At 73.4% G+C, this 195113-nt stretch carries 170 protein-coding genes and 1 pseudogene (1 of these 171 only partly in view); 107 read left to right on the plus strand and 64 right to left on the minus strand.

Features of this window, described 5'->3' with window-relative positions; genetic code table 11:
• A protein-coding gene (locus tag IO30_RS0106920; RefSeq protein ID WP_031140329.1) for a LacI family DNA-binding transcriptional regulator crosses the window boundary here: on the plus strand, window positions 1-247 show its final stretch. The gene continues 734 nt to the left of window position 1, outside the view; 247 of the gene's 981 nt are visible here — the last part of the coding sequence; its start codon lies off the left edge, out of view; it ends in the stop codon at window positions 245-247.
• A 63-nt stretch (window positions 248-310) separates the two neighbouring features.
• On the opposite strand, the gene IO30_RS0106925 is transcribed toward IO30_RS0106920, so the two are convergent.
• Window positions 311-1564, minus strand: a complete 1254-nt coding sequence (locus IO30_RS0106925) for an ROK family transcriptional regulator (protein WP_031140331.1) — start codon at window positions 1562-1564, stop codon at window positions 311-313.
• Between the two features lie 145 nt (window positions 1565-1709).
• Between IO30_RS0106925 and IO30_RS0106930 the strand changes: the two genes are divergently transcribed.
• From IO30_RS0106930 to dgoD, 5 genes are read left to right on the plus strand one after another with little or no spacing between them, the layout of a single operon-like run.
• A complete protein-coding gene (locus IO30_RS0106930) occupies window positions 1710-2693 on the plus strand; it encodes an SMP-30/gluconolactonase/LRE family protein (RefSeq protein WP_031152851.1) in 984 nt (327 codons plus the stop codon).
• Window positions 2690-3316, plus strand: coding sequence for a bifunctional 4-hydroxy-2-oxoglutarate aldolase/2-dehydro-3-deoxy-phosphogluconate aldolase (locus tag IO30_RS0106935; RefSeq protein WP_031140337.1), 627 nt, complete (start codon window positions 2690-2692; stop codon window positions 3314-3316). The genes IO30_RS0106930 and IO30_RS0106935 overlap by 4 nt, the downstream gene beginning before the upstream one ends.
• Window positions 3313-4254: a sugar kinase gene (locus tag IO30_RS0106940; protein ID WP_031140339.1), complete on the plus strand. Its 942-nt coding sequence runs from the start codon at window positions 3313-3315 to the stop codon at window positions 4252-4254. Before IO30_RS0106935 ends, IO30_RS0106940 begins: the two co-directional genes overlap by 4 nt.
• Window positions 4255-4308: 54 nt before the next feature.
• Complete coding sequence (locus tag IO30_RS0106945) at window positions 4309-5061, plus strand: SDR family NAD(P)-dependent oxidoreductase (protein ID WP_031140341.1); 753 nt, start codon at window positions 4309-4311, stop codon at window positions 5059-5061.
• A complete protein-coding gene (dgoD, locus tag IO30_RS0106950) occupies window positions 5058-6203 on the plus strand; it encodes a galactonate dehydratase (protein ID WP_031140343.1) in 1146 nt (381 codons plus the stop codon). Before IO30_RS0106945 ends, dgoD begins: the two co-directional genes overlap by 4 nt.
• Before the next feature lie 52 nt (window positions 6204-6255).
• On the opposite strand, the gene IO30_RS41730 is transcribed toward dgoD, so the two are convergent.
• The gene (locus IO30_RS41730; protein ID WP_031140345.1) at window positions 6256-7071 is read right to left on the minus strand and encodes a peptidoglycan-binding domain-containing protein; all 816 of its coding nucleotides are present in this window, start codon (window positions 7069-7071) and stop codon (window positions 6256-6258) included.
• Window positions 7072-7689: 618 nt separating this feature from the next.
• On the opposite strand from IO30_RS41730, the gene IO30_RS0106960 reads away from it, so the two are divergent.
• From IO30_RS0106960 to IO30_RS0106985, 6 genes are all read left to right on the plus strand, one after another.
• Window positions 7690-7989: a winged helix-turn-helix transcriptional regulator gene (locus IO30_RS0106960; protein ID WP_308443084.1), complete on the plus strand. Its 300-nt coding sequence runs from the start codon at window positions 7690-7692 to the stop codon at window positions 7987-7989.
• 376 nt (window positions 7990-8365) lie between these two features.
• The gene (locus tag IO30_RS0106965; RefSeq protein ID WP_031140349.1) at window positions 8366-9937 is read left to right on the plus strand and encodes an RICIN domain-containing protein; all 1572 of its coding nucleotides are present in this window, start codon (window positions 8366-8368) and stop codon (window positions 9935-9937) included.
• Window positions 9938-10465: 528 nt separating this feature from the next.
• Window positions 10466-11515: a substrate-binding domain-containing protein gene (locus IO30_RS0106970; RefSeq protein WP_107065014.1), complete on the plus strand. Its 1050-nt coding sequence runs from the start codon at window positions 10466-10468 to the stop codon at window positions 11513-11515.
• A 121-nt stretch (window positions 11516-11636) separates the two neighbouring features.
• Window positions 11637-13244: a sugar ABC transporter ATP-binding protein gene (locus tag IO30_RS0106975; protein WP_031152845.1), complete on the plus strand. Its 1608-nt coding sequence runs from the start codon at window positions 11637-11639 to the stop codon at window positions 13242-13244.
• Window positions 13241-14272 (plus strand): ABC transporter permease, encoded by a 1032-nt coding sequence (locus tag IO30_RS0106980; protein ID WP_031140354.1) that lies wholly within the window; start codon window positions 13241-13243, stop codon window positions 14270-14272. The genes IO30_RS0106975 and IO30_RS0106980 overlap by 4 nt, the downstream gene beginning before the upstream one ends.
• A gap of 309 nt (window positions 14273-14581) precedes the next feature.
• Window positions 14582-15388, plus strand: coding sequence for a DeoR/GlpR family DNA-binding transcription regulator (locus IO30_RS0106985; RefSeq protein ID WP_373316510.1), 807 nt, complete (start codon window positions 14582-14584; stop codon window positions 15386-15388).
• Between the two features lie 8 nt (window positions 15389-15396).
• Here IO30_RS0106985 and IO30_RS47580 read toward each other — a convergent pair whose 3' ends face one another.
• Both IO30_RS47580 and IO30_RS47585 read right to left on the minus strand, forming a co-directional pair.
• Window positions 15397-15669, minus strand: coding sequence for a response regulator transcription factor (locus tag IO30_RS47580; protein WP_051858996.1), 273 nt, complete (start codon window positions 15667-15669; stop codon window positions 15397-15399).
• Entirely contained in the window at window positions 15636-15821 is a 186-nt protein-coding gene (locus IO30_RS47585) for a response regulator transcription factor (protein ID WP_051901977.1), read from the minus strand. The genes IO30_RS47580 and IO30_RS47585 overlap by 34 nt, the downstream gene beginning before the upstream one ends.
• Before the next feature lie 436 nt (window positions 15822-16257).
• On the opposite strand from IO30_RS47585, the gene galT reads away from it, so the two are divergent.
• The 5 genes from galT to IO30_RS0107015 all read left to right on the plus strand — a co-directional run bounded on the left by galT (window position 16258) and on the right by IO30_RS0107015 (window position 22212).
• Window positions 16258-17307, plus strand: a complete 1050-nt coding sequence (gene galT / locus IO30_RS0106995) for a galactose-1-phosphate uridylyltransferase (protein ID WP_031140358.1) — start codon at window positions 16258-16260, stop codon at window positions 17305-17307.
• Entirely contained in the window at window positions 17304-18266 is a 963-nt protein-coding gene (gene galE, locus IO30_RS0107000) for a UDP-glucose 4-epimerase GalE (protein ID WP_031140360.1), read from the plus strand. The genes galT and galE overlap by 4 nt, the downstream gene beginning before the upstream one ends.
• Window positions 18263-19396, plus strand: a complete 1134-nt coding sequence (gene galK / locus IO30_RS0107005; protein ID WP_031140362.1) for a galactokinase — start codon at window positions 18263-18265, stop codon at window positions 19394-19396. Before galE ends, galK begins: the two co-directional genes overlap by 4 nt.
• 112 nt (window positions 19397-19508) lie before the next feature.
• Window positions 19509-20318, plus strand: a complete 810-nt coding sequence (locus IO30_RS0107010; RefSeq protein WP_031140364.1) for a DeoR/GlpR family DNA-binding transcription regulator — start codon at window positions 19509-19511, stop codon at window positions 20316-20318.
• Between the two features lie 142 nt (window positions 20319-20460).
• Entirely contained in the window at window positions 20461-22212 is a 1752-nt protein-coding gene (locus tag IO30_RS0107015) for a glycoside hydrolase family 35 protein (RefSeq protein ID WP_031140366.1), read from the plus strand.
• Window positions 22213-22283: 71 nt separating this feature from the next.
• Here the strand turns inward: IO30_RS0107015 and IO30_RS0107020 are convergent, their stop codons facing one another.
• Window positions 22284-23741, minus strand: coding sequence for an RICIN domain-containing protein (locus tag IO30_RS0107020; protein WP_031140368.1), 1458 nt, complete (start codon window positions 23739-23741; stop codon window positions 22284-22286).
• Window positions 23742-24143: 402 nt separating this feature from the next.
• On the opposite strand from IO30_RS0107020, the gene IO30_RS0107025 reads away from it, so the two are divergent.
• From IO30_RS0107025 to IO30_RS0107035, 3 genes are all read left to right on the plus strand, one after another.
• Window positions 24144-25070, plus strand: coding sequence for a carbohydrate ABC transporter permease (locus IO30_RS0107025; RefSeq protein ID WP_031140370.1), 927 nt, complete (start codon window positions 24144-24146; stop codon window positions 25068-25070).
• A gap of 8 nt (window positions 25071-25078) precedes the next feature.
• Window positions 25079-26089: a carbohydrate ABC transporter permease gene (locus IO30_RS0107030; RefSeq protein WP_078904587.1), complete on the plus strand. Its 1011-nt coding sequence runs from the start codon at window positions 25079-25081 to the stop codon at window positions 26087-26089.
• 82 nt (window positions 26090-26171) lie between these two features.
• On the plus strand, window positions 26172-27503 hold the full coding sequence (locus IO30_RS0107035) for an ABC transporter substrate-binding protein (RefSeq protein ID WP_031140374.1): 1332 nt from the start codon (window positions 26172-26174) through the stop codon (window positions 27501-27503).
• 852 nt (window positions 27504-28355) lie between these two features.
• Here IO30_RS0107035 and IO30_RS0107040 read toward each other — a convergent pair.
• Together IO30_RS0107040 and IO30_RS0107045 are read right to left on the minus strand one after the other, a co-directional pair.
• Window positions 28356-28658 carry a VOC family protein gene (locus IO30_RS0107040; protein WP_031140376.1) on the minus strand — a complete coding sequence of 101 codons (303 nt, stop codon included), beginning with the start codon at window positions 28656-28658 and terminating at the stop codon, window positions 28356-28358.
• 75 nt (window positions 28659-28733) lie between these two features.
• Window positions 28734-30647 (minus strand): ABC transporter ATP-binding protein, encoded by a 1914-nt coding sequence (locus IO30_RS0107045; protein WP_031140378.1) that lies wholly within the window; start codon window positions 30645-30647, stop codon window positions 28734-28736.
• 188 nt (window positions 30648-30835) lie between these two features.
• Here IO30_RS0107045 and IO30_RS40180 point away from each other — a divergent pair, with 188 nt between their 5' ends.
• The gene (locus IO30_RS40180; RefSeq protein WP_037893267.1) at window positions 30836-32908 is read left to right on the plus strand and encodes an AMP-binding protein; all 2073 of its coding nucleotides are present in this window, start codon (window positions 30836-30838) and stop codon (window positions 32906-32908) included.
• Here the strand turns inward: IO30_RS40180 and IO30_RS46310 are convergent.
• Entirely contained in the window at window positions 32863-34695 is a 1833-nt protein-coding gene (locus IO30_RS46310) for a GNAT family N-acetyltransferase (RefSeq protein ID WP_051901979.1), read from the minus strand. The genes IO30_RS40180 and IO30_RS46310 overlap by 46 nt on opposite strands.
• A 95-nt stretch (window positions 34696-34790) precedes the next feature.
• On the opposite strand from IO30_RS46310, the gene IO30_RS0107060 reads away from it, so the two are divergent.
• Window positions 34791-35213 (plus strand): DUF350 domain-containing protein, encoded by a 423-nt coding sequence (locus IO30_RS0107060; RefSeq protein ID WP_031140382.1) that lies wholly within the window; start codon window positions 34791-34793, stop codon window positions 35211-35213.
• A gap of 90 nt (window positions 35214-35303) precedes the next feature.
• On the opposite strand, the gene IO30_RS0107065 is transcribed toward IO30_RS0107060, so the two are convergent.
• Together IO30_RS0107065 and IO30_RS0107070 are read right to left on the minus strand one after the other, a co-directional pair.
• A complete protein-coding gene (locus IO30_RS0107065) occupies window positions 35304-36533 on the minus strand; it encodes an acyltransferase family protein (protein ID WP_031140384.1) in 1230 nt (409 codons plus the stop codon).
• Entirely contained in the window at window positions 36530-37573 is a 1044-nt protein-coding gene (locus tag IO30_RS0107070; protein WP_031140386.1) for an alpha/beta hydrolase, read from the minus strand. Before IO30_RS0107070 ends, IO30_RS0107065 begins: the two co-directional genes overlap by 4 nt.
• 169 nt (window positions 37574-37742) lie before the next feature.
• On the opposite strand from IO30_RS0107070, the gene IO30_RS0107075 reads away from it, so the two are divergent.
• Entirely contained in the window at window positions 37743-38156 is a 414-nt protein-coding gene (locus tag IO30_RS0107075; RefSeq protein WP_234321571.1) for a hypothetical protein, read from the plus strand.
• Here IO30_RS0107075 and IO30_RS0107080 read toward each other — a convergent pair.
• A complete protein-coding gene (locus IO30_RS0107080) occupies window positions 38117-38797 on the minus strand; it encodes a response regulator (RefSeq protein WP_031140390.1) in 681 nt (226 codons plus the stop codon). The genes IO30_RS0107075 and IO30_RS0107080 overlap by 40 nt on opposite strands.
• Window positions 38794-40194, minus strand: a complete 1401-nt coding sequence (locus IO30_RS0107085; RefSeq protein WP_078904602.1) for a sensor histidine kinase — start codon at window positions 40192-40194, stop codon at window positions 38794-38796. Before IO30_RS0107085 ends, IO30_RS0107080 begins: the two co-directional genes overlap by 4 nt.
• Window positions 40195-40276: 82 nt before the next feature.
• Between IO30_RS0107085 and IO30_RS0107090 the strand changes: the two genes are divergently transcribed.
• Complete coding sequence (locus IO30_RS0107090; protein WP_031140392.1) at window positions 40277-41224, plus strand: AEC family transporter; 948 nt, start codon at window positions 40277-40279, stop codon at window positions 41222-41224.
• A 3-nt stretch (window positions 41225-41227) separates the two neighbouring features.
• On the opposite strand, the gene IO30_RS41750 is transcribed toward IO30_RS0107090, so the two are convergent.
• Window positions 41228-41707 carry a hypothetical protein gene (locus tag IO30_RS41750; protein WP_051901982.1) on the minus strand — a complete coding sequence of 160 codons (480 nt, stop codon included), beginning with the start codon at window positions 41705-41707 and terminating at the stop codon, window positions 41228-41230.
• Between the two features lie 118 nt (window positions 41708-41825).
• On the opposite strand from IO30_RS41750, the gene IO30_RS44420 reads away from it, so the two are divergent.
• On the plus strand, window positions 41826-42212 hold the full coding sequence (locus IO30_RS44420) for a hypothetical protein (RefSeq protein ID WP_051858993.1): 387 nt from the start codon (window positions 41826-41828) through the stop codon (window positions 42210-42212).
• Here the strand turns inward: IO30_RS44420 and IO30_RS40185 are convergent.
• Together IO30_RS40185 and IO30_RS0107110 are read right to left on the minus strand one after the other, a co-directional pair.
• The gene (locus IO30_RS40185; RefSeq protein WP_078904588.1) at window positions 42166-43488 is read right to left on the minus strand and encodes a S1 family serine peptidase; all 1323 of its coding nucleotides are present in this window, start codon (window positions 43486-43488) and stop codon (window positions 42166-42168) included. The two genes, IO30_RS44420 and IO30_RS40185, sit on opposite strands and share 47 nt — an antisense overlap.
• A 40-nt stretch (window positions 43489-43528) precedes the next feature.
• Window positions 43529-45085 (minus strand): FAD-binding oxidoreductase, encoded by a 1557-nt coding sequence (locus IO30_RS0107110; protein WP_031140399.1) that lies wholly within the window; start codon window positions 45083-45085, stop codon window positions 43529-43531.
• A gap of 147 nt (window positions 45086-45232) precedes the next feature.
• Here IO30_RS0107110 and IO30_RS0107115 point away from each other — a divergent pair, with 147 nt between their 5' ends.
• The gene (locus IO30_RS0107115; RefSeq protein ID WP_031140401.1) at window positions 45233-46420 is read left to right on the plus strand and encodes a cytochrome P450 family protein; all 1188 of its coding nucleotides are present in this window, start codon (window positions 45233-45235) and stop codon (window positions 46418-46420) included.
• A gap of 29 nt (window positions 46421-46449) precedes the next feature.
• Here the strand turns inward: IO30_RS0107115 and IO30_RS0107120 are convergent, their stop codons facing one another.
• Both IO30_RS0107120 and IO30_RS0107125 read right to left on the minus strand, forming a co-directional pair.
• Window positions 46450-47100 carry a class I SAM-dependent DNA methyltransferase gene (locus tag IO30_RS0107120; RefSeq protein ID WP_031140403.1) on the minus strand — a complete coding sequence of 217 codons (651 nt, stop codon included), beginning with the start codon at window positions 47098-47100 and terminating at the stop codon, window positions 46450-46452.
• Between the two features lie 33 nt (window positions 47101-47133).
• Window positions 47134-48708, minus strand: coding sequence for an IucA/IucC family protein (locus IO30_RS0107125; protein WP_051902016.1), 1575 nt, complete (start codon window positions 48706-48708; stop codon window positions 47134-47136).
• 137 nt (window positions 48709-48845) lie between these two features.
• Here IO30_RS0107125 and IO30_RS0107130 point away from each other — a divergent pair, with 137 nt between their 5' ends.
• The 3 genes from IO30_RS0107130 (at window position 48846) to IO30_RS0107140 (ending at window position 51849) form a co-directional block, all read left to right on the plus strand.
• The gene (locus IO30_RS0107130) at window positions 48846-50387 is read left to right on the plus strand and encodes an IucA/IucC family protein (protein ID WP_031140407.1); all 1542 of its coding nucleotides are present in this window, start codon (window positions 48846-48848) and stop codon (window positions 50385-50387) included.
• A 140-nt stretch (window positions 50388-50527) separates the two neighbouring features.
• Window positions 50528-51271 (plus strand): GntR family transcriptional regulator, encoded by a 744-nt coding sequence (locus IO30_RS0107135; protein ID WP_051858992.1) that lies wholly within the window; start codon window positions 50528-50530, stop codon window positions 51269-51271.
• A gap of 143 nt (window positions 51272-51414) precedes the next feature.
• Window positions 51415-51849, plus strand: a complete 435-nt coding sequence (locus IO30_RS0107140) for a hypothetical protein (protein WP_031152821.1) — start codon at window positions 51415-51417, stop codon at window positions 51847-51849.
• Here IO30_RS0107140 and IO30_RS48035 read toward each other — a convergent pair.
• Window positions 51831-52367 (minus strand): MarR family transcriptional regulator, encoded by a 537-nt coding sequence (locus tag IO30_RS48035; RefSeq protein ID WP_425338104.1) that lies wholly within the window; start codon window positions 52365-52367, stop codon window positions 51831-51833. The genes IO30_RS0107140 and IO30_RS48035 overlap by 19 nt on opposite strands.
• A gap of 118 nt (window positions 52368-52485) precedes the next feature.
• On the opposite strand from IO30_RS48035, the gene IO30_RS0107150 reads away from it, so the two are divergent.
• From IO30_RS0107150 to IO30_RS0107160, 3 genes are all read left to right on the plus strand, one after another.
• Window positions 52486-53451, plus strand: a complete 966-nt coding sequence (locus IO30_RS0107150) for an RNA polymerase sigma factor SigF (protein WP_051858991.1) — start codon at window positions 52486-52488, stop codon at window positions 53449-53451.
• Between the two features lie 338 nt (window positions 53452-53789).
• Complete coding sequence (locus IO30_RS0107155; protein WP_037893402.1) at window positions 53790-54851, plus strand: quaternary amine ABC transporter ATP-binding protein; 1062 nt, start codon at window positions 53790-53792, stop codon at window positions 54849-54851.
• Entirely contained in the window at window positions 54851-56644 is a 1794-nt protein-coding gene (locus tag IO30_RS0107160) for an ABC transporter permease/substrate binding protein (protein WP_031140420.1), read from the plus strand. Before IO30_RS0107155 ends, IO30_RS0107160 begins: the two co-directional genes overlap by 1 nt.
• Window positions 56645-56756: 112 nt before the next feature.
• On the opposite strand, the gene IO30_RS0107165 is transcribed toward IO30_RS0107160, so the two are convergent.
• Entirely contained in the window at window positions 56757-58979 is a 2223-nt protein-coding gene (locus tag IO30_RS0107165; RefSeq protein ID WP_051902018.1) for an MMPL family transporter, read from the minus strand.
• A 327-nt stretch (window positions 58980-59306) separates the two neighbouring features.
• Between IO30_RS0107165 and IO30_RS0107170 the strand changes: the two genes are divergently transcribed.
• From IO30_RS0107170 to IO30_RS0107275, 22 genes are all read left to right on the plus strand, one after another.
• Window positions 59307-60482 (plus strand): sensor histidine kinase, encoded by a 1176-nt coding sequence (locus IO30_RS0107170; protein ID WP_051858990.1) that lies wholly within the window; start codon window positions 59307-59309, stop codon window positions 60480-60482.
• On the plus strand, window positions 60479-61147 hold the full coding sequence (locus IO30_RS0107175; protein WP_031152813.1) for a response regulator: 669 nt from the start codon (window positions 60479-60481) through the stop codon (window positions 61145-61147). Before IO30_RS0107170 ends, IO30_RS0107175 begins: the two co-directional genes overlap by 4 nt.
• Before the next feature lie 143 nt (window positions 61148-61290).
• Window positions 61291-61539: a hypothetical protein gene (locus tag IO30_RS0107180; RefSeq protein WP_031140425.1), complete on the plus strand. Its 249-nt coding sequence runs from the start codon at window positions 61291-61293 to the stop codon at window positions 61537-61539.
• Window positions 61540-61702: 163 nt separating this feature from the next.
• Complete coding sequence (locus tag IO30_RS0107185) at window positions 61703-65329, plus strand: WD40 repeat domain-containing serine/threonine protein kinase (RefSeq protein WP_031140427.1); 3627 nt, start codon at window positions 61703-61705, stop codon at window positions 65327-65329.
• A gap of 151 nt (window positions 65330-65480) precedes the next feature.
• Window positions 65481-68687: a TIM-barrel domain-containing protein gene (locus tag IO30_RS40190; protein ID WP_078904592.1), complete on the plus strand. Its 3207-nt coding sequence runs from the start codon at window positions 65481-65483 to the stop codon at window positions 68685-68687.
• A gap of 195 nt (window positions 68688-68882) precedes the next feature.
• Entirely contained in the window at window positions 68883-69842 is a 960-nt protein-coding gene (locus tag IO30_RS0107195) for a LysR family transcriptional regulator (protein WP_051858989.1), read from the plus strand.
• A 193-nt stretch (window positions 69843-70035) separates the two neighbouring features.
• Complete coding sequence (locus IO30_RS0107200; RefSeq protein WP_051901984.1) at window positions 70036-71814, plus strand: hydrogenase maturation protein; 1779 nt, start codon at window positions 70036-70038, stop codon at window positions 71812-71814.
• A gap of 75 nt (window positions 71815-71889) precedes the next feature.
• Complete coding sequence (locus IO30_RS0107205) at window positions 71890-72945, plus strand: NADH-quinone oxidoreductase subunit B family protein (RefSeq protein WP_031140433.1); 1056 nt, start codon at window positions 71890-71892, stop codon at window positions 72943-72945.
• Window positions 72946-73039: 94 nt separating this feature from the next.
• Window positions 73040-74824: a nickel-dependent hydrogenase large subunit gene (locus IO30_RS0107210; protein WP_031140435.1), complete on the plus strand. Its 1785-nt coding sequence runs from the start codon at window positions 73040-73042 to the stop codon at window positions 74822-74824.
• Window positions 74821-75345, plus strand: coding sequence for a hypothetical protein (locus IO30_RS0107215; protein ID WP_031140436.1), 525 nt, complete (start codon window positions 74821-74823; stop codon window positions 75343-75345). The genes IO30_RS0107210 and IO30_RS0107215 overlap by 4 nt, the downstream gene beginning before the upstream one ends.
• Window positions 75342-76016, plus strand: coding sequence for a DUF5947 family protein (locus tag IO30_RS0107220; protein WP_051858987.1), 675 nt, complete (start codon window positions 75342-75344; stop codon window positions 76014-76016). Before IO30_RS0107215 ends, IO30_RS0107220 begins: the two co-directional genes overlap by 4 nt.
• Window positions 76013-76837 (plus strand): DUF6084 family protein, encoded by an 825-nt coding sequence (locus IO30_RS0107225; RefSeq protein WP_234321570.1) that lies wholly within the window; start codon window positions 76013-76015, stop codon window positions 76835-76837. The genes IO30_RS0107220 and IO30_RS0107225 overlap by 4 nt, the downstream gene beginning before the upstream one ends.
• The gene (locus IO30_RS0107230) at window positions 76834-78273 is read left to right on the plus strand and encodes a hypothetical protein (protein WP_031140441.1); all 1440 of its coding nucleotides are present in this window, start codon (window positions 76834-76836) and stop codon (window positions 78271-78273) included. The genes IO30_RS0107225 and IO30_RS0107230 overlap by 4 nt, the downstream gene beginning before the upstream one ends.
• Window positions 78270-78806 carry a hydrogenase maturation protease gene (locus IO30_RS0107235; RefSeq protein ID WP_031152808.1) on the plus strand — a complete coding sequence of 179 codons (537 nt, stop codon included), beginning with the start codon at window positions 78270-78272 and terminating at the stop codon, window positions 78804-78806. Before IO30_RS0107230 ends, IO30_RS0107235 begins: the two co-directional genes overlap by 4 nt.
• Complete coding sequence (locus IO30_RS48040; RefSeq protein WP_373316447.1) at window positions 78803-78907, plus strand: DUF6893 family small protein; 105 nt, start codon at window positions 78803-78805, stop codon at window positions 78905-78907. Before IO30_RS0107235 ends, IO30_RS48040 begins: the two co-directional genes overlap by 4 nt.
• Window positions 78908-79031: 124 nt before the next feature.
• Window positions 79032-79427 (plus strand): hydrogenase maturation nickel metallochaperone HypA, encoded by a 396-nt coding sequence (gene hypA, locus IO30_RS0107245; protein WP_031140445.1) that lies wholly within the window; start codon window positions 79032-79034, stop codon window positions 79425-79427.
• Between the two features lie 3 nt (window positions 79428-79430).
• Window positions 79431-80273, plus strand: a complete 843-nt coding sequence (gene hypB / locus IO30_RS0107250; RefSeq protein ID WP_031140447.1) for a hydrogenase nickel incorporation protein HypB — start codon at window positions 79431-79433, stop codon at window positions 80271-80273.
• On the plus strand, window positions 80273-82681 hold the full coding sequence (gene hypF / locus IO30_RS0107255; protein WP_037893271.1) for a carbamoyltransferase HypF: 2409 nt from the start codon (window positions 80273-80275) through the stop codon (window positions 82679-82681). Before hypB ends, hypF begins: the two co-directional genes overlap by 1 nt.
• Window positions 82650-83042 (plus strand): HypC/HybG/HupF family hydrogenase formation chaperone, encoded by a 393-nt coding sequence (locus IO30_RS40195; protein WP_031140451.1) that lies wholly within the window; start codon window positions 82650-82652, stop codon window positions 83040-83042. The genes hypF and IO30_RS40195 overlap by 32 nt, the downstream gene beginning before the upstream one ends.
• Complete coding sequence (gene hypD, locus IO30_RS0107265; protein ID WP_031140453.1) at window positions 83039-84232, plus strand: hydrogenase formation protein HypD; 1194 nt, start codon at window positions 83039-83041, stop codon at window positions 84230-84232. The genes IO30_RS40195 and hypD overlap by 4 nt, the downstream gene beginning before the upstream one ends.
• A complete protein-coding gene (hypE, locus tag IO30_RS0107270; RefSeq protein WP_031140454.1) occupies window positions 84225-85286 on the plus strand; it encodes a hydrogenase expression/formation protein HypE in 1062 nt (353 codons plus the stop codon). Before hypD ends, hypE begins: the two co-directional genes overlap by 8 nt.
• A gap of 107 nt (window positions 85287-85393) precedes the next feature.
• Window positions 85394-85744, plus strand: a complete 351-nt coding sequence (locus IO30_RS0107275) for a hypothetical protein (protein WP_031140456.1) — start codon at window positions 85394-85396, stop codon at window positions 85742-85744.
• Between the two features lie 14 nt (window positions 85745-85758).
• Here IO30_RS0107275 and IO30_RS0107280 read toward each other — a convergent pair whose 3' ends face one another.
• Window positions 85759-86493: a hypothetical protein gene (locus tag IO30_RS0107280; protein WP_031140458.1), complete on the minus strand. Its 735-nt coding sequence runs from the start codon at window positions 86491-86493 to the stop codon at window positions 85759-85761.
• Between the two features lie 203 nt (window positions 86494-86696).
• Between IO30_RS0107280 and IO30_RS0107285 the strand changes: the two genes are divergently transcribed.
• Window positions 86697-86948, plus strand: coding sequence for a DUF6158 family protein (locus IO30_RS0107285; protein WP_031140460.1), 252 nt, complete (start codon window positions 86697-86699; stop codon window positions 86946-86948).
• Here the strand turns inward: IO30_RS0107285 and IO30_RS0107290 are convergent.
• Together IO30_RS0107290 and IO30_RS45870 are read right to left on the minus strand one after the other, a co-directional pair.
• The gene (locus tag IO30_RS0107290) at window positions 86945-87451 is read right to left on the minus strand and encodes a DUF6328 family protein (RefSeq protein ID WP_031140462.1); all 507 of its coding nucleotides are present in this window, start codon (window positions 87449-87451) and stop codon (window positions 86945-86947) included. The genes IO30_RS0107285 and IO30_RS0107290 overlap by 4 nt on opposite strands.
• A gap of 57 nt (window positions 87452-87508) precedes the next feature.
• Window positions 87509-87667: a DUF6126 family protein gene (locus IO30_RS45870; RefSeq protein WP_167347248.1), complete on the minus strand. Its 159-nt coding sequence runs from the start codon at window positions 87665-87667 to the stop codon at window positions 87509-87511.
• A 149-nt stretch (window positions 87668-87816) separates the two neighbouring features.
• On the opposite strand from IO30_RS45870, the gene IO30_RS0107300 reads away from it, so the two are divergent.
• Together IO30_RS0107300 and IO30_RS0107305 are read left to right on the plus strand one after the other, a co-directional pair.
• Window positions 87817-88392 carry a TetR/AcrR family transcriptional regulator gene (locus IO30_RS0107300; protein ID WP_031140464.1) on the plus strand — a complete coding sequence of 192 codons (576 nt, stop codon included), beginning with the start codon at window positions 87817-87819 and terminating at the stop codon, window positions 88390-88392.
• A 10-nt stretch (window positions 88393-88402) separates the two neighbouring features.
• Entirely contained in the window at window positions 88403-89926 is a 1524-nt protein-coding gene (locus IO30_RS0107305) for an MFS transporter (protein WP_037893273.1), read from the plus strand.
• Here the strand turns inward: IO30_RS0107305 and IO30_RS0107310 are convergent.
• The gene (locus IO30_RS0107310) at window positions 89889-91265 is read right to left on the minus strand and encodes a helix-turn-helix transcriptional regulator (protein ID WP_051901988.1); all 1377 of its coding nucleotides are present in this window, start codon (window positions 91263-91265) and stop codon (window positions 89889-89891) included. The genes IO30_RS0107305 and IO30_RS0107310 overlap by 38 nt on opposite strands.
• A 139-nt stretch (window positions 91266-91404) precedes the next feature.
• Between IO30_RS0107310 and IO30_RS0107315 the strand changes: the two genes are divergently transcribed.
• Together IO30_RS0107315 and IO30_RS0107320 are read left to right on the plus strand one after the other, a co-directional pair.
• Window positions 91405-92784, plus strand: coding sequence for a M64 family metallopeptidase (locus tag IO30_RS0107315; protein ID WP_051901990.1), 1380 nt, complete (start codon window positions 91405-91407; stop codon window positions 92782-92784).
• Between the two features lie 52 nt (window positions 92785-92836).
• On the plus strand, window positions 92837-93496 hold the full coding sequence (locus tag IO30_RS0107320; protein WP_031140472.1) for an MSMEG_1061 family FMN-dependent PPOX-type flavoprotein: 660 nt from the start codon (window positions 92837-92839) through the stop codon (window positions 93494-93496).
• Between the two features lie 80 nt (window positions 93497-93576).
• On the opposite strand, the gene IO30_RS0107325 is transcribed toward IO30_RS0107320, so the two are convergent.
• Window positions 93577-93765: a DUF6381 family protein gene (locus tag IO30_RS0107325; RefSeq protein ID WP_031140474.1), complete on the minus strand. Its 189-nt coding sequence runs from the start codon at window positions 93763-93765 to the stop codon at window positions 93577-93579.
• Between the two features lie 339 nt (window positions 93766-94104).
• Between IO30_RS0107325 and IO30_RS0107330 the strand changes: the two genes are divergently transcribed.
• A complete protein-coding gene (locus IO30_RS0107330) occupies window positions 94105-94956 on the plus strand; it encodes a class II glutamine amidotransferase (protein ID WP_031140476.1) in 852 nt (283 codons plus the stop codon).
• On the opposite strand, the gene IO30_RS0107335 is transcribed toward IO30_RS0107330, so the two are convergent.
• Window positions 94926-95768 (minus strand): VOC family protein, encoded by an 843-nt coding sequence (locus IO30_RS0107335; protein WP_157853143.1) that lies wholly within the window; start codon window positions 95766-95768, stop codon window positions 94926-94928. The two genes, IO30_RS0107330 and IO30_RS0107335, sit on opposite strands and share 31 nt — an antisense overlap.
• A gap of 219 nt (window positions 95769-95987) precedes the next feature.
• Here IO30_RS0107335 and IO30_RS0107340 point away from each other — a divergent pair, with 219 nt between their 5' ends.
• Together IO30_RS0107340 and IO30_RS0107345 are read left to right on the plus strand one after the other, a co-directional pair.
• Window positions 95988-96980: an isopenicillin N synthase family dioxygenase gene (locus tag IO30_RS0107340; protein WP_031140480.1), complete on the plus strand. Its 993-nt coding sequence runs from the start codon at window positions 95988-95990 to the stop codon at window positions 96978-96980.
• Between the two features lie 81 nt (window positions 96981-97061).
• On the plus strand, window positions 97062-98276 hold the full coding sequence (locus IO30_RS0107345) for an alpha/beta hydrolase family protein (protein WP_051901992.1): 1215 nt from the start codon (window positions 97062-97064) through the stop codon (window positions 98274-98276).
• A gap of 13 nt (window positions 98277-98289) precedes the next feature.
• Here IO30_RS0107345 and IO30_RS0107350 read toward each other — a convergent pair whose 3' ends face one another.
• Window positions 98290-99567: a sulfite oxidase gene (locus IO30_RS0107350; RefSeq protein WP_031140484.1), complete on the minus strand. Its 1278-nt coding sequence runs from the start codon at window positions 99565-99567 to the stop codon at window positions 98290-98292.
• Window positions 99568-99720: 153 nt separating this feature from the next.
• Between IO30_RS0107350 and IO30_RS0107355 the strand changes: the two genes are divergently transcribed.
• The 3 genes from IO30_RS0107355 to IO30_RS0107365 all read left to right on the plus strand — a co-directional run bounded on the left by IO30_RS0107355 (window position 99721) and on the right by IO30_RS0107365 (window position 102166).
• Entirely contained in the window at window positions 99721-100254 is a 534-nt protein-coding gene (locus IO30_RS0107355) for a GNAT family N-acetyltransferase (protein ID WP_031140486.1), read from the plus strand.
• 182 nt (window positions 100255-100436) lie between these two features.
• The gene (locus IO30_RS0107360; protein ID WP_031140488.1) at window positions 100437-101054 is read left to right on the plus strand and encodes an ankyrin repeat domain-containing protein; all 618 of its coding nucleotides are present in this window, start codon (window positions 100437-100439) and stop codon (window positions 101052-101054) included.
• Window positions 101051-102166 carry a YncE family protein gene (locus tag IO30_RS0107365; protein ID WP_031140490.1) on the plus strand — a complete coding sequence of 372 codons (1116 nt, stop codon included), beginning with the start codon at window positions 101051-101053 and terminating at the stop codon, window positions 102164-102166. Before IO30_RS0107360 ends, IO30_RS0107365 begins: the two co-directional genes overlap by 4 nt.
• Window positions 102167-102170: 4 nt before the next feature.
• Here the strand turns inward: IO30_RS0107365 and IO30_RS40200 are convergent, their stop codons facing one another.
• Window positions 102171-102488 (minus strand): hypothetical protein, encoded by a 318-nt coding sequence (locus tag IO30_RS40200; protein WP_037893279.1) that lies wholly within the window; start codon window positions 102486-102488, stop codon window positions 102171-102173.
• Window positions 102485-103228: an HNH endonuclease family protein gene (locus IO30_RS0107375; protein ID WP_078903781.1), complete on the minus strand. Its 744-nt coding sequence runs from the start codon at window positions 103226-103228 to the stop codon at window positions 102485-102487. The genes IO30_RS40200 and IO30_RS0107375 overlap by 4 nt, the downstream gene beginning before the upstream one ends.
• Before the next feature lie 203 nt (window positions 103229-103431).
• Here IO30_RS0107375 and IO30_RS0107380 point away from each other — a divergent pair, with 203 nt between their 5' ends.
• The 5 genes from IO30_RS0107380 (at window position 103432) to IO30_RS0107400 (ending at window position 116492) form a co-directional block, all read left to right on the plus strand.
• Window positions 103432-104298 (plus strand): DUF4132 domain-containing protein, encoded by an 867-nt coding sequence (locus IO30_RS0107380; RefSeq protein WP_031140495.1) that lies wholly within the window; start codon window positions 103432-103434, stop codon window positions 104296-104298.
• Entirely contained in the window at window positions 104295-109277 is a 4983-nt protein-coding gene (locus IO30_RS0107385; RefSeq protein ID WP_373316446.1) for a DNA-binding protein, read from the plus strand. The genes IO30_RS0107380 and IO30_RS0107385 overlap by 4 nt, the downstream gene beginning before the upstream one ends.
• A 110-nt stretch (window positions 109278-109387) precedes the next feature.
• Complete coding sequence (locus IO30_RS0107390; protein WP_031140499.1) at window positions 109388-110545, plus strand: ATP-binding protein; 1158 nt, start codon at window positions 109388-109390, stop codon at window positions 110543-110545.
• A 53-nt stretch (window positions 110546-110598) separates the two neighbouring features.
• Window positions 110599-114642: a DUF5682 family protein gene (locus IO30_RS0107395; protein ID WP_031140501.1), complete on the plus strand. Its 4044-nt coding sequence runs from the start codon at window positions 110599-110601 to the stop codon at window positions 114640-114642.
• Window positions 114639-116492 carry an SWIM zinc finger family protein gene (locus IO30_RS0107400; protein ID WP_031140502.1) on the plus strand — a complete coding sequence of 618 codons (1854 nt, stop codon included), beginning with the start codon at window positions 114639-114641 and terminating at the stop codon, window positions 116490-116492. The genes IO30_RS0107395 and IO30_RS0107400 overlap by 4 nt, the downstream gene beginning before the upstream one ends.
• 4 nt (window positions 116493-116496) lie before the next feature.
• On the opposite strand, the gene IO30_RS0107405 is transcribed toward IO30_RS0107400, so the two are convergent.
• Window positions 116497-116910 (minus strand): hypothetical protein, encoded by a 414-nt coding sequence (locus IO30_RS0107405; protein ID WP_031140504.1) that lies wholly within the window; start codon window positions 116908-116910, stop codon window positions 116497-116499.
• The gene (locus IO30_RS0107410; RefSeq protein WP_031140505.1) at window positions 116907-117440 is read right to left on the minus strand and encodes an HAD domain-containing protein; all 534 of its coding nucleotides are present in this window, start codon (window positions 117438-117440) and stop codon (window positions 116907-116909) included. Before IO30_RS0107410 ends, IO30_RS0107405 begins: the two co-directional genes overlap by 4 nt.
• A gap of 99 nt (window positions 117441-117539) precedes the next feature.
• Here IO30_RS0107410 and IO30_RS0107415 point away from each other — a divergent pair, with 99 nt between their 5' ends.
• Entirely contained in the window at window positions 117540-118367 is an 828-nt protein-coding gene (locus tag IO30_RS0107415) for a hypothetical protein (protein WP_031140506.1), read from the plus strand.
• Between the two features lie 24 nt (window positions 118368-118391).
• On the opposite strand, the gene IO30_RS0107420 is transcribed toward IO30_RS0107415, so the two are convergent.
• Complete coding sequence (locus IO30_RS0107420) at window positions 118392-118982, minus strand: YdeI/OmpD-associated family protein (protein WP_031140507.1); 591 nt, start codon at window positions 118980-118982, stop codon at window positions 118392-118394.
• Window positions 118983-119123: 141 nt separating this feature from the next.
• On the opposite strand from IO30_RS0107420, the gene IO30_RS0107425 reads away from it, so the two are divergent.
• Window positions 119124-119471 (plus strand): hypothetical protein, encoded by a 348-nt coding sequence (locus tag IO30_RS0107425; protein ID WP_031140508.1) that lies wholly within the window; start codon window positions 119124-119126, stop codon window positions 119469-119471.
• A gap of 40 nt (window positions 119472-119511) precedes the next feature.
• Here IO30_RS0107425 and IO30_RS0107430 read toward each other — a convergent pair whose 3' ends face one another.
• The gene (locus IO30_RS0107430) at window positions 119512-121155 is read right to left on the minus strand and encodes a carboxylesterase/lipase family protein (protein WP_234321569.1); all 1644 of its coding nucleotides are present in this window, start codon (window positions 121153-121155) and stop codon (window positions 119512-119514) included.
• 236 nt (window positions 121156-121391) lie between these two features.
• Here IO30_RS0107430 and IO30_RS0107435 point away from each other — a divergent pair, with 236 nt between their 5' ends.
• Window positions 121392-122387 (plus strand): hypothetical protein, encoded by a 996-nt coding sequence (locus IO30_RS0107435; protein WP_051858983.1) that lies wholly within the window; start codon window positions 121392-121394, stop codon window positions 122385-122387.
• A 107-nt stretch (window positions 122388-122494) separates the two neighbouring features.
• Here the strand turns inward: IO30_RS0107435 and IO30_RS0107440 are convergent, their stop codons facing one another.
• The 3 genes from IO30_RS0107440 to IO30_RS0107450 are packed head-to-tail and all read right to left on the minus strand — an operon-like array spanning window position 122495 to window position 125190.
• Entirely contained in the window at window positions 122495-123520 is a 1026-nt protein-coding gene (locus tag IO30_RS0107440) for an NAD(P)/FAD-dependent oxidoreductase (RefSeq protein WP_031140511.1), read from the minus strand.
• Window positions 123517-124110, minus strand: coding sequence for an isoprenylcysteine carboxyl methyltransferase family protein (locus tag IO30_RS0107445; RefSeq protein WP_051858982.1), 594 nt, complete (start codon window positions 124108-124110; stop codon window positions 123517-123519). Before IO30_RS0107445 ends, IO30_RS0107440 begins: the two co-directional genes overlap by 4 nt.
• A gap of 18 nt (window positions 124111-124128) precedes the next feature.
• Window positions 124129-125190 carry a type III polyketide synthase gene (locus IO30_RS0107450; RefSeq protein ID WP_031140513.1) on the minus strand — a complete coding sequence of 354 codons (1062 nt, stop codon included), beginning with the start codon at window positions 125188-125190 and terminating at the stop codon, window positions 124129-124131.
• A gap of 76 nt (window positions 125191-125266) precedes the next feature.
• Between IO30_RS0107450 and IO30_RS0107455 the strand changes: the two genes are divergently transcribed.
• On the plus strand, window positions 125267-126130 hold the full coding sequence (locus tag IO30_RS0107455) for a UbiA family prenyltransferase (protein ID WP_237403354.1): 864 nt from the start codon (window positions 125267-125269) through the stop codon (window positions 126128-126130).
• Between the two features lie 10 nt (window positions 126131-126140).
• Here the strand turns inward: IO30_RS0107455 and IO30_RS0107460 are convergent, their stop codons facing one another.
• Window positions 126141-126425 carry a hypothetical protein gene (locus IO30_RS0107460; RefSeq protein ID WP_031140515.1) on the minus strand — a complete coding sequence of 95 codons (285 nt, stop codon included), beginning with the start codon at window positions 126423-126425 and terminating at the stop codon, window positions 126141-126143.
• Between the two features lie 47 nt (window positions 126426-126472).
• On the minus strand, window positions 126473-127516 hold the full coding sequence (locus tag IO30_RS0107465) for a PHP domain-containing protein (protein WP_031140516.1): 1044 nt from the start codon (window positions 127514-127516) through the stop codon (window positions 126473-126475).
• Between the two features lie 237 nt (window positions 127517-127753).
• On the opposite strand from IO30_RS0107465, the gene IO30_RS40205 reads away from it, so the two are divergent.
• The gene (locus IO30_RS40205) at window positions 127754-128143 is read left to right on the plus strand and encodes a hypothetical protein (protein ID WP_425338105.1); all 390 of its coding nucleotides are present in this window, start codon (window positions 127754-127756) and stop codon (window positions 128141-128143) included.
• 31 nt (window positions 128144-128174) lie between these two features.
• On the opposite strand, the gene IO30_RS0107475 is transcribed toward IO30_RS40205, so the two are convergent.
• Window positions 128175-128651: a MarR family winged helix-turn-helix transcriptional regulator gene (locus tag IO30_RS0107475; RefSeq protein ID WP_031140518.1), complete on the minus strand. Its 477-nt coding sequence runs from the start codon at window positions 128649-128651 to the stop codon at window positions 128175-128177.
• A 158-nt stretch (window positions 128652-128809) separates the two neighbouring features.
• Here IO30_RS0107475 and IO30_RS0107480 point away from each other — a divergent pair, with 158 nt between their 5' ends.
• On the plus strand, window positions 128810-129220 hold the full coding sequence (locus IO30_RS0107480) for an organic hydroperoxide resistance protein (RefSeq protein ID WP_031140521.1): 411 nt from the start codon (window positions 128810-128812) through the stop codon (window positions 129218-129220).
• A gap of 83 nt (window positions 129221-129303) precedes the next feature.
• Window positions 129304-130971: an FAD-dependent monooxygenase gene (locus IO30_RS0107485; protein ID WP_031140523.1), complete on the plus strand. Its 1668-nt coding sequence runs from the start codon at window positions 129304-129306 to the stop codon at window positions 130969-130971.
• On the opposite strand, the gene IO30_RS0107490 is transcribed toward IO30_RS0107485, so the two are convergent.
• A complete protein-coding gene (locus tag IO30_RS0107490) occupies window positions 130959-131336 on the minus strand; it encodes a DUF6204 family protein (RefSeq protein ID WP_031140526.1) in 378 nt (125 codons plus the stop codon). The genes IO30_RS0107485 and IO30_RS0107490 overlap by 13 nt on opposite strands.
• A 137-nt stretch (window positions 131337-131473) precedes the next feature.
• On the opposite strand from IO30_RS0107490, the gene IO30_RS0107495 reads away from it, so the two are divergent.
• The 4 genes from IO30_RS0107495 to IO30_RS0107510 all read left to right on the plus strand — a co-directional run bounded on the left by IO30_RS0107495 (window position 131474) and on the right by IO30_RS0107510 (window position 134738).
• Entirely contained in the window at window positions 131474-132751 is a 1278-nt protein-coding gene (locus tag IO30_RS0107495; protein ID WP_031140528.1) for a VWA domain-containing protein, read from the plus strand.
• Window positions 132751-133575, plus strand: a complete 825-nt coding sequence (locus IO30_RS0107500; protein WP_031140530.1) for a hypothetical protein — start codon at window positions 132751-132753, stop codon at window positions 133573-133575. Before IO30_RS0107495 ends, IO30_RS0107500 begins: the two co-directional genes overlap by 1 nt.
• A 105-nt stretch (window positions 133576-133680) precedes the next feature.
• Complete coding sequence (locus tag IO30_RS0107505; RefSeq protein ID WP_031140531.1) at window positions 133681-134277, plus strand: hypothetical protein; 597 nt, start codon at window positions 133681-133683, stop codon at window positions 134275-134277.
• A gap of 83 nt (window positions 134278-134360) precedes the next feature.
• The gene (locus IO30_RS0107510) at window positions 134361-134738 is read left to right on the plus strand and encodes a hypothetical protein (RefSeq protein ID WP_031140533.1); all 378 of its coding nucleotides are present in this window, start codon (window positions 134361-134363) and stop codon (window positions 134736-134738) included.
• A gap of 69 nt (window positions 134739-134807) precedes the next feature.
• Here the strand turns inward: IO30_RS0107510 and IO30_RS46805 are convergent, their stop codons facing one another.
• Window positions 134808-137096 (minus strand): D-alanyl-D-alanine carboxypeptidase, encoded by a 2289-nt coding sequence (locus tag IO30_RS46805; protein WP_237403352.1) that lies wholly within the window; start codon window positions 137094-137096, stop codon window positions 134808-134810.
• Between the two features lie 206 nt (window positions 137097-137302).
• Window positions 137303-140185: a discoidin domain-containing protein gene (locus IO30_RS0107520; protein ID WP_237403350.1), complete on the minus strand. Its 2883-nt coding sequence runs from the start codon at window positions 140183-140185 to the stop codon at window positions 137303-137305.
• Between the two features lie 255 nt (window positions 140186-140440).
• Here IO30_RS0107520 and IO30_RS0107525 point away from each other — a divergent pair, with 255 nt between their 5' ends.
• Window positions 140441-140758, plus strand: a complete 318-nt coding sequence (locus tag IO30_RS0107525; protein ID WP_031140538.1) for a cupin domain-containing protein — start codon at window positions 140441-140443, stop codon at window positions 140756-140758.
• Between the two features lie 18 nt (window positions 140759-140776).
• Here the strand turns inward: IO30_RS0107525 and IO30_RS0107530 are convergent, their stop codons facing one another.
• From IO30_RS0107530 to IO30_RS0107540, 3 genes are all read right to left on the minus strand, one after another.
• Entirely contained in the window at window positions 140777-141175 is a 399-nt protein-coding gene (locus IO30_RS0107530) for a nuclear transport factor 2 family protein (protein WP_031140540.1), read from the minus strand.
• A gap of 24 nt (window positions 141176-141199) precedes the next feature.
• Window positions 141200-141964 (minus strand): hypothetical protein, encoded by a 765-nt coding sequence (locus IO30_RS44430; protein WP_031140542.1) that lies wholly within the window; start codon window positions 141962-141964, stop codon window positions 141200-141202.
• Between the two features lie 176 nt (window positions 141965-142140).
• A complete protein-coding gene (locus IO30_RS0107540) occupies window positions 142141-142572 on the minus strand; it encodes a GNAT family N-acetyltransferase (protein WP_031140543.1) in 432 nt (143 codons plus the stop codon).
• Between the two features lie 185 nt (window positions 142573-142757).
• On the opposite strand from IO30_RS0107540, the gene IO30_RS0107545 reads away from it, so the two are divergent.
• Window positions 142758-142958, plus strand: a complete 201-nt coding sequence (locus IO30_RS0107545) for a hypothetical protein (protein WP_031140545.1) — start codon at window positions 142758-142760, stop codon at window positions 142956-142958.
• Window positions 142959-143011: 53 nt separating this feature from the next.
• Here IO30_RS0107545 and IO30_RS0107550 read toward each other — a convergent pair whose 3' ends face one another.
• Both IO30_RS0107550 and IO30_RS0107555 read right to left on the minus strand, forming a co-directional pair.
• Window positions 143012-144235: a sensor histidine kinase gene (locus IO30_RS0107550; protein WP_031140546.1), complete on the minus strand. Its 1224-nt coding sequence runs from the start codon at window positions 144233-144235 to the stop codon at window positions 143012-143014.
• Window positions 144232-144894 carry a response regulator transcription factor gene (locus IO30_RS0107555; RefSeq protein WP_031140548.1) on the minus strand — a complete coding sequence of 221 codons (663 nt, stop codon included), beginning with the start codon at window positions 144892-144894 and terminating at the stop codon, window positions 144232-144234. The genes IO30_RS0107550 and IO30_RS0107555 overlap by 4 nt, the downstream gene beginning before the upstream one ends.
• Window positions 144895-145136: 242 nt before the next feature.
• Between IO30_RS0107555 and IO30_RS0107560 the strand changes: the two genes are divergently transcribed.
• The 7 genes from IO30_RS0107560 to IO30_RS0107590 all read left to right on the plus strand — a co-directional run bounded on the left by IO30_RS0107560 (window position 145137) and on the right by IO30_RS0107590 (window position 151123).
• Window positions 145137-146600, plus strand: a complete 1464-nt coding sequence (locus IO30_RS0107560) for an ABC transporter permease (protein WP_031140549.1) — start codon at window positions 145137-145139, stop codon at window positions 146598-146600.
• A 2-nt stretch (window positions 146601-146602) separates the two neighbouring features.
• Window positions 146603-147274, plus strand: a complete 672-nt coding sequence (locus IO30_RS0107565; RefSeq protein WP_031140551.1) for an ABC transporter ATP-binding protein — start codon at window positions 146603-146605, stop codon at window positions 147272-147274.
• A 122-nt stretch (window positions 147275-147396) separates the two neighbouring features.
• A complete protein-coding gene (locus tag IO30_RS0107570; RefSeq protein ID WP_031140552.1) occupies window positions 147397-147813 on the plus strand; it encodes a YciI family protein in 417 nt (138 codons plus the stop codon).
• Window positions 147810-149102, plus strand: a complete 1293-nt coding sequence (locus tag IO30_RS0107575) for an RNA polymerase sigma factor (RefSeq protein WP_051858980.1) — start codon at window positions 147810-147812, stop codon at window positions 149100-149102. Before IO30_RS0107570 ends, IO30_RS0107575 begins: the two co-directional genes overlap by 4 nt.
• Window positions 149103-149148: 46 nt before the next feature.
• On the plus strand, window positions 149149-149328 hold the full coding sequence (locus IO30_RS0107580) for a hypothetical protein (RefSeq protein ID WP_031140555.1): 180 nt from the start codon (window positions 149149-149151) through the stop codon (window positions 149326-149328).
• Window positions 149329-149446: 118 nt separating this feature from the next.
• Window positions 149447-150598 (plus strand): serine hydrolase domain-containing protein, encoded by a 1152-nt coding sequence (locus IO30_RS0107585; RefSeq protein ID WP_031140557.1) that lies wholly within the window; start codon window positions 149447-149449, stop codon window positions 150596-150598.
• A 114-nt stretch (window positions 150599-150712) separates the two neighbouring features.
• Complete coding sequence (locus IO30_RS0107590; RefSeq protein WP_031140559.1) at window positions 150713-151123, plus strand: rodlin; 411 nt, start codon at window positions 150713-150715, stop codon at window positions 151121-151123.
• Window positions 151124-151357: 234 nt separating this feature from the next.
• Here IO30_RS0107590 and cynS read toward each other — a convergent pair whose 3' ends face one another.
• Window positions 151358-151828 carry a cyanase gene (cynS, locus tag IO30_RS0107595; RefSeq protein ID WP_031140561.1) on the minus strand — a complete coding sequence of 157 codons (471 nt, stop codon included), beginning with the start codon at window positions 151826-151828 and terminating at the stop codon, window positions 151358-151360.
• 74 nt (window positions 151829-151902) lie between these two features.
• Window positions 151903-152505 carry a carbonic anhydrase gene (locus IO30_RS0107600; RefSeq protein ID WP_031140563.1) on the minus strand — a complete coding sequence of 201 codons (603 nt, stop codon included), beginning with the start codon at window positions 152503-152505 and terminating at the stop codon, window positions 151903-151905.
• Window positions 152506-152628: 123 nt separating this feature from the next.
• Between IO30_RS0107600 and cynR the strand changes: the two genes are divergently transcribed.
• The 3 genes from cynR to IO30_RS0107615 all read left to right on the plus strand — a co-directional run bounded on the left by cynR (window position 152629) and on the right by IO30_RS0107615 (window position 154633).
• A complete protein-coding gene (cynR, locus tag IO30_RS0107605; protein WP_051901996.1) occupies window positions 152629-153594 on the plus strand; it encodes a transcriptional regulator CynR in 966 nt (321 codons plus the stop codon).
• A 74-nt stretch (window positions 153595-153668) separates the two neighbouring features.
• Window positions 153669-153968, plus strand: a complete 300-nt coding sequence (locus IO30_RS0107610; protein ID WP_031140568.1) for a hypothetical protein — start codon at window positions 153669-153671, stop codon at window positions 153966-153968.
• An 86-nt stretch (window positions 153969-154054) separates the two neighbouring features.
• Complete coding sequence (locus IO30_RS0107615; protein ID WP_031140570.1) at window positions 154055-154633, plus strand: hydrolase; 579 nt, start codon at window positions 154055-154057, stop codon at window positions 154631-154633.
• A gap of 84 nt (window positions 154634-154717) precedes the next feature.
• Here IO30_RS0107615 and IO30_RS0107620 read toward each other — a convergent pair whose 3' ends face one another.
• On the minus strand, window positions 154718-158203 hold the full coding sequence (locus IO30_RS0107620) for a M28 family peptidase (RefSeq protein WP_031140572.1): 3486 nt from the start codon (window positions 158201-158203) through the stop codon (window positions 154718-154720).
• A 175-nt stretch (window positions 158204-158378) separates the two neighbouring features.
• Between IO30_RS0107620 and IO30_RS0107625 the strand changes: the two genes are divergently transcribed.
• Entirely contained in the window at window positions 158379-159338 is a 960-nt protein-coding gene (locus IO30_RS0107625) for a LysR family transcriptional regulator (RefSeq protein ID WP_031140574.1), read from the plus strand.
• 55 nt (window positions 159339-159393) lie between these two features.
• Here IO30_RS0107625 and IO30_RS0107630 read toward each other — a convergent pair whose 3' ends face one another.
• On the minus strand, window positions 159394-159897 hold the full coding sequence (locus IO30_RS0107630) for a hypothetical protein (protein WP_031140576.1): 504 nt from the start codon (window positions 159895-159897) through the stop codon (window positions 159394-159396).
• A gap of 257 nt (window positions 159898-160154) precedes the next feature.
• Between IO30_RS0107630 and IO30_RS45300 the strand changes: the two genes are divergently transcribed.
• The 4 genes from IO30_RS45300 to IO30_RS0107650 all read left to right on the plus strand — a co-directional run bounded on the left by IO30_RS45300 (window position 160155) and on the right by IO30_RS0107650 (window position 167750).
• Complete coding sequence (locus tag IO30_RS45300) at window positions 160155-160808, plus strand: hypothetical protein (protein WP_157853145.1); 654 nt, start codon at window positions 160155-160157, stop codon at window positions 160806-160808.
• Between the two features lie 149 nt (window positions 160809-160957).
• A complete protein-coding gene (locus tag IO30_RS0107640; RefSeq protein WP_051901998.1) occupies window positions 160958-162112 on the plus strand; it encodes a hypothetical protein in 1155 nt (384 codons plus the stop codon).
• Window positions 162113-162466: 354 nt separating this feature from the next.
• Entirely contained in the window at window positions 162467-166219 is a 3753-nt protein-coding gene (locus IO30_RS0107645) for a bifunctional glycosyltransferase/CDP-glycerol:glycerophosphate glycerophosphotransferase (RefSeq protein ID WP_107066857.1), read from the plus strand.
• Complete coding sequence (locus tag IO30_RS0107650; RefSeq protein ID WP_031140583.1) at window positions 166212-167750, plus strand: hypothetical protein; 1539 nt, start codon at window positions 166212-166214, stop codon at window positions 167748-167750. The genes IO30_RS0107645 and IO30_RS0107650 overlap by 8 nt, the downstream gene beginning before the upstream one ends.
• Here the strand turns inward: IO30_RS0107650 and IO30_RS0107655 are convergent.
• Both IO30_RS0107655 and IO30_RS0107660 read right to left on the minus strand, forming a co-directional pair.
• A complete protein-coding gene (locus IO30_RS0107655) occupies window positions 167744-168679 on the minus strand; it encodes an endonuclease/exonuclease/phosphatase family protein (protein ID WP_051858976.1) in 936 nt (311 codons plus the stop codon). The genes IO30_RS0107650 and IO30_RS0107655 overlap by 7 nt on opposite strands.
• 90 nt (window positions 168680-168769) lie before the next feature.
• Window positions 168770-169600, minus strand: a complete 831-nt coding sequence (locus tag IO30_RS0107660) for a helix-turn-helix transcriptional regulator (protein ID WP_031140587.1) — start codon at window positions 169598-169600, stop codon at window positions 168770-168772.
• 147 nt (window positions 169601-169747) lie between these two features.
• On the opposite strand from IO30_RS0107660, the gene IO30_RS0107665 reads away from it, so the two are divergent.
• Together IO30_RS0107665 and IO30_RS0107670 are read left to right on the plus strand one after the other, a co-directional pair.
• A complete protein-coding gene (locus IO30_RS0107665) occupies window positions 169748-170482 on the plus strand; it encodes an SDR family oxidoreductase (RefSeq protein WP_031140589.1) in 735 nt (244 codons plus the stop codon).
• A 27-nt stretch (window positions 170483-170509) separates the two neighbouring features.
• On the plus strand, window positions 170510-171472 hold the full coding sequence (locus tag IO30_RS0107670) for an aldo/keto reductase (protein WP_234321559.1): 963 nt from the start codon (window positions 170510-170512) through the stop codon (window positions 171470-171472).
• Here the strand turns inward: IO30_RS0107670 and IO30_RS0107675 are convergent.
• Entirely contained in the window at window positions 171444-171677 is a 234-nt protein-coding gene (locus IO30_RS0107675) for an antitoxin MazE (protein ID WP_031140592.1), read from the minus strand. The genes IO30_RS0107670 and IO30_RS0107675 overlap by 29 nt on opposite strands.
• Window positions 171678-171718: 41 nt before the next feature.
• Complete coding sequence (locus IO30_RS0107680; protein ID WP_031140594.1) at window positions 171719-173809, minus strand: SpoIIE family protein phosphatase; 2091 nt, start codon at window positions 173807-173809, stop codon at window positions 171719-171721.
• A 335-nt stretch (window positions 173810-174144) separates the two neighbouring features.
• Here IO30_RS0107680 and IO30_RS40215 point away from each other — a divergent pair, with 335 nt between their 5' ends.
• The 4 genes from IO30_RS40215 to IO30_RS0107700 all read left to right on the plus strand — a co-directional run bounded on the left by IO30_RS40215 (window position 174145) and on the right by IO30_RS0107700 (window position 177149).
• On the plus strand, window positions 174145-174792 hold the full coding sequence (locus tag IO30_RS40215) for a tyrosine-protein phosphatase (protein WP_078904595.1): 648 nt from the start codon (window positions 174145-174147) through the stop codon (window positions 174790-174792).
• A 129-nt stretch (window positions 174793-174921) separates the two neighbouring features.
• Window positions 174922-176061 carry a hypothetical protein gene (locus IO30_RS0107690; protein ID WP_051902000.1) on the plus strand — a complete coding sequence of 380 codons (1140 nt, stop codon included), beginning with the start codon at window positions 174922-174924 and terminating at the stop codon, window positions 176059-176061.
• A gap of 54 nt (window positions 176062-176115) precedes the next feature.
• Window positions 176116-176367, plus strand: a complete 252-nt coding sequence (locus IO30_RS0107695; protein WP_031140598.1) for a hypothetical protein — start codon at window positions 176116-176118, stop codon at window positions 176365-176367.
• 68 nt (window positions 176368-176435) lie between these two features.
• Window positions 176436-177149 (plus strand): ribonuclease H family protein, encoded by a 714-nt coding sequence (locus tag IO30_RS0107700; RefSeq protein ID WP_031140600.1) that lies wholly within the window; start codon window positions 176436-176438, stop codon window positions 177147-177149.
• A gap of 89 nt (window positions 177150-177238) precedes the next feature.
• On the opposite strand, the gene IO30_RS0107705 is transcribed toward IO30_RS0107700, so the two are convergent.
• The 9 genes and pseudogenes from IO30_RS0107705 to mdlC all read right to left on the minus strand — a co-directional run bounded on the left by IO30_RS0107705 (window position 177239) and on the right by mdlC (window position 188576).
• On the minus strand, window positions 177239-177694 hold the full coding sequence (locus tag IO30_RS0107705) for a DUF7144 family membrane protein (RefSeq protein ID WP_031152741.1): 456 nt from the start codon (window positions 177692-177694) through the stop codon (window positions 177239-177241).
• A gap of 99 nt (window positions 177695-177793) precedes the next feature.
• Window positions 177794-179098, minus strand: a complete 1305-nt coding sequence (locus IO30_RS0107710; protein ID WP_308443083.1) for an MFS transporter — start codon at window positions 179096-179098, stop codon at window positions 177794-177796.
• A 285-nt stretch (window positions 179099-179383) separates the two neighbouring features.
• Window positions 179384-180335: pseudogene (locus IO30_RS0107715) on the minus strand (endonuclease/exonuclease/phosphatase family protein); the annotation flags it as partial.
• A gap of 171 nt (window positions 180336-180506) precedes the next feature.
• Window positions 180507-180746: a hypothetical protein gene (locus tag IO30_RS0107720; protein ID WP_031140608.1), complete on the minus strand. Its 240-nt coding sequence runs from the start codon at window positions 180744-180746 to the stop codon at window positions 180507-180509.
• Window positions 180743-182692, minus strand: a complete 1950-nt coding sequence (locus IO30_RS0107725) for a peroxidase family protein (protein WP_078904597.1) — start codon at window positions 182690-182692, stop codon at window positions 180743-180745. Before IO30_RS0107725 ends, IO30_RS0107720 begins: the two co-directional genes overlap by 4 nt.
• A 16-nt stretch (window positions 182693-182708) precedes the next feature.
• A complete protein-coding gene (locus IO30_RS0107730; protein ID WP_051858974.1) occupies window positions 182709-184076 on the minus strand; it encodes an alpha/beta hydrolase in 1368 nt (455 codons plus the stop codon).
• Between the two features lie 18 nt (window positions 184077-184094).
• Entirely contained in the window at window positions 184095-185510 is a 1416-nt protein-coding gene (locus IO30_RS0107735; protein WP_031140613.1) for a cytochrome P450, read from the minus strand.
• Window positions 185507-186925, minus strand: coding sequence for an FAD-binding oxidoreductase (locus tag IO30_RS0107740; RefSeq protein WP_031140615.1), 1419 nt, complete (start codon window positions 186923-186925; stop codon window positions 185507-185509). The genes IO30_RS0107735 and IO30_RS0107740 overlap by 4 nt, the downstream gene beginning before the upstream one ends.
• A 46-nt stretch (window positions 186926-186971) precedes the next feature.
• The gene (gene mdlC, locus IO30_RS0107745) at window positions 186972-188576 is read right to left on the minus strand and encodes a benzoylformate decarboxylase (RefSeq protein ID WP_031140617.1); all 1605 of its coding nucleotides are present in this window, start codon (window positions 188574-188576) and stop codon (window positions 186972-186974) included.
• Window positions 188577-189066: 490 nt separating this feature from the next.
• On the opposite strand from mdlC, the gene IO30_RS0107750 reads away from it, so the two are divergent.
• Together IO30_RS0107750 and IO30_RS0107755 are read left to right on the plus strand one after the other, a co-directional pair.
• Window positions 189067-193035, plus strand: a complete 3969-nt coding sequence (locus IO30_RS0107750; protein WP_051902002.1) for a WD40 repeat domain-containing protein — start codon at window positions 189067-189069, stop codon at window positions 193033-193035.
• Window positions 193036-193201: 166 nt separating this feature from the next.
• A complete protein-coding gene (locus IO30_RS0107755) occupies window positions 193202-193555 on the plus strand; it encodes an SH3 domain-containing protein (RefSeq protein WP_031140621.1) in 354 nt (117 codons plus the stop codon).
• A gap of 104 nt (window positions 193556-193659) precedes the next feature.
• On the opposite strand, the gene IO30_RS0107760 is transcribed toward IO30_RS0107755, so the two are convergent.
• Complete coding sequence (locus tag IO30_RS0107760; protein WP_031140623.1) at window positions 193660-194403, minus strand: carbonic anhydrase; 744 nt, start codon at window positions 194401-194403, stop codon at window positions 193660-193662.
• A gap of 187 nt (window positions 194404-194590) precedes the next feature.
• Between IO30_RS0107760 and IO30_RS0107765 the strand changes: the two genes are divergently transcribed.
• Window positions 194591-194965 carry a PRC-barrel domain-containing protein gene (locus IO30_RS0107765; protein ID WP_373316445.1) on the plus strand — a complete coding sequence of 125 codons (375 nt, stop codon included), beginning with the start codon at window positions 194591-194593 and terminating at the stop codon, window positions 194963-194965.
• Window positions 194966-195113: the final 148 nt, after the last annotated feature.

The raw sequence follows: 195113 nt of genomic DNA on the forward strand, positions 1-195113 counted from the left end.
GATGCGCGCACTTCAGGAGGCGGGGCGGCGGGTGCCGCAGGACGTCAGCGTGATCGGGTTCGACGACGTCCCGGAGGCCGCGTTCTACCCCGCCCCCCTGACCACGGTCCGGCAGGACTTTGATGCGGTGGGCCGGCACTGTGTCGCCCTGCTCCTGGAGCAGATCGGTGGGGCGGACACCGCGAAGCAGGCTTCGGTGGCACCCCTCCTGGTGGTGCGCGAGAGCACGGCGCCCCCCGCGGGCTGACACCGGGCCGGCGGCGGCCCGGTGTCAGCCGGCCCGCCGCGTCCGTTCGGCGGCCCTCGCGCCTCAGGACGTCTGCGCCCTGGCCTCCCGCGCGGCGCGGCGTACCGCTGCGACGGGGGCGAAGGTCTCTCGGTCGTCGAGGAAGCCCTCGAGGGCGAAGGTGGCGGCGCCGAGGCTGACGGGATTGCCCGGTACGTCGCTCAGCTGCAGGGTGAGCGCCTGCAGGGTCGCGGGCAGCGCGTGGCCTTCGATGACGTCGCGGGTCTGCCGCAGCAGGGGTTCACCGAGCCGGTCCGCCACCCAGCCGCTGAGTGCCAGGGTCTGCGGATTGAAGAGGTTGAGGAGGTCGGCCGCAGCCATGCCGAGGTAGCGGGCGGTCCGCGCCACGGTCTCGACGGCCACGGCGTCGCCCTCCGCCGAGGCCCGGGCGACCGACGCGACGACGGTGGCCTCGTCGGCGTCCAGGAGCGGGCTGTCCTCGTCCAGTTCCCGGACGGTCGAGGCGATGCCGCGCGTACTGACGTAGGCCTCCACGCATCCCTGCCTGCCGCAGCGGCACTCCCGGCCGCTGCGGATCAGACAGGTGTGCCCCCACTCCCCGGCGCTGTTCGTGGCGCCCCGGTACAGGGCTCCGTCGATCGCGATGCCGGCGCCGACGCCGGCGCGGAGCGTGACCACGACGAGGTCGTCCACCTCGCGTCCCGCGCCGAACCACATCTCCGCCACGGTGCCGGCCTTGAGGGGGTTGTCCAGGTACAGGGGCATGCTGAGGCGCTCGGCGAGGAGTGACCTCAGCGGCACGTCGCGCCAGGACCAGTACGGGGAGAAGACCGAGACGCCGCCCTCGCGTTCGACGAGCCCGGGAACGCTCACGCCGGCCCCGAGGATGCGCGGGAGCCCCGCGCCCTCGCCCGCCGCCAGACCTTCGACCCCGGCCACGATGGTGGCGACCACCTCGTCCGGTCGTACATCGGCCTGCGGCAGGGGCAGTTCCACGCTCCGCAGCACCGTCAGCGCCAGGTCGAACAGCTCCACGCGTACGGACGTCTCCGCGACGTCGATCCCGATCAGGGCCCCGCGCCCGGCGTTGACCGCGAGACGCGCCCGCGGCCGCCCGCCCTTCGAGTCCTCGTGGCCGACTTCCGACAGCACTCCGGCCTCCAGCAGTTCGGCCACGAGGTTGGCCACGGTCGCGAAGGACAGCCCGGTCGCCGCGGCGATCTCCTGCCGGCTCACCGGGCCGGTGGCGGCAAAGACGCAGCGCAGCGCATCGAAGCGGTTGCGGCGGCGGATGTCCTGCGCGGTGCGCTTCGCCATGGCGTGCTGGTCCTCTCGCTCTGCGCCGGGCAGAGACCGCTGGTCGGAAACGATCGACCCAGCTTATTCCGAGCCTTGGAAGATGTGTATTTACATGGGTTAGAAGAAGTCCTAGAGTTTCGCTCGGGAAGGAAGGAGCGACCTCATGCGACTAACTGCAGCGCCGTGCGCACCCGAACCGGGGCGGTTGTCCGAGGGACCCGTATGGCATGCCGGGCGCAGTGAACTGCTGTGGGTGGACATCACGGCGGGGCTCGTCCACAGGGCTCCGCTGGTGGCCCGCGACGACGACAGCGGCCTGCCCGATCTGGGGCCCGCGACCACGCTGAGCCTGGACGTGCCCGTCGGAGCGGTCGCGCTCTGCGCGTCCGGGGGACTGCTCGCGGCCGCGGGCACGGCTTTCCTGCGCGTCGACGAATCCGGGACGTGCGAGCGGTTCGCCGCTCCCGCGATACCCGACGACGGCACGCCGCGACGGATGAACGACGCCAAGTGCGACCCCCGCGGACGGATCCTCGCCGGAACCATGGCCTACGACGGGACGCCGGGAGCGGGTGCCCTGTACCGCCTCGATCCCGGCGGCGCCGTGACGGTCCTGCTCGACTCCGTCACGATCTCCAACGGACTGGGCTGGAGCCCCGACGGCAGGCTGCTGTACTACGCGGACAGTCCGACGGGGCGCGTCGACGTGTTCGACCATGATCCGGACACTGGGGCCCTGTCCGCACGACGCCCCTTCGCCGACATGGCCGACACCGCCGACACGGGCGCCGCCGGCGTCCCGGACGGCCTGGCCGTCGACACCCGGGGCCGTGTCTGGGTCGCGGTGTGGGGCGCCGGTCAGGTGAGGGCGTACACCCCGGAGGGGACCCTCCACGCGGTCGTGGACGTCCCCGCCTCCCAGGTGTCCAGCTGCGCCTTCGCCGGCCCGGACCTGGACGTCCTGGTGATCACCACCGCAGCCGAGGGACTGACCCCCGAGCAGCTCGCGGCGCAGCCCCTGGCGGGCGGGCTCTTCGTCTGCCGCCCCGGCGCCACAGGCCTGCCGGTCCCGCACTTCGCCGACGGCCCGGCGCAGGCGCCCCCGTCCTCCACCACCCCTCACGACCCGCGAGGTTCTGCAACATGACGGATCTGACCACCGCACTCGCCGACGCCCCGGCGATAGCCATCCTGCGCTCGGCATCGCCGCTCCACTTCCCCGCCGTCGCCGATGCCCTGCACCGAGCGGGCATCCGGGCCGTCGAGTTCACGCTCACCACCCCGGGCGTGCTGTCCGCACTGCGCGAGTACGCCCAGGCCAAACCGGAGGGACTGGCCCTCGGCGCGGGCACGGTCATGACGCCGTTCGACGCGACGCGCGCCGTGGAGGCGGGCGCCACCTACCTCATCACCCCGGCCACCTGCCCGGACGTCATCAGGGAGGCGCGCCACCTGGGCGTTCCCGTGCTGCCCGGCGCCCTGACGCCGAGCGAGATCGCAGTCGCCTGGCGGGAGGGCGCGACCATGGTCAAACTCTTCCCCGCCTCCATCGGCGGACCGGACTACGTACGTGCCGTCCGGGCGCCGCTCCCGCACGTCCCGCTCGTCCCCACCGGCGGGATCGGTCTCGACGAGGCCCCCGCCTACCTGGCGGCCGGAGCAACGGCCCTCGGCATGGGAAGTCCGCTGGTCGGCGACGCGTGTGAGGGCGGCGACCTGGACGCACTGCGCGAACGGGCCGCCGTGCTCCTGGACGGCATGCGCTCATGAGCGCCCTCGTCACGCTCGGAGAGGCGATGGGTGTCCTGGCCGCGACCCGGCCCGGCCCGCTCGTCGGCGGTGCCGAGCTCCGCCTGGCGTTCGCGGGCGCGGAGGCCACGGTCGCCGTAGGCGTCAGCAGGCTCGGGCACGGGGCGTCCTGGACCGGCCGGGTCGGGGCCGACAGCGTCGGCCGGATGATCCTCGACGGGCTGCGCGGCGAGGCCGTGGACGTTACCCGCGCACGCGTCGACGACACCGTACCGACCGGACTCATGCTCCGAGAACGCCGCACCGCGGACCACACCCGGGTGACCTACTACCGTCGTGGACTGGCCGGGGCCCGCCTCGCTCCCGAGGACGTCGACCCGGAACTCGTCGCCCGGGCACGGGTACTGCACGTCACCGGCATCACCCCCGCCCTGGGCGACGCCCCGCGTGCCGCGGTCCGGCGGGCGGTCGAACTCGCCCGGGCAGCAGGCGTGACCGTCTCCCTGGACCTCAACTACCGCGAACGGCTGTGGTCCCGGCAGGAGGCCTCGGCCGAACTGGCCGACCTCGTCACCTGCGCCGACATCGTCTTCGCCGGGCCCGAGGAGGCCGCACTGGTCGTACCCGAGGCCGAGCCGGCCGCGATGGCACGCGCCCTGCTCGCTCTCGGGCCGCGCGAGGCAGTACTGAAGCTCGGCTCCCGCGGAGCCCTCGCGGTGACGGACGGCGAGGAAGCCGTGCAGGGCATCCTGCCGGTCACCCTGGTGGATCCGATCGGCGCCGGGGACGCCTTCGTCGCCGGATACCTGGCCGGACTCCTCGACGACGCCCCCCTCCCCGACCGTCTCCGACTCGCCGCCACGTGCGGAGCCTTCGCGGTGGCCGCGCCCGGCGACTGGGAGGGCCTGCCCCGGCGCGCCGAGCTGGACCTCCTCCACGGCCAGGACGTCACCCGCTGAGGGGACGTCCCGCCCACCGGCACTTCAGCCCACGACAGCACGAGAAGGACCCCCATGAACCGATTCACAGGGCGAACCGCCGTCGTCACCGGCGCCTCGTCCGGCATCGGCGCAGCCAGCGCAGCACGTCTGGCCGCCGAAGGAGCGGCAGTCGTCCTCGCCGACATCGCCGAAGAAGCAGGCACCGCACTCGCGCGGAAGATCCGCGACGACGGCGGACGCGCCGCGTTCGTGCGGTGCGACGTCTCCTCCGAGGAGGAGTGGAGCCATCTGAGGGACCGCGCCCACGCGCTGTTCGGCCCCGTCGCCATCGTGCACAGCAACGCCTTCGTCCATACCCACGCAGCCGCCCACGAGTTGCCCGGGAGCGGCTGGGATCGCGAGCTGGCCGTCAACCTCAAGGCGCCCTACCTGGCCGTCCGGACCTTCCTCGACGACCTGCGCGCCGCCCGCGGCTCCTTCGTCGCCACGTCCAGCGTGCACGCGCTGTGCAGCCTGCCGGGCTACCCGGCCTACGCGGCGGCCAAGGGCGGCATGTGCGCGCTCGTCCGCCAGCTCGCGGTCGAATACGGGCCGGAGGTGCGCTTCAACTCCGTGCTTCCCGGGCCCGTCCTCACTGAGAACTGGCGGGACGTGGACGAGGAGGGCCGCGAGCTCTCCGCCCGTGCCACGGCCCTCGGACGGCTGGGCCGTCCCGACGAAGTGGCCGCCGCCGTCGCCTTCCTGGCGTCCGACGACGCCTCGTACATCACCGGCACGAACCTGACCGTGGACGGCGGCTGGGCCGTGAAGAAGGAGTCCAAGTGAAGATCACATCCCTGCGCACCTACCTGGTCGCCCCCCGCTGGTGCTTCCTGCGCGTGGACACCGACGAAGGCATAACGGGGTGGGGCGAACCGGTCGTCGAGGGCCGCGCCCACACCGTCGCGGCAGCCGTCGAAGAGCTCTCGGACTACCTCATCGGCCAGGACCCGATGCGCATTGAGGACCATTGGCAGGTCCTCACCAAGGGTGGCTTCTACCGCGGCGGCCCCGTCCTGTCCAGCGCGGTCGCCGGCATCGACCAGGCGCTGTGGGACATCGCGGGCAAGGCCCTGGGGGTTCCCGTGTGGCAGCTGCTCGGCGGCAAGGTCCGGGACCGGGCCCGGGTGTACAGCTGGATCGGCGGCGACCGCCCGAACGACGTCGCGCAGCAGGCCGCCGCCCGCAAGGCCGAGGGCTTCACCGCCATCAAGATGAACGCGTCCCCCCAGCTGGAGCTGATCGACACCGCCCGGGCCGTGCACGACATCGTCGAACGGGTGGCGAGCGTCCGGGCCGAGGTCGGTGACGACTTCGACATCGCCGTGGACTTCCACGGCCGGCTCACCCTTCCCATGGCCCGGCGGGTGCTTCCCCTGCTGGAGCCGTACCTGCCGTTCTTCGTCGAGGAGCCGGTGGTGCCCGAGATGAGCCAGCACATCGGCGAGGTCGTACGTTCCACCAGCATCCCCATCGCCACCGGCGAACGGCTGTACTCCCGCTGGGACTTCAAGCCGGTGCTCCAGCAGGGGATCGCCGTGGCCCAGCCCGACCTCTCCCATGCCGGCGGGATCTCCGAGGTGCGGCGCATCGCGGCGATGGCGGAGGCCCACGACGTCTCCCTGGCCCCGCACTGTCCGCTCGGCCCGATCGCGCTCGCGGCCTGCCTCCAGGTGGGGTTCGCCACGCCCAACCTGCTGATCCAGGAGCAGAGCCTCGGCATCCACTACAACGCCGGATCCGACCTGCTGGACTACCTCACTGACCGGTCCGTCTTCCGCTACGAGGACGGCCACGTCGGCCTGCTCACCGCACCCGGCCTGGGCATCGACATCGACGAGAAGGCCGTCGAGCGGGCCGCCGAGACCGGGCACCGGTGGCGCAATCCGATCTGGCGACGGGCTGACGGCTCGCTGGCCGAATGGTGATGCGTCGGCCCGCCGTGCGGGCGGGCCGTACGCGGCAGCCGGCCGGTCGTCGTCAGGGAGTCATCGACTCCAACACCCGCCGGGTGGCTGGGCCGTAGACCCCCGGCGGGTCGCCGCGTACGCCGTGCTTCGCCTGGAACCGCTGGACCTCGTGTTGCAGGTGCTGGTCGTAACGCCCGCGCTGGGGGCGGGACCAGGCCCCGATCTGCGCGAGGCGCTGCTGCAGTTCGACGACCTGCGGCCCCGAGTCGTGTCGGCGCAGCGTCGGCTTCTCGGCGGGATCCGCTGACGGTGAGGCGGAGGGCGCTGCGGTGCTCGGTGCGCCGGGGAACCGACCGGCGGCCGGCGCCGAGTTCGACCCGGTCGGTGTGTTCTCGGCAGGCGCGGACGGGGCTGCCGTGGAGGGTGCACCCGCCGGACTGGTCCCGGTGGCCGGAGCGGTGCGCCGCGGGCTGCTGGGGAGCGGGCCGGGGGACCGGGACGGCTCAGGTGCCGCGCTCGGTTCCGTCTCCGCTTCGAGCAGGTCGAGTCGGGTCGCGGGTGCCTGCGCCGTGGACTGTCCGGCGTCGTGGTCGCGGGAGAAGGCGTACGTGCCGGCGATCGCGGCAGAGCCGATGAGGGTGGCGACGGCGGCGGTGATGCCCAGAGTCCGACGCCGTTTCGTGGCCGGGTGGGCGCGGTGGACCCCGTGGTGCGCCTCCCGGGCCAAGACCACGGGTTCACCGAGGGGTTCCGGTCCGGCGGGCAGGCCGCCGTCCTGCACCACCCGCGGTATCACCCACGTCACCGTGGCGGAGGTCGGCCCGCCTCCCGGCACGGCTTCGTGCAGGGACAGGTACGGCCGGACCCATTCCTGGCCGAACTGCACCGGGGTGCAGGAACATCGAAGGCTGTCACCGCAGTGTGGGCAGAAGGGGGTGCTCACTGGACTCCAGTCGGCTGGTCCGGGACGTGGTGCAGGGGCCGTCGGCGCACGGCGTCGTACAACTCGGGTCTTGGGGTGCCCCCGTGCGCACGGGCATGTCACAGGGCGTGCGCTGCGGCAGGTCCGTGCCGCGAACGGGGGTGAGAGGCGAACCTAGTGTGTGTGGGGTGTGGAGATCCAGCCCCACCGGGTCGCATTTCGTAACGATCGGCTAACCCGACGCACGAGTCGCACTCCGTGGACAGGCTCGGGAACGGTGAGTCACGCCCGGGCCGGGTTCCCGCAGTGTAAGACCCCTGATATCGCACCTCGATCCGTCTCGCCCGTCATGCACCCCTTCACTATGGTTACCCTCTTCCGAAAGAGCTGGGCCGCCTGCTTCTTGACAAGAAGTCGGTAAGGAAACGGCTCAGTTCCTCAGGTGGATAACAACCCGCAAAGGAAATTGCTTTCCGCGGGGAAGTGGGGACGTGGAACATGAAAGGCAGGGAACAACCGATGGTCAGTGGCTGCACCGCCGGGAGGCACGACGTGTACGCGGCGCGGTGCCCGTGTCGGGAAGTGTTCGACCTGCTGGGCAACAAGTGGTCCGCGCTCGCCATCGGCGCCATGGAGGGCGGCCCTCAGCGATTCGGCGCTCTGGCGCGCCGCCTGGAGGGTGTGAGCCCGAAGGTCCTGACCAGTACGCTGCGCCGCCTGGAGCAGGAGGGCCTCGTGGACCGGACCGTCTACCCGGCGGTGCCGCTGCACGTCGAGTACGCGCTCACGCCGCTCGGACGCAGCGTGGCGGAGCCCCTGGCGCAGCTGCGCGGCTGGGTCGAGAGCCATATCGACGAGCTGCGCGACACCCAGGCCGTGTAGGTCTGCTCCGTCGTCGTGCGGTCGGGTGGACGCGGCGGGCGGGTTCTCCAGCAAGATCACACAACGTTGACTTTCTTGTGCGTCTGTCTGATTCTGTTCGGCGTGAGGCTGCCACCGGGCAGTTCCACTCCGTCCGGCTGCCCGCGTGGATCCGGTCCCGCACCGTGTCGCGATTCCGGTGGACCGCCGTGCGGGCGGATAGGGCGCTCCCGTATTGGCGCGGGGAGAAATCTGAACGCCTTCCGCCGCAAAAATCGGCATGGGGCAAGCGCGCAGGGAAAATGTCTTCCGCATTGCCGCCGGAAAGTACTACCGGTGGGGATGTCGTGTCCTCAACAATGGGCCGACATCGCTCCCCACCCAGGATGTTCCCCACGTGTCGAAGAACCCTCATTCTGCTGCGCATCGGACGACCGATGCGCACCTGTGCGAAATCATCCGCACGGGAGATCCCGCCGCACCCGAGGCCGAGGCCGAGCTGCGCCGGCGGCACCTGCCGCGCCTGGAGGCATTCGCCCGAACGGTCGCCGGCGACCTCCTGCCGGTCCGTCCGGCGCCGGACGAAGCCATGGACCTGTTCCTGCGCGAGTGCGCCGGTGCGTCGGCCACCCTCGAACGCCCGCCTCGCCTGGTCCTGTTGACGATGGTGGCCCCGCTCTCCACCGGTGCCCACGGAGCTGGGCCCGACCCCGCCTTCCGGACGTTCGTCTCCAGCGGGTTCGCCGCCCTGTCCCCGCGCACGCAGGCCCTCCTGTGGCATGCCGTGGTCGAGGCGGAACCGGACGACTGCGTCGCACGGATCACCGGAGACCACCCCGATGCCGTGGCGGATCTGACGCAACGGGCCCTGGTCGCCTGCCGGGCAGCCTGCCTACGGGCCCATCTGGACCTGCAGACCACGGCGCACTGCCCTGCGTACGCCCGCCTGCTGGACGCAGCCGCCCACCGCGCGGACGTGCGGACGAACCCCGATCTGATCCGGCACGTCGACGAGTGCCCCGGCTGCGCCGCCGCGCTGCGCGGCCTCACCGCCCTGGGCGACGACCCCCGTACGGTTCTTGCCCGTTGCGTGCTCGGCACCTTCGGCCCCGCCTACCTGGCCGCCGTGGCCCCGTCCGCCGCGGACGGCGCGGACACGCTGCCCCTGCACGTCACGTCCCGTACCCGTCGGCCCGGGCCGACCGAACGCATCGGGGGCGTCATCGCCTTCCTGCGCAGGCCCGCCGGCTGGGCCGCCCTCGGTGCAACGACCGTCCTCGTCACAGCGGCGGCGCTCGTGGTCGCCGCCCGCCCGGCCTGGAGCCCGCCGGCGCCCGCCGCGGCGCCTACGGCGCAGCCACGACCGTGCGCCGACGCGGGCACCGTGGCACCCGGCCCCACGCGGACCGTGGCGCCGCCCAGCACAAGTGCTACGCCCCGGATGTCCCCCACTGCGTCGCCGTCGCCCGAGGTTTCGTCGAGCGGTGCGCCGACGCCCGGTCCCTCGACGTCCGTGCCGGTGCCCACGAACGATCCGGTCCAGCCCTTCCGCGCCTCGGCGTACGTTCCCGCGGTCAATTCCGGCACCGGCCTGTGCCTGGACGTGCGCGGGGGTGCGTTCGCGAACGGCGCCGACGTGGTGACCACGAGCTGCCGCGACGGCGCGTCCTCCCAGCAGTGGCGCCTCGACGAGAAGGGCCTGCTGCACAACGCCGCCAATCCGCACTACTGCATGGACGCGCGGGGTACCACCGGCGACGGCGTGGGCATCTGGTCGTGCTCGGCCTTCGGTTCCAGGGCCACCGGAGAGAACCTGGTCTTCTCCACCGACGCTGCCGGACGCATCAGGCCGCGCATCGCACCGGGCTTCGCCGTCACCTCCGGCAGCAGCGAGCCCGGCACCCCGGTCGTCTTCGGACCGTCGGGACCGGCGGCCGAGCAACGCTGGCACGAACCTGCCCGCCAATGAACACAGACGAACAGGTTCGCGCGTAAGTCAACACTCCGTTCGCGGAGCTCACTCGGCCTGCCGTTCGCCTGACACGCGTGCGGAGTTCCTGGCGCGGGGGTGCCTGCTACTCCTCGTCAGAGGGGGTCGCGCCAGGCTGAACCCCTCCTGCCACCTGCTGTTTTGTCCTGCAAGGTGAGGGTGGGGGAGCGGGCCCCGGGCTGCGGGCGGTACGCGGGCTGAAGGTCACGGCGGCGCATCGATCGGAAACCTCCGCTTCACCCTGTTGACTTATGACGGAAACAGCGCTTTTCTCTGTTGCATCAAGTGCGAAACAGGCCGACTGTGGCGGATTCCTCGGGTCGAGGTAATCAGCCGAATCGTCCGGTACGTCGTCGAGTGAGGCCGGATGCCGGGTCCCGCTCGACAGGGCCTGCCAGGCCCAGTGGGCGCAGTCAGCGACCACCACGACGGCCGGCCCGTAACCCGTCCCGTCGTGCGCCACCCACCGGTCGGCCCCGTGCGACCCGTCCAAGCAAAGGGAATGACATGCTCGCTCACCACAACCGCCGACCGATGGCAGCCGCGGCTCTGGGCCTGGCCACGATGCTCGTCGTGTCCGCATGCTCCAGCGGCCAGGAGACCCAGGCCGGGGGTGCGGAGGTGGGTAAGGTCGACGGCAAGATATCCCTGGCCTACCTTCAGAAGCAGGGTGACCAGGAGTACTTCATCGGTGAAGCCGCCGGCGCGAAGGCCAAGGCGGCCGAGCTCGGCATCGACCTGAAGATCGTGAACCTGGGCAACGACGCGAACAAGACCGTGAGCGAGGCCCAGGCGGCCATCTCCCAGAAGAGCAACGGACTGATCGTCGTCGTTCCCGACCCCGCGGTGGGTCCGCAGGTCGTCCAGCTGGCGAAGGACGGCAAGGTCGCCCTGCTGACCTCTGACGACCAGATCTGCAGCACGGGCCCGGACCCGTCCTCCTGCGGTGCCGACGCCCTCGTGCCGCGCATCGGGTTCAGCGGCGAGCAGATGGGCGGCGAGGTCGGCAAGCGGGCCGCCGAGGAGTTCAAGAAGGCCGGCTGGAACCCCGCCGAGACCCGGACGATCTCGGCCTGGAAGCAGGACGTCACCGTGTGTACCGACCGCGTGAACGCCTCGAAGAAGGCGTTCACGGAATCCGCCGGCGCCCCGGTGCAGAACATCGACGTGCCGACGGACAACTCGCCGACGGGCGCGCAGGACAAGATCGCCGCGACGATCACCGCCAACCCCGCGGTCAAGCACTGGGTGGTGTGGGGCTGCAACGACGAGAACGTCCAGGGTGGCGTCACCGCCCTGGAGAACGCCGGCTTCAAGGCGGACGACGTGATCGGTGTGGGCCTCGGCGCCTACCTCGCCTGCAAGAACTGGACCTCGGGCAAGCCCTCCGGAATGAAGGCCGCGCTCTTCATCAACGGCAAGGACGTCGGAGCCCTGGCCGTCCAGACGATGTACGACAAGCTCAAGGACGGCAAGGACTTCCCCAAGGAGGCCTTCGCCCCGACCAAGATGGTCGACGCCTCCAACTGGAAGGACGCAGGGGTCACTTGCGGCTGATGCCCGCGCCTGTCTCCAGGACGGGGGCGGCCGCCGCACCACCGGCCGTCCCCGTTCCGACCACCGCCGACCAGCAGCGTCGCTGAGCCGGCACACGCACTCCTCAGCTTGCGAGGCCCCTATGACCACAGGCGACACAGAACCGCCCACTGCCGCCGGCCCCACCCCGTACCCCGGCGAAGAGATCGCCGTGGAGAACGTCACCAAACGCTTCGGTGCCGTACAGGCGCTCGACGGTGTCACCCTCTCCTTCCCCCGGGGACAGGTGACGGCCCTCATGGGCGAGAACGGCGCGGGCAAGTCGACGCTCCTGAAGATCCTCACCGGTGACCACCAGCCCACCGAAGGAAGCATCGTGTGGGACGGGCGCCCGCGCACCTTGTCCTCACCGCACGACGCGCGCGCGGCCGGGATCCGCATCATCCCTCAGGAACCCGAGATCATCCCGCACGTCTCGGTCGCCGAGAACGTGTACGCGGGGTCCCTGCCGCGCCGTGCGGGGCGCCGCCTCGACCGTGCCGAGCTCCGCCGCCGCATCACCGCCGACCTGGCCCGCCTCGGCTTCGAGAAGGTCATCCATCCTGACCAGCTGGGCTCCGAACTGACTCCGGCCCAACGTCAGTTGGTGGAGATCCTGCGCGCGCTGACGGGCGACGCCAAGGTCATCGCCTTCGACGAGCCCACATCCTCGCTCTCCGAGAACGAGGTGGAGGCGCTCTTCGCCCTGATCGACCGGCTCCGCGACCAGGGCATCGCGGTCATCTACGTCTCGCACCGCATGAAGGAGATATTCCGTCTCGCGGACCGCATCGCGGTCCTGCGCGACGGGACCGTCGCCGGTGTGCTCGAAGCCCGCGACACCAACGAGGGCGAAGTCGTCCGCCTGATGGTCGGGCGTGACCTGTCCTCCCTGTTCGTACGCCAGGACGTGGCCCGCGACGAAGTGGTCCTGCAACTGGAGGACGTCACGACGGACGACGTCCGCGGCATCGACCTCCACGTCCGCGCCGGAGAAGTGGTCGCCCTCGCCGGACTCATGGGCGCAGGCCGGTCCGAGCTGGCTCTCGCCCTCGCGGGTGACCGGCCGATCCGGTCGGGCCGCGTCTCGGTGAACGGCCGGCCCCTGCGCCTGCGCAGCCCCAAGGACGCCATCCGGGCGAGCATCGGGCTCGCCCCCGAGGAGCGCAAGGCGCAAGCGCTCTTCCTCCACCGCTCCATCCGGGACAACACCTCCCTGGTGAGCCTGGACCGGCTGCGCCGGTGGCGGTTCGTCCGGAGCGGTCAGGAGAGGGCGGTGGCCCAGGACTTCTCCGACCGGCTGCGGGTGCGTACCCCCTCGATCGAGCACGAGGTGCGCAAGCTGTCGGGCGGGAACCAGCAGAAGGTCGTCCTCGCCCGGTGGCTCCTGCGCAAGCCGAAGGTCCTCATCCTCGACGAGCCCACGCGCGGCATCGACATCGGTGCCAAGGCGGAGATATACCGCATCATCGCCGACCTCGCCCGGGAGGGGGTCGCCCTGCTGGTGATCTCCTCGGAACTGCCCGAGGTCCTGGGCCTCGCCGACCGGGTCGTCGTGATGCAGAACGGCCGCATCACCGGCGAACTCAGCCGCGGGCAGGCGACCGAGGAAACGATCCTCAACCTCGCCATGGCCGACGACCTCGCCCTCGTCACGCCCGACGCATCCGACCGACCGCACACCGACTCCGCCGATGGAGACGTTCGATGACCACCACCCAGACGCCGACGACGACCGAAGACATCCCCGCGCCGGTGCGCAAACCGGCACGGTCCCTGCTCTCAGCGCTGGGCGGTCAGAACCTCAGCCTGATCGGTGCCCTCGCCGTGGTGCTGGCCCTGTTCGGCACGCTCAACGACAACTTCCTCAGCATCTCCAACATCCAGGTCATCGGCGAAGCCGTGACGATCACCGGTCTGCTCGCCATCGTGCAGACGGTCGTCATCATCTGCGGCGGGCTCGACATCTCCGTCGGATCCCAGGCCGGCCTGGCCTCCGTGGTGAGCGCCATGGTCTTCACCTCCGCCGGATCCAACCCCTATCTCGGACTTCTCGCCGCGATTGGCGTCGGGATCCTCGTCGGCGTGGTCAACGGCATCGCCATCGTCTACGGGCGGGTCAACCCCACCATCGCGACGCTCGCGGGCCTGGCCGCCTACAAGGGCGTGGCCCAGCTCGTCTCGGGCGGCCGTGCTCAGGGCTACGTCCTCAACGACCCGTTCTTCATCTTCCTGGGGCGGGGGAAGATCGCGGGGGTTCCGGTGATGATCTGGATCCTGGTGGTCGTCGCGCTGGCCGTGCACGTCATGCTCAAGTACACCGACATCGGCCGCAACCTCTATGCCATCGGGGGCAACGACACCGCGGCCCGGCTGGCCGGCATCAACATCAACAAGTACCTGGTGGCCGTCTACGCCCTGATCGGCATCGTCGCGGCCGTCGCGGGCATCCTGCTGACCGCCCGGACCGGCTCGGGACAGCCCGTCTCCGGCAGCGAGGGCCTCGAGCTCAAGGCGATCACCGCGGCGGCGCTCGGCGGGTGCGCGCTCAAGGGCGGCAAGGGAGGCATCGGCGGCACCCTCCTGGCCGTCGCCCTCCTCGGCGCACTGGAGAACGGCCTCACCGTCGAGGGCATCAACACCTTCTGGCAGAACGTCGCCCAGGGGGCCCTCCTCGTTGCCGCCGTCGTCATCCAGCAACGCCGCAGCGGCGAACGCGCCGTCGGACTGCCCCACTGACAGCCCGCGGTCCGCGTACCGAGGCCCGTCCCGAAAGGGACGGGCCTCGTCGGACTGCCCGAGAGGCAGGGCGAAAAAGGAGAAAAATAGGGAGGTAGATCGGCTTCGGGCGCTGAAACGCAATCAATCGCATGGGGCATGGGGCAGACGTGTGCGCCCCTATTTCTCAAGCGGGTACAAAAGCAGGGAAAGGCGCCCACCGGAACGCGGGTTCGACCCGGGACGACCCTGCGGCTCTCTTGTATCCCCGTAATGGGTGCAGTGTACAATTGCTCCTCGTCTGTAATTCGCTAGAGATGATCGGGTGGGATTGTGGCGGAGCCGGGACCGCTGGCGGCCCAGCGGAGAGAACTGATTCTCGACATCGTGCGCCGCAAGGGGGCGGTGCGCGTGGCTGCGCTCGTGGAACAGCTCGGGGTCTCCGACATGACCATCCGCCGCGACCTGGACGTACTGGCCAGGTCCGGGTCCGTCGAGAAGGTGCACGGCGGGGCGGTGAGCACCTCGGGGACCACTGCCGACGAGCCGGGTTTTGAAGCCAAGTCCGCCCTCGAGTCGGCGGCCAAGGCAGCGGTCGCCGACGCGGCCGCCGAACTGGTCAAGCCCGGCAGCGTCGTGGCGATCTCCGGAGGCACCACGACGTACGCCGTCGCCCACCGGCTGCGCGACATCGCCGGGTTGACGGTGGTGACCAACTCCCTGCCCGTGGCCGAGCTGCTGAGGCCCTCGGAGAGCAAGGACGGGGCCGCCGGCCCGACGGTGCTGGTCACGGGGGGCGCCCCCACGAAGTCGGCCTCTCTGGTCGGCCCGTTGGCGGATCAGGCGATCCGGTCCCTGCAGGTCGACCTGCTGATCGTCGGCGCCCACGGCGTCTCCGAACGCGCCGGGGTGACCACTCCGAACCTCGCGGAGGCGCAGACCAACCGCGCCCTGATATCCGCCGCCACGCAGCTGGCCGTGGTGGCCGATCACAGCAAGTGGGGCATCGTCGGTCTGAGTCGGTTCGCCGAGCTCTCCGAGATCGACTACTTCGTGTCCGACGAGGGTCTCGGCACACAGGCACGTGCCGTCCTCGGCGAGAACGTCGGCCGACTGATCCTGGCCGGAAGTCACTAGGCCGGACGTCAGGGTTGGAAGCGGTAGCCGAATCCGCGCACGGTGGTGATGCGCTCGCGGCCGATCATGTGGCGCAGCCGCTGTACGTGTACCCGGATGCGGGCCACCAGGACGGGGACCTCGAACGGCTTGGTGAGGTAGTCGTCCGCGCCCGCCTCCAGCCCGAGCACGATGTCCACCGGATCGGTCCGCGCGGAGACGACCAGCACGGGCAGAGGGCTCGCCGTGCGGATGAGGTGCACCAGACTCAGGTCGTCGAGGCCCGGCAGTACGGCGTCCACGACCGTGACGTCGGGGCCGAGGGCCCCCTGAACCGCGCCCAGCCGTCGATGCCGTCGACGGCGGTGTGTACCTCGTACCCGTAGCGTTTCAGGGCGAGCGAGGTGGCTTCGCGCAGCGGGGCGTCGTCCGCCACCAGCAGGACCGACGTCACGGTCGGCCACCCGTGGGAATGCATGCGGTTGCGGCCGATACTGCCGTGGTTCTGCCCATCGCCCGCCTTCGCGCGTAAACCACCGGTGCATTCGGCACCGTTGCCCCCATGTCGTTCCCAGACGAGAAAAACAATACTTTCTACGTTCATGGGCGGGGGTGCGGACAGTTTGGCCACACCGCAGATGCGTGTCAAGAAATGCCGGTACCCACTCTGATCGAAGTCCCTTACGGCATAGGCCACTTGTGCGCGTAGGGCGAAGGGCGTGGGGTGCAGGGTGATGCGAGCGTCGACATGCCCTGCCCGTCGCGCCGGTCGTGGACGCAGCGCTGCCGTGCCTCGACGTATCCTGGCGTTGACTTTAGTTGATTCATGTTTACTCTTGTCGATGTATGGCTGCCGCAGCCGCCCCCCTTCGAGAGACGGGCACGTTTCCGTGAAGAGAACCACCACGAAGCTCGCGGACGGCCGCGAACTGGTCTACTACGACCTCGACGAGAGCGCGGAACGCGACACGGTCGACCGCCGCCTGCTGGAGCCCGTCGAGAGCAGGCCCGAGCTGCGGCTCGACCTGGCGACCGGTGACTGGGTCACGATCGCCTCGCACCGGCAGGGCCGTATCCACCACCCGCCCACCGACGCCTGCCCCCTGTGCCCTTCCTGGGACGGACACCACAGCGAGATCCCGGCGGGGGACTACGACGTGGCCGTGTTCGAGAACCGCTTCCCCTCCCTGGCAGGACGCCTCGGCCGCTGCGAAGTCGTGTGCTTCACCCCCGAGCACGACGCGAGCTTCGCCGACCTGACCGAGGACCGGGCCCGCCTCGTCCTCGACGCCTGGGCGGACCGCACCGAACGGCTCTCCGCCCTGCCCGGGGTGGAGCAGGTGTACTGCTTCGAGAACCGCGGAGCGGAGATCGGCGTCACCCTCGCGCACCCGCACGGGCAGGTCTACGCCTTCCCCTTCATCCCGCCGCGGACCGCCAAGATGATCGCGGTCGCGGACACGCACCGAACCGTCACCGGAGGGAACCTCTTCGAGGACCTGCTGGCCGAGGCCCGTGCCGCGACCTCGCGGGTCGTCCTCGCCGGCGAGCACTGGACGGCCTTCGTCCCCTACGCCGCCCGCTGGCCCTACGAGGTCCACCTCTACCCCCACCGCCGCGTCCCCGACCTCACCCGTCTCACGGAGGCCGAACGCGCCGAGTTCCCCGGCATGTACCTGGACCTGCTGCGCCGGTTCGACCGGCTGTTCCTCCAGCAGGGGGATGCGGTGACGGCCGTTCCCACCCCCTACATCTCCGCCTGGCACCAGGCGCCGAAGTCCGGGGGACAGGAACTGGCCCTGCACCTGGAGCTGTTCACCGTCCGCAGATCGGCCGGCAAGCTCAAGTTCCTCGCCGGGGTCGAATCGGGCATGGACTCCTTCGTCAACGACGTGGCGCCCGAGGCCGCGGCCGAACGCCTGCGGGAGGCCGCAGCATGAGCAGGTACCTCGTGACCGGTGGAGCCGGCTACGTCGGCAGCGTGGTCACGGCCCACCTCCTCGAAGCCGGCCACCGCGTGACGGTCCTCGACGACCTGTCGACCGGGACGGCGCATGCCGTTCCCGCAGGCGCCGAATTCGTCCGTGGAGCAGTCGCGCGGGCCGCCGACCTCCTGGACCGCGGCTACGACGGAGTGCTGCACTTCGCCGCGTCCTCCCAGGTGGCCGAGTCCGTCCGCGACCCGGAGAAGTACTGGCGCAACAACGTGCAGGGTTCGCTGGAACTGATCACTGCCATGCGCCGGGCGGGCGTGCGCACCCTGGTGTTCTCCTCGACCGCTGCCGTGTACGGCGAACCCGAACAGCTGCCGATCGCCGACCGCGCCCGCACCGCGCCCACCAGTCCCTACGGGGCGACCAAACTCGCCGTCGACCACCTGATCACCGGCGAGACCGCCGCCCACGGGCTGGCCGCCGTGTCCCTGCGGTACTTCAACGTCGCGGGCGCCCATGCGCACCACGGCGAGCGCCACGACCCCGAGACGCACCTCATCCCGCTCGTCCTCCAAGTGGCCCTGGGGCGGCGCCCGCACATCGAGGTCCACGGCGACGACTACCCCACGCGCGACGGAACCTGTGTACGGGACTACCTCCACGTGTCCGACCTCGCCGCGGCCCATCTGCTCGCCCTGGACACGGCGCGCCCCGGCGAGCACCTGATCTGCAACCTGGGCAACGGTGAGGGCTTCACGGTCCTGGAAGTGATCGACTCCGTCCGGCGGGTCACGGGCCGTACGGTCCCCGTCGTCGTCCGGCCGCGCCGCCCCGGCGACCCGACGGTGCTCGTCGCCTCCGCCACCCGCGCACACGACCTGCTCGGCTGGCGCCCGCGCCACACCGGGCTGGACTCCATGGTCGCCGACGCCTGGGCCTTCGCCCTCGATGAGGAGAACGAGTGAACGAGGCCTTCCGCCGCATCTTCGGCGCCTACCCGGACGGAGTGTGGGCAGCTCCCGGCCGGGTCAACCTGATCGGCGAACACACCGACTACAACGACGGCTTCGCGCTGCCCATCGCCATACCCCAGAACACCTTCCTCGCAGCGCGGCGGCGGCGGGACGGACGGCTGAGGCTGCACAGCGCGCAGGGCGACGGCCCGGTCGTCGACCTCGCCGTCGCCGACCTGGTGCCCGGAGTCGTCACCACGTGGGGCGCCTACCCGGCCGGGGTCGTCTGGGCGCTGCGCGAGGCCGGCCACCGGGTCGGGGGCGCCGATCTCCACTTCGACAGCACGGTCCCCGCGGGCGCGGGCCTGTCGTCCTCCGCCGCGCTCGAGTGCGCCGTCGCCGTCGCCTACGGCGACCTCTACGGGCTCGGCCTCGGCGCTCCGGAGCTCGCCCTGATCGCCCAGCGGGCGGAGAACGGCTTCGCGGGCGTCCCGTGCGGGGCGATGGACCAGATGGCCTCCGCCTGCTGCACGGCCGGCTCAGCCCTGCACCTGGACTTCCGCGCAGGGGTCCACGAGCAGGTTCCGTTCGCCCCGGAGGAGCAGGGGATGCGCCTGCTGGTGGTCGACACCCGCGTCAAGCACGACCTCGGCGACGGTGCGTACGCCGCGCTGCGGGCCGGGTGCGAGAAGGCCGCCCGGCTGCTCGGCCTGGCGGCGCTCCGGGACCTCGCGCCCGCGAACCTGGCCCGTGCCGAACCGCTGCTGCCCGCGCACCTGGTGCCTCTGGTCCGGCACGTGGTGACCGAGAACGCGCGGGTCGCCGAGGCCGTATCCCACCTGCGGGCGGAGCGCGTCGCGGCGCTGGGCCCGATCCTCTCGGCAGGGCACGCCTCGCTGCGGGACGACTACCGGATCTCGTGTGCCGAGACGGACCTCGTGGTGGACACGGCCCTGGAGGCGGGCGCGCTGGGGGCGCGCATGACCGGGGGCGGTTTCGGCGGATCCGTCGTCGTGCTGGTGGACGACGAGCGCGCGGACGCGCTGGGCGCCGCCGTCACGGGAGCCTTCCGCGACGCCGGCTACCAGGAGCCGCACCTGTTCCAGGTGGCACCGGCGCCCGGTGCCCGGCGCGTCGCATGAGGAGCCGCAGAGGCTCGGGCCGCCGGGGAGCGGAGACGTAGACTGTTCGTCTGTGAGGGTTGCCGTGTGTTCCCACTCCGCACACGGCCGGCAGAGGAGCAGGGACGAGATCGTGACGGACGCAGCGCGCCTTGCACCTCAGCGGAGGGCCTTGATCCTCGACATCGTGCGCCGTGACGGAGCCGTCCGCGTGGCCGAACTCGTGGAGCAGCTGGGCGTCTCCGACATGACGATCCGCCGCGACCTGGACGTGCTGGCCCGCGGCGGCTCCCTGTCCAAGGTGCACGGCGGCGCGATCCGGGCCTCGGTCACGACGGGGGACGAGCCGCCCTTCGAGACCAAGGCCGGCCTGGAGTCGCGGGCCAAGGCGGCGGTGGCCGAGGCCGCGGCGGCCCTCGTCAAGCCGGGCAGCGTCGTCGCCATCTCGGGAGGGACGACCTCCTACGCGGTGGCGAGCCGGCTGCGGGACGTCCAGGGTCTGACCGTGGTGACGAACTCGCTGCCGGTCGCCGAGCTGCTGCGGCCCACCGGGGCGGAGGCGGCCGGTGCCACGGGCCGTACCCTGCTCCTGACCGGTGGCACTCCGACGAAGTCGGCCTCCTTGGTCGGCCCGCTGGCGGACCAGGCCATCCGCTCCCTCCAGGTGGACCTGCTCTTCATCGGGGCCCACGGCGTCTCCGAGCGCGCCGGTGCCACGACCCCGAACCTCGCGGAAGCCGAGACCAACCGCGCGCTGATCGCATCCGCCACTCAGGTGGCCGTGGTCGCCGATCACACCAAGTGGGGTGTGGTGGGCCTCAGCCAGTTCATCACGCTCTCGGACATCGACTACTTCGTCTCGGACGACGGGCTGGCAGACCAGGCCCGTTCCGTCCTGGGCGATGTGGTGGGCCAGTTGATCCTGGGCGACACCCAGCCGTAGGCGCGTCCGCCCGCCGGCTGCCGCCCGCCGAATCACCGCACACCGCTGAAGGGGTTGCGACCCTGCATATGTTTACGCAAACATGCAGGGGGTCCCCGCCACGCGGCCCCGCGTTGACCCTTCAGCCTAGGAGCACGACCGCATGCCCGTTCTCCAGATCGACGACGACGGATTCCGGCTCGACGGCGAGCCCTTCCGCATCCTCTCCGGTGGCCTCCACTACTTCCGCGTCCATCCCGGCCACTGGCGGGACCGCCTGCGCAAGGCCCGCCTCATGGGGCTCAATACGGTGGAGACGTACGTACCGTGGAACCTCCACCAGCCACGCCCCGACGAGTTCCGCACGGACGGGCAGCTCGACCTGCCCGGCTTCCTCGATCTCGCCGCTGCCGAGGGACTGCGCGTACTCCTGCGTCCCGGCCCCTACATCTGCGCCGAATGGGAGGGCGGAGGCCTGCCTTCGTGGCTCCTGGCCGAACCCGGCATCAGGCTCCGCAGTCGCGACCCCCGCTTCCTCGCCGCGGTCGACGACTATTTCGACCGGCTCCTGACTCCGCTCGGCACCCGGCTCGCGAGCCGGGGCGGGCCGGTGCTCGCGGTGCAGGTGGAGAACGAGTACGGGGCCTACGGGGACGACACCGCCTATCTGGAGCACCTCGCGGACTCCCTGCGGCGCTGCGGCGTCGACGTACCGCTCTTCACCTGCGACCAGCCCGCGGACCTGGAACGGGGCGCCCTGCCGGGAGTCCTCGCGACCGCGAACTTCGGCAGCCGCTCGGCGCAGAACCTCGCCGCACTGCGGGCCCTGCGGCCCTCCGGACCCCTGCTGTGCACGGAGTTCTGGATCGGCTGGTTCGACCGCTGGGGCGGCAGGCACGTGGTCCGTGATGCCGAACAGGCCGCACAGGAGCTGGACGAACTCCTGGCGGCCGGCGGGTCGGTCAACTTCTACATGTTCCACGGCGGCACGAACTTCGGCTTCACGAACGGTGCCAACGACAAGCACACCTACCGGCCGACCGTGACCTCGTACGACTACGACGCCCCCCTGGACGAAGCCGGCGACCCGACGGAGAAGTTCCACGCATTCCGCGAGGTCATCGCCAAGTACGCCCCGGTCCCGGCGGAACTCCCGCCCGCGCGCACGGAGAAGTTCGCCTCGGGCGCGGTGAGGCTGACCGGCGCTCTCGGCCTGCTGGACTGGGCGCCTGCCCTCGGGGACGCCGTGGCCGCGCGGCAGCCCCTGACGATGGAGCAGCTCGGGCAGGATTTCGGCTTCGTGCTGTACGAGGCCGCCTTGCCGGATGCCGGTCCCGCACTGCTGGAACTGCCGGAGGTGCGCGACCGCGCCCAGGTCTTCCTCGACGGCCAGCCCGTGGGCGTATTGGAGCGCGAGGGGCACGAGCACGCCCTCACGTTCTCCGTCCCGGGCCCGGGCAGTGTCCTCGGCATCCTCGTGGAGAACCAGGGCCGGGTGAACTACGGCCCTGGCATCCATGACCGCAAGGGCCTGCCCGCCGGCGTCGTGCTGAACGGTTCCCCGCTCGAAGGGTGGACGAGCCGGCCGTTGCCGCTGGCCTCTCTCGCGGACCTTCCGTTCGGCGCCGGGACGGCTACGCCGGTCGGCCCGGCCTTCTACCGGGGCACCTTCGACGTCGCCCGGCCGGCCGACACCTTCCTCCACCTCGACGGCTGGACGAAGGGCATGGCGTGGGTCAACGGGTTCGCCCTCGGCCGCTACTGGTCCCGAGGGCCTCAGCGGTCGCTGTACGTGCCCGGGCCGGTGCTGCGTGCGGGCAGCAACGAGGTGGTCGTCCTCGAACTGCACGCCCCCGGCCGCGGCCGGGAGGCGGTCTTCCGGGACGTCCCCGATCTCGGACCCACCGATGAGTGAGCGCCGCGGACGTGCCCACGCCGTACGCGGGGCACGTCCGCGCGCCGCACGGCGGGGACCCGCCGGGCAGGTCAGGCGGCGGCGCGCCGCCAGGTCTGGTTGGCGCCGGAGTTGCACGTCCACTGGATGAGCGGCGCACCGTCCGTCCGGGCCTGGTTGGTGACGTCGAGGCACTTGCCGCTGTGCCGGGCGACGAGCTGTATGCCGCCGTCCGTCCCGGCCCGGGCCGTCCGCCACTTCTGGCCGGGCGCGTCCGTGCAGGCGGTCTGGACGACCACTGCACCGTCGTCGGGGGACCCGTCCCGGACCGTCAGGCACTTCCCGCTGTGGCGGAGCACGATCCGGACCGACCCGTCGCCGGTGCCCTGGAACCACACCTGCTGGTTGACGCTCCCGGCCGCACAGGTCCACTGGACCAGCGCGGCACCCTCGGCCACCGACCAGTCGGCGGCGTCGGCGCACTTGCCGCTGTGCGCGGCGGTCAGCGTCTTCCAGTCACCGGTGCCCCTGACGGTTCCCGCCTCGGCCGCGATGGTGATCTGGGGGAAGTACTCCATGGACAGGGTCGTGCTGGTCGGGAAGGTGAGCGGCAGCCAGATGTACTGGGAGTCGTTGACCATGCCGCCCATCGAGTTGCCCCAGCGGTCGCCCATGTACATGTAGGTCGTGACGCCCGACATGCCCTCGACCGGCAGTACGTACGCCGTCTGTGAGTGGTAGGTCCTGCCGTCCCCCAGGTCCCGCAGCGAACCCCAGGTGCCGGTGATGCTGTCTGCCGTGCCGTACTTCTGCTGGTTGGGGGACCATCCGGTGGCCCCCGAAGTCACCAGGAAGTAGACGCCGTTGCGCTTGAACAGGGCCGGTGCCTCGCGCCATTGGCCGGCCCACAGCTTCTGCACCTGGGCCTCGACGGCGGTGTAGCGCGCGTCGAGCCGGTAGACGTGCAGGTCCGCGTTCTCGTTGGCGGCCGAGATCATGTAGCCGGTGCCGTCGGTGTCGACGAAGGTGGTGATGTCCCGGGACATGTGGCCCAGGGGCCGGAAGCTCCCGCGCCAGGAGTAGTCGCCGTCGACGGTGGAGGACACGGCCACCGCGGCCCGGGCCTCGCTGTAGTCGGTGGCGCTGCCCTCCTTGTGCATCCACATGACGAACTCGCCGGTGGCGCGGTTGTACATGACCTTGGGACGTTCGATGTTGGCGCCGGCCAGTTCGGGGTGGGTGGCCTGGGTCAGGACGTGGTTGCGGAACTCCCAGGTCTTGAGGTCCTTGGACCGGTAGGCCGACACGTACCGGAAGCTGTTGTCGGGATTGCGGTCCTCGCCGAACCAGTAGTAGTACTCGTCCACCTTGACGACCCCTCCACCGTGGGCGTGGACCGGCCTGCCGGAGGGATCGGTGAACTGCGTCGCGTTGGTGACGGTGACGGGGGCGGGTGAGGCCTCGGCCCTGCCATGGCCTCCCAGGAGGCTCGCGATCAGAGCGGTGACCATGACCAGCAAGGCCGTGGTGAACGTGAGTTGACGTCTCATGGGTACCTCGTGCCGGATGACGGGTGGGGGAGGGCGCATGTGCGCGGGGTCCGCCGTCGGCGGGCCGACAGCAGAGCTGGGTCAAGCCGAGATGTCGCCTCGGTAATGTTTACGTAAACACGAAGCGGTTGGCTGCGAGTCTGGAAGCCGCCTCCGGGCCTGTCAAGCGTTCCGGCAGTAATCACCGCCTGTGGACGGTGTGGTGCATGCGCGCCGCCATCGGATTTCCCTCCACGGGCTCCCCCGCATGCTTGACGCTCCCCGACGGGGAGTGTCACCATCACGTCACCGATGATTGCGTAAACATTTCTCATCAGGTCTTGCCCCATGCGGTCGTTCTCGGCCCGGAGGCGTCCTCCCCCTCCGTTGCGGACCTGCCGGTCACCGACACAAGGACCCACCATGACGCTCCTGCCGTCACCGGCAACAGCAGTCTCCCGACCCCGTCCTCGCCCCCGGACGCGCGCCCGCAGGAACGCCCTCGTCGGCTGGGGGTTCGTCGCACCGTTCGCGGCGGTGTTCGGGCTCGTGTTCCTCGCACCCATCGGGTACGCGTTCTACCTCAGCCTGATGCGCGACCGGCTCATCGGTGGAACGGCCTTCGTGGGCGCGGACAATTACGTCCGGGCCCTGACCGACCCGCAGTTCTGGGAGGGCTCGGCCCGGGTCGGGCTGTTCCTCCTCGTCCAGGTGCCGGTCATGCTGGGCATCGCCCTGCTGATCGCACTCGCCATCGACAGCGGCAGGCTGTACGGCAAGGCGTTCTTCCGCGTCGCGGTGTTCCTGCCCTACGCCGTCCCCGCCGTGGTGGCGAGCCTGATGTGGGGCTTCATCTACGGCACGAGGTTCGGCCTGGTGGGCGACATCAACGAGGCCTTCGGCCTCTCCCTCCCCGATCCGCTCTCGCCGTCACTCGTGCTGGCCTCCATAGGCAACATCGTGACCTGGGAGTTCGTCGGCTACAACACGCTCATCTTCTATTCCGCCCTGAAGGTGGTCCCGCGCTCCCTCTACGAGGCGGCCGCGATCGACGGCGCCGGGGAGTGGCGGACCGTCACCGCGATCAAGCTGCCGGCCATTCGCAGCGCTCTCGTCATCGCGACGATCTTCTCGATCATCGGCAGCTTCCAGCTGTTCAACGAGCCGAACATCCTGCAGAACCTCGCCCCCAACGCGATCACGAGCGCGTACACCCCGAACCTCTACACCTATTCACTGGCCTTCTCGGGCCAACAGCACAACTACGCGGCGACCGTTGCCATCGTCATGGGCGTCCTCACCGCGATCGTCGCCTACGCGGTCCAGCTCCGCGGCATGCGGAAGGGCTGAACGAGCGAATGATCACGAACATGGACCCCGCGGGCGCCCCCGGCGGCACGACCGAGCGCTCCGCCCGCCCCGGCCCCGGCCCCGAAGCCCCCGTACCGGGCGGGCGGCCACCGGCCACCGCACTGCAGGCGCCGCCGCGCCGGCGCAGGCCCGCCCGCACCCCGCACACCCCGCTCAACCCCAGACCCAGCATCCCACTGACCCTGGTGACCGGGACGGTCCTGGTCTACACCCTCCTTCCCCTGGTGTGGCTGCTCGTCAACGCCACCAAGGACCAGGCAGGCCTCTTCAGTTCCTCCGGACTCTGGTTCGGCGAGGACTTCCACCTCTGGGACAACGTCTCCCGCACCCTCACCTACGACGACGGCGCCTTCGTCCGCTGGACGCTCAACACCCTGCTGTACGTCGTCGCCGGCGCCGGCGGAGCCACGCTGCTCTCCGTCCTCGGCGGATACGCCCTGGCCGTCTACGAGTTCCCCGGCCGCCGAGCCGTGTTCGCCGTGGTCATCGGAGCCGTGGCCGTCCCCGGAACGGCCCTCGCCGTGCCCACGTTCCTGATGTTCAGCAGCATGGGTCTGGCCAACACCCCCTGGGCCGTGATCGTCCCCTCCCTGGTCTCACCCTTCGGGCTGTACCTGATGTGGGTGTTCACGGCGGAGGCGGTACCCGCCGAACTGCTCGAAGCCGCCCGGATCGACGGCGCCGGCGAGCTGCGCATCTTCTTCCGCGTCGCCCTGCCGCTGCTGATGCCGGGAACCGTCACGGTGCTGCTCTTCGCGACGGTCGCGACCTGGAACAACTACTTCCTGCCCCTGATCATGATCAAGGATCCGGACTGGTACCCGCTCACCCTGGGACTCAACGCGTGGAGCGCCCAGGCCCGGACCGCGGGGGGCGAGCCCGTCTTCGACCTCATCATCACCGGCTCCCTGCTGACCGTCGTGCCGGTCGTCGTGATCTTCCTCCTCCTCCAGCGGTACTGGCAGTCCGGTCTTGCCGCCGGCAGCGTCAAGGAATGACCCGGCCGGCCGACTCCGCACCTTCTCCCGCACTTCCGCCCGCCCCTCCTTTCCGCACACCGAATCAGGAGCGCCACCACCGATGAGAACGAACAGCAGCCGCCGGATCCTCGCCGCCGTCGTGGGGGCGTGCGCCATGGCCCTGGGTGCCACCGCCTGCGGCTCGCCGGACCCCGGGTCCGGCAGCGACGTGAAGGACGTGGCGTCCGCGCTCGAAGCGGGCGGCAAGGTGACGGTGTGGGCCTGGGAGCCCACCTTGAAGAAGGTGGCCGCCGACTTCGAGAAGAAGTACCCGAAGGTGGACGTCGAGCTGGTCAACGCCGGTACGGGCGACAAGCAGTACACGGCGCTGCAGAACGCTGTCGCGGCCGGGTCGGGAGCCCCGGACGTGGCCCAGGTCGAGTACTACGCCCTCGGTCAGTTCGCCATCGGCAAGTCCCTGGAGGACCTCTCGGGCTACGGCGCGGCCGTTCACGACAAGGCTTTCACGACCGGGCCCTGGAGCGCGGTGCAGTACGACAAGGGCGTCTACGCCCTGCCCATGGACTCGGGCCCCATGGCGCTGTTCTACAACAAGAAGGTCTTCGACCGGCACGGCGTCGCCGTCCCGACCACCTGGGACGAGTACGTCGACGCGGCGCGCGCCCTGCACAAGGCCGATCCGAAGCTCTTCATCACGAACGACACCGGGGACGCCGGAGCGACGACCAGCCTCATCTGGCAGGCGGGCGGGCGCCCGTACACGGTGGAGGGCACCGGGATCGGCATCGACTTCGGTGACGCCGGGACCCAGAAGTACACGAGCACCTGGCAGAAGCTGCTCGACGAGCGCCTGCTCGCACCCGTCAGTTCCTGGAGCGACGAGTGGTACAAGGGGCTCTCCGACGGCAGCATCGCCACCCTGTCCATAGGAGCCTGGATGCCGGCCAACTTCGCCTCGGGTGCGCCCGGCGCGGCGGGGGACTGGCGCGTGGCGCCGCTCCCGCAGTGGACGAAGGGCGATAAGGCAGGTGCCGAGAACGGCGGGAGCTCCCTCGCCGTGCCGAAGGCATCGAAGAACAAGGCGCTGGCCTACGCCTTCATCGAGTACGCGACCACCGGCGAGGGCGCCTCGGCCCGGGTGGCGGAGGGGGCATTCCCCGCCACGCGGGCGGACCTGGAGTCGAAGGCGTTCCTGGAGACCGCCTTCCCGTACTTCGGCGGGCAGCAGGCCAACCAGGTGCTGGCCGACGCGGCTCGCGACGTGGGCACGGGGTGGTCGTACCTGCCCTACCAGGTGTATGCGAATTCCGTGTTCAAGGACACCGTCGGCAAGGCGTACGTCTCTTCGACGACCCTGACCCAGGGGCTGGAGGCCTGGCAGAAGACGAGCGCCAAGTACGGCGCCGACCAGGGCTTCACGGTCCGCAAGTAGCAGCAGCCGGGTAGAGCGGGGGCGGCGCGCACGGTTCGGATGCGGATGCCGAGGCGACCGACGATGGCCGGGTCTGAGCCGTACACCCATGCTGGCACGAGCTGCCGCGTCCCTATCCGCGGCGGCCCTCACCTGGAGCAGGTTCCCCCCAGAGCGAGGTCAGAGATGACCGCCCTCTGGAGATACCCCGCGTTCGGAAACGCCCAAGACCGGCCGCCGCCCATGGAGGGGGAGGACATGAGGACGGCCCGGGGATCACCCCCGCGTCGGCAGGCAGCACCAGGACTAGCGGCGACGGATAGACCTCGACCACGGACCCCCCCCGCGTCGGCGGGGAGCACGCGCGCCAGGAGCAGCCCGGGCAGGAACAGCTTGTCCGGGACGGCGCCGTTGCACACCTCGGCCTCGCGGGCCGGTGCACGGACTTGGGAGGGGCCGCTCCCTAGCCGACAGGTCGGGCTGCTCCCGGGCTGACTTCATCACTGTCACTCCGACTGCCGGCCACTGCCCCCACCTCCCGGAACCATGGAAGTTCTGTCTCCAAGGCCCTCCAGGCCTCGAATGGCTGCCCCGCCAACCATCCGCAGCTTCCATCCTGGGCAGGCTACTTGGTCTGGGGCGGATAGGTGCGGACTACTGATCCGGCCTACCGGAGGTGGCTGTGACCAGACTCGCCTGGTGCCGGTCGGGGAGTGGCAGCGCGCCCCCGACTTCATGTCAGTAGGAGAGCCGTTCTCGGGGGCTGGAGGGTGCCGGGTCCAAGGGCTCGTTCGCGCTCCAGGGGCGAGTCGGCGGTGGGCATCTCCAGGCGGCGTGGATGGCCTGGCCTCGAGTAGGTTAGTCATGAGCGAATCAGCCGCACGGCATGTCCTGGATCTCGGTCACCTCGATCCCGCGGGCCCGCAGGTCGGCGTACGCCTCCTCGATGTCGGTGACGACGACCTGCAGGTTGTCCAGGGAGCCCGGGGTCATCCGGGTGAGCCCCTTGCCCACGGCGATCGAGCAGGCCGAACCCGGCGGGGTGAGCTGGACGAAGCGGATGTCCTCGCTCACGGTGACGTCGTGGTCGGCGGTGAAGCCGATCCGCTCGTAGAAGGCCTTGGCCCGGTCGACATCGGTGACGGGGACGGCGACCAGTTCCAGCTTGATGTCCATCGGATGCTCCAAGATCGGCAGTGGCCCGGCAGGGATACGGGCTCGAGGGCCGCGTGTGACGGGCCCTGCCGGCCATCATGCTCCCGGCGCCCGGACCGCGCCGCTCGGAGCCGAGTCCGCCGCCGAGTCCGCCGCCGCGAACTGGGTGCGGTACAGCTCCTCGTACCGGCCCCCCGCGGCCAGCAGCTCGGTGTGGGTGCCGCGTTCCACGATCCGGCCCTCCTCGACCACCAGGATCTGGTCGGCCGCCTGCACGGTCGAGAGCCGGTGCGCGATCACCACCGCGGTCCGGCCCGCGAGGGCCTCGCCGAGCGCCTCCTGCACCGCCGCCTCGGAGGTGGAGTCCAGGTGGGCGGTGGCCTCGTCGAGGATCACCACCCGCTGCCGGGCCAGCAGCAGCCGCGCGATCGTCAGCCGCTGCCGTTCGCCGCCCGAGAGCCGGTATCCGCGCTCCCCGACGACCGTGTCCAGCCCGTCCGGCAGCGAGGCGACCAGCCCGTCCAGGCGGGAGCGGCGCAGGGCCTCCCAGATGTCCTCCTCGCTCGCCCCGGGCCGGGCCAGCAGCAGGTTGGCCCGGACCGACTCGTGGAAGAGGTGCCCGTCCTGGGTGACCATGCCGAGGGTCTCGCGGATCGAGTCGGCCGTGAGGTCGCGCACGTCCACCCCGCCGAGGCGGACCGCGCCCGCATCGGCGTCGTACAAGCGCGGCAGCAACTGGGCGATGGTCGACTTGCCCGCGCCGGAGGAGCCGACCAGGGCGATCATCTGGCCGGGTTCGGCCCGGAACGACACCTCGTGGAGCACCTGGGTGCCGCCCCGGGCGTCGAGGGTGGCGACCTCCTCCAGGGAGGCGAGCGAGACCTTGTCCGGGGAGGGGTAGCCGAAGGACACCCCGTCGAACTCCACGGTCACCGGCCCGTCCGGCACCCGGCGGGCGTCAGGCTTCTGGGCGATCAGCGGCTTCAGGTCGAGGATCTCGAAGACCCGCTCGAAGCTCACCATGGCGCTCATCACCTCGACGCGGGCTCCGGCCAGCGCGGTGAGGGGTGCGTAGAGCCGGGTGAGGAGCAGGGCGAGGGCGACGACGGAACCGGCGTCCAGGCTGCCGCGCAGGGCGTAGTACCCGCCGAGTCCGTAGACGAGCGCGAGGGCCAGGGCGGAGACCAGGGTCAGGGCGGTGATGAAGGCCGACTGGGCCATCGCCGTACGGATGCCGATGTCGCGCACCCGCGCCGCGCGGGCCGCGAACTCCGCGGACTCGTCCGCGGGCCGCCCGAAGAGCTTGACCAGGGTCGCTCCCGGGGCGGAGAAACGCTCCGTCATCTGGGTGCCCATCGCGGCGTTCAGCGCGGACGCCTCCCGCTGCATGGCCGCCATCCGCGCGCCCATCCGGCGGGCCGGCAGTACGAACACCGGCAGCAGCACCAGCGCCAGGAGGGTGATCTGCCAGGAGATGCTCAGCATCACGACCAGGGTCAGCAGCAGGGTCACGGTGTTGGAGACCACCCCGGACAGGGTGTTGCTGAATGCCCGCTGGGCGCCGATCACATCGTTGTTGAGCCTGCTGACCAGGGCCCCGGTACGGGTTCGGGTGAAGAAGGCCACCGGCATCCGCTGCACGTGGTCGAAGACCGCCGTCCGCAGGTCCAGGATGAGCCCCTCGCCGAGGGTGGCGGACAGTCTGCGGGTCAGCAGTCCCAGGCCCGCCTCGGCGACCGCGATCACCGCGATCAGCAGGGCGAGGCGGGTGACCGTACCGCTGTCCCCGCCGCCCACGACGGCGTCCACGACCCGGCTGGCGAGCACCGGGGTGGCCACCGCGAGCAGCGCGGTCACCACACTGAGCAGCAGGAAGAAGGTGAGCCCGCGGCGGTGCGGGCGGGCGAAGGCGGCGATCCGGCGCAGGCTCGCCCGCGACAGCGGCCGACGGTCCTCCTGTGCGTTGATCGCGCTGTGCAGCGAGGTCCAAGCAGTGACTTCCATGTCCATGCACCGAACGCTAAGACCTCAACCAAACTTCAGGTCAACCGTCTGCCCCCGGACCACCCGTCAGGGTCACCCGGACCGCACGCGCTGGTGCACGGACGAAGGAGCCGGCAACGGCTCCCGACTGCTTGCCGTTTGAAGGAGTTTCAGGACAGCCGTCGGCTGTCGGTGGCCGGTGGCATCATCGGGACATGACGCAGGGATCCGAGTCCACCCGCTCAGACCGGCCGTCCCCCGACGGCGCCGACACCGTCCTGCACCGCTTCGAGCGCTGGGCCCGGGACACCCCCGCCGCCCGCGCCGTCATCACCGGCGAGGACATCCTCACCTACGGACAACTCAACGCCCGCGCCAACCAGTTGGCGCACCACCTGCTCGACGCGGGACTCCCGTGCGGCGCGCTCGTGGCCGTGGGCACCGCCCGCCAGAGCGAACTCCTCGTCGCCGTCCTCGCCGCCCTCAAGGCGGGCGCCGCCTACACCGTCCTCGATGTGGACTCCCCGCGCGCCGCCCAGCAACTGCTCTCCGCCGTCGAGCCGTTCGCACTGCTCACCCACGCCGCCCACCAGGCCCGCCTCGACGACGGCAGCGGACGGCTGGTCATCCGCCTCGGCGCGGAGGCCGCCGCGACAGCCGCCCGCCCCACCGGCCCGCCGCCGCGCACCGCACCCCCCGGCGGCGCCGCCGGGCGGACCGCCGCCGTGCTGTGCGCCGGGGGAGCGGCGCCGCGCGCCGTCCCCGTCAGCCACGCCCGGCTGCTCGCCGCCCACGACAGCTGGGCGGAGGTGGCCCGGCTGACCCCGCAGGACCGTCATCTGGTCACCGTGGGAACGGCCGTCACCGCCTTCGCCGCGGGCTGGACCCGGGCCCTGTGCTCGGGCGGCGCCCTCGTCGTGCCCGAGCGCGCACCCTGGCGGCCCGAGGACATCCGCGAGGCGGTCGAGACCGGGCAGGTCACCGTCGTGCACACCGACCCGGCGGGCGCCGCCCGGCTGCTCCTGCGGGACCCCCGGCCGCGGGCGGCGGGCGGACAGCCGGGCGTACCCGCTGCCCGCCGCGAGGCCGCCCCGCAGCTACGAGGCCCCCTGCGGCTGGTCACCGTCACCGGCGACCGCCTCTTCCTCGACGAGCAGGCGGCCCTGGCGGGCCGTCTGCGGACCGGCGCACGCCTGCTCAACGTGTACGGGCTGACCGAGACCGCGGGCACCGGCGCCTCGTTCGAACTGCCGCAGCTCTCCGGCCCCGTCGACGACCCGGAACGGACCGCCCTCCTCGGCACCCCCTTCCCGGGCTGCCGCATCACCCTCCACGGCGGCGAGATCCGGCTCACCCCGCCCGACGGCGGCGACGCGATCCCCACCGGTGACCTGGCACGGCTGCGCGACGACGGACTGCTCGAATTCGGCGGCCGGATCCGCGACCGGATCACCGTGGACGGCCGCACCTTCGACCCGCACGCCCTGGAATCCGTACTCCGCGGCCACGAAGGCATCGGCTCGGCGATGGTGGAGGCCGTACCCGGGTTCCAGGACGTCCCGCGTCTCGTCGCCTACGTCGCCCCACCGGCCGCCGACCCGTCCTGGCCGCCCGGTACCGGCCTGCCCGACATCGACGAGGTGCGCGCACACCTGGCGCGGACGGCGCCCGACGAGGAGCGGCCCCGGGCCGTGGTCCGGCTGCGCGCCCTGCCCCGCAACCGGGCCGGCCAGGAGGACCGGGCGGGCCTGCCCCGACCCCCGCAGACGGTCCTCGGCCCCGCCGGGAAGCAGGCCCGGGGCGGCGGGAAGTACGGTGCGGCCGGCGCGGGTACGGGCGCGCGCGACGTCGAGGTGTTCGACACGATCGGCGTGGGCTGCGGGGCCGTCGTGCTGGGCCTCCTCGCCCGGCTGTTGACCGATGTGATCTGGCCCGGATCGACCGACCTCAGCGGAGTGCCGAACCCGTGGGCCTTCCTCTTCGGCCTCCTCTACCTCTTCGAGTGCGTGGCCTTCGGGCTCGGCGTGCTGTTCCTCTTCTCGGGACGTTCCCGGATGCTCGGCCGGGGCGCGGGCCGCAGGCTCACCACCGCCGCCCACCTCGCCGTGGTGTACCTGCTGGTGTCCTGGTGGCCGCAGGACAACCTCTACCGGCTGGCGGCCAAACAGGACTGGCCGCGGCAGGCCGCGCTCGTCTACACCTTCAACGTCCCCCTGATGGTCGCCGCGGCCGTCCTGGCCTTCTACGTCTCCCGCAAACGGACCTCCGCCTTCGACTTCGACGACTGACCCGCCCCCGGCCGGCCGCCGAAGCCCGCCCCGGCCGCCAGGGCCCGTTCCCGTACGAGCGCCTCGGCCGCGTCCAGCTCCTGCGGGCCGTGCGCGGCCACCAGCACGCCCAGCCAGGGCCGCGGGTCGAAGGCGGCCGTCGGGATCGCGGGCACGAACACCGCCCCCAGCTGCGCGCAGTCCCGGGCCAGCTCCGTGCACCACTCGTCCAGCTGGGCGTCCGGGAGCCGGGCGCCCAGTTCCACCCGGTCCGCGATGCGTACGAGGTGCCCCGCGCCCCGCAGCGCGTCGAGCCGGGCCGCGGCCATGAAGGCCACCGAGGGCCCGGTCAGGCGCAGGTTCGTCTCGGTCGGCGCGAGCCGCCCCGCGCCGTCGGCGACGAAGTCCACGTCGAACCAGCCGCGGTAGCCGCAGTCCGCGAGCCCCCGCCCGACCGCCGCCCCGAAGCCGCGCAGGGCCTCCTCGGCCCAGGCGGGCACCACCCCCGGCCCGACCGTGGCCCCCCGGTAGCGGGACCCCTCCACGTCCATCACCGCCCCGCCGACCTCGTGCACCCGGCCGTCCCCGTCCACGAAGCCGTCGTAGGTCAGATCCCGCGGCCCGTCGGCCGGGCCGGCGACGTACTCCTCCACCAGCAGCGGTCCGCGCGGCAGTCGCCGCACTACGGCACGGGCCCCGCCCGCGGCCCGGACCTGCTCCGGCGACACCACCGTGGTCCCCGAACCCCCGACACCGTGCTCCGATTTCAGAACACTGCTCTCGCCCGCCCTCGCCCGGCCCGTTAGCAGCCGTACCGCCGCCCACCGGCTGCGCGGCCGCCACTGCGCGGGCAGCGCTATCCGCGGATGTCCGCCCCCGGCCAGGATCCGCCCGAACAGGGCGTGCGCCGCGGACTTCGACTCGTACCGCAGTTCCGCCGGCCGCCACGGCCGGCCCGACAGCTCCGCGAACGGACGCGTCAGCCCCCACGGTACGAGCGGCAGCCCGGCTCCCGTCAGCCATGCGGCCAGGGCCGGGCGGGCCCGTACGGCGTCGACGAGGCCCGGCTCCCCTTCCGCGAGGCCGTCGTACACCTCCACCCCGGTCCAGCCCAGCTGTCGGCAGACCAGCCTGGCCCAGCCCTCCGGTACCGGGCGGGGCAGCACCAGCGCCGCCGGGTACGGGCTGTAGAAGGCGGCCAGGGCGGCGTAGTGGTGCGCGGCCCGCTGCCGCGGGTCCAGGGAGGGGTCGGCGAACTGTGCGTTGAACTCGGCGACGTTGCCCACGTGCACCGCCCGCCCGCCACCCGTCCAGGCCCGCGCCCAGGCGGCGAGCGGGACGGGAGCCACCTCGAACCGCACCAGGGCGCCGGGGGGCCCGAGGCCGTGTCCGGGCCCGCCGTCGGCTGCGCCCCGCACCGCCACGGCCCCCATGGCCCGGTAGAACCCGGCCGCGTGCGGATCGGAGTCGATCACCAGCCTGCGAACCCCCAGCTCCACCGCCCGGCGCAGCACGTCGCGGTAGAGCAGCCGCCCCACGCCCTGCCCGATGGCCGAGGGCTCCACGAACAGCAGGCCCAGCGCCGCCCGCGGGGGAGCGCCCTCCAAGGAGGCCAGCCCGAGCAGGTCACCGCGTGCGCCCTCGGCCACCACGATGCGGCGGGCCGTCACGTCGGCCGGGCGGATCCGCAGTTCCTCCGCGCACGCGGCGAGGAACGCGGCGTCGTAGCCCCAGTGCGCCTTGGACCGCATCACGAGCGCCGTCAGGGCCTCCGCCTCGGCCGCCCGCGCGGCCCTGACCTTTGCCAATTCCTGACCTCCCCATGGTCCGGGGTACGGCCGTGCGATAGATTCGGCCTCCCCACGGCACATCATTTCCCACCCACGCGGAGACAGGCTTCTCAATGAGCGACATCATCAACGGACTTGGCCGCACCAGCGCCTACGGCGCCCTCGGCCTGGTGCTGCTGATCCTCGGCATCGTCCTCGTGGACGTGCTGACGCCCGGGAAGCTCCCGAAGCAGATCTGGGAGGAGCGCAACCGCAATGCCGCCATCATGCTCAGCTCCGCCCTCCTCGGCATCGGCGGCATCGTCTTCACCTCGATCTGGACCACTTACGACGACTTCGGCAAGGGTCTGCTCTCCACCGCCGCCTTCGGCGTGCTCGGCCTGGTCCTGATGGCCGTGGCCTTCCTGGTGCTCGACCTGGTGACCCCGGGCAAGCTCGGCGCCATAGTCGTCGACCCCGAGCCCCACCCGGCGGTCTGGGTCACCGCCTCCTGCAACCTCGCGGTCGCAGCCATCGTCGCGGCCTCGATCGCCTGACGAGGGCGGCCCCCCCAGCACACTACGAGAGCGCCGCTCCCCCCGGGGAGCGGCGCTCTCGTAGTGTCCGGTCAGCGCCCGGAACGGATGTCAGGCCAGACCCAGGGCGAACACCGCGAACCCCGCCGCGAGCAGGCCCGCCACGGTCCGGCGTACCGCGGGGGCCCTGCGGCCCTGCGCCGGCGGGACCTCGAACCGCCGCGCGTACCGGGCGATGGCGACCAGGAGCGCCGCGAACACCGGCATCCACGCCAGCCGGGCCGCGATCCACCCCAGGGTGTCCGGCGCCGTCGTCAGCCCGGCCAGCTCACCCGCGAACGCAGCCGGCACGGCCGCGGCCAGCATCGCGCTCTGGTGCCAGCACAGGATCGTCATCGCGCACAGGTTGATCACGACCACCGGAGCCCACAGGGCCGGCCGTGCCAGCAGCTTCGCGAGGCGGTCGCGCAGCAGGATCGCCGCACCCGACTGAGCAGCGGCCAGGGCCAGCACCAGCAGCGACGGCGGGTGCGAGTTGGTCCGGGCCGCACCCGGCACGCCCACCATCGACGCCGGGTAGTGGAAGACCACCAGCAGTACGGCGAACAGCAGCCCGCCACCGGCCAGCAGCAGCCCGGCCCCGCGCCGCCCGATCCGCCGCTCGCCCCAGGCCACGCCCAGCTGGTAGGCGAACAGCCAGCCCGGCAGGACGTTCAACAGGGACAGCCAGGACGGGACGGAGTCCGCGAACGGGCCGTACCGCAGGAAGTCCACCACGGCCACCGACCCGATCAGCGGGAGCGCCGCCCAGCCGCCGAGCCGGCGCGCCGCCCGGACGCACACCGGCGTCAGCGCGGTGACCACCGCGTACACGCCGACGAACCACAGCGGCTGGATCACCAGGGTCGCCCCCGTGCGCAGGGTGGTCTCCGCCACCCCGGCCGCGTACAGCACCGGAGCGGCCAGCGCCCACACCGCGGTCACCCCCAGCACCGGGCGCCCCAGCCTGACCAGGCGGCCCTTCAGCCACGCGCCCGTCGAACCGGTGCGGCGCCGGAAGGACAGTGCCGAGGCGTATCCGCCGACGAGGAAGAAGATGCCGAGCATCTGGAGCACCCAACTGGCCGGGGCGAGCCCGCCGAAGGCGGACAGCGGGCTGGCGTTGTGCAGGCCGCCCTCGGCGTCGAGGGTGAACCCGCCCAGCAGCCAGTGACCCGTGGGCACCGCCAGGAGCGCGAGCGCGCGCAGCCCGTCGACCGCGCGGTCGCGGTGGGCGGGGGTCCGCCGGTCGATGCGTTCTGCGGCCTGCTTCAGCGGGGCCAGGGTCGCGGAGGCGTTCATCGGGCCTCTCCCTTCGCGATCGCGGCGAAGGCCGCCAGGGACTGGGTGCCGGGAGTGAAGTAGCCGGTGTGGCCCTGTACGTCGGCGGCGGGCACCCGGCGGGCGCCGAAGGCCGGTGAGGTGGGGTCGGCGCCGTGGCCGATCCCGGCGAACTCGACGTTCGGTACGTCGGCGATCCAGTCGGAGGGGCCGCGGGCCGCCCAGACGCGGGCTCCTGTGCGCAGTCCGGCGGCGGTGGAGGTGCGCATCCCCGGCGAGCCGAACACGACGAGGTCGCGGGCGTCGGTCCGCCGGGCGGCCAGCCCGCACACCACCGAGCCGTAGCTGTGGCAGAACAGCGCCGGGTCGGGTGCGCCGACCGCATCGAGTCCGGCGGTGAACCGGGCCAGGCGGGCCGCCCCGGCCGCCGCGAGCCGTCCGTCGGCCGCGTCGAGGCCGACGCCGACCGGGGTGGTGTAGCCGGTCCAGGCGACCACGGCGGAGGACCCGCCGGTTGCCGACCGCAGCGAACGGGCCATGCCGGCCGGCCCGGTGTGCGGCTTGCGCTTGCCGTCGTGGGTGACGGCGTCGTTGTCGGCGCCCGGCACGACCACCGCGACGTGCGCCGCGTGCGTCAGGTCCCCGAAGACCTCGGCGACCTGGCCGCGGCCGCGCGGGTCGAAGGCGAGGATCTGCCGGTCCGGTGCGGCCAGCGAGGCGTACCGCGGCTCACCGGTGGCCGCCACCGCGATCCGGTTGGCCTCGTACCGCAGGGGGAGCGGCGCACCGTCCAGATTGCCCACCACCAGCGGGTGACGGTGCAGGAGTGCGCGCCGCGCGTCCTCGTCCAGGGCGGCGAAGAAGCGGGCCACCTCGTACGGCGTGGCGTCCGCCGGGTCGGGCAGCGGCCGGCCGGAGTACGTGTCGGCCCGCCAGGCGGCGGTGCCCGGCGGCGGCCCGGTGACCGCGGACTGGCTGTCGCCGGAGGCCCATCCCGCGGTGCCCGCGACGACGGCCACCGCCAGCGCGGCCGTGACCAGCGTCCTTCCGAAGCGGCGCATGCCCCTTCTCCTCTCCTCGTGACGGGGAGGAAGGTAAGGAGAGGGCCTCGGACGGCACGTCGCACCGGAGAGCCAAGTCGGATGTCATACCCCGGTAGGGGGTGGAGGAGACAGCTCTGCGGCTGCCCCCGGTACCGGGCCCCCGCCACGGCGTGGTGAGGATGGGGGCATGACGACCTGGTTCCGCACCTACTACGAGGACGAAGACCTGTGGCTGTACTTCGAGGCCGACGACGAGGGCTGGGCGGCGCGCCACATCGAGATCCGGGGGAAGGACTCACGGCCGGTGACGGCTGCCTCGTCGGAAGAGGTGCTGTACGTGCGTGACCATGCCGATGGGGCGGCGATGGGCTGCTACGAGCGGCAGTACGGCGTCCTGGCCGAGGGCGTGCTGGACGGCTGGCAGGACCAGCCGCAGGCAGCCGAGCTCTCCGCGGAGGAGTTCGAGCGCCTGTGGGGCGAGGCCAGAGGAGTTCTCGGTGCGTCAGGACGATGTTGCGGGCTGAGGTGCGCAGGAGGTTTCGGCGCGGAGGACAGGGGTGGTCAGCCGCCGTCGCCGGGGCGGACCAGGCCTGCTTCGTAGGCGAAGATCACGGCCTGGGCGCGGTCGCGCAGGCCGAGCTTGGCCAGGACGCGGCCGATGTGCGTCTTCACGGTCTGCTCCGCCAGTACCAGGTGGCCGGCGATCTCCTGGTTCGACAGTCCGCGCGCGATGAGTTCCAGTACCTCGGTCTCACGCGGGGTCAGCCCGTTCAGCCGTAGCGCCGGGTCCTTGCGCGGCGCGGGCCGCTGGTGCACGAAGTCGGCGATCAGCCGCCGGGTCACCGAAGGCGCCAGCAGCGCCTCGCCCGAGGCGACGACGCGTACCGCCGCGATCAGATCGGCCGGCGGGGCGTCCTTCAGGAGGAACCCGGAGGCGCCCGCGCGCAGCGCCTCGTACACGTAGTCGTCGATGTCGAAGGTGGTCAGCATCAGCACCTTCGGCCGGTGCACCACCCCCGGCGGAGGGTCGAGGATCTCGCGGGCCGCCGTGAGCCCGTCCATCTCCGGCATGCGCACGTCCATCAGGACCACGTCGGGGTGGGTGGTACGGGCCACCTGGACCCCCTGCCGGCCGTCGGGGGCCTCGCCCACCACGTCGATGTCTGCCTGTGCCGACAGCAGTGCGGCGAACCCCGCGCGCACCATGGCCTGGTCGTCGACGATGATCACGCGGATGGTCAACTGGTGTCCTCGGTGGCGTTGTTCAGGGGCAGTCGGGCGGCGACGCGGAAGCCGCCGTCGGGCAGCGGACCGGTGTCCAGCGTCCCGCCGGTCAACCGTACGCGTTCGCGCATCCCCACCAGGCCGTGGCCCGTGCCCGAGCCCTCCAGCGCCACGACGGCGTCCCGCGCCGGGCCGTTGACCACGAGGACGAGCACCTCGCCCCGGTCTGCTTCGCCGTTCCCGTTCCCGTTCCCGTTCCCGTTCCCGTTCCCGGCCCCGTCCCCGGCCGGGCCCAGCGTCACCGAGACCCGGGTCGGGGCCCCCGGCGCGTGCCGCACCACGTTCGCGAGGGCCTCCTGCACGATCCGGTACGCCGACAGGTCCACGGCCGGCGGCACCGCCGCCTCGGTGACCGCCGCCGCCAGCGACAACTCCACCGGCTGCCCGGCGCGTACGGTCGCCTCCACCAGCTGCTGGAGTCTGCCGAGCCCCGGCTGCGGCGCGCGGTCGCCCTTCGCCTCGTCGCCGCGCAGGACGGTGAGCAGCCGCCGCATCTCGCCGAGCGACTCCCGGGCGCTGGCCGCGATGGCCGCGAACTCCTCCTGCACCGGCTCCGGCATGCCGGGCAGCCGGTACGGCGCGGAATCGGCCTGCACGGTGATCACCGACATGTGGTGGGCGACCACGTCGTGCAACTCCCGTGCGATCCGGGCCCGTTCCTCCAGCAGCGTCCGACGGGCCCGCTCCGCCTCGCTGATGCTCTCCTGCTCGGCGATGCGCTGCTGGGCGTCGCCCAGACCGCGCAGGGCCCCGGTCAGCACCAGCACGACCCCGCTCAGCACGAACAGCAGCGCGGCGGTGTTCATGGTGTCCCGCGGCGGGAAGAAGCCCAGCACCGCCCCGACCCCGCCGGTCACCAGCCACACCCCGACCAGGGTCCGGATGCTCTCGCGCAGCCCGAGGCAGGCCATCAGCACCAGATAGCCGATGATCACCATCGGCGTCCACGGCCAGGGGTGTCCGGCGACCTGGTCGGCACGCATCAGCAGGAGCGCACCGAGGGTGTCCGCCAGCAGGATCACGGCCCAGGCGGTCATCGGCCGGGTCACGGCCAGGAGCAGCGGTACGGTCTGCGCCACCCCGAGCGCGCCCGACCAGCCGCCGCCCGCCTTGTAGTCGTTGGTCAGCACGGCGATCGTCACGGGCAGCAGCGACACCACGAAGACGCCGATCACGGCGAAGGGCAGCATCCGCTGCCAGGCCTTGGGCGCCTGAGCGAGCAGCGGCTCGGCCGCCCGGGCCGGCGTCCGCAGCACCACGGCCAGCTGGGCCAGCGGACCGGGCGCGCGGGGGGCGCCGGAGCGGGTCTCGGTACGGGTCCGGCCGAGCCGCCGCGCACGGGGTTGATCGCTCATGACCGGCCAGCCTATGCCCCTGAGGGCCCGGCCCGGGCTGAAGGTAGGCTCGGCGGTCGGTCGATCACGGGGGATCAGGTACATGGGTGGCGCAGCCGCGCTCGAAAAGCTGGTGCCGGTCCTGCTGGCCTTCGGCGGCGGTGTGCTCCTCGCCCGCCGCAAAATCGTTCCTGCCGAGGCGTCCAAGGTCTTCGCCGACTACGCCTTCCTCTTCGCGGTGCCCTGTTACCTCTTCGGCAACATCTACGCCAGCGACCTCGGCGCCCTCTTCCACTGGCGGGCCATCGGCGGCTACGCCGCGGCGGCCGGGCTCGCCGTCGTCGCGGTCGCCGCGGTGGCCCTCGCCCACGGGCTGCGGGAGCCCCGCGAGGTCGCCCTGCGCGTCATGGCGGGCGTGCAGGTGAACACCGCCTACTTCGCCGTGCCCGTCTTCATCACCGTGTTCGGGACCGCGGCGCCGATCTTCCCGATCCTGCTCTTCCAGGTCTGCGTGCTGTCCCTGGTCGTCATCGCCCTCATGGAGCTGGGCCGCGCCGGCCCCGCCGGGGGCAGTACGGGCCGACGCCTCTCCCGCGCCCTCGGTGCCTCGCTCGGCACCCCGCTGGTCCTCGCCTGCAACGCGGGGATCCTGCTCAACCTGCTCTCGGTGCACGTCCCGACGGTCGTGCTGGACGGGGCCGCCTTCGTCGGGGACAGCGCCTCGCCGGTGGCCCTGTTCTCCCTCGGGCTCCACCTCGGCGGGGTCGGGCTCGACCTGCGGGGCACCACCCGGGAGGAACTCGCCCTCATCGCCTGCAAGTGCCTGGCCTTCCCCCTGGTGACCTGGGCGGTCTGCGGAGCCCTGTTCGGGGTCCGGGGCGAGTGGCTGGCGTACCTCGTCCTGATCGCGGCCATGCCCACCCCGCAGAACCTGTTCATCTTCGCCCAGCGCTACGACGTGGGCGTCGGACTCTCCGCCTCCGTGGTCATCAAGACCTCCCTCGTGTCCCTCCTGTTGCTCCCCCTCTGGCTGCAGACCGTCGCTTCCTGACGCTCACGGACCGGCCTCGGCGCCCTCCGGGAACCCGAGGGCCGTGAGCAGGTCGGTGTACCAGCCGTCCGCGAAGGCCGCTTCTGCACCCGCGGCGTCGGCGGTGAGACCGGCTTCCGCCGCCCAGGCCAGCGCCCCCGACACGGCCCGGGCGCGCACGTATCCCGGCGGGACGGCCTCGTACTCGAGCGCCGCCGACTCCTGGAACACGCCGGTCCACGGTGCACCGGCCGGAGCGGCCGCATGGAGCACGGCGCAGTCCTCGTCCGCCACCACGACCACCATCGCGGGCGCGCCGGTCACCCGCGCGACGGCCTGCGCCGCGGCGCCCGGCCTCCCGCAGCCGCCGTCCAGCCATATCTCCCGCCAGTCCCCCCGCACGTAGGCGTGCAGGACGCCGACACGGCCGTCCGCCGTCACGGCCGGGTGCTCCACCAACGCGCTGTCGCCCTTGGCGACGACGATCCATCCCCAGTAACCCATGCCGCGGGACGTTATCGGCGACCACTGACACCGGTACCCGTACGCGGTCTGCGGTGGCCGTGGCTCCGTCGGGGGTTCCGTTCCCCGCGCGGGTTCCGCTCGTTGACCGGGCATGGAAATGCCGACCATCGCTGCCCCCGGCGTCGGGGAACGCGCCGACGCCGCGGCCGATGCCGCCTGCCACCTCTACGACGCCGTCGCCCCGTGGGGCGGCGCGGCGCCCGGCGGCTGGAGCCGGACCGCCGCGGAGGACGCCGCCGAGGCGATCGAGACCACCGCGCACGCCCTCGCACACACGCACCCGCGCGCCGAGGTGGTCCTGGCACCGGTGCACGCCGCCCTGGCCGACCTGCGCCGGCACCTGGGCCTTCCGCCCGCAGACCAGTTGACCGCGGACGGGCTCCCGACGACCCCGCGCACGGTCGGGAACCCGCGCCGGACCCGCTGGGTGCGGGTGCTCACCCCGCCTTTGCCCCGGCAACAGCCTTCTCGTACAACTTCCTGACGTCGGCGCCGAAGTAGGAGCTGTACGAGGTGTCCGGCTTGTCCCCGCCGGTCTTCCAGCCGCCGATGACCCCGACCACGTCACCCGTCCCGGTCCGCGCGTTGTAGCGGGTCAGGAACGGGCCGCCGCTCGTTCCGCCGGGGTAGCCGGTGCAGTTGATCCGCAGGAACGATCCGGGGATCTTCGGGTCGGAGCTGGTGAACTTCGTCGTCCGGTTGGCGCACAGGCGGGGGCGCGCGGCGGACGACGGGTAGCCGATCAGCGTGACCTTGGCGTGCGCGTACCCGGCGCCGGTGACCAGCCGGTTCCCGCCCACCACCGACTCCACCCGGGAGCCCGCGGCGTTCGGCCCGACCTGGGCGAAGGCCACGTCGAGGGTGGCGGCCCGGTTGACGCCCTGGGAGACGTAGCGGGGGTCGATCCAGACCTTCGCGCGCCCGGCAGAGTTCCGCAGGACCGGGAACAGGCCGTACGGCTGCGGCTTTGCGCGCGTGTACCGCGGGACGAACGCCACCTGCCGGGCGTCGGAGCCGAGCAGGCAGTGGCCCGCGCTGAGCACCAGGTTGCGGCCGGGGGAGGAGACCACGCTCGCGGTGCAGAAGTAGGCCCCGGCCCCCTTCATGACGAACATCCGGCCGACGACGGGGACACCGTCGAAGTTCTGCCCGACGCCGGGGCCCGCGAGCGGCAGTCGCGCCGGTACGGGCGCACGGACCGGGCTCCGGGACGGCTCGGGTACGGGCGTGGGCGTCGGTACGGGCGCTGGCGCGGGGCTCAGCGCCGGGTCCGGCAGGGCCGGGGAGGGCAGGGCCGGGGTGGGGAGGGGTGGGGAGGGCAGGGCCGCCGGGGGCTGCGGGACGGCCGGGCTCGCCGAGACCTCGGCCACCGGGTCGGGGGCCGGGGCCGCATCCGGCGCCGCATCGGGGGTCGGACTCGGGGCCGGTGTCGGGGCCGGGCTCGCGGCCCCGGGGTCCGCGGCCGGGGCCTGCTCCTCGCCCACGACCGGAACAGACTCCTCAACCGGAACCGGAACCGGAACCGGGTCCTCGATCCGGGCCGGGTCCTCGACCGGGACCGGATCAGGCGGCATCGGGACCGCGGCGGCCATCCGTTCCGCGGTCCAGAACCGCGCCGCCTCGCGGGCGGACCAGAGAGCGGTGCCCTCCGGAGCGGCGGTCAGTGCCTCGGCCTCGGGGACGGGCAGCGGCCCTCCGGGCAGCAGCAGCGCTGCCGTGGCCGCCGCCGTCGCCGCGGCCGTCGTCAGGGTACGTAGCATGCGGTGCTCCTCGTTGCGGTGGCCGGACGGACGCCGGCCCCTATACGGCCTGGGGGAAGCGGAACAGCCGGTCCGGGTCGTGGACGCGCCGGACCTCCTCCAGGCGGGGGAGGTTCGGCCCGTAGTAGGCCTCGCGCCAGCCGGTGAGCTCCGGGTCGGCGTAGTTCTGGTAGGCGCTGCCGCCCGCCCAAGGGCGCAGGTCCCGCCAGAGCCCGTCGAGCCACCCCTGGTGCCGGGCCACTTCGGAGTCCGGCGCGGACTCGGGCCAGTGGACGAGGTACTGGGCGAGGAAAGCGCTGTCGCGGTGCGCGAAGGCGGTGGCGGCGACGGGCACGCGGTTCACGGCACCCCCGCACACCCCGTCGAACTGCACCACACCGCGCCCGCCGGGCGGCACGGCCGAGGCGTACCGCCGCACGGCCGCGAGCACCGTGTCGATCGCGGCGTCCGGCAGCCCGGGCGCCGGCCAGAAGTCCGAGCGGGCGGCGTACGATTCGCGGCCCAGGCGCCCCTGCGGGTCCCGCCCGGGCAGGGTGCCCGGCAGGCGGCACTGCGCGGCGCTCCGCTCCAGGCAGCCGGCCATGGCCCGGACGGTGTCCCCGTAGCCGCGCACGACCGTCCAGTCGTCCTGCGGCGGCGCGCCGATCAGGCCGGTCAGCCGGGTGAGCTGGTCGTCGAGCGCGCGCGGCCCGTCGAGGGACACCACGCGGACCGCCGGGGCGAGGCCGGCCTCCCCGGCCTCCCCGGCCTCCCCGGCCCCGTCCTGCGCCTCGGCCCCCGCGCCGCCGAGGACGAACTCCACCTGGCTCCAGAACGGGTCCGGCAGCCCGCCCAGCCAGCGCTGCCAGCCGCGCAGCACCGCAGGGGAGGCGCCGGTGGGCCAGTGGAGTTCGGCGAAGGCGCAGTCGCCCACCGGGTGGGTGTCGAAGCGGAACTCGGTGACCACGCCGAAGTTGCCGCCCCCACCCCCGCGCAGGGCCCAGAACAGGCCGGGGTCCCGGCCGGCGGAGACCTCGCGCACGACCCCGTCGGGGGTGACCACCCGGGCCCCGGTCAGCCGGTCGGAGGTGGTTCCGTACGCCCGCGCGGCGAGGCCCAGACCGCCGCCGAGGGCGAGCCCGGCGATGCCGACGGAGGGGCACAGTCCGGTCGGGATGCCCAGGCCGCGCCCCGCGAGCACGGCGTTCACCTCGCCCAGCCGGGCGCCCGCCCCGATCCGTACGCCGCTGCCCTCGACCGTGACCGCCGCCATGGCCCCGGTGTCCAGGACCAGGCCCGCGGTGCGGGTGGACCATCCCGCGTAGCTGTGCCCGCCGCCGCGCGGGACCACCGGGGCGCCGGACCGGCGGGCGAAGTCCAGGCAGACGGCCACGTCGTCCGCGTGCGCGGGATAGGCCACCGCGCCCGGCGCCGCACCGTCGTACCGGGGCTGGAACAGCTGCCGGGCCTCGGGGTAGTCCCGGTCGCCCGGCAGCACCACCCGGCCGTCGATCCCGCGGGCGAGGGCGCCGAAGTCCGGCCCCCGGGCCGCCGCACCGACGGTGGCGAGCACGGCGGCGGCCGCGCTCCCCAGGACCTGGCGGCGGTGGAGGCTCATGCTTCCTTCCTGCCACCGCCCGGGCCGATCGGCGGGAAGGCGGGCCCACACACACCGGGTTGCCCCCCGAACGGCCCACGGCTGAATCGATTCGGCTGGTCGTATCATCCGTTCGGTCCGATCCGGGGCCGCCCGTAGGGTGGTCCTATGGATCTTGTGGACCTCAGCGCGCACACCGAAGAGTTCGACGCCGACCCGTACCCCTTCTACGCCGCGTTGCGGACGGCCGGTCCGGTCCACCAGGTGGACATGGGCGGCGGCGACCGGTCCTGGCTGGTCGTCGGCCACGAGGAAGCCCGCCAGGCCCTCAACCACCCGGCGCTCGCGAAGGACTGGCTCGGCTCCGGCCAGTTCGCCGCGACCCCGGCCACCGCGGCGAACACCAACATGCTGGAGTCGGACCCGCCCCACCACACGAGGCTGCGCCGCCTGGTGTCCCGGGAGTTCACCGCCCGCCGGGTCGAGGCGCTGCGGCCCCGGGTCCAGCAGGTCACCGACGGGCTCCTCGACGCCATGGCGGCCCGGCCCGAGCGCCGCGGCGACCTGATCCGCGACCTGGCGGTCCCGTTGCCGCTGACCGTGATCTGCGAACTCCTCGGGGTCCCGGACCTGGACAGCGCGCGCTTCCGCTTCTGGTCGGCCGAGATCGTGGCCCCCTCCGGGGCGGGCCCGGACGGCCGCGTCATGGAGGAGATGACCGCGTACCTCTTCGAACTCGTCGCGGCCAAGGCCGCGGATCCCGGCGACGACCTGCTGAGCGCCCTGATCCGGACCCGTGACGAGGGCGGCGACCAGCTCTCCCCGGAGGAGCTGATCGGGATGGCCTTCCTGCTCCTGATCGCGGGCCACGAGACCACGGTGAACCTCATCGGCAACGGTGTACGGGCCCTGCTGGCGCACCCGGACCAGCTGGCGGCCCTGCGCGCCGACCCCGAGGGGCTGATCGACGGCGCGGTGGAGGAGATGCTGCGCTACGACGGCCCGGTGCAGCACGCCACGTACCGCTTCGCCCTGGCCGACCTGGAACTGGGCGGTGTCACCGTCCCGGCCGGCTCCTCCGTCATGGTCGCCCTCGCCTCGGCCGACCGCGACCCGGCCCGCTTCGCCGAGCCCGACGTCTTCGACATCCGCCGGAACGCGGCGGGCCACCTGGCCTTCGGGCACGGCATCCACTTCTGCCTCGGCGCCCCGCTGGCCCGGATGGAGGGCCGCATCGCGGTCCGTTCGCTGCTGGAGCGGTTCCCCGACCTGGCCGAGGACCCGCAGGCAGGGCCGCGCGACTGGCTGCCGGGCACGCTGGTGCGGGGCGTGACCCGGCTCCCGCTGCGCTGGTAGCGGGTCCGGGCGGGGCCGCGCCGGGCGGTTCAGGCCTTGCGGGCCAGCAGGAAGCCCTGCGGGGACCGTTCGTCCTCGGCGGGCCCCCGGACCAGCCGGGCCACCTCGTCGAGCCCGGCCCCGGCGAGCAGGGCGGCGATCCGGTCCGGCGGCGTCCGGTAGACGTCGAGGTCGACGGGATGCCCGTACGCGTACTGCAGCCGGAGCTGCTCGTCGCCCGCCTTGAACGCGACCAGCGCGTAGCCTCCCGGAGCCAGCACCCGGGCGAACTCCGCGAACACCGGGGGAAGTTCCGCGGGCGGGGTGTGCACCGTGGAGTACCAGGCCAGGACTCCTCCGAGCACGCCGTCCGCCACGTCGAGGGCCGCCATCGAGCCCACCTCGAAGCGCAGCCCCGGATAGGTCCGGCGGGCCACCGCCACCATCGCCGGGGACAGGTCGACCCCGAAGGCCCGTACCCCGAGCGCGTCCAGATGCGCCGTCACCCGGCCCGGACCGCAGCCGAGGTCGGCGACCGCCCGGCCGCCGCCCGATCCGTCGCGCACGTACTCGGCGAACGCGGCGAGCACGGACCGGTCCAGCGGCTTCCCTGCGAGCTCCGTGCCGAGCAGCCGGGCGTAGTCGACGGCGACGGCGTCGTACGACGCCCGTACGGCGGTCAGGCGCGAGGTCTCTGTCATGCCCCTGAACAGTAGTCCGCCGGGCGCCGTACCTCAGCCCCCGGTCAGCGGATTGGGAAGTTCCGCCCACTGGTCGCCCGGAACGCCCGGGCTGAGCCGCATCAGGGTGAGCGCCTTGGTGGGCAGCGGCCCGGTCAGCAGGGCCTCGGTGTCGGCCGTGGGGGTGAGGGATGCGGCCTCGGCGAGCAGCCCGGCGAAGGACGCGGCCGAGCCGGCGGTCGACCCGAGCGCCCCCGTCACCAGCGAACCGAACAGCTTGCGGCGCAGGTCGCCCACCTCGTCGGTGATCAGCCTGCCGGACACGGGCGGCACCGGCACACCGTGGCGCCGCAGCCGGGCCGGGCTGATGCGGATGTCGGCGAGGTCGCGGTAGACCAGGCGGACCGGGGCGCCCGTGGCGGACAGGACGACCAGGAGGTTCTGGCCGTGGGCCTCCAGGGCCACCCCGAGTTCCAGCGCGCGCAGGCACACCGACAGCGCCAGGCGCGCGAAGGCGGTCTGCCAGGCGGCCGAACGGGCCGGGCCGAAGGAGGCCAGCGCCGCGACCGGGAGCACCTGTTCACCGGCCGAGGGGTCCGCGTACACCTCCGGAGGCTCGCGCAGCACGGCCGCCAGGTCCGGGCTGTGCGCGCTGGCGGCGCCCAGGGTGCGGGTGACGTGCAGCAGGCCGTCGAGCCGCTCGGACAGGGTCTGGGCGAAGGCGGAGACGGCCGCGGCCGTCTCGACGGAGTAGACGGAGATGTCCCGCACGGAGGAGGTCAGCCGGGTGCTCAGCGCGGTCTTCATGTGCGCCCCGCCCGTCGGGTCCGTGCGGTCCGTCCCGCCCGTTGCGGTGGCGAGGGTGCGCAGGGCCATCAGGGGATGCGCCGGGAAGGCGTCCACCACCGGCAGGCGGGTGAGCACGTGCGCCGACTGCCACGGGTGCACCGGCACCAGCAGCCGCCCCCCGTCGCGCAGCCGGTCCGGCCAGTCGCCCGTGACCAGGCACTCACCGGCGGGCACGGCGACCAGCCCGAGCCGGACCACCGGCCGGTGCTCCGGCGCGTACGCGAGCTGTTCGGCCGCCGAGAAGCCCGGGCGGGAACGGCAGTTGGGATGGTACGGATGCCCGTCCACCACGCGCTGCTCCCAAGCCCACGGCGTCAGCGGAGCCTCCTCGTCCGCCGCCGCTCCGGCGCCTGCCCGGGAGAGGGCCAGCGAGGCCGTGCTGTCGTCCAGTTCGGCGGCGAACTCCTTGCCGTAGGGCACGTCCAGGGCCGTCACCAGCTGCGCCGCCTGATGGTACGCCGTGCCGTCCAGCGACAGCTCGCGGACGTAGGGCCGGGTCGCGAAGGGATCCGGAAGGGGGCCTTCCAGCCGCCGTCCCCCGGCCAGCGTGAGCGCCAGGCCGCCGGACCCGCGGTCCCGGCGCACCACCCAGGGCAGCGGCTCGAAGGCCAGCGCCCGCCAGAGCCGGGTCAGCACGGCCGCCCGAGCACCGCCGAGCGCCGCGGCGTAGGCGTCGGTGAGCTCGGGTCGTACGGCGGCCAGTCCGGCGGCGAGCGCCTCCTCGGCCGGGGAGGCGCTCGGGGCGTCGTCGGCGGCGTTCGGGTGCCTGCTGCGGTCCAGGGTCCTGTTCCTCTCACGGGTACGGGCGGGGATACGTGGGTACACCGCCACGAGGCGATGATCACGTCATCATCGCGGATACTGATGATCACGGCCGGTGATACGCCGCGAATCTCCGGCACACCGGGACGGACCGATTGGAATCAGTGGACCTCAACACCACCGCAGACGCGTACGCCGCCACCCCGCTCCTGAACTGCCTGCTCCGGGAGGCCGCGGAGCCCGCTGCGGAACACGGCGCGGGTACGCACCGGCTGCGCGGCAGCGGGAGACTGCTGCGGGTACGGGGCGGGCGCCGCCCCGTGCGCCCGGAGCTGCGCACGGCTGAGGGCTGGCATCCGCTCAGCCACACCGAACTGGTCAAGCTGACCTCCGACGAACTGCACGGCTACACCGGTGTCTCCAACGACGAGCTCCCGGTGGAGATCGCCGACAGCCGGCGGACCGTCGCCGCGCTGCTGGCCGCCCGGGCCGGGGCGGAGCCCCCGCGGGACCCGTACCTGCTCTCCGAGCAGTCCCTGGTCATGGGCCACCCGTACCACCCCGCCCCGAAGGCCCGGGGCGGCGCCCCGGCCGCGAGCTGGCTGCCGTACGCGCCCGAGGCGTACGCCCGTTTCCCGCTGGTCTTCCTGGCCGTGCGCGAGGACCAGACGGCCGAGGAGGGCGGCCCGGCCGCAGCGGCCGCGGTGGACTCGCTCGCAGCGGCCCTCGACGGGCCGCGCGCGCCCGACGGTTACCGGCTGCTGCCCGCGCACCCCTGGCAGCTGGACCTGGTCGGCGCACGGCCCGCGGTGCGCGAGGCCTTCGCCGACGGACGGCTGCTCAGGCTCGGCGAGGGGAGGCTGCCCGCCTGGCCCACCGCCGCGATCCGGACCCTGTACGTGCCGGACCCGGTCGCCGACCTGTTCGTGAAGTTCAGCCTCGACGTCCGCATCACCAATGACGTGCGGCGGCTCTGGAAGCACGACCTGCTGCGGCTGCGCCGCACCGACTCCGCGGTCGCCGCGGGCTTCGCCGCCCTGCGCGAAACGGGGTCGCGGGCGGACTGGCTCGCCGACCGCGGCTACCGCACGGCGGGGTTCGCCTTCGAGGAACTGGCCGTCCTGGTCCGCGACGGCCTGCACGCGCACGTGCTGCCCGGGGCGGTGCCCCTGCTGGCCGCCTCGCTCGCGGAGAACCGGCCCGGGAGCCCGCTGGCGCGCACCGCCGACCCGGCCGGGTGGTGGAGGGCGTACGTCCGCCAGGTCGTCCCGCCGGTGCTGGAGCTGTTCGCCCGGCACGGCGTGGTGCTGGAGGCCCACCTCCAGAACGTCCTGGTCGCCTTCGACGCCGAGGGCATGCCGGTCCAGGCCCTGTTCCGGGACGCGGAGGGGGTGCGGCTACTGCCGGAACTCGACCGAGGGGCCGCCTGGGAGCGCCTGGTCTACTGCCTGGTCGTCAACCACCTCATGGAGATCGCCGGCGCCCTGGCCGAGCGGCATCCGGGCATCGCGCCGCTCGTGTGGCCCGCCGTGCGCGAGGAGTTCCTGCGCTACGACGCCACCCGCGGGCTCCCCGAGACGGCGCGGCTGCTCGCCGCACCGACCCTGCCCGCGAAGACGAACCTGCTGCTGCGCTGGACCCGGGCGGACGGGGCGGCCGCCCGCTACCTGCCGCTGCCGAACCCGCTGCGGGAGTAGGCCACCGGGGCCCCGGCCGGGGTACGGAAACCGGCCAAGGTGGGTCCCGTACCCGGCACCCACTCACTCAGAGGTATAGACCAATGCTACGTTGGTCGGGCAGACCGCGCAGTCCTTGACCACCCGTCAGAGGAGAAGCCATGCCCTCCCCTTCGCGGGGCGGCGGCCCGGCCGCCATGCCCAAGTACCAGCGGATCGCCGCAGCTCTGCGCCGCGATCTCGACCGCGCCGCGCACGCGCCCGGCGGCAGGCTCCCCTCCGAGCGGAGCCTGGCCGCCCGTTATCAGGTCAACCGGCAGACGATCCGGGCCGCGCTCCAGCACCTGCGTGAGGACGGGCTCGTCGTCACCAGCCGCCGGGGCACCCGGCCGGCCGGTGCGGTGGCCGCCGCCGCGGGGCCGTCCGCGCGCCCGGCGCAGGCGCCGGCCCAGAGCTGGCTCACGCTGGTCACGGTGCCGCCCTCGCTCGCCGTACTGCTCGGCATGGGCGGCGGGGACCGCACCCTGGTCCACCACCACCGTGAACGGGACCCGGCCGGAGACGCCCTCCAGCACGCCGTCACCTACCTGAGCCCGGGCGTGGTCGCGGACACCCCCGACCTGGCCCGCTACCGCGACCGGAGCGCAGCGGTCCGCGACGAGGACCTCGGCCCCCTGCACCGCTGGCTGGAACGGGCCGCGCTGGCCGGCCGGGTCGCCGAGACCATCACCATGACCCGCACCACCCAGCCCCAGGGCCCGTCGCCGACCTGCGGCCTGACCGTCCGCCGCACCCTGCACGACGCCTCGGGCCGCCTCCTGGCCGTCACCGACCTGGCGTTCCCTTCCTGGGACCGCCTGACCTTCCACCGCGACCCGGTCGAGTCGGGCTTCCGCGTCACGTAGCCGAGGCGGAAGCCGTCCCGGCCGTAGCCGCGGAGCGGATCGGTCCTCGGCGGCGGTCCGCGCCGCCCCGCGGGAGTGGCAGGGTGAGGCGGTACCGCCGGTGCGCCCGAATCCGGCCACGTCCTGAACCAGGAGTCATGCCTGTGAGCACCCTCGTGACGTTCTTCGCCGCACCTGACGAGGCCTCGGCCGCCCTCGTTGCCGGTTTCGGACCGGGAGGCCTCCACGAGTGCCTCTCCTACGGCAACTTCGATCCGGAAGAGGCCGTGCTCGCATGGGAGTGCCTGTTGTCCGGGAGTCGTTTCGAGGAGCTGGCGGAGGCCGGGGAGCCGCGCGTCATCGCGGGTGAGGACGGGGAGGGCGGCCTCGTCCTCGCGTTGTCCGGCGGCCTTGTCGAGGCCCTCGCGCAGGCAAGCGCGCCGCGGCTGGTCGAGGCGTCGGCGTCGTGGGCCGGTCTGCGGGCGCGGGACGGCGAACCGGTCGACCCCGAACTCGCTGCCGAGATCCTGACAGGCCTCGGGACCCTGGCCCGCGCGGCCGGCGGACGGGGGCACCGCCTCTACTGCTGGGCGGGCTGACGTCCGTCGCCGGAGTGCCGCTCGGGCCCGCCGGTCGCAGGCGCGGGCGGCCGCGTCAGCACCTGTCCGGTGGCCAGGTCCGCGGTCCGGTCCTGGGTTGAGGCCGGGGCCGGGTCCGCGGTCGTGGGGAGGTCGAGGAGGTCCGTGGCCTCCGGGGCGGTGACGTCCGGGGCGAGTGACGGGGCGTCGGGGTCCGCCGCGGCCCCGGTGAGGAGGGCGAGCAGCCCGGCCACCTGGACCCCCGCCTCGGCGGGGTGGCGGAAGACCGCTCCGGTGGAGATCTCGTAGCGGTTGCGGCGGCCGTCGCGGACGCGCCGCAGGTACCCGTCCGCCTCGAGGTCCGTGACGATCGTCTGCACGGTCCGTTCGGTCAGCTGGCAGACCGCGGCGACGTCCCTGAGCCGAACGCCCGGGTCCCGGGCGAGGGTCACCAGGACGCGTGCGTGATTCGTCAGGAATGTCCAGTTTTGACGGTGCGACATACTCCCCATGCGTTCATGATGCGTTAGGGGATTCATGTGTTGCAAGACGTGAAACGGATTTCAGGTAATTCTTGACGTACGAGCAGAAGAGGGCCACCATCTACCGCAGTCAAGGTCCCCGCGCCGAAAGCCGACAAGCCCAAGGAGCGAACCCATGCCGGTCCCTGCCCCGTCCCCCCACAGCACCGCAGTCACCACCCCCGCCGCTCCGGTCGCCTCCGCCACCGTCCCCTGCCCCCGCCGCAGTGCGGAGGCCGCACGGATCGCCGGTGTGCCCCGGATCGAAGAACCCCGAGAGGTGGCCCCCTCCGACGCGAGGGAGCTGTCCAAGGTCTTCTTCCGGAGGCTGCGCGAACTGACTGAGGGCACGCCCGAGTACCAGTACGTCCGCAACACCCTGATTGAGATGAACGCCTCACTCGTGCAGTACGCCGTGCGCCGCTTCCGCGGCCGCGGCGAGAGCGGCGACATGGAGGACATCGTCCAGGTCGGCACGATCGGTCTGATCAAGGCCATCGACCGGTTCGACCCGGCCCGCGAGAACGAGTTCTCCACGCTCGCCATGCCGTACATCACAGGTGAGATCAAGCGGCACTTCCGCGACACCACGTGGGCCGTCCGTGTCCCGCGCCGGCTCCAGGAGCTGCGCATCGACATAGCCAAGGCCAAGGAGGAGCTGACCACCACGCTCGACCGGTCGCCCACTGTCGCGGACCTCGCCGAGCACCTCGGCCTCTCGCACGAGGAGGTCGTCGAGGGCCTGGTCGCCGCCAACGGCCACACCAGCGGCTCCCTCGACGCCCCGCACGCCGAACACGGCGACGGCTCGACCGAGGGCCACACCCTGGCCGACGTCATGGGCGAGGAAGAGCCCGCCATGGAGCTGGTCGAGGACATCCAGACCCTCGCCCCGCTGCTGGAGCAGCTCACCGACCGCGAGCGCCGGATGCTCCAGATGCGCTTCGGCGAAGAGCTGACCCAGGCGCAGATCGGCGCGGAGCTCGGCATCTCGCAGATGCAGGTCTCCCGCCTGCTCACCCGGCTCCTGGCCCACCTGCGCTCCTCCATGCTGGAGGACCCCGACACGGCCCCGGCCGCAGCGGGCTCCGCCCAGGGCTGACGCGGCCCGGCCCCGATACGGGCCCACTGCGCACACGACACCCTCGGACGGGCCGGCCCGGCAGACTCCTGCCGGCCGGCCCGTCCGAGGGTGTTGTACGTGTCACACCTCGGTGGCCGGTCCTCCGCGCCCCACGACTCCCAGGGAGCCCGCCACGTGAGGTGGGTCACCCGGGGGTTTGCTCGGGTGAATGCCGGGCACCAGCGGGGCTGGAGCGGACCTGTGCCCTCCGGCCTCGGGGCCGGAGGGCACGGCGCACGCGGGCCGATCCCGTCCCGCTCCACGGCCCGCCGGCCCCGCCGGTGCGGGCCGTCACCGGTACGACCCGCGAGGTGTATGTGTCCACGCTCCAGGCCGAGCACGTGTACAAGGTGTTCGGAAGACACCCCGACGACACCGTGGCCGCGGTCCGCGCGCTCGAAGGCGGCAGCGGCCGCGACGAGCTGCGGTCCGGCGGAACCACGGCCGCGGTCATCGACGCCTCCTTCAGCGTCGAGCCCGGACAGATATTCGTCGTCATGGGTCTGTCGGGATCCGGCAAGTCCACGCTGCTGCGCATGCTCAACGGACTGCTGGAGCCCACCGCGGGGCGCATCCTCTTCGACGGCCAGGACCTCACCGCGCTCGGCGCGCGCGAGCTGCGCCGCGTACGGTCCACGAAGATCAGCATGGTCTTCCAGCACTTCGCCCTCTTCCCGCACCGGGACGTCCTGGAGAACGCGGCCTACGGGCTGGAGGTCCAGGGCGTGCCCCGGGCCGAACGCGAACGGCGCGCCACCGAGGCCCTGGCCCTGTGCGGCCTCGAAGGCTGGGAGAAGTCCTGGCCCGACGAGCTCTCCGGCGGCATGCAGCAGCGCGTCGGCCTGGCCCGCGCCCTGGCCACCGACGCGGACCTGCTGCTGATGGACGAGTCCTTCAGCGCGCTCGACCCGCTGATCCGCCGTGACATGCAGGACCAGCTGCTGGAGCTCCAGCACCGCCTCAAGAAGACGATCGTCTTCATCACCCACGACCTCAACGAGGCCATGCGCCTGGGCGACGCCATCGCGGTGATGCGCGACGGCCGCATCGTCCAGCAGGGCACCGCGGAGGACATCCTCATGCGCCCGGCCGACGAGTACGTCGCCTCCTTCATCCAGGACGTGGACCGCTCGCGCGTGCTCACCGCCGACGCCGTCATGGACGAGGCCGACGCCGGCGCCGACGCCTGCGACTGCCCCACCGTCAGCGCCGACACCCCGCTCGCGGAACTGTGCTCCGTCAGCGCCCGGGTCCCGCACCCGGTCGCCGTCACCGACGCGGACGGCGCCGTCGTCGGCTCCGTGCCGCAGGACCGCATCGTCGCCTTCATCGGCGACGAACAACGGCCCCCGATGGCCTGCTCGGAGGTGGCTGCCTGATGCCCCGCCTCCACCTCGGCGCCTGGGTCGACAGCGGTGTCGACTTCCTCCAGCAGCACCTGTCCTGGCTGTTCGACGCCATCAGCGCGCTCGTCACCGGCCTCTACGACGGCATCGACGCCGTCCTCTCCGCCCCCGCCCCGCTGCTCTTCGCGGGCATCCTCGCCGTCGGGGCCTGGTGGCTGCGCGGCCTGCTCGCGGGCCTGCTCGCCTTCGCGGGATTCGCGCTCGTCGACGCGGTGGGCCTGTGGGAAGACGCCATGTCGACCCTGTCCCTGGTCCTGGTCGCCACCCTCGTCACGCTGGTCTTCGCGATCCCGCTGGGCATCTGGGCCTCGCGCTCCGACCGGGTGAGCGCGGTCCTGCGACCGGTCCTGGACTTCATGCAGACCATGCCGGCCATGGTCTACCTGATCCCCGGCATCATCTTCTTCGGCGTGGGCGTGGTGCCCGGCATCATCGCCACCATCATCTTCTCGCTGCCGCCGGGCGTACGGATGACCGAGCTCGGCATCCGCCAGGTCGACGCGGAACTGGTCGAGGCCGCCGAGGCCTTCGGCACGAGCCCGCGCGACACCCTCGTACGCGTCCAGCTCCCGCTGGCGCTGCCCACCGTCATGGCGGGCGTCAACCAGGTCATCATGCTGGGCCTGTCCATGGTCGTCATCGCCGGCATGGTCGGCGGCGGCGGGCTCGGCGGAGCGGTCTACAAGGCGATCGGCAACGTCGACATCGGCCTCGGCTTCGAGGCCGGCATCTCCATCGTCATCCTCGCCATGTACCTGGACCGGATGACCGGGGCACTGGGCCGCCAGGTCTCCCCGATCGGCCGCCGTACGCTGGCCAAGGCGCGGGCCGCCGCCACCGGCGCGGCCAAGGTCTGGAACCATCGCCCCCAGCCCGCGTACGCGATCAGCGGGGCCGTCGTCCTGGCCCTCGTCGCGGGAGGCCTGAACACCTTCGGCGGCTCCGCCCGCGAGGACGGTCCGGCCGGGGCCGCGGACATCGGCAAGGGCCGTACCCTCTCCGTCGGCTACATCCCGTGGGACGAGGGCATCGCCTCCACCTTCCTGTGGAAGGAGCTCCTCGAACGCCGGGGCTTCAAGGTCGACGCCCGCCAGCTGGAGGCGGGCGCCCTCTACACCGGCCTGGCCGGAGGCCAGCTCGACTTCCAGACCGATGCCTGGCTGCCCGTCACCCACGCCCAGTACTGGGAGAAGTACGGCAACAAGCTGGAGGACCTCGGTTCCTGGTACGGCCCCACCTCCCTGGAGCTGTCCGTCCCCTCGTACGTGAAGGACGTCCGCTCCCTCGCCGACCTGAAGGGCAAGTCCGGTCAGTTCAAGGGCCGGATCATCGGCATCGAGCCGAGCGCCGGCGCGATGGCGATCCTCAAGGACAAGGTCCTCAAGGAGTACGGGCTGGATGCCGAGTACCAGGTCGTCGACGGCTCCACCCCCGGCATGCTCGCCGAACTCAAGCGGGCCTACGACAAGAAGGAACCCGTGGTGGCCGTGCTGTGGTCGCCGCACTGGGCCTACTCCTCGTACGAACTGACCAAGCTGGAGGACCCCAAGGGCGTCTGGGGCGCCGGAGACGGGATCCACACCCTGGCCCGCAAGGGCTTCGCCGCCGACGAGCCCGAGGTGGCCGAGTGGCTGCGCTCGTTCAAGCTCACCGAGGAGCAGCTCACCGGCCTGGAGGCGAAGATCCAGGAGACGGGCAAGGGCAAGGAACAGCAGGCGGTCCGCGCCTGGCTGGCCGACCACCCCGAGGTCGACCGGCTGCCGTGACGCCGAACGGGTGCCCCTGCGCCCTCCGGCTGCCCTGACACCGCCCACGCCGGTGCGCGCGAGCCCGTACGAACCCCGCCCGGGGCCGTACGGGCTCGCGCGCACCGGCGTTTCAGCGCACCGGGACCTGCTCCGGCCGCGGGCCAGGCCCGTCCGCCGGAGCCCCGGGCCACTGCCCGTCGGGCCGCTCGCTGCCGGGCCACTGCCCGTCGGGCCGCGTCCCCACGGGCCGTTCCGCGGGCCGCGGCCGTGCGGGCCACCAGAGGGACCGGCCCAGCAGCACCGCGCAGGCGGGCACCAGGACGATCGACAGGACGAACGCCGAGAGCATGATCCCGAGCCCCGTCGCGAAGCCGATCTGCTGGGTGGCCGGTGACGGGCTGACGGCGAGGCTGCCGAAGGACACGGCCAGCACCACCCCGGCGGTCGCGACGGCCGGGGCGGTGTGCCGCACCGCCCGGGCCACGGCCGCACGGGCCGGACCGGGCCGCTCCATCTCCTCCCGGATCCGGTCGCTCACCAGGATGTTGTAGTCGGTGCCCAGCGCGACCACGAACAGGAACAGGATCAGCGGGAGCGTGAAGGCCACCCCCGGCCCGTCCAGCGCGTGCTGGAAGACCAGGGCCGAGGCCCCCAGCGTCGCGGCGAACCCCAGACCCACCGCGAGCAGCAGGACCAGCGGCGCGAGCAGGCTCCGCAGCAGCACCACCAGGATCAGTCCGATCAGTACCGCGGCCACCGGGAAGACCACCCTCAGGTCCTTGTCCACCGCGGTCGCGATGTCCGCGAACACCGCAGAGGTACCGCCCACATGGGCCTCGGTACCCGCGGGCCGGTGGGCGGCGACCGCCTCCCGGACCGGACCGGAGACCAGGTCACGGGCCTCCTGGCTGTGCGGTCCGGCGTTCGGGAAGAGGTCGATCCGCGCCGCCAGCCGGTCCTCGCTCAGCACGGCCGGGGCGACCCGGCCCACACCGTCCACCTTCCCCAGTGCCCCGGCCAGCGTGCCGAGCGCGTTCCCGGCGAGCGCGCCCGCGTCCGGCGCGGTGACGAAGACGGTCACCGGGTCCGACACCCCCGCGGGCAGGGCCCGGGACACCTCGGCCGCGGTGACCGCGGCGGCCGTGCGCTCCCCGCTGTCGCCGGGCCCGTAGTCCATCCTCATCCCGGCCGTCCCCGCGGCCAGGGCGCCGAGCAGCGCCACGCAGGCCAGGGCCGCCGCCAGCGGGCGCTCGGCCAGCCGGTCGCCCAGCCGTGCGGCGCTGCCCCCGCGGGGCTCCCGCCGCAGCGAGCGCGAGGGCCAGAACATCCGGCGCCCGGAGACGGCGAGCAGGGCGGGCATCAGGGTGAGGCTGCCCAGCAGCATCACCAGCACGGACACGGCGACGGCCGGACCGAGCACCCGGAACTGCCCGAAGGAGGCGACGGCCAGCGTGGCGAACGCGGCGACGATGGTCAGGGCCGCCGAGGTCACCGCCGTCCCCACCCGTCCGGCGACCTCGGCCGCGGCGTCCCGCCCGGACTGCTCCGGCCGCCGTCGCAACTGCTCGCGGAAGCGGAACAGCAGGAAGAGGAAGTAGTCGATGCCGATGCCGACCAGGACGACGTTGATCAGCTGAGGGGTGGAGGGGTCGAGACCGATCCCGGTCAGTGCCGCGACCCCGACCACCGTCCCCGTGGCCGCCCCGCCGACGATGCTCACCACGAGCAGCGGCAGCAGGGCTGTGAGCAGACTGCGGAACACCAGGACGTGCAGCAGCACGATGACGGCGAGCATCACGATGCCGATGACCGTGGCCCGCGTCTTCCCGGCGTCGGCGCCGTCCACGGTGTCGGCGAGCCCGCCGGTGAACCCGGTCCGCAGTCCGGCCCGCTCGAACTCGGCCCGGGCGTGCTCGCGGAAGGCCCGGTAGGTGTCGTGCACCCGGGGGTCCTGGGAGTTGCCCTTCAGCTCCACGGACAGCAGCCGGAAGCTGCGGTCGGGGGCCGTCATGGCGGGACTGACCAGGGGGACCTGGGAATGGTCGGGGGAGAAGAACAGGTCCTTCTCCGACGGGGGCATGACGACCCGGTGCCGGGCCAGCGCCGCAGCCCCCTCGTCGATGCGCCGCTCGTCGGCCGCCTCCAGCGGTGCGCCGTCCGCGCGGGCCACCAGGACGGTCAGCGGGTTGGCACCGGGCTTCACCCCGAACTTCTCCTCGGCCACCTTCAGGGCGGCGGCCGAGTCGTAGGAGGAGGGCAGGAACTCCCCGCCGCTGGTCTGCGTGACGCGGTGGACCAGGGCCTGGCCGAGGAAGGTCAGCGCGATGCCGAGCACGGCCCATACGGCGATCACCTTCCAGGGACTTCTCGTCGAGAATCCGGTCAGGGCGCGGATCAAGATGTTCCTCCGGTTGCATGCGCGGTGAAGCGGGCCGGGGTCTCCCGGCCGGCCTCCAGACCATCAGGCGGGAGGGGGCCGCCGCGTCCGGGCACAGGAGGAGCCGCACGCCGGGACCAGGGTCCGGCCGCGGTCCCGGACCAGTACTCCGGTCCTGGTCCGGGCCCCGACCCCGGGCCGGTGGCAGGGGGCGCGGCCGGTGCCAGAATGGATCACGGGGACCGGCCGCGCGCCTTCCGGCACGGGCCGGGAGGGACGGCCGGCGGGGGAGGACCGGCCGTGATGGACAAGGGCGCCGACAGACTGACCTGGACGCGCCACGACGCGCTGATGGCCATCGCGGCCGCCGGGGTCGACCTGGTGGGCTTCTCACAGGGGGACCCGTCCGACGAGGTGGCCCTCACGCTCGCGGCGGCCCTCGCGCTCGTCCTGGCGGCGCTGTCCCTGGTGGCCCGGCGCAGCCACCCCGTGACCGTGCTCGGCGTGGTCCTGGTACTGGGCGTGGTGCCCAACCTGGCGATCCCGGTGCCCTCACCGCACTTCCCGCTCAGCCTGGCCGTCGCCCTGTACGCGGTCGTCAGGTTCCGCCGTCCCGAGGTGGCCGCGGCGGCCTGTCTCATGGCCGTGCCCCTGCCCTCGGTGGGCCAGGGCGGCATGCTGCTGCCGCCCGGCTGGGGAGTCGCCGCCAATGCGGCGGTCGTGCTGCTGGTCGCCGGTTCGGCCGTGGTCATGAACCGGCGGCAGCGGGAGGCCGAGGCCCACCAACTGCTGCGGGCCGAGCGCGCGGTGGCCGAGGAGCGCCGCCGGATCGCCCGCGAACTGCACGACATCGTCGCCCACCACATCACCACCATGCAGCTGATGGCCGGTGGTGCGAGGGCCAACCTGGCGTACGACCCGCAGGTGGCGCGCGAGGCCCTGGTGACCCTGGAGGACTCCGGGCGGATGGCGCTGCGCGAGATGCGCCAGCTGCTCGACGTCCTGCGGGCGGGGGAGGAGGCCGAAACCGCACCCACGGCGCCCCAGCCGGGCGCGGGCGACCTCGACCGGATCATCACCGAGGCGCGGCTGGCCGGTACGGACACGGAGTTCACCGTCGACGGCCCCGTCCGGCCGCTGCCGCCGTCCGTGGGGCTGACCGTCTTCCGGATCGTGCAGGAGGCCCTGACCAACACCCGCAAGCACGCCGGGGAGGCCCGGGCCCGGGTACGGCTCACCTACGCACCGGGCGAAGTCGCCGTGGAGGTACGGGACGACGGGGCGGGAGCCCCGCCGCCCGCCGCCCGCTCCGGGCAGCGCCGCTCCGGGTACGGTCTGATCGGTATGCACGAACGCGTCGCCCTGCAGGGCGGCACCCTGGAGGCCGCCGCCCTCGCCGGCGGCGGCTTCAGGGTGGCGGCCCGCCTCCCGGTCCCGGGCGGCTCCGGGGGCGGCAAGGGAGGGGAACGGAACCGATGATCCGTGTGCTCATAGCCGACGACCAGCCGCTGGTGCGGCGCGGCCTGGCCCTGATCCTGGGCCCCGACCCGGAGTTCGAGGTCGTGGGCGAGGCCGAGGACGGCGCCCGCGCCGTCGCCCTCGCCCGGGAGCTGCGGCCGGACGTGGTCGTCATGGACATCCGGATGCCGGTCCTCGACGGGGTCGGAGCCACGGAGGAACTGGCCCGCACCCTCCCGCAGACCCGGGTCCTGGCCCTCAGCACCTTCGACATGGACGAGTACGTGGTCGCGGCCCTGCGGGCCGGCGCGTACGGCTTCCTGCCCAAGGACATCTCCCCGGAGGAGCTGAGCGCGGCCGTCCGCATCGTCCACGCCGGGGAGGCGGCCGTCGCGCCGCGGTTGCTGACGCGGCTCATCCGCGCCTACGTCCGGACCCCCGCGCGCCCGCGCCCCACGGCCGGGGCGGCCCCGGCCGACCTGACTCCGCGGGAACGGGAGATATGGCAGCTGCTGGCCACCGGCCTGGACAACGCGGAGATCGCCCGCGAACTGGACATCAGCGTCTCCACGGTCAAGAACCACATCACCGGCATCTTCGGCAAGCTGGGCGTCCGCGACCGGGCCCAGGCGGTGATCGCCGCTTACGAATCGGGCCTGGTGGAGGCCGGTGACGGGAGCGGTTGATCACCAAGTGCCCCCAAGAAGACCGGAATCCGCCTGGCGACCACACCTCTGACCAGCGCAAACACTGGATGATTCGCCCGTGCGGAGGAGGGGCGGTCCGTGGCACAGTGCCATCAGTCCAACCGCACGACCAGGGAGCCTCCATGCGCGATCCGCACTCCTCGCCCTTCGCGGCCGCACCCGAGCGCCTGCCGGTTCCGGGCCCGGCTCCGGAGCCGGGGCCGGGCCCGCTCCCCTGCTGCCCGGTGTGCGACCGGGCGCCGCAGCGGATCTCCTGGCGGCAGCGCCCCGGCGAGCCGGTGGTGCTGGCCTTCGACCCTTGCGGCCACCGGGCCTCCTCGCCCGCCGCGCCGGTGCTGGCGGTCCTGCCGCCCTACGGGCCCGGAGCCTGACGGGAGCACGCCGCAGGCCGGCACCCGGTCCGCGGCCTCGGCGTCAGGGTCCGTAGCCCCTGGTGGTCCGCGATGCGGCGCACCACCAGGGCCCCTTCCGGGCGGTCGGGCCGCTTGGTAGCCTCCGCGCGGCGCATCGGGGGACGCCGAACAAGGGGGAGAAATGGCCGAGTTGCTCACGACCGAGGACCCGGAGCGCATCGCCGGTTACTGGCTGGCCGCCCGCCTGGGCGCGGGCGGCCAGGGCACCGTGTACGAGGCCTATGACGAGGCGGGCCAACGCGTGGCCGTCAAGGTCCTGCGCCCCGAACTCGTCGCCCGCCCCGACATTGCGGGCCGCTTCGCCAAGGAGGTGCTCGCCGCGCAGCGCGTGGAGTCCTTCTGCACCGCCCGGGTGCTCGAAAGCGGCCTCGACGGCGAACGTCCCTACATCGTCAGCGAGTTCGTCCCCGGACGGGACCTGCGCAAGGCCGTCCGCGACACCGGACCGCTCACCGGCGATGCACTGGTGCGCCTGGCCACCGGCGCCGCCACCGCACTGGCCGCCATCCACCGCGCGGGCGTCGTCCACCGCGACCTCAAACCGGACAACATCCTCCTCGGCCCCGACGGTCCCCGCGTCATCGACTTCGGCATCGCCCGCACCGACGACATGTCCCGCACCGCCACCGGCCACCTCATGGGCACGCCCGGCTACATGGCCCCCGAGGTGCTGACCGGACAGCGCGCCGACGCCGCCGCCGACGTCTTCGCCTGGGGCGCCGTGATGCTGTTCGCGGCCACCGGACGCGACCCCTTCCGCGGCGAGAACATCGGCGAGGTCGTCGTCCGGGTCACCGAACACCATCCCGACCTCTCCCCGTTGCCGTCCGCGCTGCGCGAGCTGGTCGGCCGGGCCCTGGCCAAGTCCCCGGCGGACCGCCCCACCGCGACCGCCCTCCTGCTGGGGATGCTCGGCGGCCCGCAGGACGAGCCCGACGCCGATCTGCTCGCCGCGGGGCGCAGGGACGCCGAGCGGCTGCGCGACGCCACCGGCGGTGCGGACGAGCCCGCACCCGGCGAGGCCGCGGAGACGATGTACGCGCGCCTGCCGGAGGCGGTCGGCGAGGCCGTCCGGGAGATCCTGCTCCGGCTCATCGTCCCCGGCAGCGCCCCCGACGGCTCCCAGGACACCCTGCGCACCGCCGCCACGGCGGAATGGCTCGACGGCCGCCCGTACGAGGAACGCGGCGCGCTGCGCGACGCCTTCGACTCGCTCGCCGTCGCCCGCATCCTCGTCCTGGAGGACGGCGCCGCCCGCATGTGCGGCCTCGGCCTGCTCCGCGCCTGGCCCCGGCTGCGCGACTGGGTGGACCAGGACCGCGCCGCCCTGCTCCTGCTGCGCTGGCTCACGGCGGCCGCCGCGCACTGGGACCGGCAGGGGAGGCGGCCCGAGGACCTCCCCGCGGGCAGCGTTGCGGAGGCGGCGCGCGCCTGCGCGGCCGGGGCCCCCGGCCGCCTGCGCGCGAGCCGGCTGGAGAACGAGTTCCTGGAGGCCTGCGGCCGGGCCGCCGCAGAGCGCCGCCGGCGCACCCGGCGGCTGCGCGCGGGCGTGGCTGCCTTGCTGTCCCTCGCGCTGGTGGCGGGCCTGGTCGCCTGGCAGCAGAAGCGCGTCGGGGACGAACGGGCCCGCCAGGCGTCCGCCCGTACGCTGGCCTCCATCGCCGAGAGCCTGCGCACCACGGATCCCGACACCGCCGCCCTGCTGAGCGTCGCGGCCTGGCGGATCGCCCCGGTCGACGACGCACGGGCCGCGCTGTACGGATCCCTGGGCCAGGACGAGCGCGGCGTCGCGAACAATCTGGGCCGGGTGTCGACCGGCTACTACGCCGACCACGCGGACGCCCTGCTCGACGGCCGGACCCTGGCCGTGATCGCCGCCCAGGAGAGCGTGGAGATCTGGGACGTGGTCACCGGCAAGCGCACGGGCAGGGCGGAACTGCCCGAGGGCACACCGGACCTGCCGGCCTATGTGGACCCCTCCGGGGCCGTCGCGGTGCAGCCCATGATCAAGGGCGTCCAGCTGATGGACCTCAAGTCCGGCGCGGCGGGACGGCTGCTCCTGGCCGACCACGCGACACCGAACGTCCTCGCGGTCTCCCGGGAGGCCGCCCTGGTCGCGGTGGCCACGAGCACCCCCACCGAGGTGGTGCTCGTCGACGGCCGCTCCGGGCAGCCGGTGCTGCGCGTGCCGGGGAGCGGGCCCGTCGCCCTGTCGCCCGACGGCGCGACCTACGCGTACTGCACGCCGGGCGGGAGCGTGCAGCTGTACCCCCTGGCCAGCCGGCGGGCCGTGGGGCTGGTCCCGCCGCCCAACTCGGGCGCGGGCACCTGTGACGACGACCAGCGGCTGGAGTTCAGCGCGGACGGAAAACGCCTCGTCCACACGAACAGGGGCGGCATGTCCGTCCTGTGGGACGTGAACACCCGCACCCAGGTGCGTGAGTTCGGCGCGGAGTCGGTGGCGGTCCTCAGCCCCGACGGGACCCTGGCCGTCGAGGTCACCGAGACCCAGCTGAGGGTGTGGGTCGACAAGGCCACCTCGTCCTCGTCCGTCCTGCTCAGCTACCCCCGGATCGAGACGGACGGCAAGGCCATGAACCTGTCCCTCGCCTTCGACCCGGCCGGCAAGCTCCTGCGGTACGTGGCCAGGGACCGGCAGGTGCGTTCGCTGGACCTGACGTACGGACTCCAGGACGCGGTGGCCAAGTCGGAGGTCCCGGACGCCGTCTTCGCACCGGACGCGGAGACGCTCGCGACCGTGGGGACCACGGAGAACGATCCGGAGGACCGTTTCCGCCTGTGGACCACCGACGACGGCGAGGTCCGCAGCCTGCCGCACCACCCGGTCATGCCCGCCATCGCCGAAGCGGTCGACGCCGACGACGACGGTGGGTCCGCCTACTCGCGCGACGGCCGGCTCCTCGCCACCACGTCCTGGCACGAGGACCGCAAGCCGCGGGTGACGGTGTGGGACGTCCGCGAGAACCGCCTGCGCACCGAACTCACCCTGCCCGGTCCCGTCTTCGGCGTGAGCGGCTTCGCGTTCACCCCGGACGGCAGACGCCTGGCCGTCGCGGTCGGCAAGGAGGCCGGCCCGGGCCGCACCGGGCGCGCCGTGCAGCTGTGGGACCTCGCCACCGGGAGCCAGGTGTACGAGATCGGGGACGTCGGCGCCAACAACCTCGCGATCAGCCCGGACGGCTCCCTCCTGGTCACCTCCGCGGGCGAGCGCGTGGACCTCGCCACCCGCGCCGTGGAGCGGGACGTCCTGGGCCCGGGCATCATCCAGGACCTGGAGTTCAGCGACGACGGCTCGGTGCTGGCGGTGAGCCTCCTCCAGGGCACGGTCACCCTCTGGGACGGAGCCGGACGCCGCCGCCTCGGAGGCCTGTCGAGTACGGCCGCCACCCGCGGTGACGATTTCGGCGGGCGGGTGTCGGGGCTGCGCTTCTCCCGCGACGGCAGGACCCTGGCCGCGATCGTGGGCGACAGCCGGGTCCAGCTGTGGGACGTCCCCGCCCGGCGCCGCCTCGGGGACCCGCTGCGCGGATCGGCCGGGCTGCTGCGCGCCCTCGCCTTCGACCCCGCCGGGCGGCTGCACGTGGCCTCCTCCCACCACCCCCACCGGGTCTTCGACCTCGATCCGAAGGCCGTGGCCGGTGCGTTGTGCAAGCGCGTCGGCCGGAACCTCACCCCTGCGCAGTGGGAGGAGAACGTGCCCGACCTGCCCTATCGCTCGGTCTGCTGAGCGGCGGACCGTCCGCATTCACGTGCTCGAAGATGCTTGATGTCGGTCGAGTTCGAGCATCTTCCTTCAAACGGCTCACGCGGAGCGCTATGTTGCCAGGAGCATGCCAATGAGGTGTGTCCGCGATCCGGACCGCACGAGGAGCTGCCCCATGAGACTGCCGCGCATCCGCAGGAGCCGACGCCGCACGGCACGGCGCCGACGTTCCCCGGCCGCCGCCCTGCTCGCCGCCGTCCTCACCGTCGCGGGCCTGGCCGTTGCCGGGCCGGTGGCGTCACCCGCCACCGCGGCCCCCTCCGGAGCCACGTCCACGGCGGGCGACGTGACCGGCTTCACCCGCTCCGGGAACACGTACACCGCCACGACCTCCAGTGGCGCCAAGGCCCGGCTGGTCATCGCCCGCGCGGACATCTTCCGGCTCTGGCTCTCGCCCGACGGGAGCTTCACCGACGACCCGGCCGGCACCGACCTGGCCCCCACCACCGACTTCGGTTCCGTGGCGACCTCCTTCACCGACGCCGGTGCGTACTACCGGGTCACCACCGGGGCGCTCTCCCTGCGCGTCAACAAGTCCCCGCTGCAGTTCTCCGTCTACCGGGCCGACAACACCACCCTCGTCTGGCAGGAGACCCAGCCCACCGCCTTCGCCCCCGGCCGGACCACCCAGTACCTGGCCCGCGGCGCGGACGAGCAGTTCTACGGCACCGGCCTGCGCCTGGGCGAATGGGCGCTGCGCGGCAAGACCGTACCGGTGGCCGTCGACAACAGGTGGCGCGAGAACGACAACGCCAGCCCCGCCCCCTTCTACATGTCGACCAACGGCTACGGCGTCATGCGCAACACCTGGGCCCCGGGCTCGTACGGCTTCAACGCCCCCAGCACCCTGACCCACGACGAGAACCGCTTCGACGCCTGGTACTTCACCGGGGACTCCCTCAAGTCCGTCCTGGACGCCTACACCGACGTGAGCGGAAAACCGTTCATGGCACCGATGTGGGGCTTCGAGCTGGGCAACGCGGACTGCTTCAACGCCTCCAACCCCGACTACCAGGGCGATCACGGGCGCCTGCGCCACCAGACCACCCCGGACGTGGTCGGCTACGCCGCGGACGCCCGCGCCGCCGACATGCCCTCCGGCTGGTTCCTGCCCAACGACGGCTACGGCTGCGGCTACACCGCACCCCTGAAGTCGACGGTGGACGCGCTGAAGGCCAAGGGCTTCCAGACCGGCCTGTGGACCTCCACCGGACTCGGCGGGATCGCCGACGAGGTGGCCACGGCCGGCAGCCGGGGCGTGAAGACCGACGTCGCGTGGATCGGCAGCGGCTACAAGTACGCCTTCGACGGGGTCCAGCAGGCCGTGGACGGCATCGAGAAGAACTCCGACGCCCGCCGCTACGTGTGGACCGTCGACGGCTGGGCCGGCACCCAGCGCAACGCCGTCGTCTGGACCGGTGACACCCACGGCACCTGGGACGACATGCGCTGGCACGTCCCCGCCATCGCCGGAGCGGGACTGTCCGGTCTCAACTACGCCGCCGGTGACATCGACGGCATCTTCGGCGGCAGCCCCAAGACCTACACCCGCGACCTCCAGTGGAAGGCCTTCACCCCGGCCTTCATGACCATGTCCGGCTGGGGCGCGACCGGCCCCTCCGCCGGGTACCACGACAAGCAGCCCTGGCGGTTCGCGGAGCCGTACCTCTCCATCAACCGCAAGTACCTCCAGCTCAAGATGCGGCTGATGCCCTACCTGTACACGATGAGCCGCACCGCCCACGAGAGCGGCGTCCCCAGCACCCGCGCGATGGTCCTGGAGTACCCCGACGACCCTGTGGCCCGGGGCAACGCCACCAGCGGCCAGTTCATGGCCGGCGACTCCCTCCTGGTCGCACCCGTCGTGTCCGACACCACCGTCCGCGACGGCATCTACCTGCCCGCCGGCACCTGGACGGACTACTGGACGGGCCGCACGTACGCGGGTCCGGGCTGGCTGAACGGCTACCAGGCCCCGCTCGACACCCTCCCCCTCTTCGTCAAGGGCGGCGCCGTCGTGCCGATGTGGCCGCAGATGAACCACACGGGCGAGAAGCCCGTCTCCACCCTCACCTACGACATCCACCCCCGCGGCAACTCCTCCTTCAGCCTCTACGAGGACGACGGCCTCACCCGCGCCCACCAGTCCGGGGCCTACGCCCGCCAGCAGGTGGACGTCACCGCCCCCACGACGGGCTCCGGCACCGTCACGGTCGCCGTCTCCGCCCCCACCGGCAGCTACGCGGGCAAACCGGCGTCCCGGGGCTACGAGTTCACCCTGCACGTGGCCTCCGCGCCGACCGCCCTCACGTCGGACGGCTCCGCACTGCCCAGGCTGAGCTCCAAGTCCGCCTACGAGGCGGCGGCATCGGGCTGGTTCTTCGACGCCTCGGACCGCTCCGGCGTCCTGTGGGTCAAGACGGGCACCAAGGCGGGAGCCTTCAGCGTGTCGGCCACCGGCACCACCCTCCCGACGCCCCAGGCGATCCCGTCCTCCGCGCCCATCGACCGCTCGGCCTGGTCCCTGGTTTCCGCCGACAGCCAGGAGACCACCGGCGAGAACGGCGCCGCCCGCAACGCCTTCGACGGGAACCCGGCCACCCTCTGGCACACGGCCTGGTCCCAGGGCGCCCCCGCGCCGCTCCCGCACGAGCTCCAGATCGACCTCGGCTCCCGCCACACCGTGGACGGCCTCGGCTACCTGCCCCGCCAGGACGGCGGGGCCAACGGCCGGATCGGCAGCTACGAGGTGTACGTCTCCGACACCACCGCCGACTGGGGCAGCCCGGTGGCCACCGGCTCCTTCGCCGACACGGCAGCCGTCAAGAACACCGCCCTGTCCGCCAAGGCCGGCCGCTACCTCCGCCTGAAGGCGCTGACCGAAGCGGGCGCGCGGGGGCCGTGGACCAGCGCCGCCGAGATCACGCTCACCGGCCGTCCGGCCCCGCTCCCCGCCTCGGCCACCCTCGTCAACGCCGCCGCCACGCGCTGCCTGGACCTGCCGCACAGCGCCACCGCCCCCGGCACCGAACCCACCCTCTACGCCTGCCACGGAGGCCCCAACCAACGCTGGACCCTGCAGGCCGACGGCCGCCTCACCGGGCTCTCGGGCGTCTGCCTCGACGGCGCGAGGATCGCCCGCGTCACCGTCCAGGCCTGCGACGGGAGCGCCGGGCAGGTCTGGACGGCGGGAGCCCAGAGCAGCCTGCGCAACGGAGGCCAGTGCCTGACCCCCGTGGGCTCCGGCACGGCCGACGGCACCCGGCTCACCCGCGCCGCCTGCACGGACTCGGCCGCCCAGCGCTGGACCTTCACCCCCTGACGGGGCGAGCTCGGCCCACCGCCCGGTGGGTCGGCACCCGTCCCCTCCCTCGCCGGGGGTCCGGACCGTGGCGAGGAAGGGGACGGGTTGCCGCCCGGGCCCTGCACCGATCTTGATCCCGCCCGGGACCCAAGTCAATCCTCCGGATTCCTCCTCGAATCCAAGGGATTGCTTGGGTCCTGTACGTTGACTGCCGTGACCCTCGACGATCTGCGCGTGTTCGTGGCCGTCTGCCGGGCCGGCAGCCTCAGCGCCGTCGCCCGCGACCTCGGTTGCACCCAGTCCGCCGTCAGCCAGCACGTCCGCCGGCTGGAGAAGCAGACCGGCACGAGCCTCCTGGAACGCCACGCCCGCGGCGTCCTGCCCACCGAGGCCGGCCGCATCCTGCAGGCGGCCGCCGCCGACGGCCTCGCCGGTCTCGACGGGGCCCTGCGCCGCCTGGACGCGCTCGTACGGGGCGGCGGCGGTTCGGTACGCATCACCACCGGCGCCACGACCGTCCGGCACTTCATGTCCGAGGCCGTCGTCACCTTCCGCCGCCGCCATCCGGAGGTGAGCCTGGAGTTCCAGACCGAGAACAGCAGCCGCGGCTGCTTCGACGCCCTCGCCGCGGACGACCTGGACCTCGCCTGGATCACCATCGGCGGCCCGGTCCGCGGCATCGAACAGCGTCCCGTCATGGAACTGCCCTGGGTCCTGGCCGTCGCCGCCGGGGACCCCCTCGCCACCCGTGCCCGCATCGGCCTCGGAGACCTCGCGGGGATCCGCCACATCCGGCTGCCGGAGAACTCCGCCTCCCGCGCCCACCTCGACGCCGCCTTCGCCGCTTCCGGCGTCCACGTCCGCTCCGACACCGGCGTGGCCGACTGGGACACCGCCCTCCTGCTCGCCGAACTGGGCCTGGGCCACGCCGTCGTGCCCGCGCTGCCCGGCTGGGAGGTGCCCGGCACCGGCGGCCCGCTGCGGCTCGTCCCGGTCCCCGCCCTGCCGCCGCTGCCCGTCGGCTGGGCCGTCCGCCGCTGGAGCTCCCTGAGCCCGCCCGCCCGGATCTTCGCCGACGAGGTCGCCCGCAGCTGCACGGCACGGGCCGCCGCACGGGCACATCCCCGTCCCCGGCCCGGGCCGTCCCCGGCCGACCGCCCGGGGCGCGGATGAGCTGCGGCCGACTGGCCCCCGGCGGGCCCGCTTTCGAGTGACACCACAGCTCGGCGCCGGGCGTCCCCCGCCCCGGGTGTCCGAGCATCTCAGGCGGCCGGGCATGTTCCGGTCACGATCACCTGCCGGGCCGATCGACCGTCCAGCCGGGGCGCGTCGGCGTCACGGCCCCGGGCCGCCGCTGGGAGACCACGTGCACGTCCTGCTCGTCGCGAGCGCGTTCAACAGCCTCACGCAGCGTGTCCACGCCGAACTGCGCGACCACGGCCACAGCGTGGCCGTCGAACTCGCCCTGTCCGGCACCCACCTGCCCGGGGCCGTACGCCGCCACAGGCCCGACCTGATCATCGCCCCGATGCTGAAGACGGCCGTCCCCGAGGAGGTCTGGTCCGCCCACACCTGCCTGATCGTCCACCCGGGGCCGGTCGGCGACCGCGGCCCCTCCTCCCTCGACTGGGCCGTGCACGACCAGGCCACCCGCTGGGGCGTCACCGTCCTGCAGGCCGAGGCGGAGATGGACGCGGGAGCCGTCTGGGCCTTCGCCGAATGCCCCGTACCGCAGGTGGCCAAGAGCGACCTCTATCGCGGCGAGATCGCCGACGCGGCCCTCCAGGCTGTCCTGCTCGCCGTCCACCGCTTCGCCTCCGGCACCTACACCCCCCGCCCCCAGGCCACCGGCCGGGCCCGCCCGGTCCTGCGCCAGGAACACCGCCGGATCGACTGGCAGCGGGACTCCACCGAACGGGTCCTGCGGCTCCTGCGCGCCGCCGACTCCCAGCCCGGCGTGCGCGACGCACTGCTGGGCGGCGAATGGTATCTGCACGGCGGCCACCGGGCCCTGCCCGAGGAAGGCCTGCACGGCCGGCCCGGAGAGCTCCTCGCCACCCGGGCGGGTGCGGTCTGCCGGGCCACCTGCGACGGCGCCGTCTGGATCCCGGAGCTGCGGGCCCGCCGCACGCCGGGGGAACCCGCCCCGGTGAAACTGCCCGCCACCAGGGCCCTGGCCGGCCTGCTGCCCGCACTGCCGGAACTGCCCGCCCCCGCGCCCGCCGGCCCGCACCGCCGCGGCTGGGCCGACATCGGCTACCACGAAGAGGGCCAGGCCGGCTTCCTGACCTTCTCCTTCCCCGGCGGCGCCATGAGCACCGACCGCTGCCGGCGCCTGCTGGACGCCTACCGCACCGCCTGCACCCGCCCCACCTCGGTCCTCGTCCTCGGCGGCGGCCGCGACTTCTTCTCCAACGGCATCCACCTGGGCGTCATCGAGGCCGCAGCCGACCCGGCCGCCGAGTCCTGGGCCAACATCAACGCCATGGACGACCTCGTCGAAGCCGTCCTGACCACCACGGACCGGATCGTCGTCAGCGCGCTGGGGGGCAACGCCGCCGCGGGCGGCGCCATGCTCGCCCTCGCCGCCGACGAGGTCTGGTGCCGCTCGGGCGTCGTCCTCAACCCGCACTACCGCCTGATGGGCCTCCACGGCTCCGAGTACTGGACGTACACCCTGCCGCGCCGCGTCGGCGCCGGCGTCGCGGAGCGCCTCACCACCGAGGCCCTGCCGCTGAGCGCCGCCGCCGCACACCGGCTCGCGCTGGTCGACCGTACGCTCAGCTGCGCGCCCCAGGACTTCGCCGGACAGACCGCACGGCTCGCCGCCCGCCTGGCCGCCCTGCCGGCCACCGCCTCCCGGATCGCCGGGAAGAAGGACCGGCGCGAGCACGACGAGGCGCAGCGGCCCCTGGCCTCCTACCGCGAGGCCGAGCTCGCCCTGATGCGGCAGACCTTCGACGACGCCGCCGCCCCGTACCACGCCCTGCGCCGCGCCTTCGTGCGCAAGGAACCCGCGACGGCCACCCCGCCCCACCTCGTCCACGCGGTGCCGGGCCGCCACACCGCCCCGCTGCCCTCCCGCAGGGGCGAGGTCACTGGACTGGCCCAACCAGACGCGGCACCGGGGGCCGCCGGCTGTTAGCAAGAAGGGTGAGGTCCGCATCAGCCGCCTCGCCCCGCACCCCTCCCAGATACACCTCCCCGAGGAGGCATCCCCATGGACGCAGCAACCAAGGCCCCGGCAGAGGATCCCCCGATCCACATCCTCTGGATCAATGCGGGGCTGAGCTGCGACGGCGACTCCGTGTCCCTGACGGCGGCCATGCAGCCCAGCATCGAAGAGATCGTGATGGGCGTGCTCCCGGGCCTGCCCAAGATCGCCGTGCACTGGCCGCTGATCGACTTCGAATGCGGTCCGGTCGGTGGCGCGGACACGTTCATCGAGTGGTTCTTCAAGGGGGAACGCGGCGAGATCGACCCCTTCGTGCTGGTGGTCGAGGGCTCGATCCCCAACGAGAGCATCAAACCCGAGGGCTACTGGTGCGGCTTCGGCGACGACCCGGAGACCGGCCAGCCCATCACCACCAGCGAGTGGATCGACCGGCTGGCGCCCAAGGCCCTGGCCGTCGTGGCCATCGGCACCTGCGCCACGTACGGCGGCATCCACGCCATGGAGGGCAACCCGACGGGCGCCATGGGCGTACCCGACTACCTCGGCTGGGACTGGAAGTCCAAGGCCGGCATCCCCATCGTGTGCGTGCCCGGCTGCCCGATCCAGCCGGACAACTTCTCGGAGACCCTGACCTACCTGCTCTACCAGGCGGCCGGCTCCGCCCCGATGATCCCGCTGGACGACAAGCTGCGCCCCACCTGGCTGTTCGGCGCCACCGTCCACGAGGGCTGCGACCGGGCCGGGTACTACGAGCAGGGCCAGTTCGCCCACACCTACGACTCCCCGAAGTGCCTGGTCAAGCTCGGCTGCTGGGGTCCCGTCGTCAAGTGCAACGTGCCCAAGCGCGGCTGGATGAACGGCATCGGAGGCTGCCCCAACGTCGGCGGCATCTGCATCGCCTGCACGATGCCGGGCTTCCCCGACAAGTTCATGCCCTTCATGGACGAACCCCCCGGCGCCAAGGTCTCCAGCAAGGCCAGCGGCGCGTACGGCGCCCTGGTCCGCAGGCTCCGCGCGGTCACGGCCCACACCGTGGACCAGGAGCCGAAGTGGCGGCACACCGGCCGGAAGCTCACCACCGGCTACCGCCCGCCCTGGTGACCGGCAGCCCCCGCACCCGCGCGCACCGTCCCGTCCCGCACCGCCCGTAGGGCACCAACTCCCGCTCAGACAGAGAAGGGTCACGGCAGACACGATGGCACCGAAGACGAAGGCGGCCGGAGACGGCAGCGGCCTGGTGGAGATGGCCTGGGATCCGATCACCCGGATCGTGGGAAGTCTCGGCATCCACACGAAGATCGACTTCAAGCAGAAGCGGGTCGCGGAGTGCTACAGCACCTCGTCCGTCTTCCGCGGCTACAGCGTCTTCATGCGCGGCAAGGACCCCCGCGACGCGCACTTCATCACCAGCCGGATCTGCGGCATCTGCGGTGACAACCACGCCACCTGTTCCGTCTACGCGCAGAACATGGCCTACGGGGTGAAGCCCCCGCACCTCGCCGAGTGGATCATCAACCTGGGCGAGTCCGCGGAGTACATGTTCGACCACAACATCTTCCAGGAGAACCTGGTCGGGGTCGACTACTGCGAGAAGATGGTCCGCGAGACCAACCCCGGAGTCCTGGAGCTCGCTGAGCGCACCCCCGCCCCGCACGCCGGCGAGCACGGCTTCAAGACCATCGCCGACATCATGCGCTCGCTCAACCCCATCGAGGGCGAGTTCTACCGCGAGGCCCTCCAGGTCTCCCGCTACACCCGCGAGATGTTCTGCCTGATGGAGGGCCGCCACGTGCACCCCTCCACGCTCTACCCGGGCGGCGTCGGCACCATCGCCTCCGTCCAGCTCTTCACGGACTACATGAGCCGCCTCATGCGGTACTGCGAGTTCATGAAGCGCGTCGTCCCGCTCCACGACGACCTGTTCGACTTCTTCTACGAGGCCCTGCCGGGCTACGAGGAGGTCGGCCGCCGCCGCGTGCTCCTCGGCTGCTGGGGCGCGCTCAACGACCCCGAGTACTGCGACTTCACCTACGCCAACATGACCGACTGGGGACGGAAGATGTTCGTCACCCCGGGCGTGGTGGTGGACGGGAAGCTGGTCACCAACGACCTGACCGAGATCAACCTCGGCATCCGCATCCTGCTGGGCAGCTCGTACTACGACGACTGGCAGGGGCAGGAGCAGTTCGTCACGCACGACCCGCTCGGCAACCCGGTCGACCCCCGCCACCCGTGGAACCAGCACACCATCCCGGCCCCGCAGAAGCGGAACTTCGACGACAAGTACAGCTGGGTCATGTCGCCCCGCTGGTTCGACGGCAAGGACCACCTCGCGCTCGACACCGGCGGCGGCCCCATCGCCCGCCTGTGGTCGACGGCCCTGTCCGGGCTGGTCCACACCGACTACGTGCAGGCCACCGGTCACAGCGTCGTGATCACCCTGCCGCGCACGATGACCAAGCCCGAGACCCGCTTCGAGTGGAAGATCCCGAAGTGGAGCAACGCGCTGGAACGCAACCGCGCCCGCACCTACTTCCAGGCCTACGCCGCCGCCATCGCCCTGCACTGCGCCGAGAAGGGCCTGGCCGAGGTCCGCGCCGGACGCACCCAGACCTGGGAGAAGTTCGAGGTGCCGGACGAGGGTCTCGGCGTCGGCTTCACCGAGGCCGTGCGCGGTGTCCTCTCGCACCACATGGTGATCCGCGACGGCAAGATCGCCAACTACCACCCGTACCCGCCGACCCCGTGGAACGCCAGCACCCGCGACACCTTCGGCACACCCGGCCCCTACGAGGACGCCGTCCAGAACACCCCGATCTTCGAGGAGAACACCCCGGAGAACTTCAAGGGCATCGACATCATGCGCGCCGTGCGCAGCTTCGACCCCTGTCTGCCCTGCGGCGTCCACATGTACGTCGGCCCCGGCAAGACGGTCAAGCAGATGCACGTACCCACCGGCCTGAGCGGACTGGGCGGATGAGCGCCGCCGCCGACGCCCAGCGGGCGGGACGCCAGGTCGAGGAGATCCTCGACCGGCTCGCCGCCACGGGCGACCGCCCGGCCTGCGAGGCCGCCGAGGAACTGGTCCGCGTGCTCATGGAGTTCTACGGGGCCGGACTGGCCCGCGTCGTGGAGCGGATCGGTGCGGACGCGCTCGCCCCGCTGCTCGACGACGAGCTCGTCGCGAGCCTGCTCGCCCTGCACGACCTGAACCCCGAGGACGTCCGCACGCGCATCGCACGCGCCCTCGACGCCGCCGCCGACCCGCTCGAACTGCTCGGCTTCGACGAGCAGACCGGGATCCTGCGGGTGCGGCCCGGGGCCGCGGCGGGCGGCTGCGGCTGCTCCGCCACGGCCGACGACGCCCAGCAGTCCGTCGAGGACGCGCTGGCCTGCTTCGCCCCCGAGGTCACCCGCGTGGAGCTGGCACCCGCCCCGGCCCCGGAGCCCGCCCTGCTGCAGATCTCCACCCGGCCGCACACCCCGGCGCAGGTGCGGTGAACGCGCACCTGACCCCGGTGCGCACGGGCACCGCGCGCGGGCTGCGCCGTTTCACCGGCCCGCGCGCCGCCCGCCCCGAGACCTGCGAACTGTGCGGGGTGGCGGTCGCCGAGGACGGCCACCGCCACCTCGTGGAACTCGACCGGCGCGCCCTGGTGTGCGCCTGCACCGCCTGCGCGCTGCTCTTCGACCGGCCGGGCACCGCCACCGGGCGCTACCGGGCCGTCCCGTCCCGCTACCTCACCGACCCCCGGCACCCGCTCGACGACGGGGCCTGGGAACTGCTCCAGATCCCGGTCGGCGTCGCGTTCTTCTTCCGCAACGCCGCGCTCGACCGGCTGGTCGCCCTCTACCCGAGCCCCGCCGGGGCCACCGAGAGCGAACTGGACCCGCAGACCTGGCAGGACGTCCTCGGGGCGGTCCCGCTCGCCGCGCTGCTCGAAGCCGACGTGGAGGCGCTCCTGCTGCGCCGCACGGAGGGACGGACCGACTGCTTCGTCGTGCCGATCGACATCTGCTACGAACTGGTGGGCCGGATGCGGCTGCTGTGGCAGGGCTTCGACGGCGGTGCGGAGGCCCGCGCCGCCCTGAACACCTTCTTCGAGCAGGTCGAACGCCGGGCGAAGGTCCCGGCGGGCGCCGAGGCGGGGACGGAGGCGCGGCGGCCATGACCGACACGACCGCCGTGAACGGCAGCACCGCCGCGGCCACCGCGGCCCCCGCGACCTCCTCGGCCTCCGAGCCGGTCGCGGACCCCGCCACGGGGACCGCCGACCTCGCCTTCAGCTGCACCGGGGTGCGCGCCGACGCGTACGCCGCCGGGCCCACCCTCGTCTTCCGGCTGCGCATCACCGCCGCCCCGGGCACCCGGGTGCACGCCCTCGCCCTGCGCTGCCAGATCCGCATCGAACCGGCCAAGCGCGGCTACGGCCCCGCCGAGGCCGAGGGCCTGGCCGATCTGTTCGGCGAACGCTCCCGCTGGGGCACCACCCTCCAGCCCGTGCAGTTCGCCCAGGTTGCGGTCATGGTGCCCAGCTTCACCGGGGAGACCGAGACGGACCTGGTCGTGCCGTGCAGCTACGACATGGACATCGCCGCCTCCCGGTACTTCAGCGCCCTGGACTCAGGTGAGGTACCGCTGCTGATGCTGTTCTCCGGCACCGCCTTCACCGGCGCCGGCGGCTTCCGCGTCGAGCCCGTGCCCTGGGACCGCGAGGCCTCGTACCGGATGCCGGTGCCCGTCTGGCGCGAGATGGTCGAACAGCACTTCCCGGGCTGCGGCTGGCTCCGGCTGCCCCGCGACACCATGGCCGAACTGCTGGCCTTCCGTTCGCGGCACGCCCTCGCCTCCTGGGAGGCCACCGTACGGGCCCTGCTCGACGCGGCGGCCCCGGCGGACCCGGAAGCCCCGCCGGGCACCGCGAAGGCCCCGCTGCCGGGACTGCGCCTCGGCGGCGCCGTCCCCGACGTCACCGGGAGGACGACGACATGACCACCACGACCGCCCGGGCCTCCCGCTTCGCCACCGCCCGGCAGGTGGCCGACGCCGTCCTCTTCGAGGGCTACGTGCTCTACCCCTACCGCGCCTCGGCGGCCAAGAACCGGCTGCGCTGGCAGTTCGGGGTGCTCGTACCGCCCGCGTGGGGCCCCGCACACGAGGAACACGCCCTCCAGCAGACCGAGATCCTGATGGAACCCAAGGGCGAAGCCACGCTGGCGGTGGAGCTGCGCTTCCTCCACGCCCTGCGCCGCACGGTCCAGCGGGCCGAGGACGACGGCGGCTTCACGGACGTCGACGAACTGCACCTGGCCGACCGGGTGCTCGTCCCCTGGGACGAAGGCACCGAGGAACGGGTCGAACTGGCCGTCCCCGTGGCCGATCTGGCGGGAGACGGCGTCACCCTGCCCTTCCGCCTCCCCGCCCGGGAAGAGGCCGAACCCGTCCTGGACGCCGACGGCCGCACCGTGGGACGGCTGCTGCGCCGCGGCGCCGAGGCCGAGGGCCGCGTCCTGCTGCGCGCCACCGAACTCGACGGCGCCTACCGGGTGTCCAAGCTCACCGCCGTCGTGGAGAACACCAGCCCCTGGACACCGGACGGGCAGCAGAGCACCGACCGGGACGCCGCCCTGCCGCGCTCCCTGGTCTCCGCCCACCTCCTGCTCGGGCTCAGCGCCGGCTCCTTCCTCTCCATGACCGATCCGCCGGAGTGGGCCAAGGGAGCGGTCGCCGACTGCGTCAACCTGCGGACCTGGCCCGTCCTCGCCGGTGAGGGCGGACGCGCCGACGTCGTGCTGTCCTCGCCGATCATCCTGGAGGACCATCCGGCCATCGCCCCCGAGAGCGCCGGGGCGATGTACGACGCCACCGAGATCGACGAGATCCTCGCCCTGCGCACGGCGGCCCTGACCGACCAGGAGAAGCGCGAGGCCCGCGGTACGGACGCCCGCGCGGCCGCCGTCATCGACCTGGCCGACTCCATGCCGCCCGAGGTCCTGGAGCGGCTGCACGGAGCGGTCCGGGCCCTGCGCGAGATCACCGGCCCGGAGGAGCCCCCCGAGTTCCGCGAGGTGCCCGCGACACCGGCCGGACCCCCCGACGAGGACGCGGTGTTCCGGCCCGGCACCCCGTGGTGGGACCCGGCCCGGGACGACACCGCCGACCCGCTCCGCGACCGCATCACGGTCGACGGGGTCCAGGTCGGCGTCGGCAGCCGCGTCCTGCTGCGCCCCGGTCTGCGGCGCACCGACGCCCAGGACCTGTTCCTGCGGGGCAGCTCGGCCCTGGTCGAGGCCGTCCTGCACGACGTGGACGGGGGAGTGCACCTCGCCGTCACCGTGGAGGCGGACCCCGGCGCGGACATCCGCCGGGAACAGGGCCGCTTCCTCTACTTCCAGCCCGACGAGGTCACCCCCCTGGAGGACGCGTGAGCGGCAGGACGCTGGTCGCCGGGATCGGCAACGTCTTCCTCGGCGACGACGGCTTCGGCGTCGAGACCGTGCGGGCCCTGTCCGGGCACGAACTGCCCGACGACGTCGAGGTGGTGGACTTCGGGGTGCGCGGCGTCCACCTCGCCTACCAGCTGCTCGACGGCTACGACACCCTCGTCCTCGTGGACGCCGCGGCCCGCGGCGGCGCCCCCGGCACGCTCTACCTGATCGAGGCCGGGGAAGCCGGCGCGGCCGGGCCCGGGGGCGCCGTGCTCGACGGACACCACATGTCGCCCGACGCCGTCCTCGCCCTGCTGGGCACCCTGTGCGCCGGAACGGGCTCCACACCGCCCCGGCGCACCCTGGTCGTCGGGTGCGAACCCGCCTGCGTCGAGGAGGGCATCGGGCTGAGCGCGCCGGTGGCCGCCGCGGTGCCGGAAGCCGTACGCGCGGTCCTGGACCTGCTCCGGGACGCGGCCGAGACCGGGCCCGAGGAAGACCGGCCCCGTCGTGAACTGAGGAGAACCCCATGAAGAAGGCCCTCATCGGCGGCGCGGCCGCCGTCGCCCTCGCCGCCGTGCTCAAGCAGGTCCTCCCCGACCTCAGGCGGTACCTCCGCATGCGCCGCATGTGAGGCCCCGCCCACCCGGGTGACGCCCCGGCGCCCGAATGGCGTACGGGGCGCGGCGCGGGTCGGCGTGCCCGAGCGCCACGTCCCCGTCCTGCCGGTGTAATGAGCCCCGGCAGGACGGAGTCCGATGCACGAGATGTCGATCGCCATGGCCGTCGTGGGCCAGGTGGAAGAAGCCGCGCGGTCCGGCGGCGCCAGCACGGTGAGCGCGGTCCGGCTCCAGGTCGGGGAACTGGCGGGCGTAGTGCCCGACTCCCTGGCCTTCTGCTTCGAACTGGCCTGCGCGGGCACGGTCCTCGAAGGTGCCGCACTGACCATCGAGACCGTGCCGGGCCGCGCCCGCTGCGCCTCGTGCACGCGGGAGTGGGCGGTGGGCATGCCACCCGAACTGTGCTGCCCCGGCTGCGGACGGGCCACCGACGTCTCCCTGCTGTCGGGCCGTGAGCTGCAGATCCTCAGCGTGCAGTGGGAGGACGGCCCCGTCCCCGCGCACCCCCGCGAACCGATCCCCGAGGAGGCCTGAACCATGTGCCGAGTGGTCGATCTGCAGCAGGCGGTGCTCGCCAAGAACGACGAGGCGGCGCAGAACCTGCGCGCCGGGCTCACCGCCCGCGGAACCGTGACCGTCAACCTGCTCTCCAGCCCGGGCAGCGGGAAGACGGCCCTGCTGGAACAGGAATTGCTCCTCGCCCGTGAGCGGGGGATCGAGGTCGCGGCGCTGACCGCCGACCTCGCCACCGAGAACGACGCGGTGCGGCTGGCCCGTTCCGGCGCCCCCGTCAAGCAGGTGCTGACCGACGGGCTCTGCCACCTCGAAGCGGCGATGCTCAGCCGCCACCTGGACGGATGGCTGCCCGAGGACACCCGGCTGCTGTTCGTGGAGAACGTCGGCAATCTGGTCTGCCCGGCCTCCTACGACCTCGGGGAGTCCCTGCGCGTGGTCCTCGCGTCGGTGACCGAGGGCGAGGACAAGCCGCTGAAGTACCCGACCGCCTTCGGGCTGGCCCAGCTGGTGGTGGTCACCAAGACGGACATCGCGCACGCCGTCGGCTTCGACGAGGCCGCCTTCCGCGCGAACGTCCAGCGGGTCAATCCCGGGGTGGAGGTGGTGCTGACCTCGGCCCGCTCGGGCGAAGGCGCCGGCGTACTGCTGGACCGGGCACTGGCCGTCGAGGCGGGCGCGAAGACGCACGCGCCGGTCATGGCCCAGCAGCAGGGCCACGGGCACGGACACCACCACGGCGACCACGCCCACGAGCACGAGCACGAGCACGAGCACGAGCACGAGCACGAGCACGGACCGGGCCACCGTCACGATCACGACGGCCTTCCCGCGCACACGCACCCCGCCGTGGCGCAGACCCGCTGATGGAAGCGGTGCAGCGCCGCCGGGTCACCGTCCGGGGCGTGGTGCAGGGCGTCGGGTTCCGGCCCTACGTCTACACCCGCGCCATCGGGCTCGGCCTCGCCGGGCACGTGACGAACACCCCGGAGGGCGTCGTCGCCGAGGTCGAGGGGGCCCTCGCGGCCGTCTCGGAATTCTGCGACCGGCTCGCGGCGGACGCGCCCCCGCTGGCGGTGGTGGACACCGTCGACCACTGCGAGGTGCCCCTCGCGGGAGGCTCCGGCTTCACCATCGTCGCCTCCCGCACCGGTGGGCTCGCCCGCACCCTGGTCTCCCCGGACGTGGCCACCTGCGCCGACTGCCTCGCCGAGCTGACCGACCCGGCCGACCGCCGCCACCGGCACCCGTTCATCACCTGCACGCACTGCGGGCCGCGGTTCACCATCGTCACCGGCCTGCCGTACGACCGCGCCCACACCACCATGGCCCGCTTCCCGATGTGCGCGGACTGCGCCCGCGAGTACGCCGACCCGGCCGACCGCCGCTTCCACGCCCAGCCCGTCGCCTGCCCGGACTGCGGACCCCGGCTGCGCCTGCTCACCGGCCACCCGCCGCGCGAGGCCGCACCCGGCACCGACCCGGTCGCCGAAGCCCGCCGGCTGCTCGCCGCCGGGGCGGTCCTGGCCGTCAAGGGGCTCGGGGGCTACCACCTCGCCTGCGACGCGGGCCGCCCGGACGCCGTGGCGGAGCTGCGCCGCCGCAAGGGCCGCGGGGACAAGCCGTTCGCCCTGATGGCCCGTGAACCCGCCGACATCGAGCACCTGGTGCACCTCGGGCCCGAGGAACGCGGCCTGCTCACCGGCGCCGTCCGGCCCATCGTGCTGCTGCGCCGCCGCGCCGGGGCCGCGGGCGCGGGCGTGGGCGTGGCCGAGGCGATCGCCCCGCGCTGCCCCGACCTCGGCGTGATGCTCCCGTACACCCCCGTCCACCACCTGCTGCTGGGGCTGCCAGGGGACCCGCCCGGTCCCCGGCTGCTCGTGATGACCAGCGGCAACCTCGCGGGGGAGCCCATCGTCACCGACGACGGCGAGGCCCTGGACCGGCTCGCGGGCCTCGCCGACGCCTGGCTCACCCACGACCGCCCGATCCACGTGCCCTGTGACGACTCCGTCGTACGGGTGTGCGACGGCGAACCGCTGACCGTACGGCGCTCGCGCGGCTACGCCCCGCTGCCGGTCGCCCTTCCGCTGCCGGTCCCCGCGAGCCTGGCCGCCGGGGGAGACCTGAAGAACACCTTCTGCCTCGGCGAGGGACGGCGGGCCTGGCTGTCCGCGCACATCGGCGACATGGACGACCTGGCCACGCAGTACGCCTTCGAACGCGCCGAACAGCAGCTGGAGTCCATCACCGGAGTCACACCCGCCCTGCTGGCCGCCGACCGGCACCCCGGATACCGTTCCGGCGCCTGGGCCCGGCGCAGCGCGGGAGCCCGGCCGCTGGTGCGCGTCCAGCACCACCACGCGCACATCGCCTCGGCGATGGCCGAACACGGCCTGGACGGCAGCCGGCCGGTGATCGGCGTCGCCTTCGACGGCACCGGCTACGGCGACGACGGCGCGGTGTGGGGCGGGGAGTTCCTCCTCGCGGACTACACCGGATACACCCGCTTCGCCCACCTCGCGTACGTCCCCCTGCCGGGCGGCGACGCCGCCGTGCACCGGCCCTACCGCATGGCGCTGTCCCACCTGCGCGCCGCGGGCATCGACTGGCTGCCGGGCCTGCCCCCTGCGGACGCCTGCCCGCCCGACGAACTGCGGGTGCTGGCGCGCCAGCTGGACCGCGACCTGAACTGCGTCCCCACCTCCAGCATGGGCCGGCTCTTCGACGCGGTCTCCTCGCTGGCCGGCATCTGCCACCACGCGGGCTACGAGGCCCAGGCGGCGATCGAGCTGGAGGGTGCCGCCGTCGCCGCGCCGGAGACGGGTCCCGGCTACGCCTTCGCCCTGCGCGTGCCGGCACCCTCATCCTCCGGCGGGGGCGCGGTATCGGCCCCGGTCACCGCGGACCCCGCGCCCGTACTGGCCGCCGTGGTGGCCGACGTACGCGCGGGCGTGGATCCCGTACGGATCGCCGCCCGCTTCCACGCCTCCGTCGCCGCGCTCGTCGTCGAGCTCTGCGTGCTCGCGCGCGAGCGGCACGGCCCGGACACCGTCGCCCTCACCGGCGGGGTGTTCGCCAACGCCCTGCTCTCCTCCGCGTGCGCCCGCATCCTGCGCGGGCAGGGCTTCACCGTCCTGCGCCACCGCAACGTCCCGCCCAACGACGGCGGGCTGTCGCTCGGCCAGCTCATGGTGGCGGCGGCCCGAGCCACCGGACACCACCCACAGCAAGGAGAAGCCCATGTGCCTGGCGGTACCCGGCAGAGTGCTTGACATCGGGGAGAGGGACGGCACCCGCATGGCTACCGTCGACTTCGGCGGCGTGCAGAAGGAGGTGTGCCTGGAGTACCTCCCGGACCTCCAGGTCGGCGAGTACGCCATCGTCCACGTGGGATTCGCCCTCCAGCGCCTCGACGAGGAGTCGGCCCGGCAGACCCTCGAACTGTTCGCCCAACTCGGCATGCTCCAGGAGGAGTTCGGCGACCCCTGGGAGCAGGCCGCCGCGGCCGGCGGCGCCCCCTGGCCCTTCGCGGACGACCCGGCCGACCCGGCCGACCCGGCCGGCCAGGCCGAGGCCGCGCCGTCGACGGAAGCACAGCAGGCGCAGGCACGGCAGGAGGAAGTGCAGCAGTGAAGTACATCGACGAATTCCAGGACCCCGCCCTCGCCCGCCGGCTGCTCGACGACATCCACGCCACCGTGACCCGCCCCTGGGCCCTGATGGAGGTCTGCGGCGGCCAGACCCACACCATCATCCGGCACGGGATCGACCAACTCCTGCCGGAACAGGTGGAGTTGATCCACGGTCCGGGCTGTCCGGTGTGCGTCACCCCGCTGGAGGTCATCGACAAGGCACTGGAGATCGCCTCCCGCCCCGACGTGATCTTCTGTTCCTTCGGGGACATGCTGCGCGTCCCCGGCACCGGCCGCGACCTCTTCCAGGTGCGCAGCGAGGGCGGCGACGTCCGCGTCGTCTACTCCCCGCTCGACGCCCTGAAGATCGCCCAGCAGAACCCGCAGCGCCAGGTGGTCTTCTTCGGCATCGGCTTCGAGACCACCGCGCCGCCCAACGCCATGACGGTGTACCAGGCTAAGAAGCTGGGCATCGCCAACTTCAGCCTGCTGGTGTCCCACGTACGGGTGCCCCCGGCGATCGAGGCGATCATGCAGTCGCCGAGCTGCCGGGTCCAGGGCTTCCTCGCCGCCGGGCACGTGTGCAGCGTCATGGGCATGGGGGAGTACCCGGAGCTGGCGGCGCGCCACCGGGTGCCGATCGTCGTGACGGGATTCGAGCCGCTGGACATCCTGGAGGGTGTACGGCGGGCCGTGCACCAGCTGGAACGCGGCGAGCACACCGTCGACAACGCCTACGCGCGCGCCGTCCGCCCGGAGGGCAACCCGGCGGCCCTCGCCATGCTGGAGGACGTCTTCGAGGTCACCGACCGGGCCTGGCGCGGCATCGGCGTCATCCCCGACAGCGGGTGGCGGCTGTCCCCCCGCTACCGGGAGTTCGACGCCGAGCACCGCTTCTCGGTGACCGGCATCAAGACGCTGGAGCCGGCCGAGTGCCGCAGCGGCGAGGTGCTCCAGGGGCTCCTCAAGCCGAACGAGTGCGAGGCCTTCGGCACGCTGTGCACCCCGCGCAACCCGCTGGGCGCCACCATGGTCTCCAGCGAGGGGGCCTGCGCCGCGTACTACCTCTACCGGCGCCTGGAGCTGGAGCCCGCCCGGACGGCGCCGGCCGCACAGAGCGCCCCCGCACAGACCGACCCGGCCGCACAGACCGCCCCGACCGCGCCGCTGGAGGCGAGCCCCGTTGCCTGACACCGCACTGGACATCACGGGCTGGACCTGTCCGGCCCCGCTGCGCGACCGGCCCCGGGTGGTCATGGGCCACGGCGGCGGGGGCGCCCTCTCCGCCGAACTCGTCGAGCACCTCTTCGCGCCCGCCTTCGGCGGTGACGTGCTGGCCCAGCTCGGGGACTCCGCCGCCGTCACCCTGGGCGGGGTACGGCTGGCCTTCTCCACCGACTCGTACGTGGTGCGGCCGCTGTTCTTCCCCGGCGGCAGCATCGGCGACCTGGCGGTCAACGGCACCGTCAACGACCTGGCCATGAGCGGGGCCCGGGCCGCCTACCTGTCCTGCGGGTTCATCCTGGAGGAAGGCGTCGAGGTCGCCGTCGTGGCCAAGGTGGCCGAGGCCCTCGGCGCGGCCGCGCGGGCTGCGGGCGTGGAAGTGGCGACCGGCGACACCAAGGTCGTCGAAGCCGGCCACGGCGACGGCATCTACATCAACACCGCGGGCATCGGGATCATCCCGGAGGGCGTGGACCTGCGCCCGCAGCGCGTCGTACCCGGTGACGTCGTGATCGTCAGCGGCGAGATCGGGCTCCACGGCGTGGCGATCATGAGCGTGCGCGAGGGCCTGGAGTTCGGCGTGGACATCGAGAGCGACTGCGCGGCCCTCGGCGGGCTGGTGCAGAGCATGCTCGCCGTCACCCCGGACCTGCACGTGCTGCGCGACCCCACGCGGGGCGGACTGGCCGCCTCCCTGAACGAGATCGCCGCCGCCTCCGGCACCGGCGTCGTCATCCACGAGGGCCGCGTACCGGTGCCGGAGGCCGTCGCGAACGCCTGCGCGATCCTCGGCCTGGACCCGCTGTACGTGGCCAACGAGGGCAAGCTGGTGGCCTTCGTGCCCCGGCAGCACGCAGAAGCCGTGCTCGACGCGATGCGCGCCCATCCGCTGGGCCGCGGCGCGACGGTGATCGGCGAGGCGGTCGAGGCCCACCCGGGCATGGTCGTGGCGCGCACCGGCCTCGGCGGGACCCGTGTGGTGGACCTGCCGATCGGGGAGCAGCTGCCGCGCATCTGCTGAGGGACCAAGCCATGCCCGGGGCGGTCGCCCCGCCCCGGGTCCGATCGCATGACAGGCCGCCGCCCGGGTAGGCGCGGGAAGAACGGCGGGGGACGAAGGAGGTTGTCATGGGCTCCGCCATCTGGGCCTTCGGCGGCGATGCGGGTCACGCGGCCGGCACGGATCTCGTCGGTTTCAAGGTCGAGGCGTCCGACGGGTCGATCGGCAAGGTCGACAAGCACTCCGAGGACGTCGATCGCAGCTACGTCGTCGTCGACACCGGGCCGTGGATCTTCGGCCGCAAGGTGATGATCCCGGCCGGGCTCATCACGCGCGTCGAGCTCCAGGACGAAACGGTCCACCTGTCGTGCACGCGAAGCCAGGTGAAGGCCTCGCCGGACTTCGCGAGCGGTCAGACCGAGGAGGACGTCGCGTACATCCGGCAGATCGAGAGCCACTACGCGAACTCCCACATGTGAGCCGCGTGGCCGGGTCAGCGGCCGCCCAGGGCGTCCGCCAGGGCGCGCGCCTGTTCCGGGGTGATCCCGAGGGCGAGCGGGACCCGGCGGGGGCTGTACGGGGAGGAACACACGGCGAGCGGGCTGGCGTCCGTCACGGTCCACCGGGGTCCGTCGGTCCGTCCCGGCCCGGGCAGCAGGGACGCGGCCAGCACGGCGGTCGCGTCGCCGCGTATCCCGACGCGGGACAGGGCCCGCGCCACGGTGTCCCGGGCTTCGGCCGGCAGGTGGCAGTCCCCGAGCGCGGGCAGCATGAGCAGCAGGCGCTGGGACGGGTCGCTCAGGCCCTCGTCGTCGTCCTGGCCGCTCTGTCCGCTCGCGGCGAGGGCGACGAGCTCCGTCCAGGACAGGCCGGGCCCGGCGTCGTCGGCGCCGCACTGGGCGAGGTACCCGAGCCGCCCCCACTGCGGGTGGCGGACGAAGAAGTCGACGTTGTCGGCCTCCTCGTCGTTGGCGTACACGACGAAGACCGTGTGGCCGCCGCCGATGCCGATCCGCAGGACGGGCCAGGGCAGCTCGCAGTCGCTCAGGCGGTCCACGATCGCCTCGTAGGCGGATGCGTCGACCCCGTACTCCTCCGGGCGCTCGCCCGGGTCGCCCTTCGTCAGCAGGAGGTGGGCGAGCCAGAAGGCGGGTTCCCGGGCGAGGTCCTCCGCGGCGGTCAGCTCGCAGCCGTCCAGGTACTCGGGGACGTCGACAACGGTGCTCATGGGAGGAGATTAGGGAAGACCGCCCGGCGGCCTTCCGGCGGGGTGGAACCCGCCGGGCGCGGGACGCGGGGACACCGTGCCCGGAGCGGTCATGCGGCGCAGACCGCGCCGTGGCGTGCGGCGCGGCGGATGATGGAGGGGTGCGCGGCGGAGCCGTTCTTCGACCGTCTGCCGAACCCGCGAGCGCAGGAGGTGTGCGTGCCATGACCGAGCACGACGGCGGTCCGTCGGCGCGGAAGCTGGAGGAGGGCCGGCTGCTCAAGGAGCTGGAGGCCATCCACCGAACCCGTCACGAGACCTTGCTGCACGGGTCGGACGACGCCCTGGTCACCCACACGCAGCGGATGAACGAGCTGGAGCACGAGTACGTGCGCCGCCATCCGCAGCGCGCCCAGACGGCGGCCCGCACCCGCTCGGGCGCCCGCGCCCGCACCCACGACGAGGACGCCCTCTAGTCGTCCTCGTCCGTGTAGCGGAAACGGGCCCACAGCGGCAGGACGAACCAGCACAGCACGTACCAGGCCGTCACGCCCGCCACCAGCCAGGGCACGGCGTCGTTGTGTGTGGCCACCCGCAGGATCAGGAAGAGCGCCGAGACCAGGGTGGCCAGCAGCAGGACGATGCCCAGGAAGGTGAGGCGTGATGCCCAGCGGACCGCCTGGGGCTTCATGCGGCGGCCCGAGACGATCCGGTGGAAGGCGACGGGCCCGATGAGCGCTCCCGTGGCCAGGGAGCCCAGGAGCACGGTGACGATGTAGATCGTCTTGTCGGTCTGCGGCAGGCCCTGGAAGTGCGGGGTGAAGACCACCGTCAGCAGGAAGCCGAAGAGGATCTGGACGCCGGTCTGGGCCACCCGGATCTCCTGGACCAGCTCCTGCCACTGCCGGTCCGCGCGTTCCTCGGGGCTCTCGTCCCTGCCGGTGTCGTTCCCACCGGTGCCCTTGCCCTCGCCCTGCATGGTGCCTCCCTGAAGGGTGTGCGGGCCCGGGGCGGCGGCCGCCCGGGCGCCGCGCGGCTATTTCTCGGCGTGCTGCCCCAGGTAGAAGAGCAGCCAGACGAAGCCGGCGAAGACGTGCGTGCCGAAGATGTAGAAGAAGGCGCGCAGTGCCACGCCGTTCTCCTTCCACTTCTCGTGCTTCGCCGCGGCGGCCGTGTCGGCGGGGTCCTGCGGCACGAGCGGCTCCCGGGGTCTGGTTGGTAGGTGTGGGCATTTCATCGTATCGATGTACCGCGATACGGCCCTGCGGTCGGGCGCGTCGCGTGGGCCGACTTTGCCTCAAGTGAGACAATCTTGTATCGTTCGAGGCTAAGGAGGCTCACATCATGGTGCGCGAAGAAGAACTGCTGGACGGCGCCGCGCGCGTCCTCGCCGGGGACCACAGCGCCTCGATGGTGCAGATCGCCGCCGGCATCGGGACCAGCCGCGCCACGCTCAGCCGCCGCTACGCGACCCGCGAAGCCCTGCTGAAGGCCGTCGCCGTCCGGGCGATCCAGGTGGTCGACGGCTGCCTGAGCCCCCTCGACCTGGAGGGTGACGCCGACGCGGAGGCCTTCGACGCCGCCCTTGAGGAGCTGGTACTCGCCCTGCTGCCCGCCGCGCACCTGTACGGCTTCACCACGCGCGACGCCACCGTGCTGGCCGACCCCGAGTTCCGCGCCGGTGTGGACCGTCAGGACCAGCGCGCCCTGGCCTTCCTCGCCCTCGGCCAGCGGCTGGGGCGGCTGCGCGCCGACCTGCCGCCGTACTGGATCTGGTACTCGCTCTGGGGCCTGCTCGACGCCGCCGCCGAAGGCGTGCGCGACGGGCACCTCGCCCCCCGTGAGATCGGCCGACTGGTCCTCACCTCCTTCCTCGGCGGCGCGCGGCCCACCGCGACCCCGCCCCCTGCCCGACCCTGAACGGAACCCCATGCACACCCCCTCGCGGGACCCCCGCCGCTGGATCGTCCTCGCGATCCTCTCCGGCAGCCTCCTGCTCATCTCGATGGACACCACGATCCTCAACGTGGCCTTCCCCTCGCTGGTGGGCGACCTCCAGCCGGGCGCCGTACAGCAGCTGTGGATCATCGACGTCTACGCGCTCGCCCTGTCCGGCCTGCTCGTCACCGCCGGAGCCCTCGGCGACCGCTGGGGCCGCAAGCGGCTGCTCATGGCGGGCTTCGGCATCTTCTCGGTGGCCTCGCTGATCGCCGTGTTCTCCACCGAGGCCTGGCACGTGATCGCGGCCCGCGCCCTGCTGGGCGTCGGCGGCGCCGCGATCATGCCGTCCACCCTGTCGATCCTGCGCACCGTGTTCACCGACGCCAAGGAGCGCGCCTTCGCCCTCGCCGTCTGGGCGGCCGTCTTCGGCGGCGGCATGGCCTTCGGCCCCGTCGTCGGCGGACTCCTCGTCCAGGACCACGGCTGGCACTCGGCCTTCCTCCTCAACCTGCCCGTCGCCGCCGTCATCGTCGCGGCCGGCTTGCGCTACCTGCCCGAATCCCGCGCCCCGCGCGCCGCCGGACGCTGGGACTGGTGGGGCGTCGGCCAGTCCATCGTGGGCATGCTCGCCCTCGCGGGCGGCATCAAGCAGCTCGGCAAGAGCGGCGTCGGCGAGCCCCTGCCCTGGGCGCTCCTGATCCTCGCCGCCGTCCTGCTGACCGTCTTCGTACGCCGCCAGCTGAGCCTGGACAACCCGCTGCTCCAGGTGCGCCTGTTCGCCAAGCCCGCCTTCAGCGTCGCGGCCACCGCGATCTTCCTGCCCATGGTGGGCATGGGCGCGATCCTCTTCCTGGTCACCCAGTGGTTCCAGTACGGCCAGGGCTACACCCCGCTGGAGGCGGGTCTGCGGCTGCTGCCCGCCCCGCTCGCGCTGATCTGCGCGTCCATGGTGGCGCCCACGCTGATGCACCGCTTCGCGATACGGCACGTGCTCGGCGCCGGACTGGTCGTACTGGCCGCGGGCATGGCCCTGCCCTGGACCCTCCAGCAGTTCACCGGCCTCGGCTACCCCGCGTTCGCCGTCGCCCTGACCGTCATGGGGGTGGGCGCGGGCCTGGCCACCACGGTGGCTTCGGTCACCCTGGTCTCCGCGGCCCCCGCCGCCGAGGTGTCCAGCGCCGCCGCGATAGAGGAGACCTGCTACGAGCTCGGCTCGGCCATGGGCGTCGCCGTCCTCGGATCCACCGCGGCCGTCCTGTACCGGGACAACCTGCCGGTCCTCGACCTGGACGGCCCGAGCGCCGAAGCGGTGCGCGGCTCCGTCGGTGAGGCCGCGCACACGGCCGAGCAGCTCGGCGGCGCCGTCGGGCAGGCGCTGATCGACACCGCCTCGCACGCCTACACCCTCGCCATCACCCCGGCGTTCCTGATGGCCGGGGCCCTGGCGGTCGTCGCCGCGGCGACGACCTGGGCGCTCATCCCGCGCGACCTCCAGCCCACCGAGAACCACTGACCGCGCCCGCGGCGACGGGGCCCGCCGGAGCGGGCCCCAAGGTGGTGGTCCCGGGAGCCGCCCGGTGGCCCAGCCCCGTCCGGTACGCGTCGAGGGCGGCCTCGGTCCGGCCGGTGCGCCGCAGCAGGTCACCGAGCAGTCGGCACAGATCGGCCAGGTCGCCCGTCGCCCCGCTGCGTTCCAGCAGGGCAAGCGCCTGTACGTAGTGCTCCTCGGCGGCCTCCGGCTCACCGCGCTCCTCGGCCATCAGGCCGAGGAGCCGGTGCGCGCCGCCCGCGTGCACGGCGCCGTGCCGGTCGCCGAGTTCCAGCAGCGCCGACAGCAACGCGACGGCCTCCTCGGACCGGCCGAGCCGGCGAAGTACGTCGGCCAGCTCCACCTCCACCTGAGCGGTGTACAGGGCGGCCCGGCGCGCTGCCAGCATGTCGCGGGCCGTGCGCAACTCCCGCTCGGCCGAATCCAGTTCCCCGTTCTGGGCCTGTACGTAGCCGCGCATCCAGTGGCAGTGCGCCAGATCGGTGCTCAGCCGCAGCTGGGCGTAGATCGTCTGCGCCTTGGCCAGGGAGGCGTCCGCGTCGGCCACCCGCCCCTCCGCGAGGAAGGTCCGCGCGACCTGCCGGTGCATGCCCGCCACCAGCGCAGGGTCGCTGACCTGCGGGGCCAGGGCGAGGGCCACTTCGGCCGCATGGGCGGCGCGGGCGTGCGCGCCCATGTCGATGTACGGGCCGATGACGGCCGCGTAGAGCAGGACCAGCGCCTCCGGGTCGGCAAGCCCGCTGCTGCCCAGCTCGTCGATGGCGGATTCCAGCAGGTAGCAGGCGTAGCGCAGCTCGCCCGCGAGCAGGTGCGCGACGGCGCGGCCCCGGACGGCGCGGGCGCGGCGGGGGAGGGGCTCCTCGGCCAGGAGCCGCTCGGCCGCCTCGAAGTGCGCGATGGCCGCGGGCAGTTGCCCCGCCTCCAGGGCGCAGTCCCCGAGCCCCAGGAGGGCTTCCGCCCGCTCCGGGGCGAGCCCCAGCGCCTCGGCTTCGGCGAGGAGCCCGCGGAAACGGCCGGCGGCCTCGTCGGCCGCCCCGGTGGCGAGGGTCTGCTGCGCGTCGGTGAGGGCGAGCCGCAGTTCGGTGCCCAGCCGGGCGGGACGACCGGTGGTCAGTTCCTCGTACGAGGTCTCCAGCCGCCCGGCGAGGAAGCGCAGCGCCGTCTCCGAGGGCCGGACCTTGCCCGCCTCCAGGGTGGAGATGTAGGCGGGCGTGTACGAGCTGCCCGCCAACTGCCGCTGGGTCAGGCCGAGTCCGGTCCGCATGCGCTGCACCCGGCGGCCGATTGCGGCCGGTTCGTCCATGGAAGCTCCCTCATCGCTGGAACTCCCCAGTATTCAGGGGGAGGAGGCCATTGCGGACCACTCGCGCGACACCTAGTTTAAGCAACTGATTCAGCAGGGTTATCTGCCTGCTTAACTTTCGTTCCCGGGGGAGTGCGTCATGGAGCCAGTCAGGCGTCCGGCCGTCCGTGCAGTGCTACGGGCCGTGGCCGCGGGGGTCTGCGCGACCACCGCCCTGCTGGCCGTCGGCCCGGCCGGCCCGGCCGGCGCGGCCGACGCGGCCGACGCGGCCGGCGCGGCGCCGAGGACCCGGGTGGAGGTCGAGATACCGGGGCCGGAACACGGCGCCGACGCGGGCTCCGGGCACACCCTCGTACCAGCGGTCGGACGGGCGAAGTCCACGGCGCGGCTCTCCGAGGCCGCGCGGGCCGCCGACGGCGCGGTCACCAGGATGACCGGCGACGGCCCCACCGCCGACCGCCTCGACGTGGTCGTCATCGGTGACGGGTACACCGAGGCCGAGCTGGGGAAGTTCCACGACGACGCCCGGCAGAAATGGGCCGAGGTGACGGCCGTCGAGCCGTACACCACCTACCGGAACCTCTTCAACGTCTGGACCGTCGACGCGGTATCCCGCGAATCCGGGGTCTCCGGGGACCCCGACCCGGCCACGGTGCGCGACACCGCCCTCGGCTCGTACTTCTGGTGCGAGGACATCGAGCGGCTGCTCTGCATCGACCAGCCGAAGGTCGACGCCTACGTGGCGAAGGCGCCGGCGGCCGACCTGGTCCTCGTCCTGGCCAACAGCGCCAAGTACGGCGGCGCCGGCTACAACGAGCCCAGCGCCACCCTCGGTTACGAGGGCATATCCACGGCCTCGGCCGGCCACGCCAAGTCCGGCCAGGTCGCCATCCACGAGACCGGCCACTCCTTGGGCAAGCTCGCCGACGAGTACTTCTACCCCGGCGTGCCGGACTACGAGAAGTACACCGGCCCCGAGCCCGCCGACTCCAACAGCTCCACCCTGTCCGCCGACCGGATGGCCGCGCAGCGGACCAAGTGGTACCGCTGGCTCGGCGAGGAATCACCCGACGGCGGCACGGTCGGCGCGTACGAGGGCGGCGGCTACTACGTCACGGGCCTGAACCGGCCCACCGACGCCTCGCTCATGCGGGTCCTGGGCAAACCCTTCAACCTCCCCGGCGTCGAGGCGATGATCGCAGGCTTCCACCGGCACGCGAGGACCGTCACCGCGCTGACCCCCACCGACCGCACCCTGCGGCTGCGCCATACGGCGAAGGCGGCCGTACCCCGGCTGACCGGCGCGGACGGGCGGCAGCTCGTGGTCCGGTGGTACCTGGACGGCAGGGAACTGAAGCGGTTCGAGGGCCGGACCGAGGTGGCGGTGGCCGAGCTGTGGCTCTTCGACCTGCGCACCCACCGGCTGACCGTCTCGGCCGAGGACCGCACGCCCTCGGTCCGCGACCCGGAGACCGCCCGCACCCTGCGCTCCACCGCCACCTGGCAGGTGCGCCTCTGAGGGCACTCCCCGGCCGGGATCGACCGCAGGTCGGCGCACTAGGGTCGAGGTCATGACGACACCCCTTGCCGGCAGCGCCTTCGACTCGCTCAGCCTTGACGCCGTGTCCGACCAGGAGGCGCTGCGCCGGGTCTACGCACTCCCAGGCGAACCGGCATTGCGCAAGCAGATGACCGAACTCACCGATGAGACGCGACGGTTGATCGGCTGCTCATCACTGGTCCTGGTCGCCAGCGCGGACGCCGAGGGCAACTGCGACGTCACCCCGCGCGGCGGCCCCGCGGGGTTCGTCGCCGTCCTGGACGCACGGACGGTGGCGATACCGGACGCGACCGGCAACAAGCGTCTGGACACCCTGCAGAACGTCATCGCCACCGGACGGGCCGGGCTGCTGTTCGTCATCCCGGGGCGCACCACGACGCTCAGGGTGAACGGCCGGGCCTGCGTCTCCACCCGCCCGGACCTGCTGGCGCAACTGACGGCAGTGGGCAAGCCGCCCGCCAGTGCGCTGGTGGTGGGGATCGAGGAGGTCTACCCGCACTGCCCCAAGTCGCTCCTGCGCAGCGGGGCCTGGAAGCCGGAGCAGTGGCTGCCGTCGGACGCCCAGCCGACCTCGGCCGAGGTGACGTTGGCCCAGCTGCGGATGCCGGGGCTCACGATCGCCGGCATCGAGCAGGCGGAGGCGGATTCGCTGAAGTACCGCTACGAGTGACGGGTGAAACGGGCCCGGCCGGTGTCCGTGGCGACGGTCGGTCGCTGCGGACACCGGCCGGAACCGGGCGGAGACGGGTGCTACATGGGGTCCATGCCCCGGTCGTCCATGCCCGACTCCTTCTCGCTCTGCTCCTGGAGGCGGCGGGCCTTGTCCCGCAGCCGCCGGCTCTCCTCCGGGTCGGTGGCGCGCTCGGCGGCCTCGTTCAGTTCCTTGGCCTTGCTGCGCAACTGCTGGGACCGGCCCTGCGAACCGCCTGCAACGCTCATGATCACTCCTAGGATCCGTAAGGGAGAGCGGGCGGATCCAGCGAATCAGCAGGACCGCGGGCCCGCATCTCGAGAAGTCACCGAGCGTGATGCGCAGCCCTTGCGATGTGACAGTCCGTGAAGGCGGGTCGGGCTGCAGCACCGGTCCAGCGTGGCAACGGGGCCTTCGAACAGCGTCAGGGGTACCGTGCGAGCGGCGATCTGATGGCCGCCGTGGGCGCCCGCGCACGGAAGAGCGCCACCCGTAGGGCCGTCCGGCCGATCAGCAGCACCACCAGCCGCGCCTTCGCCCCGGCCCCGGGTTTAGGCTCGGACCAGCCGGAAAAGGGGATGGTGTCCATGTGTCGCTGGCTCGCCTACTCGGGTTCCCCCATGGTGCTCGACGCCGTGCTCTACCGGCCGGAGCACTCCCTCATCAACCAGAGCCTGCACGCCCGGCTCGGCGTCGAGTCCACCAACGGAGACGGCTTCGGCATCGGGTGGTACAGCGCCGACGGCGGCGGGGACGGCACGCCCGCGGTCTTCCGCGACATCGCCCCGGCCTGGAACAACCGGAACCTGCGCGAACTCGCCGCACACGTCCGCTCCCCGCTGTTCTTCGCGCACGTCCGCGCTTCCACGGGCTCGGCGATCCAGCAGACCAACTGCCACCCCTTCCGGCACGGCCGCTGGCTGTGGATGCACAACGGGGCCATCCAGGACTTCCAGCGCCTGCAGCGCGACCTCTGCATGGCCGTCGATCCCGCGCTCTTCTCCTCGATCGAAGGCTCCACGGACTCCGAGGTGATGTTCTACCTGGCGGTCACCTACGGCCTCGACCAGGACGTCCCCGGTGCGGTGGCCCGGATGGCGGGCCTGGTGGAGCGCGTGGGCAAGGAGCACGGTGTGGCGGACCCGCTCCAGATGACCGTGGCCGTGAGCGACGGCGTACGGCTGTGGGCCTTCCGGTACTCCACCCAGGGGCAGTCCCGGTCGCTGTACTACAGCAGCGCGGCCGAGACCGTGCGTCACCTCCACCCGGAGCTGGAGCTGGAATTCCTCAACGAGGTCTCCGACGCCACCCGGCTCGTGGTCTCCGAGCCCCTCGGGGACCTGCACGGGGTGTGGAACGAACTTCCCGAGGCCAGTTACACGGTGATCCCCTCGCCCCCGGGGGAGGACTACCTGCCGTTCATCCCGGAAACGCCCTGACCGGAGCCACCCTGACCGGAGCCACCCTGATCAGGACCGCTCTGACCGGGACCTTCTCCGGCCCACTCCGCCGGTCCCTCCTTCAAGGACGTGGTGAGGGTGAACAGCGCCCCGTCCGCGTCCCGCAGCGCCACCCACCGTTCCGTGGCGTTCCACGTCACGTCCGACACGGTGCGCCCGCCCAGTGCCAGGGCCGCCTCCACCGCGGGCCGCAGCCTCGGCACGCGGAAGTGGACGTGCCAGCGGGGCCGCGTGTGCGCCGCGTAACCGGCGAGCTCCACGGGGCCGCTGTTGAGGCGGGCGACGGGCTCCCCGGCCTGCCGCAGCACGACCTGGTCCTCCTCGTACGAGACCTCGCAGCAGCCCGTCCGGCCGGTGGCCCACTCCAGCACCGCCCCGTAGAAGATCGCCGAGTCGAAGGCGTTCCTGGTCCGCAGCTCCAGCCAGGCGGGCGCCGGACCCCGGCCCACCCGCCAGTCCGCGGACACCGCGCCCTCCCAGATCCCGAAGACCGCCCCGTCGGGGTCGGCGACCAGCGCCGCACGCCCGCCGGAGGGGAAGGAGACCGGGCCGACGGCGATCGTGCCGGTGCGTTCCCGGATGCGGTCCACCGCCGCATCGGCGTCGTCGACGGCGAAGTACGGGGTCCAGGCCACCGCGACCCCCAGATCCGCCGCCAGCGCCCCGATGCCCGCCACCGGCACCCCGTCGAGCTCGGCCACGGAGAAGGACTCGCCGAGACGGCCCCGCCGGAACCGCCATCCCACGACGGCGCCGTAGAACTGCTGCGCCGTCCCGAGATCGCGGGCCATCAGACTCACCCAGCACGGGGCCCCGAAGACCTCCCTGGTCGAAATCTCCACCACGAGTCGTCCCTCCGTGAGCCCTCCGTCTCATTCTGGTCCCTTTCGGGACGGATCACGACCGCCCCGGCGGCGCCGGGACACGCCGGGGCGCCCTCCCCGACCGTCCCCGCACGGCGCTAACCTCGTCCCCGGACGCCCGGATCACGCTCGGAAGGCAGGTCCCGCATGGTGAGCACGCAGGTTCCCGTGATCGACCTCGGCCCGTGGCGCTCCGGCGACGCCCGGGCCCGTGCCCGTACGGCCTCCCGCGTCGACGAGGCCCTGCAGGCGGCCGGATTCCTGCTGGTCACCGGGCACGGCGTGGACCCGGCGCTGCCCGCCCGGATCCGGGAGGAGGCGGGCGGCTTCTTCCGCCTGCCGGCCCGCGCGAAGGAACCGTACGCGGTCACCGTCGGTGACCGGGGCTGGCTGGGCCCCGGGGCGGAGGCCAACAGCTACGCGGAGGGCGCCGCATCTCCTCCCGACCTCAAGGAGTCCTGGTCCTGGGCCGCGGACGACCCCACCGGGGACCCGTCCGTGGACCAGGAGTGGTTCCGCCCCAACACCTGGCCCGCCGAGGCGCCGTCGCTGCGGCCCCTGGTCACCGAGTACCTGTCCCTGATGCGGGCCCTCTCCGACGAGCTGCTGGAGCTCCTGGCCACCGCCCTCGGCCTCGACGGGAACCACTTCACCCGCCACACCACCCACCCCACCTGGGGATTCAACGTCAACTGGTACCCGGGCACCGAGGTCGTCGGCCCGCCCCTGCCCGGCCAGTTCCGCATCGGCGCCCACACCGACTTCGGCACCGTCACCGTCCTCGACCGGCAGCTCGGCGCGGGCGGCCTCCAGATCCACACCGAGGCGGAGGGCTGGCAGGACGCCCCGTACGACCCGGCCGCGCTCACCGTGAACATCGGCGACCTGCTGGCCCGCTGGACGGGCGACCGCTGGCGCGCCGGGCGCCACCGGGTGCTGCCGCCGCCCGCCGACGCACCGGCCGAGGAACTGATCTCGCTGGTGTACTTCTACGAATGCGACCCGCACACCCGGGTGGAGTCCCTGCCGGCGCCCCTCGGCCGCGTGGTGCACGAACCGGTGGACTCCCACACCTACCTGCGCGCGAAACTCGACGCCATCAGCGTCACCGGACCGCAGGGCACTACGACTTCGGAGTGATCGGCCCCCGCCCCGAGGGGGAGGCCCTCGTCCTCCTGTGAGGTGACGAACCGGCAGGTATCCGATCAGTAGGTTCGACACATGAACAGACGCCGCACCGTCACCGTCACCGTCACTGCCGCAGCGTTAGCCGCACTGCTGCTCCCGCTCGCCGCCGCTTCCACGGCCGCCGCTTCCACCGCCACCGGATCCACCGCCGCCGCGGACCCCGCGTCCGCCGCCGGTGCCCCGTCCGCCGCCGAGAGCCGCCGCACCACCGTGGAACTCCCTCGCCCCACCGGACGCCTCTCCGTCGGCCAGGAGACGCTCCACCTCGTGGACTGCAGCCGGACCGACCCCTGGGCGGGAACCGGCCCGCGCGAGCTCATGGTCACCCTGCGCTACCCGGCACGCCCCGGGACCGGCGGGCCGGTGCGCTACCTCACCCGTGAGGAGGCCCGCCTGCTGCTGGAGGACAAGGACCTCGACCAGGTCATCCCCGCCGAGACCCTGGCCGGCACGGCGGCCCACTCCCGCTCCGGCGCCCGCCCCCTCGCAGGCCGCTACCCGCTGATCGTCCTGTCACCCGGCTTCACCGTCCCCCGCGCCACCCTGACCGCCCTCGCCGAGGACCTCGCCTCGCGCGGCTACGTGGTCGCCGCCGTCGACCACGCCTACGAGAGCGCCGGGACCGCCTTCCCCGGCGGACGTGTGCTCCAGTGCCTGGCCTGCGAACGCGTCGGCGGCCCGGCGGGCATGCAGGCGGTCAGCGACACACGCGCCCGCGACGTGTCCTTCCTCCTGGACCGCCTCACCGGACGCGCCCCCGCCTGGCAGCACGCCGGACTCATCGACAGGAACCGCATCGCCATGGCCGGCCACTCCATCGGCGGGGCCTCGGCGGTCGCCGCCATGGCCACCGACCCGAGGATCCGCGCCGGGATCAACATGGACGGCGCCTTCGCGACACCCGTCCCCGCGACCGGACTCGGCGGACGCCCCTTCCTCATCCTCGGCGCGCAGGACGGGGCCCCCGGCGGCAACCCCAGCTGGGACCGGGACTGGCCCCTGCTCGACGGCTGGAAGCGCTGGATCACCTTCGACGGCTCCGGCCACTTCACCTTCAGCGACTTCCCGGCCATCGCCGAGCAGCTGGGCCTGCCCGACCCCGATGCGCCGCTCCCCGGCGCCCGCTCCGTCGAGCTGACCCGGCGTTACGTGGCCGCCTTCTTCGACCAGCACCTCAAGGGCAAGGCCCAGCCCCTCCTCGACGGCCCGGCAGCCGACGCCCCCGAGGTCCGCTTCCACACCCCCTGAGCCGCGCCGCCGCTCAGACCACCGTCACCGGGTGGCGCACCACCGCGTCGAAGAGGTAGCCCTGCGTGTTGTGGGCGGTCGTCTGCGGCTGCGTCCGCCCGGTGGCGTCGGTGGCCCGCGCCAGCAGGGCGGTGGTCCCCGTGGTCCGCGGGGTCCACGGCACCGACCAGCGCACCCAGCTGCCCCGGCGAGGGGCGTCGTGCAGCCGGGCCCGCTGCCACCGCGCCCCGCCGTCGGTGCTGACCTCCACCCGGTGCACGGGCGCCGCCCCCGACCAGGACCGCCCGGTCAGCAGCCGCGCACGGTGCACGGGAACGGTCGCCCCCAGCTCCAGTTCGAAGGCGCTCTTGAGGGTCTGCCGGGTCAGCGGTGCACTGCCCTGCGCCGGCTGGTCCGGACCGAACAGCCGGTACAGGTCGGTGTTCCACGGCGTGTACAGGGGCTGCCCGCTGACCTCGATGTCCCCGACCCACTTGACGGAGGAGATCCCGATCCAGTCCGGCACGACCACCCGCACCGGACCACCGTGGTCCGGCGGCAGCGGCTCCCCGTTCATCTCGTACGCCAGGATCACGTCGTCCAGCGCCTTCGACGCGGGAAGCGGACGCCGCACCCGCCCCAGGTTCACCCCGTTCGTCACGACCTCGTCGTCCAGGCCCCGCGGCAGCACGTCCACCGCCCGGCGGGTCACCCCCGCCCGCCGCAGCACGTCCGAGAGCCGCACACCGCGCCACCGCGCCACACCGATCGCGCCGAGGGTCCACGCGGTGCCGCTCACCTGCTGGCCCTGCTGCGTGGTGTAGAAGCTCCGGCCGTTGCCCGCGCACTCGATGAACAGCGTCCGCTCCACGGCCGGGAAGGACCGCAGCCGGTCGTACGAGAACTCCACCGGGCCGCCCGCCAGGGCGTCGCCCCACACCCGCAGCCGCCAGCCGTCCGCCGCGATCCGCGGGGTGACCGTGTGGTTCCGCACGAAGAACCGGTCCACCGGGGTGAGCGGACCCGTGCCGCGCAGCGCCGCGAAATTGGTCTCCGCGTTCGTCCCCCGCAGGGTGAACAGCTCCGGCGGCAGCGGCTTCACCGTGCCCGGCGCCGCGGCAGCGCCCGCAGCCGCGCCCGCCGCAGCGGCCGGTGCGGCGGCGCCCAGCCCCACCGCCCCGGCGGCGGCGCCCGCCGCGAACAGCCTGAGCAGGTCACGGCGGTCCACCCCGGCGGAGCGGGCACGCCCGCGCGCCCACTGGCGCAGGCGGGCACGGTCGTACTGGCTCTCGTCCGACAGGTCGGCGGGCATGGGGCGCACTCCTCGGTCGTGGTGTCCGACGGACCGTAGGGGCCTGACGCGGGCCACCGGAAGCCGTCCGCGACGATGGCCACAAACCCGCAACACCACGGCAATGCGGGGCCCGATTACCGCTGCGCACCGGTGTTCGGCAGGATGGGCCGCATGACCGAGATCCTCACCCCCCGCCTCATGCTCCGCCGCTGGCACGAAGACGACCTCGTCCCCTTGTCCGAGATCAACGGGGACCCCGAAGTGATGCGGTGGATCGGCGACGGCTCGGTCCACGACCTGGACGAGACGGCCGAGGACATCGAGCGCTGGGAGGAGGAGTGGGACGAGGAGGGCTTCGGCGTCTTCGCCGTCGAGCTCCTCGGATCCGGCGAGCTGATCGGCGCCGTGGGCCTCTCGATGCCCGACTACCTGCCCGAGGTGTACCCGAACGTCGAGATCATCTGGCGGCTCGGCCGCCAGTACTGGGGCCAGGGCTACGCCTCCGAGGCGGCCCAGGCCACCTTGGAGTTCGCCCTCCAGGACCGGGGACTGGACCGGGTCGTCGCGATCAACCGGGCGGGCAACGACGAGTCCGAGAACGTCATCCGCAAGCTCGGCATGGTCCTGGAGCGCGACACCACCTACCCCGGGCAGGGCCACCTCCTGCAGATCCACAGCATCGACCTCACCGAGTACGAGGCCTGATCCCGGCGCCCGTCGGGCGCCTGCGCATCGGCCGATCGGATGACCCGGGCCTCCTCCGGTCCGCCCGCGGGCTCCGGCCGGCGGGCGGACCGGCCAGGGCCCGCCCCGCGGCGACCATGGGACGGGGGAGCGGGAGGGCGTACGTGTTCCCTCCCCGCCCCGGAGCCGAGAGGGACGACACCATGACCCCGCACGACCGACAGCTCCTCGACGCCGCCGGGCGCGGCGACGCGGCCGAGGCGGCCGCGGCGCTCGCCGCGGGCGCCGCCGTGGAGGCCCGCGACGCGCAGGAACGCACCCCGCTGCTGCTCGCGGCACTGGGGGACCACCTGGAGGTGGCCGCGCTGCTGCTCGCCGCGGGCGCCGACCCGAACGCCCAGGACGCCCGCGAGGACAGCCCCTGGCTGGTCACCGGAGTCACCGGCAGCGTGCGGATGATGCGGCTGCTGCTGCCCGCCGGACCCGACCTGAAGCTCCGCAACCGCTTCGGCGGGATCTCCCTCATCCCGGCCGCCGAACGCGGGCACACCGCCTACGTGCGCGCCGTGCTGGACGAGACGGACATCGACGTCGACCACGTCAACCGGCTCGGCTGGACCGCCCTGCTCGAGGCGGTGATCCTCGGGGACGGCGGCCCGCGCCACGAGGACATCGTCAGGGCGCTGCTCGCGGCCGGCGCCGATCCCGCGCTGGCCGACCTCGCCGGGGTGACCCCGTACGAGCACGCCGTGCGCCGCGGCTTCGAAGGGATGGCCCTCCTCCTGCGGGAGGCGGCGGCGCAGCGGGGGACGGGCCGATGAGCCGCCGCGGTACGGGAACCCGTACGACGCTCGCCGCACTGGCGCTGCTGGCGGCCGTCGCCTGCACCCCTGCGCCGCAGGACGCCGCGGGCGGTCCGGCGCCCTCCGCCGCCACCCCGCTGCCGGCCACCGTGGGGACCCCGCCCGGCACCCTCCTGACCGCCGACTTCGGCGCCGACACGGTCACCTTCGTCGACCCGCAGCGCGGTGCGGTCGCCTCCGTGGCCGTGGGCAGGGCGCCGTACGGGCTTGCCGTCGGCGCGGACGGCCGGGCCTGGGTGGCCACGGCCGAGGGCGTCGCCGTCGTCGACACCCGCACCCGCCTGCGCACGGCCCTGATCCCCTACCGGACCGCCACCGGACCCGTCACCGACGGCGAGTACCGTGGCGGCGGCATGGGCATCGCGCTCTCGCCCGACGGGACGCGCGCCTACGTCGGGGTCAACGTGCCCGGGACCACCGGTGTGCTGGAGGTCATCGACACGGCGACGGCCGAGGTGAGCGCCGTGGTCCCGGTGGGCCGGCGCCCCTTCGACGTGGACGTCTCGAAGGACGGCTCCGAGGTCTATGCCACCGGCCACGACTCCTTCGACGTGACCGTGGTGGAGACCGCCTCGCTGCGGCCGCGCCGGATCGAGGTGGCCCCGTACGGCACGGAGGGCGGACTCGGGTCCTGGCTGAAGCCGCACTACGCGGTCGTGCGGCCCTCCGACGGCATGCTGCTGCTCCCCTTCGAGGGGGAGCGGCTGGCCGTCGTCGACCCGCGGAGCGGGCGGACCACGGTCGAGCGGATGACCGCCGACACCCATCAGCACGGCGCGGCGGGCACCCCGGACGGCCGTCTGCTGGTGGTCGGCACGGGAGCGGTGCAGCCGGGGGACGGCAAGGGACCCTCGCTCACGGTCCGTTCCCCGGACGGCGCGGAGCGGGTGATCCCGCTCGACGGCCCCCATGAGGACGTGGCGGTGTCCCCGGACGGGCGCACCGCCTATGTCACCGGCGGCTACACCCGCGAGGGGTACTGGAACGGCATCACCGTCGTCGGCCTCGACTCGGGCACCACCCGCCGTCTCCCCGCGGGCTCCAGGCCGCTGGGCATCGCCGTCCTCTGAGCCCTCAGACGGCTCCGCTGCGGGGGGCCTCGGCCGCGTGCCCGGCGCGGATCGCGCCGAGGGCGGCCGCGTGCAGGGCGGCGGGGTCCCCGTGGTGGGGGAGGGGGCTGCCGGTGAGCGTGTACCACTCGTCGGCGTCGGTGTACTGGACGTCGAAGCGGACCAGGCCGCCCGCCACCGCCGTCGTGCGCAGGGTGAGCGGGCCGGTGATGACGCCGACCTCGTCGGTCATGGCACCGCCCGGCCCCGCCGGCACCTGGTCCTGCCACTGTTGTTGTTGCTGTTGTTGTCGCGGCGGGTGCCGGTCCTCCGGATCGGTCATGAGGCGCAGGTGTCCAGCATCGTGGTGAGCATCTTCTTCTCCGGCTCGGTGACGGTCAGCTCGTAGGCGGATTTGACGGTGGTCCAGGCCCGGCCGTACTGGCACCAGCTCGAACGGTCCGGCGGCTGCCACAGGTCGGGGCTCTGGTCGCCCTTCGACCGGTTCGAGGAAGCGGTGACGGCGAGCAGCTGGGGGTTCGTCAGATCGTTGGCGAAGGCCTTGCGCCGGGCGGCGTCCCAGCCGGCGGCGCCGGACCGCCAGCCCTCGGCGAGGGGCACCATGTGGTCGATGTCCATCTTGGAGGCCTCGGTGACGACCACGCCGTCGTACAGGCTCTTCCAGGTGCCGGACACGGCCTTGCACTCGGAGTCCTGGGTGACGTCGGTGCCGTCGCGCCGCAGAACCGTCTCGCGCGTGTCGCACTTGTTGCCCTGCTCGGCCCAGTGCGTGAACCTGGCCCGGCTGTAGCCCGCCATCGTGCCCACCGGGGCGACCTTCAGCGCCGCCAGCCGGGTGCGGGCCACGGCCACGTCGACCATGCCCGGCAGTACGTCCGTACCGGCCGGCTTGCCGTCAGCGGCCGGTGGCGCGCCCGGTGGTGCGGCCGAAGGGGCCGCCGTCCGTGAGGTGTCGGGCTTGGCGTCGGCGCCGCCGGGAGCCGACGGGGAACAGCCCGCCGTCACCGGCAGCAGCAGGGCCGCCACCAGAACCGCACCGTGCACCTGTATCTGACGTCCCATGAACCCCGCCCCGAGCCGGCCCCGCTCCGCGTACTGACCCCCGAAGCCTACCCAGAACCGGACAATCAACCGGACGATGACCCTCCGTCGGGCATTGTCAGTGGCTCTCGCTAGTCTCCCCGCATACCGCAGCTCAGGGGGTCAGATCCCCCCTGTCACGGCTGCGCGGATCCGGGCAGGACCGGCGAGGAGGGCACGGGCTGATGGCATGGCTGGCGGCGGGCGAGGGGTACGAGATCACCCTCGTGGAAGGGCGGGTGGCGGCGCGGTCGACCACCGGCCGGTCCGCGGGACGGCAGTTGAAGACACTGCCCAAGGCGCTGAAGGACCATCCCGAGGTGGACCGGCTGCGCCGGCTCTCGGAATGGCTCGACCGGCACGCGGCGGCCTGCGTCGCGCAGGTCGACACCTGGATGGTGTCCTCGCTGCCCGTACCGACCGCGCTGCTCGCCCGGGTCTGGCGGGACGAGGCCTGGCGCAGCGCCCTGCGCGACCTGGCCGTCGTCGGGGACGACCCGGACGAGGTGGGCTTCCTGCGGGACGCGACCGACTCGGGTGAGCTGAAGGTGGTCAACCTCGACGGCGAGACCGTACGGCTCTCTCCGCGCACGGTGACCCTGCCGCACCCGGTGCTCCTGCCCGACCTGGACGACGTACGGGACTTCGCGGCCGAACTGGGCATCGTGCAGCAGGTCGAGCAGATCCACCGGGCCACCTGGCACAAGCCCGCCGGGCTCGCGGCCACCGCAACCGAGGTCCGCGACTACGCGGGCGGCGTCTTCCCCACCCGCTTCGGCCTCGCCGCCCGGGCGACGGGCCTGGGCTACCGGGTCTCCGGCGGCTACGCCACCTGCAAGGTCCGCGACACCGGCCGCGGTACGGAGGCGGCCGTCTGGATCGGCGAGCCCTACTACGAGGACGAGACGAGCACCGGCGGCCTGAACTGGCACGACGAGGACGGCCGGGCGGTGCGCCTGGCGGAGGTCGGGCCGGTGGCCTGGTCCGAGGGGATGCGGATGGCCGCGGCGCTCTACGCCGGGCGCAAGATCGAGGAGGGCGGGAACGCGTGAACACCAACCAGACGCAGGCACAGGCGCAGACGCAGGCGCACACGGGTGCGGGCACGGGTGCGGGACCGGACGCGGGCCGCTCCGGCGCGAGCGAGGCCGCACTGCTGCTCAAGGCCGGGGCCGTCCTGCCGACCGGGACCACCGGCGCCGGACCCGACGCCGTCGACCTGACCGCACGTTCCTACCGCCACCCCGTCCTCGGCGACGACCGCGTCGTCGTCCGGCTCGCCGCCGCCGAACTCGGCGCCGGCGAAGACCTTGCCGCGGGCTTCCTCGGACTCGTACCCGACGAGGCCGAACCGCCCGTCGTCGGCCTCGGCCAGCGCCAGGCGCTCGGCTTCCCCGAGTGGGTGCTCGTGCACCACCCCGAGGACGGCCACCACGCCCTCGCGGTCGTCCCCGAACTCGACCGGATCGCCCGCCAGGCCAAGACCAAGCCCAAGGCCGCCCTCGACGCCTGCCACGAACTCGCCGGACGGCTCGCCGCGGCCGTCCCGCACTTCCTGCCCGTCTTCCACGAGCAGGCCGCCCGCATCTTCCTCGCCGTCGAGAACACCACCTACGCCGCCCAGCTGTTCGGCCGCGCCCGCACCAGCGAGGCCCAGCACGGCCTGAGCATCGACGAGGACCGCCTCGATGCCGTCTTCCTCGAATTCGCCCTGGCCGGCGCCCTCCCGGTGAAGGTGCTCACCGGCTACGGCAAGGAGCTCTCCCTCCGCGTGGCCCCCGCCGAGGCCCACACCCGCTTCCGCCGCCTGTGCGTACGCCGCACCGCGGGCGGGCTGCCGCCCTCCGCGCAGGCCGCCGTCGAACTGCGCCGCCTCGCCCGCGCCGCCGGCCTGACGGGCACCGAACCCGAACAGGACTACCTCGCCGAACTGCTGCCCCTGCCCGCCACCCTGCGCGCAGCGGCCGGATGGTGGAAGGCCCACCGCGGCGCCCTGACCGCCCTGGCCCGCCGCGTGCCCGCCGCCCGCGGCACCCTCCTGGAACTCACCCCGCCCAGCGGCGACGGCGGCGAACTCACCGCCCTGTGGCTGGACATCCTCGACGAGTCCGGCGCCACCGCAGGACTGGCCACCGAGGAACTCCCCGCCGACCAGCGCTGCTCCGACGGCGCCGCGGGCTGGCTCGAACGCTTCCACGCCTCCCGCCACAGCGGCTGGGGCGTACGCCCCACCCCTCCCGCCCTGCTCACCCTCGTCGAACGCTGCGCGGAGCAACTGCGCACCGAACTCGACCGCCCCGGCCGCGAAGCCGGCCTCAAGGTGGGCGTCGAGGACGCCGACCTCCTCGACCTGCTGCTCACCCTCCAGATCCCGGTCGCCGACCCGGAACCCGCCACCGGCTCCCGGCGGCACCACCGGCACGACCAGCTCAACCTCCGCGACTGGGCCGAGGCCGACCGGCGCCGGGACCTGCTGGCCCTGGCCGCCGACCAACGCTTCCACCCCGCCCTGCGCCGGGCCCTGAACGCCCTCGGCGACGGGCCCGGCGCCGAGATCGTCCGGCGCGCCGCCGCCGCGCCCGGCGTACGGCCGCTGCTGGCCGAGTGGATGCGCGAAGTCGCCAGGTCCTCCAACGCCGTGGGCCTCCCCGGCGTCCCCGACGCCATCCACCGCCTGACCTGGCTGCCCTCCGAAGCACTCGAACTCGCCCCCCGGGAAGTGGCCGCAGCCGCCGCCACCGACCTCGGCGAGACCCTCGCCCGCACCCTGCGCGGCGGCCTCTTCGAGGAACTGGCCTGGCCCGCCTGGGAGAGCGCGCTCGCCGACCTGGCGCCCACCCGGGACCGGCAGGACCTGACCATCACCGAGGCCTGGCCGTACCTGATCGTCGCCAGCCCGAGCCGCGTCCACGTCATCGACGCCGACACCACCCTCCTCACGCACGACCTGCGCGTCCCCACCGGGAACGCGTACCGCTACGGATTCCACTACGTCGACGGCGACCTGCTGGTCTTCTGGTCCTCGTGGAACACCCAGGGCACGCAGGGCTACTGGGCCTCCGCACCCGGCACCGTCTTCACCGTGGACACCGACCGCAACCACTGGTCGCTGCGCTCCGACCACCTCTCGCTGCCGCTGCCCGACGGCGGCCGCACCACCGGCGGGGGCGTCCTGCACCGCGGCGACACCCGCCTGCCCGACGAGCGGCCGCTGCTGTCCGACGGAACCTCGTACTGGGTCTGGCAGCGCCGCGACCAGCAGCACGAGGGCGGCTGGCGCGAGTACGACCCCACCGGCGACGCCTTCGGCCGCTACTCCCTGCCCGGCTTCCTCGCCGCCGCGTCGACCGCCCACCCCGAGGACACCACCGCCGCCGGCCACACCAGCTGGCTGCGGCCCGCGCCCACCGTCGAAGGCTCCGTCCTCGGCGCCCCCGCCGACGGCCTCCTCGGCTGGTACGCCGTCCGCCTCCCCGGCAACGGCTGGACCGGCTCCGACCCCGCGGGCCGCACCGTCACCCTCCCCGAGGGCCGCGAAGCACCCCTCGCCGCGCTCACCTTCCCCGGCGACGACCGGCCGCGCGGCCTGTCCCAGCGCTGGCGCGAACTGAGCCTCAGCGACCCGGACGGCGTCGTCACCACCCGGTCGGGCGGCGACCACCGCAGCGTGTCCTTCGCCACCGGCAGCGTGGACCTGCCGCCGCTCTCCCACTGGTACGCACTGCGGCCGCGCGACCCCCAGGGCTCGGCCGCGCTGCGCACCGCCGACCGGGAGACCGCAGGCGCCCTCCTCAAGGCCGCCGCCGCGGCCGAGAGAGCGACCGACCTGCCCGGCCTGGTGCGTGCCGCGCTGCCCGCGCTCACCACGCCCCAGCTCGTCGGCGGCGTCGTCGAGGCCCTGCAGTTCGCCCTCACCCAGCAGAAGGCCCTGGACCGCGTCGCGGCCCGGCTCCACCCCGGCGCCGCTGCCGCCGAGGAGACCGTCCAGGGGCCCACCGACCGGCTCCTCGACGAGGCGCTGCGCGGACTCACCGACTCCGGCTACTACCGCTGGGGCGCCGAGACCGACGCCGCCCACCGCACCCTGCGCGAACTCGCCGCCGCCCGCGCGCACACCGAAGCCGCCGCGGTGCCGGGCAGACTGCACTTCGACGTGCCCGTCCTGCCCTCCTCCGCCCTCCCCTGGACACCCCTGCTCGACCAGCCCGCCGCCGTCGCCTACCGCGCCGTCGCCATCGGGACCACCGACGAGCAGCGCACCGCCCTCGTCAGCCTCCTCGGCGCGATCGACGCCCTGGGCCTCGCCTCCGCCGAGACCGCCGCGGGCAGTTGGCGCCGGGTCCTGCTCCACCTGGAGCAGCAGCACCTGCACACCCCCGACGGCGCCGGACACAACCTCCACCTCCGCCGGATCCTGCCGCTCGGCGGCGGCGCCGTCCTCGCCACGACCGAGCACAGCGCATCCGTCCCCGACGGGCACGAGTTCGGCGCCCTCCTCCACGACCCCACCGGACGCTTCACCGTGCCCGAGCCCTACACCCTGCGCGGTGCCGCCCCGCTGGGCGACCCGGAGCGCGGCGCCGACTGGCTGGCAGCCTTCCTCGCGGAGGCCGCAGACCGCGGCCCGGCGCCCTTCGTGCCCGAGGCCGCCGAGGAGTTCGCCCGCCTCACCGGGGTCTCCGCGGCCCTGTCCCGGCTCGTGCTCGCCGGCTTGCCGCACGTCGACAGCTACGAGCACAACTTCCTGCCCACCGCACTGCGCACCGCCCTCGGACTCAAGGCCGCCCTCGCGGCCCAGGCCCGTGACGAGCTCAAGGGCCTCGACACCGCCGTACGGCGGGCCGTGGTCGCCGCGCTGCTCCCCGCCGACCCGGCGCAGCTGTGGACGCAGGGCCCCGACGCCGCCGCCGCGGCCGAGGTGTGGAACCGTCACGTGGGACGCCGTACCCCGGTCCCCGACTGGCTGCTGGCCGAGGCCACCCGGGCCGTGCGCGGCGGCTGGTCCGCCCACCGCGCCCTGCCCGCCGTCCTCGACCCCGCCGCCTCGCGGGCACTCTCCGTGGACGTCGATTGGACGGTCCGGGGCGACCACGTGGAACCGGCGGAGCCCGCCACCGAGCCCTTCACCGAGTCCGTGCTGACCGGAGCCGTCGCCATGACGGCCTGGCTCGCCCACCGGCTGCCCGCGGGAGACCCCGTACGCGCCGCCCTGCCGCCCGCGCTGACGGCGGTACGGCAGCGGCTGGCCGCGCCCGGACTGCTGCTCAGCATCGGGCACTTCACCAGCCTGTCCGACTTCCGCAAGACGGCGGGCACACCGACCGAGACCGACGAGCACCACGAACGCTACGGCGCGGTGATCATGGCCACCTACGACGGCCAGCCCCGCCCCGCCGTGCGCACCTGCCTGCTCGACTCCACCGGTTCCGACCCCTACCTGCGGGTCCTGCGCGCGGACGACCAGCAGCCCGCCGCGGCCGAGACCGCCCTGCGGCTCGCCCACGACCCGCGGTTCGCCGCGCTGCTCGCCGATCCGGGCGCCCCGGCGGCGGGCGCCGTCGGCCCGGACGGCACCTGGTGGCCGCAGGACCCGAGCCGCTCCGTGCCCGAGCTGGTGGCGGAGGCCGCCGACACCTACGGCCTCGGCGCCGACGCGGCCGCCCTGTACCTGGCGCTGCTCGCCCTGCCCGACCCCACCGACCGCAACACCGCGCGGTGGACCGGCTGGAAGCCCGCGCGCCTCAAGGCCGCCCGTGCCGAACTGGCCGCCACCGAGCTGGTGGTGACGGCCAGCCGCACCCGGGCCGGACGCACCCTGTTCCTGCCCGGCGGATGGGCGGAGATGGCCGCACCGGCCCTGCCGGTCGAGCGGTGGAAGCTCGCCCTGTACGGTCCTGCCCTGCACGGCCTGCTGCTGCCCGGGGAACCGGCCGCGGACCTCTACCGCCGGGCCTGGCAGCGGGTCCGCGAAGGCGACGTACCGCGCTTCGAGGAACTCAAGGTCAAGCGCACCCGCGCACGCCGCCGCTGAACGGGCCGCGGCGCACCCCCGGGTGCGCCGCGCCCCGTCCGGCCCCGCCTCCTGCACACCCCCTGCAACACCCCCCGCACACCCCTTACTCCGAGGACCGAGGACCCCGCATGACCGTCACCGACCAGCCCGCCGCCACCCGGCAGGTGCTCCCCGCCGAGGAGCGGTACGCCGCCGAACTGGCCTTCCTCGCCGCCCAGGACCCCGGCCCCCGACCGCCCGGCTGGGCCCTGACCCCCCGCGCCGTCGTCACCTTCGTCTGCGGCAGCGACGGCGCCGAACTGGCCCTGCCGGGCCGCCGCACCGCGGGGCTCCCGGCCAAGCTGGCCATCGCCCCCAAGTTCGTCGGCGAACGCGCCCTCGTGGAACGCTGCGTGGTCACCCTCGCGGGAGAGCGCGGCCTGCTGCTCACCGGCGAACCCGGTACCGCCAAGTCGATGCTGTCCGAGCTGCTCGCCGCCGCCGTGAGCGGCACCAGCGCCCTCACCGTCCAGGGCACGGCCGGTACCACCGAGGACGCCTTCCGCTACGGCTGGAACTACGCGCTGCTCCTCGCCCAGGGCCCCACCCCGCAGGCCCTGGTCGACTCCCCGGTGCTCTCCGCGATGCGGACCGGCCGCGTCGTGCGGGTCGAGGAGATCACCCGCTGCCTGCCCGAGGTGCAGGACGCTCTGGTGTCGATCCTGTCCGACCGGCGCATCACCGTGCCCGAACTGACCGCCACCGAGGACGCGCTGGTCTCCGCCGTCCCCGGCTTCACCGTCATCGCGACCGCCAACCTGCGCGACCGCGGTGTCTCCGAGATGTCCGCCGCCCTCAAGCGCCGCTTCAACTTCGAGACCGTCGCCCCGATCGCCGACGCGGACGCCGAAGCCACCCTGATCCGCCGCCAGGCGGTCGCCGCCGTCCAGCGGGCGGGCGCCGCCTTCGGGGTCGACGACGCCGTGCTCGACGCGCTCGTCACGGTCTTCCGGGACCTGCGCTCGGGCCGCTCGGCCGAGGGCTGGGACGTGGAGCGCCCCGGTACGGTCATGTCCACCGCGGAAGCCGTGCAGGTGGCCGCGTCGCTGGGGGTCTCGGCCGCGTACCTGCCGGGCGGCGACGTCCTGGACCTGCTGCCGGGCCACCTGCTGGGCGTGGTGCGCAAGGACGACCCGGCCGACCACGGACGTCTGCTCGGGTACTGGGACGGTCCGGTCCGCCGCCGGGCCGAGGACGGTTCGGCCATGTGGCGCCGCCTCTGGGACCTGCGCGGGAGCCTGCGTTGACCCCGACGAAGCCGATCCCCGCCGCACGGGCCGGGGCGCCTGCGGGCCCGCCGGTGGCGGACCCGCGCGACGTGGTCGACGCCCTCGCCGCGTCGCGCACGCCGTACCTGCTGGGGGTGCGCCACCACAGCCCCGCGCTGGCCGCGGTGGTCCCGCAGCTGCTCGACGCGTCGGGAGCGGACGTGGTCTGCGTCGAGCTCCCGGCCGACTTCCAGCCGTGGCTGGAGCACCTCGCCGATCCCGAGACCGAGGCACCCGTAGCCCTCGCGGGCACCGGCGCGGGCGGCCGGCTGGCCTTCTACCCCTTCGCGGACTTCTCCCCGGAACTGGCCGCGATCCGCTGGGCCCGGCGCAGCGGCGCGTCCGTGGTCTGCTGCGACCTCCCCCTGGGCTCCCCGGGCTGGACCCCCGCCGACCGGCAGCCGGCCGCCCCCGTCTCCGCCCCCGTCGTCCCCTCCCGCTCCTACGCGGACGCCCTCGCCGCGGCGGGCACCGGGCGCGACGGGGACGACCTGTGGGACCGCGCCGTCGAGGTCCTGGCACCCGGCTGCACCCCGGAAGCCGTGCGCCGCGCCGCACTCGGCGTCGGCTGGGCCCTGCGCGAGGACTCCGCCGTCCCCTCCGAGGACCTCGCCCGCGAGGCGCACATGCGCGAGGTGATCGCCGCCGAGGCCGCCACGGGCCGCCGCGTGGCCGCCGTGATCGGCGCCTTCCACGCCCCTGCCCTGACCCACCCGCCCACCGACGCCGTCCGCCCGACCCCGGCAGAGCCGAACGCGGATCGGGACGGGCGGGGGGAGGGGCCTGTGGCTCCGCCCGGGACCTTGTCCGCACCCGAGGCCGTTCCGGCGACCGTGCCCGCCTCCGGGTCTGCGCCTCCCTCCGTCACGGCGCCCGCGCCTCTGCCCGAGACGGCGGCGACGCCCGAGGCCGCACCTGCGACCTCGCCCGGTGCCGCGACCTCGCCTGGGCCTGGGCCCGGGGCCGAGACCTTGCCTGGGGCCGCGTCCGAGTCGGGGCCTGCGTCCGGGGCTTCGTCGGCGCCCGCGTCTGGGGCCGCGTCTGAGTCCTCGTCCGTGAGGGCGCCCGGTGCCGCGACTTCGCCCGGGACCTCGCCCAGGGCCGAGACCTCGCCTGGGGCCGCGCCCGAGTCGGGGCCTGCGCCCGGGGCTTCGTCCGCGCCCGCGTCTGGGGCGCCGTCCGAGTCCTCGCCCGTGATGGCGGCCGGGGCCGCGCCCGTGCCTGCGGCCGCGACTTCGCCCGGGCTCGCACCTGCGCCCGGGGTGCCGTCCGTGGTGGCGCCCGCGCCCGCGGCCTCGGCCTCGGCCGTGACCTCGCTCGTGCCGTACTCCTACGATCTGCTCGACTCCCGCTCCGGGTACCCCGCCGGGATCCGTGACCCGCTCTGGCAGCAGGCCGTGCTGCGTGCCGCAGGTGATCCCGGGAAGGTCCGGGAGGCCGCCTCCGTCGCCGTCACCGGGCTGTGCCGGGAACTGCGCCGTGCCGGGCACACCGCCGGCACCGGCGAAGCCGCCGAGACCCTCCGCCTCGCCTGCGACCTGGCCGTCCTGCGCGGCCTGCCCGCGCCCGGACGCGGAGAGCTCCTGGAAGCCGTCACCACCGTCCTCGGCCAGGGCGAACCCCTGGGCCGCGGCCGGGCGCTGGCCCGGGCCTTGGAGGCCGTGTTCGTCGGCACCGCCCGCGGGCGGGTCACCCCGCACGCGCCCCGTTCCGGCCTCGGCCCCTCCGTCGAGGCCGAACTCGCCGAGCTGCGGCTGCCGTCCCCCGAGGACCCCGCCCCCCGCGAGATGCGCCTCGACCCGCTGCGCTCCCCGCTCGACGGCCGCCGCGAGGTGCTCCTCCAGCGGCTCCTCGTCTGCGGAGCCTCCTACGGCGAGCCCCTGACCGTCGCCGCCACCGGCGAAGGCGCCGCCCTGGGCACCAAGTGGCGGCTGTCCTGGACCCCTTCGGTCCCTGCCCGTCTGGACCTCGCCGGGGTCCGCGGGGTCACCGCCGCCCAGGCCGCCGCCGGGACCCTGCGCGAGAGCGCCCGCCGCGCCGCCGCCGAGGGCGGGCCGACCCCGGCAGCGATCCTCGCCGGACTGGCCGCGGCCGCCCGCTGCGACCTGCCCGAGCTGGTCGGCGCACGCCTCCGCGAGGCGGCCACCGCCCTCCCGCAGACCGCGACCCTGCCCGAACTCCTCGACGCCCTCGACCTCCTGGAGGCCCTGCGCCGCGGACACCTCCCGGGCACCTGCGCCGCGTCCCGGGCCACCGCCACCGCGCTCACCGCCGACCTGCTCGAAGCGGCCGTGCGCTGCCTGCCCGGACTCGCCGGCAGCGAGGACCCCGCCGACGCCGCGGCCCTCGTGGCCCTCACCGACCGGGCCGCCGCCCACCACCTCGGCGTACGCCTCGACGAGGCCCTGGCCGAGCTGGCCAGGGCCGCCTCCCCGCTGATGCAGGGAGCAGCCCTGGCCGTACGGGTCCTCCTCGACCTGGACCCCGCCGCCGCGCTCGGTGACCGCACCGCGGGCTGGGTCGACGGCGCGGGCACCCCGGACGGGCGGCGCGCGCTGACCCGCCGCCTCGGCGGACTGCTGACCGCCGCCGGACCGCTCCTCCAGTCCTCCCCGGCCGCCCTCACCCCGCTCCTCGACCGGGTCGAGCACCTCGGCGACCAGGAGTTCCTGGACCGGCTCCCGGCCCTGCGCGGCGGCTTCGACGCCCTCGCCCCGGCCGCCCGTGACCGGCTGCTGGACACGGTCGCCGAGCGCCTCGGCGACCGGCCCGACCTCACCCTCGACGCGTCGCCCGCCCTGCTCGCCCTCTGGGCCGCGGCCGACGCCGCCGGGCTCGCCGCCCTGAAGTCGCTCCCGCTGCCCGGCAGCGACGCGCCGGCCGTCCCGCCGGCCCCGCTGCCGGACACCGGACCGGAGACCGAAGCGGCCACGGCTCCCGCCCCCGACGCCGCGCGGATCGCCCCCGCCGACCGCTGGCGGCTGCTCCTCGGCCGCGAGCGCGACCGGCTCCCCGCCGGAGCCCGCCGGTACGCCCACGCGCTCGACGAGCTGTACGGAGCCGGCCGCGGCGAGGGCTCCGCCGGCCTCGACGGAGGCAGCGGCGGCGCCGGCGGCGGCCAAGAGGCCGCCTTCCCCACCGCCCGCGAGTGGTCCGAGGAGCTGGAGTCCCTGTTCGGCGCGGACGTACGGGAAGAGGTGCTCGCCGGAGCGGCCGAAGCGGGCCGCACCGACGTACTGACCCAGCTCGACCCCGCGTCCGTACGCCCCTCCGTGGAACTGCTGAGCTCCGTACTGTCCCTCGCCGGCGGCCTGCCGGAGAGCCGGCTGGCCCGGCTGCGCCCCCTGGTCAAGCGGCTGGTCGACGAACTCGCCAAGGAACTCGCCACCCGGCTGCGCCCCGCCCTGTCCGGCCTCTCCACCCCGCGCCCCACCCGCCGACCCGGCGGCCGGATCGACCTGGCCCGGACCCTGCGCGCCAACCTCGCGCACACCCGGCGGCAAGCCGACGGCAGCGTGGTGGTCGTACCCGAGCGCCCCGTCTTCAGCACCCGCGCGAGCCGCGAGGCCGACTGGCGGCTGATCCTCGTCGTCGACGTGTCCGGTTCGATGGAGGCCTCGGTCATCTGGTCGGCGCTCACCGCGGCCGTACTCGGCGGCGTACCGACCCTCTCCACCCACTTCCTCGCCTTCTCCACCCAGGTGGTGGACCTCACCGACCGGGTCGAGGACCCGCTCTCGCTGCTGCTGGAGGTCCGGGTGGGCGGCGGCACCCACATCGCCGCCGGGCTCGCGCACGCCCGGTCCCTGATCACCGTGCCCAGCCGCACCCTCGTCGTCGTGGTCAGCGACTTCGAGGAGGGCGCGCCCGTCGGCGGACTCCTCGACGAGGTCCGCGCGCTCGCCGCCTCCGGTGCCCACCTGCTGGGCTGCGCCGCGCTCGACGACGCGGGCACCCCCCGCTACTCGGTGCCCGTGGCACGCCAACTCGTCGCCGCGGGCATGCCGGTGGCCGCCCTCAGCCCTCTCGCCCTCGCCCGCTGGGTGGGCGACCGCCTCCGTGGAGAACCCCGTTGAGCCTTCCCGCCGGCGAGCCCGCCGCCCTGCCGCCCGTCGCCCCCGAGGTGCTCGCCGAAGCCGTCGAGAACCTCACCCCGCGCCTGCGCAAGAAGCTGGACGCCGCCATCGCGGCCTGCGCCGCGGGCGCGACCGCCGAAGCGGACGGCAGCACCACCGTCCGCTTCGGCGAGGACGCCCTCGTCACGCTGCGGCCCGGCCCCACCGGCACGGTCACCGCGGCCGGACAGGCCGGGTGCAGCTGTCTGCTGGCGCCGCGCTGCCTGCACCGGGCCGCGGTGCTGGGCGCCGCCCCGCTCGCCGACCCGGCCCCGGCGCCCGTAGCGCAGGACCCGCCCACGGCAGGGCCCGAGCCGTCCGCGCAGGCCGCACAGGCCGCGTCACCCGCCGAACCGGCCGCCGAGGCCGAGGCGGAAGCCCTCACCGGTGCCCAGCTGCGCGCCGCGTCGGCGCTCTGGCGGGCCGCCGCCGAAGCCCTCGCCGCGGGGGTCACGGCGGGCGGCGCCGTCGTCCAGGCCGAACTGCTGCGTGCCGCCCACACCGCCCGCCTCGCGGGACTCCCGCGCGCCGAGGCGGCCGCCCTGCGGGTCGTACGGGGCCTGCGCGCCGCCCGGGAACGCCAGGCGGCCCACCGGCTGGCCGACCTCACCGGGGCTTTCCGCGAACTCCTGCACACCGCCGGGCTGCTGGCCGCCGGAACCGCCGGCCCGGCGCTGACCGGCACCGCCCGGCGCGCCTACGCCCCGGGCGGCAGCCTGCGCGTGTACGGCCTGTGCCGGGAGCCCGTGCTGTCCGCCACCGGGTACGGGGGAGTGGTCACCCACCTGCTCGGCCCGGACGACGCCCGCTACTCGGTCTCGGACGTGCGCCCCGGCGGCCTCGCCCGCGCCCGCGGCGCCGGATCCGCCTCCGTCGCCCTCGGCGGAGCCGTCCTCGACCACGCGGGCCTCGCCCGAGGGGGCCTGCGCATCGCCGGGGCCACGGTCTCCGCGGAGGGCCGGCTCGGCGCCGGACGCGGCGTCAAGGCGACCCCGCTGCCCGGAACCCCCTGGACCGAGGAACCCGCCGCGGCCCTCTTCGCCCGCCCCGCCGCCGAGGTGGTGGCCCGCCGGCTGGCCGAGGAGGACGAGGGGGCCGACCCCGCGCTGCTGGGCTGCGAGGTCACCGTCGTCGGGGCGTCCGGCGACCACGTCCTGGTCCGCGAGACCCGGCCGGACGCGCCCCTGTTGCGGCTGCTGCCCGCGCACCCCCACCCGGAGCTGCCGCACACGGAGAACCTGCGCCGCCTCGCCGAACACCCCGGCCTCCACCTGCGCGTCCTCGGCCGCCCCGACCTCGACCGGGCCGCCGCGCTGCGCCCGCTCGCGGTGGGCCCGGTGCCCGGCGCGGAGTACACCCTGAGGCTCCCCGCGGACTGGCTGGGCCGCGCCGACCTCGGCTACGACCGCCTCCAGGGCAGCCACTTCCCGCCCCGGGCCGAAGCCCCCGCCGGCGCAGCCGCCCCCGCCGCCGCCCCCGACGCACTGGCCGACTCCCCGCTGTGGCGCGTACGCCGCCTGCTGGAGACCGGGGTGGCGGGGGGCCGCCGGGCCGTCGCCGAGGCCGCCCGGGACACCGCGTCCGCCGCCCCGTACGGGCCGCTGCGCCGGGCCGGTCTCACCGCTGCGGCGGAGCTGGCCCAGGCCCTCGCCGCCGAGGCCGACCGCCGCCCGCGCGACGCCTTCGGACGGCTGGCCGATCCCGCCCCCGACGGCTACGCCTGGGCCTGGCTGGCCGCGGCCGCCTACCTCAGGGCGGCCGAACGCTCCCTGGTCGCGGCTTCCTGGGAGGCGGCCCCGGCCCTGCCCTGAGCACCTACGAGGTACGGCCGGCCTGCTCCGGCGATTCACCGCGCAGCAGCCACTGTCTGACGGTCGGGACGCTGTCCAGCAGGCGGCTGACGCGCAGGCCCACGGTCCGGTCGGTCAGCCTGGGCAGCGGGTCGAACTCCTCGGGCAGGACGTCCAGCAGGCTCATCACCCGCTCTCCCGTGCGCAGTGCGAGCAGCAGCTCGCACCTCAACTGCCGCGGGACATCGGGCCGGTGAGGCGTGCTGTTCCACACGGCAGGCCAGAGGAAGTGGGTTCCGCCGGGCGCCGCGTGCGCCTCGACCCACACCGGGTCGAGCCGCTGGTTCAAGGTGAGCTCACGAGCCCGCTCCTCCAGCCGGAGCAGCGAAGCCGTGTCCACGGCCTTCACCTGACGGGGCACCGGATCGTCGGGGTTCATGCCCCGATGCTGCCCGACGGCCTCCCGGGACCGGGAACCGGCCCCTCGGCGGCCTCCGGCCCCAGCCATGCGCGGATCGCGGCGAGGTCCGCCCCGGCGAGCCCCACCCCGGCGTCGACCCGCCGCAGCAGCGCCCGCCCGGGATGGTGCGCGGCCACCCAGGCCCGGTCGGCCGCACCGATCTCGTCGTCGACCCAGACGAACGGCCGCCCGGCCGCGTACGCCACGAGGGCCGGGGTCTTCCAGTGCACCCCGCCCGGCCCGTCGTGCCCGGAGGGCTCGGGCCAGTCCACGAGGGGCAGTTCCGGGAGGCCGAGCCGCGGGGCGACGCACTCGTTCGCGTCCTGGCCCCAGGTGGTCGCCCACACCAGCTCGCAGTGCAGGGAGCGCAGTTGGGGCCCGAGGGCGGGATCGATCCGCGCGAGGAGCGGGTTCGGGCCGGAGCCCTGTGCGTACGGGCCCGCTCCGAAGGGGATCAGCGGTCCGTCGACGTCGAGGAAGAGCAGCGGCTGCTGCCGGGCGCCGGTCATGGCCGCACGGTACCGTCCCGAGGCAGCCCCTGCCGCATAGTGATGAGGCTGTGACCTGGGGGTCTTCTGGACGGCAGTGCTGATCACTAGGGTTCGAGCGTGCCGAAGAACGAAGAGATACCCGCGGGTCAGGACGGCTCGGACGACCAGCGGTGGAACGTGGCGTTCGACGAGGATTTCGTCCGCGCCGCCACCGTGCGCGAACCCGTCCTGCCCCAGCGCAAGAGGGTCTGGCCGCGCAACCTGGTGCTGGGCCTGCTGGCGGTTTCCGCGGCGCTGCTGGTGCTGGAGTTCACGGGTCCGTCGTCGTCCGGCGGAGGGACCGCGGTGCCCGCGCCCGAGACCCCGTCGGCCACACCCGCGGCGACGCCGACGGCACGTGCCGAGCCCCCGTCCGACGCCGGAAGCGGATCCGGCGGGATGGTCCCGCTGGCCGAGGCGTTCCCCGCCGCGGTGCAGGACGGCTCGGGCGGCACCTACACCAAGGTGGGGGCCACCGTGCTGAAGTCCTGCACCGAGCCCGGCACGATCGGCCCCGTCCTGGCCGCCGCCATCGCCGCCAGTGAGGGCTGCGTCGGGGAGCAGATCGCGCTCTACAAGGACGCGCAGGACAACCAGTTCAACCTGGCCGTCTTCACGATGAAGGAGCCGACGGACACCGTGAAGCTGGTGGGCCGGCTGGCGAGGGCCATCGACGACTTCCAGGTGGCCGCGCAGGCCCCGCCGCCCGGATCCGGTCTGCGGACCCTGCCCGCCGACAGCGGCATGGTGCAGTCCTTCACCGGCCAGGACCGGGCCATGGTCGTGGGTATGGGCCAGTGGTCCGACGGACGTGTCGGCGACTTCCAGCAACTGGTCGACGGCCGGCTGATGCCGCTGCTCGACAAGGTCTCGGAGAACGTCGCCCGCTACGAGGGCGCGAACTGACCACGGTACGGCGGCGGATGTCCGTCAGGGGGCGTCCGCGGTCCCGTCCCCGCCCCCGGCCAGCGTCCGCAGCGCCTTCTCGAGGCGGGCCCGCCGGGTGTCCGGGGTGAGTGCCTGGAGCAGCGGCAGGACCAGCTGGTAGCGCCCGGTCCGGTCCAGGGCCTCGAAGGCCTTCCCCGCCGCCGGGTCCGCATCCAGCGCCGCCGCGAGGTCGGGTGGCACCGTCGCCGTCTTCTGCGAGTCGTACGCCGCCGCCCAGCGCCCGTCCTCCTGCGCCCTGCGCACCTCCGCCAGCCCCGGTTCGCGCATCCGGCCCGCGGCGGTCAGCGCCGCCACCTTGTCGACGTTCACCCGGGACCACAGGCTCCGGGCCCGGCGCGGCACGTACTTCTGCAGGTAGTAGCGCTCGTCGAGGGAGCGCCGCTGCCCCGAGATCCAGCCGTAGCACAGCCCGACGTCCACGAGTTCGTCGTCGGTGACCGTCGGGATGCCGGACTTCTTCTTGGCCACCTTGATCCACACGCCCTCGTGCCGCGTGTGGTGTCCGGACAGCCACTCCTCGAACGCCGCGGCGTCCGGGAAGGCGAGGAGCTCCACTCCGTCGATCTCGTCCATGCCCGCAGGCTATCGCCCTCCCCGCGGTGACGGACAGTTATCCTGGAGCCGCCCCGGCCCGGGGCCGGACCCGCCCGCAGGACGGGCGGAGCACACGAGATCCGCGAACGGACGACTGTCCGGCAAGAGATGGAGCCCCCGATGGACGTGCAGCACTTCGAGCGGATCACCGCGTTCATCGAGGCACGGCTCACCCCGCTGTTCGCCGCGGAGACGGGCAGCGAATCCGGCTTCGGGATGGACGACACCTCGCGCGCCCTGCGCGCCCTGCGCAACGCCGTCCTGGAGGCCTCGGCGGTCAAGGGACTCCTTGAGAAGCGGGAGACGGCCGAACCGGCGCTGCGCCGCGTCATCGACCAGTCCGTCGAGCACCACTGGGACGTGCTGCGCGGCATCGCCCGCCAGTGGGAGGACCACGCCGACTTCCAGCGGGAGTTCAAGCGCCACGCGTGGGAGCTCGACGGAGCCCCGGCCGCCGCACAGGGCTGAGCGCACAGGACCGGGCCGCACAGGCCTGAGCCGCCGGGGCTCAGCGGGCCCCGGCGGGTGACGGCCACCACGTGTCCCACAGGGCGCAGTGGTGTTCGGCGCCCGCGTCCACCGTCCGGATCCCGCCCGCCCCCGGTGCCAGGGACAGCACCGGGGCGGAACCGCGGCCGAATCGCGGCCACTCGGGGGCTCCCGGCGCCCGCGGGAGGCCGGTGCGGGCGAAGGCCGTCCAGTAGCCGGTCATCCGGTCCGCCAGCTCCCTCTGCGGGCCCGCCAGCGGCACCAGCGTGAACAGGTAGGGCAGTTCGAAGCCGTGCGAGGCGCCGAACGGCAGGTCCGGCGGCTCGGGCAGCCCGAGGAAGTTCGGCGCGTCGGCATCGCTGAACCGATAGCCGTACGTCGGCACGTACCGCGCCAGCGCCCTGCCGTCCCGCAGCGTCGGGCAGATGAACGACGCGTCGGACAGCACGGCGGCCAGGGCGACCGCCGGTGTCGGATAGGCCGACACGGGATAGCGGGCCGCCACCTCCCGGGCGGTCGTGGGCCCGAACGACAGCTCCAGCCGGACCCGGTAGGCCGCCTCGTCACGGACCGGGTTCACGGCCAGGGTCTGCCCGAGGAAGAGGCGCACCTCGTCCGCGGTGGTGCCCTGCACCACCGGCACCCGGTGGAACCGCCCCTGCTCCAGAGCCCGCCGGGGCTCCTCCGGCAGCCGGCCGTTGCCGTACGGGACCAGGGAGAAGGTCTGCATCAGCTCCGGGGTGGCGAGGGCGTGTGCGTCCAGGGCGCGCAGGCAGTCCAGCGCCGCCCCGGCGGGACGGCCGCAGCCGAGCCCGTCCGCCGCGCGCAGGCCGTCCGCGACGGTGCGCCGCTCGGGCACGAACGGGGTGTACGCGCCGAGCGTCGGCAGCAGGGACCGCGCCGGCAGGCTGGTCGAGCAGGATCCGCTCTGGACGACGGCCCGGTGGAAGAGGCCCGCCGATGCGGGGGAGGTGAGGTGTGCGCAGACGCTGAGGGCGCCCGCCGACTCCCCGAACACGGTGACCGCCCGCGGGTCCCCGCCGAAGCGCTCCGCATTGGCCCGCACCCAGCGCAGCGCCGCCTGCTGGTCGGCGAGGGCGAAACCGGGTGCCCCGCCGAGCTCCGGATGGCCGAACAGGCCGAAGATCCCCAGCCGGTAGTTGACCGTGACGACCACGGCGTCACCCCGGACGGCCAGTCCCCCGGCCCGGTAGAGGTCCCCCGCCCCGTTCATGAACCCACCGCCGTGGAACCAGACCATGACGGGCCGCTGCCCGCCCCGGCCCGCCGGTCCCGCCGGGGCGGTGACGTTGAGGAACAGGCAGTCCTCCGAGCCGGTCGGCCCGCCCGGCCCCAGCGCGGGCAGCTGTACGCAGTGCGCCCCGGGGGCCCCGGCCTCGCGCACGCCCTCCCACCGGGGCGCGGGCCGGGGGAGCCGCCAGCGCAGGGCGCCGGTCGGCGCAGCGGCGTAGGGGATCGCCTCGAACGTGCGGTACGCGCCGTGCGTCCGGCCGCGCACCTGCCCGCGGTCGGTGCTCACGACGGGCCGGTCGGAGCCGCCCCCGTCGGCGGCGGCGGCGGGCACCGCCCCCACGGCGGGCAGCAGCAACAGCAGGAACAGCAGCAAGGCCGACTGGAACCGGACGGCACGCGGATCGTGCACGACTGGGGCCCTTTCCCGTGGGGGCCGGTGAGGCCCGGGGCGGTCTGATGGCGGGCCGGGCGCCGGCCCCGTACGGGCCGCGAAGCCCGTCCGGGCGCGGGGAGCACCCCGTTTGCCCGCCCCGAATGGCGCAGTGAGCGGAATGGGCACTCAATGTAACAAAGCGTGCGCTTCCCATGACGCACGATGACCGGCGCGCGATGTGTAGACCCGCGCGTCGGCGAACGGAGCTTTCCATGAATGACCCCATTTCCCTCACGGCGACCGAACCCGAAGACCGCCAGGGAACCCCCGACACCACCGCACCCGATGCGGCGGGCACCGAGCCCGTCCATACGCTCCTGCGGACGGCCGCGACCTGCCGCCCGCTCGAGGAGGTCACCGAACTGGTGAGCCTTCTCAAGGAGACCGGCCGGCTTCCCAACCCCGGGCACGAGGCGCTGCGCACCGCAGCCGTCACGCGGCCGGTGCACGAGGTCCGCCGGATGGTCGCCCTGCTCGGCGAGCCCCCGCACGCGGTGGACGAGGCGGACATCACGCTCCGCGCCGTCGCCGTCGGACGGCCCATCGCGGACGTGGCCCTGCTGGTGAACATCCTCAGCGACGAGGCGACGGCCGAGCCGGACGCCCGCCCCGTCCCCGAGTCGGCCCCACGATGGGGGCCGGCGGCCGGCGCGGCCCCCGCCGAGCCTCCCGGGGCTCCGCAGGAGGAGCCGCGCGAGGAGCCGTACGAGCCGCCCTACAAGGAGCTGTTCGACGCACCGTACGCCGAACGGCCCCGGCGCACCGCCGCGGGCCGCGCAGTGCCCGCCCCGGCTCCCGCTGCCGGTTCCGCAGCCCTGCGGCACGTACTGCGCTGGCCCGTGGCGCTGGCCCTGCTCGTGAGCGGGGCCCTGCACCTGCCGCAGGACCTGTCGGCCCCGCCGTCGGCGGCTCCCGCGGAGCTCCTCCCCCTCCTCGCGACCGTGCTGTGCCTGGGCCTCGGCGTACTGCTGGCCCTGTGGGACACCACGGCCGTGTGGCGGGCGGCCGCCGTCGCGGCCGTCGGCGTCGTCGCACTGCACGTGCTCGGCGGCACGCTGCACTTCGACCCCCTGGACGGCGCCGTGAGCGCCTCCCTGGCCTGGGCCGGGGTCGCCGCCGTGCTGTGCGCGGCGGCCGTCGCGGTCCTCGCGGGCATGGCCCTGAGGGCCCGGGCCGGGACCCGTACCCGGCCGGGAGAGGCCGCCTGACCGGCGGCCGGCCCTCCTCGGGCTGACCGGTGGTGACCGGCACCCCGCGCGCGGCGCGGGGTGCCGGTCCCTTCGCGTGCGCGGATGCAGCGGGTGCGGCCGGGAGCTCAGGCGAGCAGGTTCACCGCCCGCGTGAACACCCGCGGCAGCCGGGTCGCCAGCGGGACGATCCGCTGCGCCAGGGCCGGCCGGTGGCGGGCCCACAGCAAGGACGCGGTGAGCGTGCGGTAGCTGCGCGACAGCTCCCGCCAGGCCCGCTCGTACTCCTGCGGCCGCCCCTGCCGTACGCAGCGCACGAGTTCGCCCGCTGCCGTCACCGCCAGGGTCAGACCCTCACCCGTCAGCGCGTCGACGTACCCGGCGGCGTCCCCGACGAACAGCACCCGCCCCGCCACCCGTACGCGCGCCTCCTGGCGCAGCGGCCCGGCGCCGCGCACCGCAGTGCCGGCTCCCGGGGGCAGCCGGGCCGAGAGCAGCGGGAAGTCCGCGAGCTGCACGTCGAAGGGGGCCTGCCGGGACGTCAGCAGGGCCACCCCGATCCGGTCCGGGGCCAGCGGGGTCACGTACGCCTCGCAGCCGGCCGACCAGTGCACCTCGACCAGGTCGGTCCAGGGGCGCACCGCGTAGTGGCGGCGCAGGCCGTAGCGCGCGGGCCTGCCGGGCACGGGCGGCACCGTCAGCCCGAGGCTGCGCCGGACGGGGGAGTGCAGTCCGTCCGCCGCCACCAGGTAGCGGGCGGTGAGCCCGGCCGCGCGCACCCCGTGGCCGTCCTGGTCCACCTCCTCGACCCGGCGCGCGACGACCCGTACGCCGAGCTGTGCGGCGCGGGCGGCCAGGGCGGCCTGCAGGTCGGTGCGCCGGACGCCGAGGCCCGGGCCGTGGCGGAAGAGGCCGTCCGCGTGCCGGCCGCTCACCGCGTCCACGTACCGGATGCCGTCGAAGGGCTGCCCGCTCACCGGCACGCCCAGCTCCCGCAGCCGGTGGGCGGCCCCGGGCATCAGCCCCTCGCCGCAGGCCTTGTCGATGGGGGTGGGCCGGGGCTCGACGACCACGGCCTCCAGTCCGGCGAGTGCCGCGTGGATGGCGGTGGCCAGTCCGGCCGGGCCGCCTCCCGCGACCAGCAGGTCGATCACCGGGCGGCGCCCGCCCCGGGGGCGGAGGCCGCGGCGCGCAGCCGTCCCGTCTCCGTCAGCGCGGCCTCCTCGCAGTCGATCCGTACGCGCAGCAGCACCAGGTTGAGGGCGGTGAAGCCGAGCGCCGTCACCCAGGCCGAGTGCACCAGGGGCAGCGCGGCCCCTTCGACGACCACGGCCACGTAGTTGGGGTGACGCAGCAGCCGGTACGGCCCCCGCTCCACCAGCGGCAGCCCCGGCACCACGATCACCCGGGTGTTCCAGCGGGGCCCGAGGGAGGCGATGCACCACCAGCGCAGACCCTGCGCCGCCAGGGCGAGGGCGAGGGCGGGCCAGCCCACGGCGGGGAGGAACGGCCGGTCCAGGAACAAGGGTTCCACCACGCAGCCCACCAGCAGGGCGGTGTGCAGGGCGACCATGGCCGGGTAGTGGCCGCGGCCGTGCTCGCGTCCGCCCCGCGCCAGGCTCCACGCCGCGTGGCGGCGGGCCGTGACGAGTTCGGCGAGGCGCTCGGCCACGACGAGGCCGACGAGGAGCAGGTACCAGGTCGTCGAGGAGGGAAGGGAAGGGGTCAAAGAGGTCGTCGGCATGTGATCACCAGTCACCGGTCACCAGCGGAGCAGGACGAGTTCGGAGGCGAAACCCGGACCGAAGCCGAGCATCAGCCCGACCGACCCGGGCGGTGGCGGGCCTGCCGCCATGACACCGCCGAGGATGTGCAGGACGGAGGCCGAGGAGAGGTTGCCGACGGCCGCCAGCGACCGGCGGCTCGCGGCGAAGGCCGTCTCCGGCAGCGCCAGCGCCTCCTCCAGCACGTCGAGGATCTTCGGGCCGCCGGGGTGGCAGATCCAGGCGTCCACGTCCGGAGGCTTGAGGTCGTGCGCGGCGAGGAAGGACTCGACCTCCTCGGCCACGTGCAGCCGTACCAGCTCGGGGAGTTCACGGCCGAGCAGCATCCGGAAGCCCCAGTGCCCGATGTCCCAGCCGAGCAGGTGCCCGGTCCCCGGGTACAGGCGGCTGCGTGCGGCCACCACCGAGGGCCCGGAGCCCTGCTCGTACAGCGGGTGGTCGCGGCCGACCGCCAGCAGGGCGCCCGCCCCGTCGCCGAACAGCGCCCCGGCCACCAGGTTCGCCATCGACGTGTCGGTGGACTGCAAGGTGAGCGAACAGAGCTCGGTGGACAGCAGCAGGGCGGCGTCCTGCGGCCGGCCGGTGAGCAGCTCGTGGAGGAGACCGACCCCGGCGGCACCCGCCGCGCAGCCGAGACCGAACAGCGGCACCCGCCGTACGTCGGGCCGCAGCCCGCTGCGGGTGGCCAGACGGGCCTCCAGCGAGGGCGTGGCGAGTCCGGTCACCGTGGTCGACAGGACGAGGTCGAGGTCCTGTCCCGTCAGACCGGCGTCGGCGAGGGCGAGTCGCAGGGCACGCTCGCCCAGTTCCAGGGCCGCCTCGACGAACAGGGCGTTCGTCGTACCGAAGTCGTTCGACGGCCCGTACCGCTCCAGGGGGAGCGCCAGGTGACGGGAGTCCACCCGTACGGAGGCGTGGACCCGTTGCAGGAGGGCGGTGTCGGAGCCGGACGGCAGGAAACGGGAGAGCGCTGCCGTGATCTCGGACTGCGGATGGCGATGGGGCGGGAACACGCTGCTCACTGCCAGGACACGTGTCATTGCTTCAACATAGGGAAAAACTGACACTTCGTGAGGAATCACGCGCACCGGGCGCGGCGCCGCATAGCGTGGCCGGGTGCCCCTGAGAACCGCAGAGCCCCGCACCCGGGCCCGGTCGGCCCCCGCCGGACGCCGTCGCGCCGTCATGGGGCTGCTCGCAGCGTGCCACCCGCTGCCGGCCGCCGCCGTCACCCTCTTCGCCGCCGCGCTATCCGCCGCCGTGGGCCGCGGTCTGCCCGGAGCCGTGGTCACCGTGGGGGCGGTGGCCGCCGGACAGCTCTCCGTGGGCTGGTGCAACGACCGGGCCGACCTGGCCCGTGACCTGGCCACCGGCCGCCGGGACAAACCCCTGGCGGCCGGTACGGTCACCCCGGCCGCGGTGACCCGCGCCGCGGCCGTGGCCCTGCTGCTGTGCGTCCCGCTGTCGCTGGCCGCGGGGGTGCTCGCGGGCGTCGTGCACCTCGTCACAGTTGCGGCCGCCTGGGCCTACAACCTGCGGCTCAAGAGCACGCTCTGCTCCTGGCTCCCGTACGCCGTGGCCTTCGGGCTGCTGCCGGCCTTCGTGACGCTGGGGCTGCCCGGCGCGCCGTGGCCGCCGCCGTGGCTCACGGCCGCCGCGGCCTTGCTGGGCGCGGGCGCGCACTTCGCCAACGTCCTGCCCGACATCGAGGACGACCTGGCCACCGGGGTGGTGGGGCTGCCGCAACGGCTCGGCGCACGCCGGTCGGCGGCCCTCGCCGGGCTCCTGGTCCTCGGCTCGACGGCGGCCCTGGTCGTCGGGGTGCCGGGCCGGGTGACGGCGTACGGCTGGGCGCTGCTGGCCGCGACGGCGGCGCTGGTGCTCCTCACGGCCGGCCGGCCGGGACGGCTCCCGTTCCTCGCGACACTGGCGGTCGCTGCGGCGGACGTGACCCTCCTGCTGTTCCGGCTGCGGGGTTAGGTGCTGCGGATCATGCTTCGGGCCGGAGGTCGTAGAGGTAGGAGCGGTCGTTCTTGAAGCTGCGCCAGACGGTCGCCGGGGGTTCGGGCCCGTCGGCGGGTCCGTCGAGGGGGTGGGCGGTGACCAGGCCGTCGGCGATCTCGCAGTGCCAGCCGTCGGCCGGCGACCAGACGCACCACACCTGTCCGTCCGCCCGGCGGTAGGCGGGGCGGCCGTCCCGCCGGCCGTCGCGTTCGAAGTGGTGACGGAGCCCGTCGACGTGGCGCACGAAGGTGAAGGATGCAAGTGCCGTCATTCTTCGGCACCTTAGCGGCACCGGTGGCCCGCCCGGGCGTCGCCGGATCAGGCGGCCGGCGGGCGGCGGGTGCGGGTCCAGGCCAGGAGCTGGTCCGCCGCCCAGGTGTTGACCACGCGCTCCGTCGGTACGCCGCATTCCACGGCCCGTTCGCAGCCGAGGAGCTGCCAGTCCAGCTGGCCCGGCGCGTGGGCGTCCGTGTCGATCGCGAAGAGGGTCCCGGCCGCCACCGCGAGGCGCAGCAGCCGCCGCGGCGGATCCAGTCGCTCGGGTCTGCTGTTGATCTCCACGGCGGTGCCGGCCTCCGCGCACGCCGCGAAGACAGCTGCCGCGTCGAACTGCGACTCGGGCCGGGTCCGGCCGGTCACCAGCCGCCCGGTGCAGTGGCCCAGTACGTCGAGCAGGGGGTTGCGGACGGCGGCCAGCAGCCGCCGGGTCATCGCGGGCGACTCCATGCGCAGCTTGGAGTGGACGGAGCCCACGACGAGGTCGAGCCGGTCCAGCAGCTCCGGTTCCTGGTCCAGCGAACCGTCGTCGAGGATGTCGCACTCGATGCCGGTGAGCAGCCGGAACGGGGCCCAGGCAGCGTTCAGCTCCGCGACCACCCCGAGCTGCTCGCGCAGCCGCTCGGGGGAGAGCCCCCGCGCCACGGTGAGGCGCGGCGAATGGTCGGTGAGCACGCTCCAGTCGTGGCCGAGCGAGGCGGCCGCACGTCCCATGGCCTCGATGGGACTGCCGCCGTCGGACCAGTCCGAGTGGACGTGGCAGTCCCCGCGCAGTGCCGCCCGCAGCGCGGTGGCGGCGGGCGAGGCGGGCGGACCCTCGGGCAGGGCGGCGGCCTCGTCCTCCAGCTTCTGCAGGTACTCCGGGACGGATCCGGCCAGCGCTTCCCGTACGACCTGGGCGGTCTTGGGGCCGATGCCCTTCACGGCCTCCAGGGCGCCGGGCGTCGCGGCCCGCTCGGTCACCGCGGGCCCGCCCAGTTGCCGTAGCGCGGCGGCCGCCGTACGGAAGGCCCGCACCCGGTACGTGGGTGCCTGTGCGCGCTCCAGCAGGAAGGCGATCCGGTCCAGCGCCGCAACCGGGTCCATCGCGTACCTCCCAGACCGCCCCCGTTCCCCAGCCCAGTGTGGCAAGGGGAGGGGCGCGGCGCGCGGGCACACGGGCGCACGGGTGGGTCCGCCGCGTTCAGGGCGTCGATCCCTGAGGTCCGGGTACAGGCGGGGCCAGACGAGGGAAGGCGGGCGGTCATGGACGAGACGCAGACGCAGAGACAGGCAGCGACACAGGCACAGGCAGCGACACAGGCAGGGCCGGAGACGTCAGGGGTGGCAGGGATGGACGGGGTGGCCGGGACCGCGGAAGCTACTGACGCGGCGGAGGCGGACGCTGCGGAGGCGACCGAACCGCACGAGCCCTCGGACGCCGAGCGGGCCGCCCGGGACCGGGTACGCCGCCGGGCGGCCGGGATGACGCACCACGAGACCGCCGCCGCACTGGAGGCCGCACAGGAGGCCGCGGAGGCCGCAGGCGACACCACGATGCACGCCGACGAGGAAGCGCGCGCCACGGTGTCGGAGTGGCAGCGGATCACCGACGTGCTCTTCGACCACGGCGGCCCCTACTCCCCGGACACCGACGCCTTCGTCCAGGGCCAGCTCACCGCACGCAGGAACCGGCGCCGGGCCGCCGCGGAACCGGACCGGAAACCGGCCTGAGCGGAGCGCGCCCGCAGCGCCGGCCCCTGAGTCACGCCTCCTGCGGGGCGGCGGCGTCCAGGGCCGCGGTGAGGCGGTGCAGGCGGGTCTGGAGGTCCTGGATCTCGGCGAGGTCGAAACCGGTGGCCACGGCGATCCGCCGCGGGACCTCCACCGCGCGCTCGCGCAGCGCCGCGCCCTGCGCGGTGAGGTGGGCGTGCACGGACCGTTCGTCCTCGGTGCTGCGCTCGCGGCGGACCAGGCCGGCCGCCTCCAGTCGCTTGAGCAGCGGGGACAGCGTCCCGGAGTCCAGCCGCAGGTGCTGGCCGAGCTGCTTGACCGGCATCTCGCCGTGCTCCCAGAGCACGAGCATCACCAGGTACTGGGGGTAGGTCAGCCCCAGGTCCTTCAGGACGACGCGGTAGAGCCCGCCGAAGGCGCGGGTCGCCGCGTTCAGCGCGAAGCAGATCTGCCCGTCCAGGCGCAGGAAGTCCTGGTCGGCGTGGGTTTCGGTCGGCTTCTCGGTCATGACGGCCAGTGTACCCGGGGCAGACTTGCGAGGCATTTAATTGTGCACAACTGAATTGTGTGCTCTACTTGTGGAGCGGTCGGGCAACCGGCCGGAGCGGTCGGGCAACCGGCCGCCACCACAACTGCCACGTGACACCCCTCCGAGAGGAACCCCCGATGGACGCGCTGTACACCGCTGTCGCCACCGCCAACGGCCGCGAAGGCCGTGCCGTCAGCTCCGACGGCCAGATCGACCTCGCGCTCGCCATGCCGCCGGCGCTCGGCGGCAACGGCCAGGGGACCAACCCGGAGCAGCTCTTCGCCGCCGGCTACGCGGCGTGCTTCGCCAGCGCGCTCGGCCTCGTCGGCCGCCAGGCCCGGGTCGACACCAGCGAGGTGTCGGTCACCGCCGAGGTCTCCATCGGCAAGGACGGCGCGGGCTTCGGCCTGGCCGCGGTGCTGCGCGTCGAGCTCCCCGAGTCCCTGGCCGGCGAGACGGGTGCCCTGCTCGTCAAGCAGGCGCACGAGGTCTGCCCCTACTCCCGCGCCACCCGCGGCAACATCGACGTGGAGCTCGTCATCGAGTGAAGATGCCGGACGCCGGGCGGCCACCGACCATGGAAGGACATTGATCCGATCCATGCGTCGGGGGCCGCACGCCCGGAGGAGCCGTGACCCACACCTACGCGACGGACGTCCTTGTCGTCGGAGCCGGCCCGGTCGGACTGACGGCGGCCGTGGAACTGCGCAGGCACGGCGTCTCCTGCCGGATCGTCGACCGGCTGCCGGCCCGGCTCCCCTTCGCCAAGGCGGTGGGGATCCAGCCGCGCACCCTCGAACTCTGGGACCGGATGGGCCTGGTCCGCGCCGCCCTGGACGCGGCCGTCCCGATGCGCGGCCAACTGCTCTACACCAACGGCACCGAGCAGGCCCGCTTCGAACTCGCACTCCCCCCCGAGGTGCCCTACGGCTTCGCCGCTCTCCCGCAGTACGAGACCGAGCGGATCCTCGACGAGTTCCTGACCTCCCGCTACGGCACCGAGGTCGAGCGCGGCACCGAACTGGTCTCGTTCATCCAGGACGCCGAGGGCGTGACCATCGTCCTGCGCACCCCTTCCGGCGCGCAGGAAGAGGTACGTACCCGGTACCTGGTCGGCTGCGACGGCGCGCACAGCATCGTCCGCAAGGGGCTCGGCCTCTCCTACGAGGGCGGGGCCTTCCCCGAGGAGTACATGCTCGCCGACGTGGAGGTCGACTGGGACCTGCCCCACGGGTACGGCGTGCGCTCCGTGCACCGCGACGCGTCCGGCGCCGTCGACGACGTGCTGGTCTGCATCCCGCTGCCCGGCCGGGCCCGCTACCGGATGTCGATGCTGGTGCCGCCCGGGCTCTCGGCGCAGGCCGTCCCCGACGCGCCGGCCCCGGACGCCGCCCCGTCCGACGGGATCGCCCACGGACTGCAGAGCGGCCGCGCGCCGGGACTCGCAGAGATCCAGGCCGTCCTGGACCGGCTGTCACCCCGCACCACGACGGCCTCCGGCCTGCGCTGGGCCTCGGTGTTCCGCATCAGCCACCGGATCGTGAACCGCTACGCCGTCGACCGGGTCTTCGTCGCCGGGGACGCGGCGCACATCCACCCCCCGACCGGCGCCCAGGGCATGAACACCGGCATCCAGGACGCCTGGAACCTGGCCTGGAAACTCGCCCTCGCCATCGAGGGGAGCGCCCGCCCCGGCCTCCTGCCCAGCTACGACGCCGAACGCCGGCCCGTAGGCGAGGAGGTCGTCGGCCGCACCGTGCGCCACGCCGAGCAGGGCGTCCAGGCCGACCCGGAGGAGGCCGGGACCCTGCTGCTCCGCGAGGCCCAACTGCTCGTCGGCTACCGCGGCAGCCCGGTCGTGGACCCGCCCGGCGAAGGCCCCGGACCCCGCCCGGGAGACCGGGCACCGGACTGCACCGGCCTCACCGGGCAGATCGAGGCCCACCCCCTGCGCCTGTACGACCTCCTGCGCGACACCGGACACGTGCTCCTGCTGTACGGCACGGGCGAGGGGGACGCCCGCTGGATCGAGGAACTCGCGCGGACGGCCCGGGAAGCCTCCGGCGGCCGGATGCGGACCTGCCTGGTCCTCGCTCCCGGCGCCCCGCCCTGGACGGGCACCCCCGCCGCCCACCGCGACACCGCGGGACAGTTCACCCGCCTCTACGCGGCGGACCGGCCGACCGCCTTCGCGGTCCGCCCGGACGGCTACCTCGGCGCCCGGATCTCCCCGCCGGACCCCCAAGCGCTCGCCGCCCACCTCGCAGCCGTCTTCGCGCCGGACGCTCAGCGCCCGTAGGCCCCGCCCCGGGCGGCGCGGGCGGCCTCCTGACGCTGACGCTTGCCCAGCGGAGCCAGGGAAAGGTCCTGAGCCTGCGACTTCAGCTGCTTGAAGCCGTACCCGCGCTCGGTCAGCCAGCTCTCCGCCGCGAGTTCGGCGCGCGCCGTCGCGTCCAGGATGTCCTCCTCCGCCTCACCCGAGTCCAGGAAGCGGAAGGTGAAGAAGGGGCGGGCCGCCACGTCGTACGTGAGGTGCCCCTCGGCGGTGAACTCCGCCCGCAGCATGTCGTGCTCGGCAGCCGCGGAGAGCAGCTCGGCCCGCTGGCCGGCGTCGAGCCCGTCGAAGGAACCACGGACGGTGATGCGGAAGATACGGGTACTCATCCCGGCACCCTAGTTCGCCCCCTTCGTCCCCCGCACCGGAATTTCCCCGCAGCGCGCCCGCCGACGGCGCCGCACCCCGAAAGCCGGTACCGGAACCCCGTTTTGGAATGCCGGACGATCCTCAATACGATCCGGCGATGATCACTAGAAAACGGCTTGCGACCGGGGCGTGCGGCCTGCTCGCCGCCCTGGCCGTCGGGCTCTTCCCGGCGAGCGCCACCGCCGCCGACGGACCGACGGCGAAGGAACCGCCCAAGGTCGACCTCGTCCTGGACGTCAGCGGTTCCATGCGCGCCACCGACATCGACGGCCAGTCCCGGATGGTCGCGGCGAAGCAGGCCTTCAACGAGGTCATCGACGCGGTCCCCGACGAAGTGCGCCTCGGCATACGCACCCTCGGCGCGGACTACCCGGGGGAGGACCGGGCGCTCGGCTGCAAGGACACCAAACAGCTCTACCCCGTCGGCCCGTTGAACCGGACCGAGGCCAAGACGGCCGTCGCCACCCTCGCCCCCACCGGCTGGACGCCGATCGGACCGGCCCTGCTCGCCGCGGCCCAGGACCTCGAAGGCGGTGACGCGACCAAACGGATCGTGCTCATCACCGACGGCGAGGACACCTGCGCCCCCCTCGACCCGTGCGAAGTGGCCCGCGACATCGCCGCCAAGGGCATCCACCTCGTCATCGACACCCTCGGCCTGGTCCCCGACGCCAAGACGCGCGCCCAGCTGACCTGCATCGCCGAGGCCACCGGCGGCACCTACACCTCGGTGCAGCACACCGCAGAACTCTCCGGCAGGGTCAAACAGCTCGTGGACCGCGCGGCCGACCCGGTCGTCAACCCGGTCGCCACCGAGGGCGCCGCGCAGTGCGCGAACGCCCCGCAGCTGAAGCCCGGCCTCTACAGCGACCGCGAGACCTTCGGCGAGCACCGCTGGTACCGCGTCGACGTCCGCCCCGGCCAGGAGCTGCGCGCATCGGTGAGCATCGCCGCCGACCGCGCCGTCAACAACGACTACGGCGTCCTGCTGCGCGCCACCACCGTCCACGGCCGCGAGATCGTCCGCGGCGCCGAGGCGGGCAACGGGCGCACCGACGTCATCTCGACCGGTCTGCGCTACCCCAAGGCCGAAGCCGACGGCGGGGACGAGGACGCCGAGAAGACCGCCGAGACCGTCTGCATCCAGGTCAGCAACTCCTTCTCCGCCCCCGCGTCCGTCAAGACCGCCCCGGGCATGCCCCTGGAGCTGACCGTCGAGCTGGTGGACGGACCCGACGAGGCCTCCGACGCGGCCGCCTTCGGGCTCGGACGCGGCTGGTGGCTGCTGGCCGCCCTCGCCCTCGCCGGCCTGGCGGCCGGACTGGTGTGGGGCTGGATCTCGCGCTGGCGCGTCTCCGTCTGGAGGACCAACTGATGCGTACCGTACGCGTACTGAGCGCCGCCCTGCTGGCCGGAGCCGCCGCCCTCGCGGCGCTGGGCACGGCCGCGGGAACGGCAACGGCCGCCACCCCGTCGGCGAGCCCGAGCCCGGCCACGAGCCCCGCCAAGGGCGCGGCACCCGGAAAGGGTGACGCCGCCCCGACCGAGGCGGGCACCAGCTTCCGCACCGCCACACCGCTGCGCCCGGGCCAGCAGGCCACCGCAGGGGCGTCCACCGGCGACTACCTCTACTGGGTCCTGCCCGTCGACGCGCAGCAGCGCGTCACGGTGAAGGCCACGGTCACCCTCCCCGATTCGGCCTCCCGGCACGGCGCCTCGACCTGGCAGCTGGAGGTGTACGACGGGCTGCGCCGCCGCCAGGCGTGCACCTACGGCATGCAGGCCCGCGCGGTGGCCAAGGAAGCGGCGTCGGCCGAACTGTCCTGCACCCTGCGCACGGTCCGGGCGGGGGCCGAGCCCTGGGCCAACGACCCGCTGCCGGGCAGCTACTACGTACGGCTGACCGTCCTCGACCTGCCGGACGAGGACCTGGGCCTGCCCGTACGCGCTGCCGTCGAGGCCACCGTGTCGGAGAGCGGCGGCGCCTACGCGGTGGACGGCGCCCTCGCCGCGCCGCTGGTCCCCGCCACCGTCACGGGACCGCTGAGCGAGCCGGAGGACGGCTGGTCCGGCGGCTGGTGGTCCGACCGGTGGCTGTGGACCGCGGCCGGCGGAGTCCTCGCCGCCCTCGCGGGCATCCTGGGGTACTCCCTCACACGCGGCTCGGGCCGCCCGTCACGGGTACCGCCCGGCGCCTGACGGCACTGCGAGCAGGCCGGGCGGCCGCGTCCCGGGGGCAGAACCCCGGGACGCGGCCGCCCGCACCCATGGACGCGCAAGTCACCGCGAAAGGCGGGTCCGACCGTGATCGACCGCAACACTTACCTGCACGTACGCTCCCGCAGCGTAACCGTCTTCGACCTCGATGCACGCCTGCCCGAACAGGTCTTCCGGGAGATCGCGGGGGACTCCCTCTTCCACGACTACGACTCCGTCCTCGCCCCGGAATTCTGGCCGGCGCTCAGCGCGCTGGCCCGGTCCCACGGAGACGAACACGTCGAGCTGCTCGTGCTCCGACCGGACTGCGAAGCGTTCTACCTGCCGGAGAGCGGGACGTACCCGGCGCTCTCGCTGTCCGTGGACGCCGGTCCGGACGACTACTGGGCGGCCATCGGCGACGTGCCGCTCGCCGATTCCTGGAAGTCCCTCGCGGTCTCCGCGGACGTCATCGCGCTGACCGGACCTTCCCGGCGATGGGGGTGCTGGGGCGAAAGGGATCCCGAGGTCGCCGTCTTCCGGGGATTTCCCGATGCGGCCGCCCGGGAGGCATGGCGCTCCGCGTTCGGGCTCCTGGACGTGGCGCAGGCGCTGCGCTCCTGCCTCGGGCCGGCCTACTGGAAGACCGGGGTCCCGGACGCCTACGCCGCAGCCCTGACCGCCCACTACGGTCCGATCGCCTGAGAACGTTCGCCCTCCTGCGGCGAAACCGGTGAAAGCAGTGGTCCGGCGGTGTGCCGCGGCTCCGTTGCGGGCAGGCGCGGAGCATGAAAACCCAGCATCCCGCGAAGAAGAACGCGGAAGGGGAGGTCGGCCCGTTCGAGAGACTCGCCGAGCACGCCTCCAATCTGACGAGCTCCGTCTCCTTCGCCGTGTTCTGCGTCCTCCTGGTGGTGGGTTTCGTCGCCGTCCACCTGGCCCACCTGCCGATGGAGTGGCAGCACCTCGCGGGCGACGCGATGGCCGCGGTCTCCTTGCTCCTGCTGGCCCTGCTGAAGAACTCCGAGCGCCGCGCCGAGCACGCGATCCAGCGCAAGCTCGACGCCATCGCGGGGGCGCTCCTGGAACAGATGGAGGGCACCGGCGAGCTGGGCCCGGCCCAGAAGGACCTGAAGAAGGCCATCCGGATGGAGGAGCGCCAGTAGCCGCCGCCCTGCGGGACGCGGCGCGCACCGGCGCGCCGCGTCCCGCAGGGGGACGGCCCGGTCACAGCACTAGCGCAGGCGGGTGATCCGCGTACCGAAGGAGGGCTCGGCCAGCTCGCCCCGGACCGCGACGGGCACGCTCTTCGCGCCCTCCCCCTCCCCGACGGTGAGGACGCCGACCTCGGTGCCGGCCTTCGCGCTGTGCGGGGTCGACGAGCCCCCCGCGCTCAGGGTGAGCTTCAGTTGCTGACCCGGTACGCCGATCACGTTCAGGTCCTTGGTGGCGACCAGAGGGGTGCGGCCGCCGAGGCCGTCGTCCACGTGACCCACGGTCTGGCCCTGGCGGACGACCGGGGCGGAGGCGAGCGCCCCCCGCACCGCCTCGATGATCTTCTTGCTGTTCGTCTTCACCAGGCGCAGGCTGTTCTCCGCGTTGAGGTCCGGGCCGTCCACCCGCTGCTCCATGAGCGTGCCCAGGATCAGGGGGGTCTCGTCGCCGACCGACTTGTACGCCGCCCACATCAGGGCGCCGCCCGCGGGCGTGCTCGAACCGGTCTTGATGCCCCGGATGCTCAGGCCGTTGACCGTGAGCAGGTCGTTGTTGTTGGTGAGCTGCTTGGACAGCCCCTTGATCTCGGCGCTGGGGAGGGCGACGACCGCGCGGAAGGCCTCGTCCTTCATGACGGCCTCGGCCAGCTTCAGCTGGTCGGTGGCGGTGCTGACGGTTCCCGCGTCCAGCCCGCTGGGATCCGTGTACGTGGTGCTCGTCATGCCGAGTTCCCGGGCGGCGGCGTTCATCTTCTCGACGAAGGCGGCTTCCGAGTCGGTGCCGGTGTCCCAGCGCGCCAGCAGCCGGGCGACGTTGTTGCCCGACGGGATCATGAGCATCTTCAGCATGTCCTGCTGGCTGAACTTCGTCCCGGCGACGAGGTTCTCGATCCGGGACTCGTTCTCGGAGGTGCCGTCCGCCACGGTCTTCGCGTCGATCTCGATCTGCGGGCCGGCCTCGCCCTTGCGCAGCGGGTGGCCCTTGAGGACGACGTAGGCCGTCATCACCTTGGCGACGCTCGCCGTGGGTACGGGCTTCTGCTCGCCGAAGGTGCCGATGTCGCCGGAGCCGGGGATGCGGACGGCGCCCTGGCCCTTGGCGGGCCACGGTACGGAGAACTGCCCGTCGAGGGTGTGCGTCGGCTCGGCCTGGACGAGCTGCGGGGAGGGCAGGGGCCGCAGCAGTTGGGCGCCGGTGACGGCGCCGGCGAGGAGCAGCAGGATCGGGGTCCACACCTTGACGCGGCGCACCACGGTCCGGCGCGGGGTCTCCGGCGGCGGCGCGGTGTTGGTGAGCTCGGCGAGCAGGTCCAGCGGGGGCAGCGGGGCCTCGCGGGTGGGCTCGACGACCTCGGCCGGGGCCGGCCGGGGGGCCGGCCGGGGGGCCGCCGGAGCGGGTACCGGAGCCGCTGCCGGTGCGGCCGGCCCGGCCGGGGCGTCCAGGTCCTTGAGCGCCACGAACCGGCTGGTCCGCTCGGCCTCGCTCTCGGCCACTTGCGCGCCCGCGGTCTTGCCTTCGTTCTCCGGCTCAGGCTCGGACTCGGACTCAGGCTCGGACTCAGGCTCGGACTCGGACTCGGACTCGGACTCGTTCTCGGGTACGGGTTCGCTACCTTCTTTCCGCGCCCAGGACGGCACCCTCCGCGGGGCTTCTGGAGCGGCCTCCCGCTCGGGTTCGTCCTCGACGCCTGCCGCGGCGCCGTCGTCGGAGTCGGGCTCCGCCCCGGCAGTTGCGTCGGGGTCGCCTGCTGCGGGCTCCTCGGAGGCCACGGCCGTGTCCTCGGCAGCGGTTTCCCGGCCGTCCTCGGCGGCCTCGTCGGTCCCGGCCTTCTCGACGGGTTCGGCGGCCTCGACGGGTTCGGCGGCCTCGGCGGCCTCGACGGGTTCGGCGGCCTCGTCGGTCTCGTGCTCCGGCTCGGCGTCCTGGGCGGCCTCGTCGTCGGGGTCGGCCTCGGTCTCTTCGACGGCCTCGTCCGTCTCGGGTGCCTCGTCGGCCTCGGCGGGGAGTTCGGCCTCAGGGGTGTCGTCCTCGGCGGGTGCGGCCGGGTCCTCTGCCGCGGGCTCGTCCTCGGGCCGGGCGGTGTCCTCGGCAGCGGGTTCCTGAGCGGTGTCGGCCGCGGTGTCCGCCGTCGGGGCCTGCGGATCCGACGCGTCGGGTTCCCCGCCGGGTGCCGAAGTCCGGGTTCCGGGGGCGTCCGGAGCACCGGCCGGGGTGCTCGTGTCCTCCGTACCGGGTTCCGTTGCCGGGACCTCGGTTCCTTCTGCGTCCGGAGTGTCCGGGGAACCGCCCGCCACCGTTACCGCCTTCATCACTGCCCCGCCTTGCCGCTCACCCCCGGCAGCCGCCGCCCGCACCGCTCCCGCGGTGGCCGGCGGCCCGCCGGTTCTTGCCGATACCGTCCGGCGAGGCCCCCGCAGGAGCCTCGCCGACGTGCTAGATGCCGGCCGGGCACGGTCCGTTCCAGGAGCCGGATCTTGTGACCGTTCGGTCATACTCGCGCCCGCGCCCGGCCGTCCTACGCGGCGTACGCCTCCAGTTCGGACAGCTGCCCCGCGGGCCAACCGGCGTTGGCGGTGAAGGTCAGCCGCAGGTACCGGGCCGTGGCCGCGGGCAGCGGGACGGTGACGGTGTTGCTCCCCTCGGTGAACACGTACGCGGCCGAGCCCTTCAGCGTCGACCAGGAAGCGCCGTCTGCCGATCCGAGGACCGACAGGGTCTGGGTGCGGGTGCCCCAGGACGCGGGGAGCTTCAGGACCAGGCGGCCGACGGTCCGTCCGGCTCCCAGGTCGATGGTGAGGGACTGCGGGAAGGCGCTGTTGGCGCTCTCCCAGTAGGTGCCGCCGTTGCCGTCGGTGACGTGCGAGGCGACGTAACCCTGGCTGTGGCCGGTGTCCGACGCGGTGCGCCCCAGGGCCAGATTGGTCCCGGCCGACGGCGTGGGGGTGGGCGTCGGCGTCGGCGGGGTCGTAGGGCTGCCGTCGGCGGCGTAGACCTCGAACTCCGAGACCTGTCCGGCCGCCCACCCGGTGTTGGCGGTGACGTGCAGGCGTACGTGGCGCGCCGAGGCGGCGTCGAAGGCCAGCGTCGCGCTGTTGCCCTTCGCGGGGTCGAAGGCGACGGCGCTGGAGGCCTTCAGCGGGGTCCAGGTGGAGCCGTCGGTGGAACCGAACACGGAGAGGGTCTGTGTCCTGGCCGCCCAGTCCGCGGACGGCGGCAGTTTCAGGGTGACCCTGCCGACGGCCTTCGCCTCGCCGAGGTCCACGGTCAGGGTCTGCGGGAAGGTGCCGCCGTTGCTCTCCCAGTAGGTCGACGCGTTGCCGTCCACGGCGTTCGCGGCGTTGTACGACTGGACGGAGGAGGAGGCGGTCGCGGGACGGCCCTGGGCCAGGTTGCCGTTCGGCGGTGTGGTCGGCGGGGTCGTCGGGGGTGTGGTGGGAGGAGTGGTGCCGCCGTCGGAGGGGACGCCGCCGTTCGTCCACACCGGGGCCGGCCACACGCCGGAGCAGGTCTGGCCGGTGTTCCAGCCGGAGTTGCCGCCTCCGTCGGTGATCTGGAGGCCGGTGCCGATGCAGTTGTGGACCGGGGTCGCGGCCTGCGCGATGTTCTTGGCGGTGACGTTGGTGAACTTCATCGCGATGGCGGCCTGCGCCTGGATGGCGTACGTCCCTGCGCCGTCGATGTTGATGTTCGTGAAGCTGACTCCGCTGACGGCCCCCTCGATCGAGTGGATCGCGGCGTACGAGGAGTCCAGGACGTCGGTGTCGGAGATGTTGATCGCCGCGCCCTGTACCGGTTCGTTGAGGCCGGAGAACCAGATCGCGCCGACGCCGAAGTTCCAGTTGAAGTCGCTGTTGCCGGCCCGGATCAGGGTGTTGCGGGCGGCGGTGATGGTGCCCGCCACCGCGGTGCCCTTGCCGGAGGTGACACCGGGGTAGCGGTTCGCGATGTGCAGTCCGCCGCCGTTGCTGACGGTGTCGGACATGACGTTGTCCGAGATCGTGAAGTCCTTGCCGCCGTAGGTGACGATGTTGTTGGCCAGGATCGGCAGGACGACCGTGTTGTGGTCGAAGCTGATGTTGACGTTCGGCTTGTCCTGGGGCCAGGAGGCCAGGCCGTCGTCACCCGCGTTGCGCACGAACGTGTTGGTGACGCGAGAATTCGTGACACCCGTGTGGAAGTTCACGCCGTCGGCCGTCATGTCGAGGAAACGGCTGTTCTTGATCGTGAAGCGGTCCATGGGGCCGTCCATCCAGGCGGCGACCTTCACGTGCTGGATCCACAGGTTGTCCACGGTGGAGTCGGACATGGCGCCGCCGATGGCGTTGACCTGGTCGTCGTCGATCCGCTCGCGGATGTCGCCGATGATCGCGAAGTCCTTCAGGGTGACGTTCCTGCTGGGGCCGTTCGCTTCGTGCGGACGCACCGGGCCGGTGTAGCCGCCACCGGGGACGTACTTGCCGTAGAACCCGGCCGCACGGCTGCGGTTCACCGGGTCGCGCCCGCCGAACACGGTGTACCAGGGGCCCGCGCCCTGGACGGTCACGCCGTCCACGACGACGTGGTCGTGGAGGGTGTAGTTGCCCGCCGGGACGAAGACGGTCCTGCCCTGGGTGCGGCCGGCATCGACCGCGGCCTGCATCCGCGCGGTGGAGTCGGTGGCCCCGGTGGGGTCGGCGCCGAAGTCCGCGACGGCGTCGAGCGCCCCCGCCGGCTTGGTGCCCGCGGCGGCGACCAGCTCGAAGTCGGCCAGGTCGACGGTGAAGGTCGGGGACTGCGCCGTCGAGGTCACCTGCACCCGGATCCTGGTGCCCGCCGGGTAGGTGGCGCCCAGCAGGGTGCGGGACTCGTCGTAGAAGTGGTGGGGGTTGGTGTCGCCCGGGTTGTTGTTGAAGGGGTAGCCGCCGTAGTACCAGCTGTACTTGGAGGTCACCGGCAGGGTCCGGACCGACCGGCCGTCGGCCTGCACGTCCAGGGCCGCGTCGCGGCCCTTCCCGTCGGCGGTGTCCGGGAGGCTGTAGCGCAGGGACATCGCGTTGGCGGGCTCGGTGAGGGTGAACTCCACGTACTGGCCCGCGGCGTTCAGGGTCACCGCCTGCCGTCCGGAAGCTTCCGAGGGGAGGTGGCCGTAGTACCGGTCAGGGCCTATGAGGGTGCCGTTGGTGTGCGCGTACTCCGCCTCCAGCTCGGTGAACGGCACCTGCGCGCCGCGGCCCGGTATGCCGACGGGTGAAGGGGCGGGCACGCCCGCGGCGTGCGCCTCGGGGGCGCTGCCGAAGGTGAGCGCCGTCAGGGCCGCGGTCGCGGTCAAGGAAAGGGCGAGGAAGACGGCGGCGCCCCGCCGTCTGATCCTGCGGACGGGGTCGGGGCTCGGGGCGTGACGGGGCGGCAGATGATTCACGGGGCACGCACGTCCTTGCGGCTCGATCGGCGGAGAGGTGCTCGGCTCAACGCAGGAGGCTACGACTCCGCCGGAAGGAAGTCTATGAACGCACGCAAGAAACCGACTGACATTCGCAATAAACCCGTCACACAGGGCGTGGAGGGGACGCTCCGGTGGAACGGCCGCATCCGCACGGTGCCCGCGAGCCGTCCGCGCCCGGCACGGACAGGCATGATGGGCCGCCGGACGACAGAGCGAAACGAGGAGGCGGCCATGGCGGCGGAGGCTGAGGCAACGGCCCGGGCGACGGTGCAGTACGAGGACGAGCAGGTCCGCGTCACCCGCTGGGACTTCGAGCCGGGAACCACCACCGGCCCGCACGTCCACGCGTACGACTACCTGGTGGTGCCGGTGGCGGACGGCCGGGTCACGGTGCGCGGCGCAGACGGTACGTCGGCCGAGTCGCAGCTGCGCACGGGGGAGACGTACGCACGCAAGGCGGGCGCCGCGCACGAGGTGGTCAACACAGGGGCCGAATGGCTGGCCTTCGTCGAGATCGAACTCAAGCAGCAGCCGGCGGCGGGGGAGTGACCCGGCCCGGACGGCCGGTCAGGGCAGGTCGTACCAGGCGAACGCGCTGATGCGCCAGCCCTCCGGGGTGCGGACGAACTGGATGGTCTTGGTCCCCCCTCCCTCGAAGGGCTCGCCGTCCAGGATCCCGGACTTGCGGTACTCGCCGAAGCGCGCGGCGACGTCGCCCGAGATGTCGGTGCGCTCCGAGGTCTCCCACTCGGAGAACTCGGTCAGCCGGTCACCGGCCAGCAGCCGCTCGCGGGGCTCGATGAACTCGTCCACGGTGTAGGCCGTGAACTCCGGGCCGGTCTTGACGATCACCCCGCCCGGGAGGAGCAGGCGGCGGAGCCGGGCCACGTCGGCGGCCCGGCCGTCCCGGTTGTCGAAGGCGCCGTAGAACTCGGCGGTCACCGTGTCTATCTCTTTCTTGGACATGGCGCGACGGTAACACCGGCGGTTTCAGCGGGTGTTGTGCGGCAGCAAGATGCGGGTCGCGACCTGCCGGTCGGCGTCCGTGTCGATGAAGGAGACCATCAGCGGGCTGCTGCCCGTCGGCCCGCCCACGGTCGCCCGCAGACGGTAGCGCTCGACGCGGACCGCGTCACGGGCCAGCGGTGCGCCGCCCGCGTACAGGGACGCCGGCTTCTCGTCGCCCGCGATCCGCAGCGTCGCCGGGTGCCACGTCCCGGAGGCCCGGTCGAAGCGCTCCAGACGGAAGCCGGGCCCGAGGCCCGGCAGGTCGCCCGGAGCGCCGGGGAGGGCTTCCATCTGGAAGACGACCAGCAGGTGCCCGTACGCGGCCGAGTTCCCGTTGCGCAGGGTGACGGTGAACTCCTGCGCAGCCCCGCCGCGTACGAGGGAGAGCCGGCCGCCCGGGGTACCGGCCGCCGCCGTCAGCCGGGTCTGCGCCGGGGGCGGCGCGGTCGTCGCCCGGGGCGGGGACGGCGCCACCGACGCGGAGGCCGCGACGGCGGGCGGATCGGAGGGGGAGGCGGGAGCGGACGGGCTCGTGGAAGCGGTCGCCGGGGCCGATGCGGGCGCCGAGCCGGTTCCGCTCGCGGACGCGGACGCCGAGGGGGCGTCCGAGACCGCGGGCGCCGCCGCGCCCGCCGGGGACGGCGAGGATCCGTGCGTACAGCCGGTCAGGCCCGTCAGCAGGAGCGCGGCGGTGGCTGCAGCCGTGGCGGCGGTTCGGGCCGTGCGGCGGCGGGCGTACGTGGGCATGAAGGGGCTCCCCCGGGTCGGCTGAGCCGGAACCTAGCAAGCACCGGATCCGGCCACGAGGCCGATCGGGCTTCGGGGCGGCGACGGTTCGGTCACGGCCGCCGCCGGCCACCCCCACCGCGTCCGCACACCGCGTCCGCACACCGCGTCCGCACACCGCGTCCGCCCGCCGCGGCTCAGACCAGGGGCTTGTCGAAGCTGAAGGCGGTGACGGACATCCGCTCGCGGAAGTAGAAGCGGTGCGCCTCGGTCCGCTGGGTGCCGGAGTCCAGGGCCAGAGCGGTGCAGGACGCGGCCCGGGCGTGCTCCTCCAGGTGTGCGAGGAGGGCGTGGCCCACCCCCGTCGAGCGGGCGGCGGAGGCCGTGACCAGGTCGTCGACGTAGAGCTTGCGGATCGCGCTGGTGTTGGCGACGATCCGCCAGCCGGCGGCTCCCACGCAGACGCCGTCCGCGCCGTAGGCCGCGGTGAAGCGCAGGCCCTGGACCGAACCCTCGGCGAGGACGGACAGGAACAGCTCCTCGGTGAGGTGGGGGCGCAGTTCCCGCAGCACCGGAAGCAGGTCGCCGGTCAGCCGGGGGTCGCCGGGCTCAAGGTCGATGATCTTCATGAGGTCAGCCTAATGCCGTGGCCGGAAAGGTTTCCCGTGCGGGGCTCCCGGAGGCCTCCGGCTCCCGGCCTTCCCGCCTTCGGCCAATCGGCTTGCTCTCGGCCGTCCCCGGCCGTGCGGCGGGACAGGGGCAGGACTCCTCTCTAGGTTCGTGGGTGACCACTCCCCCCTCGAAAGGTGGATCCATGCGTCCCGTGCGTTCCCTGCTCACCGCTCTTGCCGCCGGTGCCATCGTCCTCGGCGGTGCCTCCGTCGCCAGTGCCGACGTGGTGGTCTACGCCCCGGCCGAGAACTCCTACACGATCGTCTTCGGCGACTGGCTCCAGTTCGCCGCCGACGACGTGTTCAACGCGGGGCACGACAACACCGTCGGTTCCAACAACTGACGAACGCCGCCACCGGGTCCCGGTCCCGCGCACACCCCGCGCGGGACCGGGGCTCAGCGTTCCGGGAAGGCGGCCCGCACCCGCAGACCGCCCTCCGGCCGGGCCTGCGCGGTGACCGAGCCCCGGTGCGCCACCGCGATCGAGCGCACGATCGCCAGCCCCAGGCCGTGCCCCGCACCCACCCGCGGCCGGGCCCGGTAGAAGGGCTCGAAGAGCCGCTCGACGGATGCGGCATCCACGCACGGGCCGGTGTTCTCGACCTCGACGAGCACCCCGTCGGCCCGCCGGACGGCGATCCGCACCTCGCCCCCGGGAAGGTTGTGGCCGATCGCGTTGTCGAGCAGGTTCGACACCAACTGGCGCAGCAGCGCCGCGTTCCCGGCCAGTTCGGCGCCCTCCGGCGCGTCCACCCGCAGCGTGACGTCCCGTTCTGCGGCCGAGGCCCCGTGCTCCCGCGCGAGCCGGCGCACCACCGCGGCCAGGTCCACCGGATCCGGGTCGAAGAGGGTGTGCTCGGCCCCGGCGAGGTCCAGCAGCGCCTTGACCACACCGATGTTGCGTTCGTTGGTCTCGCGCAGCATCGGTGCGAGTTCGGCCAGTTCCTCGCCGCTGCTGTCCTCGCCCGCGATCTGCAGGATCGCCCGGGTGGTGGCCAAGGGGGTGAGGAGTTCGTGCGAGGCGTTCGCGGCGAAGCGCCGGTGCGCGGCGAAGGACTCCTCCAGCCGTTCCAGCATGCCGTCGAAGGTGTCGGCCAGCTGCCGGAGCTCGTCGTCCGGCCCGTCTGCGTCGATCCGGTAGCCGAGGTCCCCGTCGCGCGCCCTGGCAGCGGCGCGGCTCACCTCCTGCAGGGGTGCGAGGAGGCGCCGCGACATGATCCAGCCCGCGCCCAGCCCCACCGCCATGATGACCAGTACCCCGGCCGTCGATACGCCGAGCACCGCAGCCCAGACGTCCTGCTTCGTACGGACCGACTTGGTCGTCGAGGCCCCTTCGTACGGGCTGCCCTTGGCCGGTGTCTCCACCTCCTGGAGCGGTCCGCCCGTGGTCGGGGGCGCGGGGACCACCGGGCCCGAGGAGGCCAGCCGTACGGGGATGTCGTACGTGGGCACGTAGCGGATGCCGACGTAGATGATCGTCACCATCAGGGCCGCGCACACGGCGAGCGCCCCCGCGAACCCGGCGAACAGCCGGCCGCGGATCCCCAGGCGCCGTGCGCGCGGGCCGTGCGGCCGGGACCGGGGCCGGGGCCGGGGTCGGGGTCGGGGACGGCGGCTCACGCGTCGCCGAGGTAGTAGCCGGCCCCGACCGCCGTCCGGACCAGCTGGGGCTCGCCCAGCTTCCTGCGCAGCGTGTGCACCACCAGCCGCACCGCGTTGGTGAACGGGTCGGTGTGCGCGTCCCAGGCCTTCTCCAGCAGGTGCTCGGCGCTCACCACCCCGCCTTCCGCCCGCATCAGCAGTTCCAGGACGGCCAGTTCCTTCGGGGTGAGCCGGATGTCGGCGCCCGCCCGCGCCACGCGTCGGCGGTGGGTGTCGAAGCTGAGGTCGGCGAAGGCCAGTACGGGCGCGAACGCGACCGGGCTGCGCCGGTACAGGGCCCGCAGCCGGGCCACCAGTTCGGGGAAGTCGAAGGGCTTGGCGAGGTAGTCGTCGGCCCCCAGGGACAACCCTTCCACCTTGTCGCCGAGGCGGCCCGCCGCGGTGAGCATCAGGATCCGGCAGCCCGGGTCGAGGGTCTGCAGGCGTCGGCACACCTCGTCGCCGTGGACCTCCGGGAGGTCCCGGTCCAGGACCACCGCGTCGTAGTCGTGGACGGCCAGCCGGTCGAGGGCGCTCTGCCCGTCGTGCACGACGTCGACGGCCATGGCCTCGCGGCGCAGCCCGATCTCCAGGACCCGCGCCATGTACGCCTCGTCCTCCACCACCAGTACGCGCACGACGCCGTCCCGTCCCCTTCCTCGTCCCTGTTCCCGCTGCCCGTCCCGTACCCGGCCGCTCCCGGCGGTTCCCGGGCCGGGCCGGGCCGGACCTTCTGGATATCAGAGCACGCATATGACCGGTGTTTGAATCCGGCTCCCTTACCGCCGCGGACTAAACGCGCGTCAAAACCCCGGGAATCTAGCGTTGTTCTCGTTCTCGTGAAACAAATTCGGGTGGTTGCCGGAAGGATGAGAAATTAATGAATTTCCTGAAACGCGCGGGGTGGAGGCTTGCCTCGCATCTGGGCAAGACGGTCATGCTGACCGGTCTCCTCTTCGTGATCTGCACCCTCGTGCTCTCCGGATTCCTGATCCAGGCGGCCGCGGCCCGGGCCGCCGAGAGCGCCAAGGAGAGCGTGGGCGTCGTCGCCACCATGCAACTCGACGTGAACGGCCTGATCAATTCGGGCAAGGCGAAGAAAAACAATGGGGCGGCCGCCGGCGTCATCGGGCCCGAGGGTGACCTGCGCCGGGAACTGGTCGACAAGATATGCGCCTCGTCCGTGGTGGCCCAGTGCAACTACTCCACCGAGTCCGGCGCCGCTCCGACCGACGGGACCAAGCTCTACGAACCGGTCCCGCTGCCCGCGGGGCAGAAGGACGACGGCCTCGACTTCTTCAAGGCCGAAGGCGTCCGGGACCTCGACGCCGTCTCCTCCTTCCGGTCCGGTGACGACAAGCTGGTCGACGGCCAGGGCATCGAGCCGGACAGCCCGCGCGACATGGTCGTCATCGAGGAACGCCTGGCCAAGGCGAACGGCTTCAAGGTGGGCGACCGGATCAAGCTCCAGGTGGGCACCATGCCCGCGGTGGGCCAGGAGAAGGACGAGCGCCAGTACGAGTTCCTCGTCGGCGGGATCTACCGGAGCGCCACCCCCGACTCCGGCCAGTACCTCCCCGCGATGATGAACCCCGCCAACCAGCTCTACGTGACCCCCGAGGGCGGCAGCCTGCTGCTCGGCAAGGACCCCGCGGCGGGTGGCGCCGTGGTCCGCTCCGCCACCTTCACACTGCGCGGCCCCGACGACCTCGCGCAGCTCAAGGCCGACGCCGAGGCGGCCGGCGCCGACCCGGAGATCTTCCCGCTGACCGTCAACGACAAGGCGTACCGGACGCTGGTGGGCCCCATCACCAGGACCGCCTCCTTCGCGACCGCCACCGTGTGGCTCGTGGCCGTCGCCGGCACCGCGATCCTCGCCCTGGTCGTGGCCTCGAACCTGCGGGAGCGCCGCAACGAGCTCGGCATCCTGATGTCGCTCGGCGAGCGCAAGCCGCGACTCCTCGGCCAGCACCTCGTGGAGGTCACCGCCTGCGCGGTCGCCGCCATCGGACTCGCGGCGGCGGGCAGCCAGTTCCTGTCCCAGGCCGTCGGGGACCAGTTGCTCGCGGGCGAGGTCTCCTCGGCAAAGGAACAGGCGGCCTCCGAGGGCCGGCAACGGGACCCCGGCGACGTCATGGGCGGCTCCGGCACCGGCCTGGACTCCGGCTCCGGAACCGATGCCGACACGCCCGGGCCCATCGACCGCATGGACATCCATACCGGCCCGGCCGACATCGCCAGGATCGGCGCGACCGGCCTCGGCATCGCCGCGCTCGCCACCCTCCTTCCCGGCATCCGCGTACTGCGCCTGACCCCCCGCGACATCCTCTCGAAGGGAAACTGACCATGGCGGCGATCCTCGAACTGGCCGGCGTGAGCCACACCTACCGCTCCGGATCCCGGCAGCGCACGGTCCTCAAGGGCATCGACTACGGCTTCGAAGCGGGCCGCATGTACGCCGTGATCGGCCCCTCGGGCAGCGGCAAGACCACACTGCTGTCGCTGGCCAGCGGCCTGGACTCACCCACCGAGGGAACCGTCCGCTTCGACGGCCGCGACGTGCGGGACATGGGCCTGGGCACCTACCGAAACCGGCACGCCGCCACCGTGTTCCAGTCCCTGAACCTGCTCACGTACCTGACGGCCGTCCAGAACATCACCTCCGCCATGGAGATCACCAAGGTCCGGGGGCGCCGCCACAAACAGCGCGCCGTGGAACTCCTCGACCTCCTCGGCATCGACCGGGCGGACCAGCACCGCCGCACCCTCCAGCTCTCGGGCGGCCAGCAGCAGCGCGTCGCCATCGCCCGGGCGCTGGCCTGCGAGGTCGACGTCCTCTTCGCCGACGAACCCACCGGAGCCCTCGACCACGAGACCGCGGCCGACATCATCGAGGTGTTCCGGGGGCTCGCGCACGACGAGGGCAAGTGCGTCGTCGTGGTCACCCACTCCGCGCAGGTGGCCTCCGCCTCGGACGAGGTCCTCAGGCTCAAGCGGGGCAAGCTCTCCGCCGCGTAGGGAGAGCCGTCTCGCGCCGGGCCCGGTCACGTGTCGAAATGGGAAGTCCGGCTCCGACGTCACGGTTGAAAGGCCCCGAACCGTCCCGGCGCAGGGCACGAGAGCAGAAGGAGTGGGTCCGCATGAAGTACATGCTGATGGTCCTCGGCAAGCAGGGCGACTACGACGGCATGACCGGCAAGCCCGGCGGCAACGGTCCGGCCTGGTCGGAAGCGGATATGCAGGCCATGTTCGCCCACATGGGCGCCCTCAACGACGACCTGGCCGAGGCGGGCGAGCTCATCGACGTACAGGGACTGGCCGAACCCCGCCAGGCCCGCCTGGTGACCGCCGGTCCCGACGGAGCCCCGGTGGTGTCCGACGGCCCCTACGGAGAGGCCAAGGAGGTGCTCGCCGGGTACTGGATCGTCGACGTCCCCGACTTCGCCCGGGCCGCCGAGATCGCCGCCCGCGCCTACGCCTGCCCCCAGCCCGAGGGTGCGCCGATCTACCCGGTCGTCGTCCAGCCCGTGGGCAGCGCCTCCGGGAACGAGATGTGACCACCGGGCCCGCCACCCCCGCGACCGAGGACCTGCTGCGCCTGCTGGCGCCGCAGGTCCTCGGGGCGCTGGTGCGCCGCTACGGCCACTTCGACACCGCCGAGGACGCCGTGCAGGAGGCGCTGCTCGCCGCCGCCCGCCAATGGCCCGAGGAGGGCCGCCCCGCCAATCCGCGCGGCTGGTTGATCCGGGTGGCCTCCCGCCGCCTCGTGGACCAGCTGCGCAGCGAGGACGCGCGCAGGCGGCGCGAGGAGACCGCCGCCGCGCTGACCCCGCGCGACGAGCTCCTCGCACCGCCCCCGGGCGAGAGCCGGGCCCCCTCCGAGGACGACACCCTCGCGCTGCTCTTCCTGTGCTGCCACGCCGAGCTGGCCCCGGCGGCCCGGATCGCCCTGACCCTGCGCGCCGTGGGCGGCCTGACCACCGCCGAGATCGCCCGCGCCCACCTGGTGCCCGAGGCCACCATGGCCCAGCGGATCAGCCGGGCCAAACGCCGCATCAAGGCCTCGGGTACCCCCTTCGGCACGCCGCAGGGACCCGATCTCACCGAGCGGCTCGCGGACGTCCTCCAGGTCCTCTACCTGATCTTCAACGAGGGCTACACCGCGACCTCCGGCACGGACCTGCAACGCCCCGACCTCGCCGCCGAGGCGATCCGGCTGGCCCGTGCCGTCCACGCACTGCTGCCGGCCGACGGCGAGGTGGCCGGGCTGCTGGCCCTCATGCTGCTCACCGACGCCCGCCGCGCCGCGCGCACCGGACCGGGCGGCAGCCTGATCCCCCTCGCCGAACAGGACCGCACCCGCTGGGACCGGGCGGCCGTCACCGAAGGCGTCGCCCTGGTCAGCGACGCGCTCATGCACACCCGGCTCGGCCCCTACCAGCTGCGCGCCGCCATCGCCGCCGTCCACGACGAGGCCGCGAGCGACGAGGACACCGACTGGGCGGAGATCCTCGCCCTGTACGAGCTCCTCGTGCGCCTCGTCCCCGGCCCCGTGGAGCGGCTGGGCCACGCGGTCGCGGTGGCCATGGTGCACGGGCCGCGCCCCGCCCTGGAACTGCTGGCCGCCCTGGACGAGGACGAGCGCATCGCCGGTCACCACCGGCTGGAGGCCGTACGGGCCCACCTGCTGGAGCGGGCCGGAGACATGCCCGCGGCCCGCGCCGCTTACGCGAAGGCCGCCGGACTCACCCTCAGCCTGCCCGAGCGCCGCTACCTCCAGGCCCGGGCAGCCCGCATCGGCGGTGAACCGGGGTCCGGCAGCACCGTCCCGGAGGCGTCCGCATGACGGACGGCGTCCACCGCTGTCGGACCGGCCCCCTATCCTTGATCATGTGAGCCCCACCCCTGACCACTCCGTCCCCGGACGCCCCCTCGCCGAGATCAACTCCGACATCCGCGGGCTGTTCGCCCGCGCCCAGGGCCGCCTGTCCGACGCGGAGCGCGTCCGGCACGCCGCACTGCTGCAGGAGTGGGCGGCGGCGATAAGGGCCTCGGTCGTACCGGCGGCGTAGCGGGTCCGCGTCCCGGCCGTGTCGGACCGATGAATCGGCGCGCCAGCGCGAGTCTTCTCCTACGAGCAACCGCGCCGGCCTCCCTCCCGGCGCGTCCGCACGCACGAGAAGGTGGACCATGAGCGAGCTGCACGGCCTCCTCGAGGCCCGGGTCACCGACGGAACGCTGCCCGGTGCGGTGGCCCTGGTCGCCCGCGGCGAGGAGGTCGAGGCCGTGGCCGTCGGCTCACTCGACGTCGAAGGCACCGCGCCGATGGCCCGCGACTCCCTCTTCCGGATCGCCTCCCTCACCAAACCGGTGACCGCAGCGGCCACGATGGTCCTGATCGAGGACGGGCTGCTCGCCCTCGATGCGCCGGTGGCGCGCTGGCTGCCGGAACTCGCCGCACCGGCGGTCGTCCGTACGCCGTCCGCACCCGTCGACGACGTGGTCCCCGCCGACCGCCCGATCACCGTCGCCGACCTGCTGACCTTCCGTGCGGGCTACGGATTCCCCGCCGACTTCTCCCTGCCCGCGGTGCAACTCCTGTTCAGCGAACTGAGGCAGGGACCGCCGCAGCCCGGGAAGGCCGCCGGTCCGGACACCTGGACGGCCACGCTGGCGCGCATCCCGCTCCTCCACCAGCCGGGCGAGCAATGGCTCTACAACACCTGCTCCGACATCCTCGGCGTGCTCCTCGCCCGCGCCTGCGGACGGCCCCTGCCGGAGCTCCTGGCCGAGCGGATCTTCGGGCCGCTCGGCATGCGGGACACGGCTTTCGACGTACCGCAGGACCAGCTCCACCGCTTCACCAGCGCCTACCGGGCGGTTCCCGACGGCGGGGACCTGGAACTGGTCGACGCGCCCGACGGACAGTGGAGCACCCCGCCGGCGTTCCCCTCCGGGGCGGGCGGGCTGGTCTCCACCGCCGACGACCTCCACGCCTTCGGCCGCATGCTGCTCGCGGAGGGCGCGTACCCAGGCGGGCGGCTGCTCTCGCCGGAGTCCGTACGGCAGATGAGCACCGACCACCTCAGCCCAGCACAGCGGGAGGCGGGCGAGCTCTTCCTCGACGGCCAGGGCTGGGGTTTCGGCGGCTCGGTCGACGTGGCCCGCCTCGACCCCTGGAACGTACCCGGCCGGTACGGCTGGATCGGCGGCACCGGCACCGCCGCCCACGTGGTCCCCGCCACCGGCACGGTCACCGTCCTGCTCACCCAGCGGGAACTGAGCGGCCCCAACGCGCCTGAATACATGCGGGAGTTCTGGGCGCACGCCGCCGGCAGCTGAGGCGCACCGCGCCGCGGCAGGGGGCTGATCGGGTGAAGCAGCGCAACCCGCGGTGGATCCGGGCGTTGATCAAGGCGCTCACCATCGTGCACTCGTGCAACCGAAGGACCCATTGTGATCAAGAAGATTATGGCCACCGCTGCTGTCGCCGCCTCCATCGTCGCCGCGGGCGCGGCTGTGGCCACCCCGGCCATGGCGATCGGCAACGACAACGGGATCAACACCGTCAACGGCAACGGTTCCCAGCAGATCTACGGCAACCAGAAGACGCACGGTGACCTGAGCCCGCAGCTCGGCCTGGTCCAGGGCACCCTGAACAAGCCCTGCATCGGTCTGCCGGCGAAGCTCAACCTGCAGTCCGTGCTCGCCGCGGTCAACGTCGGTGTCCAGGACATCAACGTCCTGTCGAACCCGCAGAACCAGCAGTGCACCGAGAACTCCACCCAGGCCAAGGGCGACGAGCCGCTGTCGCACATCCTGGAGAACATCCCGGTCCTGTCGGGCAACCTCTCGGCCGGCAGCTGACGCAGTCCCCTCTGCGAGCCGGGGCCTCGGACGCCTGCGCGAGTGCCCACGGGGCCCCGGCTTGTTCCACCCGGATCCGTGGATCCGCCCCATTCCGCAGGCACGCGACGGCCGCCAGGCCGTCCGGTCGGGCACCGGTCCTCACGCCGCAGAGCCTTCCACCCTCAGTCGGGGCGGGAGGCTCTGCGGCGTTTCGGCAGGCTTCGTCAGTACGGCTTCGTCGGAACGGCTGTGTCAGAAGGGCTTCGTCGGGAGGTACTTGCCGTCGAGGGTGATGACCGCGCGCTCCCCGCCCTCGGGGTCGGCGACCTTCCTGACGTCCAGCTTGAAGTTGATCGCGCTGATGATGCCGTCGCCGAACTGCTCGTGCACCAGGGCCTTCAGGGTGGTCCCGTAGACCTGGAGCATCTCGTGGAAGCGGTAGACCGTCGGGTCCGTGGGGGCCGCGCCCGTCACGGTGCCGCGGGTGGGGACCGTCTGCAGGAGCCGGACCGCGTCCTCGTCCAGACCCAGCAGTGCGGCGACGGCCTCGGCGGCGGCCTGCGGGAGGGCGTGCTGCCCCAGCAGGGCGGCGGTGACGAAGGCGACCGACAGGCCGGTGGTGTCGGCGAGCTGCTGCCAGGAGAGGTCGCGGCGGGTCTTGGCGTCGACGACGGTGACGGCGAGGGCCTGGCGGGCGGCGGGGTCGAGCTGGGCGTGCAGCATGGGAGTCCTTTCGGGAGCCGCCGTACGAGGGGCGGCCGGTGTGGGAGTGGGGAACGGGGCCGGGGGAGGGGTGATCAGCCGGCGAGGACGGGATGACGCACGGCGGGGGCCGCGACGTCCGTGACCCGGCCGGTGGGGATGTCGTAGACCCAGCCGCGCAGGGTGAGGTCCCCTGCGGCCAGGGCACGGGCGACCGACGGGTGGGTGGCGAGGTTGGCCAGCTGGGCGCGGACGTTCTCCCGGACCAGCGCCGCGACCCGGCCGGGACCGGCGCCCGCCGTGCGGGCCACCGAGGCATCGGCGTGGCGCAGCCAGCCGGCGACCGAGGAGACCGCCCCCAGGTCCCGGCCCTCGGCCAGGGCGGTCATCGCGCCGCAGGCCGAATGCCCGCACACGACGACGCAGCTGACCCCGAGGACGGCGACGGCGTACTCGATGCTCGCCGTCACCCCGTCCGGGACCGGTGCGTACGCGGGGACGAGGTTCCCCGCGGTGCGGATGACGAAGAGCTCACCCGGCTCGCTCTGCGTGATGAGCTCCGGCACCACCCGGGCGTCCGAGCAGCCGATGAACAGCGTGGCGGGCCGGTGGGTGTCTGCGAGCTCCGCGAAGAGGCGTTCCTTCGCGGGGAAGACCTCCTGCTGGAAGCGTGCGACGCCGTCCGAGAGATCGTGCATGGTCACTCCCTCTGGTGGGGTGCGCCCCGTGGGGCTTGACGTGTTCCACCCTGCCCGAGCTGCATCTATTGTGTCCAAGGCGTAATATCCATCCCTGCTATCGATGCCATCTATAGTTGCTCCATGGCCTTGGAACTGCGTCACCTGCGCTACCTGATCGCGGTCGCCGGACACGGCAGCTTCACCCGCGCTGCGGAAGAGCTGCGGATCTCCCAGCCCACCCTGTCCCAGCAGATCAAACAGCTCGAACGGACCGTCGGGGCGCAGCTGTTGGACCGCACCGGCCGCGCCGTCCGGCTCACCGGCGCCGGTGAGACCTACGTCCACCACGCGCGCGCCGCCCTGCGCGAACTCGCCGCCGCCGAGCGGGCCGTCGTGGACCTGGCCGACCTCTCCCGCGGGCACCTGCGCCTGGCCCTGACCCCCACCTTCACGGCGTACCTCACCGGCCCCGTCGTCGCCGCACTCCACGCGGCGCACCCCGGCATCACCCTCGAGGTCCGGGAGGCGCCCCAGGACCGCATCGAGGCCGGACTCCTCGCCGACGAGCACGACCTCGGCCTCGGCTTCTACGGCACGCACCTGCCGGGCATCGCCGCGACGCCCCTGTTCACCGAAACCCTCGGCCTCGTCACCGCCACCGCCACCGGCGAGGGCGAAGGTGAACCCCTGCCCGTGCCCGTACGGGACCTGGCGGGCCTCCGACTCGCCCTGCTCAGCGGGGACTTCGCCACCCGCGGGCACATCGACGCCTATCTCGCCGCCCACGGCGTCCGGCCGCACGTCGCGGTCGAGGCGAACTCCGTCCAGGCCCTCACCGAGATCGTCCGCGGCACCACGCTCGCCACCGTGCTGCCCGACGCCGTCACCGACGACCACCCCCACCTGCGCCCCGTACCCCTGGAGCCCGCGATCCCGCCGCGCACCGTCGCCCTGCTGCGGCGGGAGAGCGCCTACGAGAGCGCCGCGGCCCGGGCCTTCGCCGCGCTGACCCGGAGCCTGGTCCGGGCCCGGGGCTACCGTCCGGCCGGCCGGGACGAGGGGGCCGACGGCCCTCGGCGCGAGCCCTTCGCAGAGCCGACCTCGTGACATTTGCCCGCCGCACTCCCCGTACGGGCCGGAGGTTCTTGCACGGCCCGAGCGACCGTGTCTAGCGTCGGGCCATGAGCACCGAGCCGCAGCGTTTCGAGATCCTGTTGGTAGCCGAGCACGTCAAGAACCGGACCGGTGCACCCCAGGCGGACCACCCCCTGCGGTCGGCCGTGGTCGAGGCGACCGGCCGCAAGGGTGCGTCCGGATACCCCCGCTACACCGGTGAGGGCATGGAGGCCGACATCGACCCGGCCACCCGCACCGTCGAGGCCCTGCTCGTCGACGGCTCGGAGCTGGACCCCGGGCTGACGGCCCTGATCGCCCCCGAGGCCGGTCCGGGTCAGGGCCGGGGTCAGGGCCGACGGCCGTAGGGCCCCGGCGGGCGCAGCCTGCCGTGCCGCCCGGGCCGGATGCCCCCCGTGTCCGATCGGATCCCACCGAAGGAAGAGCCTGACCGATGACCGGCCTGAACCTCGACGAGCAGACCGCCCTCGTGCTGATCGACCTCCAGAAGGGGATCCTCGGCCTGCCCCTCACCCGGCCCGCCGACGAGGTCCTCCACCAGGGCGTCCGGCTCGCCCAGGCCTTCCGGGCCCGCAAACTGCCCGTGGTCCTCGTGCGGGTGGCCTGGTCCCCGGACGGCGGGGACCTGCCCGCCCGGGCCGCCGACCGGCCGGGCCCGGCCGCCGCGCCGCCCCCGGCCTTCTCCGAGTTCCCCGCGGAGCTCCCCGCCGACGGCGACATCGTCGTCACCAAACGCCACTGGGGCGCCTTCACCGGGACCGAGCTCGACCTCCAGCTGCGCCGGCGCGGCGTCCACCGCATCGTTCTGGCCGGCATCTCCACCAGCGCGGGCGTCGAGTCCACGGCCCGCACGGCCTGGGAGCACAGCTACGAACTGGTCTTCGCGCAGGACGCCACCGCGGACACGGACCCCGACTCGCACGCCCACACCTTCGGCAAGATCTTCCCGCGCCTCGGCAAGGTCAGCAGCACCGACGAGATCGTCGCCGCCCTGGCGGCCTCCGTCGGCTGACGGGCGGCGGCCCCGTACGAAGGAGCGCCGGCCCGGCCCCCCGGGGAGGGGGGACCGGGCCGGCGCCGTACGGTCAGGCGGGCGTCAGCTCACCTGGAGGGTGACGTCGTCCACGACGTAGGAGGTCTGGAGGGACTGGTCCTCCACGCCGTTGAACTTCAGGACGACGCTCTGGCCGGCGAACCGCGAGAGGTCGTAGGACTTCTGCGTGTAGCCGGAGTTCGCGTCCAGGTTGGAGAGGGTCTCCAGGGTCTGGCCGCCCACCGAGACGGTGAGCCGGTCGTAGACCACGTTCTCCGTCTCGTCCGTGTCGATGTGCAGGAAGAACGAGAGCTGGTAGCTGGAGCAGCCGGCCGGGATGGTCAGCGACTGGGAGGCGCTGTCCGTACGGGCCGTGCCCCAGCCGTTCAGCCACGCCTTGTAGCTGCCGCCGTGCGGGGCCTGTCCGGCCTGGTTGGTGATCACGCCGGAGGTCGCGGTCCACGGGCTGCTGCCGCTCTCGAACCCGCCGTTGGCCACGAGCTGGCGCGGGGTGCAGGTGCCGCCCCCGCCGGTGACCGTCAGCGTGTACGTGGTGCTGTGGCTGACCGTCCCGGAGCCGGTGACCGTCAGGGTGTACGTGCCCGGCGCGGTGCTCGCGCCGACCTGCACCGAGAGGGCCGAGGAACCGCCGGACTGCACGGAGGACGGGCTGAGGGTCGCGCTCACGCCCGCCGGTGCACCGGACACGGACAGGGCCAGGGTCTGGGCGGCGCCGCTCACGGTGGCGGTGTTCACCGTGGCGGAGGTGGATCCGCCGGGAGCCGCGGAACCCGCGGAGGGGCTGGTCGAGACGGAGAAGTCCTGCGCGGGCGCCTCCCCGCCCACGGCCTGCTTCCAGACCGCGTACGCGACGCCGTCGGCGCTGCGGTCCAGCACCGTGGCGTTGATGTTGTTCGTGGTGTCGCAGGAGCTGTGGTAGCAGGGGTCGTAGGCGGCATTGGCGGTGCCGCCCCACTTGGTGGCCTGGGCCGAGGTCTTGCGGGCACTGGCGCCGGCCGCGTATCCGGAGGTGGGGATGCCGACCTGCTGGAAGGAGTAGTCGTCACTGCGGCCCTGGCCCTCGGTGTTCTCCTCGGGGGCGAGGTTCAGGGAGGTCCAGTACGCCTTGAGGGGGGCGGCGGTGGCCGAGTTGACGTTGTTGATGAAGTAGCCGCCGTTGGTGGAGCCGACCATGTCGAAGTTGTAGTAGCCCTTGATGGCGGTGCGCTGCGCGCTGCTCAGCTGGTTGACGTAGAACCTGGAGCCGTTGAGGCCCTGTTCCTCGTCGGTCCACCAGGCGAACCGGACGTGCTTGGTCATCGTCGGATTCTTCTGGGCGAGGACGAGGGCGTTCTCCAGCAGCGTCGCGGAGCCCGAGCCGTTGTCGTTGATGCCGGGGCCGGCCGAGACGCCGTCCAGGTGCGCGCCGAACATGACGGTCTGGTCGGCGGGGCCGCCCGGCCAGTCGGCGATCAGGTTGTTCGACGGGTAGGTGCAGGAGGAGCAGTTCTGCTCGGTGACCGTGTACCCGGCGGCCTGGAGCTTGCCCTTCACGTACGCCAGCGACTGGGTGTAGCCGGCGCTCCCGGCCCGGCGGTGGCCGCCGTTCTGCGAGGCGATGGTGCCGAACTGGGCCAGGTGGGCCTGGACGTTGGCCACGCTGATGTCCGGCGGGTCGTTGCCGGGCTGGGTCCCCCCGACGTTGAGCGCGAAGTCGACGGTGTGGGAGAGCGCGGTGCCCTGCCCCTTGACGACGACGGTCGACGCACCGGGGGCCGCGTTGGCCGTGGCGGTCAGGGTCAGCACCGAGGACTGGCCGGACTGCACCGTGGCCGGGTTGAAGGAGGCGCTCACCCCGGACGGCAGGCCGCTGGCGCTGAGGGCCACCGACTGGGCCGTGCCGGTGGTGACGCTGGTGGCCACGGTGGTGGTGACCGAGGCGCCCTGCTGCACGGTGCCCGACGCGGGGTTCAGCGCCAGCGAGAAGTCGTTGTTCTGGCCGCTGGGCGTACAGGTCGGGTCGGCGCTCTGGGCGGGCACGCTGATGGCGTCCCAGGCGGCCTTGGTCTTCGTGAACAGCTCACAGGTGGTGTCCAGCGACTTCGCCGAACTGAGCGTCGCCGTACGGTACTTCTTGTACGACATGCTGCTGGTCTTGAGCAGCATGCCGCCGTAGAAGACCTTGCCGGCGTCCCGGATGCCGATGCCGGTCAGCGTGGACTGGTTGCAGGTGCTGCTGCTGGGCTTGCCCCCGCCCGGGTTCGTGCCCTCGGCCAGCAGGTAGAACCAGTGGTTCAGCGGGCCCGCCGCCGCGTGCACCTCGGTGCCGGGTATCGCGGAGCTGTAGCAGGCCGGGTCGTTGTTGACGGCCGGCGGGTTGTACATGTTGCGGATCGGGCCCCGGCCCTGGAGGTTGATCACCTCGCCGACCGTGTAGTCGGGGGTGTCGTACGGGGACGGCTGGTTGATGAAGGCCTCGGTCAGCGCGCCGAAGATGTCCCCGGTGCCCTCGCCGAGCCCGGCCTCCTGGCCGCTGGTGCCGCCCGGGGTGTTGCTGTCGATGGCGTGGCCGTACTCGTGCGCCACGACGTCCACGCCGGCGATCCACTCGCTGGCGCTGTTGCGGCCGATGGTGACGGAGCTGCCGTCCCAGTACGCGTTGAGGTCGTTCAGCCCGACCTTGGCCGGGAAGCTGCGGCCGTTGCCGCTGACGCCGTTGCGGCCCAGCCACTGGCTCAGCATGTCCCACTGCTTCTGCGCGGCGAACATGAGGTCCACGCAGCCGGTTTCCTTGGACGTGGGATTGCCCGTGCCCCAGGAGTCGGAGGATTTGGTGAACACGGTGCCCGAGCTGTAGTCCGCACAGCTCAGGCCGGTCCGGCTCGGGTCGCGCAGGGTGAAGCTCGAACCCGAGGCCGTGGTGTCGATGGTGAGCGGGCCCGGGCCGTTCCACTTGCTGTTGCCGGTGCCCGCGACCACGTCGTCGTAACTGTCGACGAAGGCGCCGGTGCGGGCGTCGACGAAGACGTGCAGCCTGCTGGGCGCCTTGCCGGTGCGGCCGGAGAGGACGGTCTCCCAGGCCAGGACCGGCTTGTCGTCCTTGATCCGGACCACGAGCCGGCTGCTCTCGACCTTGTCGACGGCGGCCAGCTTCGCCCGCGCCGTCGACTCGGCCTCCTTCGCACCGATCCTGGCTCGGGTGGCCACGTCGATGCGTACGGAGGAGGCGGACTGGACGGAGCGGACCTTGCCCGCGCCGTCCGCGAGGACGACGGCGTCACCGCCGACGACCGGAAGGCCGCGGTAGCTGCGCTCGTACGCGACGGAGTACAGGTCCTTCACCCAGGGCGTCACCAGACGCCGTTCGTACTGTTCCTGCGAGGAGTTGACCAGGGAGTCGAGACCGCTGTCGACGGCCTGGTCCGCGGCGGCGACCGCGCGGGCGGCCGGGGTGTCCTGGCGGGACGGCGTCGGCTGCGCCTGCTGCGCTGCCGACGCGGTTCCGGCCAGGGTTCCGGCCAGGCCCGCGGTCAGCGCCATCGCTGCCAGGGCCGCCGTCCATCTGGTGGGCTGCAACGTCCACTCCGATCGTGGGGGGAGGTAAGCAGGGGATAAGTGCGCGTTCGGGGCGAGTATGAGCGTGGACATGGCGGGTTCGGGTCATCCCGGCAGGCATAAGGCCGCAGTTATGGTGCGGCGGCGGCGCGCTGCGTACGCTGCCCGGATGCAGCTGGAGTTGAGGCATCTGCAAGCCGTCTGCCGCATCGCGGAGGCGGGCAGTCTCGGTGGCGCGGCGCGGCGCCTGGGGGTGTCCCAGCCCGCGCTCTCGGCCCAGCTCCGCCGCATCGAGCGGGTCACCGGCGGGGAGCTCTTCGTCCGCGGCCGCAACGGGGTGGAACCCACCGCGCTGGGGCACTTCGTGCTGGCCAAGGCACGCCGGGTGCTCAGCGAGATGGACGCCCTGGGCGCCGAGGCGCGCGAGATCGCCCCCGGTGCGCCGCTGCGGCTGGGCTGCATCCTGCTGGTCCTGCTCGACGGACTGCTGGAGCAGACCGATCTGTCCATGTCGGGGCAGGAGATCACCGTCGACCTGGAGGACTCGGTCACGGCGCTGGCGCGGATGCTCGGCGCGGGACGGTACGACGCCATCGTCTACGGGGAGGTCAACGAGCACGAGGTCCCGCTCCCCGAGGGCATCCTGGCGCGGACCCTCATCCCGAAGGAGCCGTTCTGCATCCGGCTCTCGGCGGGGCACCCGCTCGCGCACCTGGACCGGATCGACCTCGCCGACCTGGCGGGGGAGTCCTGGATGACGCTGGTGGAAGACGACGACGGCGGCCCCGAAGCCCTCGTCGCGGCCTGCGCCGAGGCGGGGTTCGTCCCCTCGCTGCGCTACCGGATCACCGACCGGAAGATGCACTACGACCTGATCGCCGCGGGCCGCGCCGTCTCACTGAGCCAGCCCACGGCGCCGACTGCGCCGGGCACCGTGATGCGCCCGCTCGTCGGGTCCCCGGTCACGGGCCGGATCCGGCTCGCCTGGAACCGCTCGGCGGTCTCCGCGGGCCAGGCGGACCTCCTGTGCCGTGCGGCGGTCCGCGCCTACCTGGCCAACGTGTCCAACAACCGCTTCCACCAGGAGTGGTGGGACGCCCATCCGGAGGCGCACCCGGTGCTGGACTGACCTGCCGCGGACCGCGGGGGACACCCGCGGCCCGCGGCAGGGCTGCGGTCCGGGGTCAGTGGAACAGCATGGAGGCGTCCCCGGCGGGGGTGGTGACGGAGCCCGGACAGAGGAAGCTGCCCGAGGTCTTGGTCGCGGTGAAGGCGCGGTTGACGTACTTGCGGGTGGTCCCCTGGCGGTCCCACACGAGGTTCGTCGCCTTGTACCGGCAGGAGATGAAGCTCTGCTGGCCGGTGATGTCGATGAGTTCGGTCCGCGCCAGGTTGGCGGTGTCGTCGAAGGTGAAGGAAGGGTTGTTGTTGAGGGTGGCGGTGATGCCGCCGCTGCAGGCGAGGTTGCCGCCGGGCTTGTTGACCGTGGTGCGGTCGACGGTCAGGGCGTTCGGCGGCAGCGCGCTGGTGTTCGCGCCGGTCCAGGTGCAGGTGCTGCCCGCGACGACGATCACGCCGTCGGCCTTCTGATCGGCCGCGGGGCCCGCGGCGACCGCCGACGAGGTGCCGGTGGCGGTCGCCGCGATCACCAGTGCGGCGAGTGCGGTGAGGGTGGGGGTGTGCCTCATGTCGCTCCTCCTTGCACGTGCTTGTGGGGGTGGAGCGAGGCCCGCGGGCCTCGCGGGAGTGCGCCAGGGAGCGTGACACAAGGACCTTGAATTGTCAGGTGCAGGACAAAGAGTGGCGGAAAGGCGATGCCGCCCGGGCGCGCCACCCGGGCCGGGCCCGCGCACCGGGTCCTCCCCGGATGCGGCCGCGGGTCCACCCTGGCCGGCCAGGCATAATCGGCGGGCTTGCCGTGCTCGTGAGGGAATTGGAGACCACCGTGATACGCCGGACCCCGCTCGCCGCCGCCCTGGCCGCAGGACTGCTCGCACTGACCGCCTGCGGAACGAAACCGGCCGCGGACGAGGGGAACACGGCCGCGTCGTCGGCCGCCTCCGGTTCCCCGTCGGCGTCCCCGTCCCCGACGCCGGACTTCGCGGCGGACGCAGCGGCCGCCAAGGCCCGGCACGACAAGGCGTTCCCGGACATCGCCGCCCGCTGCGCGGCCGAGGGCGCGGCGGCGACGGCCGCGGCACCGCCCGCGACACCGGCCGCGCCCGCCACGCCGGACGCCCTGCCCACCGATCCGGAGGCGGCCAAGTACGCGGAGAACCACGCCTTCAAGAAGCAGGGCAAGCTCACGCCCGAGGCCAAGTGCCGTGGCGAGGCCCACGCGCAGCGCATCAAGCAGGCCCTGACCGGGCCGGGCGTGGTCACGCCGGCCACCGAGGAGTCACTGGCGTCGGCGCTCAAGGCGATGGGCTACGAGCTCGCGAGCGGAGAGGTCCACCGCACCGGCGGGGCGCTGGGCTTCACCTTCTTCGTCCAGGGGGCCGGCCCGTGCGTGACCGGACAGCTCGGCAGCCCGGCCGAGGTGACCGCCCACGCGGTGTACGTGGAGGGCGGCTGCACGGAACCGCGCGGGGGCCACTGAAACCGGGGTGCGCCGCCCTCCCCGGCACCGGCCGCCGCTCGGGACTGACGTAGGTTGTCCCCCGGCCCGTCGGGCCGGACGGACCGAAGCGGAACGAGCACGAGCACGAGCACGAGTACGAGTACGAGCACGGCGGGAGTGGGCTGGACATGGTGCGACGCGGACGTGCGGAAGCGGACCGGAGCCAGACCACCGGCCCGCCCGCGCTCCTGGGCCCCGGCATATCCGCGGCGGCCGAAGACGGCCAACAGGCCCCGGGCTGGCTGCGCCTGGGCCGCGACGGCCGCCTGACCGCCTACGCGAGCTGCGCCGAGGGCGTGGTGCGGTGGACGGAATCCGCCCCCGGCTCCGACCGCTGGCAGGGGCCCGAGCTGTTCCCCGTGGAGCGCTGGAGCGGACGGTTCACGCTGGCGCAGCACACCGACGGCTTCGTCTGGTTCGCCGCCGCACGGCAGCGGGACGGCGCCGCCCCGGGCGGTCAGGAGCTCGTCATCGCGGCCCAGTACCAGAGCGGCCGGCCGCTCGGTGACTGGCGCACGGTGGGCGATCCGTTCCCGGACCACGGGAGCGAGGCTCCCGCGCCGGTCCACCCGGTGGTCCTGTGCGACGGTGCGGGCTCCTTGCACGTCGTCGTCTCCCGGTTCGGGGCCGGTGTGCGCGCCCGGACCCAGTACGCCGACGGCCGGTGGGGCGAGTGGGCCGACCTCCAGGGGCAGTGGGTGCGCGGCGCCGTGGTGCCGCTGGTGACGTCCCAGGGGTGCGCGGAGTTCCTCGCCCCGTTCCGGGGCGGGGCCTCGTACTGGGGCCAGGACGTCCCGGGGAGCGCCCTGAGGTGGCGGGGGCGGATGGAGGCCGACGCGGTGGAGGGCACGTACAGCTGCTTCGAGACGGGCCCCGGTTCCGCCACCTACTTCTGGCGGCACCCGTCGGACGGCAGTGTCGTCGCCTGCCGGCCGAAGGCTCCGGCCGGCATGGGGCCGCAGCTCATGCCGCTGGGAGGCGCGGGCGGGACCGGGCCGGTCGGCGTGGTGCGTACGCGCATCAACGGATACGACTGCACGGTCCTGTTGCAGCGGGGCGCCGGGGGACACCCGGAGATCGCGGCCTACCCCACGGAGGGTGAGCACTACGGTGCCTGGTGGGCCCCAGTGGGGGACCGGTGCGCGGGGCTCCCGGCCGTGGCCCTCGACGCCCGTGGCTCGGTCGCGATCGCGATGATCGGTACGGACGGGACGCTGCGGACAGCCCGGCAGGACCTGTCCGAAGCGGGTCTGGCCTTCGGTGCGTGGCAGACGGTGGGGTGACCTTTCTCACCGGCCCGCGGGCCCGGGTGAGCGGAACGGATGGTTCCCCCTACTTCGCCCCGGACCGGTGGGAGTTGGCGCGGCTCCGGCGCCCGCTCGGCGTCGCCTGTTCGCATGCGTGAACGCCAAGTGGGCTGACGGCCTGCCTCACACTTGCTCGCCGTTCATCAATTGGCTTACGCTGCGCAGGCTCTGTGAGGCTCGCATAAGTGTGCGGATCGCAGGTTGCGCGGTGGGGGAAGCAGGGGGAGCGATGTACGGCCGGGGTCAGGGGCGGGTCCAGCGGTGTGTCGCAGCAGCTCGGCGTGAGGTGGCGCCGGGTGTGACGATCGAGGAGTTTTCTGAGTGGCAGGTATGCCCCGCCTGAGCGTCGTCGTGCCCTTTCAGGATGTCGAGATATACCTCGCGGAATGTCTGGAGTCGATAGCGAGGCAGACGTTCCGCGACCTCGAAGTCATCATGGTCGACGACGGCTCGACCGACTCCTCCACCGCGATCGCCACGGATTTCGCGCAGCGCGACCCCCGGTTCAGGCTGCTGCGGCAGGACGCGATGGGGCCGGGACACGCCCGTAACGTCGGCATCCGCGCGGCCCATCCCCAGGCGGAGTTCCTGGCGTTCGTCGACGGCGACGACGTGATCCCCGAGTACGCCTACGAGCTGCTCGTGCGGACCCTCGAAGCATCGGGTTCGGATTTCGTCTCGGGCAACGTGCAGATGATGAACTCCAGCAAGAGATGGCAGTCACCGCTGCACAAGGCGCCGATGCAGCGCAGCAGGCGCGGCACGCACATCACCAAGCTTCCGGAGCTCATCTACGACCGGACCGTGTGGAACAAGGTGTTCCGGAGGGCGTTCTGGGACTACCACTACATCGCGTTCCCCGAGGGCGTCCTGTACGAGGACTCGTGGGTGAACATGTTCGCCCACTTCCGCGCGGCCAAGGTGGACATCCTCACCGACATCGTCTACTTCTGGCGCAGGCGCGAGGGCGGGGCCGCACCCTCCATCACCCAGCGGCACACCGAGTTCAGCAATCTGCGCGACCGCGTCTCCGCCGTGCAGTCGGTCAGCCGCTTCCTCGCCGGACACCGCGCCCGCTCCTACAGCGAGCACAAGCGCAAGTACGACCTCGCCTGCCTCAAATCGGACCTGATGCTGCACCTGAAGGTGCTGCCGGACGCCGACGAGGAGTACCGCGACGCCTTCATGCACTGGGCGAACGAGTTCCTGGACGAGGCCGACGACGACATCATCGGCGAACTGCCCGCCGACGCCCGGGTCAAGTGGCTCCTGGTGCGCGAGGGACGGCTGAAGGAACTGCTCGACGTCGTCGAGTTCGAGCGCAAGGGCGGTCCGCTGCCCGTGCAGCGGCGTCTGCACCGCTACCTCAACTACCCGTATCTCGGCGACCGTTCGGTCGGCCTCGACAAGAGCGCCTACCGGCTCGACAAGGAACTCTCCCTGCACGGCTCGCTGACGGGCGCCCGCTGGGACGACTCGGGGCAGCTGACGCTGGAGGGCTCCGCCTACGTCCGGTTCATCAACGTGCACAAGCGGCACATGTCGATGAAGGCGATCGCCCTGCGCAACAAGAAGCAGGGCCGCGTGCTCGTCGCGAAGGCGAAGACCACCTACTACCCGCAGGCCACCGAGCATTCCCAGCAGAGCCGCTACTGCTACGACTGGTCCGGCTTCCAGGTCCGCTTCGACGTCACGCGGCTCAAGCGCAAGGGCGAGTGGACCGAGGGCACCTGGGACGTGGCCGCCGGCGTGCTGAGCCGCGGGCTGTTCCGCTACAAGGGCCTCAACCGCGGCGGCGCGGGCACCGCCGCCAACCCGCCCTACCGGTACGTGGACAAGAACACCCGGGTCGTCCCCCTCTTCCTCCAGGGCAAGCTCAAGCTCCGGGTGGAGACCGTGCGGTGCCGCATCAGCCGCCACCGCATCGTCGGTGACCACCTCGAACTCGGCGGGGTCTACCTCGGGCCCAAGGTGCCGGAGTGGGGAAAGTTCCGGGTCACCAGCATGGGCGGCGCCGGACGCAACGACTCCTGGGTCCACTTCAAGTACGGCGGCGAGGGCTGGTGCACCTTCGTGACCCGCATCCCCGTCAAGGGCCTGGTCCCCGGCCACCGCACGGTCTCCGGCGACGGTATACCGCAGACCTGGAACACGGGCAGCAACGGCTGGCAGACCACCCTCCACGTCGAGGGCCGCAAGTCGGCCATCTACCCCGTCATGGCCGAGACGGCCACCGACGGCCACTACCGCCTGCCCGAGGCCCTGCAGACGGAGGCGGGGGACCGCGAGGTGTTCGTGCACCGCAACGGCTCCGGATACGTGGTGCTGTTCGAACGCGACACCCTGCCCCTGGCCAAGTCGGCCACGTGGCGCGAAGACGGCTCGCTGGAGGTCGTCGTCGGATACGCGGCGGAGGACATGCTGAGCGCGCCCGAGTACGCGTCGGCCCACATCGTCGTCCGGTCGAGGGCGCACGGCGCCGAACGGGTCCTCCCGATCACCTGGTACGGCCAGGAGTTCCGTTTCGTGCTGTCCCCCGCCGCCGTACGCACGCTGGCCGGAGACATCCCGCTCGCCTCCGGCCGCTGGGACTTCTTCCTGCGCCGCCAGGACCCCTCGGCGGTCACCCCTGAGAACCGGTCCAACGACCTCATGGTCAAGATGACGCAGGAACTGATCCCCGCCCTCCCGAGCGAGATGACCAGGGACGAACGCCGCTACGAACTCCAGGCGGAGGCCTACGACCGGCTCTCCCTCCTGGTCCACTCCGCGATGCCCGACACGGCCCGCGGCCCGTACCGGCAGAAGCTGATGCGCACCAAGACCTACCCGGACGCGCGCCGCAAGCCGCTGACGCAGGCCGTGCTCTACGACGCCTTCAAGGGGACGCAGTACTCCGACAGCCCGCGCGCACTGCACGAGGAGATGGTCCGCCGCGGCGTCCCCGTCGAGCACCTGTGGGTGGTGCGCGACGACCAGGTCGCCGTCCCCCCGACCGCCCGCCAGGTCCGCATGTGGTCCCCGGAGTGGTACGAGGCCCTGGGCCGCGCCCGGTACGTCGTCGCCAACAACCACCTGCCCGACTGGTTCCAGAAGCGCGCGGGCCAGATCGTCGTACAGACCTGGCACGGCACCCCGCTCAAGAAGATCGGCCACGACATCGAGGCCGTGCACTTCGCGGACAAGCGGTACCTGGAACGGGTGGAGAAGGAGGTGCAGAACTGGGACATGCTGGTGTCCCCGAACAGCTTCAGCACCCCCATCCTCCAGCGCGCTTTCCGCTTCCCCGGCGAGATGGTCGAGAGCGGCTACCCGCGCAACGACGTGCTGCGCCGCGCGGACTCCGCCCAGCGGGCGGCCGAGGTGCGCCGCCGCATCGGCCTGCCGCCTGGCAAGAAGGTCGTCCTGTACGCGCCGACCTGGCGCGACGACCAGTTCTACGCGCCCGGCAAGTACAAGCTCGACTTCCGCATCGACCTGGACGACGCCCGCGCGCAGCTCCAGCAGGACCACGTACTGCTCGTGCGGCGCCACCCCAACGTCGTGGACCCGGTCCCCGGCGCGGGCGACGGATTCGTCCACGACGTGTCCGACTACCCGGACATGGCGGACCTCTCCCTCATCACCGACGTGATGATCACGGACTACTCCTCCCTGATGTTCGACTTCGTCAACACCGGGCGTCCGATCCTGTTCTTCACCTACGACCTCGACCACTACCGGGACACCCTGCGCGGCTTCTACTTCGACTTCGAGAAGTCAGCGCCCGGACCGCTGCTGTACAGCTCAGCGGAACTCGTCGGGGCGATCCGCCACATCGGCCGGGTACAGCAGGACTACGCCGCCCGCTACCGCTGGTTCCAGCAGGAGTTCTGCGACCTCGACGACGGCCACGCCGCGGCCCGTCTGACCGACCGCATCCTGATCGCCGGCGGTGACCTCGACCCCGCCCACGCCCAGGCACCGGCCGTCGGGGCCGCGACCCGCCGCCACGTCGTCGGCCAGGACCCCTGCTGGCCCGGACACACCCTCGACCAGATGCCGCGACAGCCGGCGCGACGAATGGATTCGGAACATGTCTAAGGCCGCCCAGGACGCCCGCCGCATCTTCACGGGCGTGGACTCGTCCGGCGAGGTGCCCGTCGAGTACCGCTTCTCGCACGCGAGGAACGGGAACCGGCACCTCGTCGTGGTCTTCGCCAACTTCACGGCTCCGGGCGAGTACGGGATGTCGAACGGGGTCCTGGACAAGGTCCGTTCGAACATCCTGTGGGTCCGCGACCTGTTCGACGGCGCGAACAGCTATTACCTGTGCAAGGGGATGGACTTCGCCGTCGAGAGGTCCGTCGCCGGGCTGATCGGGCGGGTCCTCGGGGCGTTGGAGCTCACTCCGGACGACTGCACCATGATCGGCAGCTCCAAGGGTGGCAGCGCGGCCCTGTACTTCGGTCTGAAGTACGGTGCCAGGAACATCGTGACCAGCGTGCCGCAGTTCCTGATCGGTACGTACGTGCAGGAGGGCATCCCGGGTGCGGCGAAGCTGATGATGGGCGACGTGACGGAGCGACACGTCCGCGTACTCGACTCGGTGCTCCCCGACCTGGTGCGCAGCGGGGCGAACCGCTCCGCCAACATCTACCTGATCTCTTCTCCCCAGGACGCCCAGTACGAGCGCCAGGTGGAGCCGTTCCTCGGTCTCTTCCAGGGCTACGAGAACTTCAACTTCCTGTTCAACGACTCTCCGCTGGTGACCGATCACAGCACGGTGGTGCCGCGCAACCTGCCCACCGTCATGGGGCTGCTCAACATCCTCGTCGAGGGCATCGTCCCCCGGGTGGGCGCGGTCCGCTTCGGCCACGAGCAGCCGCGCCGTGACACCTCCGGCATCGACACGTACCTCGGTGAGACCTCCCAGGTGAGGGGTGACTCGTTCCCCCGGCCGACCGTGCTGGTGCCGGCACCGGACGACCGCATACCCGGCAACGCCGTCCGCATCGCCGGAACCGCCCCCGTGCACGCGGTGCGGGTCAGCTTCTGGAAGGACGGCAAGTACCAGGGCGCGGCACCCGTCGCCGCGGACGGCAGCTGGACCTGGCAGCGGGAGCAGCCTTGGGGCATCGGGCGCCACGTCCTGAAGGTGTTCGCCGCCGACGCCCACAACTACCAGTCCGAGCGCACCGAAGTGATCTTCACGGCCGTGGATCCCGAGGCCGCCCTCGAAGCCGCGTCGATGCCGGCCCCGGCAGCCGTGCAGATGCCCGCGCAGGTGGCGGCACCGGTACCCGCACCGGTCCGGCCCCTCGTGCTGACCGTGACGGCCCCGGCCGCGCGCCAGCACGTGCCGGGCCCCGCCGTGATCTTCATGGGGCATGCCCCGGGCGCCGTGCGGGTGGAGTTCCAGGAGGGCGGCGCCGCCCTCGGAGCATGTGGAGTCGGCACCGACGGCAGCTGGAGCTGGGACGCGGGCTGGGCCTGGAACGGGGGAGCGCACTTCGTCGAGGCCATCGCGGTGGGTGCGGCCGGCAATGCGTCCTCGTGGATCACGGTGCCGTTCACCGTGGGCAACGGCCACCCCGTGCAGGCCCCGGGCCGCCACTTCATGGCGGGCTACTGACCCTGCGCAGAGCCCCCGGCCGCGTCGGGACGGCTCACCCGCATCACCAGGGGACGGTGATCGGAGGCCTTGGTGTCGACCACCTCGCAGGAGGTACGGGGCAGCTTCGTGAACAGGTAGTCGATCTTCGTGTCGTCCACGTACGTGGAGCGTCCCTCCCGGGAGTCGCCCTTCTGGTCGCACTCGCGGTAGGCCTCGTACATCTCCCGCGGCCACACCCAGGCGCCCGCGTTCTTGCGGGTCGGCGGCGGAGAGTTGAAGTCGCCGCCGAGGACGGTTCGTGCTCCGGCGCCCGCGGCCGTCATCAGCGAGCGCAACTGCTCGTCGCGGAAGTCCCAGTCGGGGTGCACGGTGTCGCTCTCGCGCAGCGCGATGTGCGCGTTGCACACCCGGATGCCCTGGGCCGGGACCTGGGCGCACAGGATGCCGCGGTGCAGGCCCACCGTGGGCTGCTCGGTCGGGACGGGGCCCACCTCCGTGAGCGGGGACGCGGCCAGCAGACCGTAACCGGCCCGGCCGCGGCCCTCGCCGGTGCAGTCGACGTAGGTACGCGCACCCTCCGCGGCCACCTCCTCGTACGGCTCGAACGCACTGTGCCACTCCGGACCCAGCCGCACGGCCGAGGCGACGAGGTCCTCCGAGCACACCTCCTGGAGGAGCAGCACCCGCACGCCGTGCTCGCCGACCAGGTCGCGGACCTGCCGGAACTTGTCCTGAGGGCCGCCGGTCCGGTCACAGCCCCACTGCTCCACCCCGCACATGTTCCAGGTGGCGACGGTGAGTTCGTCCGGCTTCGGGGCCGATGCCACCGTCGCCGGGGCCTGCTGCGCGGTCGAACACGCCACGGAGGCGAGCAGGCTCAGGGTCGCCGCGCCGCGCCCCAGCCCGCGGCGGACGCGCCGCGTCCCGGACTCCGTGTGTCTCTGCATCCGGACATCATTGGGTATGCGCCGGTCAGACGGCACATCGGGGGGACCGAACCGTTCCGCAACACGGTCCGGGCCAGACCTGACGGTACGTCAGTACACGCGCCCGGCGGTGGCGTGGAGGGAGCCGAGGAGGCCGAGGGCCTGGGCGCTGGGGCTGCCCGGTTCGGCCTGGTAGACGACGAGCAGCTGGCCCGGGGCGTCGCGCACGTCGAAGGCCTGGTAGGTGAGGGACAGGGGGCCGACGTCCGGGTGGTGGAGATCCTTGGCCTCCTGGGTCTTGCCGTGGACGGCGTGGGTGTTCCACAGGCGCGTGAAGTCGGCGCTGTGCGCGGTGAGCTCGCGCAGGAGCTCCCGTAGCCGCGGGTCGTCCGGCCAAAGCCCGGCCGCCTGGCGCAGGTGGCCCACGGCGGCCCGGGCCGTACGGTCCCACCGGGTGTGGAAGGACCGGCCGGCGGGGTCGAGGAACGTCATGCGGGCCAGGTTGTCGGCCTGTGCGAAGGGCGAGTACAGGGCCTCGGCCAGGGCGTTGGCCGCCAGGACGTCCAGGGCCGGGTTGACGACGAAGGCCGGGGCGCCGGGGTAGCCGTCCAGCATCCGGCGAAGTGCGGGGCCGACCCGGTCCGTCGGGCGGGGGGACGGGTGGCCCGGGAGCGCGCGGGCCAACTGGTGCAGGTGTGCGCGGGCGTCGGGCTCCAGCCGCAGGGCGCGGCCCAGGGCGTCGAGCACCTGGGCCGAGGGGTGGCGTTCGCGCCCCTGCTCCAGGCGGGTGTAGTAGTCCGAGTTCACCCCGGCCAGGACGGCCACCTCCTCCCGGCGCAGGCCGGTGACCCTGCGTACGCCGTGACTCGGCATGCCCACGTCCCGGGGCCGCAGGCCCGCCCTGCGGGCGCGCAGGAACTCTCCCAGCTGGTTGTCGGTCATGTCCCCAGGCTAGGCCCCGGGCCCGCACCGGGGCAGTGCGCTGCCTGGGTGCGCCGCACCCGGGCAGGACGCGTCCTGGCCCGTGGCTCCGGGCCCGCCCAGACTCGGCCGGGCAGTCCTCGTGGTCCATCGGAAGGGAAGAACGACATGACGTACGCAACCAAGGCCGTGGCGGTCACCGGAGCGAGCAGCGGGATCGGGGAGGCGACCGCCCGCAGGCTCGCCGCAGACGGTCACCGCCTGTTCCTCGGAGCCCGGCGTACCGACCGGCTCGACGCGCTCGCCGCGGAGATCACCGCCGCGGGCGGCACCGCGGCCTTCCGGCGGCTGGACGTCACGGACGCCGCGGACGTCCGGGCCTTCGTGGCCGCCGCCCGGGAGCGCTTCGGCCGTGTGGACGTGATAGTCAACAACGCCGGGGTGATGCCGCTCTCGCCGCTGGACGCGTTGAAGACGCGGGAGTGGGACCGCATGATCGACGTGAACGTGCGGGGAGTGCTGCACGGCATCGCCGCCGGGCTGCCGGTGATGCACGCCCAAGGCGGCGGGCACTTCGTGAACATCGCCTCCGTCGGCGCGTACGAGGTCTCGCCCACCGCCGCCGTCTACTGCGCCACCAAGTTCGCCGTCCGCGCGATCTCCGAGGGGCTGCGCCAGGAGTCCACGGGGAACATCCGCGTCACGCTGGTGTCCCCGGGGGTGACCGCCTCCGAGCTCGCCGAGGGCATCTCGGACCCGGCGGCCAGGGAGGCCATGAAGACCTACCGGGCCGTGGCCCTGCCCGCCTCCGCCATCGCGGAGGCCATCGCCTACGCCGTCGGCCAGCCCGCGGACGTCGACGTCAACGAGATCGTCGTCCGCCCCGCCGCGAGCAGTCAGTGATCCGCGGTGAGCCCCTAAGGTAGGCGCGTGGCGACGAACACGAGTACGGACATGAGCGGCGACCGGGTGCTGTACGGATGCATGGGTCTGGGCGGGAGCTGGGATCCCGGCCCGTACGCGCCGGGCGACATCGATGCCGCCGAGGCGGTGGTCGAAGCCGCCCTCGACAGCGGCATCACCGCCTTCGACCACGCCGACATCTACCGGCACGGCAAGGCCGAGGCCGTGTTCGGCGAGGTCCTCGCCCGGACCCCCGGGCTGCGCGGGCGCATCACGCTCCAGACCAAGTGCGGCATCCGGCTCGCCGACAAGGACGGCCCGGGCCGGTACGACCTGCGCGGCGAGAGCATCCTGCGCCGGGTGGAGGAGAGCCTGACCCGGCTGCGCACCGACGTCATCGACGTCCTGCTGCTGCACCGGCCCGACCCGCTGGCGGACGTGGACGACACCGCGGCCGCGCTGACGTCCCTGCACCGCCAGGGCCTCGTACGGCACTTCGGCGTGTCCAACATGGGCGCCGCGCAGATCGCCGGTCTCCAGGCCCGTCTCGACGTACCGCTGGTGGCGAACCAGCTGGAGATGAGCCTGCACAGCCGCGACTGGGTGGAGGCCGGGGTCCTGCTCAACACGGCGGGGGCCACCGGCAACGGTTTCCCGTTCGGCACCCTGGAGCACTGCCGAGACCACGGCATCCGCCTCCAGGCCTGGGGCGCGCTGGCGCAGGGCCGTTTCACGGGCCTTCAGCAGACGCCCGCCGAACGGGCCACCGCGGACCTGCTGGCGGAGCTCGCCCGGCGCAAGGGGACGACGCCCGAAACGGTGCTGCTGTGGTGGCTGGCCCGGCATCCGGCGGGCATCGCGCCCGTCATCGGCACCGCCCGGCCCGACCGCATCCGGGCCTGCCGCGACGCGGCCCTGCGCGAGCCGGACCTCACGCACGAGGAGTGGTACGAGCTGTGGATCACTGCCCGGGGAGTGCCGCTGCCCTGAAGTCGCGGGCGAAGCCCTCGCGGAAGCCAGGGCGTTCGACGGCTGCCTCGAAGGCCCGGGTGGCGCGCTCGAGTCCGGCCTCGTTCTCCTGGGCGGCTGCGAGCGCGGCGAGGTAGTCGGGCAGGCTCATCCCGCGGGCCGCGGCGAGGGCGGTGAGCCGGTCGTGGACGTCGGAGTCGACCTCTACGGTGATGGTGTCAGCCATGGTCCGAGTATGCGTCTTCGCGGGGTGCGCGGGAGGACCGTTCACCGGACCCGTCGCTTGGCGCGGGCGATGACCAGGGCGACGTCGTCGTGGTCGTCCGGCCTGCGCAGGGCGTCCAACAGCCGGTCGCAGGTCTCTTCGAGCGGGCTGCTGGTGTCGGCGAGGAGGCTGAGGAGCACGTCGAGCCTCTCGTCGATGGGCTGGTCCCGGGTCTCCACCAGCCCGTCGGTGTACAGCACCAGCAGGTCGTCGGGATCCATCCGTACGGTCGTGGTCTCGAAGGGGATCCCGCCCACGCCCAGCGGGGCGCCGGTGGGCAGGTCCAGGAGTTCGGGGGCGTGCCCGGAGCGGATGAGCACCGGCGGCAGGTGACCGGCGACCGCGATCCGGCACTCGCACCGGTTCGGGTCGTACACGGCGTACACGCAGGTCGCGATGGTCTCCTCCAGGCCGGCGGTGGTGCGGTCCAACTGCTGGAGCACCTGGGTGGGTTCGAGCGCGAGCTCCGCGAGGGTACGGGTGGCGGTGCGCAACTGTCCCATGCTGGCCGCTGCGTTGATGCCGCTGCCCATCACGTCGCCGATGACGAGCACCATGGTGTCGTCCGGCCCGGCGATGGCGTCGAACCAGTCCCCGCCGATCTCGCTGCTGGCCGCCGCGGGCCGGTACCGGTAGGCGACCTCCAGGCCCGCGGACTGCGGCGGGTGGTGGGGGAGGAGGTGCTGCTGGAGGGCCAGCGCGGTGTGGTGCGCGTTGCGGTACCAGCGGGCGTTGTCGATGGACACCGCGGCACGTGCGGCCAGTTCACCGGCCAGGACGATGTCGTCGTCGTCGAAGGGCAGCGGGTTGCGGGTGCGCTTGAGGTCGAGGGCGCCGAGCACCTCGCCGCGGGCGATCAGCGGCACGGCCAGGTAGGACCGCAGCCCGGCGCGGGCCAGCAGGGCGGCGGCGTCCTCGTCGCGGGCGATCCGGGACAGGTCGCTGGCCTGCACGTGGGCCACCAGGATCGGGTGGCCGCTGGTCACGGACTGGGTGACCAGCCGGTCCGCGTCGTACTGGGCGATGTCCCCCGGCGGGTCCGCGGCGCGGACCGCCTCGCTGGGGAAGGCGGCCGCCAGGGCCAGCGCGCGGAACACCGCCGGCTCGTGCGCCGAGGACTTCAGGCTGGGGCGGCCTTCGAGCACCGAGTCGAGGATGTCCACCGCGGCGATGTCGGCGAGTTCGGGCACGACCACGTCGGCCAGCTCGCGGGCGGTCTGGTCCAGGTCCAGGGTCGTACCGACGCGGACGCTGGCGTCGGCGATCAGGGCGAGCCGCCGGCGACTGTGCGCCACTTCCTTGGCGGCCTGGTGACTCTGGGTGACGTCCACCACGGAGGTGGCCAGGCCCAGGACCCGCCCGGTGGCGTCCTCCAGCCGGTAGTACGACACCGACCAGGCGTGTTCCGTACGCCGGTCGCCGTGGGTGTGACCGGCGGTGAACTGGTCGACCAGCGGTCTGCCGGTGGCCAGGACCTGGCGCATCGCCGACTCGACGGCCTCCGCGTCGTCCAGGAACGACAGGGCGTCCCGGACGCGGCGGCCGATGTGCCGGTCGGCGGGCATCCCGTTGATGCGCTCCAGCGTGGGGTTGACCAGCACGTACCGCAGTTCCGTGTCCAGCACCGCGAGCCCGATCGGGGACTGGGCCACCAGGCGTGCGGACAGGGCCAGGTCCCGCTCCAGCTGCCGCAGCCGGGTGCGGTCGGTCGCGATGCCGAGGGCGTACAGGTCGCCGTGCTCGTCGAGCAGCCGCATGTTGCGGAATTCGACCAGCCGCTGGCCGCCGTCCTTGTGGCGGACGGGGAAGGCGCCGGCCCAGTCCCCGGCGCCGCCCATGACGCGGGCGAAGAGTTCCGTCACCAGCCCCAGGTGTTCCTTGGAGGCCAGCAGCCGCGCCGCGGGCTGTCCCAGCGCCTCGCGGGCGGACCAGCCGAACAGTTGCTCGGCTTGCGGGCTCCACAGGGCGATCCGGCCTTCGGAGTCGAGGACGACCGCGGCCACGTTCAGCACGTCGAGGAGCCCGCTCGGCGCGGAGGCCCCCGCCCGCAGCTGCGCGGCGCCGCCCTCCGTGAAGGCATCGCTCGTGTCCATCCGGACGCCCCCTTCAGCTCGCCGTTCGTCGGTGGTCGGTCATCGGTCGGTCCTCGTGGGTGTTCGACCCGTCGGCGCCCGGCCGCGGGCGGCCCGGGGTCCGGACCCGCGGGCTACGTACCATCGTCCACCCGTACCCGCCCGGTCGCCGTCCGGACGCTCCGGGCCGGACCGCGCGGAGTCCGGCAAAACGTGCCACGGCTGCACCGTCCGGGGGGCCGCGAGGCTTCGGGGACCGTGCTCCTAGGCTGTTGTCCGTGACACGACACGTGGGATTCCGGCGCCTGCACAACTTCCGCGACCTGGGCGGCTACCGCACCCGGGACTGACGCACCCTGCGATGGGGGCGGCTGTACCGGTCCGACTCCCTCGCCAAGCTCCAGGGGGAGGACTGGGAGCAGTTCCTCGCCCTCGGCGTACGGACGGTGATCGACCTGCGCTACCCGTGGGAGATCGAGGCCAAGGGCCGCATGCCCGAGCACGGGACCATCGCCTACGCCAACCTCAGCGTCGAGCACCGCCCGTACGACCAGGCCGAGATCGACCCGGCCCTCGACCCGTGGCGCTACCTCGCCGACCGCTACGCCGAAGTCGCCCTCGACGGGGCCGAGGAGCTGCGCCAGGCCCTGGAGCTGATCGCGGACGGGGACGGCCCGCAGGTCTTCCACTGCGCCTCGGGCAAGGACCGTACGGGGCTGCTCGCGGCCCTGGTGCTCTCGCTCCTCGGCGTGGACGAGGACGACATCGCCGCCGACTTCGCACTCACGGAACGGGCGACGCAGCGTCTGATCGAGGACTGGCGGGCGGCCAACCCGGACCGGACCCTGAACTGGCCCGGCTACGGGCGTGCGCCCGAAGTGGTGATCAGACTGTTCCTGGCAGAACTCGCCGCCACCTACGGCTCGGTGCACGCGTATGCGACCGGCCACCTCGGCGTCGACGAAAGCGTCATCACCCGGCTGCGCGCCCAGCTGCTGGACTGAGCACCGCCCGCCGGTGACCCGGTGGGGGCCCGCCCGTACGCACTGTGAGAAGCTCCGCACCGCAAGGTGCGGAGCCCGGCATCACTGTCTTGACCAGGGCCTTCGCGGTAGAACACAGGGGCGGGACACATGACGAACAACGACGACCAGGGACCGGACGCCTCCGACCGGGCTCCGAAGGAGCCGTCCGCACGGGCGCGGATGGTGACCGAACGGCTCCGGCGCGAGGACGAGCAGCGGGCCGCCGAGCAGCGCAGGCGCTTCGGCAGGTCCGCGCCGCCCCGGAACGACCCGCCGGGCTGGCGCACCGGCCCCGCGTGGCAGGAGCGCAACGGCCGGGCCGCGTCCCGGCGGCGCCTCAAGGCGACCGGGGCCGTGGTCTTCATCGCCGCTCTCGCGCTGATCGCCGTACGGCCGGAGCTGCTCATCGACCGCCTCACCGGCAAGGCCGAGGCCAGGCAGGAGGCCCGCGAAGCCCCTCCGCTGCCCGCGGAGTCCGAACGCCCGAGCGCGCCGCCGGAAGCAGTGGACCCCGACCGGCCCACCCTCGCGGAGCCGTTCCGAGGTTCCCCGGCCCTCCAGTGGGCCGACGGGGCGGCGGGCATCGAGATACCGGAGGCCACGGCCGTCGGAGGCATGTCCAAGGAGAAGGTGGCGAAGGCGCTGGAGCAGGCGAAGGCGTTCCTGGTCGCGTCCAACCTGGACGCGGCCACCCTGCGCGGCGAGCGGCCCAAGGCGGCGCTGGACCTGCTCGACCCGCTGGACCGCGAGACGCGCAAGCTGCTGGACACCTCCCTGGCGCAGCCCAGCAGGGAGAACGACCCGCTGTTCGTCTTCAGCCGGTTCGACCCGGCCGAGGCCAAGCCCGTGGGCGAGGTGGTGAAGGTCCGCGGCCGGATGTGGGTGGAACCCGGCGAGGGGGCCGGCCAGGCCCACGTACGCGCCGACTACTCCTTCGTCTACCCGCTGGTGAAGGCGAAGGACGGAGCGGACCAGGTGGAGCGGACCATCGTGCGCCGCGAGCTGACCTTCTCCATCGCCGACCCGCGCAAGTGGGAGTCGACCCCGGGCACGCTCTGGCTCGTGCAGTACGGCAACGACGTCGCCAACAGCGCCTGCGACGTGTACGACGGCTTCATGCACCCGGGCTTCGACGACGACCCGCTCACCGGACCGACCCCGTCGGGGCCCCCGATGGACCCCTACGACCGGAGCAAGGGCATCGAGGCGGACCAGCAGGAGGGCTGCGGGACGGTCTCGCGGACCTGAGCGCCCGTCCGGGTTCGGGAGCACAATGGTCTTGCAGCGGCTACGGAGGACCTGATGGCGGCAGCTCAGGACTGGCACATCACCAGCGGCTCACCCGACCCGGAAGAGGTCGCCGCCGTGGCGGTGGCGCTGTCGGCCGTCCTGGCCGCACGCACCGCCGCGGCCCTGCGCGCGGCCGAGGAGGCCGGAGCGGCGCCGCAGGACGAGGAGCGGGCACCGGCCCGCTGGAGGCCCGCCGCGGCCCGGCGCCGCGCGGCCACCTCCTGGAACGCCCGCTCCCACCCCGGCTGGCGCCACACGGCCTGAGCCCGGGACCGCCCGGGGCCGGGTACGGCCGTGCCGGCGGGACCCCGCGCATGCGGCATGATCGGGGGATGTCTGAACGCATCATTGCCGCCTGTGACGGAGCGGCGAAGGGTAATCCCGGCCCGGCCGGCTGGGCCTGGGTCATCGCCGACCCCCAGGGGCGTCCCGAGCGCTGGGAGTCCGGCCCGCTGGGCCGCGCCACCAACAACGTCGGCGAACTCACCGCCCTGCAGCGCCTGCTGGAGGCCGTCGTCCCGGGAACCGCCGTACAGGTGCGCATGGACTCCCAGTACGCGATGAAGGCCGTGACGCAGTGGCTCCCGAACTGGAAGCGCAACGGCTGGAAGACCGCCTCGGGCCAGCCCGTCGCCAACCGCGAACTCGTCGAGAGCATCGACGAACTGCTCACCGGACGTGATGTGACGTTCCTCTACGTCCCCGCGCACCGCGAGGACGGCGATCACCTGAACGCCATCGCCGACCAGGCCGCCAGCGACGCCGCCCTCACCCAGCAGCCCGCGGGCACGGCCCTGGGAACCCTGGAGATGCCCGTCCCGGCCCCGGCCCGCAGCGCGCCGTCCCGCCAGAAGTCCGCTGCCGCGAAGAAGAGCGCCCCCGCGAAGAAGAGCGCCTCCGCAAGCAGCGCGGCGGGCGGCGGCTCCGCGCGTGCCATCAAGGCGAAGTTCCCCGGCTCCTGCCCGTGCGGCAAGCCGTACGCGGCGGGCGACATGATCACCAAGCACGGCAGCCGCTGGGGCCACCAGACCTGCCCGGCCGCGTAGGCGCCCCGGAACTCCCGGAACTCCCGCACATCACGACGGGGCCCGCCGCACACCGCGTGCGGCGGCCCCTGCGGTGCGGCAGCCGCCTCTCAGTGGGCCAGGCCCGCGTGACTTGCGTCCGCCTCCCGGTGCATGCCGGTGCACAGCGCCCAGACGACGAAGATGTTGACGGCGATCAGGACCAGGGCCCACAACGGGTAGTACGGCAGCCAGAGGAAGTTGGCGATCGCACCCAGACTGGCCACGGCCACGCCGAAGTAGCGGGCCCACAGGGCTCCCGTGAACACGCAGCCTCCGGCGATGAGGAGCAGGATGCCCAGGATCAGGTGGACCCAGCCCCAGCCCGTCAGGCTGAACTCGAACACGTAGTGGCGCGTCACGACGAACAGACTGTCCCTGGCGAGGGCGGCGATCCCTTCGAAGAGCGCCATCGCCCCGCCGACGAGCATCAGCGCCCCGGCCAGCACGGTGGTGCCGGACACGGGCGCGTGCGTCGGGCTCGGCTGCGCGCGGCTTGCTGTGGGCCTGCTGGCGTCACTGGCCATGTCCATCTCCTCGGTGACAGAGCCGGCCTGGCGTGCCACGGCCGGCGGCCCCCTGTTTCAGCGTGTCACGGCCTTCGGCCGTCGGCACTCCGGCGCATTTCAGGGAGCGGGGAAGTCCACCGGGCGGGCGGCGGTCTGCGAGGACTCCTGCGGGGACTCTTCCGGGGACGTACGCCCGGACTCCTCCGGAGCGGGCGTACGGGTGAAGCGCGGACCGGCCGCCAGGGCGGCGGCCCCCGCCGCCAGTGAGACCAGGCCGCCCCCGTACAGCACCCAGCGGGTCCCCCAGTGCTCCGACAGCCAGCCCGTCAGTACCGCGCTGAGCGGAGTCGTGCCCTGGAAGATCAGGGTGTACAGGGCCATGACCCGCCCCCGGTACAGGGGATCCGAGCCGAGCTGGACGCGGTGGTTCGTGGCCTGCGCGAAATACATCATCGCGAAGCCGGTCAGGGCGAGGAGCAGGCAGGCGGTCGGCAGGGTCGGGGCGAGCCCGGTGACGGCCTCCAGCGCACCGAAGGCGAGCGCCGAGCCCGCCACCACCACGGCCGTGGGGCGCCCGCGCCGCGCCGTCGTCGCCAGGGCCGCCAGCAGCGATCCCACCGCCAGCGAACTGCTCAGCAGGCCGAAGGCGGTCGAGTCGGTGTGGAACTCCGTCTTGGCCAGCAGGGGGAGCGTCAGCTGGAAGTTGAAACCGACCAGACCGAGGACGCCCACCAGGGCCATCGGCAGGACGAGGTCGGGGCGGCGCCCGATGTAGCGCAGCCCGTCCACCACGCGCGCCTTGCGCGGCCGGGTGGCCGGCCGGTGGAGCTCGGCGGGGCGCATCAGCGCGACGCTGACCACGGTCGCGAGGTAGCTGACGGCATTGACCAGGACGACCGGCCCGACGTCGAACCGGGCGATGAGCAGGCCCGCCAGGGCCGGCCCCACCACCCGCGCCACGTTGAAGTACGCGGCGCTCATCGCCGAGGCGTTCGGCAGCAGCTCGCTGCCCACCATCTCGCTGACGAACGAGATCCGGGTGGGCGCCTCGATCGCGTTCACGGTGCCCAGGGCGAGGGCGAAGAGCCAGATGTGCCACAGCTGCACGCTGCCCAGCACCACCCACAGGCCCAGGGCCAGCGCGAGCACCCCGAGCGACAGGTTGGCCAGGATCAGGATCCGCCGCTTGTCGTAGCGGTCGGCCAGCCGTCCCCCGTACAGCGTCAGCAGCAGGACGGGCGTGAACTGCATCGCCGTCACCGTGCCGAGGGCCGTGCCGGAGTTCCCCGAGAGTTCCAGCACCAGCCAGTCCTGGGCGATGACCATCATCCACGTACAGGTCAGGGAAAGGAGCTGGCCGAAGGCGAACAGCCGGAAATTGCGCACCGCCAGCGACTGGAAGGTGCGTCTCAAGGTCTTCACGGTGCGGTCGGTTCCCTTTCCACAGCGCCACGGTGGGTCCGGCGGCACTTCGGGGGACATGGTCGCTCCGCTCGCTCGATTCTCCGTGGTGCCTGCCGGGAGGCCCGGTTCCCGGCCCGGCCGCCGGTGCCCGGTTCCCGGCCCGGCCGCCGGTGCCCGGCGCGCAGCACGGCCACGTCCCCCGATCATCGGACGCCGCCCCCGGACGCGCACGGCGCGTCCCGCCGGGTGCCCGTACCCGCGCCCCCGTACCGCGCCCGCACCCCCGCCCTCCGGGCGGCCCGGTTAGAACCGGATGCGTGCGAGGACCGGCAGGTGGTCGCTCCCGGTCCGCGGAAGCGTCCTGACCCCGGTGACCGTCCCCGACCGGGTCAGCACCTGGTCGATCCGGGCGACCGGCAGGGCGGCGGGCCAGCTGAAGGCGAAATCCGGTCCGCTCCCGTCGGTCCGCGAGGTGATGGGAGCCAGCCCGCGGTCGTCCACCGTGCCGTTGAGATCGCCCATCAGGAGCACCTTCTCCAGCGGTTCGGCCGCCAGGGCCCGTCCGAGGAGGACGGCGCTCTCGTCCCGGGCCTGGGACCGGAACCCGCTGCCCGGCCCGAGGCGCACGGACGGCAGGTGCGCGACGTACACGGCGATCTCGCCCTCCGGCGTACGGGCGGTCGCCCGCAGCCCGCGGTCCCAGTCCTCCCCGAACCCCTCCGGCCTGATGTCCACCGGACGCACGTCGTGGAGCGGGTGCTTCGACCAGAGGCCGACCGTGCCCCGGGTCGCACGGTGCGGGTACGCGGCGGCGAGGGCCGCCTCGTAGACCCGTTGGGCCGGGGGAGTGAGTTCCTCCAGGGCGATGACGTCGGCGCCGGCGGCGAGCAGGGTCCGTGCGGTGCCCGCCGGGTCCGGGTTCTCGTCGCCGACGTTGTGCTGGAGGGCGGTGAAGGTGCCCGCCGGGCCGGTCGCGGGGAGCAGCAGGCCGCCGAAGAGCCCGAGCCAGGCGGCGGCGGGCAGCAGCGCGGCGGCAGCGGCGAGCCGCGAGCGCCGCAGCAGGGCCGCGCCCAGGAGCACGGGGACGGCCAGGCCGAGCCACGGCAGGAAGGTCTCCAGCAGGCTGCCCGGACGGCCGGGCAGCTCGGGCACGGCCCCGTGGCCCACCAGCAGCAGGGCGACGAGTACGGCCGTCACCGCGAGCAGGCGCCCGCCGGACCGCCGCGTCACCGCGAGCAGCCGCCCGCCCGACCGCCCCGGCCCCTCGTCCCCCGCGTCCCTCCCCGCCATCACCGCTCCCGTCGGCCGTCGCGCGGCCCGGCCCCGTGCCCGCGCCCCGCCCGGTACGACGACGCGCGACCGGGCGGGGCGGTTGCACCGGTGAGGGCGCCGGCCCGCGGCCGGCGCCCTCAGGTCCCGGCACGGGTCAGTGGCGGTCCAGCTGCGCCGCCGAGCGGGCCAGGGCGTCCGCAGCCGTGACGCAGCGCGCGGCCAGGGCCTCCAGGCGGTCCCGGAACTCGTCGGCCTGCGGGCCCCTCCAGTCGAGCCCGTCCGCGTCGGCCCGCAGCCGCTCGGCGTGCCGGCGCAGGGCGGCCGAATGGGTGTACAGGCCCTCCACCGGGCCGGTGGGGACGGCTGCCGCGCGGGGGGCGGGGATGTCCGTCACGCGCTCCTCCAGGGGGCGAAGGCGTTGGTCACGCCGGCCAGGGCGGGGCCCAGCTCGGGGTGGTGCCGCAGCAGGACGGTGACCATGGTGTTGCGGTCCACCCACTCCAGGCCCTCGGCCGTGTAGACCTCGGGGCGGTAGTCGGTGGTGAAGAAGCGGTCGCTCTTCAGACGGCGGCTCGCCATCAGGATGAAGATCCGGAACAGCGAGTCGCTGAAGCCGAACCCGGCCGGCCGCGGCTCCGCGAGGTTGCCCACGAGGGTGTCGACGCGGTCGAGCCGGCCCTCGTACAGCTCCCGGATCAGGGCGGTGTCGCCCGGGTGCCCGCCCGTCAGCTCCTCGAAGGAGGAGACGGGGCGCTTGCGCAGCATCTGCCGGTAGGCGTTGTAGCGCGGGATGCCGCGCTCGCGGTCGCGCAGGATGTCGACGGTGCCGAGGTCGATGTGCTCACCGGTGAGCCGGGCCAGGTTGCGCAGCCCGTCGGGATGGTTGTGCAGGACCAGGGCGCCGGGATGGGCGGTGCCGAAGGTGTAGAGGAGGTCGCTCATCCCGAACTCGTCGACCGAGGTGCGGGTGGTCGCGCCCTGCATGTCGTTGAAGCCGATCGTCTTGCGCGCGCTGCCCGAAGCGTGGTCGCGGACGGTGACCTCGTCGGGGATCAGCGGGTGCAGCCGGTAGGCCGACACGAACTCCTCCGTCATGGAGAAGGGCGCCGCGTGATGGTCCGTCGGGGACCCCAGGATGCCGCTGAGCATCTCCCCCTTCCCGATCCGCCCGTACTTCCGGCTGACCCAACGGGGCAGCATGCCGTACCAGTTGGCGTCCATCCCCCGCTTCAGGACGGGCGTGTCGAGGATGCCGGGCGTCCACTCCACCGTGTGGATCTTCGCCATGAGCGCGGTGTTGACCAGCCGGGCCGTGTGGAAGAGCCGCTCGTCGGCCCAGGTCGGGTGGTGCCCGCGCAGGTGGTCGCAGATCGCGTTGTGCTCCTTGGCGAACAGCGTGTGGAGCAGTGAGAGCCCGGTCCAGTAGTCGCTGTTCATCCCGGTGGCGTCCAGGCATTCCATGCCGGGACGGGGATCGGCGGGCAGCCTGCCGTCCTCGACGCGCAGCTTCCCGTACTCGCCGGTGCGCAGCGACCGGCACCTCGCCTCGTCGCTGCCGTAGATCTGCGAGCCGTCCCACCAGTGCGTCACGGTGTTCTCGTACGTCGGCGGGGCGTCCGGGCCGGTGTGGGCCACCGGGTCGGGCCGGGTGCGGTTGACCCGCATCGGGCAGCTGCCGCCCGTCCGCGCCCAGTCGTCGTCCTCGGCGAGCGGGACGGTGAAGGGCTCGGCCTCCTCGTTGTCGCCGTGGTTGGCCCAGCCGTGGTTCTCGAACTGGATCCAGGCGGCGGCCAGCAGGTTGAGCGTGGGGGCGGGCACGAAGCCGCGGCGCGCCAGCAGCTGCCGGCTGATCTCCCGGGGGCTCGGCGCCATCAGTTCGGCGTCGGAGTCCGGGAAGACCAGGTGCAGCGGGGCGTTCCGGTCGAGCCGGGTGCCGACCCTGCCCATGTCCTCGTCGTACGGGTCGTAGCCCGAGCCGTCGTACGAGCGGTAGGGCGCGAGCTCTGCGGTGGGGCGGCGGGTGCGTTCGCCTCCGGCGCCGAACGTGTCGTGCAGGTTCTTCCTGCGCAGGTCTCCGCGGAGCACCGAGAGGTTCAGCAGCCCCAGGGTGGTGGGGAGTTCGTGCCACTCGCGGGTGCGGTTGATCCGCTCGAACGCCGCCGACCCGAGCCGTTCGAGGAGCCCGGGCGGACGGTGCCCGGGGGCCGGGCCGGGGCGGGCCGCACCCTGGACGGGAACCAGCGCCGACCCGGTCGCCGCCTGCGCGGCCCCGGCGGTCCCGGCGGCCCCTGCCGTCGTGCTCTTCGCGCCGGTCGCGGTCGTGTCTGTCGTGTCAGTCATCGTGCTTCGTCGTTCCTCAGCGGTCGTAGAGCTGGAAGAGCCGGGTGGCGGTGACCTTGCCGCGGTAGGGCGCGAGTTCCGCGTCGACGTGCGCGCTCGCCTCCGGCACGTCGAATTCGAGGTTGTGCGCGTACCGGTCGGCGGCGTGGCACAGCGGGAAGGCGTGCGTGTCGTCGGTCCAGGTGAACTCGGTGAACTGCGCGGGCAGAGCGTAGGGGGAGCACGCCGAGCGCCCCTCCAGACTGGGCACCACGTCGTGTTCGTTGACCAGGGAGCACACCCGGGTGCGCGGGTCCGCCGGACGCTTGCCGTCGATGGGCGAGCCGATCGCCACGACGTGGGTGACCCGGTAGAGCGCGCAGAAGTCCCGGTCCGCGGCCAGGTTCATGGCGGTGATGCCGCCCAGACTGTGCCCGACCAGCGCGAGCTCGGTGCCCGAGGGGACGGCCGAGCGCAGCGCCTTGGTGACGGCCCGGGAGTACGGGGTCGCGGGCCGGGCCACCGCGTTCAGGGCGCCCAGCAGGTCCTGCGGGCTCTCGCCCCGCAGCCCGGCCATTCCGGCGAGCTGGGCGACGTGGCGGGTCACCCCGTCCGGACCGGCGACCTGCTGGACGAGGAGGGTGCCGCCGGTGCCGATGGTCCCGATGTTGCGGATGTAGCCGCAGATGGTGCCCGAGGCGTCGAGGCGTTCCAGCAACGCCGGTTCGGACGGGCTGGGTTCGGCGCGGCCGGGGCCGCGGTCCAGGAGGGCCCAGAGCCGGGCGCCGATGCCGAGGAAGGGCTCCGCGGCGGTGAGGGTGCGGCCGGTGGCGATCTCCCAGCCCGCCTCGTCGTTGAAGGGGTTCTCGTCGGTGAGCGCGTTCCAGGCCGCGATGTCGGCGAAGGACGGGGCGAGCAGCGCGAAGGCCCGCTCGGCGCCCTGGTTCCCGATGATGGCCTTGAAGACCCGGACCGCCTCGGCCTGCCGGTCCTGTTCGATGGCGCGGATGACCCGGGCGGTGTCCGGATCCTCGAGCAGTTCGGGGTGTTCCACCGCGGCGGCCCGGATACGGGCCTTGAGGCCGGTGACGGCCAGACTGACGGCGAGGCTCTCACGGCTGGTCAGGACCCCGGCCAGCCAGGCGGCGCGGGCCAGGGGCCCGCGGCCCTGCGGGCCCCAGCCGAGTCCGGCGGGATCGGTGAGGGTCCGCAGCAGGCTGCGGCGGGCGGCGGGCGGGACCCCGGTGCCGAGGGCGAGGCCCGTGGCGTGCCGGGCGGCGTCCCGTACGGCGTCGGCGGCCTCGGCGAGGTCGCGGCAGAGCTGGTGGAGGGAGGCCACGTCCGGTTCGGTGACGGACGGGACGGGGCCACAGGGAGCGGTGGGATCGGCAGCGGCTTCGGGCACGGATCGGCGTCCCTTCGGTCAGCGTGCGGTGAGGGTGAGGTGGACGGCCGCGGCGTCCAGGGCGCCCGGCAGCGGCCGGTGCGGGTCCAGCGCCGGACGGTCCCCGCCGACCCGGTGGCCGCGCAGCACCTCGGCGCAGACCGCGGCGGTGACGAGCAGGCCCAGCTGGTCTCCGGGGCAGCGTCCGCCGCCGTGTCCGAACGGGGCCATCTGCGTGTCCTCGTCGGCTTCCGGGGCGAGCCAGCGGCCCGGCACGAAGAGATGGCCGCCCGGCACGTGCTCGGGGTCGCGCTGGTGGAAGGCCATCGGTGCGAGCACGTGGGTGCCGGCCGGGTAGGTCACCCCGCGCCATTGGGTGGGCGCCCGGGTGACCCGGACGAAGTCGGGGACCACGGGGTAGAGCCGGATCGTCTCCTGTACGCAGGCCCGCAGCCGCGATCCCTGGGCGATCCCGCTGTCCCCGGTGACCGCGTCCTGCTCCGCCGGATGGGCGGCGAGCAGCCGCAGGGTCCGGGCGGCCACGTGCGCGGCCACGTCCAGGGCGAGCAGCCAGTGATGGGCCTGCCCGACCCGGTCGAGCTCGGCGTCGAGCGCGGTGGCGGGTCCGGCGAGGGCCCGGCCGATCAGGGTGTGCGCGGGGGCGTCGGCGGCGTACGACTCCAGGCGGGCGTTGGCCCGTGCGTACAGCCGCCGGGCGGCGAGGGCGCGGCCCTTGCGCAGGCCCAGCCAGTTGGCCTCCTCGCGCAGGGCCACCAGCCAGCGGTGCAGTTCCTCGTCGTCCCGGGCCAGGTCGCCGAGGACCAGACGGCGGGAGATCCGCTGGAAGGCGCGGAGCAGCCGGGGGAAGTCCAGTCCGGGTCCGCGGGTCAGCGGGGCGCACTCCTCGGCGACGACGGAGAGGTACTCCGCGCAGGAGGGGTGGACGGGCCGGTCGGCCGCCAGGGCGTGGTCGTTGACCTCGCGCCGTGCCTCGCGCAGGGCCCCGTGGGAGCAGATCACCCCGGTGGGTTCGAGGACCCCGAGCATCTTGACCTTGTCGACGGCGTCCATGGCGAGGGTTTCCATGGGCTCGGCGAAGAACTGCCGTACGTCGGCGGGGTCGAGGAGGACCAGCATCTCGCCGGAGAGCGCGCGGATCCGAACGGGGGAACCGCCGTGGCGGGCGCGCAGGGCCCGGAAGGTGGCGGCCGACCAGCCGTACTGGTTGACCGAGGCCAGCGCGGACACCATGGCGGGGCGGGGGGCGGAGATGCCCCTGGTGAAGGCGGGGAGGGTGTGGGTGAGGACGAACCGCAGGGTCTCGGCGCGTCCCGCGCGGCCCGGGTCGGCCGTCCGCCCCGGCCCCGGGACGGGCGCGTCGCCGGCGGGGTCGTGGCCGGCCGCGTTCGGGGGCGCGGACACCGCGTCCGTGGTGGTGAGCTCGGACTCGGTCATGCCTCGATCACCTTGCCGGGGTTGAGCAGGTTCTTCGGGTCGAAGAGCCGCTTGAGCCCGCGGTGCAGTTCCAGTGCGACCGGGTCGAGCTCGCGGGTCAGCCAGTCGCGCTTGAGGATGCCGATGCCGTGCTCCCCGGTGCTGGTGCCACCGAGGGCGAGACCGGCGGCCATGATGTCGTCGTACGCAGTCTGCGCGCGCCGGAACTCGTCCGGGTCGGACTCGTCGAAGACGACCGTCGGGTGCAGGTTGCCGTCCCCGGCGTGACCGAGGGTGAAGATCCGCAGCCGGTACCGGGCGGCGATCTCCTCGATCGTCCCGATGAACTTGGCGAGTTCGGAACGCGGCACGGCCACGTCCTCGATGAAGGCGGTGGGCCTGCCGCCCAGGGTCGCGGCGAAGGCGCCGAGGGCGGGCGTGACCAGCCGCCGGGCCTCGATGATCTGCCGGGACTCCTCGGTGGTGGCGGCGGTGACCACGTTCTGCGCTCCGGCGCCCTTGCAGAGCAGGTCCATCGTGTGCAGGTCGCGCAGCGGGTCGCCGGCGTCGCTCTCGACGATCAGGGTGGCGGCGCTGCCGGGGCGCAGCAGCGGGTGCCCGTAGTCCGCGACGGCCTGGGTGGTGGCCCGGTCGAGGAGTTCGAGGGCCGAGGGCACGTGCCCGGCGGCGGTGATCGCCGCGACGGCGTCCCCGGCCGCGGTCAGGCTGGGGAACTGGGCCAGCAGGGAGAGGGCCGGCGGACGCGCGGGCCGCAGGGCGAGGGTGGCCCCGACGACCACCGCGAGCGTGCCCTCCGAACCGACCATGAGCCGGGTCAGGTCGTAGCCCGCCACGCCCTTGGCGGTGTCCCGGCCGGTGCGCATCCGGCGGCCGTCGGGAAGGACGAGGTCCAGCCCGAGCACGTAGTCGGCGGTGACCCCGTACTTGACGCAGCAGATGCCGCCCGCGCCCGTGGCGATGTTCCCGCCGATGGTGCAGCGTTCCCAGGAGGCGGGGTCGGGCGGATAGGTCAGGCCGTGCTCGGCCACGGCGTCGCCCAGGTGCTTGGTGACGACCCCGGGCTCGCAGCGCACGAGCCGGTTGGCGGGGTCGATCTCCAGGATGCGGTCCATCCGGGAGGTGTTCAGCACGAGGCAGCCGTCGACGGCGTTGGCCGCGCCCGCGAGACCGGTGCGGGCGCCCTGGGGGACCACGGGAACGCCGAGGGCGTACGTGGTGCGCAGGATCTGCTCGACCTGCTCGGCGGTGCGGGGCAGGGCGACGACCGCGGGGGTGCCGGGCTCGGAGAAGGGCGCCGAGTCCCGGGTGTGGGCGGCGAGCGTCTCGGCGTCGGTGTACAGGATGCTGTCGGGGCCGCCGTCCGCGTCGGCCAGGAGGGCGCGCAGGCGGGACAGGAGGGGGGTGTCGGGAGACATACCGGCCTTCTGGAGGTCGTACGGGGAGGGGGTGCGGGCGGGTGCTCTACAGCGACGGGAGTTCGGTGGTGACCGGTACGTCGATGAGCACGGGGCCGTCCTGCTGGGCGGCGGAGTCCCGGACGAGCTTGGTGAGTTCGCCGGAGCCCTGGACGCGATGGGTGCGCAGGCCGTAGCCGGCGGCGATCGCGGTGATGTCGAGACCGGGGATGTCGAGGCCGGGGGCGCCCTCGGCGTGCTCGAGCCGGGCGAACCACTGGAGGATCGCGTAGCGGGCGTTGCTGAGCACCACGAAGGTGACGGGGAGCCGGTAGTGGGCGGCGGTCCACAGGGCCTGGACGGCGTAGTGGACCGAGCCGTCGCCGATGACGGCGATCACGGGCCGGTCGGGTGCGCCGAGCTGGGCGCCGACGGCGGCCGCCGCGCCGAAGCCGAGCCCGCCGCCCGCGGAGAACAGGTAGGAGCGGGGGCTGCTGATGCGGGCGGCCTCGTGGAACCGGGGCACGTTGGAGGGGGATTCGTTGACCCAGAGGGTGTTCTCGGGGGCGCCCTGTGCGACCGCGGAGAGCGCGGCGAGGGGGGTGAGGACGCCCTCCGTCTCCTCGGGGAAGCGCACCTGCTCGTGGGGCTCGCGGACTTGGCTGCCGGCCGGGAAGTGCTCCGCGAGACCCCGTACGGTCAGGGCCAGGTCGGCCACGACGGCGTCGCCGACGGGGGCCCTGGCCGCCTCCTCGGCGTCCCGGGTGAGCAGGAGGAGCTCGGTGCCCTCGGGCAGGTAGGCACCGGGGATGTAGGGGTAGTAGCGGAACACCGGCGCGCCGATGACCACGACGAGGTCGTGGCCGGCGAGCTGGCCGCTGAGCGGCCCGATCGCCGGGACCAGTTCGCCGCGGAACTGCGGGTGGTCGTACGGGAAGGACACCCGGGCCGAGACGGGCGCCGCCCAGACCGGGAGTCCCGTGCGGTCCGCGAGGTCCACGACCGCGTCCCAGGCTCCGGAGGCGTCGACGTCGTCGCCGACGACGAGGACGGCGGAGCGGGCCGCGGCGATCCGTCCGGCGAGCTCGGCGAGCACGGCCGGGGCGGGGACGGCGGCGTGCGTGACCCGGCGGGCGGCGGCCACCTGGGCGCCCCGGTCCTCGGCCGCGGTCAGCTCCGCGTCCATGTCGTCCATCGGGAGGGAGACGAAGACGGGCCCGTGCGGCGGGGTTTCGGCGATCTGGGCGGCGCGGGCGAGCGCGGGAGCCACGTCGGCGGGGCGCGGCGGCTCGTACGCCCACTTCACGGCGGGCTGGGGCAGGAGCGTGGCCTGCGGGTTGGAGAGCAGGGCCTCCATGGTGAGCATGGCGCGGACCTGCTGTCCGGCGGTGACCACCATCGGGGTGCGGTTCGCCCGGGCGTTGAGGATGGCGCCCATGGCGTTGCCGGTGCCCGGTCCGGTGTGCAGGTTGACCAGGGCGGTGGTGCCGGAGGCGAGGGCGAACCCGTCGGCCATGCCGACCACGACGGCCTCCTGGAGGCCGAGCACGTACCGGAAGTCCTCGGGGAAGTCCTTGAGCATCGGCAGTTCGGTCGATCCCGGATTGCCGAAGACGGTGGTCATCCCACGGGCTCGCAGAACGTCGAGTACGGCTTCTCGAACCGTGCGCATGAGGATCCTCCAGGCAATGGGGGGCGACCGTGGGTGATCAATCCAGCACGCTCCGCAGAGGGTTGGCAAACCGTGCCGGGTGAGCGCCCGCGTCGGGGAAAAGCCCTCCAAAAATCGTTTCCGCACCCGTCCGGCACCGCGGTTCACCAAGGGGGTGACGTCCACCCGGCGCCGGGGAAGTCGCCCACACGTGTCTGCCCCCGGCCGGTCCCGGAAGGCCCGGGGGAGGGCCCCGGCCGCCCGCCGGTCCGTGCCCGCAGGGCGGCGGTCGAGGTGGAACGGGGGCGGCGGCTGGGGCCGCACCAGCCGGGAGTGGCGGGAGAGGATGGCCGGAAAACACCCCTTTCGCACCCGCCCGGACCCCGGACCGCTGCATTCCGGCCCCGGGTCCGCGACGCCGGGGGAGGGTGGTCCCCGCACTGCTGACGCACGGCTGACGTCCGGCCGCCCCCCACTGCTGCCGCACCGGAATTCCGACCACGGAGGCCCGATGGACCGTACGCCCACCCCGCCCTTACCCCCTTCGCCACGCGAGGAGTTCGCGGCCGAGCTGACCCGGCTGCGCGAGAAGGCCGACCTCACCGTCCGTGCCGTCGCCGCCCGCGTCGACGCCCCCGGCGCCCACACCACCGTGGGCGGCTGGTTCGCGGGCCAGAACCTGCCCTCGATCGGCTCCCTCCCCCTGTTCCGGCAGGTGCTGCACGTCTGCGGGGTGCGCGAACCGGCCGAGATCGAGCGCTGGATCGAGACGCTGGCCGAACTGCGGCGCACCCGCGTGCCGCGCGCCGTGCACGCAGCCGTGCCCTACCGGGGCCTGGCCGGATTCGAGGAGCGGCACGCCGAGTGGTTCTTCGGCCGTGACCGGCTGCGCGACACCGTGGTGGCACAACTCCTGGCGGACGGCGCGATCGTGGCCGGGGGCGCCGCCGTCCCCGTGCCCCGGCTGCTGGTCGGCGCCTCCGGCTCCGGCAAGTCCTCGCTGCTGCGGGCCGGAGTGCTGCCCGTGCTGCGCGCCGCGCACGGCTTCGTCCCCTGCCTGCTCACGCCCGGCCGGCATCCGCTCGCCGCACTGGCCTCGGCCGTCGACGCGCTCACCGGCCCACAGGAGACGGCCCGGTCCGCGGAGGCGTCCGGGTCCCCTCCCGCCGTGCCCGATGACTCCGACGCCCCCGGAACCCCCGACCCGCTCGCCCTCGCCGCCCGGGTACGGAGCTTCGCCGCACGGCAGTCCGTACGGGTCGTGGTGGCCGTCGACCAGTTCGAGGAGGTCTTCACCGTCTGCCGGGACGCCGCCGAACGCGAGCGGTTCCTGCGCTGCCTGGCCGCACTGCCCGCGCCGGACGTACGGGTCGCGGGCGCTCTGCGCGCGGACTTCTACCCGGACGCCCTCGGCGAACCCCTCCTCGCCGCCGCGCTCCAGAACGGGCAGACCGTCGTCGGCGCGCTCACCGAGGAGGAGACCCGCGCCGTGGTCACCGGACCCGCCGTCAAGGCCGGGCTCACCGTGGACGAGGGCTTCGTCGACCTGCTCCTCGCCGACCTGCGGGACTCGGGCGCCGGAGCACTGCCCCTGCTGTCGCACGCACTGCTGTCCACCTGGGAGCGCGGCCGGGGCACGAAGCTGACGATCGCCGACTACCGGGCCGGCGGCGGCATCTCCGCCGCCATCTCCGCGACAGCCGAGGAGGCCTATGCCGAGCTGAGCGAGGAGCAGCGGAGCCTGGCCCGCGTGCTCTTCCTGCGCATGGTCACCGTCGGGGACGGCGGCCCCGACACCCGTCGGCTCCTCCCGCTCCCCGATGCGGGCGGACCCGGGGACCCGGCGGGCCGGGACCGCGCCGGGCAGGTGTACGAGGTACTGGAACGGTTCGTCGACCGGCGGCTGGTCACCCTGGACGCCGACGGCTCGCAGATCACCCACGAGGCGCTGCTCACCGCCTGGCCCCGGCTGCACCGATGGATCGACACCGACCGGGCCGGACACCTGGTGTGGCAGGAACTCGGCCGGGACGCGGAGCGCTGGCTGGCCCAGCACCGCGAGCCCTCGCTGCTCTACCGGGGCGCGCGGCTCGCCGTCGCCGCGGGCTGGGCCGAACAGAGCGGCCGGGGCCCGGAACTGACCGTACGGGAGACCTCCTTCCTCGCCGCGAGCCGGGACGCGGAGGAGGCCCGGGCCCGTCGCGAGCGGCACCGCACCCGGCGGCTGCGGCAGCTCCTCGTCCTGCTGTCGGTGCTCGTCGTCCTCTCGGGCCTGCTCACGGGCATCGCGGTGGTCCAGCGGCGGGACGCGGAGCACCAGCAGGCGGTGGCGCTGTCGCGGCTGGTGGCGGCCCGCGCGGAACGGCTGCGCGGCAGTGACCTGGCACTGGCGGCACAGCTCAGCCTGGTGGCCTACCGGACGGCGCCCACCGCCGAGGCCCGTTCGGCACTGATGGACGCCTCGGCCCTGCCCGCGGTCACCCGGATCCTCGCCTTCCGGGGCGTGGTGCAGGCGGTGGCGCTCAGTCCGGACGGGCACACCCTCGCCGCGGGCGGACTGGACCGGCAGGTCGCCCTGTGGGACGTGCGCGACCCCCAGCACCCCCGGGAACTGGGCACCGCCCCGCACGACTTCGGGGACACCGTGTACGCGCTGGCCTTCAGCCCCGACGGGCGGCGGCTCGCCGCGGGGGCCGGGGACGGGACCGTACGGGTGTGGGAACCGTCGGGTCCCGCCGGATCGCGGGTGCTCACCGGCCCTGAATCCGCGGTCTACGGGGTCGCGTTCGCGCCGGACAGCCGCACGCTCGCCGCAGCGGGCGCCGACGGCGGGGTGTACCTCTGGCGGGACCCCGCAGCCGCCGACGGAGCCGCGGCCGCAGGGGGATCGGCCGGGCCGGCCGCCGGGCCGGAGCGGCTCGCCGGATTCACCGGCCCCGTGCACACGGTCGCCTTCCGCCCGGGCGGCGCCACCCTCGCGGCCGGAGGCGCCGACGGGACGGTCCGGCTGTGGGACACCTCCGCGCCGGGCCTGCCGGTCCCGTACGCCGAGGCGCTGACCGGGGCGGCGGGCCCGGTGTTCGGCCTGGCCTTCACCCCCGACGGGAGCCGGCTCGCGGCCGCCAGCCAGGACCGCTCCACCCGCGTGTGGACCGTGCCCGACCCCCGCGGGACCCCGGTCGCCCCGGAGGTCATCGGCGGGGCGCCGGCCGTGCCCGACGGCCCGGCCAGCTACGTCAACGCGGTCGGGTACGGCCCGGACGGACAGTGGACGGCGACCGGCAGCGCCGACAACCAGGTCCGCCTCTACCGCACCGGCACCGCGACGCCCGCCGCCGTCTTCCCGCACCCCGGACCCGTCACCGCGCTGGCCTTCCTGCCCGGCGGCCAGGGCCTGGTCACCGGCGCGGCCGACGGGACGGTCCGGCTCTGGCAACTGCCGTCCCGCCCGCTGCGGGGCTTCCAGGGCACCGTCAACGCCATCGGGTTCAGCCCCGACAGACGGCTGCTGGCCGTTGCGGCCAAGGACGTACAGCTGTGGGACGTGAGCGACCCCTGGACGCCCCGCCCCGTGGGGCAGCCGCTCACCAACGCGACGGGGTTCTCCGGGACGGTCTCCTTCACCCCTGACGGCCGCACCCTGGCCGTGGGCGGCCGGGAGGGCAAGGTCTGGCTCTGGGACCTCACCCGCCCCGAACGGGCCGCGCCCTACGGGGAACCGCTGGCCGGCGGCACCGGAACCATCCAGTCCGCTGTCTTCGACCCGGCGGGCGGGGCGCTCGCCGTCGGCAGCGAGGGCCGTACCGTGCGGATCTGGGACACCCGCGAACCGGCCCGGCCCGCGCTGTCGGCCGAGCTCACCGAACCCACCAACTACGTGTACTCGGTGGCGTTCAGCCCGGACGGGCGGCGCCTCGCGGCCGGGACCGTCGACAAACAGGTCCTGCTGTGGCGGCTGCCCGCACCCGGCGGCGGGGCGCCCGCGCACGAGGCGACCCTGCGCGGCCCAGGGAGCTACGTCATGTCCGTGGCCTTCGGCCCGGACGGCCGCACGCTGGCCGCGGGCACCGCCGACCGGGACGTGTGGCTGTGGGACGTGAGCGGCGAGCGCCCGGTCAGCGCCGGCCCGCCACTGACCGGCCCGAGCAGCTACGTCTACGCCCTGGCCTTCAGCCCGGCGGGCGGCACCCTGGCCGCGGCCAGCACCGACAGCACCGTCTGGCTCTGGAACACCCGCGACCCCGGTCGGCCGCAGCCCGAGGCCGTACTGAGCGGTCTGCGGGGCAAGGCCTACGCGATCGCCTTCGGCCCGGACGGCCGCTCGCTGGCCGCCGGCGGCTCGGGGCCGGAGGCACTCCTGTGGACCACCGACGAGGAGGCGGTGCGCAGCCGGATCTGCGAACGGGCCGGGTCGCCGATCACCCGGCAGGAATGGGCGCACCTGGTGCCGGGACTGCCGTACGCGCCGCCCTGCCGGTGAGGGCCCGCAGCGCTGTACGGAGTTGTACGGACCGCCGTCCGGAGGCGTCCGACCTGCGGCTTCGGCCTTCCCGGCGGCGGTCCGGGGCTGGCTTCCTGATGGAGCGCCGCCGGATCGGCCGGGGCGCGGCACACCATCGCAGCCACCTCGACGAGGGAGAACGACCATGCGTAAGACGACCACCCTGCGGTCCCGGGCCGGACTGGCGGCCGCCGCGGCCGCCGTGGCCCTGACGGGTCTGATCGCCGGCGCCGGGGGCGCCGAGGCGGCGGGCAGCTACATCTCCTCCAACAGCGGGGGAGCCAACGTCCGGACCTGCGCCAGCACCGGCTGCGGCTCGCTCGGCTACCTCGGGAACGGCTCCGGCGTGACGATGCAGTGCTGGCTCGACAACCAGTGGGTCTACCCGCCCAGCTCGAACTACGCCTCCAACCGCTGGTTCCGGGTCTCCAGCGCCGTGGGCACCGGCTACGTCCACTCGTCCCTCGTCGCCAGCCAGACCGGCGTCGGCCACTGCTGACCCTTGACCGCACCGCTGCGCGCCGTCCCTCCCGAGCGGGGGGACGGCGCGCAGCCGCGACCGGGGGCGCGCCCGAGGGCCGCGGTCCCGGCCGCCGACGTCCGTCAGGACAGGGTGCGCACGTGCTGGTCCCGCAGCTCGTACCGGGCGGCCACCACGGCCAGTTCACCCGTGGCCACCTTCGCGGCGAGGTCGGGCTCGGCGGCCAGCCGTCGCCGGACGCCCCGCACGTGGGCGTTTACGGTGGCGTCGATACGGGCCTCGCCCTGCTGGCCGTGGTCGATGGACGGCCGTATCTGGTCGGCCAGGTACTGGATGTGGGCCGGGAGCGGCTCGCCGGTCTCGTCCGCGTGCACCGCCGCGGCGACGGCCCCGCAGGACTGGTGGGCCAGCACGAGGACCAGCGGTATCCGCAGTTCCAGGACCCCGTACGCGATGCTCCCGAGCACCGCCTCGTCCAGGACCTCGCCCGCCGACCGGACCGTCAGCAGATCGCCCAGGCCCTGGTCGAAGACCAGCTCGGGCGGCACCCGCGAGTCGATGCAGCCCAGGACGACCGCGAACGGGTGCTGGGCCGCCACGAGCCTTCGGCGCAGTGGCGCGGACTCGTGCGGGTGCTCCTCGTGGTAGGTCCGCCAGCGCCGGTTGCCCGCCGCGAGTCTGCGCAGCGCCTGCGCGGGAGTGGTGGGACGGCTGTCGCTTTCGGCCTCCCCCGTGGCGGCGGAGGCGGGGAAGACCGGCCCGAGGGCCAGACCCGCACCGGCGGCCGCCGTGCCCGCCACGGCGGTGCGCAACAGGGCCCGACGGCTGCGCGGCAGGGCGACGCGGGTTCGTGTGTTCGAAGGCATGGCCGGACGGTAACCGGCGTGCGGCAGCCGGAACCGGCCCGGCGGACGCATTGGCGCGATCCGCTCGCGAGGAGGCCTGATGGGGGCGGAGCCGTCTCGGCATGCGGGCGTGTAGGGGCGTTGAGCGGGGGAAGGCGGGGCAGGGAAGGGCCGCGGGAGCATCCCGCGGCCGTCCCTACCGGAGGAGATGGCGGACGTGACCGAACACGTGTGGAACTACAGGCCGACCTCGGGGCGCCTGGCGGGCGCCGACCTCACGGGCTACAAGGTCGAGGCCAGCGACGGCGCGATCGGCAAGGTCGACAAGTACTCCGACGCGGTGGGCGAGGCCTACATCGTGGTGGACACCGGTGTGTGGATCTTCGGCAAGGAGGTCCTGCTCCCGGCCGGCACGGTGACCCGCGTCGATCCCGAGGAGAAGCGGATCTACGTCGACCGCACCAAGGAACAGATCAAGCACGCACCGGAGTTCATCCGGGAGCAGCACCTGGGCGACGCGGCCTACCACCAGGAGGTGGGCACCTACTTCATCAACGGCCCCTTCCGCCTGCCGCCGGTCTGACCCGCCCGGACCCGGCCCGGGCCCGCGGCGGGCCCGGGCCGGCCGGGGTCTAGTGCTGTGACCGGAAAGGTCCACCGGGTCGCGGCGCCCGGCACGGCACCTCCCCGCGTTGTCGGACCACGCAAGTACGTCCAGTACGAGCCGTGGC

The sequence above is a fragment of the Streptomyces xanthophaeus genome (assembly GCF_000725805.1).
GTDB lineage: Bacteria > Actinomycetota > Actinomycetes > Streptomycetales > Streptomycetaceae > Streptomyces > Streptomyces xanthophaeus.

Bases quoted from the DNA above. Each gene is read 5' to 3' on its own strand.
- IO30_RS0106925 (WP_031140331.1), bottom strand. From the start codon at position 1,564: ATGGCGAAGCGCACCGCGCAGGACATCCGCCGCCGCAACCGCTTCGAT.
- IO30_RS0106930 (WP_031152851.1), top strand. From the start codon at position 1,710: ATGCGACTAACTGCAGCGCCGTGCGCACCCGAACCGGGGCGGTTGTCC.
- IO30_RS0106935 (WP_031140337.1), top strand. From the start codon at position 2,690: ATGACGGATCTGACCACCGCACTCGCCGACGCCCCGGCGATAGCCATC.
- IO30_RS0106940 (WP_031140339.1), top strand. From the start codon at position 3,313: ATGAGCGCCCTCGTCACGCTCGGAGAGGCGATGGGTGTCCTGGCCGCG.
- IO30_RS0106945 (WP_031140341.1), top strand. From the start codon at position 4,309: ATGAACCGATTCACAGGGCGAACCGCCGTCGTCACCGGCGCCTCGTCC.
- IO30_RS0106970 (WP_107065014.1), top strand. From the start codon at position 10,466: ATGCTCGCTCACCACAACCGCCGACCGATGGCAGCCGCGGCTCTGGGC.
- IO30_RS0106975 (WP_031152845.1), top strand. From the start codon at position 11,637: ATGACCACAGGCGACACAGAACCGCCCACTGCCGCCGGCCCCACCCCG.
- IO30_RS0106980 (WP_031140354.1), top strand. From the start codon at position 13,241: ATGACCACCACCCAGACGCCGACGACGACCGAAGACATCCCCGCGCCG.
- galE (WP_031140360.1), top strand. From the start codon at position 17,304: ATGAGCAGGTACCTCGTGACCGGTGGAGCCGGCTACGTCGGCAGCGTG.
- IO30_RS0107015 (WP_031140366.1), top strand. From the start codon at position 20,461: ATGCCCGTTCTCCAGATCGACGACGACGGATTCCGGCTCGACGGCGAG.
- IO30_RS0107020 (WP_031140368.1), bottom strand. From the start codon at position 23,741: ATGAGACGTCAACTCACGTTCACCACGGCCTTGCTGGTCATGGTCACC.
- IO30_RS0107025 (WP_031140370.1), top strand. From the start codon at position 24,144: ATGACGCTCCTGCCGTCACCGGCAACAGCAGTCTCCCGACCCCGTCCT.
- IO30_RS0107030 (WP_078904587.1), top strand. From the start codon at position 25,079: ATGATCACGAACATGGACCCCGCGGGCGCCCCCGGCGGCACGACCGAG.
- IO30_RS0107035 (WP_031140374.1), top strand. From the start codon at position 26,172: ATGAGAACGAACAGCAGCCGCCGGATCCTCGCCGCCGTCGTGGGGGCG.
- IO30_RS0107040 (WP_031140376.1), bottom strand. From the start codon at position 28,658: ATGGACATCAAGCTGGAACTGGTCGCCGTCCCCGTCACCGATGTCGAC.
- IO30_RS0107045 (WP_031140378.1), bottom strand. From the start codon at position 30,647: ATGGACATGGAAGTCACTGCTTGGACCTCGCTGCACAGCGCGATCAAC.
- IO30_RS40180 (WP_037893267.1), top strand. From the start codon at position 30,836: ATGACGCAGGGATCCGAGTCCACCCGCTCAGACCGGCCGTCCCCCGAC.
- IO30_RS0107060 (WP_031140382.1), top strand. From the start codon at position 34,791: ATGAGCGACATCATCAACGGACTTGGCCGCACCAGCGCCTACGGCGCC.
- IO30_RS0107065 (WP_031140384.1), bottom strand. From the start codon at position 36,533: ATGAACGCCTCCGCGACCCTGGCCCCGCTGAAGCAGGCCGCAGAACGC.
- IO30_RS0107070 (WP_031140386.1), bottom strand. From the start codon at position 37,573: ATGCGCCGCTTCGGAAGGACGCTGGTCACGGCCGCGCTGGCGGTGGCC.
- IO30_RS0107075 (WP_234321571.1), top strand. From the start codon at position 37,743: ATGACGACCTGGTTCCGCACCTACTACGAGGACGAAGACCTGTGGCTG.
- IO30_RS0107085 (WP_078904602.1), bottom strand. From the start codon at position 40,194: ATGAGCGATCAACCCCGTGCGCGGCGGCTCGGCCGGACCCGTACCGAG.
- IO30_RS0107090 (WP_031140392.1), top strand. From the start codon at position 40,277: ATGGGTGGCGCAGCCGCGCTCGAAAAGCTGGTGCCGGTCCTGCTGGCC.
- IO30_RS41750 (WP_051901982.1), bottom strand. From the start codon at position 41,707: ATGGGTTACTGGGGATGGATCGTCGTCGCCAAGGGCGACAGCGCGTTG.
- IO30_RS44420 (WP_051858993.1), top strand. From the start codon at position 41,826: ATGCCGACCATCGCTGCCCCCGGCGTCGGGGAACGCGCCGACGCCGCG.
- IO30_RS40185 (WP_078904588.1), bottom strand. From the start codon at position 43,488: ATGCTACGTACCCTGACGACGGCCGCGGCGACGGCGGCGGCCACGGCA.
- IO30_RS0107110 (WP_031140399.1), bottom strand. From the start codon at position 45,085: ATGAGCCTCCACCGCCGCCAGGTCCTGGGGAGCGCGGCCGCCGCCGTG.
- IO30_RS0107115 (WP_031140401.1), top strand. From the start codon at position 45,233: ATGGATCTTGTGGACCTCAGCGCGCACACCGAAGAGTTCGACGCCGAC.
- IO30_RS0107120 (WP_031140403.1), bottom strand. From the start codon at position 47,100: ATGACAGAGACCTCGCGCCTGACCGCCGTACGGGCGTCGTACGACGCC.
- IO30_RS0107135 (WP_051858992.1), top strand. From the start codon at position 50,528: ATGCCCTCCCCTTCGCGGGGCGGCGGCCCGGCCGCCATGCCCAAGTAC.
- IO30_RS48035 (WP_425338104.1), bottom strand. From the start codon at position 52,367: ATGAATCCCCTAACGCATCATGAACGCATGGGGAGTATGTCGCACCGT.
- IO30_RS0107150 (WP_051858991.1), top strand. From the start codon at position 52,486: ATGCCGGTCCCTGCCCCGTCCCCCCACAGCACCGCAGTCACCACCCCC.
- IO30_RS0107160 (WP_031140420.1), top strand. From the start codon at position 54,851: ATGCCCCGCCTCCACCTCGGCGCCTGGGTCGACAGCGGTGTCGACTTC.
- IO30_RS0107170 (WP_051858990.1), top strand. From the start codon at position 59,307: ATGGACAAGGGCGCCGACAGACTGACCTGGACGCGCCACGACGCGCTG.
- IO30_RS0107175 (WP_031152813.1), top strand. From the start codon at position 60,479: ATGATCCGTGTGCTCATAGCCGACGACCAGCCGCTGGTGCGGCGCGGC.
- IO30_RS0107180 (WP_031140425.1), top strand. From the start codon at position 61,291: ATGCGCGATCCGCACTCCTCGCCCTTCGCGGCCGCACCCGAGCGCCTG.
- IO30_RS0107185 (WP_031140427.1), top strand. From the start codon at position 61,703: ATGGCCGAGTTGCTCACGACCGAGGACCCGGAGCGCATCGCCGGTTAC.
- IO30_RS40190 (WP_078904592.1), top strand. From the start codon at position 65,481: ATGAGACTGCCGCGCATCCGCAGGAGCCGACGCCGCACGGCACGGCGC.
- IO30_RS0107205 (WP_031140433.1), top strand. From the start codon at position 71,890: ATGGACGCAGCAACCAAGGCCCCGGCAGAGGATCCCCCGATCCACATC.
- IO30_RS0107210 (WP_031140435.1), top strand. From the start codon at position 73,040: ATGGCACCGAAGACGAAGGCGGCCGGAGACGGCAGCGGCCTGGTGGAG.
- IO30_RS0107215 (WP_031140436.1), top strand. From the start codon at position 74,821: ATGAGCGCCGCCGCCGACGCCCAGCGGGCGGGACGCCAGGTCGAGGAG.
- IO30_RS0107225 (WP_234321570.1), top strand. From the start codon at position 76,013: ATGACCGACACGACCGCCGTGAACGGCAGCACCGCCGCGGCCACCGCG.
- IO30_RS0107230 (WP_031140441.1), top strand. From the start codon at position 76,834: ATGACCACCACGACCGCCCGGGCCTCCCGCTTCGCCACCGCCCGGCAG.
- IO30_RS48040 (WP_373316447.1), top strand. From the start codon at position 78,803: ATGAAGAAGGCCCTCATCGGCGGCGCGGCCGCCGTCGCCCTCGCCGCC.
- hypA (WP_031140445.1), top strand. From the start codon at position 79,032: ATGCACGAGATGTCGATCGCCATGGCCGTCGTGGGCCAGGTGGAAGAA.
- hypB (WP_031140447.1), top strand. From the start codon at position 79,431: ATGTGCCGAGTGGTCGATCTGCAGCAGGCGGTGCTCGCCAAGAACGAC.
- hypF (WP_037893271.1), top strand. From the start codon at position 80,273: ATGGAAGCGGTGCAGCGCCGCCGGGTCACCGTCCGGGGCGTGGTGCAG.
- IO30_RS40195 (WP_031140451.1), top strand. From the start codon at position 82,650: ATGTGCCTGGCGGTACCCGGCAGAGTGCTTGACATCGGGGAGAGGGAC.
- IO30_RS0107275 (WP_031140456.1), top strand. From the start codon at position 85,394: ATGGGCTCCGCCATCTGGGCCTTCGGCGGCGATGCGGGTCACGCGGCC.
- IO30_RS0107280 (WP_031140458.1), bottom strand. From the start codon at position 86,493: ATGAGCACCGTTGTCGACGTCCCCGAGTACCTGGACGGCTGCGAGCTG.
- IO30_RS0107285 (WP_031140460.1), top strand. From the start codon at position 86,697: ATGACCGAGCACGACGGCGGTCCGTCGGCGCGGAAGCTGGAGGAGGGC.
- IO30_RS0107290 (WP_031140462.1), bottom strand. From the start codon at position 87,451: ATGCAGGGCGAGGGCAAGGGCACCGGTGGGAACGACACCGGCAGGGAC.
- IO30_RS0107300 (WP_031140464.1), top strand. From the start codon at position 87,817: ATGGTGCGCGAAGAAGAACTGCTGGACGGCGCCGCGCGCGTCCTCGCC.
- IO30_RS0107305 (WP_037893273.1), top strand. From the start codon at position 88,403: ATGCACACCCCCTCGCGGGACCCCCGCCGCTGGATCGTCCTCGCGATC.
- IO30_RS0107310 (WP_051901988.1), bottom strand. From the start codon at position 91,265: ATGGACGAACCGGCCGCAATCGGCCGCCGGGTGCAGCGCATGCGGACC.
- IO30_RS0107315 (WP_051901990.1), top strand. From the start codon at position 91,405: ATGGAGCCAGTCAGGCGTCCGGCCGTCCGTGCAGTGCTACGGGCCGTG.
- IO30_RS0107320 (WP_031140472.1), top strand. From the start codon at position 92,837: ATGACGACACCCCTTGCCGGCAGCGCCTTCGACTCGCTCAGCCTTGAC.
- IO30_RS0107325 (WP_031140474.1), bottom strand. From the start codon at position 93,765: ATGAGCGTTGCAGGCGGTTCGCAGGGCCGGTCCCAGCAGTTGCGCAGC.
- IO30_RS0107330 (WP_031140476.1), top strand. From the start codon at position 94,105: ATGTGTCGCTGGCTCGCCTACTCGGGTTCCCCCATGGTGCTCGACGCC.
- IO30_RS0107335 (WP_157853143.1), bottom strand. From the start codon at position 95,768: ATGGCCCGCGATCTCGGGACGGCGCAGCAGTTCTACGGCGCCGTCGTG.
- IO30_RS0107340 (WP_031140480.1), top strand. From the start codon at position 95,988: ATGGTGAGCACGCAGGTTCCCGTGATCGACCTCGGCCCGTGGCGCTCC.
- IO30_RS0107345 (WP_051901992.1), top strand. From the start codon at position 97,062: ATGAACAGACGCCGCACCGTCACCGTCACCGTCACTGCCGCAGCGTTA.
- IO30_RS0107350 (WP_031140484.1), bottom strand. From the start codon at position 99,567: ATGCCCGCCGACCTGTCGGACGAGAGCCAGTACGACCGTGCCCGCCTG.
- IO30_RS0107355 (WP_031140486.1), top strand. From the start codon at position 99,721: ATGACCGAGATCCTCACCCCCCGCCTCATGCTCCGCCGCTGGCACGAA.
- IO30_RS0107360 (WP_031140488.1), top strand. From the start codon at position 100,437: ATGACCCCGCACGACCGACAGCTCCTCGACGCCGCCGGGCGCGGCGAC.
- IO30_RS0107365 (WP_031140490.1), top strand. From the start codon at position 101,051: ATGAGCCGCCGCGGTACGGGAACCCGTACGACGCTCGCCGCACTGGCG.
- IO30_RS40200 (WP_037893279.1), bottom strand. From the start codon at position 102,488: ATGACCGATCCGGAGGACCGGCACCCGCCGCGACAACAACAGCAACAA.
- IO30_RS0107375 (WP_078903781.1), bottom strand. From the start codon at position 103,228: ATGGGACGTCAGATACAGGTGCACGGTGCGGTTCTGGTGGCGGCCCTG.
- IO30_RS0107380 (WP_031140495.1), top strand. From the start codon at position 103,432: ATGGCATGGCTGGCGGCGGGCGAGGGGTACGAGATCACCCTCGTGGAA.
- IO30_RS0107390 (WP_031140499.1), top strand. From the start codon at position 109,388: ATGACCGTCACCGACCAGCCCGCCGCCACCCGGCAGGTGCTCCCCGCC.
- IO30_RS0107405 (WP_031140504.1), bottom strand. From the start codon at position 116,910: ATGAACCCCGACGATCCGGTGCCCCGTCAGGTGAAGGCCGTGGACACG.
- IO30_RS0107410 (WP_031140505.1), bottom strand. From the start codon at position 117,440: ATGACCGGCGCCCGGCAGCAGCCGCTGCTCTTCCTCGACGTCGACGGA.
- IO30_RS0107420 (WP_031140507.1), bottom strand. From the start codon at position 118,982: ATGGACGAGATCGACGGAGTGGAGCTCCTCGCCTTCCCGGACGCCGCG.
- IO30_RS0107425 (WP_031140508.1), top strand. From the start codon at position 119,124: ATGGACGTGCAGCACTTCGAGCGGATCACCGCGTTCATCGAGGCACGG.
- IO30_RS0107435 (WP_051858983.1), top strand. From the start codon at position 121,392: ATGAATGACCCCATTTCCCTCACGGCGACCGAACCCGAAGACCGCCAG.
- IO30_RS0107445 (WP_051858982.1), bottom strand. From the start codon at position 124,110: ATGCCGACGACCTCTTTGACCCCTTCCCTTCCCTCCTCGACGACCTGG.
- IO30_RS0107450 (WP_031140513.1), bottom strand. From the start codon at position 125,190: ATGACACGTGTCCTGGCAGTGAGCAGCGTGTTCCCGCCCCATCGCCAT.
- IO30_RS0107460 (WP_031140515.1), bottom strand. From the start codon at position 126,425: ATGACGGCACTTGCATCCTTCACCTTCGTGCGCCACGTCGACGGGCTC.
- IO30_RS0107465 (WP_031140516.1), bottom strand. From the start codon at position 127,516: ATGGACCCGGTTGCGGCGCTGGACCGGATCGCCTTCCTGCTGGAGCGC.
- IO30_RS0107475 (WP_031140518.1), bottom strand. From the start codon at position 128,651: ATGACCGAGAAGCCGACCGAAACCCACGCCGACCAGGACTTCCTGCGC.
- IO30_RS0107480 (WP_031140521.1), top strand. From the start codon at position 128,810: ATGGACGCGCTGTACACCGCTGTCGCCACCGCCAACGGCCGCGAAGGC.
- IO30_RS0107490 (WP_031140526.1), bottom strand. From the start codon at position 131,336: ATGAGTACCCGTATCTTCCGCATCACCGTCCGTGGTTCCTTCGACGGG.
- IO30_RS0107495 (WP_031140528.1), top strand. From the start codon at position 131,474: ATGATCACTAGAAAACGGCTTGCGACCGGGGCGTGCGGCCTGCTCGCC.
- IO30_RS0107500 (WP_031140530.1), top strand. From the start codon at position 132,751: ATGCGTACCGTACGCGTACTGAGCGCCGCCCTGCTGGCCGGAGCCGCC.
- IO30_RS0107510 (WP_031140533.1), top strand. From the start codon at position 134,361: ATGAAAACCCAGCATCCCGCGAAGAAGAACGCGGAAGGGGAGGTCGGC.
- IO30_RS46805 (WP_237403352.1), bottom strand. From the start codon at position 137,096: ATGAAGGCGGTAACGGTGGCGGGCGGTTCCCCGGACACTCCGGACGCA.
- IO30_RS0107525 (WP_031140538.1), top strand. From the start codon at position 140,441: ATGGCGGCGGAGGCTGAGGCAACGGCCCGGGCGACGGTGCAGTACGAG.
- IO30_RS0107530 (WP_031140540.1), bottom strand. From the start codon at position 141,175: ATGTCCAAGAAAGAGATAGACACGGTGACCGCCGAGTTCTACGGCGCC.
- IO30_RS44430 (WP_031140542.1), bottom strand. From the start codon at position 141,964: ATGCCCACGTACGCCCGCCGCCGCACGGCCCGAACCGCCGCCACGGCT.
- IO30_RS0107540 (WP_031140543.1), bottom strand. From the start codon at position 142,572: ATGAAGATCATCGACCTTGAGCCCGGCGACCCCCGGCTGACCGGCGAC.
- IO30_RS0107545 (WP_031140545.1), top strand. From the start codon at position 142,758: ATGCGTCCCGTGCGTTCCCTGCTCACCGCTCTTGCCGCCGGTGCCATC.
- IO30_RS0107560 (WP_031140549.1), top strand. From the start codon at position 145,137: ATGAATTTCCTGAAACGCGCGGGGTGGAGGCTTGCCTCGCATCTGGGC.
- IO30_RS0107565 (WP_031140551.1), top strand. From the start codon at position 146,603: ATGGCGGCGATCCTCGAACTGGCCGGCGTGAGCCACACCTACCGCTCC.
- IO30_RS0107570 (WP_031140552.1), top strand. From the start codon at position 147,397: ATGAAGTACATGCTGATGGTCCTCGGCAAGCAGGGCGACTACGACGGC.
- IO30_RS0107585 (WP_031140557.1), top strand. From the start codon at position 149,447: ATGAGCGAGCTGCACGGCCTCCTCGAGGCCCGGGTCACCGACGGAACG.
- cynS (WP_031140561.1), bottom strand. From the start codon at position 151,828: ATGCTGCACGCCCAGCTCGACCCCGCCGCCCGCCAGGCCCTCGCCGTC.
- IO30_RS0107600 (WP_031140563.1), bottom strand. From the start codon at position 152,505: ATGCACGATCTCTCGGACGGCGTCGCACGCTTCCAGCAGGAGGTCTTC.
- cynR (WP_051901996.1), top strand. From the start codon at position 152,629: ATGGCCTTGGAACTGCGTCACCTGCGCTACCTGATCGCGGTCGCCGGA.
- IO30_RS0107610 (WP_031140568.1), top strand. From the start codon at position 153,669: ATGAGCACCGAGCCGCAGCGTTTCGAGATCCTGTTGGTAGCCGAGCAC.
- IO30_RS0107615 (WP_031140570.1), top strand. From the start codon at position 154,055: ATGACCGGCCTGAACCTCGACGAGCAGACCGCCCTCGTGCTGATCGAC.
- IO30_RS0107625 (WP_031140574.1), top strand. From the start codon at position 158,379: ATGCAGCTGGAGTTGAGGCATCTGCAAGCCGTCTGCCGCATCGCGGAG.
- IO30_RS0107630 (WP_031140576.1), bottom strand. From the start codon at position 159,897: ATGAGGCACACCCCCACCCTCACCGCACTCGCCGCACTGGTGATCGCG.
- IO30_RS0107640 (WP_051901998.1), top strand. From the start codon at position 160,958: ATGGTGCGACGCGGACGTGCGGAAGCGGACCGGAGCCAGACCACCGGC.
- IO30_RS0107645 (WP_107066857.1), top strand. From the start codon at position 162,467: ATGCCCCGCCTGAGCGTCGTCGTGCCCTTTCAGGATGTCGAGATATAC.
- IO30_RS0107650 (WP_031140583.1), top strand. From the start codon at position 166,212: ATGTCTAAGGCCGCCCAGGACGCCCGCCGCATCTTCACGGGCGTGGAC.
- IO30_RS0107655 (WP_051858976.1), bottom strand. From the start codon at position 168,679: ATGCAGAGACACACGGAGTCCGGGACGCGGCGCGTCCGCCGCGGGCTG.
- IO30_RS0107660 (WP_031140587.1), bottom strand. From the start codon at position 169,600: ATGACCGACAACCAGCTGGGAGAGTTCCTGCGCGCCCGCAGGGCGGGC.
- IO30_RS0107665 (WP_031140589.1), top strand. From the start codon at position 169,748: ATGACGTACGCAACCAAGGCCGTGGCGGTCACCGGAGCGAGCAGCGGG.
- IO30_RS0107675 (WP_031140592.1), bottom strand. From the start codon at position 171,677: ATGGCTGACACCATCACCGTAGAGGTCGACTCCGACGTCCACGACCGG.
- IO30_RS0107680 (WP_031140594.1), bottom strand. From the start codon at position 173,809: ATGGACACGAGCGATGCCTTCACGGAGGGCGGCGCCGCGCAGCTGCGG.
- IO30_RS0107690 (WP_051902000.1), top strand. From the start codon at position 174,922: ATGACGAACAACGACGACCAGGGACCGGACGCCTCCGACCGGGCTCCG.
- IO30_RS0107695 (WP_031140598.1), top strand. From the start codon at position 176,116: ATGGCGGCAGCTCAGGACTGGCACATCACCAGCGGCTCACCCGACCCG.
- IO30_RS0107700 (WP_031140600.1), top strand. From the start codon at position 176,436: ATGTCTGAACGCATCATTGCCGCCTGTGACGGAGCGGCGAAGGGTAAT.
- IO30_RS0107705 (WP_031152741.1), bottom strand. From the start codon at position 177,694: ATGGCCAGTGACGCCAGCAGGCCCACAGCAAGCCGCGCGCAGCCGAGC.
- IO30_RS0107725 (WP_078904597.1), bottom strand. From the start codon at position 182,692: ATGACTGACACGACAGACACGACCGCGACCGGCGCGAAGAGCACGACG.
- IO30_RS0107735 (WP_031140613.1), bottom strand. From the start codon at position 185,510: ATGACCGAGTCCGAGCTCACCACCACGGACGCGGTGTCCGCGCCCCCG.
- IO30_RS0107740 (WP_031140615.1), bottom strand. From the start codon at position 186,925: ATGTCTCCCGACACCCCCCTCCTGTCCCGCCTGCGCGCCCTCCTGGCC.
- mdlC (WP_031140617.1), bottom strand. From the start codon at position 188,576: ATGCGCACGGTTCGAGAAGCCGTACTCGACGTTCTGCGAGCCCGTGGG.
- IO30_RS0107750 (WP_051902002.1), top strand. From the start codon at position 189,067: ATGGACCGTACGCCCACCCCGCCCTTACCCCCTTCGCCACGCGAGGAG.
- IO30_RS0107755 (WP_031140621.1), top strand. From the start codon at position 193,202: ATGCGTAAGACGACCACCCTGCGGTCCCGGGCCGGACTGGCGGCCGCC.
- IO30_RS0107760 (WP_031140623.1), bottom strand. From the start codon at position 194,403: ATGCCTTCGAACACACGAACCCGCGTCGCCCTGCCGCGCAGCCGTCGG.
- IO30_RS0107765 (WP_373316445.1), top strand. From the start codon at position 194,591: ATGGCGGACGTGACCGAACACGTGTGGAACTACAGGCCGACCTCGGGG.